General features: G+C 51.5%; 204 protein-coding genes, 1 tRNA gene and 2 pseudogenes (2 of these 207 only partly in view). 123 read left to right on the top strand and 84 right to left on the bottom strand.

The features are described from left to right. The 6 genes in view from prmB to FEK50_RS06725 are tightly spaced (at most 34 nt apart) and all read left to right on the top strand, a layout consistent with a single transcriptional unit that may run on beyond the window. Positions 1-513 carry the 3' portion of a 50S ribosomal protein L3 N(5)-glutamine methyltransferase gene (prmB, locus tag FEK50_RS06750; protein WP_130207278.1) on the top strand. The gene continues 420 nt to the left of window position 1, outside the view, so only the last 513 of its 933 coding nucleotides appear in the window; the start codon falls outside the window, past its left edge; its stop codon occupies positions 511-513. A 34-nt stretch (positions 514-547) separates the two neighbouring features. After that, positions 548-1,633 (top strand): chorismate synthase, encoded by a 1,086-nt coding sequence (gene aroC, locus FEK50_RS06745; RefSeq protein ID WP_130207276.1) that lies wholly within the window; start codon positions 548-550, stop codon positions 1,631-1,633. Positions 1,634-1,636: 3 nt separating this feature from the next. Beyond that, complete coding sequence (gene mepA, locus FEK50_RS06740) at positions 1,637-2,461, top strand: penicillin-insensitive murein endopeptidase (protein WP_130207274.1); 825 nt, start codon at positions 1,637-1,639, stop codon at positions 2,459-2,461. Further along, positions 2,461-3,270 (top strand): sulfite exporter TauE/SafE family protein, encoded by an 810-nt coding sequence (locus FEK50_RS06735; RefSeq protein WP_064526496.1) that lies wholly within the window; start codon positions 2,461-2,463, stop codon positions 3,268-3,270. Before mepA ends, FEK50_RS06735 begins: the two co-directional genes overlap by 1 nt. After that, positions 3,270-3,818 (top strand): elongation factor P hydroxylase, encoded by a 549-nt coding sequence (gene epmC / locus FEK50_RS06730; RefSeq protein ID WP_130257453.1) that lies wholly within the window; start codon positions 3,270-3,272, stop codon positions 3,816-3,818. The genes FEK50_RS06735 and epmC overlap by 1 nt, the downstream gene beginning before the upstream one ends. 33 nt (positions 3,819-3,851) lie before the next feature. Continuing rightward, positions 3,852-4,130, top strand: a complete 279-nt coding sequence (locus FEK50_RS06725) for a YfcL family protein (RefSeq protein WP_000559761.1) — start codon at positions 3,852-3,854, stop codon at positions 4,128-4,130. A gap of 214 nt (positions 4,131-4,344) precedes the next feature. On the opposite strand, the gene mnmC is transcribed toward FEK50_RS06725, so the two are convergent. Beyond that, positions 4,345-6,351: a bifunctional tRNA (5-methylaminomethyl-2-thiouridine)(34)-methyltransferase MnmD/FAD-dependent 5-carboxymethylaminomethyl-2-thiouridine(34) oxidoreductase MnmC gene (gene mnmC / locus FEK50_RS06720; protein WP_131162050.1), complete on the bottom strand. Its 2,007-nt coding sequence runs from the start codon at positions 6,349-6,351 to the stop codon at positions 4,345-4,347. 158 nt (positions 6,352-6,509) lie between these two features. On the opposite strand from mnmC, the gene fabB reads away from it, so the two are divergent. Both fabB and FEK50_RS06710 read left to right on the top strand, forming a co-directional pair. After that, the gene (fabB, locus tag FEK50_RS06715) at positions 6,510-7,730 is read left to right on the top strand and encodes a beta-ketoacyl-ACP synthase I (RefSeq protein ID WP_000817178.1); all 1,221 of its coding nucleotides are present in this window, start codon (positions 6,510-6,512) and stop codon (positions 7,728-7,730) included. A gap of 265 nt (positions 7,731-7,995) precedes the next feature. After that, a complete protein-coding gene (locus FEK50_RS06710) occupies positions 7,996-9,174 on the top strand; it encodes an MFS transporter (protein WP_130207268.1) in 1,179 nt (392 codons plus the stop codon). On the opposite strand, the gene flk is transcribed toward FEK50_RS06710, so the two are convergent. Beyond that, positions 9,171-10,163 (bottom strand): flagella biosynthesis regulator Flk, encoded by a 993-nt coding sequence (gene flk, locus FEK50_RS06705; protein ID WP_131162049.1) that lies wholly within the window; start codon positions 10,161-10,163, stop codon positions 9,171-9,173. The two genes, FEK50_RS06710 and flk, sit on opposite strands and share 4 nt — an antisense overlap. Positions 10,164-10,262: 99 nt before the next feature. Here flk and pdxB point away from each other — a divergent pair, with 99 nt between their 5' ends. The 16 genes from pdxB to FEK50_RS06625 all read left to right on the top strand — a co-directional run bounded on the left by pdxB (position 10,263) and on the right by FEK50_RS06625 (position 25,457). Next, positions 10,263-11,399 carry a 4-phosphoerythronate dehydrogenase PdxB gene (pdxB, locus tag FEK50_RS06700; RefSeq protein WP_131162048.1) on the top strand — a complete coding sequence of 379 codons (1,137 nt, stop codon included), beginning with the start codon at positions 10,263-10,265 and terminating at the stop codon, positions 11,397-11,399. A gap of 65 nt (positions 11,400-11,464) precedes the next feature. Further along, positions 11,465-12,478 carry an aspartate-semialdehyde dehydrogenase gene (locus FEK50_RS06695; protein ID WP_130207262.1) on the top strand — a complete coding sequence of 338 codons (1,014 nt, stop codon included), beginning with the start codon at positions 11,465-11,467 and terminating at the stop codon, positions 12,476-12,478. Further along, positions 12,478-13,290: a tRNA pseudouridine(38-40) synthase TruA gene (truA, locus tag FEK50_RS06690; protein WP_001283597.1), complete on the top strand. Its 813-nt coding sequence runs from the start codon at positions 12,478-12,480 to the stop codon at positions 13,288-13,290. Before FEK50_RS06695 ends, truA begins: the two co-directional genes overlap by 1 nt. A gap of 82 nt (positions 13,291-13,372) precedes the next feature. After that, the gene (locus tag FEK50_RS06685) at positions 13,373-14,020 is read left to right on the top strand and encodes a DedA family protein (RefSeq protein ID WP_130207260.1); all 648 of its coding nucleotides are present in this window, start codon (positions 13,373-13,375) and stop codon (positions 14,018-14,020) included. A gap of 155 nt (positions 14,021-14,175) precedes the next feature. After that, positions 14,176-15,090, top strand: coding sequence for an acetyl-CoA carboxylase, carboxyltransferase subunit beta (accD, locus tag FEK50_RS06680; protein ID WP_064526523.1), 915 nt, complete (start codon positions 14,176-14,178; stop codon positions 15,088-15,090). Between the two features lie 73 nt (positions 15,091-15,163). Continuing rightward, complete coding sequence (folC, locus tag FEK50_RS06675; RefSeq protein WP_130207258.1) at positions 15,164-16,432, top strand: bifunctional tetrahydrofolate synthase/dihydrofolate synthase; 1,269 nt, start codon at positions 15,164-15,166, stop codon at positions 16,430-16,432. Beyond that, a complete protein-coding gene (gene dedD, locus FEK50_RS06670; protein WP_131162047.1) occupies positions 16,422-17,084 on the top strand; it encodes a cell division protein DedD in 663 nt (220 codons plus the stop codon). Before folC ends, dedD begins: the two co-directional genes overlap by 11 nt. Before the next feature lie 258 nt (positions 17,085-17,342). Continuing rightward, positions 17,343-17,831, top strand: coding sequence for a colicin V production protein (gene cvpA, locus FEK50_RS06665; RefSeq protein ID WP_000262113.1), 489 nt, complete (start codon positions 17,343-17,345; stop codon positions 17,829-17,831). A 36-nt stretch (positions 17,832-17,867) separates the two neighbouring features. After that, positions 17,868-19,385 (top strand): amidophosphoribosyltransferase, encoded by a 1,518-nt coding sequence (gene purF / locus FEK50_RS06660; RefSeq protein ID WP_130207254.1) that lies wholly within the window; start codon positions 17,868-17,870, stop codon positions 19,383-19,385. 94 nt (positions 19,386-19,479) lie between these two features. Beyond that, the gene (gene ubiX / locus FEK50_RS06655; RefSeq protein WP_000825700.1) at positions 19,480-20,049 is read left to right on the top strand and encodes a flavin prenyltransferase UbiX; all 570 of its coding nucleotides are present in this window, start codon (positions 19,480-19,482) and stop codon (positions 20,047-20,049) included. 264 nt (positions 20,050-20,313) lie between these two features. Next, positions 20,314-21,096: a lysine/arginine/ornithine ABC transporter substrate-binding protein ArgT gene (gene argT, locus FEK50_RS06650; protein ID WP_130207252.1), complete on the top strand. Its 783-nt coding sequence runs from the start codon at positions 20,314-20,316 to the stop codon at positions 21,094-21,096. A 220-nt stretch (positions 21,097-21,316) separates the two neighbouring features. Continuing rightward, positions 21,317-22,099: a histidine ABC transporter substrate-binding protein HisJ gene (gene hisJ / locus FEK50_RS06645; protein WP_131162046.1), complete on the top strand. Its 783-nt coding sequence runs from the start codon at positions 21,317-21,319 to the stop codon at positions 22,097-22,099. Positions 22,100-22,189: 90 nt separating this feature from the next. After that, positions 22,190-22,876: a histidine ABC transporter permease HisQ gene (gene hisQ, locus FEK50_RS06640; protein ID WP_130207250.1), complete on the top strand. Its 687-nt coding sequence runs from the start codon at positions 22,190-22,192 to the stop codon at positions 22,874-22,876. Then, complete coding sequence (locus FEK50_RS06635) at positions 22,873-23,589, top strand: ABC transporter permease (protein WP_000569948.1); 717 nt, start codon at positions 22,873-22,875, stop codon at positions 23,587-23,589. The genes hisQ and FEK50_RS06635 overlap by 4 nt, the downstream gene beginning before the upstream one ends. A 7-nt stretch (positions 23,590-23,596) precedes the next feature. Next, positions 23,597-24,370, top strand: coding sequence for a histidine ABC transporter ATP-binding protein HisP (hisP, locus tag FEK50_RS06630; RefSeq protein WP_130260569.1), 774 nt, complete (start codon positions 23,597-23,599; stop codon positions 24,368-24,370). A 196-nt stretch (positions 24,371-24,566) separates the two neighbouring features. Further along, positions 24,567-25,457 carry an Rpn family recombination-promoting nuclease/putative transposase gene (locus FEK50_RS06625; RefSeq protein ID WP_131162045.1) on the top strand — a complete coding sequence of 297 codons (891 nt, stop codon included), beginning with the start codon at positions 24,567-24,569 and terminating at the stop codon, positions 25,455-25,457. A gap of 47 nt (positions 25,458-25,504) precedes the next feature. Here the strand turns inward: FEK50_RS06625 and FEK50_RS06620 are convergent, their stop codons facing one another. The 3 genes from FEK50_RS06620 to yfcG are packed head-to-tail and all read right to left on the bottom strand — an operon-like array spanning position 25,505 to position 27,485. After that, on the bottom strand, positions 25,505-26,398 hold the full coding sequence (locus FEK50_RS06620) for a TIGR01777 family oxidoreductase (protein ID WP_130260567.1): 894 nt from the start codon (positions 26,396-26,398) through the stop codon (positions 25,505-25,507). Positions 26,399-26,418: 20 nt separating this feature from the next. Beyond that, positions 26,419-26,781, bottom strand: coding sequence for a dihydroneopterin triphosphate 2'-epimerase (gene folX / locus FEK50_RS06615; protein ID WP_130207240.1), 363 nt, complete (start codon positions 26,779-26,781; stop codon positions 26,419-26,421). 56 nt (positions 26,782-26,837) lie between these two features. Continuing rightward, the gene (gene yfcG / locus FEK50_RS06610; RefSeq protein ID WP_130207238.1) at positions 26,838-27,485 is read right to left on the bottom strand and encodes a GSH-dependent disulfide bond oxidoreductase; all 648 of its coding nucleotides are present in this window, start codon (positions 27,483-27,485) and stop codon (positions 26,838-26,840) included. Between the two features lie 134 nt (positions 27,486-27,619). On the opposite strand from yfcG, the gene yfcF reads away from it, so the two are divergent. Genes yfcF through yfcD form a run of 3 tightly spaced genes read left to right on the top strand, consistent with a single transcriptional unit; the run spans position 27,620 to position 29,472 of the window. Beyond that, positions 27,620-28,264 (top strand): glutathione transferase, encoded by a 645-nt coding sequence (yfcF, locus tag FEK50_RS06605; RefSeq protein ID WP_130207236.1) that lies wholly within the window; start codon positions 27,620-27,622, stop codon positions 28,262-28,264. Between the two features lie 55 nt (positions 28,265-28,319). Beyond that, on the top strand, positions 28,320-28,871 hold the full coding sequence (yfcE, locus tag FEK50_RS06600) for a phosphodiesterase (protein WP_064526570.1): 552 nt from the start codon (positions 28,320-28,322) through the stop codon (positions 28,869-28,871). A gap of 58 nt (positions 28,872-28,929) precedes the next feature. Beyond that, complete coding sequence (yfcD, locus tag FEK50_RS06595) at positions 28,930-29,472, top strand: NUDIX hydrolase YfcD (RefSeq protein ID WP_130207234.1); 543 nt, start codon at positions 28,930-28,932, stop codon at positions 29,470-29,472. 32 nt (positions 29,473-29,504) lie between these two features. Here yfcD and yfcC read toward each other — a convergent pair whose 3' ends face one another. The 3 genes from yfcC to ackA all read right to left on the bottom strand — a co-directional run bounded on the left by yfcC (position 29,505) and on the right by ackA (position 34,636). Beyond that, complete coding sequence (gene yfcC, locus FEK50_RS06590; RefSeq protein WP_130207232.1) at positions 29,505-31,025, bottom strand: putative basic amino acid antiporter YfcC; 1,521 nt, start codon at positions 31,023-31,025, stop codon at positions 29,505-29,507. A gap of 190 nt (positions 31,026-31,215) precedes the next feature. Continuing rightward, positions 31,216-33,360 carry a phosphate acetyltransferase gene (gene pta, locus FEK50_RS06585; protein WP_131162044.1) on the bottom strand — a complete coding sequence of 715 codons (2,145 nt, stop codon included), beginning with the start codon at positions 33,358-33,360 and terminating at the stop codon, positions 31,216-31,218. A gap of 73 nt (positions 33,361-33,433) precedes the next feature. Continuing rightward, the gene (gene ackA, locus FEK50_RS06580; RefSeq protein ID WP_130207228.1) at positions 33,434-34,636 is read right to left on the bottom strand and encodes an acetate kinase; all 1,203 of its coding nucleotides are present in this window, start codon (positions 34,634-34,636) and stop codon (positions 33,434-33,436) included. A 338-nt stretch (positions 34,637-34,974) separates the two neighbouring features. Here ackA and yfbV point away from each other — a divergent pair, with 338 nt between their 5' ends. The 4 genes from yfbV (at position 34,975) to FEK50_RS06560 (ending at position 38,588) form a co-directional block, all read left to right on the top strand. After that, complete coding sequence (gene yfbV / locus FEK50_RS06575; protein WP_000106627.1) at positions 34,975-35,430, top strand: terminus macrodomain insulation protein YfbV; 456 nt, start codon at positions 34,975-34,977, stop codon at positions 35,428-35,430. Between the two features lie 83 nt (positions 35,431-35,513). Next, positions 35,514-36,008, top strand: coding sequence for a YfbU family protein (locus FEK50_RS06570; protein WP_064526599.1), 495 nt, complete (start codon positions 35,514-35,516; stop codon positions 36,006-36,008). A gap of 10 nt (positions 36,009-36,018) precedes the next feature. Next, positions 36,019-36,669, top strand: coding sequence for a hexitol phosphatase HxpA (gene hxpA / locus FEK50_RS06565; protein WP_131162042.1), 651 nt, complete (start codon positions 36,019-36,021; stop codon positions 36,667-36,669). Positions 36,670-36,755: 86 nt separating this feature from the next. Beyond that, positions 36,756-38,588, top strand: coding sequence for an SLC13 family permease (locus FEK50_RS06560; RefSeq protein ID WP_130207223.1), 1,833 nt, complete (start codon positions 36,756-36,758; stop codon positions 38,586-38,588). Between the two features lie 60 nt (positions 38,589-38,648). Here FEK50_RS06560 and yfbR read toward each other — a convergent pair whose 3' ends face one another. Both yfbR and alaA read right to left on the bottom strand, forming a co-directional pair. Beyond that, complete coding sequence (gene yfbR / locus FEK50_RS06555) at positions 38,649-39,248, bottom strand: 5'-deoxynucleotidase (protein WP_130216968.1); 600 nt, start codon at positions 39,246-39,248, stop codon at positions 38,649-38,651. Positions 39,249-39,331: 83 nt separating this feature from the next. Beyond that, positions 39,332-40,549, bottom strand: coding sequence for an alanine transaminase AlaA (gene alaA, locus FEK50_RS06550; protein ID WP_064526608.1), 1,218 nt, complete (start codon positions 40,547-40,549; stop codon positions 39,332-39,334). Between the two features lie 924 nt (positions 40,550-41,473). Between alaA and lrhA the strand changes: the two genes are divergently transcribed. The 14 genes from lrhA to nuoN all read left to right on the top strand — a co-directional run bounded on the left by lrhA (position 41,474) and on the right by nuoN (position 58,123). Further along, on the top strand, positions 41,474-42,412 hold the full coding sequence (gene lrhA / locus FEK50_RS06545; protein WP_130207219.1) for a transcriptional regulator LrhA: 939 nt from the start codon (positions 41,474-41,476) through the stop codon (positions 42,410-42,412). A gap of 619 nt (positions 42,413-43,031) precedes the next feature. Continuing rightward, entirely contained in the window at positions 43,032-43,475 is a 444-nt protein-coding gene (gene nuoA, locus FEK50_RS06540; RefSeq protein ID WP_000062997.1) for an NADH-quinone oxidoreductase subunit NuoA, read from the top strand. A 15-nt stretch (positions 43,476-43,490) separates the two neighbouring features. Then, positions 43,491-44,153: an NADH-quinone oxidoreductase subunit NuoB gene (gene nuoB, locus FEK50_RS06535; RefSeq protein ID WP_000386733.1), complete on the top strand. Its 663-nt coding sequence runs from the start codon at positions 43,491-43,493 to the stop codon at positions 44,151-44,153. 93 nt (positions 44,154-44,246) lie between these two features. Beyond that, the gene (nuoC, locus tag FEK50_RS06530; protein ID WP_000247878.1) at positions 44,247-46,049 is read left to right on the top strand and encodes an NADH-quinone oxidoreductase subunit C/D; all 1,803 of its coding nucleotides are present in this window, start codon (positions 44,247-44,249) and stop codon (positions 46,047-46,049) included. Positions 46,050-46,051: 2 nt separating this feature from the next. After that, positions 46,052-46,552: an NADH-quinone oxidoreductase subunit NuoE gene (gene nuoE / locus FEK50_RS06525; RefSeq protein ID WP_000545042.1), complete on the top strand. Its 501-nt coding sequence runs from the start codon at positions 46,052-46,054 to the stop codon at positions 46,550-46,552. Beyond that, a complete protein-coding gene (gene nuoF, locus FEK50_RS06520) occupies positions 46,549-47,886 on the top strand; it encodes an NADH-quinone oxidoreductase subunit NuoF (RefSeq protein ID WP_000789507.1) in 1,338 nt (445 codons plus the stop codon). Before nuoE ends, nuoF begins: the two co-directional genes overlap by 4 nt. A 52-nt stretch (positions 47,887-47,938) precedes the next feature. After that, complete coding sequence (gene nuoG, locus FEK50_RS06515) at positions 47,939-50,665, top strand: NADH-quinone oxidoreductase subunit NuoG (RefSeq protein ID WP_131162041.1); 2,727 nt, start codon at positions 47,939-47,941, stop codon at positions 50,663-50,665. Next, positions 50,662-51,639: an NADH-quinone oxidoreductase subunit NuoH gene (gene nuoH / locus FEK50_RS06510; RefSeq protein ID WP_000118507.1), complete on the top strand. Its 978-nt coding sequence runs from the start codon at positions 50,662-50,664 to the stop codon at positions 51,637-51,639. Before nuoG ends, nuoH begins: the two co-directional genes overlap by 4 nt. Before the next feature lie 14 nt (positions 51,640-51,653). Continuing rightward, positions 51,654-52,196: an NADH-quinone oxidoreductase subunit NuoI gene (nuoI, locus tag FEK50_RS06505; protein WP_000172749.1), complete on the top strand. Its 543-nt coding sequence runs from the start codon at positions 51,654-51,656 to the stop codon at positions 52,194-52,196. 11 nt (positions 52,197-52,207) lie between these two features. Then, positions 52,208-52,762, top strand: a complete 555-nt coding sequence (nuoJ, locus tag FEK50_RS06500; protein ID WP_000393511.1) for an NADH-quinone oxidoreductase subunit J — start codon at positions 52,208-52,210, stop codon at positions 52,760-52,762. After that, positions 52,759-53,061 carry an NADH-quinone oxidoreductase subunit NuoK gene (nuoK, locus tag FEK50_RS06495; RefSeq protein WP_000612644.1) on the top strand — a complete coding sequence of 101 codons (303 nt, stop codon included), beginning with the start codon at positions 52,759-52,761 and terminating at the stop codon, positions 53,059-53,061. Before nuoJ ends, nuoK begins: the two co-directional genes overlap by 4 nt. Beyond that, positions 53,058-54,899: an NADH-quinone oxidoreductase subunit L gene (gene nuoL, locus FEK50_RS06490; RefSeq protein ID WP_001056618.1), complete on the top strand. Its 1,842-nt coding sequence runs from the start codon at positions 53,058-53,060 to the stop codon at positions 54,897-54,899. Before nuoK ends, nuoL begins: the two co-directional genes overlap by 4 nt. A 230-nt stretch (positions 54,900-55,129) precedes the next feature. Beyond that, positions 55,130-56,659 carry an NADH-quinone oxidoreductase subunit M gene (gene nuoM, locus FEK50_RS06485; RefSeq protein WP_130260560.1) on the top strand — a complete coding sequence of 510 codons (1,530 nt, stop codon included), beginning with the start codon at positions 55,130-55,132 and terminating at the stop codon, positions 56,657-56,659. Between the two features lie 6 nt (positions 56,660-56,665). After that, positions 56,666-58,123, top strand: coding sequence for an NADH-quinone oxidoreductase subunit NuoN (nuoN, locus tag FEK50_RS06480; RefSeq protein ID WP_131162040.1), 1,458 nt, complete (start codon positions 56,666-56,668; stop codon positions 58,121-58,123). 52 nt (positions 58,124-58,175) lie between these two features. On the opposite strand, the gene FEK50_RS06475 is transcribed toward nuoN, so the two are convergent. Further along, a complete protein-coding gene (locus FEK50_RS06475; protein WP_131162039.1) occupies positions 58,176-59,513 on the bottom strand; it encodes a hypothetical protein in 1,338 nt (445 codons plus the stop codon). Further along, a complete protein-coding gene (locus FEK50_RS06470; protein ID WP_130207206.1) occupies positions 59,458-59,880 on the bottom strand; it encodes a hypothetical protein in 423 nt (140 codons plus the stop codon). The genes FEK50_RS06475 and FEK50_RS06470 overlap by 56 nt, the downstream gene beginning before the upstream one ends. Positions 59,881-60,088: 208 nt before the next feature. Between FEK50_RS06470 and FEK50_RS06465 the strand changes: the two genes are divergently transcribed. Beyond that, positions 60,089-60,805: a hypothetical protein gene (locus tag FEK50_RS06465; protein WP_131162038.1), complete on the top strand. Its 717-nt coding sequence runs from the start codon at positions 60,089-60,091 to the stop codon at positions 60,803-60,805. A gap of 282 nt (positions 60,806-61,087) precedes the next feature. Here FEK50_RS06465 and FEK50_RS06460 read toward each other — a convergent pair whose 3' ends face one another. Continuing rightward, complete coding sequence (locus FEK50_RS06460) at positions 61,088-61,591, bottom strand: YfbM family protein (RefSeq protein WP_131162037.1); 504 nt, start codon at positions 61,589-61,591, stop codon at positions 61,088-61,090. Between the two features lie 102 nt (positions 61,592-61,693). Next, positions 61,694-62,665 (bottom strand): M28 family metallopeptidase, encoded by a 972-nt coding sequence (locus tag FEK50_RS06455; RefSeq protein ID WP_131162036.1) that lies wholly within the window; start codon positions 62,663-62,665, stop codon positions 61,694-61,696. Between the two features lie 137 nt (positions 62,666-62,802). On the opposite strand from FEK50_RS06455, the gene FEK50_RS06450 reads away from it, so the two are divergent. Continuing rightward, positions 62,803-64,545, top strand: a complete 1,743-nt coding sequence (locus FEK50_RS06450) for a VWA domain-containing protein (protein ID WP_131162035.1) — start codon at positions 62,803-62,805, stop codon at positions 64,543-64,545. A 120-nt stretch (positions 64,546-64,665) separates the two neighbouring features. Here the strand turns inward: FEK50_RS06450 and rbn are convergent, their stop codons facing one another. After that, positions 64,666-65,583 carry a ribonuclease BN gene (gene rbn / locus FEK50_RS06445; RefSeq protein ID WP_131162034.1) on the bottom strand — a complete coding sequence of 306 codons (918 nt, stop codon included), beginning with the start codon at positions 65,581-65,583 and terminating at the stop codon, positions 64,666-64,668. 64 nt (positions 65,584-65,647) lie between these two features. Here rbn and FEK50_RS06440 point away from each other — a divergent pair, with 64 nt between their 5' ends. The 9 genes from FEK50_RS06440 to pmrD all read left to right on the top strand — a co-directional run bounded on the left by FEK50_RS06440 (position 65,648) and on the right by pmrD (position 73,916). Further along, positions 65,648-66,109 carry a GNAT family N-acetyltransferase gene (locus tag FEK50_RS06440; RefSeq protein WP_131162033.1) on the top strand — a complete coding sequence of 154 codons (462 nt, stop codon included), beginning with the start codon at positions 65,648-65,650 and terminating at the stop codon, positions 66,107-66,109. A 54-nt stretch (positions 66,110-66,163) separates the two neighbouring features. Continuing rightward, positions 66,164-66,469 (top strand): stress response protein ElaB, encoded by a 306-nt coding sequence (gene elaB / locus FEK50_RS06435; RefSeq protein ID WP_000070621.1) that lies wholly within the window; start codon positions 66,164-66,166, stop codon positions 66,467-66,469. 78 nt (positions 66,470-66,547) lie between these two features. Then, positions 66,548-67,843, top strand: a complete 1,296-nt coding sequence (gene menF, locus FEK50_RS06430; RefSeq protein WP_131162032.1) for an isochorismate synthase MenF — start codon at positions 66,548-66,550, stop codon at positions 67,841-67,843. Between the two features lie 88 nt (positions 67,844-67,931). Then, positions 67,932-69,602 (top strand): 2-succinyl-5-enolpyruvyl-6-hydroxy-3-cyclohexene-1-carboxylic-acid synthase, encoded by a 1,671-nt coding sequence (menD, locus tag FEK50_RS06425; protein WP_130207194.1) that lies wholly within the window; start codon positions 67,932-67,934, stop codon positions 69,600-69,602. Further along, positions 69,599-70,357 (top strand): 2-succinyl-6-hydroxy-2,4-cyclohexadiene-1-carboxylate synthase, encoded by a 759-nt coding sequence (gene menH, locus FEK50_RS06420; RefSeq protein ID WP_131162031.1) that lies wholly within the window; start codon positions 69,599-69,601, stop codon positions 70,355-70,357. Before menD ends, menH begins: the two co-directional genes overlap by 4 nt. A gap of 14 nt (positions 70,358-70,371) precedes the next feature. Continuing rightward, positions 70,372-71,229, top strand: a complete 858-nt coding sequence (gene menB, locus FEK50_RS06415) for a 1,4-dihydroxy-2-naphthoyl-CoA synthase (RefSeq protein WP_000639996.1) — start codon at positions 70,372-70,374, stop codon at positions 71,227-71,229. Beyond that, positions 71,229-72,191, top strand: coding sequence for an o-succinylbenzoate synthase (gene menC / locus FEK50_RS06410; RefSeq protein WP_130207190.1), 963 nt, complete (start codon positions 71,229-71,231; stop codon positions 72,189-72,191). Before menB ends, menC begins: the two co-directional genes overlap by 1 nt. After that, entirely contained in the window at positions 72,188-73,543 is a 1,356-nt protein-coding gene (gene menE / locus FEK50_RS06405) for an o-succinylbenzoate--CoA ligase (RefSeq protein ID WP_131162030.1), read from the top strand. Before menC ends, menE begins: the two co-directional genes overlap by 4 nt. A gap of 109 nt (positions 73,544-73,652) precedes the next feature. Continuing rightward, positions 73,653-73,916, top strand: a complete 264-nt coding sequence (pmrD, locus tag FEK50_RS06400) for a signal transduction protein PmrD (RefSeq protein WP_130260550.1) — start codon at positions 73,653-73,655, stop codon at positions 73,914-73,916. Here the strand turns inward: pmrD and arnF are convergent. The 7 genes from arnF to arnB are packed head-to-tail and all read right to left on the bottom strand — an operon-like array spanning position 73,913 to position 81,263. Beyond that, a complete protein-coding gene (gene arnF / locus FEK50_RS06395; protein WP_131162029.1) occupies positions 73,913-74,299 on the bottom strand; it encodes a 4-amino-4-deoxy-L-arabinose-phosphoundecaprenol flippase subunit ArnF in 387 nt (128 codons plus the stop codon). The genes pmrD and arnF overlap by 4 nt on opposite strands. Continuing rightward, a complete protein-coding gene (gene arnE, locus FEK50_RS06390; RefSeq protein WP_131162028.1) occupies positions 74,299-74,634 on the bottom strand; it encodes a 4-amino-4-deoxy-L-arabinose-phosphoundecaprenol flippase subunit ArnE in 336 nt (111 codons plus the stop codon). Before arnE ends, arnF begins: the two co-directional genes overlap by 1 nt. Beyond that, complete coding sequence (gene arnT / locus FEK50_RS06385) at positions 74,631-76,283, bottom strand: lipid IV(A) 4-amino-4-deoxy-L-arabinosyltransferase (protein ID WP_131162027.1); 1,653 nt, start codon at positions 76,281-76,283, stop codon at positions 74,631-74,633. The genes arnE and arnT overlap by 4 nt, the downstream gene beginning before the upstream one ends. Beyond that, positions 76,280-77,173: a 4-deoxy-4-formamido-L-arabinose-phosphoundecaprenol deformylase gene (arnD, locus tag FEK50_RS06380; protein ID WP_130207178.1), complete on the bottom strand. Its 894-nt coding sequence runs from the start codon at positions 77,171-77,173 to the stop codon at positions 76,280-76,282. Before arnD ends, arnT begins: the two co-directional genes overlap by 4 nt. Then, entirely contained in the window at positions 77,170-79,152 is a 1,983-nt protein-coding gene (gene arnA / locus FEK50_RS06375; protein WP_131162026.1) for a bifunctional UDP-4-amino-4-deoxy-L-arabinose formyltransferase/UDP-glucuronic acid oxidase ArnA, read from the bottom strand. The genes arnD and arnA overlap by 4 nt, the downstream gene beginning before the upstream one ends. Beyond that, complete coding sequence (arnC, locus tag FEK50_RS06370; protein ID WP_130257477.1) at positions 79,152-80,120, bottom strand: undecaprenyl-phosphate 4-deoxy-4-formamido-L-arabinose transferase; 969 nt, start codon at positions 80,118-80,120, stop codon at positions 79,152-79,154. Before arnC ends, arnA begins: the two co-directional genes overlap by 1 nt. 3 nt (positions 80,121-80,123) lie before the next feature. Beyond that, positions 80,124-81,263 (bottom strand): UDP-4-amino-4-deoxy-L-arabinose aminotransferase, encoded by a 1,140-nt coding sequence (gene arnB, locus FEK50_RS06365; protein WP_130260546.1) that lies wholly within the window; start codon positions 81,261-81,263, stop codon positions 80,124-80,126. Between the two features lie 317 nt (positions 81,264-81,580). Here arnB and ais point away from each other — a divergent pair, with 317 nt between their 5' ends. Beyond that, positions 81,581-82,183 carry a lipopolysaccharide core heptose(II)-phosphate phosphatase Ais gene (ais, locus tag FEK50_RS06360; RefSeq protein WP_130260545.1) on the top strand — a complete coding sequence of 201 codons (603 nt, stop codon included), beginning with the start codon at positions 81,581-81,583 and terminating at the stop codon, positions 82,181-82,183. Positions 82,184-82,221: 38 nt separating this feature from the next. Here the strand turns inward: ais and nudI are convergent, their stop codons facing one another. Further along, positions 82,222-82,647 carry a nucleoside triphosphatase NudI gene (nudI, locus tag FEK50_RS06355; protein WP_130207172.1) on the bottom strand — a complete coding sequence of 142 codons (426 nt, stop codon included), beginning with the start codon at positions 82,645-82,647 and terminating at the stop codon, positions 82,222-82,224. Between the two features lie 279 nt (positions 82,648-82,926). Between nudI and FEK50_RS06350 the strand changes: the two genes are divergently transcribed. The 6 genes from FEK50_RS06350 (at position 82,927) to yfaU (ending at position 89,156) form a co-directional block, all read left to right on the top strand. Next, positions 82,927-83,469, top strand: coding sequence for a YfaZ family outer membrane protein (locus tag FEK50_RS06350; RefSeq protein WP_130207171.1), 543 nt, complete (start codon positions 82,927-82,929; stop codon positions 83,467-83,469). A gap of 99 nt (positions 83,470-83,568) precedes the next feature. After that, the gene (locus FEK50_RS06345) at positions 83,569-84,771 is read left to right on the top strand and encodes a nicotinamide mononucleotide deamidase-related protein YfaY (protein WP_130260544.1); all 1,203 of its coding nucleotides are present in this window, start codon (positions 83,569-83,571) and stop codon (positions 84,769-84,771) included. Positions 84,772-84,987: 216 nt separating this feature from the next. Beyond that, complete coding sequence (locus FEK50_RS06340; protein WP_130207169.1) at positions 84,988-85,770, top strand: IclR family transcriptional regulator; 783 nt, start codon at positions 84,988-84,990, stop codon at positions 85,768-85,770. 14 nt (positions 85,771-85,784) lie between these two features. Further along, on the top strand, positions 85,785-86,990 hold the full coding sequence (rhmD, locus tag FEK50_RS06335; RefSeq protein ID WP_130257482.1) for an L-rhamnonate dehydratase: 1,206 nt from the start codon (positions 85,785-85,787) through the stop codon (positions 86,988-86,990). Between the two features lie 56 nt (positions 86,991-87,046). Further along, positions 87,047-88,336 (top strand): MFS transporter, encoded by a 1,290-nt coding sequence (locus FEK50_RS06330; protein WP_131162025.1) that lies wholly within the window; start codon positions 87,047-87,049, stop codon positions 88,334-88,336. Between the two features lie 16 nt (positions 88,337-88,352). Further along, a complete protein-coding gene (gene yfaU, locus FEK50_RS06325) occupies positions 88,353-89,156 on the top strand; it encodes a 2-keto-3-deoxy-L-rhamnonate aldolase (protein ID WP_130207590.1) in 804 nt (267 codons plus the stop codon). Positions 89,157-89,198: 42 nt separating this feature from the next. Here the strand turns inward: yfaU and FEK50_RS06320 are convergent. From FEK50_RS06320 to glpA, 5 genes and pseudogenes are all read right to left on the bottom strand, one after another. Further along, positions 89,199-89,432 (bottom strand): annotated as a pseudogene (locus FEK50_RS06320) (hypothetical protein); the annotation flags it as partial. Next, the gene (locus FEK50_RS06315; RefSeq protein WP_130260539.1) at positions 89,433-90,332 is read right to left on the bottom strand and encodes an ISNCY family transposase; all 900 of its coding nucleotides are present in this window, start codon (positions 90,330-90,332) and stop codon (positions 89,433-89,435) included. Between the two features lie 193 nt (positions 90,333-90,525). Next, complete coding sequence (gene glpC / locus FEK50_RS06310; RefSeq protein WP_001000377.1) at positions 90,526-91,716, bottom strand: anaerobic glycerol-3-phosphate dehydrogenase subunit GlpC; 1,191 nt, start codon at positions 91,714-91,716, stop codon at positions 90,526-90,528. Then, complete coding sequence (gene glpB, locus FEK50_RS06305) at positions 91,716-92,972, bottom strand: glycerol-3-phosphate dehydrogenase subunit GlpB (protein ID WP_131162023.1); 1,257 nt, start codon at positions 92,970-92,972, stop codon at positions 91,716-91,718. Before glpB ends, glpC begins: the two co-directional genes overlap by 1 nt. Then, complete coding sequence (gene glpA, locus FEK50_RS06300; RefSeq protein ID WP_131162022.1) at positions 92,962-94,590, bottom strand: anaerobic glycerol-3-phosphate dehydrogenase subunit A; 1,629 nt, start codon at positions 94,588-94,590, stop codon at positions 92,962-92,964. The genes glpB and glpA overlap by 11 nt, the downstream gene beginning before the upstream one ends. A gap of 271 nt (positions 94,591-94,861) precedes the next feature. Here glpA and glpT point away from each other — a divergent pair, with 271 nt between their 5' ends. From glpT to inaA, 3 genes are all read left to right on the top strand, one after another. After that, positions 94,862-96,220, top strand: coding sequence for a glycerol-3-phosphate transporter (glpT, locus tag FEK50_RS06295; protein ID WP_064526704.1), 1,359 nt, complete (start codon positions 94,862-94,864; stop codon positions 96,218-96,220). Positions 96,221-96,224: 4 nt separating this feature from the next. Next, positions 96,225-97,304 carry a glycerophosphodiester phosphodiesterase gene (gene glpQ, locus FEK50_RS06290; RefSeq protein WP_130207163.1) on the top strand — a complete coding sequence of 360 codons (1,080 nt, stop codon included), beginning with the start codon at positions 96,225-96,227 and terminating at the stop codon, positions 97,302-97,304. Between the two features lie 151 nt (positions 97,305-97,455). Continuing rightward, positions 97,456-98,106 carry a lipopolysaccharide kinase InaA gene (gene inaA, locus FEK50_RS06285; protein WP_131162021.1) on the top strand — a complete coding sequence of 217 codons (651 nt, stop codon included), beginning with the start codon at positions 97,456-97,458 and terminating at the stop codon, positions 98,104-98,106. A gap of 53 nt (positions 98,107-98,159) precedes the next feature. Here inaA and yfaE read toward each other — a convergent pair whose 3' ends face one another. The 3 genes from yfaE to nrdA all read right to left on the bottom strand — a co-directional run bounded on the left by yfaE (position 98,160) and on the right by nrdA (position 101,985). Next, entirely contained in the window at positions 98,160-98,414 is a 255-nt protein-coding gene (gene yfaE / locus FEK50_RS06280; protein WP_130207161.1) for a ferredoxin-like diferric-tyrosyl radical cofactor maintenance protein YfaE, read from the bottom strand. Then, complete coding sequence (gene nrdB, locus FEK50_RS06275; RefSeq protein WP_130207160.1) at positions 98,414-99,544, bottom strand: class Ia ribonucleoside-diphosphate reductase subunit beta; 1,131 nt, start codon at positions 99,542-99,544, stop codon at positions 98,414-98,416. Before nrdB ends, yfaE begins: the two co-directional genes overlap by 1 nt. Positions 99,545-99,699: 155 nt before the next feature. Beyond that, positions 99,700-101,985, bottom strand: coding sequence for a class 1a ribonucleoside-diphosphate reductase subunit alpha (nrdA, locus tag FEK50_RS06270; RefSeq protein WP_130207159.1), 2,286 nt, complete (start codon positions 101,983-101,985; stop codon positions 99,700-99,702). Between the two features lie 688 nt (positions 101,986-102,673). Between nrdA and yfaL the strand changes: the two genes are divergently transcribed. After that, positions 102,674-106,414 carry an AIDA-I family autotransporter adhesin YfaL/EhaC gene (yfaL, locus tag FEK50_RS06265; protein WP_131162020.1) on the top strand — a complete coding sequence of 1,247 codons (3,741 nt, stop codon included), beginning with the start codon at positions 102,674-102,676 and terminating at the stop codon, positions 106,412-106,414. 232 nt (positions 106,415-106,646) lie between these two features. Here the strand turns inward: yfaL and ubiG are convergent, their stop codons facing one another. Then, positions 106,647-107,369: a bifunctional 2-polyprenyl-6-hydroxyphenol methylase/3-demethylubiquinol 3-O-methyltransferase UbiG gene (gene ubiG / locus FEK50_RS06260; protein ID WP_130207157.1), complete on the bottom strand. Its 723-nt coding sequence runs from the start codon at positions 107,367-107,369 to the stop codon at positions 106,647-106,649. A gap of 146 nt (positions 107,370-107,515) precedes the next feature. Here ubiG and gyrA point away from each other — a divergent pair, with 146 nt between their 5' ends. The 6 genes from gyrA to FEK50_RS06230 all read left to right on the top strand — a co-directional run bounded on the left by gyrA (position 107,516) and on the right by FEK50_RS06230 (position 119,569). Then, complete coding sequence (gene gyrA, locus FEK50_RS06255; protein WP_001281237.1) at positions 107,516-110,143, top strand: DNA topoisomerase (ATP-hydrolyzing) subunit A; 2,628 nt, start codon at positions 107,516-107,518, stop codon at positions 110,141-110,143. A gap of 148 nt (positions 110,144-110,291) precedes the next feature. Further along, a complete protein-coding gene (locus tag FEK50_RS06250) occupies positions 110,292-111,980 on the top strand; it encodes a DUF2138 domain-containing protein (RefSeq protein ID WP_131162019.1) in 1,689 nt (562 codons plus the stop codon). Further along, positions 111,977-112,600 carry a DUF1175 domain-containing protein gene (locus FEK50_RS06245; protein ID WP_131162018.1) on the top strand — a complete coding sequence of 208 codons (624 nt, stop codon included), beginning with the start codon at positions 111,977-111,979 and terminating at the stop codon, positions 112,598-112,600. The genes FEK50_RS06250 and FEK50_RS06245 overlap by 4 nt, the downstream gene beginning before the upstream one ends. 23 nt (positions 112,601-112,623) lie before the next feature. Next, positions 112,624-117,138, top strand: a complete 4,515-nt coding sequence (locus FEK50_RS06240; protein ID WP_205712944.1) for an alpha-2-macroglobulin — start codon at positions 112,624-112,626, stop codon at positions 117,136-117,138. Further along, complete coding sequence (locus FEK50_RS06235; RefSeq protein WP_131162017.1) at positions 117,139-118,788, top strand: YfaQ family protein; 1,650 nt, start codon at positions 117,139-117,141, stop codon at positions 118,786-118,788. It abuts the gene before it with no gap. Between the two features lie 4 nt (positions 118,789-118,792). Then, entirely contained in the window at positions 118,793-119,569 is a 777-nt protein-coding gene (locus FEK50_RS06230) for a YfaP family protein (RefSeq protein WP_001225847.1), read from the top strand. Between the two features lie 73 nt (positions 119,570-119,642). On the opposite strand, the gene atoB is transcribed toward FEK50_RS06230, so the two are convergent. The 6 genes from atoB to atoS all read right to left on the bottom strand — a co-directional run bounded on the left by atoB (position 119,643) and on the right by atoS (position 126,886). Then, entirely contained in the window at positions 119,643-120,827 is a 1,185-nt protein-coding gene (gene atoB, locus FEK50_RS06225; RefSeq protein ID WP_130207153.1) for an acetyl-CoA acetyltransferase, read from the bottom strand. Between the two features lie 24 nt (positions 120,828-120,851). After that, positions 120,852-122,174, bottom strand: a complete 1,323-nt coding sequence (locus FEK50_RS06220; protein WP_130207152.1) for a TIGR00366 family protein — start codon at positions 122,172-122,174, stop codon at positions 120,852-120,854. After that, entirely contained in the window at positions 122,171-122,821 is a 651-nt protein-coding gene (locus tag FEK50_RS06215) for a 3-oxoacid CoA-transferase subunit B (protein ID WP_130207151.1), read from the bottom strand. The genes FEK50_RS06220 and FEK50_RS06215 overlap by 4 nt, the downstream gene beginning before the upstream one ends. Next, on the bottom strand, positions 122,821-123,483 hold the full coding sequence (atoD, locus tag FEK50_RS06210; RefSeq protein ID WP_000850521.1) for an acetate CoA-transferase subunit alpha: 663 nt from the start codon (positions 123,481-123,483) through the stop codon (positions 122,821-122,823). The genes FEK50_RS06215 and atoD overlap by 1 nt, the downstream gene beginning before the upstream one ends. A 194-nt stretch (positions 123,484-123,677) precedes the next feature. Beyond that, positions 123,678-125,063, bottom strand: coding sequence for an acetoacetate metabolism transcriptional regulator AtoC (gene atoC, locus FEK50_RS06205; protein WP_131162016.1), 1,386 nt, complete (start codon positions 125,061-125,063; stop codon positions 123,678-123,680). Continuing rightward, on the bottom strand, positions 125,060-126,886 hold the full coding sequence (gene atoS / locus FEK50_RS06200; RefSeq protein ID WP_131162015.1) for a two-component system sensor histidine kinase AtoS: 1,827 nt from the start codon (positions 126,884-126,886) through the stop codon (positions 125,060-125,062). The genes atoC and atoS overlap by 4 nt, the downstream gene beginning before the upstream one ends. 168 nt (positions 126,887-127,054) lie before the next feature. Here atoS and rcsC point away from each other — a divergent pair, with 168 nt between their 5' ends. Then, complete coding sequence (gene rcsC, locus FEK50_RS06195) at positions 127,055-129,904, top strand: two-component system sensor histidine kinase RcsC (protein WP_130260524.1); 2,850 nt, start codon at positions 127,055-127,057, stop codon at positions 129,902-129,904. Between the two features lie 400 nt (positions 129,905-130,304). Here rcsC and rcsB read toward each other — a convergent pair whose 3' ends face one another. Beyond that, a complete protein-coding gene (rcsB, locus tag FEK50_RS06190; RefSeq protein WP_042290573.1) occupies positions 130,305-130,955 on the bottom strand; it encodes a response regulator transcription factor RcsB in 651 nt (216 codons plus the stop codon). Positions 130,956-130,971: 16 nt separating this feature from the next. After that, on the bottom strand, positions 130,972-133,644 hold the full coding sequence (rcsD, locus tag FEK50_RS06185; protein WP_131162209.1) for a phosphotransferase RcsD: 2,673 nt from the start codon (positions 133,642-133,644) through the stop codon (positions 130,972-130,974). Between the two features lie 736 nt (positions 133,645-134,380). On the opposite strand from rcsD, the gene ompC reads away from it, so the two are divergent. The 6 genes from ompC to mqo all read left to right on the top strand — a co-directional run bounded on the left by ompC (position 134,381) and on the right by mqo (position 142,022). After that, entirely contained in the window at positions 134,381-135,484 is a 1,104-nt protein-coding gene (ompC, locus tag FEK50_RS06180; RefSeq protein ID WP_131162208.1) for a porin OmpC, read from the top strand. Positions 135,485-135,595: 111 nt separating this feature from the next. Next, a complete protein-coding gene (gene apbE / locus FEK50_RS06175; RefSeq protein ID WP_131162207.1) occupies positions 135,596-136,651 on the top strand; it encodes an FAD:protein FMN transferase ApbE in 1,056 nt (351 codons plus the stop codon). Between the two features lie 73 nt (positions 136,652-136,724). Further along, on the top strand, positions 136,725-137,789 hold the full coding sequence (gene ada / locus FEK50_RS06170; RefSeq protein WP_131162206.1) for a bifunctional DNA-binding transcriptional regulator/O6-methylguanine-DNA methyltransferase Ada: 1,065 nt from the start codon (positions 136,725-136,727) through the stop codon (positions 137,787-137,789). Further along, positions 137,789-138,439: a DNA oxidative demethylase AlkB gene (gene alkB, locus FEK50_RS06165; protein WP_131162205.1), complete on the top strand. Its 651-nt coding sequence runs from the start codon at positions 137,789-137,791 to the stop codon at positions 138,437-138,439. Before ada ends, alkB begins: the two co-directional genes overlap by 1 nt. Before the next feature lie 75 nt (positions 138,440-138,514). Next, complete coding sequence (gene yojI, locus FEK50_RS06160; RefSeq protein WP_131162204.1) at positions 138,515-140,158, top strand: microcin J25 efflux ABC transporter YojI; 1,644 nt, start codon at positions 138,515-138,517, stop codon at positions 140,156-140,158. 217 nt (positions 140,159-140,375) lie between these two features. After that, on the top strand, positions 140,376-142,022 hold the full coding sequence (mqo, locus tag FEK50_RS06155) for a malate dehydrogenase (quinone) (RefSeq protein WP_130207136.1): 1,647 nt from the start codon (positions 140,376-140,378) through the stop codon (positions 142,020-142,022). A gap of 142 nt (positions 142,023-142,164) precedes the next feature. On the opposite strand, the gene eco is transcribed toward mqo, so the two are convergent. Together eco and FEK50_RS24695 are read right to left on the bottom strand one after the other, a co-directional pair. After that, positions 142,165-142,653 (bottom strand): serine protease inhibitor ecotin, encoded by a 489-nt coding sequence (eco, locus tag FEK50_RS06150; RefSeq protein ID WP_130207134.1) that lies wholly within the window; start codon positions 142,651-142,653, stop codon positions 142,165-142,167. A 132-nt stretch (positions 142,654-142,785) separates the two neighbouring features. Further along, positions 142,786-142,950 carry a hypothetical protein gene (locus tag FEK50_RS24695; protein WP_276320334.1) on the bottom strand — a complete coding sequence of 55 codons (165 nt, stop codon included), beginning with the start codon at positions 142,948-142,950 and terminating at the stop codon, positions 142,786-142,788. Positions 142,951-143,058: 108 nt separating this feature from the next. On the opposite strand from FEK50_RS24695, the gene napF reads away from it, so the two are divergent. From napF to ccmH, 15 genes are read left to right on the top strand one after another with little or no spacing between them, the layout of a single operon-like run. Continuing rightward, a complete protein-coding gene (gene napF, locus FEK50_RS06145; RefSeq protein ID WP_130207132.1) occupies positions 143,059-143,553 on the top strand; it encodes a ferredoxin-type protein NapF in 495 nt (164 codons plus the stop codon). Further along, positions 143,543-143,806 carry a chaperone NapD gene (napD, locus tag FEK50_RS06140; RefSeq protein WP_000557378.1) on the top strand — a complete coding sequence of 88 codons (264 nt, stop codon included), beginning with the start codon at positions 143,543-143,545 and terminating at the stop codon, positions 143,804-143,806. Before napF ends, napD begins: the two co-directional genes overlap by 11 nt. After that, positions 143,803-146,289 carry a periplasmic nitrate reductase subunit alpha gene (gene napA / locus FEK50_RS06135; RefSeq protein WP_000778067.1) on the top strand — a complete coding sequence of 829 codons (2,487 nt, stop codon included), beginning with the start codon at positions 143,803-143,805 and terminating at the stop codon, positions 146,287-146,289. Before napD ends, napA begins: the two co-directional genes overlap by 4 nt. 6 nt (positions 146,290-146,295) lie before the next feature. After that, the gene (gene napG, locus FEK50_RS06130) at positions 146,296-146,991 is read left to right on the top strand and encodes a ferredoxin-type protein NapG (protein WP_130260516.1); all 696 of its coding nucleotides are present in this window, start codon (positions 146,296-146,298) and stop codon (positions 146,989-146,991) included. Continuing rightward, positions 146,978-147,841, top strand: coding sequence for a quinol dehydrogenase ferredoxin subunit NapH (gene napH, locus FEK50_RS06125; RefSeq protein WP_130260515.1), 864 nt, complete (start codon positions 146,978-146,980; stop codon positions 147,839-147,841). Before napG ends, napH begins: the two co-directional genes overlap by 14 nt. Beyond that, a complete protein-coding gene (gene napB / locus FEK50_RS06120) occupies positions 147,838-148,287 on the top strand; it encodes a nitrate reductase cytochrome c-type subunit (RefSeq protein ID WP_000835174.1) in 450 nt (149 codons plus the stop codon). Before napH ends, napB begins: the two co-directional genes overlap by 4 nt. Positions 148,288-148,296: 9 nt before the next feature. Next, complete coding sequence (napC, locus tag FEK50_RS06115; RefSeq protein WP_130260514.1) at positions 148,297-148,899, top strand: cytochrome c-type protein NapC; 603 nt, start codon at positions 148,297-148,299, stop codon at positions 148,897-148,899. A gap of 14 nt (positions 148,900-148,913) precedes the next feature. Next, positions 148,914-149,537 (top strand): cytochrome c biogenesis heme-transporting ATPase CcmA, encoded by a 624-nt coding sequence (ccmA, locus tag FEK50_RS06110; RefSeq protein ID WP_240780279.1) that lies wholly within the window; start codon positions 148,914-148,916, stop codon positions 149,535-149,537. Beyond that, on the top strand, positions 149,534-150,196 hold the full coding sequence (gene ccmB, locus FEK50_RS06105; RefSeq protein ID WP_000971724.1) for a heme exporter protein CcmB: 663 nt from the start codon (positions 149,534-149,536) through the stop codon (positions 150,194-150,196). Before ccmA ends, ccmB begins: the two co-directional genes overlap by 4 nt. Positions 150,197-150,237: 41 nt before the next feature. Next, positions 150,238-150,975, top strand: coding sequence for a heme exporter protein CcmC (gene ccmC, locus FEK50_RS06100; RefSeq protein WP_001295447.1), 738 nt, complete (start codon positions 150,238-150,240; stop codon positions 150,973-150,975). Further along, positions 150,972-151,181: a heme exporter protein CcmD gene (gene ccmD, locus FEK50_RS06095; RefSeq protein WP_000186540.1), complete on the top strand. Its 210-nt coding sequence runs from the start codon at positions 150,972-150,974 to the stop codon at positions 151,179-151,181. Before ccmC ends, ccmD begins: the two co-directional genes overlap by 4 nt. After that, a complete protein-coding gene (gene ccmE / locus FEK50_RS06090) occupies positions 151,178-151,657 on the top strand; it encodes a cytochrome c maturation protein CcmE (protein WP_131162203.1) in 480 nt (159 codons plus the stop codon). The genes ccmD and ccmE overlap by 4 nt, the downstream gene beginning before the upstream one ends. Further along, positions 151,654-153,597: a cytochrome c-type biogenesis heme lyase CcmF gene (gene ccmF / locus FEK50_RS06085; protein WP_131162202.1), complete on the top strand. Its 1,944-nt coding sequence runs from the start codon at positions 151,654-151,656 to the stop codon at positions 153,595-153,597. Before ccmE ends, ccmF begins: the two co-directional genes overlap by 4 nt. Further along, complete coding sequence (gene dsbE, locus FEK50_RS06080; protein ID WP_131162201.1) at positions 153,594-154,151, top strand: thiol:disulfide interchange protein DsbE; 558 nt, start codon at positions 153,594-153,596, stop codon at positions 154,149-154,151. The genes ccmF and dsbE overlap by 4 nt, the downstream gene beginning before the upstream one ends. Next, positions 154,148-155,200, top strand: a complete 1,053-nt coding sequence (gene ccmH, locus FEK50_RS06075; protein WP_131162200.1) for a cytochrome c-type biogenesis thiol:disulfide oxidoreductase CcmH — start codon at positions 154,148-154,150, stop codon at positions 155,198-155,200. The genes dsbE and ccmH overlap by 4 nt, the downstream gene beginning before the upstream one ends. Positions 155,201-155,236: 36 nt before the next feature. Here ccmH and narP read toward each other — a convergent pair whose 3' ends face one another. The 14 genes and pseudogenes from narP to FEK50_RS06000 form a co-directional block, all read right to left on the bottom strand. After that, the gene (narP, locus tag FEK50_RS06070; protein ID WP_130260511.1) at positions 155,237-155,884 is read right to left on the bottom strand and encodes a nitrate/nitrite response regulator protein NarP; all 648 of its coding nucleotides are present in this window, start codon (positions 155,882-155,884) and stop codon (positions 155,237-155,239) included. Between the two features lie 1,424 nt (positions 155,885-157,308). Next, entirely contained in the window at positions 157,309-157,587 is a 279-nt protein-coding gene (locus FEK50_RS06060) for a PerC family transcriptional regulator (protein WP_131162210.1), read from the bottom strand. A 2-nt stretch (positions 157,588-157,589) separates the two neighbouring features. Beyond that, positions 157,590-158,126: a ProQ/FinO family protein gene (locus tag FEK50_RS06055; RefSeq protein WP_000209995.1), complete on the bottom strand. Its 537-nt coding sequence runs from the start codon at positions 158,124-158,126 to the stop codon at positions 157,590-157,592. Between the two features lie 35 nt (positions 158,127-158,161). Then, complete coding sequence (locus FEK50_RS06050) at positions 158,162-158,587, bottom strand: single-stranded DNA-binding protein (protein WP_131162199.1); 426 nt, start codon at positions 158,585-158,587, stop codon at positions 158,162-158,164. Positions 158,588-158,823: 236 nt separating this feature from the next. Continuing rightward, complete coding sequence (locus FEK50_RS06045) at positions 158,824-160,959, bottom strand: DUF927 domain-containing protein (RefSeq protein WP_131162198.1); 2,136 nt, start codon at positions 160,957-160,959, stop codon at positions 158,824-158,826. Further along, positions 160,956-161,243 carry a DUF4222 domain-containing protein gene (locus tag FEK50_RS06040; protein ID WP_021543734.1) on the bottom strand — a complete coding sequence of 96 codons (288 nt, stop codon included), beginning with the start codon at positions 161,241-161,243 and terminating at the stop codon, positions 160,956-160,958. Before FEK50_RS06040 ends, FEK50_RS06045 begins: the two co-directional genes overlap by 4 nt. A gap of 39 nt (positions 161,244-161,282) precedes the next feature. Continuing rightward, entirely contained in the window at positions 161,283-161,468 is a 186-nt protein-coding gene (locus FEK50_RS06035; RefSeq protein ID WP_000919328.1) for a hypothetical protein, read from the bottom strand. Then, positions 161,461-161,649 (bottom strand): host cell division inhibitor Icd-like protein, encoded by a 189-nt coding sequence (locus FEK50_RS06030; RefSeq protein ID WP_001384686.1) that lies wholly within the window; start codon positions 161,647-161,649, stop codon positions 161,461-161,463. The genes FEK50_RS06035 and FEK50_RS06030 overlap by 8 nt, the downstream gene beginning before the upstream one ends. Positions 161,650-161,696: 47 nt before the next feature. After that, a pseudogene (locus tag FEK50_RS24455) lies at positions 161,697-161,921 on the bottom strand (hypothetical protein); the annotation flags it as partial. A gap of 374 nt (positions 161,922-162,295) precedes the next feature. After that, complete coding sequence (locus tag FEK50_RS06020; protein ID WP_001201666.1) at positions 162,296-162,487, bottom strand: AlpA family phage regulatory protein; 192 nt, start codon at positions 162,485-162,487, stop codon at positions 162,296-162,298. 253 nt (positions 162,488-162,740) lie between these two features. Next, entirely contained in the window at positions 162,741-163,985 is a 1,245-nt protein-coding gene (locus FEK50_RS06015) for an integrase domain-containing protein (RefSeq protein ID WP_131162197.1), read from the bottom strand. Between the two features lie 206 nt (positions 163,986-164,191). Continuing rightward, positions 164,192-164,268 (bottom strand) — tRNA-Pro (locus FEK50_RS06010). Between the two features lie 74 nt (positions 164,269-164,342). Further along, positions 164,343-166,103 carry an LPS biosynthesis-modulating metalloenzyme YejM gene (yejM, locus tag FEK50_RS06005; protein WP_130260510.1) on the bottom strand — a complete coding sequence of 587 codons (1,761 nt, stop codon included), beginning with the start codon at positions 166,101-166,103 and terminating at the stop codon, positions 164,343-164,345. A 19-nt stretch (positions 166,104-166,122) separates the two neighbouring features. Continuing rightward, positions 166,123-166,350 (bottom strand): YejL family protein, encoded by a 228-nt coding sequence (locus tag FEK50_RS06000; protein WP_001135667.1) that lies wholly within the window; start codon positions 166,348-166,350, stop codon positions 166,123-166,125. A gap of 181 nt (positions 166,351-166,531) precedes the next feature. Here FEK50_RS06000 and yejK point away from each other — a divergent pair, with 181 nt between their 5' ends. Further along, positions 166,532-167,539 (top strand): nucleoid-associated protein YejK, encoded by a 1,008-nt coding sequence (gene yejK, locus FEK50_RS05995; protein WP_130207118.1) that lies wholly within the window; start codon positions 166,532-166,534, stop codon positions 167,537-167,539. A 150-nt stretch (positions 167,540-167,689) separates the two neighbouring features. Here the strand turns inward: yejK and rplY are convergent, their stop codons facing one another. Together rplY and FEK50_RS05985 are read right to left on the bottom strand one after the other, a co-directional pair. Then, positions 167,690-167,974, bottom strand: a complete 285-nt coding sequence (gene rplY, locus FEK50_RS05990; RefSeq protein ID WP_000494183.1) for a 50S ribosomal protein L25 — start codon at positions 167,972-167,974, stop codon at positions 167,690-167,692. Between the two features lie 124 nt (positions 167,975-168,098). Beyond that, positions 168,099-169,859: a DEAD/DEAH box helicase gene (locus tag FEK50_RS05985; protein ID WP_131162196.1), complete on the bottom strand. Its 1,761-nt coding sequence runs from the start codon at positions 169,857-169,859 to the stop codon at positions 168,099-168,101. Between the two features lie 149 nt (positions 169,860-170,008). Between FEK50_RS05985 and rsuA the strand changes: the two genes are divergently transcribed. From rsuA to FEK50_RS05965, 3 genes are all read left to right on the top strand, one after another. Beyond that, entirely contained in the window at positions 170,009-170,704 is a 696-nt protein-coding gene (rsuA, locus tag FEK50_RS05980) for a 16S rRNA pseudouridine(516) synthase RsuA (RefSeq protein WP_130207114.1), read from the top strand. A 27-nt stretch (positions 170,705-170,731) separates the two neighbouring features. Then, positions 170,732-171,922, top strand: coding sequence for a multidrug efflux MFS transporter Bcr (gene bcr, locus FEK50_RS05975; protein ID WP_054410627.1), 1,191 nt, complete (start codon positions 170,732-170,734; stop codon positions 171,920-171,922). Between the two features lie 332 nt (positions 171,923-172,254). After that, positions 172,255-172,599: a YejG family protein gene (locus FEK50_RS05965; RefSeq protein ID WP_064526789.1), complete on the top strand. Its 345-nt coding sequence runs from the start codon at positions 172,255-172,257 to the stop codon at positions 172,597-172,599. 3 nt (positions 172,600-172,602) lie between these two features. On the opposite strand, the gene yejF is transcribed toward FEK50_RS05965, so the two are convergent. The 10 genes from yejF to yeiP form a co-directional block, all read right to left on the bottom strand. After that, the gene (gene yejF / locus FEK50_RS05960; protein WP_130207110.1) at positions 172,603-174,192 is read right to left on the bottom strand and encodes a microcin C ABC transporter ATP-binding protein YejF; all 1,590 of its coding nucleotides are present in this window, start codon (positions 174,190-174,192) and stop codon (positions 172,603-172,605) included. Position 174,193: 1 nt separating this feature from the next. Further along, positions 174,194-175,219, bottom strand: coding sequence for an ABC transporter permease (locus FEK50_RS05955; RefSeq protein WP_131162195.1), 1,026 nt, complete (start codon positions 175,217-175,219; stop codon positions 174,194-174,196). After that, positions 175,219-176,313, bottom strand: a complete 1,095-nt coding sequence (locus FEK50_RS05950) for a microcin C ABC transporter permease YejB (protein WP_131162194.1) — start codon at positions 176,311-176,313, stop codon at positions 175,219-175,221. The genes FEK50_RS05955 and FEK50_RS05950 overlap by 1 nt, the downstream gene beginning before the upstream one ends. Continuing rightward, complete coding sequence (locus FEK50_RS05945) at positions 176,314-178,128, bottom strand: extracellular solute-binding protein (protein WP_131162193.1); 1,815 nt, start codon at positions 178,126-178,128, stop codon at positions 176,314-176,316. Between the two features lie 81 nt (positions 178,129-178,209). Continuing rightward, positions 178,210-179,766 (bottom strand): cyclic di-GMP phosphodiesterase, encoded by a 1,557-nt coding sequence (locus FEK50_RS05940; protein WP_130207104.1) that lies wholly within the window; start codon positions 179,764-179,766, stop codon positions 178,210-178,212. A gap of 182 nt (positions 179,767-179,948) precedes the next feature. Then, positions 179,949-180,515: a bifunctional murein DD-endopeptidase/murein LD-carboxypeptidase gene (mepS, locus tag FEK50_RS05935; protein WP_000241011.1), complete on the bottom strand. Its 567-nt coding sequence runs from the start codon at positions 180,513-180,515 to the stop codon at positions 179,949-179,951. A 421-nt stretch (positions 180,516-180,936) separates the two neighbouring features. Beyond that, a complete protein-coding gene (gene lpxT, locus FEK50_RS05930; protein ID WP_131162192.1) occupies positions 180,937-181,641 on the bottom strand; it encodes a Kdo(2)-lipid A phosphotransferase in 705 nt (234 codons plus the stop codon). A gap of 38 nt (positions 181,642-181,679) precedes the next feature. Further along, positions 181,680-182,666, bottom strand: coding sequence for a zinc-binding GTPase YeiR (gene yeiR / locus FEK50_RS05925; protein WP_130260504.1), 987 nt, complete (start codon positions 182,664-182,666; stop codon positions 181,680-181,682). Between the two features lie 118 nt (positions 182,667-182,784). Continuing rightward, positions 182,785-184,251: a mannitol dehydrogenase family protein gene (locus FEK50_RS05920; protein WP_130207098.1), complete on the bottom strand. Its 1,467-nt coding sequence runs from the start codon at positions 184,249-184,251 to the stop codon at positions 182,785-182,787. Between the two features lie 221 nt (positions 184,252-184,472). Continuing rightward, complete coding sequence (yeiP, locus tag FEK50_RS05915; protein ID WP_001136827.1) at positions 184,473-185,045, bottom strand: elongation factor P-like protein YeiP; 573 nt, start codon at positions 185,043-185,045, stop codon at positions 184,473-184,475. Positions 185,046-185,199: 154 nt separating this feature from the next. Between yeiP and FEK50_RS05910 the strand changes: the two genes are divergently transcribed. Continuing rightward, positions 185,200-185,454: a YkgJ family cysteine cluster protein gene (locus tag FEK50_RS05910; protein ID WP_131162191.1), complete on the top strand. Its 255-nt coding sequence runs from the start codon at positions 185,200-185,202 to the stop codon at positions 185,452-185,454. Here the strand turns inward: FEK50_RS05910 and setB are convergent. After that, on the bottom strand, positions 185,451-186,632 hold the full coding sequence (gene setB, locus FEK50_RS05905) for a sugar efflux transporter SetB (protein ID WP_131162190.1): 1,182 nt from the start codon (positions 186,630-186,632) through the stop codon (positions 185,451-185,453). The two genes, FEK50_RS05910 and setB, sit on opposite strands and share 4 nt — an antisense overlap. A 367-nt stretch (positions 186,633-186,999) precedes the next feature. Here setB and fruB point away from each other — a divergent pair, with 367 nt between their 5' ends. The 6 genes from fruB to FEK50_RS05875 all read left to right on the top strand — a co-directional run bounded on the left by fruB (position 187,000) and on the right by FEK50_RS05875 (position 194,410). Beyond that, positions 187,000-188,130 (top strand): fused PTS fructose transporter subunit IIA/HPr protein, encoded by a 1,131-nt coding sequence (fruB, locus tag FEK50_RS05900; RefSeq protein ID WP_130207094.1) that lies wholly within the window; start codon positions 187,000-187,002, stop codon positions 188,128-188,130. Then, positions 188,130-189,068: a 1-phosphofructokinase gene (fruK, locus tag FEK50_RS05895; protein WP_000091270.1), complete on the top strand. Its 939-nt coding sequence runs from the start codon at positions 188,130-188,132 to the stop codon at positions 189,066-189,068. The genes fruB and fruK overlap by 1 nt, the downstream gene beginning before the upstream one ends. A 16-nt stretch (positions 189,069-189,084) precedes the next feature. Continuing rightward, positions 189,085-190,776, top strand: a complete 1,692-nt coding sequence (gene fruA, locus FEK50_RS05890) for a PTS fructose transporter subunit IIBC (RefSeq protein WP_130260502.1) — start codon at positions 189,085-189,087, stop codon at positions 190,774-190,776. A gap of 422 nt (positions 190,777-191,198) precedes the next feature. Beyond that, positions 191,199-192,140, top strand: coding sequence for a pseudouridine kinase (locus tag FEK50_RS05885; RefSeq protein ID WP_131162189.1), 942 nt, complete (start codon positions 191,199-191,201; stop codon positions 192,138-192,140). Then, entirely contained in the window at positions 192,128-193,066 is a 939-nt protein-coding gene (gene psuG, locus FEK50_RS05880; protein WP_130217118.1) for a pseudouridine-5'-phosphate glycosidase, read from the top strand. Before FEK50_RS05885 ends, psuG begins: the two co-directional genes overlap by 13 nt. Positions 193,067-193,159: 93 nt before the next feature. Further along, positions 193,160-194,410, top strand: coding sequence for a NupC/NupG family nucleoside CNT transporter (locus tag FEK50_RS05875; RefSeq protein ID WP_130207086.1), 1,251 nt, complete (start codon positions 193,160-193,162; stop codon positions 194,408-194,410). Positions 194,411-194,468: 58 nt separating this feature from the next. Here the strand turns inward: FEK50_RS05875 and FEK50_RS05870 are convergent, their stop codons facing one another. Continuing rightward, positions 194,469-195,167: a transcriptional regulator YeiL gene (locus FEK50_RS05870; RefSeq protein WP_131162188.1), complete on the bottom strand. Its 699-nt coding sequence runs from the start codon at positions 195,165-195,167 to the stop codon at positions 194,469-194,471. Between the two features lie 129 nt (positions 195,168-195,296). Between FEK50_RS05870 and rihB the strand changes: the two genes are divergently transcribed. Both rihB and FEK50_RS05860 read left to right on the top strand, forming a co-directional pair. Then, entirely contained in the window at positions 195,297-196,238 is a 942-nt protein-coding gene (gene rihB / locus FEK50_RS05865) for a ribosylpyrimidine nucleosidase (RefSeq protein WP_131162187.1), read from the top strand. 99 nt (positions 196,239-196,337) lie between these two features. Then, positions 196,338-197,588 (top strand): NupC/NupG family nucleoside CNT transporter, encoded by a 1,251-nt coding sequence (locus FEK50_RS05860; protein ID WP_130260499.1) that lies wholly within the window; start codon positions 196,338-196,340, stop codon positions 197,586-197,588. Between the two features lie 54 nt (positions 197,589-197,642). On the opposite strand, the gene FEK50_RS05855 is transcribed toward FEK50_RS05860, so the two are convergent. The 3 genes from FEK50_RS05855 to FEK50_RS05845 all read right to left on the bottom strand — a co-directional run bounded on the left by FEK50_RS05855 (position 197,643) and on the right by FEK50_RS05845 (position 200,714). Next, positions 197,643-198,731, bottom strand: coding sequence for a sugar kinase (locus tag FEK50_RS05855; protein WP_130207078.1), 1,089 nt, complete (start codon positions 198,729-198,731; stop codon positions 197,643-197,645). A 2-nt stretch (positions 198,732-198,733) separates the two neighbouring features. After that, complete coding sequence (nfo, locus tag FEK50_RS05850) at positions 198,734-199,591, bottom strand: deoxyribonuclease IV (protein WP_000873880.1); 858 nt, start codon at positions 199,589-199,591, stop codon at positions 198,734-198,736. A gap of 73 nt (positions 199,592-199,664) precedes the next feature. Then, positions 199,665-200,714: a YeiH family protein gene (locus FEK50_RS05845; protein WP_000182044.1), complete on the bottom strand. Its 1,050-nt coding sequence runs from the start codon at positions 200,712-200,714 to the stop codon at positions 199,665-199,667. 98 nt (positions 200,715-200,812) lie between these two features. Between FEK50_RS05845 and yieE the strand changes: the two genes are divergently transcribed. The 3 genes from yieE to cirA all read left to right on the top strand — a co-directional run bounded on the left by yieE (position 200,813) and on the right by cirA (position 205,644). Next, on the top strand, positions 200,813-201,694 hold the full coding sequence (gene yieE, locus FEK50_RS05840) for a DNA-binding transcriptional regulator YeiE (protein WP_130207074.1): 882 nt from the start codon (positions 200,813-200,815) through the stop codon (positions 201,692-201,694). 203 nt (positions 201,695-201,897) lie between these two features. After that, on the top strand, positions 201,898-203,367 hold the full coding sequence (gene lysP, locus FEK50_RS05835; RefSeq protein ID WP_130207072.1) for a lysine-specific permease: 1,470 nt from the start codon (positions 201,898-201,900) through the stop codon (positions 203,365-203,367). A 285-nt stretch (positions 203,368-203,652) separates the two neighbouring features. Then, positions 203,653-205,644: a catecholate siderophore receptor CirA gene (gene cirA / locus FEK50_RS05830; RefSeq protein WP_130207070.1), complete on the top strand. Its 1,992-nt coding sequence runs from the start codon at positions 203,653-203,655 to the stop codon at positions 205,642-205,644. A gap of 31 nt (positions 205,645-205,675) precedes the next feature. On the opposite strand, the gene yeiG is transcribed toward cirA, so the two are convergent. Further along, the gene (gene yeiG, locus FEK50_RS05825; RefSeq protein ID WP_131162186.1) at positions 205,676-206,512 is read right to left on the bottom strand and encodes an S-formylglutathione hydrolase; all 837 of its coding nucleotides are present in this window, start codon (positions 206,510-206,512) and stop codon (positions 205,676-205,678) included. Positions 206,513-206,769: 257 nt separating this feature from the next. Between yeiG and folE the strand changes: the two genes are divergently transcribed. From folE to mglC, 6 genes are all read left to right on the top strand, one after another. Then, complete coding sequence (folE, locus tag FEK50_RS05820) at positions 206,770-207,438, top strand: GTP cyclohydrolase I FolE (RefSeq protein WP_001139613.1); 669 nt, start codon at positions 206,770-206,772, stop codon at positions 207,436-207,438. Between the two features lie 16 nt (positions 207,439-207,454). Continuing rightward, positions 207,455-208,612 carry a DUF418 domain-containing protein YeiB gene (yeiB, locus tag FEK50_RS05815; protein ID WP_131162185.1) on the top strand — a complete coding sequence of 386 codons (1,158 nt, stop codon included), beginning with the start codon at positions 207,455-207,457 and terminating at the stop codon, positions 208,610-208,612. A gap of 141 nt (positions 208,613-208,753) precedes the next feature. Next, positions 208,754-209,776, top strand: a complete 1,023-nt coding sequence (galS, locus tag FEK50_RS05810) for an HTH-type transcriptional regulator GalS (protein WP_131162184.1) — start codon at positions 208,754-208,756, stop codon at positions 209,774-209,776. 297 nt (positions 209,777-210,073) lie between these two features. Then, positions 210,074-211,072, top strand: coding sequence for a galactose/glucose ABC transporter substrate-binding protein MglB (gene mglB, locus FEK50_RS05805; RefSeq protein WP_001036964.1), 999 nt, complete (start codon positions 210,074-210,076; stop codon positions 211,070-211,072). Between the two features lie 60 nt (positions 211,073-211,132). Continuing rightward, the gene (gene mglA / locus FEK50_RS05800; RefSeq protein ID WP_130207062.1) at positions 211,133-212,653 is read left to right on the top strand and encodes a galactose/methyl galactoside ABC transporter ATP-binding protein MglA; all 1,521 of its coding nucleotides are present in this window, start codon (positions 211,133-211,135) and stop codon (positions 212,651-212,653) included. A gap of 15 nt (positions 212,654-212,668) precedes the next feature. After that, a complete protein-coding gene (mglC, locus tag FEK50_RS05795; RefSeq protein ID WP_001275110.1) occupies positions 212,669-213,679 on the top strand; it encodes a galactose/methyl galactoside ABC transporter permease MglC in 1,011 nt (336 codons plus the stop codon). 267 nt (positions 213,680-213,946) lie between these two features. Here mglC and preA read toward each other — a convergent pair whose 3' ends face one another. From preA to FEK50_RS05760, 7 genes are all read right to left on the bottom strand, one after another. Beyond that, positions 213,947-215,182, bottom strand: coding sequence for an NAD-dependent dihydropyrimidine dehydrogenase subunit PreA (preA, locus tag FEK50_RS05790; RefSeq protein ID WP_131162183.1), 1,236 nt, complete (start codon positions 215,180-215,182; stop codon positions 213,947-213,949). Next, positions 215,176-216,414 carry an NAD(P)-dependent oxidoreductase gene (locus tag FEK50_RS05785; protein ID WP_131162182.1) on the bottom strand — a complete coding sequence of 413 codons (1,239 nt, stop codon included), beginning with the start codon at positions 216,412-216,414 and terminating at the stop codon, positions 215,176-215,178. Before FEK50_RS05785 ends, preA begins: the two co-directional genes overlap by 7 nt. Before the next feature lie 193 nt (positions 216,415-216,607). Then, positions 216,608-216,847, bottom strand: a complete 240-nt coding sequence (locus tag FEK50_RS05780) for a DUF2542 family protein (RefSeq protein WP_130207056.1) — start codon at positions 216,845-216,847, stop codon at positions 216,608-216,610. A gap of 2 nt (positions 216,848-216,849) precedes the next feature. Beyond that, complete coding sequence (gene sanA / locus FEK50_RS05775) at positions 216,850-217,569, bottom strand: outer membrane permeability protein SanA (protein WP_130207054.1); 720 nt, start codon at positions 217,567-217,569, stop codon at positions 216,850-216,852. Between the two features lie 185 nt (positions 217,570-217,754). Next, the gene (cdd, locus tag FEK50_RS05770) at positions 217,755-218,639 is read right to left on the bottom strand and encodes a cytidine deaminase (protein WP_130207053.1); all 885 of its coding nucleotides are present in this window, start codon (positions 218,637-218,639) and stop codon (positions 217,755-217,757) included. 129 nt (positions 218,640-218,768) lie between these two features. Further along, positions 218,769-219,464: a CidB/LrgB family autolysis modulator gene (locus FEK50_RS05765; RefSeq protein WP_130207051.1), complete on the bottom strand. Its 696-nt coding sequence runs from the start codon at positions 219,462-219,464 to the stop codon at positions 218,769-218,771. Continuing rightward, the gene (locus FEK50_RS05760) at positions 219,461-219,859 is read right to left on the bottom strand and encodes a CidA/LrgA family protein (protein WP_001295452.1); all 399 of its coding nucleotides are present in this window, start codon (positions 219,857-219,859) and stop codon (positions 219,461-219,463) included. Before FEK50_RS05760 ends, FEK50_RS05765 begins: the two co-directional genes overlap by 4 nt. 272 nt (positions 219,860-220,131) lie before the next feature. Here FEK50_RS05760 and dusC point away from each other — a divergent pair, with 272 nt between their 5' ends. Beyond that, entirely contained in the window at positions 220,132-221,079 is a 948-nt protein-coding gene (gene dusC, locus FEK50_RS05755; protein ID WP_131162181.1) for a tRNA dihydrouridine(16) synthase DusC, read from the top strand. A 373-nt stretch (positions 221,080-221,452) separates the two neighbouring features. Here dusC and yohP read toward each other — a convergent pair whose 3' ends face one another. Beyond that, positions 221,453-221,536 (bottom strand): small membrane protein YohP, encoded by an 84-nt coding sequence (gene yohP, locus FEK50_RS24450; RefSeq protein WP_000691708.1) that lies wholly within the window; start codon positions 221,534-221,536, stop codon positions 221,453-221,455. A gap of 222 nt (positions 221,537-221,758) precedes the next feature. On the opposite strand from yohP, the gene mdtQ reads away from it, so the two are divergent. Continuing rightward, positions 221,759-223,198, top strand: a complete 1,440-nt coding sequence (gene mdtQ / locus FEK50_RS05745) for a multidrug resistance outer membrane protein MdtQ (RefSeq protein ID WP_135524372.1) — start codon at positions 221,759-221,761, stop codon at positions 223,196-223,198. A 51-nt stretch (positions 223,199-223,249) separates the two neighbouring features. Here the strand turns inward: mdtQ and FEK50_RS05740 are convergent, their stop codons facing one another. Then, a complete protein-coding gene (locus FEK50_RS05740; RefSeq protein ID WP_130261138.1) occupies positions 223,250-223,807 on the bottom strand; it encodes a DedA family protein in 558 nt (185 codons plus the stop codon). A 168-nt stretch (positions 223,808-223,975) separates the two neighbouring features. On the opposite strand from FEK50_RS05740, the gene FEK50_RS05735 reads away from it, so the two are divergent. Continuing rightward, a complete protein-coding gene (locus FEK50_RS05735; RefSeq protein WP_001295454.1) occupies positions 223,976-224,563 on the top strand; it encodes a Yip1 family protein in 588 nt (195 codons plus the stop codon). A 173-nt stretch (positions 224,564-224,736) separates the two neighbouring features. After that, positions 224,737-225,669 (top strand): D-alanyl-D-alanine endopeptidase, encoded by a 933-nt coding sequence (pbpG, locus tag FEK50_RS05730; protein WP_130207042.1) that lies wholly within the window; start codon positions 224,737-224,739, stop codon positions 225,667-225,669. A 98-nt stretch (positions 225,670-225,767) separates the two neighbouring features. On the opposite strand, the gene dld is transcribed toward pbpG, so the two are convergent. Then, positions 225,768-227,483, bottom strand: a complete 1,716-nt coding sequence (gene dld, locus FEK50_RS05725) for a D-lactate dehydrogenase (RefSeq protein WP_131162578.1) — start codon at positions 227,481-227,483, stop codon at positions 225,768-225,770. Positions 227,484-227,678: 195 nt separating this feature from the next. Here dld and bglX point away from each other — a divergent pair, with 195 nt between their 5' ends. Further along, positions 227,679-229,976, top strand: a complete 2,298-nt coding sequence (bglX, locus tag FEK50_RS05720) for a beta-glucosidase BglX (protein WP_131162577.1) — start codon at positions 227,679-227,681, stop codon at positions 229,974-229,976. A gap of 258 nt (positions 229,977-230,234) precedes the next feature. Beyond that, positions 230,235-230,686, top strand: partial view of a glycine betaine ABC transporter substrate-binding protein OsmF gene (gene osmF, locus FEK50_RS05715; RefSeq protein ID WP_130207036.1) — the 5' portion only. The gene runs 466 nt beyond the window's last position; 452 of the gene's 918 nt are visible here — the first part of the coding sequence; the start codon lies at positions 230,235-230,237; the stop codon falls past the right edge of the window.

Below are 230,686 nucleotides of genomic sequence, written 5' to 3'. Positions count from 1 at the left end.
ACCGGGAGCGGCTGCATCGCTATTGCTTGCGCTTATGCTTTCCCGGAAGCGGAAGTCGACGCGGTGGACATCTCTCCAGACGCGCTGGCGGTTGCCGAACAGAACATCGAAGAACACGGTCTGATCCACAATGTCATCCCGATTCGTTCCGATCTGTTCCGTGATTTACCGAAAGTGCAGTACGACCTGATCGTCACCAACCCGCCGTATGTCGATGCGGAAGATATGTCCGACCTGCCAAATGAATACCGTCACGAGCCGGAACTGGGCCTGGCGTCTGGTACCGACGGCCTGAAACTGACCCGCCGCATTCTCGGTAACGCGGCAGATTATCTTGCTGATGATGGTGTGCTGATTTGTGAAGTCGGCAACAGCATGGTACATCTTATGGAACAATATCCGGATGTTCCGTTCACCTGGCTGGAGTTTGATAACGGCGGCGACGGTGTGTTTATGCTCACCAAAGCGCAGCTTATTGCCGCACGTGAACATTTCGCGATTTATAAAGATTAAATAAACACGCAAACACAACAATAACGGAGCCGTGATGGCTGGAAACACAATTGGACAACTCTTTCGCGTAACCACCTTCGGCGAATCGCACGGGCTGGCGCTCGGTTGCATCGTCGATGGTGTTCCGCCAGGCATTCCGCTGACGGAAGCGGATCTGCAACACGATCTTGACCGCCGCCGCCCGGGGACATCGCGCTATACCACCCAGCGCCGCGAGCCGGATCAGGTCAAAATTCTCTCCGGTGTTTTTGAAGGTGTGACCACCGGCACCAGCATTGGCCTACTCATAGAAAACACCGACCAGCGTTCTCAGGATTACAGCGCAATTAAGGACGTTTTCCGTCCAGGCCATGCCGATTACACCTACGAACAAAAATACGGTTTGCGCGACTATCGCGGCGGTGGACGCTCTTCCGCCCGTGAAACCGCCATGCGCGTTGCGGCAGGGGCGATTGCCAAAAAATATCTTGCCGAGAAATTCGGTGTCGAAATTCGCGGCTGCCTGACCCAAATGGGCGACATTCCGCTGGAAATCAAAGACTGGTCGCAGGTCGAGCAAAATCCGTTCTTCTGCCCGGACCCTGACAAAATCGACGTGCTGGATGAACTGATGCGCGCGCTGAAAAAAGAGGGCGACTCCATTGGCGCGAAAGTCACCGTTGTTGCCAGTGGCGTCCCTGCCGGACTTGGAGAGCCGGTCTTTGACCGCCTGGATGCCGACATCGCCCACGCGCTGATGAGCATTAACGCGGTGAAAGGTGTGGAAATTGGCGATGGTTTTGACGTGGTGGCGCTGCGTGGCAGCCAGAACCGCGACGAAATCACCAAAGAAGGTTTCCAGAGCAACCATGCGGGCGGCATTCTCGGCGGGATTAGCAGCGGGCAGCAAATCATTGCCCATATGGCGCTAAAACCGACCTCCAGCATTACCGTGCCGGGGCGCACCATTAACCGCTTTGGCGAAGAAGTTGAGATGATCACCAAAGGTCGTCACGATCCTTGTGTCGGGATCCGCGCGGTGCCGATCGCTGAAGCGATGCTGGCGATCGTTTTAATGGATCACCTGTTACGGCAGCGGGCGCAAAATGCCGATGTGAAGACTGATATTCCACGCTGGTAAAAAATGAACAAAACTGCGATTGCGCTGCTGGCCCTGCTTGCCAGTAGCGTCAGCCAGGCAGCGACGCCGTGGCAAAAAATAACCCAACCTGTGCCGGGTAGCGCACAATCGATAGGTAGTTTCTCCAATGGTTGTATCGTCGGCGCTGACACGCTGCCGATACAGTCCGAACATTATCAGGTCATGCGTACCGATCAGCGTCGCTACTTCGGTCACCCGGACCTGGTGATGTTTATCCAACGTCTGAGTAGTCAGGTGAGCAATCTGGGCATGGGGACGGTGTTGATTGGCGATATGGGGATGCCTGCTGGTGGGCGTTTCAACGGCGGTCACGCCAGCCACCAGACCGGACTGGATGTCGATATCTTCCTGCAACTGCCGAAAACACGCTGGACCTCTGCGCAGCTCTTGCGCCCGCAAGCATTAGATTTGGTTTCCCGCGACGGTAAACACGTTGTCCCGACGCTGTGGAAGCCGGAAATTTTCAGCTTGATCAAACTTGCCGCCCAGGACAAAGACGTCACGCGCATTTTTGTTAATCCGGCGATTAAACAACAACTTTGCCTTGATGCCGGCACCGATCGCGACTGGTTGCGCAAAGTGCGACCCTGGTTCCAGCATCGAGCGCATATGCATGTACGATTACGTTGTCCTGCCGATAGTCTGGAGTGTGAAGATCAACCTTTACCGCCACCAGGCGATGGTTGCGGGGCAGAACTGCAAAGCTGGTTTGAACCTCCAAAACCGGGAACAACAAAGCCTGAGAAGAAGACACCGCCTCCGTTGCCGCCTTCCTGCCAGGCGCTACTGGATGAGCACGTGATCTAATGGAAACGTTTAATAGCCTGTTTATGGTTTCCCCGCTGCTGCTGGGAGTTCTCTTTTTTGTCGCCATGCTGGCGGGATTTATCGACTCGATTGCCGGTGGCGGTGGGTTACTCACTATTCCGGCATTGATGGCGGCGGGGATGTCTCCCGCTAACGCGCTGGCAACCAATAAACTGCAAGCCTGCGGTGGCTCTATTTCCGCCACTATCTACTTTATTCGCCGCAAAGTGGTTAGTTTAAGCGATCAAAAACTCAATATCGCCATGACCTTTGTCGGCTCAATGAGTGGCGCACTGCTGGTGCAATATGTTCAGGCCGATATATTACGGCAGATATTGCCCATCCTCGTGATTTGCATCGGCCTCTATTTCTTGCTGATGCCAAAGCTGGGTGAAGAAGATCGCCAGCGCCGGATGTACGGTTTGCCCTTCGCGTTAATTGCCGGTGGTTGCGTCGGTTTTTATGACGGATTCTTTGGTCCGGCAGCCGGATCGTTTTACGCGCTGGCCTTTGTTACGCTGTGCGGATTCAACCTCGCCAAAGCCACGGCTCACGCCAAATTACTCAACGCAACGTCAAATATCGGCGGTTTACTGCTGTTTATTCTCGGTGGCAAAGTGATTTGGGCGACGGGCTTTGTCATGCTGGTGGGGCAGTTCCTCGGCGCGCGCATGGGTTCACGACTGGTGTTGAGCAAAGGACAAAAGCTGATCCGCCCGATGATTGTTATCGTCTCCGCGGTGATGAGTGCCAAATTACTTTACGATAGCCACGGACAGGAGATCCTCCACTGGTTGGGGATGAACTAATGAACAGTACACACCACTATGAGCAGTTAATTGAAATTTTTAATAGCTGCTTTGCCGATGAATTTAATACCCGTCTGATTAAAGGCGACGACGAACCGATCTATCTTCCTGCTGATGCGGAAGTACCGTATAACCGAATCGTCTTCGCTCATGGCTTTTATGCCAGCGCAATTCATGAGATTTCGCACTGGTGTATTGCCGGGAAAGCGCGCCGTGAACTGGTTGATTTCGGTTACTGGTATTGCCCGGACGGTCGCGATGCCCAAACGCAAAGCCAGTTTGAAGATGTTGAAGTGAAGCCGCAGGCGCTCGACTGGTTGTTCTGCGTGGCGGCGGGATATCCGTTTAACGTCAGTTGCGACAATCTGGAAGGGGATTTCGAACCGGATCGTGTGGTGTTTCAACGGCGAGTACATGCGCAGGTGATGGATTATCTGGCTAACGGTATTCCAGAACGTCCGGCACGCTTAATTAAAGCATTACAAAATTATTATCACACGCCGGAACTTACGGCGGAACAATTCCCGTGGCCGGAAGCGCTCAACTGAAGCCAGCGCCACGTTTTACAATGAGGAAAGAAGATGATCGCGGAGTTTGAATCACGCATTCTGGCATTAATCGACGGTATGGTTGACCATGCCAGTGATGATGAGTTATTTGCCAGTGGGTATTTGCGTGGCCACCTGACATTAGCCATCGCAGAACTGGAAAGTGGTGATGACCACTCCGCTCAGGCGGTGCATACGACCGTTAGCCAGAGTCTGGAAAAAGCTATTGGTGCCGGTGAGTTGTCGCCGCGGGACCAGGCGCTGGTAACCGATATGTGGGAACACCTGTTTCAGCAGGCGTCACAGCAGTAAGTTGTTGGCGTCTGGAGCACCATGCCTGATGCGGCGCTTATCGCGTCTTATCAGGCCTACAGGTCACACGAGGTCGGATAAGGTGTTCACGCCGCATCCGACATTGGGAGCACCATGCCTGATGCGACGCTTATCGCGTCTTATCAGGCCTACACGTCACACGTAGGTCGGATAAGGCGTTCACGCCGCATCCGACAAACAATGCCAAAGCAGATTACCCCGCCTTAACCGCTTTACCTTTCAACAACTTCCGCACCCATAACCTATTCGGATTTAACGCCGCCAGCGTACTGGCATCCATCGGAATCGGTTCTTCACTCATCTGTGCCGCCAGAATCTCGGCACACAGCGGGGCAGAACACAAACCACGCGAACCCAAAGCAGCAAGCATAAAGAGATCGTCATAAATCGGCGCGCTTACCGCCTCATCTTTTTGCTCCGTCAGCGACGCATATTCCACGAGTGTAGCGTCATAATCAGGCACGTTGCCTACCATTGGCAGATGATCGCGGGTGGCACAACGCACACCGCAGCGCGCCTCTTTATCACTGACATCAACCGCTTTCGCCCATTGTGCCTGCGGGAAACAATCAATCAATCGCTGGCGATTCTGCAGCTGATCTTCCTCACTGTATGCCGTCTCTTCGCTACCACGGTGATAACTGGCACCAATACAATGGTGTTGGTTCGCCGGATTTTGCGGCGTGAGATAACCGTCATAGCACAGCACCTGCTTCAGTTTTGCCAGTTCCGGCGTTGTCGGAATATGGCTGACCTGCCCGGCAACCGAATATACTGGCAGAGATGATGTTTGGCTGAAACCGCTGATTTGATGCCCGTTCGCCAGTACCACCACGTTATGCGTCGCGTGCTGATCACCTGCAAAATTCAACAACCAACCGTCATCCTTACGGGATAAATCCTGTAACTGATGTTGATAACGAATCTGTAAACCTTGCTGTTCCGCCAGTACCAGCACATTACGGGTCAGTTCCGCCGGACACAGCCAGCCACCTTGCGGATAAGTAATACCGCTGCAATTTGTCGCAACGCCCGTAATTTGTTCAACCGCATTTGTCTCAACGGCTACGGCCAACTCTGCGGGTAAATCCATCGACAGCATCTGTGCGATTTTATGCTGGCTTTTCTCATCCCAGCCTAACTGCGTTACGCCGCACCAGTCATGATCAAATTTAACGGGTAATTGGTCGTAAAGCCGACGAGCAAAAGTAAACGCATTAGAGAAAAAGCGGTTCAACGCACCATCGTGTTTGCTTAAAAGCGGATACAGCGCCCCCTGGCGATTGCCGGAAGCACCCAGCGCGGGGGCCTCATCCGCACAATAAAGCGTTACCTGCCAGCCGCGACGTAATAGCGCCAGCGATAACAACGCGCTGGCAATACCGCCGCCGATAATCGCTGCTTCCCGTTTGCTGCTGCCCGTACGATTAAACCACGGCGTGGAGCAGGGGAGTGGTAATGTCTGTTCCATCACCCCACAAAGCATTTCCCGTTTGCGCCCAAAGCCCTTACGTTTTTGCATGGTGAATCCGGCTTCCTGCAAACCGCGGCGGACAAAACCGGCAGAAGTAAATGTCGCCAGCGTGCCGCCCGGACGCGCCAGTCGTGCCATGGCGTTAAACAGATTTTGCGTCCACATATCCGGGTTTTTCGCTGGCGCAAAGCCGTCCAGAAACCAGGCATCTACTTTTTGATTTAGCGAATCGTCCAGTTGGCTGGTCAGTTCGTTTATATCGCCAAACCATAAATCCAGCGTTACGCGGCCTTCATCGAGCAATAAACGATGGCAACCGGGCAGGGGCAAAGGCCACTGCGCCTGAAGCTGTTCCGCCCACGGCGCAAGTTCCGGCCAGTGTTGGTGCGCTAGCGCTAAATCCGCACGGGTGAGGGGAAATTTCTCAAAACTTATAAAGTGGAGGCGCTTTAACTGCGCCTGTGGACGCGCTTCGCGAAACTGATCAAATGCCTGCCAAAGCGTCAGGAAGTTTAATCCGGTGCCGAAGCCGCTTTCTGCTACCACAAACAGAGGATGCGGATGCTCAGGAAAGCGTGCCTCTAATTGGTTACCCCCAAGAAAAACATAACGCGTCTCTTCCAGTCCGTTATCGTTGGAAAAATAGACATCGTCAAAATCTCGGGAAACAGGTGTACCCTCAGCATTAAATTCAAGGTTGGCAGGTTGTATGGAGTAGTGTTTCACGTAAGTTACTCGTCTTACAGGCGGTGGCTCGATCTTAGCGATGTGTGCCAGGCTGCGCAAATTTCTCTATTAATTGGCTGATCGGACTTGTTCGGCGTACAAGTGTACGCTATTGTGCATTCGAAACTTACTCTATGTGCGACTTACAGAGGTATTGAATGAAACGTGCAGTGATTACTGGCCTGGGCATTGTTTCCAGCATCGGTAATAACCAGCAGGAAGTCCTGGCATCTCTGCGTGAAGGACGCTCAGGGATCACTTTCTCTCAGGAGCTGAAGGATTCCGGCATGCGTAGCCACGTTTGGGGCAACGTAAAACTGGATACCACTGGCCTCATTGACCGCAAAGTTGTGCGCTTTATGAGCGACGCATCCATTTATGCATTCCTTTCTATGGAGCAGGCAATTGCAGATGCTGGCCTCTCCCCGGAAGCTTACCAGAATAACCCGCGCGTTGGCCTGATTGCAGGTTCCGGCGGCGGCTCTCCGCGTTTCCAGGTGTTCGGCGCTGACGCAATGCGCGGCCCGCGTGGCCTGAAAGCGGTTGGCCCGTATGTGGTCACTAAAGCGATGGCATCTGGCGTTTCTGCCTGCCTCGCCACGCCGTTCAAAATCCACGGCGTTAACTACTCCATCAGCTCCGCGTGTGCGACTTCCGCACACTGTATCGGTAACGCAGTAGAGCAGATCCAACTGGGCAAACAAGACATCGTGTTTGCCGGCGGCGGCGAAGAGCTGTGCTGGGAAATGGCCTGCGAATTCGACGCAATGGGCGCGCTGTCTACCAAATACAACGACACCCCGGAAAAAGCCTCCCGTACTTATGACGCTCACCGTGACGGTTTCGTTATCGCTGGCGGCGGCGGTATGGTGGTGGTCGAAGAACTGGAACACGCGTTGGCACGTGGTGCTCATATCTACGCTGAAATCGTTGGCTACGGCGCAACGTCTGATGGCGCAGACATGGTTGCTCCGTCTGGCGAAGGCGCAGTGCGCTGCATGAAGATGGCGATGCACGGTGTTGATACCCCAATCGACTACCTGAACTCCCACGGTACTTCGACTCCGGTTGGCGACGTGAAAGAGCTGGCAGCTATCCGTGAAGTGTTCGGCGATAAGAGCCCGGCGATTTCTGCAACCAAAGCAATGACCGGTCACTCTCTGGGCGCTGCTGGCGTACAGGAAGCTATCTACTCTCTGCTGATGCTGGAACACGGCTTTATCGCCCCGAGCATCAACATTGAAGAGCTGGACGAGCAGGCTGCGGGTCTGAACATCGTGACCGAAACGACCGATCGCGAACTGACCACCGTGATGTCTAACAGCTTCGGCTTCGGCGGCACCAACGCCACGCTGGTAATGCGTAAGCTGAAAGATTAAGTCGGAGTAGGTCGGATAAGACGCGCCAGCGTCGCATCCGACGATACGCGGCAATGTCGCATCCGGCACTAACGCAAAAGGGAACCCGATGGTTCCCTTTTTCACATCATTGACAATCGCCGCCTGTTCCAGGCAAACTTCCCGCTTTGTCGATTTCCTTCTGAAAAGACGTACGCGTTAAATCCTGCCAACGCACCGTAACCCTGAAAACCAGAGAGATGAGACGGGGAGACTCCTCGCCTTGCGCTGCATTCTGGAGTAATGCATGACTGCTGTAAGCCAAACAGAAACACGATCTTCTGCCAATTTTTCGCTCTTCCGCATCGCTTTTGCGGTTTTTCTAACTTACATGACCGTAGGGCTGCCGTTGCCGGTTATCCCGCTGTTTGTTCATCATGAACTGGGCTATGGCAACACCATGGTCGGGATTGCCGTCGGCATTCAGTTTCTGGCTACGGTGCTGACGCGTGGCTACGCCGGACGACTGGCCGATCAATATGGTGCAAAACGTTCGGCGCTTCAGGGCATGTTCGCCTGTGGTCTGGCTGGCGGCGCGCTGCTGCTGGCGGCGCTTTTGCCTGTCTCCGCACCAATTAAATTTGCCCTGCTGGTCGTCGGGCGTTTGATTCTTGGTTTTGGCGAAAGCCAGTTACTGACGGGCGCTTTGACCTGGGGATTGGGCATTGTCGGGCCAAAACACTCAGGCAAAGTGATGTCGTGGAACGGAATGGCGATTTATGGCGCACTGGCGGTGGGCGCACCTCTTGGCTTGTTGATTCATAGCCATTACGGTTTTGCCGCACTGGCGCTTACGACAATGGCATTGCCCCTGCTGGCGTGGGCTTGTAACGGCACAGTACGCAAAGTACCGGCAATGGCGGGAGAACGTCCATCACTGTGGAGCGTTGTCGGACTTATCTGGAAACCGGGTCTTGGTCTGGCGCTTCAGGGCGTTGGCTTTGCGGTTATCGGAACCTTTGTATCGCTCTACTTTGCCAGCAAAGGATGGGCGATGGCAGGCTTTACGCTCACCGCATTTGGCGGCGCATTTGTCGTGATGCGCGTCATGTTCGGCTGGATGCCAGACCGTTTTGGCGGCGTGAAAGTGGCGATTGTCTCTTTGCTTGTCGAAACGGTAGGTTTGTTGCTGCTCTGGCAAGCGCCTGGCGCGTGGGTGGCGTTAGCCGGTGCGGCGTTAACCGGGGCCGGGTGTTCACTTATCTTCCCGGCGCTTGGTGTGGAAGTGGTTAAGCGCGTTCCGTCTCAGGTTCGCGGTACTGCGCTCGGCGGTTATGCGGCGTTTCAGGATATCGCCCTCGGTGTTTCCGGGCCACTGGCAGGTGTCCTGGCGACCACATTTGGCTACTCGTCGGTATTCCTTGCCGGGGCGATATCGGCGGTGCTGGGGATTATCGTGACGATACTGTCATTTCGTCGTGGTTAACTCAATAACCAGACCAATATCACGATGATGGCGGTCAGCAATATCCACAGGCTGGGGCGCATGGCCATTTCTTGCATCGTGTTAATGAATGGCGTAAAGGGATTGAGCAACGGTTGAATATCTCGTGGTTCAATCCCATTCACCCGCCGTTGATAAAGCTGGTTGAGGATATCCTCGGCCTGTGCGGAAGTCAGGGCTGAATGCTGAGAAAGGCCATATTTTTGCTCAACATAGCTCGATAATACTGTCAACTCGCTGGCATCCAGTGGCTGTTTTAGCGCCATCTGAAGCGACTCCAGTGTCGGTGTATTTTGCTGACTTAACACCTGGCGTGCCTGCAACCAGGTAACCAGGTGGGTAAACATTTTGGCCGGGATCAACTCTCCATTTTTTACCCCAGAAAGTTCCAGCATAGATTGCCAAATCTGCTTGCTGGGTTCTCCTGTTGCCGCCGCGAGTTTAGTCACCAGTTGCTTAAGCGTATTGTGTTCTGCCGGTAGCAAAGGGCGGTCGGTCGCCTGGCGCTGTTGCGGCTGCGGGATAACCATCTTCCCTTCCTGTAACAGCGTCAGGACGGTTTTTAATTGCTCCGGTGAGAGTTGATTCAGCGGCGTCTGACCAAAGTTATGACGAATGTAATCTGTGACCGCCTGACGATTATTCCCCAGCCGTAAGTACTCGCTCAATTGCGCCAAAAGCTGGCGGACAGAATGGCTTTCTTGCGCGGCCAGTAAACGTTGTGCAAGGTTTTGTTCTGCGGCGGGGAAATTGCGTGAAAGTAACGGTGAATCGCCCGGCAGACCGATGTCGTGCTTTATACCAGCCCACAATTCCGCGCTCTGCTGTTGCGTCAGCGAAGTCACTTTGGTTATCAAACTTTCCAGCACTGTACGTTGCAAGCTGGATAAAGGCTGATTGCCTGCGCCAGACGACAGTTTATCCCCCTGACCCGGTGGTTGCCCAGGAGGGGCGGAAATTGGTTGTATCATTACGTATCCTTATACCTGAAATCATCGCAAGTATGCCTGGCCGCGAGATTATGGCACACTTGTCCGGTTAACTCTCGTTCTCATACAGGTACCACAAACGTGAAAATCCTTGTTGATGAAAATATGCCTTATGCCCGCGAATTATTTAGTCGTCTGGGGGAGGTGAAAGCGGTTCCGGGGCGTCCAATTCCAGTTGCTGAACTGGATGATGCAGATGCTTTGATGGTGCGTTCGGTCACGAAAGTGAATGAATCTTTACTGGCAGGAAAACCAGTAAAATTTATTGGCACCGCGACCGCGGGGACGGACCATGTCGATGAAGCGTGGTTAAAGCAGGCGGGAATTGGTTTTTCTGCTGCACCTGGCTGCAATGCGATTGCGGTAGTGGAATATGTTTTCTCGTCACTGCTGATGCTCGCCGAACGCGATGGATTTTCACTGCACGAGCGTACCGTGGGGATCGTGGGCGTCGGCAACGTCGGGCGACGGTTACAGGCGCGGCTGGAAGCGTGGGGGATCAACACCTTACTTTGCGATCCACCACGCGCCGATCGTGGGGATGAGGGGGATTTCCGTCCTCTTGATGAACTGGTCGCGCAAGCAGACATTCTGACTTTCCATACGCCACTCTTTAAAGATGGTCCGTACAAAACGCGGCATCTGGCGGATGAAAAACTGATTCGCAGCCTGAAGCCGGGGGCAATTCTGATTAACGCCTGCCGTGGTGCCGTTGTCGATAATACGGCACTGCTGACCTGCCTGAATGAAGGTCAGAAGTTAAGCGTGGTGCTGGATGTCTGGGAAGGCGAGCCAGAACTCAACGTCGAGCTGCTGCAAAAAGTGGATATCGGCACGCCGCATATCGCGGGCTATACCCTCGAAGGTAAAGCGCGTGGCACAACGCAAGTGTTTGAAGCCTACAGCAAGTTTATTGGCCATGAACAGCACGTGGCGTTGGATACATTGCTGCCCGCGCCGGAGTTTGGCCGCATCACGCTGCATGGTCCGCTCGATCAGCCGACGCTAAAAAGGCTGGTGCATTTGGTGTATGATGTGCGCCGCGACGATGCGCCGTTGCGTAAAGTCGCCGGAATACCGGGTGAGTTCGATAAACTGCGCAAAAATTACCTTGAGCGCCGTGAATGGTCGTCTCTGTATGTGATTTGTAATGACGCCAGTGCGGCATCATTACTGTGTAAACTGGGTTTTAACGCCGTTCATCATCCGGCTCGTTAATCTCTTCTTCATGCTCTCTGCTGTAACATAGGCAGGGAGCTTTGCATTTTCTGGAGTAAACCACCATGTCTGAAGGCTGGAACATTGCCGTCCTGGGCGCAACTGGCGCTGTGGGCGAAGCCCTGATTGAAACGCTGGCTGAACGTCAGTTCCCGGTTGGGGAAATTTATGCACTGGCACGTAACGAAAGCGCAGGCGAACATCTGCGCTTTGGTGGTAAGACAATCACCGTGCAGGATGCTGCCGAATTTGACTGGACGCAGGCGCAACTGGCGTTTTTTGTCGCAGGCAAAGAAGCGACCGCGACCTGGGTTGAAGAAGCAACCAACTCAGGCTGCCTGGTTATCGACAGCAGCGGATTGTTTGCTCTCGAACCAGACGTACCGCTGGTGGTGCCGGAAGTAAACCCGTTTGTACTTGCTGATTACCGTAACCGTAATGTCATTGCCGTACCGGACAGCCTGACCAGCCAGCTGCTGGCCTCTCTGAAACCGTTAATCGATCAGGGCGGATTGTCGCGTATTAGCGTTACCAGCCTGATTTCAGCCTCCGCCCAGGGCAAAAAAGCGGTCGATGCGTTAGCGGGGCAGAGTGCGAAATTGCTCAACGGCATTCCGATTGACGAAGAAGATTTCTTCGGACGTCAGCTGGCGTTCAACATGCTGCCGTTACTGCCGGACAGGGAAGGTAGCGTGCGTGAAGAACGTCGTATCGTCGATGAAGTGCGCAAAATCATGCAGGACGAAGGGCTGATGATTTCGGCAAGCGTCGTGCAGGCACCAGTATTTTACGGTCACGCTCAGATGGTCAACTTTGAAGCTCTGCGTCCGCTGGCGGCAGAAGAAGCGCGTGATGCCTTTACCCAGGGCGAAGATATTGTGCTCTCTGAAGAGAACGAGTTTCCTACTCAGGTGGGTGACGCTTCCGGTACGCCGCATCTTTCTGTGGGCTGCGTGCGCAATGATTACGGTATTCCAGAGCAAATCCAGTTCTGGTCGGTGGCCGATAACGTCCGTTTTGGCGGCGCACTGATGGCAGTGAAAATCGCCGAGAAACTGGTGCAGGAGTATCTGTACTAATGTCCGACCAGCAACAACCGCCAGTTTATAAAATTGCGCTGGGCATTGAGTACGACGGCAGTAGGTATTACGGCTGGCAACGGCAGAACGAAGTCCGCAGTGTGCAGGAGAAACTGGAAAAGGCGCTCTCCCAGGTGGCGAACGAGCCCATCACCGTCTTCTGCGCCGGGCGTACTGACGCAGGCGTACACGGCACCGGGCAGGTAGTGCATTTCGAAACCACCGCGCAGCGCAAAGACGCGGCGTGGACATTAGGCGTAAATGCGAATTTACCTGGTGACATCGCTGTGCGTTGGGTTAAAGCTGTACCTGATGATTTTCATGCCCGATTTAGCGCCACGGCTCGCCGTTATCGCTACATCATCTACAATCATCGGCTGCGCCCGGCGGTACTAAGTAAAGGGGTAACCCATTTTTACGAACCGCTGGATGCCGAACGGATGCATCGGGCTGCGCAATGCTTGTTGGGCGAGAATGATTTCACCTCATTTCGCGCGGTGCAGTGCCAGTCCCGAACGCCGTGGCGCAACGTTATGCATATTAACGTCACGCGACATGGTCCTTATGTGGTGGTAGATATCAAAGCGAATGCCTTTGTACATCATATGGTGAGGAATATTGTCGGTAGCCTGATGGAAGTAGGCGCCCACAACCAGCCAGAGAGTTGGATAGCAGAGCTGTTAGCGGCAAAGGACAGAACGCTGGCGGCAGCAACGGCGAAAGCGGAAGGGCTGTATCTGGTTGCGGTAGATTACCCTGACCGATTTGATCTTCCAAAACCGCCAATGGGCCCGCTGTTTCTGGCGGACTAATGAGAATAATGCTCTAAAAATTTCAGGCTGTAGCCAATGCAGTTACAGCCTGAGAAATGAAGAGTACAAGGCATATGCAATTATGGACCTGATTTATTTCCTCATCGATTTTATTTTGCATATTGATGTGCATCTGGCGGAGCTGGTCGCAGAGTACGGCGTCTGGGTTTATGCCATTCTGTTTTTGATTCTGTTCTGTGAAACCGGGCTTGTGGTAACGCCATTCCTGCCTGGTGATTCGTTGCTGTTTGTCGCTGGCGCGTTGGCATCTCTGGAGACTAATGATCTCAACGTCCATATGATGGTGGTACTGATGTTGATTGCTGCAATTGTGGGTGATGCGGTCAACTACACCATTGGGCGGTTATTTGGTGACAAACTGTTCAGTAATCCGGATTCGAAAATTTTTCGTCGTAGTTATCTTGATAAGACTCATCAGTTTTACGAGAGACATGGCGGCAAAACAATTATTCTCGCCCGTTTTGTACCGATCGTCAGAACGTTCGCGCCGTTCGTTGCGGGAATGGGTCACATGTCGTATCGTCATTTCGCCGCTTTTAACGTGATTGGTGCACTGTTGTGGGTACTGATTTTTACCTACGCAGGTTATTTCTTCGGCACGCTCCCCTTCATTCAGAGTAACCTTAAACTGATGATTGTTGGCATTATTTTTGTTTCAATATTGCCTGGGGTTTTCGAATTTATTCGTCACAAACGCGCTGCAAAATAAAAAGTAACTCCGCGGTTCGACCACTTTTTTATCCAAAGTTTCGGGCTGTTATGTTTTAATGTGCAACATTCATGGTCTGTTGGGGGCAAAAATGGCATTATGCGTCCCCAAAGATAAAACTGGCATCGAACCAGGTTCAGACAGAAAGGTCCCTAATGAGCTGGATTGAACGAATTAAAAGCAACATTACTCCCACCCGCAAGGCGAGCATTCCTGAAGGTGTGTGGACTAAGTGTGATAGCTGCGGTCAGGTTTTATACCGCGCTGAACTGGAACGTAATCTTGAGGTCTGTCCGAAGTGTGACCATCACATGCGTATGTCGGCGCGTAACCGCCTGCATAGCTTGTTAGATGAAGGCAGCCTTGTGGAGCTGGGTAGCGAGCTTGAGCCGAAAGATGTGCTGAAGTTCCGTGACTCCAAAAAGTATAAAGACCGTCTGGCCTCTGCGCAGAAAGAAACCGGCGAAAAAGACGCGCTGGTGGTGATGAAAGGCACTCTGTATGGTATGCCGGTTGTCGCTGCGGCATTCGAATTCGCCTTTATGGGCGGTTCAATGGGTTCAGTGGTTGGCGCTCGTTTCGTGCGTGCCGTTGAGCAAGCGCTGGAAGATAACTGCCCGCTGATCTGCTTCTCCGCTTCTGGTGGCGCACGTATGCAGGAAGCGTTAATGTCGCTGATGCAGATGGCGAAAACCTCTGCGGCACTGGCGAAAATGCAGGAGCGCGGGTTACCGTACATTTCTGTACTGACCGACCCGACTATGGGCGGTGTTTCTGCAAGCTTCGCGATGCTGGGCGATCTCAATATTGCTGAACCGAAAGCGTTAATCGGCTTTGCCGGTCCGCGCGTTATCGAACAGACCGTTCGCGAAAAACTGCCGCCAGGATTCCAGCGCAGTGAATTCCTGATCGAGAAAGGCGCCATCGATATGATCGTCCGTCGACCGGAAATGCGCCTGAAACTGGCGAGCATTCTGGCGAAGCTGATGAATCTGCCAGCGCCTAATCCTGATGCGCCGCGTGAAGGCGAAGTGGTGCCACCGGTGCCGGATCAGGAACCAGAGGCCTGATAACTGATAAGGGCAGGGCCACTGGCTCTGCCCTTTTGCTATTTATTCTCCCCGTAACGAATCAGCGGATACCATGATTATCAAACGCACTCCTCAAGCCGCGTCGCCTCTGGCTTCGTGGCTTTCTTATCTGGAAAACCTGCACAGTAAAACTATCGATCTCGGCCTTGATCGCGTCAGCCAGGTTGCAGCGCGTCTTGGCGTCCTTAAACCTGCACCGTTTGTGTTTACCGTTGCGGGAACTAATGGCAAAGGCACGACCTGCCGTACGCTGGAGTCGATTCTGATGGCGGCAGGGTACAGGGTGGGGGTCTACAGTTCGCCGCATCTGGTGCGTTATACCGAGCGCGTTCGTATACAGGGCAAAGAACTGGCGGAGTCGGCCCATACGGCTTCTTTTGCCGAGATTGAGGCCGAGCGCGGCGATATTTCTCTGACTTATTTTGAATACGGTACGCTGTCGGCATTGTGGTTGTTCAAAGAGGCGCAACTCGATGTGGTGATTCTGGAAGTAGGTCTGGGCGGTCGTCTGGATGCTACTAACATTGTCGATGCTGATGTTGCCGTGGTAACCAGTATCGCGCTGGATCATACCGACTGGCTGGGGCCAGATCGTGAAAGCATTGGTCGAGAAAAAGCAGGGATCTTCCGCAGCGAAAAACCGGCAATCGTCGGTGAACCGGAAATGCCTTACACCATTGCCGATGTAGCACAGGAGAAAGGCGCACTGTTGCAACGTTGTGGCGTTGAGTGGAATTATTCCGTCACTGACCATGACTGGTCATTTACCGATGCTCACGGCACGCTGGCGGGATTACCGTTGCCACTTGTCCCGCAACCGAATGCCGCAACGGCGCTGGCGGCACTGCGTGCCAGCGGCCTGGAAGTCAGTGAAAAGGCAATTCGCGACGGAATCGCCAGCGCAATTTTGCCTGGACGTTTCCAGATTGTGAGCGAGACGCCACGCGTTATTTTTGATGTCGCCCATAATCCTCATGCGGCGGAATATCTTACCGGACGCATGAAAGCGTTACCGAAAAACGGGCGCGTGCTGGCGGTTATCGGTATGCTACATGATAAAGATATTGCCGGAACACTGGCCTGGTTGAAAAGCGTGGTTGATGACTGGTATTGTGCGCCACTGGAAGGGCCGCGTGGTGCCACGGCAGCACAACTGCTTGAGCATCTGGGGAACGGCAAACCATTCGATAGCGTTGCGCAGGCATGGGAAGCCGCAATGGCGGACGCTAAACCGGAAGATACCGTGCTGGTGTGTGGTTCGTTCCATACGGTCGCACATGTCATGGAAGTGATTGACGCGAGGAGAAGCGGTGGCGAGTAAGTTTCAGAATCGGTTAGTTGGCACTATTGTGCTGGTAGCTCTGGGAGTTATTGTGCTTCCAGGATTGCTTGATGGGCAGAAAAAACATTATCAGGATGAGTTTGCAGCGATCCCGCTGGTGCCGAAAGCGGGCGATCGTGACGAACCAGATATGATGCCAGCCGCCACTCAGGCGTTGCCGACACAGCCGCCAGAAGGCGCGGCAGAAGAGGTGCGGGCAGGTGATGCCGCAGCGCCTTCGCTCGACCCGACAACCATTGCGGCCAATAATACCGTGTTTGAACCGGAGCCTGCACCGGTCGCTCCACCGAAACCGAAACCGGTGAATCCGCCTAAGCCGAAGGTTGAAGTGCCGCCCCCGCCGAAGCCAGAACCGAAGCCGGTTGTTGAAGAAAAGGCAGCGCCGACGGGTAAAGCCTATGTTGTGCAACTGGGCGCGCTGAAAAATGCCGATAAAGTGAATGAGATTGTCGGTAAGCTGCGTGGCGCGGGATATCGGGTTTATACTTCGCCGTCAACGCCAGTGCAGGGTAAAATCACCCGTATTCTCGTGGGGCCAGATGCCTCAAAAGATAAGCTGAAAGGATCGCTTGGCGAACTGAAGCAGATCTCTGGTTTGAGCGGCGTGGTGATGGGCTACACGCCGAATTAATACGGTTTTGCCTGATGCGACGCTGGCGCGTCTTATCAGGCCTGTGCTGGAGCAGAACCGTAGGTCGGATAAGGCGTTCACGCCGCATCCGACAATGATTGCCCGATGCCGCAAAGGCATAAAAAGTCGATGGCGTTGAATATTTTTTCAGCGCCATTTTTATTGATGCGCGGGAAGGAAATCCCTACGCAAACGTTTTCTTTTTCTGTTAGAATGCGCCCCGAACAGGATGACAGGGCGTAAAATCGTGGGACACATATGGTCTGGATTGATTACGCCATAATCGCGGTGATTGCTTTTTCCTCTCTGGTTAGCCTGATCCGCGGCTTTGTTCGTGAAGCGTTATCGCTGGTGACATGGGGTTGTGCTTTCTTTGTTGCCAGTCATTACTACACTTACCTGTCAGTCTGGTTTACGGGCTTTGAAGATGAACTGGTTCGAAATGGGATTGCCATCGCGGTACTGTTTATCGCTACCCTGATCGTTGGTGCTATCGTGAACTTCGTGATAGGCCAGCTGGTGGAGAAAACGGGGTTGTCAGGCACCGATCGGGTGCTGGGCGTCTGTTTCGGTGCGTTGCGCGGTGTGTTGATTGTCGCCGCTATTCTTTTCTTTCTCGACTCCTTTACTGGGGTGTCGAAAAGCGAAGACTGGAGCAAATCACAATTGATCCCGCAGTTCAGTTTTATCATCAGATGGTTTTTTGATTATCTGCAAAGCTCGTCAAGTTTCTTGCCCAGGGCGTAAGTGCTCTGAGATGTGGCTTAACGAGGAAAAAGACGTATGTGCGGTATTGTCGGTATCGCCGGTGTTATGCCGGTTAACCAGTCGATTTATGATGCCTTAACGGTGCTTCAGCATCGCGGTCAGGATGCCGCCGGCATCATCACCATAGATGCCAATAACTGCTTCCGTTTGCGTAAAGCGAACGGGCTGGTGAGCGATGTATTTGAAGCTCGCCATATGCAGCGTTTGCAGGGCAATATGGGCATTGGTCATGTGCGTTACCCTACGGCTGGCAGCTCCAGTGCCTCTGAAGCGCAGCCGTTTTACGTTAACTCTCCGTATGGTATTACGCTTGCCCACAACGGCAATCTGACCAACGCTCACGAGTTGCGTAAAAAACTGTTTGAAGAAAAACGCCGCCACATCAACACCACTTCCGACTCGGAAATTCTGCTTAATATCTTCGCCAGCGAGCTGGACAACTTCCGCCACTATCCGCTGGAAGCCGACAACATTTTCTCCGCCATTGCCGCGACTAACCGCCAAATTCGCGGCGCGTATGCCTGCGTGGCGATGATTATCGGCCACGGTATGGTTGCCTTCCGCGATCCTAACGGGATTCGTCCGCTGGTGTTGGGGAAACGTGATATCGACGAGAATCGCACAGAATATATGGTCGCTTCCGAAAGCGTTGCGCTCGATACGCTGGGCTTTGAGTTCCTGCGTGACGTCGCCCCAGGCGAAGCGATTTACATCACTGAAGAAGGGCAGTTGTTTACCCGTCAGTGTGCCGACAATCCAGTCAGCAATCCATGCTTGTTTGAGTATGTTTACTTTGCCCGTCCTGACTCGTTCATCGACAAAATTTCCGTTTACAGCGCGCGTGTGAATATGGGCACGAAACTGGGCGAGAAAATTGCCCGTGAATGGGAAGATCTTGATATCGACGTGGTGATCCCGATTCCGGAAACTTCCTGCGATATCGCGTTGGAAATCGCCCGAATTCTGGGCAAACCGTACCGCCAGGGCTTTGTTAAAAACCGCTATGTTGGTCGTACCTTCATCATGCCGGGTCAGCAACTGCGTCGTAAATCTGTGCGCCGTAAATTGAACGCCAACCGCGCTGAGTTCCGCGATAAAAACGTCCTGCTGGTTGATGACTCCATCGTGCGCGGCACCACCTCTGAACAAATTATCGAGATGGCACGCGAAGCCGGAGCGAAGAAAGTGTACCTCGCCTCTGCGGCACCGGAAATTCGCTTCCCGAACGTTTATGGTATTGATATGCCGAGTGCCACGGAACTGATCGCTCACGGCCGTGAAGTGGATGAAATTCGCCAGATCATCGGTGCCGACGGTTTGATTTTCCAGGATCTCAACGATCTGATCGAAGCCGTTCGCGCTGAAAATCCGGATATCCAGCAGTTTGAATGCTCGGTGTTCAACGGCGTCTACGTCACGAAAGATGTTGATCAGGGCTACCTCGATTTTCTCGATACTTTACGTAATGACGACGCCAAAGCATTGCAACGTCAGAACGAAGTGGAAAACCTGGAAATGCATAACGAAGGATGATGCCTTCACTCAGGGTGCCAGTCTGGCACCCTGACTTGCAACTCCCGCCGAAATCCTGCAAAGTCTGCCTGCAAGTCTGACAGGGCAACTCTCTATGAAACGACTCATTGTAGGCATCAGTGGTGCCAGCGGCGCGATTTATGGCGTGCGCTTATTACAGGTTCTGCGCGATGTCACAGACATCGAAACGCATCTGGTTATGAGCCAGGCGGCGCGCCAGACCTTATCCCTAGAAACGGATTTTTCCCTGCGCGAAGTGCAGGCGTTAGCCGATGTAACTCATGATGCGCGCGATATTGCTGCCAGCATCTCTTCTGGTTCTTTCCAGACGCTGGGCATGGTGATTTTACCCTGTTCAATCAAAACCCTTTCCGGCATTGTCCATAGCTATACCGATGGCCTGTTGACCCGCGCGGCAGATGTGGTGCTGAAAGAGCGTCGCCCGTTGGTGCTCTGCGTGCGTGAAACACCATTGCACTTAGGCCACCTGCGTTTAATGACTCAGGCGGCTGAAATCGGTGCGGTGATTATGCCTCCCGTTCCGGCGTTTTATCATCGCCCGCAATCCCTTGATGATGTGATAAATCAGACGGTTAACCGTGTTCTTGACCAGTTTGCGATAACCCTTCCCGAAGATCTCTTTGCCCGCTGGCAGGGCGCATAACTCTGCTGTTGCCCTGTTTCAGGGCAATTTTGCAACCGCGATCAAATCCTCGACATTTTGTTCCTTCCATTGAATCGAAACGCTGCGATTCAACCGCCATACCTGCTATCTTCAATTTCAGGACAATAATGCAACGTCTTATTAACATATTTTACGTTGAATGTTGCTGCTGTCGGCAAGATGGCATAAGACCTGCATGAACGAGCCTGCAAACACACAACACAATACACAATATAAAAAAGCCATTTCACTTGAGGGTTATGTATGAAGAAGTCGATTCTCGCTCTGTCTTTGTTAGTCGGTATCTCCGCAGCAGCTTCCAGCTACGCGGCGCTGCCGGAGACGGTACGTATCGGAACGGATACCACCTATGCACCGTTCTCATCGAAAGATGCCAAAGGTGACTTTGTTGGCTTTGATATCGATCTCGGTAACGAGATGTGCAAACGGATGCAGGTGAAATGTACCTGGGTTGCCAGTGACTTTGATGCGCTGATCCCCTCACTGAAAGCGAAAAAAATCGACGCTATTATTTCGTCGCTCTCCATTACCGATAAACGTCAGCAGGAGATTGCTTTCTCTGACAAGTTGTACGCCGCGGATTCCCGTCTGATTGCCGCTAAAGGTTCACCTATTCAGCCAACGCTGGATTCACTGAAAGGTAAACATGTCGGAGTGCTGCAAGGCTCCACTCAGGAAGCCTACGCTAACGATACCTGGCGCAGTAAAGGTATTGATGTTGTGGCTTATGCCAACCAGGATTTAGTCTATTCCGATCTTGCTGCGGGGCGTCTGGATGCTGCGTTACAAGATGAAGTCGCCGCCAGTGAAGGATTCCTTAAGCAACCTGCCGGTAAAGAGTTCGCCTTTGCTGGCCCTTCAGTGAAAGACAAAAAATACTTCGGTGACGGTACCGGTGTCGGGCTGCGTAAAGATGATGCTGAACTGACGGCTGCGTTTAATAAGGCGCTTGGCGAACTGCGCCAGGATGGTACTTACGACAAGATGGCGAAAAAGTACTTCGATTTTAATGTCTACGGTGACTGATACGTCGCAGGGAAGCTGCACCTGATAGCGTCATTATCATGGTGCATTATAGGTTTGTTGCACTATCGTGGTGCATTGAAATGCATACTTAAGCAATTTTAATGAAAAATAATACGATTAACGGGCCAGGATATTTTGCCTTGTTGGTCAATTTTATGGCACGATAAGTGTAACAAACCTGTAAATATTCCCTATTAAAAGACTGTCAGTTGAGGACATTATGAAAAAACTGGTGCTATCGCTCTCCTTGGTTCTGGCCTTCTCCAGCGCGACTGCTGCTTTTGCTGCTATTCCGCAAAATATTCGCATCGGTACTGACCCGACTTATGCACCGTTTGAATCAAAAAATTCACAAGGTGAATTGGTTGGCTTTGATATCGACCTGGCGAAGGAACTGTGCAAACGCATCAATACGCAATGTACATTTGTCGAAAACCCGCTGGATGCGTTAATTCCGTCATTAAAAGCGAAGAAGATTGACGCCATCATGTCATCGCTTTCCATCACCCAAAAACGTCAGCAGGAAATAGCCTTCACCGACAAATTGTACGCCGCCGATTCTCGCCTGGTTGTGGCGAAAAATTCCGACATTCAGCCGACAGTAGAATCGCTGAAAGGCAAGCGGGTGGGCGTATTGCAGGGCACGACCCAGGAGACATTTGGTAACGAGCACTGGGCGCCAAAAGGCATTGAAATCGTCTCTTATCAGGGGCAGGACAACATTTATTCTGACCTGACCGCCGGGCGTATTGATGCCGCGTTCCAGGACGAAGTTGCCGCCAGCGAAGGTTTCCTCAAACAGCCAGTCGGTAAAGATTACAAATTCGGTGGCCCGTCTGTTAAAGATGAAAAACTGTTTGGCGTAGGCACCGGCATGGGCCTGCGTAAAGAAGATAACGAACTGCGCGAGGCACTGAACAAAGCCTTTGCCGAAATGCGCGCTGACGGTACTTACGAGAAATTAGCGAAAAAGTACTTCGATTTTGATGTTTATGGTGGTTAATCACCATCGGTGAAAGAAAGCCCGCTCCCTTTGGGTAACCGGAGGGAGACAAGAGGCAGGAAATTCACCACACACGACAGGACAGGCTGCATGTTGTATGGGTTTTCAGGTGTTATTTTACAGGGGGCGCTCGTCACGCTGGAGCTGGCTATCAGCTCTGTAGTGCTCGCTGTAATCATCGGTTTAATTGGCGCTGGCGGTAAGCTCTCGCAAAATCGGCTTTCGGGGCTGATTTTCGAAGGGTACACCACGCTGATTCGCGGCGTGCCGGACTTGGTGTTGATGCTGCTGATATTTTACGGTTTGCAGATTGCGCTAAACGCGGTGACGGAAGCGATGGGCGTCGGACAGATTGATATCGACCCGATGGTTGCCGGTATTATCACCCTGGGTTTTATTTACGGTGCTTACTTCACCGAAACGTTCCGTGGCGCGTTTATGGCGGTGCCGAAAGGACAAATAGAGGCGGCTACGGCGTTCGGTTTTACTCGCGGGCAAGTATTTCGGCGGATTATGTTTCCGGCGATGATGCGTTACGCTCTGCCGGGCATTGGCAACAACTGGCAGGTGATCCTCAAATCTACCGCTCTGGTTTCGTTACTCGGCCTGGAAGATGTGGTGAAAGCCACCCAATTGGCAGGCAAAAGTACATGGGAACCGTTCTATTTCGCCATCGTCTGTGGCGTGATTTATCTGGTTTTCACCACCGTTTCCAATGGTGTGCTGCTGTTCCTTGAGCGCCGCTACTCCGTGGGTGTGAAGAGGGCTGACCTGTGATCGAAATCTTACATGAATACTGGAAACCGCTGTTGTGGACCGACGGTTATCGCTTTACCGGCGTGGCGATTACCCTTTGGTTGCTGATTTTGTCAGTAGTGATAGGCGGAATTCTGGCGCTGTTTCTGGCGATTGGTCGCGTCTCAAGTAATAAATACATCCAGTTTCCAATCTGGTTATTTACCTATATTTTTCGCGGTACGCCGCTGTATGTGCAGTTGCTGGTGTTCTATTCCGGCATGTACACGCTGGAGATTGTTAAAGGGACCGAGTTCCTTAACGCTTTCTTCCGCAGTGGCCTGAACTGTACCGTGCTGGCGCTGACGCTTAACACTTGTGCTTACACCACCGAGATTTTTGCCGGAGCGATCCGCTCGGTGCCGCACGGGGAAATTGAAGCTGCCAGGGCCTATGGTTTCTCGACCTTTAAAATGTATCGCTGCATTATTTTACCGTCGGCGCTGCGTATTGCTTTACCGGCCTACAGCAACGAAGTGATCCTGATGTTGCATTCTACTGCGCTGGCGTTTACTGCCACGGTGCCGGATCTGCTGAAAATTGCCCGTGATATAAACGCCGCGACGTATCAACCTTTTACCGCCTTTGGCATTGCTGCGGTACTCTATTTAATCATCTCTTATGTCCTGATCAGCCTCTTTCGCAGAGCGGAAAAACGCTGGTTGCAGCATGTGAAACCTTCTTCAACGCACTGAGAATACGATGTCCGAGAATAAATTAAACGTTATCGATTTGCACAAACGCTACGGCGAACATGAAGTGCTGAAAGGGGTGTCACTGCAAGCGAATGCCGGAGATGTGATCAGCATCATCGGATCGTCGGGATCGGGGAAAAGTACCTTTCTGCGTTGCATTAACTTCCTCGAAAAACCGAGTGAAGGCTCGATCGTGGTTAACGGCCAGACCATCAATCTGGTGCGCGACAAAGACGGTCAACTGAAAGTCGCCGATAAAAATCAGCTGCGTTTACTGCGCACGCGCCTGACGATGGTGTTCCAGCACTTCAATCTCTGGAGCCATATGACGGTGCTGGAAAACGTCATGGAAGCGCCCATTCAGGTGCTGGGCCTGAGCAAGCATGAAGCGCGCGAGCGGGCGGTGAAATATCTGGCGAAAGTCGGCATAGACGAACGTGCGCAGGGGAAATATCCGGTGCATCTGTCCGGTGGTCAGCAACAGCGTGTTTCCATCGCAAGGGCGCTGGCAATGGAACCAGAAGTTCTGCTGTTTGATGAACCTACATCGGCCCTTGACCCAGAGCTGGTGGGCGAAGTGCTGCGCATTATGCAGCAGCTGGCGGAAGAGGGCAAAACGATGGTGGTGGTAACCCACGAAATGGAATTTGCTCGCCATGTCTCCACACATGTTATTTTCCTCCATCAGGGGAAAATCGAAGAAGAGGGTGCGCCAGAACAATTATTTGGCAACCCGCAAAGTCCTCGTTTGCAACAGTTCCTTAAGGGATCGCTGAAATAATTGCCTCTCCGGTGGCTAATGCTGCCGGAGTATTTTCAAGGCTAATTTGCGAGTTAGCTTCCGTTGAAATGTATATATTGCAGTCCACTTAAAATAGTTCTGAATTCGCTGTCCAGATATAAAAACTGCCTGCTGCCTTGCTTATAAAGGGTGGTTATTGTCTCGTCATCTTAAATTTGAGAGGTGACGGAACGCCATGACCATATCGACAACTTCCACACCGCATGATGCGGTATTTAAATCCTTTTTACGTCATCCGGACACCGCGCGGGACTTTATTGATATTCACCTTCCCGCGCCGCTACGTAAACTTTGTGATTTATCGACGTTAAAACTGGAACCCAACAGTTTTATTGATGAAAACCTGCGACAATATTACTCCGACATCTTGTGGTCAGTGAAAACTGAGGAGGGGATGGGATATATTTATGTCGTCATTGAACACCAAAGTAAGGCGGAAGAATTAATGGCTTTTCGCATGATGCGCTATTCTATTGCGGCAATGCAAAACCATCTTGATGCAGGCTATAAAGAACTACCTTTGGTGATCCCGATGCTGTTTTATCATGGTTGCAGAAGTCCTTATCCTTATTCTCTCTGTTGGCTTGATGAATTTGCGGAGCCTGCTATTGCCCGCCAAATTTATTCATCGGCTTTTCCGCTGGTGGATATTACCGTAGTGCCGGATGACGAGATTATGCAACACCGCAAAATGGCGTTACTGGAGTTAATGCAGAAACATATTCGCCAGCGCGATCTGTTAGGATTAGTCGATCAAATTGTTTCGCTGCTAGTTACAGGGAACACTAATGACAGACAGCTAAAAGCCCTGTTTAATTATGTATTACAAACGGGAGATGCCCAGCGTTTCCATGCGTTTATTGGTGAGATAACAGAACGCGCACCACAAGAAAAGGAGAAACTGATGACCATTGCTGACAGATTACGTGAAGAAGGCGCAATGCAGGGCAAACACGAAGAAGCCCTGCGTATTGCTCAGGAGATGCTGGAGAGAGGTTTAGACCGAGAGTTAGTTTTGACACTGACCCGACTTTCGCCAGACGAGCTTTTGGCGAAAAACCACTAATTCTGAATTACCAGGAACTAACTGGCGGATGTTCGCGGTAAAACACATCAGTGAATAACGTCTGCCAGCGCCTCGTCTAAATCGTACCAGCGAAAAGCGAATCCCGCTTCTTCCAGCCTTTTTGGCAGCGCACGTTGCCCGCCTAATACCAGAACTGAAGATTCGCCCATTAACAGCCGAATAGCGGTGGCGGGGACGCGCATAATTGCCGGGCGATGCAGTGCATGACCGAGCGCGTGGGCAAATTGTTCGTTGCGTACCGGATAGGGGGCAACCATATTAAACGGTCCGCGCAGATCGTTATCCAGCAGCCAGAGAATCCCGTTGACCATATCATCGATATGAATCCAGGCCAGATACTGCCGACCAGAGCCAATGGGGCCACCTAAACCGAGGCGAAACGGCGGCAGCATTTTGCCGAGAATTCCGCCATCTGGTGCCAGCACCACACCGGTACGCAGCAGGCACACACGCGTTTTGTCGCTTTGCGCCCGACAGGCAATTTCTTCCCAGCGGGCGCAGAGTTTATGGGTAAATTCGTTATGCGGAGGCTCTTCTTCGGTAACCACTACTTCACCTAAATCACCGTAATATCCCGCCGCCGAACCAGAAATAAGGACCGACGGTGGCGTGTCGCTGGCGTTAATTAAATCCACCAGTTTTTGCGTAATATTCCAGCGACTTTGGCACAGTCGGTCTTTTTGCTCGCGAGTCCAGCGTTTGTCGGCAATCGGTTCGCCAGCCAGGTTTATTACCGCATCAACGCCGTTGAGGTTGCTTTGATCGGCGAGCCCTTGCCATAGTGTCACTTGAGGGCCGAGGATTGAACTGGCTTTCTGCGTGTTACGCGTCACCACAGTGACCTGATGGCCCAACTCCAGCAAACGCGGGATTAAATGGCGACCAATTAATCCAGTCCCTCCGGTGATCACTATATTCATGCAGCCTCCCGATATGGCGGTTAACGCTGCCAGCTCAAGGTCATTGATACCGAATCGGCGTAGCGCAGCGCGTGCAGTTTATCGATCTCCACTTCAGCATAGGTTACCCAGTGATGTTCTCGTGCGATATCGAGCACATCCTGAGTTAATTTTTCCAGCAAAGAGAAACGGTTATTCTCTACGTGTTGAATGATGTTTTTGGTGACGGTGCGATAGTTCAGCGCGTCATTAATATCTTCACTGGTACGCGCTTTATCGGCGGGGTAGTGGATCGTGACATTGATAACGATATCCTGACGGTTGTTAATCTCTTCGTCCTTAATTCCGATAAATGTACGTAAACGAAGGTTTTTTATACGAATAATAGCGGCAGGTTGTGACATTGCAGGTTCCCTGTTGTTTTACTTAGACTGGAATAATACACGAGAACCTTTCTCAGTTAACTATCTGAGATCTCATCATTCAATTGGGCCTTTAATAGTGATTGTCCGGTGGCTGGGCGCGAACGGATCCGCTCATGCCAGTTCTTCGCTGCCGGGTACATAGCAAGGTCAATCCGCTGACGAGCATATGCATTTACCCACGGCCAACAGGCAATATCCGCAATGCTGTAATCTTCGCCGCCAAGCCAGGGGGCGTTTTCCAGGCGCTTATTGAGTACCTGATACAGACGCTGGGTTTCAACCTGATAACGTTCAATAGCGTAAGGAATAGTCTGTGGCGCAGCATGATTAAAATGATGATTCTGTCCGAGCATTGGCCCCAGGCCGCCAACCTGCCAGAATAACCATTGTAAGGTGGTGGCGCGCTCACGCGGGTCGTGACTTAAAAATAGTCCCGTTTTCTCTGCCAGATACAACAATATTGCACCTGACTCAAAGAGGCTTAACGGTTCGCCGCCATCAGTCGGTGAATGATCAACAATTGCCGGAATCTTATTGTTCGGCGAAATGCGCAAAAACTCCGGGCGAAACTGACAGCCTTTCCCCAAGTCAACCTTAATTAAACGATAATCCAGGCCAGCCTCTTCGAGAAACAGCGTAATTTTGTGGCCATTTGGGGTAGGGGCATAATAGAGATCGATCATTGCAGCTCCGGTTGTCTAATAATCTGAACATCTCAAGTATAGAAACCCGGGAGGCTTGCGTGAGTTTTCATCAAGTAACCGTGGCAAAAAGGCTCTATAGTTTGAGAGCAAGCCCCTTTATCGCCGAGGATATAATGAGTAAACCCGCTATCACGCTTTGGTCAGATGCCCATTTTTTCTCCCCCTACGTGTTATCTGCCTGGGTGGCGTTGCAGGAGAAAGGACTACCTTTTCATATAAAGACTATCGACCTTGACAGCGGTGAACATTTACAGCCGACGTGGCAAGGTTACGGGCAGACACGCCGCGTGCCTTTGTTACAGATTGATGATTTTGAGTTGAGTGAATCCTCTGCCATAGCGGAATATCTGGAAGACCGTTTTGCGCCGCCGACCTGGGAACGCATTTATCCATTGGATCTGCAAAACCGGGCGCGTGCACGGCAGATTCAGGCATGGCTGCGGAGCGACCTGATGCCTCTGCGTGAAGAGCGTTCGACGGATGTCGTTTTTGCTGGCGCAAAAAAAGCACCGCTAACGGCGGAGGGAAAAGCCAGCGCGCAGAAATTGTTCGCAATGGCAGAACATTTACTGACGCATAACCAGCCTAATTTGTTTGGCGAGTGGTGCATTGCCGACACTGATTTAGCGCTAATGATTAATCGTCTGGTGCTGCACGGCGATGAGGTGCCGGAGCGTATGGTGGATTATGCGGCATTCCAGTGGCAGCGTGCTTCAGTTCAGCGTTTTATTGCACTTTCAGCAAAGCAATCTGGCTGATAGCAGCGACAGAATCCAGTATCATAGCTTACGTTTTTTCGACGAGGAGTGAGTGATGAAACTGATGTTTGCATCGGACATTCATGGGTCGTTACCGGCGACGGAACGTGTACTGGAGTTGTTTGCCCAAAGCGGCGCGCAGTGGCTGGTGATTCTTGGCGACGTGTTGAATCACGGCCCACGCAATGCTTTACCGGAGGGCTATGCGCCGGCAAAGGTGGCGGAACGCTTGAATGAAGTGGCGCATAAAGTCATCGCTGTACGTGGCAACTGCGACAGTGAAGTGGACCAAATGCTGCTGCATTTCCCAATGACCGCGCCATGGCAACAGGTGTTGCTGGAAAAACAGCGCCTGTTTCTGACACATGGGCATCTGTTTGGCCCGGATAATCTGCCGGCGTTAAACCAGAACGACGTGCTGGTGTATGGTCATACCCATCTGCCGGTGGCGGAGCAGCGGGGGGAGATTTTCCACTTCAACCCCGGTTCGGTTAGCATTCCGAAAGGCGGCAATCTGGCGAGCTACGGCATGCTCGAAGATGACGTACTAAGCGTAATCGCACTCAATGATCAAAGTATCATTGCGCAGGTCGCGATTAATCCGTAATTTACCCAACAACTCAAAATGCGCCGTAAGAGCGCCAGAAAAAGAAGGTTTCCTGATAATGGAACAGCGTCGTTTGGCAAGTACTGAATGGGTGGATATTGTCAATGAAGATAACGAAGTCATTGCACAAGCCAGCCGGGAACAAATGCGGGCACAGTGTCTGCGTCATCGTGCAACTTACATCGTCGTGCATGATGGTATGGGCAAAATTCTGGTCCAGCGTCGTACCGAGACAAAAGACTTTTTACCCGGCATGTTAGATGCTACTGCTGGTGGTGTGGTCCAGGCTGATGAACAACTGCTGGAATCCGCACGTCGCGAAGCGGAAGAAGAGTTGGGCATTGCCGGTGTCCCCTTTGCCGAGCACGGGCAGTTCTATTTCGAAGATAAAAATTGCCGTGTCTGGGGCGCGTTGTTCAGCTGTGTTTCTCACGGCCCTTTCGCCCTTCAGGAAGATGAAGTCAGCGAGGTCTGCTGGCTGACGCCAGAAGAAATCACCGCGCGTTGCGATGAGTTCACACCAGACTCGCTAAAAGCTTTGGCGTTGTGGATGAAGCGCAATGCCAACAATGAAGCCGTAGAGACTGAAACGGCAGAATGAAAAAAGAGCCGCAATCGCGGCTCTTAACGTTTTTAATGGTAGCCCATCAACTGAGCGCCTATCACCACCACGCTGGACATAATAAACAGCAGTCCAAGCAGTGTTGCCCCCACTTTTATCCAGTTACGGAAGTCCACCCGGCAAACACCGAGCGTGGCCATTAACGAAGCCGAGGTCGGGTAAATGATATGACTGAAGCCATCGCCAAACTGGAAGGCCAGCACGGTAACCTGACGGTTAACGCCGACCAGATCGCCAAGCGGTGCCAGTAACGGCATGGTTAACGCGGCCTGGCCAGAACCGGATGTCACGAAGAAATTAAATACCGCCTGGAAGAGCAGCATAAACCACGCCGCGACCGCGTTATCAAGGCCGCTAATGGCATTGGCAATGCTGTTGAGGATGGTATTCAGTACGCTGGCATCACCGGCTTCGCCGTTACCTACCAGCAGCAAAATCCCTTTGGCGAAACCAACCAGCAGGGCGGGGGCTATCATCATTCGCGCGCCTTCGGTAAATGATGAAGCCATGGTGTTTACCGTCATACCATTCAGACGGAAGACAACGCCGATGATGCCAATTACCAGACCCATAGCGAAGAACTGGCTGGCAATTTCAGGAATAAACCAGGCATTGACGATAACGCCCCAAATCACCCAGATCATGACGGCGGTTAAAACAATTAATACCAGCCAGTCACCAAAGGTAAATGGGCGCTGTTCGACATCCGCCTGTTTTTCGCGGAAGAAACGATCGGACTCATGAACGCGTGACAACAGAGGATTCTTTTTCACCCGTGAGGCGTACACCATGGTGAAGACCAGGCCAATCAGAGTAGAGATTACCCATACCACGATGCGCAAACCGGAGCCAGAAAGCACCGGAACACCAGCGATCCCCTGGGCGACGACCACGCAGAACGGGTTCATCCACGAGCTGGCAAAACCGATTTGCGTAGCGATATAGGTTACCAGGACGGTGGTGATACTGTCATAACCTAGCCGTACCATGAGTGGCGCGATGATGATGGCAAAGGCGACTGCCTCTTCCCCCATGCCAAATACCGCACCGCCGAGTGAAAAGAGAATAAATAACGCCGGAATGAAAAGAATTTCATTCCCTCGTGTGTGGCGGATAAGCGCCAGGATGCCGTTATCAATAGTTCCTGTACGCATCACGATGCCAAACGCGCCGCCAATCACCAGCATAAACATGATGATGCCAACGGCGGTCCCATATTTCGAACCAGAGGTTAGCCCTTCAAACGGGAAGTTCATCAGGCCGGGACGTTCATCGCCCGTCGAGAACAGTTGTACGCGGTGATACTCTGGTTCGCCCGCCTCGTTGGTCAGAATGCGAAATGAGTGAGGGTCTACAACCTTGCGTGTTTTCGTCTGACCATCAACCTGATATTGCACTTCCTGACTGTCAAACATTCCCACCGGAACAACCCAGGTGGCGAGACTGGTTAAAATAGCAACAAAAAAGATAATCACCAGAGTATCGGGCATTGCCCATCTTCTGGTTGGTTTGGATTCAGTGATTGCTGACATAGCGCAAATTTTCCCTTGCACAAGACAAAGTGGTAAGTATGCAAAGTGAGATGACGCAATTCATTGATGCAGCGCAGTTAAGCAAGATAATCAGAAAGGAGTAATGCAAATTAAGAGAATAAAAAACCGGAAATAGTGGCTATTTCCGGTTCTGATATCCGCAGCAGTAAGGCTGCGGATTATGACGAGATTACTGCTGCTGTGCAGACTGAATCGCAGTCAGCGCGATGGTGTAGACGATATCGTCAACCAGTGCGCCACGGGACAGGTCGTTAACCGGCTTGCGCATACCCTGCAGCATCGGCCCGATGGAGATCAGGTCGGCAGAACGCTGTACCGCTTTGTAGGTGGTGTTACCGGTGTTCAGATCCGGGAAGATGAACACGGTAGCGCGACCTGCAACCGGAGAGTTCGGCGCTTTAGATTTCGCAACGTCAGCCATTACCGCAGCGTCGTACTGCAGCGGGCCGTCGATCATCAGGTCAGGACGTTTTTCCTGCGCCAGACGAGTTGCTTCGCGAACTTTCTCTACGTCGCTACCTGCACCAGAAGTACCGGTGGAGTAGGAGAGCATAGCCACACGCGGTTCGATACCGAAGGCTGCGGCGGAATCCGCGGACTGGATGGCGATTTCAGCCAGCTGTTCTGCGGTCGGATCCGGGTTGATCGCACAGTCACCGTAAACGTAAACCTGTTCCGGCAGCAGCATGAAGAACACGGAAGATACCAGAGAGCTACCCGGTGCAGTTTTGATCAGCTGCAGCGGCGGACGAATGGTGTTTGCGGTGGTGTGAACAGCACCGGAAACCAGGCCATCAACTTCATCCTGTTCCAGCATCAGGGTACCGAGAACCACGTTGTCTTCCAGCTGTTCGCGGGCAACGGTTTCGGTCATGCCTTTGTTCTTACGCAGTTCGACCAGACGAGCAACATATTTTTCGCGAACCACTTCCGGATCAACGATTTCAATGCCTGCGCCCAGTTCTACGCCTTGAGACGCTGCAACTCGGTTGATCTCTGCCGGGTTACCCAACAGTACGCAAGTTGCGATACCACGTTCAGCACAGATGGCGGCTGCTTTAACGGTACGCGGTTCGTCGCCTTCCGGCAGAACGATACGTTTGCCCGCTTTGCGCGCCAGTTCGGTCAGCTGATAACGGAACGCAGGCGGAGACAGACGACGGCTGCGCTCGGAAGTGGCAGTCAGAGTGTCAATCCAGTCAGCGTTGATGTAGTTAGCAACGTATTCCTGAACTTTCTCGATACGCTCGTGATCGTCAACCGGAACTTCCAGGTTGAAGCTCTGCAGGCTCAGAGAAGTCTGCCAGGTGTTGGTGTTCACCATGAATACCGGCAGGCCGGTGGCGAAAGCGCGTTCGCACAGTTTAGAAATGCGCGCGTCCATTTCATAGCCGCCAGTCAGCAGCAGGGCGCCGATTTCTACGCCGTTCATTGCAGCAAGGCAAGCGGCAACCAGTACGTCAGGACGGTCTGCGGAAGTTACCAGCAGAGAACCTGCACGGAAGTGCTCCAGCATGTGCGGAATGCTGCGTGCACAGAAAGTTACAGATTTCACGCGGCGAGTGTTGATGTCGCCTTCGTTGATGATGGTGGCATTCAGGTGGCGTGCCATATCGATAGCACGAGTCGCGATCAGATCAAAGCTCCACGGCACAGCGCCGAGAACCGGCAGCGGGCTGGATTCTTGCAGCTTCGCTGGATCAACATTGTTGATTTTAGCTTTGGAAGAGTCGTCGAAAATCTCGGACAGATCCGGGCGAGTACGGCCCTGTTCATCAACCGGTGCGTTCAGTTTGTTAACGATAACGCCAGTGATGTTGGTGTTTTTGGCACCACCGAAGCTGTTACGAGTCAGTTCGATACGCTCTTTCAGCTGTTCCGGGGTGTCAGTACCCTGAGACATAACGAAGACGATTTCCGCGTTCAACGTTTTGGCGATTTCGTAGTTCAGAGACTGGGCAAACTGGTGTTTACGTGTCGGTACCAGACCTTCAACCAGAACCACTTCAGCGTCTTTGGTGTTAGCGTGGTAGTTCGCGACGATCTCTTCCATCAGCACATCTTTTTTATTGCTGGAAAGCAGACCTTCAACGTAGCTCATTTTCAGCGGTTCGGCGGCTGTCGTGGTGGAAGAGCTCGCACGCACGATAGTCGTTGTCTGATCGGGCGCATCGCCACCGGTACGCGGCTGAGCAATAGGTTTGAAAACGCTCAGACGAACGCCTTTGCGTTCCATTGCACGGATCACGCCGAGGCTGACGCTGGTCAGACCGACGCTGGTTCCGGTAGGGATCAGCATAATAATACGGGACACGGTTTATCCTCTTTCGTTACCGCCGGTTGGCGGGTTACAAAACAGCACCGCCAGCTGGGCTGGCGGTGTGAAATCAGGCAGTCAGGCGGCTCGCGTCTTGCGCGATAACCAGTTCTTCGTTGGTTGGGATAACCACCGCAGGACGGGTACCTTCTTTGTTGATGAAACCAGATTTGCCGAAACGTGCAGCCAGGTTGCGTTCGCGATCAACTTCAAAGCCCAGCACGCCCAGTTTGCCCAGAGACAGTTCACGAACCATCGCTGCGTTTTCACCGATACCACCGGTGAATACAACAGCGTCCAGACGACCATCCATCAGCGCGGTGTATGCACCGATGTATTTCGCCAGGCGGTGGCAGTAAACGTCCATTGCGCGCTTCGCGTCTTCTTTCGTCGCGTAGTTATCTTCAACATAGCGGCAGTCGCTGGTCACTTCGGTCAGACCCAGCAGGCCAGACTCTTTGGTCAGCAGTTTGTTGATGGCATCAACGCTCATGCCGAGGGTGTCGTGCAGGTGGAAAATGATCGCCGGATCGATGTCACCAGAACGAGTACCCATTACCAGGCCTTCCAGCGGAGTCAGACCCATAGAGGTATCAACGCATTTGCCGTTACGGATAGCAGAAACGGAACCACCGTTGCCCAGGTGACAGGTGATGATGTTCAGTTCTTCTACCGGTTTGTTCAGCATTTTTGCCGCTTCCTGAGTTACATAGAAGTGGCTGGTGCCGTGCGCGCCATAACGACGGATGCCGTGCTCTTTGTACAGGTTGTACGGCAGGGCGTAGAGGTAAGACTCTTCCGGCATAGTCTGGTGGAACGCCGTGTCAAATACAGCAACGTTTTTATCTTTCAACTGCGGGAAAGATTTCAGTGCTTCTTCGATACCGATCAGGTGAGCCGGGTTGTGCAGCGGTGCAAAAGAAGCTGCATCTTTGATACCCTGAATAACAGACTCGTCGATCACTACGGAGCTGGTATACTTCTCACCGCCGTGTACGATACGGTGACCGATAGCGGTCAGCTGCGCAGACAGTTCTGGTTTTTGTGCCAGAATAGTATTAACGATAAAGTTGAGCGCTTCGCTGTGAGCGGCGCCTGCACCTAAAGCCGCTTCTTGTTTATTGCCGTCCATTTTCCATTTGATACGTGCTTCGGGCAGGTGGAAACATTCGGCTAAACCAGAAAGGTACTCTTCACCATTCGCTGCATCGATGATTGCAAATTTCAGTGAAGAACTACCGCAGTTCAGAACCAGTACTAACTTACTCGACATGGAAGTACCTATAATTGATACGTGGCTAAAAAAACGTCAGGGAGCCATAGAGCGTAGCGCATGATGACACCGACATTTATGATTAACATCATGCACTGCAAATTTTTTTTGCATGATGGAAGAAATATCTTGAGTCTATGCCATTTTGCGTAATTTTCAGCCAATGGCATAATGTTTATGAATTTGACGACTCAATGAATATGTACTATTCGGCCATTTCAGGCTGCTAAAGGATACCTGATTGTGGGTATGGAAGACAAAATGTTTTGAACGTTGTCCCGCTGAGTTGTGAATTTGCACAAATTTTTGAATCTTTATATGTGAAGTTGAGGTGAAGCATGTCAACGCCGGATAATCGTTCTGTTAATTTTTTTAGCTTGTTTCGCCGGGGACAGCATTACTCAAAGACGTGGCCGCTGGAAAAACGCCTTGCCCCGGTCTTTGTTGAGAATCGAGTCATTAAGATGACGCGCTATGCGATCCGCTTTATGCCGCCGATCGCCGTGTTTACTCTCTGCTGGCAGATTGCGCTGGGCGGTCAGCTTGGTCCGGCAGTCGCCACTGCGTTGTTCGCCCTAAGCTTACCCATGCAGGGACTGTGGTGGCTGGGCAAGCGTTCTGTAACGCCATTACCACCTGCAATCCTCAACTGGTTTTATGAAGTTCGCGGTAAATTGCAGGAGTCTGGACAGGTGCTGGCACCTGTTGAAGGCAAGCCAGATTACCAGGCATTAGCTGACACGCTTAAGCGCGCCTTCAAACAACTGGATAAAACTTTCCTTGATGATTTGTAATTGACCCCTGATTACGCATATAAAAGAAGGCAGACATCGGCCTTCTTTTTTTTCACCGTAGTAGAGTGATACAGGAGTCAACAATGGAAATGACCAACGCGCAACGTCTTATTTTGTCTAACCAGTACAAAATGATGACTATGCTCGATCCGGCAAATGCTGAACGTTACCGTCGCCTGCAAACAATCATTGAGCGTGGTTATGGTTTACAAATGCGTGAACTGGATCGCGAGTTTGGCGAGCTGAAAGAAGAAACCTGCCGCACTATCATCGACATTATGGAGATGTATCACGCGCTGCATGTTTCCTGGTCTAATTTACAGGACCAGCAATCCATCGATGAACGTCGTGTCACCTTCCTCGGCTTTGACGCCGCCACCGAAGCACGTTATCTCGGTTATGTCCGCTTTATGGTTAACGTTGAAGGGCGTTACACCCATTTTGATGCCGGAACTCACGGCTTTAATGCCCAGACGCCAATGTGGGAGAAATATCTGCGCATGTTGAATGTCTGGCATGCCTGCCCGCGTCAGTATCACCTGAGCGCTAACGAAATTAACCAAATCATCAACGCCTGAGGAGGCCCGCGTGCGGTGTAAAGGTTTTCTGTTTGATCTGGATGGAACGCTGGTGGATTCTCTGCCCGCGGTAGAGCGGGCGTGGAGCAACTGGGCCAGACGTCATGGGCTAGCACCGGAAGATGTGCTGGCGTTTATTCATGGTAAACAGGCGATTACGTCTCTGCGCCATTTCATGATGGGCAAATCGGAGACGGAAATTGCCGCCGAGTTTACCCGTCTGGAACAAATCGAGGCCACGGAAACCGAAGGTATTACCGCACTCCCAGGGGCGATAGCTTTACTCAATCATTTGAATAAAGCGGGGATTCCGTGGGCCATTGTCACTTCTGGTTCCATGCCTGTTGCGCGAGCACGTCACAAAGCCGCCGGACTTCCCGCGCCGGAAGTGTTTGTTACCGCAGAGCGGGTTAAACGTGGAAAACCAGAGCCTGATGCATATCTGTTAGGTGCACAACTGTTGGGCCTTGCGCCGCAGGAATGTGTGGTGGTAGAGGATGCGCCCGCTGGTGTGCTTTCTGGCCTGGCGGCGGGTTGCAAGGTTATCGCAGTCAATGCGCCGACTGAGACGCCGCGTCTGAATGAGGTAGATTTGGTCCTCCATAGTCTGGAACAAATTACTGTGATCAAACAGCCAAATGGTGACGTTATTATTGCGTGAAACGCCAGATCATGATTTAGCCCCGTCCCGACGGGGCTTTTTTGTGGCAGAATCAGGCCATCCCCCTCAATTAACAAGGATACGTTGTGAACGGTGAATTGATCTGGGTTCTTTCATTACTGGCGGTTGCCATCGTCTTGTTTGCGACTGGCAGAGTGCGTATGGATGCGGTCGCTTTGTTTGTCATTGTTGCGTTTGCATTAAGCGGTACGCTGACCGTCCCTGAAGTGTTTTCCGGTTTTTCCGATCCTAACGTGGTACTGATCGCCGCCTTGTTTATTATTGGCGATGGTTTAGTCCGCACGGGTGTCGCCACTGTAATGGGGACATGGCTGGTTAAAGTGGCAGGCAACAGTGAAATCAAAATGTTGGTTTTGTTGATGCTGACCGTTGCGGGCCTTGGCGCGTTTATGAGTTCAACGGGCGTCGTCGCTATCTTTATCCCTGTGGTGTTAAGCGTCGCTATGCGCATGCAAACGTCGCCGTCGCGCCTGATGATGCCGTTAAGTTTTGCCGGGCTGATCAGCGGCATGATGACGCTGGTGGCAACGCCACCTAACCTGGTGATTAACAGTGAATTGCTGCGTGAAGGCTATCATGGTTTTAGTTTCTTTAGCGTAACCCCCATCGGCCTGGTCGTACTGGTGCTGGGCATCTTGTATATGTTAGTGATGCGTTTCATGCTGAAAGGGGATGCCCAGACCCCGCCGCGCGAAGGCTGGACGCGTCGTACCTTCCGCGATCTTATCCGTGAATACCGACTTACCGGGCGCGCGCGTCGCCTGGCCATTCGTCCCGGTTCGCCGATGATTGGCCAGCGACTGGACGATCTCAAATTACGTGAACGTTATGGCGCTAACGTCATCGGTGTTGAACGCTGGCGGCGTTTTCGTCGCGTTATTGTGAACGTGAACGGGGTTTCTGAATTCCGGGCGCGTGACGTTTTGCTTATTGATATGTCTGCGGCTGATGTCGATCTCCGACAATTTTGTAGTGAACAATTGCTGGAACCGATGGTGCTGCGCGGCGAGTATTTTTCCGATCAAGCCCTTGATGTTGGCATGGCGGAGATTTCATTAATTCCTGAGTCTGAGTTGATTGGTAAATCGGTGCGCGAAATTGGCTTTCGTACGCGCTACGGACTGAATGTGGTGGGCCTGAAACGCAACGGCGTGGCGCTGGAAGGTTCGCTGGCGGATGAGCCTCTGCTGCTGGGCGATATCATTCTGGTCGTCGGTAACTGGAAGCTTATCGGTATGTTGGCAAAACAGGGCCGCGACTTCGTGGCGCTGAACTTACCGGAAGAAGTGAGTGAAGCATCGCCTGCGCACAGTCAGGCACCCCATGCCATTTTCTGTCTGGTGTTGATGGTGGCGTTAATGCTGACTGATGAAATCCCTAATCCCATCGCGGCTATCATTGCCTGCCTGCTGATGGGGAAATTCCGCTGTATCGATGCTGAAAGCGCCTATAAATCCATTCACTGGCCGAGCATTATTTTGATCGTTGGGATGATGCCGTTCGCGGTAGCGCTACAGAAAACAGGCGGTGTCGCGCTGGCGGTGAAAGGGTTAATGGACATCGGCGGCGGTTACGGGCCGCATATGATGCTTGGCTGTTTGTTTGTCTTGTCGGCGGTGATTGGTTTGTTTATTTCGAATACGGCAACGGCTGTGTTGATGGCGCCGATTGCGCTGGCCGCGGCTAAAACAATGGGCGTCTCGCCGTATCCATTTGCCATGGTGGTGGCGATGGCAGCATCCGCCGCCTTTATGACGCCAGTTTCCTCACCGGTTAACACGTTGGTTTTAGGGCCGGGAAATTACAGCTTTAGTGATTTTGTGAAGCTGGGAGTACCGTTCACCGTTATTGTGATGGCGGTTTGCGTGGTGATGATTCCGATGCTGTTTCCGTTTTAACGAGAGCCCGATGCGACGCTGGCGCGTCTTATCAGGCTGCGTCGGCTGGTATCTGTCTGCTTACAGTGGCGAATCCTGGCTAATCTCATCGAGCGAAAGATGGAAGCTGGGAACAAAGACCTCAATGAAGTAGTCCATCTCCTGGCTGCGGCGCGTTTCAAGTGTCGCTTCCAGCCGCGTTTTTGCCAGCAAAAATTCATTATTTCCGGCTGCGAGCTCTTCCAGACATTTCAGATAGGCACAAAGTGCATCAGCCTGTTTCACCAGCGACTTTTCTTCATCGCTATACGCATTTTCATCGATTAATGGCGCGAAAATATCCCGCAACTCCTCCGGAACCATATCGACCAGCTTTTGTTGGGCAATTTTTTCAATGGCTTTGTATTCCTGAGCGATTTGCGAGTTGAAATATTTCACTGGGGTAGGGAGATCGCCGGTGAGCACTTCAGAGGCATCGTGGTACATCGCCAGCAGAGCGATGCGTTCAGCGTTGACATTTCCGCCAAACTTACGGTTTTTAATGGCAGCCAGCGCATGGGCGACCATCGCCACCTGCAAACTGTGCTCAGACACATTTTCTGTCCGTACATTGCGCATTAACGGCCAGCGGTTAATGAGTTTCAGACGGGAGAGATGGGCAAAAAAATGGCTCTGCTTCATAACGACCTTGCGTGTGATGACTTCATGAGATCATTGTGGGGGGATAACACTGCCGGATGCAATCTCCGGCAGTGAATTTAAGATTACAGCTGATGATAGCCAGAAAGGAAACGAGCGAATTTACTTAATGACAGTTCGATATCATCAACGCGCGGCAGCGTAACTATGCGGAAGTGATCCGGCCACGGCCAGTTAAAAGCCGTCCCCTGAACCAGCAGAACTTTTTCCTGTAACAGGAAGTCCAGCACCATCTTCTGGTCGTCGTGAATATTAAAACGTTTGGCGTCGATTTTTGGGAACATGTACAGCGCGCCGCGTGGCTTCACGCAGGAAACGCCTGGAATGTCGTTAATCAATTCCCATGCGCGATTACGCTGCTCGTAAAGACGCCCGCCTGGTAAGATAAATTCACTGATACTCTGATAGCCACCCAATGCGGTCTGAATCGCGTGTTGTGCGGGAACGTTGGCGCAAAGTCGCATTGAGGCCAGCATCTCCAGACCTTCGATGTAGCCTTTGGCGTGTTTTTTCGGCCCGTTCAGCACCATCCAGCCCTGACGGAAGCCTGCCACGCGATACGTTTTCGACAGACCGTTAAAGGTAATGGTCAGCAGGTCAGGCGCCATCGCCGCGATCGAGTGATGCTCGGCGTCGTCGTAGAGAATTTTGTCGTAAATTTCATCGGCGAAGATAATGAGATTATGCTGACGCGCAATCTCCACAATTTCCATTAAAAGCTCTTTGGAATAAACCGCGCCGGTAGGGTTGTTCGGGTTGATAATAACGATACCGCGCGTACGAGGCGTAATTTTAGCGCGAATATCATCAAGGTCCGGAAACCAGTCAGAGGACTCGTCACAAAGGTAGTGCACCGCTTTACCGCTGGAGAGCGAAACCGCCGCGGTCCATAGTGGGTAATCAGGTGCAGGAACCAACATTTCATCCCCGCTGTTCAGCAAGGCCTGCATTGCCTGAACGATAAGCTCCGATACACCATTGCCGATGTAAATATCTTCCACGGTAACATCACGCATGCCTCGCGCCTGATAGTGCTGCATGATGGCTTTACGCGCAGAGTAGAGGCCTTTTGAATCACAATAGCCCTGAGCGGTCGGGAGGTTGCGTATCACGTCAACCAGGATCTCATCAGGAGCGTCAAAACCGAACGGGGCTGGGTTGCCGATGTTCAGTTTCAATACCTTGTTACCTTCTTCTTCCAGGCGTTTTGCTTCTTTCAGCACCGGACCACGGATGTCATAACAGACATTCTCTAACTTGCTGGATTTTTCAATGGGTGACATGAATCTTGACCTTTTTTGCTGTTATCGCCACTCCCTGCCGTGGAAGTCAGCTTAGAACAATGTACTCCCCCGAGGCGGTGTTTTGAAGTTCTGCAGAACAAGATTTTGCGAGAGTAAAAGAAGGGAATGTGCTGTTAATAACTTAATAATCGTTAAATATTGAGATGCATATGCTTAATGATTTGTGTTTTGTAGTGATTTATTCTAAGTATTAATCTAATGCATAGTTTTTTGTCTGGTAGATAAATGTGCGAATTTCCTTTGATTTAAGAAATCACGAACATAACATATTCATGATATTTTCATTATAAGTGAAACATTAACAGAGTAGTGATTGCCGAAGTGTCGTATAGGTGATGACGTGCGAAACTATTGTTAAGCGTAATTAATGAATGCAGGGTGTGCTAATTAATTATTATTTAATATTCAAAAAGGCTTTGTTGTGCTTATTAATAATAGAAGATTACTTTGCCTAACATAACATAACTTTGCATCAGATAATTCGCAATGGCCCTTATAAATAAATGGGTTTTAGGGTAAAATGCTCGCTTAAATGACGGAACCCCCACTTTTGATGCAGACAAATCATCGCCGCTTATGCGTGTTCACGCTGGGTTGGCGCCGCTTTGCTAGTAGTGGAACAAGGATCAACATTTACATTTACACAAACACTCGCATGTCATAAATAGAAAAGAGTGAGTAACTTAATAGATATGCGATTCCTGAAGATATATTCTGTGAACTACTTCAGGCATTATAACGGAACAATGTGAGTCGTTCTTATTAGTGCAACTCATATGCATTTTAACTTTCATCCAGACTTCCGGATGAAACTGCCAGGGAGGCACATTACAAATGGAATTGCTTGTTTGTGTGTGCACAGCATTAACCAGCTCAGTATGAGCCGCCAGTAAGTGATAATATATGATAAGTGCAAATCGTCCGATAATTAACCTCGACCTCGATCTGCTGAGAACATTTGTTGCTGTTGCCGATCTGAACACTTTTGCTGCCGCAGCTGCCGCCGTGTGTCGTACTCAGTCCGCTGTTAGTCAGCAAATGCAACGTCTTGAACAACTCGTTGGGAAAGAACTGTTCGCTCGGCATGGTCGTAACAAACTGTTAACTGAACATGGCATTCAGCTTCTTGGCTATGCCAGGAAGATCCTGCGTTTTAATGATGAAGCTTGCTCATCATTGATGTTCAGTAATCTTCAGGGCGTGTTAACAATCGGCGCTTCAGATGAATCTGCTGATACGATCTTACCTTTCCTGCTTAATCGCGTGAGTTCGGTTTATCCGAAACTTGCGCTGGATGTCCGCGTTAAGCGTAATGCTTACATGGCAGATATGCTGAAGTCCCAGGAAGTGGATTTAATGGTTACCACAAATCGTCCTGATACCTTTAAGGCGTTGAACCTGAGAACTTCTCCAACGCACTGGTATTGCGCTGCGGAATACGTATTGCAAAAAGGCGAGCCGATCCCTCTGGTGTTGCTGGATGATCCTAGTCCGTTCCGCGATATGGTTCTGGCAACACTCAATAAAGCAGATATTCCATGGCGTCTGGCTTATGTCGCCTCCACGTTGCCGGCGGTCCGTGCTGCCGTGAAAGCGGGATTGGGTGTAACGGCCAGGCCGGTTGAAATGATGAGTCCGGACCTGCGCGTCTTGAGTGCTGTGGACGGTTTACCACCACTGCCAGATACCGAATATTTGCTCTGCTATGATCCGTCCAGCGGTAATGAACTGGCCCAGGTGATATATCAGGCTATGGAGAGTTATCAGAATCCATGGCAGTTCAGCGCGACAGGAGCCCATGAAGGGGATGATTCTCTGTTAATTGAAGGCGATTACGAATAATTGCCTGGTACCAGGTAACCACATTTGTAAAAACAAGCCACTGATGTTTTTTTGAACGTCAGTGGCTTTTTTTTACAATAAATGATGACGACTTTTCCTGATTTTGAACAAATGTGTTCATTTTTCAATCGACCTCCATTCTCTATACGCGCGAACAAAAAATCGCCTGATAAAAATCTCCTGCTACAATAATGTTAAAAAATACGTGAACTTGTTGCTGTATTTTTGTTATGGATTAACAAAAGCGTGTCACAGATCAAGAAAATACTCTCTTTTAGGGGGAGGAATCGACACAAATTCCTGTCAAAATAGGCCCGTATTTTTTCCATTGCTTCACAACGGACACGATTCAACAACATCTAATTTTCCTGGAGTCGTCAATGATCTGGGATGAAGAGCATTAAATGCAAGGGTTGTTGGTATTATGTAAATTAATGTGAAGAAACTTTTGTTAAAGTTGACAAAAGGTTATAGAAAGGGGTAAAAGACCACATCAATTCACTGTATAAAATTGTTATTACAGTAGTTGTAAGGTTTTTTTATTCCTCCCCATGAATCGATGTGGCGTCCATCTGCCGTGAAGAGCAGTGAATCTGGCGCTACTTTTGATGAGTAAGCAATGAGTATGTCAACATCCACTGAAGTCATCGCTCATCACTGGGCATTCGCTATCTTTCTTATCGTTGCCATTGGCCTGTGTTGCCTGATGCTGGTAGGCGGTTGGTTTTTAGGCGGTCGCGCACGCGCGAGGTCGAAAAACGTGCCGTTTGAATCCGGTATCGACTCGGTCGGCTCCGCCCGCTTACGCCTGTCCGCCAAGTTTTATCTGGTGGCCATGTTCTTCGTTATCTTCGACGTTGAAGCGCTGTATCTGTTCGCATGGTCAACCTCTATTCGCGAAAGCGGCTGGGTAGGCTTTGTGGAAGCTGCAATTTTTATTTTTGTGTTACTGGCAGGTCTGGTTTATCTGGTGCGTATTGGCGCGCTGGACTGGACGCCCGCGCGTTCACGCCGCGAGCGTATGAACCCGGAAACGAACAGTATCGCTAATCGTCAACGCTAACCGCGAGGCATTAAGATGGATTATACGCTCACCCGCATAGATCCCAACGGTGAGAACGACCGTTACCCCCTGCAAAAGCAGGAGATCGTAACCGACCCTCTGGAGCAAGAAGTTAACAAAAACGTGTTTATGGGCAAGCTCAATGACATGGTTAACTGGGGTCGTAAAAACTCAATTTGGCCGTATAACTTCGGTCTTTCCTGCTGTTACGTTGAGATGGTGACTTCGTTTACCGCGGTGCATGACGTGGCGCGTTTTGGCGCAGAAGTATTGCGTGCTTCGCCGCGTCAGGCTGACCTGATGGTGGTGGCAGGAACCTGCTTTACAAAAATGGCACCGGTTATTCAGCGTCTTTATGACCAGATGCTGGAACCAAAATGGGTTATCTCAATGGGGGCCTGTGCCAACTCCGGTGGTATGTACGATATTTATTCCGTTGTGCAGGGCGTCGATAAATTCATCCCGGTTGATGTGTATATCCCGGGCTGCCCGCCGCGTCCTGAAGCGTACATGCAGGCACTGATGCTGTTGCAGGAATCTATCGGTAAAGAACGTCGTCCGCTCTCCTGGGTGGTTGGCGATCAGGGCGTTTATCGCGCCAATATGCAATCAGAGCGCGAACGCAAGCGCGGTGAACGCATTGCCGTAACCAACCTGCGTACACCTGACGAGATTTAATTTGCGCCTGTCGGCAAAGGGATTTTTCTTCGCTTATTCCTAAATCTATTTCGCGAAGCTTACTGCGCCGACAGTCACCACGGACCATTTGCAATGGTGAACAATATGACCGACTTAACCGCGCAAGAACCCGCTTGGCAGACCCGCGATCATCTTGATGATCCGGTGATTGGCGAACTGCGCAACCGTTTTGGGCCGGATGCCTTTACTGTTCAGGCGACTCGCACCGGGGTTCCCGTTGTGTGGATCAAGCGTGAACAATTACTGGAAGTTGGCGATTTCTTAAAGAAACTGCCGAAACCTTACGTCATGCTGTTTGACTTACACGGCATGGACGAACGTCTGCGCACACACCGCGAAGGGTTACCTGCCGCGGATTTTTCCGTTTTCTACCATCTGATTTCTATCGATCGTAACCGCGACATCATGCTGAAGGTGGCGCTGGCAGAAAACGACCTGCACGTACCGACCTTTACCAAACTGTTCCCGAACGCTAACTGGTATGAGCGTGAAACCTGGGATCTATTTGGCATTACTTTCGACGGTCACCCGAACCTGCGCCGCATCATGATGCCGCAAACCTGGAAAGGTCACCCGCTGCGTAAAGATTACCCGGCGCGCGCTACCGAATTCTCGCCGTTTGAGCTGACCAAAGCCAAACAGGATCTGGAGATGGAGGCCCTGACCTTCAAACCGGAAGAGTGGGGGATGAAGCGCGGCACCGAAAACGAGGACTTCATGTTCCTCAACCTTGGTCCAAACCACCCGTCGGCGCACGGGGCTTTCCGTATCGTTTTGCAACTCGATGGCGAAGAGATTGTCGACTGCGTACCCGACATCGGCTACCACCACCGTGGCGCTGAGAAAATGGGCGAACGCCAGTCCTGGCACAGCTACATTCCGTATACCGACCGTATCGAATATCTCGGCGGCTGCGTTAACGAAATGCCTTACGTGCTGGCGGTAGAGAAACTGGCCGGGATCACCGTGCCGGATCGCGTTAACGTCATTCGCGTAATGCTCTCCGAACTGTTCCGCATCAACAGTCACCTGCTCTATATCTCCACCTTTATTCAGGACGTCGGCGCAATGACGCCAGTGTTCTTTGCCTTTACCGATCGGCAGAAAATTTACGATCTGGTGGAAGCAATCACTGGTTTCCGTATGCACCCGGCGTGGTTCCGTATTGGCGGCGTAGCGCACGACCTGCCGCGTGGCTGGGATCGTCTGCTGCGTGAGTTCCTCGACTGGATGCCGAAACGTCTGGCGTCTTACGAGAAAGCGGCGCTGCAAAACACCATTCTGAAAGGTCGTTCCCAGGGCGTTGCCGCCTATGGCGCGAAAGAGGCGCTGGAGTGGGGCACCACCGGTGCTGGCCTGCGTGCCACCGGGATCGACTTCGACGTGCGTAAGGCGCGTCCTTATTCTGGCTATGAAAACTTCGACTTTGAAATCCCGGTGGGTGGTGGTGTTTCTGACTGCTACACCCGCGTAATGCTTAAAGTGGAAGAGCTGCGCCAGAGTCTGCGCATTCTTGAGCAGTGCCTCAACAACATGCCGGAAGGCCCGTTCAAAGCGGATCACCCGCTGACCACGCCGCCGCCGAAAGAGCGCACGCTGCAACATATCGAAACCCTGATCACCCACTTCCTGCAAGTGTCGTGGGGTCCGGTGATGCCTGCCAATGAATCCTTCCAGATGATTGAGGCGACTAAAGGGATCAATAGTTACTACCTGACCAGCGACGGTAGCACCATGAGTTATCGCACCCGTATCCGTACGCCGAGTTATGCGCATTTGCAGCAAATTCCGGCGGCGATCCGCGGCAGCCTGGTGTCTGACCTGATTGTTTATCTGGGCAGTATCGATTTTGTTATGTCAGATGTGGACCGCTAATTATGCACGAGAATCAACAACCACAAACTGAGGCTTTTGAGCTGAGTGCGGCAGAGCGTGAAGCGATTGAGCACGAGATGCACCACTACGAAGACCCGCGTGCGGCGTCCATTGAAGCGCTGAAAATCGTTCAGAAGCAGCGTGGCTGGGTGCCGGATGGCGCGATCCACGCGATCGCCGATGTGCTGGGTATTCCGGCGAGCGACGTCGAAGGTGTGGCAACGTTCTACAGCCAGATCTTCCGTCAGCCGGTAGGCCGCCATGTGATCCGTTATTGCGACAGCGTGGTTTGTCACATCAACGGTTACCAGGGCATTCAGGCGGCGCTGGAGAAAAAGCTGAACATCAAACCAGGGCAAACGACATTTGATGGCCGCTTTACGCTGCTGCCAACTTGCTGCCTGGGGAACTGTGATAAAGGGCCAAACATGATGATCGATGAGGACACTCACGCGCATCTGACCCCGGAAGCGATCCCTGAACTGCTGGAGCGGTATAAATGAAAAACATTATCCGTACTCCCGAAACGCATCCGCTAACCTGGCGTCTGCGTGATGACAAACAGCCAGTATGGCTGGACGAATACCGCAGCAAAAACGGTTACGAAGGCGCGCGTAAGGCGCTGACCGGGCTGTCTCCGGACGAGATCGTTAATCAGGTTAAAGACTCTGGTCTGAAAGGGCGCGGCGGTGCAGGCTTTTCAACTGGCCTGAAGTGGAGCCTGATGCCGAAAGACGAATCCATGAACATCCGTTACCTGCTATGTAACGCCGATGAAATGGAGCCTGGCACTTATAAAGACCGTCTGCTGATGGAGCAACTGCCGCACCTGCTGGTGGAAGGCATGCTTATTTCCGCGTTTGCGCTGAAAGCCTACCGTGGCTACATCTTCCTGCGTGGCGAATATATTGAAGCAGCCGTGAATCTGCGCCGTGCCATTGCCGAAGCGACCGAAGCGGGTCTGCTCGGTAAAAATATTATGGGAACAGGTTTTGATTTTGAACTGTTCGTCCATACCGGGGCAGGGCGCTATATCTGCGGTGAAGAAACGGCGTTAATCAACTCCCTGGAAGGGCGTCGCGCTAACCCTCGCTCAAAACCGCCATTCCCGGCAACCTCCGGTGCATGGGGTAAACCAACCTGCGTCAACAACGTCGAAACTCTGTGTAACGTTCCGGCGATCCTCGCTAACGGCGTGGAGTGGTATCAGAACATCTCGAAAAGTAAAGATGCTGGCACCAAGCTGATGGGCTTCTCCGGTCGGGTGAAAAATCCGGGCCTGTGGGAACTGCCGTTCGGCACCACCGCGCGCGAGATCCTCGAAGATTACGCCGGTGGTATGCGTGACGGTCTGAAATTCAAAGCCTGGCAGCCAGGCGGCGCGGGTACCGACTTCCTGACCGAAGCGCACCTTGACCTGCCGATGGAATTCGAAAGTATCGGTAAAGCGGGAAGCCGTCTGGGTACGGCGCTGGCGATGGCGGTTGACCATGAGATCAACATGGTGTCGCTGGTGCGTAACCTGGAAGAGTTTTTCGCCCGTGAGTCCTGCGGCTGGTGTACTCCGTGCCGCGACGGTCTGCCGTGGAGCGTGAAAATTCTGCGTGCGCTGGAGCGTGGCGAAGGTCAGCCGGGCGATATCGAAACACTTGAGCAACTGTGTCGATTCTTAGGCCCGGGTAAAACTTTCTGTGCCCACGCACCTGGTGCAGTGGAGCCGTTACAGAGCGCCATCAAATATTTCCGCGAAGAATTTGAGGCGGGAATCAAACAGCCGTTCAGCAATACCCATTTGATTAATGGGATTCAGCCGAACCTGCTGAAAGAGCGCTGGTAACCGAATTTCGATTAACGCTCGGTCCCTGACCGAGAAAACTGGAAGCATGCTAATGGCTACAATTCATGTAGACGGCAAAGAATACGAGGTCAACGGAGCGGACAACCTGCTGGAAGCTTGTCTGTCTCTGGGCCTTGATATTCCTTACTTTTGCTGGCATCCGGCGCTGGGAAGCGTCGGTGCTTGCCGCCAGTGTGCGGTGAAGCAATACCAAAACGCGGAAGACACGCGTGGTCGCCTGGTGATGTCCTGTATGACACCGGCTTCCGATGGCACCTTTATTTCCATTGACGACGAAGAAGCGAAACAGTTCCGTGAAAGTGTGGTCGAGTGGTTGATGACTAACCATCCGCACGACTGTCCGGTATGTGAAGAAGGCGGTAACTGCCATCTTCAGGATATGACCGTGATGACCGGGCATACCTTCCGTCGCTACCGTTTCACCAAACGTACCCACCGCAATCAGGACCTGGGGCCGTTCATCTCTCACGAAATGAACCGCTGCATCGCCTGCTACCGCTGCGTGCGTTACTACAAAGATTACGCTGACGGTACAGATCTGGGCGTTTATGGCGCGCATGACAACGTCTACTTCGGTCGCCCGGAAGACGGCACGCTGGAAAGCGAATTTTCCGGTAACCTGGTCGAAATTTGCCCGACCGGCGTATTTACCGACAAAACGCACTCCGAGCGTTACAACCGTAAATGGGATATGCAGTTTGCGCCGAGCATCTGCCAGCAATGTTCCATCGGCTGTAACATCAGCCCCGGCGAGCGTTATGGCGAACTGCGTCGTATCGAAAACCGTTACAACGGTACGGTAAACCACTATTTCCTCTGCGACCGTGGTCGTTTCGGTTACGGCTACGTCAATCTGAAAGATCGTCCGCGTCAGCCAGTACAGCGTCGTGGCGATGATTTCATTACCCTCAACGCCGAACAGGCAATGCAGGGCGCGGCAGATATTCTGCGTCAGTCGAAGAAAGTGATCGGCATCGGTTCTCCGCGCGCCAGCGTGGAAAGCAACTTTGCGCTGCGTGAGCTGGTGGGCGAAGAAAACTTCTATACCGGTATCGCTCACGGTGAGCAGGAACGTCTGCAACTGGCACTAAAAGTGCTGCGTGAAGGCGGCATTTATACTCCGGCACTGCGCGAAATCGAATCTTATGATGCGGTACTGGTGCTGGGGGAAGACGTTACCCAGACCGGCGCGCGCGTCGCGCTGGCAGTGCGTCAGGCGGTGAAAGGTAAAGCGCGCGAAATGGCGGCAGCACAGAAAGTGGCTGACTGGCAGATTGCGGCAATCCTCAACATCGGTCAGCGTGCGAAGCATCCGCTGTTTGTTACCAACGTTGATGACACCCGTCTGGATGATATTGCGGCGTGGACTTACCGCGCACCGGTTGAAGATCAGGCGCGTTTAGGTTTTGCCATCGCCCATGCGCTGGACAACTCCGCGCCAGCAGTTGACGGTATTGAACCTGAGCTGCAAAGCAAAATCGACGTCATCGTGCAGGCACTGGCTGGTGCGAAGAAACCGTTGATTATCTCCGGGACGAACGCCGGTAGCTTAGAGGTGATTCAGGCGGCGGCTAACGTCGCAAAAGCCCTGAAAGGTCGCGGCGCTGACGTCGGTATCACCATGATTGCCCGTTCCGTCAACAGCATGGGGCTGGGCATTATGGGCGGTGGTTCGCTGGAAGAAGCGTTAACCGAACTGGAAACCGGACGCGCCGATGCGGTGGTGGTGCTGGAAAACGATCTGCATCGTCACGCTTCCGCTACCCGCGTGAATGCTGCGCTGGCTAAAGCGCCGCTGGTGATGGTGGTTGACCATCAACGCACAGCGATCATGGAAAACGCCCATCTGGTGCTTTCCGCCGCCAGCTTTGCTGAAAGCGACGGTACGGTAATTAATAACGAAGGCCGCGCCCAACGTTTCTTCCAGGTTTACGACCCGTCCTATTACGACAGCAAAACTGTCATGCTGGAAAGCTGGCGCTGGCTGCACTCGCTGCACAGTACCCTGCTGAGCCGTGAAGTGGACTGGACGCAGCTCGACCACGTGATTGACGCCGTTGTGGCGAAAATCCCGGAACTGGCGGGTATCAAAGATGCTGCGCCGGATGCGACATTCCGTATTCGTGGGCAGAAACTGGCCCGTGAGCCGCACCGTTACAGCGGTCGTACTGCCATGCGCGCCAACATCAGCGTTCATGAGCCGCGTCAGCCGCAGGACATTGACACCATGTTCACCTTCTCGATGGAAGGTAACAACCAGCCGACCGCGCACCGTTCGCAAGTGCCGTTTGCCTGGGCGCCAGGCTGGAACTCCCCGCAGGCGTGGAACAAATTCCAGGACGAAGTGGGCGGCAAACTGCGCTTTGGCGATCCGGGCGTGCGTCTGTTTGAAACCAGCGAAAACGGTCTGGATTACTTCACCAGCGTACCGGCACGCTTCCAGCCGCAGGACGGGAAATGGCGTATCGCGCCGTACTACCACCTGTTTGGCAGCGATGAATTGTCACAGCGTGCTCCGGTCTTCCAGAGCCGTATGCCGCAGCCGTACATCAAACTCAACCCAGCGGATGCCGCGAAGTTGGGCGTGAATGCGGGGACACGCGTCTCCTTTAGCTACGATGGCAACACGGTCACGCTACCGGTTGAAATCGCCGAAGGGCTGACGGTAGGGCAGGTGGGCTTGCCGATGGGTATGTCCGGCATTGCTCCGGTGCTGGCCGGCGCGCATCTTGAGGATCTCAAGGAGGCACAACAATGAGTTGGATATCACCGGAACTGATTGAGATCCTGCTGACCATCCTCAAAGCGGTGGTGATCCTGCTGGTGGTTGTCACCTGTGGGGCATTCATGAGCTTTGGCGAACGTCGCCTGCTGGGTCTGTTCCAGAACCGTTACGGACCTAACCGTGTTGGCTGGGGCGGTTCGCTCCAGCTGGTTGCGGACATGATCAAAATGTTCTTTAAAGAAGACTGGATCCCGAAATTCTCGGATCGCGTCATCTTTACCCTGGCACCGATGATTGCTTTTACCTCGCTGCTGCTGGCCTTTGCGATTGTGCCAGTCAGCCCAGGTTGGGTGGTTGCCGACCTGAACATCGGGATTTTGTTCTTCCTGATGATGGCCGGTCTGGCGGTTTACGCGGTGCTGTTTGCGGGCTGGTCAAGTAACAACAAATACTCGCTGCTGGGTGCGATGCGTGCTTCTGCGCAGACCCTGAGCTACGAAGTGTTCCTCGGGCTTTCCCTGATGGGCGTGGTGGCGCAGGCCGGTTCATTCAACATGACCGACATCGTCAACAGCCAGGCGCATGTGTGGAACGTCATCCCGCAATTCTTTGGTTTTATTACCTTTGCCATCGCGGGCGTGGCGGTGTGCCACCGTCACCCGTTTGACCAGCCGGAAGCCGAGCAGGAACTGGCGGATGGTTACCACATTGAATATTCCGGCATGAAGTTCGGTCTGTTTTTCGTGGGTGAATACATCGGGATTGTGACCATCTCTGCACTGATGGTGACGCTGTTCTTCGGTGGCTGGCAAGGCCCGTTGTTACCGCCATTCATCTGGTTCGCGCTGAAAACCGCGTTCTTTATGATGATGTTCATTTTGATTCGTGCGTCGTTACCGCGTCCGCGTTATGACCAGGTAATGTCCTTCGGCTGGAAAATCTGCCTGCCGCTGACGCTGATCAACTTGCTGGTAACGGCGGCTGTCATTCTCTGGCAGGCGCAATAAGGGGCAATAAGACCATGACCTTAAAAGAATTGTTAGTAGGTTTCGGCACCCAGGTTCGTAGTATCTGGATGATCGGCCTGCACGCGTTCGCCAAACGCGAAACGCGAATGTACCCGGAAGAGCCGGTCTATCTGCCGCCCCGTTATCGTGGTCGTATCGTTCTGACCCGCGACCCGGACGGCGAAGAGCGTTGCGTAGCTTGTAACCTCTGCGCGGTAGCCTGCCCGGTCGGCTGTATCTCGCTGCAAAAAGCAGAAACCAAAGACGGTCGCTGGTATCCGGAATTTTTCCGCATCAACTTCTCACGCTGCATTTTCTGTGGTTTGTGCGAAGAAGCCTGTCCGACCACGGCGATTCAGTTAACCCCGGATTTCGAAATGGGGGAATACAAGCGCCAGGATCTGGTTTACGAGAAAGAGGATCTGCTGATCTCCGGTCCGGGCAAATACCCGGAATATAACTTCTACCGGATGGCAGGTATGGCAATCGACGGCAAAGATAAGGGCGAAGCAGAGAACGAAGCCAAGCCTATCGACGTCAAGAGCCTGTTACCGTAAGGAGAGGGGCAATGGAGTTCGCTTTTTATATCTGTGGCCTGATAGCCATACTTGCGACCTTGCGAGTGATCACCCATACCAATCCGGTACACGCACTGCTGTACCTGATTATTTCGCTGCTGGCGATTTCCGGGGTGTTCTTCTCGCTGGGCGCTTACTTCGCCGGTGCGTTGGAAATTATCGTCTACGCGGGTGCCATTATGGTGCTGTTCGTGTTCGTGGTGATGATGCTCAACCTGGGCGGTTCGGAAATCGAACAAGAACGCCAGTGGCTGAAACCGCAGGTGTGGATTGGTCCGGCAATTTTGTCGGCCATCATGCTGGTGGTGATTGTTTACGCCATCCTCGGTGTTAACGATCAGGGTATCGACGGTACGCCAATCAGTGCTAAAGCAGTGGGTATTACGCTGTTCGGGCCTTATGTACTGGCGGTAGAACTGGCTTCTATGCTGCTGCTCGCGGGTCTGGTTGTGGCCTTCCACGTCGGTCGTGAAGAGCGTGCGGGTGAAGTGCTGAGCAATCGTAAAGACGACAGCGCGAAAAGAAAAACGGAGGAGCACGCATGATCCCCTTACAACATGGACTGATCCTCGCGGCAATCTTATTCGTTCTTGGCTTAACCGGTCTGGTTATCCGTCGCAATCTGCTGTTTATGCTGATTGGTCTGGAAATCATGATTAACGCCTCCGCGCTGGCCTTTGTGGTTGCCGGAAGCTACTGGGGCCAGACCGACGGTCAGGTGATGTACATTCTCGCCATCAGCCTCGCGGCGGCAGAAGCGAGTATCGGCCTTGCGCTGCTGCTGCAACTTCACCGTCGTCGCCAGAACCTGAACATCGATTCAGTAAGTGAGATGCGCGGATGAACATGCTTGCCTTAACCATTATTTTGCCATTGATTGGCTTCGTCCTGCTGGCATTCTCCCGTGGGCGCTGGTCTGAAAACGTCTCGGCGATCGTCGGCGTTGGCTCTGTGGGCCTGGCGGCGCTGGTAACTGCCTTTATTGGCGTTGACTTCTTCGCTAACGGTGAGCAGGCATACAGCCAGCCGCTGTGGACGTGGATGTCGGTAGGCGACTTTAACATCGGTTTCAATCTGGTGCTGGACGGCCTGTCGCTGACCATGCTCTCGGTGGTTACCGGTGTGGGTTTCCTGATCCACATGTACGCCTCCTGGTACATGCGCGGTGAAGAGGGCTACTCTCGCTTCTTCGCCTACACCAACCTGTTCATCGCCAGCATGGTAGTTCTGGTTCTCGCCGATAACCTGCTGCTGATGTACCTCGGCTGGGAAGGCGTGGGCCTGTGCTCCTATCTGCTGATCGGGTTCTATTACACCGATCCGAAGAATGGCGCAGCGGCAATGAAAGCGTTCGTCGTGACCCGTGTGGGTGACGTGTTCCTCGCTTTCGCGCTGTTCATTCTCTACAACGAGCTGGGTACGCTGAACTTCCGCGAAATGGTGGAACTGGCGCCTGCGCACTTTGCTGACGGCAATAACATGCTGATGTGGGCGACGCTGATGCTGCTGGGCGGTGCGGTTGGTAAATCTGCGCAGTTGCCGTTGCAGACATGGCTTGCCGACGCGATGGCCGGCCCGACGCCTGTCTCCGCGCTGATCCACGCCGCAACGATGGTAACCGCAGGTGTCTACCTGATCGCCCGTACCCACGGCCTGTTCCTGATGACGCCGGAAGTTCTGCATCTGGTGGGTATTGTTGGGGCGGTTACGCTGCTGCTGGCCGGTTTTGCCGCGCTGGTACAGACCGACATCAAACGTGTTCTCGCTTACTCTACCATGAGCCAGATTGGCTACATGTTCCTCGCGCTTGGCGTGCAGGCATGGGATGCGGCGATTTTCCACTTGATGACCCACGCGTTCTTTAAAGCGCTGCTGTTCCTGGCATCCGGTTCCGTCATTCTGGCCTGCCATCACGAACAGAACATCTTCAAGATGGGCGGTCTGCGTAAATCTATTCCGCTGGTTTATCTCTGCTTCCTGGTGGGCGGCGCAGCACTGTCGGCACTGCCGCTGGTCACTGCGGGCTTCTTCAGTAAGGATGAGATCCTCGCGGGTGCGATGGCGAATGGTCATATCAATCTGATGGTGGCAGGTCTGGTCGGTGCGTTTATGACCTCGCTCTACACCTTCCGTATGATTTTCATCGTCTTCCACGGAAAAGAACAAATTCACGCTCACGCCGTGAAAGGGGTAACTCACAGCCTGCCGCTGATTGTGCTGCTGATCCTTTCCACCTTCGTTGGCGCACTGATTGTACCGCCGCTGCAGGGCGTGCTTCCGCAAACGACGGAGCTGGCGCACGGCAGCATGTTGACCCTGGAAATTACCTCTGGCGTGGTCGCGGTGGTCGGCATTCTGCTGGCAGCCTGGCTGTGGCTGGGTAAACGTACTCTGGTGACCTCCATCGCCAACAGTGCGCCGGGCCGCCTGCTGGGCACCTGGTGGTACAACGCCTGGGGCTTCGACTGGCTGTATGACAAAGTATTCGTCAAGCCGTTCCTGGGGATTGCCTGGTTGCTGAAACGCGATCCGCTGAACTCAATGATGAACATCCCGGCGGTTCTTTCCCGCTTTGCAGGTAAAGGTCTGCTGTTAAGCGAGAACGGCTACCTGCGCTGGTATGTGGCATCCATGAGCATCGGTGCGGTCGTGGTGCTGGCACTGTTGATGGTACTGCGTTGAGTTGTTGGCTGAGTGAATATACCCGGCGCTGCGCCGGGTCTGTGAACTAAGAATAAATTTTAGGTAACTGTTCCTGAAGTACAGGCGTCATCGGCGAAGTCAGACCGGATACCGCCAGCGCACAGCAACCGGAACGTACTTAAGTACGTGAGGATTGCGAGCACTGCCGGGATTCGGGCTGGCGAGTGAGATAGCCTGAGCAGGAGTAAATATAAGGGACATACTTAGCTATGTTATTACCCTGGTTAATACTAATCCCCTTTATCGGCGGCTTCCTGTGCTGGCAGACCGAACGCTTTGGCGTCAAGGTGCCGCGCTGGGTAGCGCTGATCACCATGGGATTGACGCTGGCGCTGTCGCTGCAACTGTGGTTGCAGGGCGGTTATTCACTGACGCAATCCGCCGGAATTCCGCAGTGGCAGTCTGAATTCGACATGCCGTGGATCCCGCGTTTTGGTATCTCTATCCATCTTGCCATTGACGGTCTGTCGCTGCTGATGGTCGTGCTGACCGGTCTGCTCGGCGTGCTGGCGGTACTCTGTTCGTGGAACGAGATCGAAAAATATCAGGGCTTCTTCCACCTCAACCTGATGTGGATCCTGGGCGGCGTTATCGGCGTGTTCCTTGCCATCGACATGTTCCTGTTCTTCTTCTTCTGGGAAATGATGTTGGTGCCGATGTACTTCCTGATCGCACTGTGGGGGCATAAAGCTTCTGACGGTAAAACGCGTATCACGGCGGCAACCAAGTTCTTCATTTATACCCAGGCGAGTGGTCTGGTGATGTTGATCGCCATCCTGGCGCTGGTCTTTGTTCACTACAACGCGACCGGCGTCTGGACCTTCAACTATGAAGAGCTGCTGAATACGCCAATGTCTGGCGGCGTGGAATACCTGTTGATGCTGGGCTTCTTCATCGCATTTGCGGTGAAAATGCCGGTGGTTCCGCTGCATGGCTGGCTGCCGGATGCGCACTCCCAGGCACCAACTGCGGGTTCCGTTGACCTCGCGGGGATCTTGCTGAAAACCGCCGCTTACGGTCTGCTGCGTTTCTCCCTGCCACTGTTCCCGAACGCGTCGGCAGAGTTTGCACCAATCGCTATGTGGCTGGGTGTTATCGGCATCTTCTACGGTGCGTGGATGGCCTTCGCCCAGACCGATATCAAACGTCTGATCGCCTACACCTCGGTTTCCCACATGGGCTTCGTGCTGATTGCCATCTACACCGGCAGCCAGTTGGCCTACCAGGGCGCGGTAATTCAGATGATTGCGCACGGCTTGTCAGCGGCGGGTCTGTTTATTCTCTGCGGTCAGCTCTATGAACGTATCCATACCCGCGACATGCGCATGATGGGCGGTCTGTGGAGCAAGATGAAATGGCTGCCAGCACTGTCGCTGTTCTTTGCGGTGGCAACGCTTGGGATGCCAGGCACCGGTAACTTCGTCGGCGAATTTATGATTCTGTTCGGCAGCTTCCAGGTTGTCCCGGTGATTACCGTTATCTCTACCTTTGGGCTGGTCTTTGCATCTGTTTATTCGCTGGCAATGTTACATCGCGCTTACTTCGGTAAAGCGAAAAGCGAGATTGCCAGCAAAGAACTGCCAGGGATGTCGCTGCGCGAGCTGTTTATGATCCTGTTGCTGGTGGTGCTGCTGGTACTGCTGGGCTTCTATCCGCAGCCGATTCTGGATACCTCGCACTCCGCGATTGGCAATATCCAGCAGTGGTTTGTTAATTCCGTTACTACTACAAGGCCGTAAATCGCCATGACAATAACTCCACAAAACCTGATCGCACTGCTACCGTTGCTGATCGTCGGCTTGACGGTGGTGGTTGTGATGCTCTCCATTGCGTGGCGACGCAATCATTTCCTCAACGCTACGCTCTCGGTTATTGGGCTTAACGCGGCGCTGGTTTCGCTCTGGTTTGTCGGCCAGGCGGGCGCTATGGACGTTACGCCACTGATGCGTGTTGATGGTTTCGCCATGCTTTACACCGGGCTGGTATTGTTGGCGAGCCTCGCCACCTGTACTTTCGCCTACCCGTGGCTTGAAGGCTATAACGACAACAAGGACGAGTTCTACCTGTTGGTGTTAATTGCCGCACTGGGTGGGATCCTGCTGGCGAATGCCAACCATCTGGCGTCTCTGTTCCTCGGTATCGAGCTGATCTCTTTGCCGCTGTTTGGCCTGGTCGGTTACGCTTTCCGCCAGAAACGTTCGCTGGAAGCCAGTATTAAATACACCATTCTTTCTGCCGCAGCGTCTTCTTTCCTGCTGTTCGGTATGGCGCTGGTGTATGCGCAGTCTGGGGATCTGTCGTTCGTTGCACTGGGTAAAAACCTCGGCGACGGTATGCTCAACGAGCCGCTGTTGCTGGCAGGTTTCGGCCTGATGATTGTTGGCCTCGGCTTCAAACTCTCTCTGGTGCCGTTCCACCTGTGGACGCCAGACGTATACCAGGGCGCGCCTGCGCCGGTTTCCACTTTCCTGGCGACGGCGAGCAAAATCGCTATCTTCGGTGTGGTGATGCGTCTGTTCCTTTACGCACCAGTGGGTAACAGCGAAGCGATTCGCGTGGTGCTGGCGATTATCGCCTTTGCCTCCATCATCTTCGGTAACCTGATGGCGCTGAGCCAGACCAACATCAAACGTCTGCTCGGTTACTCATCTATCTCTCACCTCGGCTATCTGCTGGTGGCGCTGATTGCGCTGCAAACTGGCGAGATGTCGATGGAAGCGGTAGGGGTTTACCTGGCCGGTTATCTGTTCAGCAGCCTCGGGGCGTTTGGCGTGGTCAGCCTGATGTCCAGCCCGTATCGTGGCCCGGATGCTGATTCCCTGTTCTCTTACCGCGGTCTGTTCTGGCATCGTCCGATCCTCGCGGCAGTGATGACGGTGATGATGCTGTCTCTGGCCGGTATCCCGATGACGCTGGGCTTTATTGGTAAGTTCTACGTGCTGGCAGTCGGTGTCCAGGCGCACTTGTGGTGGCTGGTGGGGGCCGTGGTTGTCGGTTCGGCAATCGGCCTTTACTACTACCTGCGCGTGGCGGTGAGCTTATACCTGCACGCACCGGAACAACCGGGTCGCGATGCACCGTCAAACTGGCAGTACAGCGCGGGCGGTATCGTGGTGCTGATCTCTGCACTGTTGGTACTGGTGCTGGGTGTATGGCCGCAACCGCTGATTAGCATTGTGCGGTTAGCCATGCCGCTGATGTAAGGTTGAATATTGATGTTAAAAAACCGCCGATTTCGGCGGTTTTTTTATGGTGTTATGATTTGATTGGGTTTGTGCAGGTTTTATTTTGGAAACGTTTATTGTATTTATAATTATAGTCTGAAGAGACAATAGTATTATAGTTTATGGTTGACGCACTTGCATAACACGCCACATCAACGTTTAAATCGTTAATGATGAAGTCGATCATGTCTTCTGTACCATTCATTATAATAAACTTTACTAATGTTATATTTTCACCAAAATCACCATATTCTTGACCAATCACGGAAGGTAGGTATTCTTTGTTCTTTATTTTTGATATTACGGACTGGTTATCACCTAAAACAACATGCATAGCGATAATGTCATTTTCATTTTCAGGTTGAACAAATTTTGAAAAATAAGAAGCACTAAGCTTATTTGAGTTTAAAATAGAATTATGCAAGTCTACCGGTTTGATAAATAAATGCTTTTGCCATTTTGGAACGAGCTTTAGTAGAAAATCGAGCATTTGGATTTTTTGTGCACTGCACTTTTCGTCTCTTAAACATCGCTTTAAATCAATTAATCTAGTGTCTATAATACCTTTATCATTCTGAATCTCTTTCTTTTTATTATCATCTATTTTGCTATATAGAAATTTTAAGAAATTAATGCTTGTTACGTTAGCAAAAGAATAGTTGACAGCATAATCGCTGGTAAAGTCGTCTTTAAATTCACTACACTGGATAACTTTCTCGAATGAAGTGATTGGGTAGTCAAAGTTATATGTTCTGTTATAGTTAAATTTCATATTGAACAAAAGTGAATTGATACCCTCCGGGCATGTTTTCCAAAGTTTATCCAATGCAGTACCATCCCCTTGTCTTAGTGCCGTATTCACAGCAGTGTCATAATCTGATTCGTTTTTCATGGGGAATAAATAGAATGTATGTAAAACAAATATAATGGCAAAGGCGCGCCAGCCTGTAAATAAAATCTTGCGTGGGCTGCAATATATGCTTTTCCTTAGAAAACACACATACCATAAAATTAATGTATAGGGTATGAGGTTGAAAATATATTCAAAGAAAGAATCGAAATACTTATTGAAATAAAATAAATAGGCTAATGCGGTAGTGCCGATTGGCAATTCCAGATAGATTAAAGAAATGAAACCGGTGTTATCCCTTTTCTCTTTATCCCATCGAAGAAGAAACGGAACGATAAAGAGTATTGGTATGATAAAGGCTAATGCATAACACGCAAAAATGATAATTACAGCACCCGTTGAAAATGACAATATACATCCTCCATGAAGTATTTTAAAAATTTTTCGTAATGAGTAATATGTTTTAATCCCACCAACAATTAACTGGATGCATACCCGCAGGGACTTCAACCCATCCATGATCTGTATCTTCTTCCCATCCTTCCCGGCACTCATCAGGGGCAATTTCTTCTGCAAACCAATTCTGAACTTCTTCGGGTGAAGCAGAAGTGATAACTGAAATTCTTTCGCTAAAGGGCCAGTTAGGATCATCGAACATCGTAATTTCTACCAAAACATCACTGACATCGTTACGCTCACGAATTTTCAGCAAATGGTGGTAGATAGCTTGCGGAGATTGTTCTGGAGTCACATTGCAACATATTGAACCGAGGATATTATTGCCGATAAAAAAATCCTCAAGAGATAACAATGGACGGGGGGTAGCAGGCTCGTTAACATCACCATTGATATTAACAAGTTGGGTAATGCGTTCTAAAGGTGTCATAATTATTCCCTGAAATAATTCATTCATCAAATGAATGGCATTGTTTGAATTCAATAGCGGATAAATAATGACAATGCCACACGTCTTATTAGTTTCAGGCACATCATAACATGGATGTTAAGCAGGGAAAGGTGAAATATTCAGTCAGGCTGGGTCGTGATCCAGACGTTGTTATATATAACATCATAAATATTTAAAGGGGTTTGACATGGAATGGTTAAGTGAAATTCGCAAACTTCGGGAGCACGTACCTGTCGGTATCCAGTCTGCCAGACGTTTGCTAGAGAGGACTGGCGGTAATGTTGATGAGGCCATTAAATTCTTTCATATTGATCAAATCAATATATTGACTGCAAAAGCAGACGTCACACATCAGGAAGCAGAGAATGTTTTGTTGGCTACAAACTATGATATTGCAGAAGCTCTTCGGCGTATTGATGAACAACGCTATACACTGACGGAATTGATTTTGCGTAAAAATAAGGATGCCGGAGATGCCTTAAACAAAATAGCATTGGCGATTGAATATGAGTGGGATCTCAAGCGTAAGTTTTGGTTTAGTTTTGCAGATATCCAATTATTACAGCCAGTTTTACAAACTTTTATGCTGGTTTATGAATGGCATGAATATGTTGGTTGGGAAGGAATGGATTGTGGGATCTTTTTTGAAAGTGATCATATTCACCAACAATTGCAAGCGTTGGGATTGTTAGAACTTGCCAAAAAAATGGTTACTGCAAGAATCCGATATAATGAGTTAAAAGAGAAGGTAGAAAATTTTCATGAGATTACAAAGGATGAAATATTCAAAATGCTTATCACACATTGTGACCAACTTGCAAAAGATGTTGATTCTGTGTTACTGCAATTTGTGGAGGATAATATTGAGTTTTTCCCATGTCGTCACAATGGACACGATTTTTAAAAAATCATCTCAAAATTGAACAGGCTTTTTATCTGCCTGGTAATTTCCAGGTAATGACAGGTTGAGTTCCGTTTTCATCCAAGATTCCAAATCGTTGCCAGCACAGATGACATCGCTGTTATATACCGAATACACGGCATTGCTTTAAGAATGCGACTAAGCAAGCATTTAGCGATATTTATACAAGGGGATAAAAACCGGACCATGGTTAAATATTTTTTCAAGATGATCTTGGCGTAAATTTTAACTAATGGGTCTTTCTCCCCCAGGCATCAAGCTATATCACCCAACAATAACCGTCAGCGCATGATTCCCTTGTCGCAGCATACGTCGATACGCGCTAATCAGCTTTTCCATATCAAGCATGATCGAAGCAAAGAGTTGCCCCTCTAACTCTTCTGAAAAGGTCACTCCCGGATAAATCTCCATTTCATTGAGTCGCTGAATGGAAAACTGTTTACGCAGCTCACTTCGATCCAGAGCTTCCAGTCGGTCGATTGTCGCGGCTAACTCCTGATTCCAGGTCAATCCCAGGAAACCATCTATGCCATCTTCGAGGCTGTGTTCACCAAGCACGGCACGACTCAGCGGATCATTCTTCGCTGGATCAAAAGCAGAGGTACCCGTTAGGCCAAAATGTAAAAAATCCCAGCGTTTATCAATATCCAGTCGCCGTAAACCTGAAAGCGTGTCATGAATATTGTCCATTAAGGGTTTTTCAGTAGACTCAAGCAGTTGGTTAATTTTTTCTGAGTCAATTTCTGCAAAATAGCCAATCATTCCCATTTGTTTTTCCTCCGTTGAATTTAATTTTTCGCATCTTAAAACAGACGAGGGAAAATAAAATGCGCATGTTGCTTTTTCTGGATCTTCCTCGAGAAATTTTTATTATTTACTGTTTTGCAACAAGGTTATAACGCCATCCACCACCTGAGCCATTTTCTGATAATTAAGTCTGTCTGCGGTATCGCCAGGTAAGTGATATTGTTTATTACGATAAAAAGCGGTGTCAGTAATCATTACGGCGGGAATATCGTGTTGCCAATAATTAAGGTGGTCGGAGAAATCGATACCGGGAATAAAACCAGGTGCATTAATAGAATAAACAGGCAACTCTTTTGCTGATAACAACGCAGATTTTACCTGACGCACAGCGCTGATATCCTGCACTCTGCCGACGACAGCAATAAAATCACCATGGTCGGGATAAAGCCAGGACATGACAGAGTAAGGGTAATCCTGACTCCCTGGTGCGGAGTCGTAATAACCTATCATCTCCAGTGCTATCATTAATTTCACCGGACGCTCAAGCGAAGCGGCGTGTACCGCGCTCCCCATTTCATTGCTACGAAAGAAGGGCGGTTCTTCCGACGCATAGGCGACCAGTTGCACACCTATTTTCGGCGCTTGCTGCTGTAACAAACGTGCCAGTTCGAGTAATCCTGCCACGCCGCTGGCGTTATCATCCGCACCCGGCGTATAGGTTAATTGATCGTTTTCGTAACTGCTGGCAGAGTCATAGTGCGCACCAATAATAATCTGCGGTCCATCGGTAGGACCATAATCAGCAACAATGTTTTTGTAGGGGCCACCAGTAATGGGGACATCCTGCACGGTAACTCTGGCGCCGCTACTGACAAAGACCTCTTTTATATACTCTGTGGACCTATTCAGATTATCAATATTGTCGGCACTACGTGGATGCACAGTTTGTGTAAAATAGCGAACTGTTTTTTCTAATTGCTCGGGACTTGCGTGCTGGGGCGTTGGTGGTAATGCCTTGACCCAGGGTTGGTAAAAAACAATCAGAGGAAGTGAAAGCAGGAGCAATATAAAAAAGGAAAAGGTTATTTTTTTCATATATAAATTGTTAATAGGTTTTGTTGTTGAATTATTATTTGTTATAGGTTTCGAGATTGTATTTTATTAAGATTAGCCGGATTATACAAAGGGTCTATTTTATGTCTGGTAGCTGAGTTTATTTAAAAGGATTTTATATGCGAAATAAAAATATAATCATGTTGCTTATAAGTAGTTTGATTTTGTCAGGATGTGGGCCGGAACCTGAGGATAAGGAAAGTCAGCAACAACAACCCAGTACCCCCACAGACCAGCAAGTACTTGCCGCGCAACAAGCGGCAACAAAAGTGGCTGAGCAAAGCGCCGCCAAAGCCGCTGCAGACACGAAAGCCTTAGCCCAGCAAGAAGTGCAACAATATTCAGACAAACAGGCTTTGCTGGGGCGATTGCAGGCGGCTCCAAAATATCAACATGCAGCCAGAGAAAAAGCAGCCTCCCAAATCACAAATCCAGGAACAGCTCGCTACCAGCAGTTCGATGATAATCCGGTTAAGCAGGCAGCGCAAAACCCGTTGGCTACGTTTAGCCTTGACGTTGACACCGGCAGTTATGCGAATGTACGTCGTTTCCTCAATCAAGGGCTGTTACCTCCGCCAGACGCTGTACGGGTGGAGGAGATGGTCAATTATTTCCCGTCTGATTGGGATATCAAAGACAAACAATCTATTCCGGCCTCTAAGCCAATACCTTTCGCTATGCGCTACGAACTGGCATCTGCGCCGTGGAATGAGCAGCGAACATTGCTGAAAGTTGATATCCTGGCGAAAGATCAAAAAAGTGAAGAGTTACCAGCTTCTAATCTGGTCTTTCTTATCGACACTTCTGGTTCAATGATTTCTGATGAACGTTTGCCACTTATTCAGTCTTCGTTGAAATTATTGGTCAAAGAACTTCGTGAGCAGGACAACATTGCCATCGTGACCTACGCTGGCGACTCCCGTATTGCGTTGCCTTCTACCTCAGGGAATCACAAGTCGGAAATTAATGCCGCGATTGATTCGCTGGATGCACAAGGCAGTACCAATGGCGGTGCCGGGCTGGAACTGGCTTATCAGCAGACGGCGAAGGGGTTTATTAAGGGCGGCATCAATCGCATTTTATTGGCCACTGACGGTGACTTTAACGTTGGCATTGACGATCCAAAATCGATTGAATCAATGGTCAAAAAACAGCGGGAGTCCGGTGTTACTCTTTCGACGCTTGGCGTGGGGGATGACAATTACAACGAGGCAATGATGGTGCGAATTGCCGATGTTGGTAACGGCAACTACAGCTACATTGATACCCTCTCTGAAGCGCAGAAAGTGTTGAACAGTGAAATGCGGCAGACGTTGATTACCGTAGCAAAAGATGTCAAAGCGCAAATAGAGTTTAACCCCGCGTGGGTAACGGAATACCGTCAGATTGGTTATGAAAAGCGCCAACTTCGGGCGGAGGATTTTAATAACGATAACGTTGATGCGGTGGATATTGGCGCAGGTAAACATATAACGTTGTTATTCGAATTAACGCTGAATGGGCAAAAAGCATCAATTGATAAGTTACGCTATGCCCCGGATAACAAATCAGTGAAATCAGATAAAGCGAAAGAACTGGCTTGGTTAAAGATTCGTTGGAAATACCCGCAGGGAAAAGAAAGTCAGTTAGTTGAATTCCCGTTGGCACCCACAATAAACGCACCTTCAGAAGATATGCGTTTTCGCGCAGCAGTCTCTGCGTATGGGCAAAAATTGCGCGGTTCTGAATACCTGAATAATACATCCTGGCAGCAGATCGAACAGTGGGCGCGGCAAGCAAAAGGACCGGATCAACAAGGCTACAGAGCGGAATTTATTCGCCTGATTGGGCTGGCGAAAGGTCTGGATAATTCACAAAACTAAAAATGATAAATCTGTTTGCCGGATATCGACATCAAACGTATCCGGCAAACAGATGAAAAAATGGCAAATAAGTGCGTTGGCATCATTAAATTAATCTGCCAACTAACCACCGCTTTCGACTTAAATGCTAAACACCGCGAAATCGCTCGCCAGTTCAGTTGCCGGGAAAATCGTCCGGCACTCGTGTAACAAGTGCTGACAGCCTTTATCATCATAGCGTGAACTAACATGGGTAATGATTAGCTTACCGACACCAGCTTCACGGGCCAGTGCCGCCGCCTGGCGTGTGGAGCTGTGGCCGCGACTGTTGGCTTTGGCCTCCATCGCCAAATCCAGAGTCGCTTCGTGAACCATTACGTCGACACCTTTGGCCAGCGCCAGCGCGGCATCGCAAGGACCAGTATCGCCGAAAATGGCGATCGCTTTTCCTGGTGTAGGCGCGGCTAAGTAATCAGCGCCGTTAATCTGCCGACCATCTTCCAATGTGACAGTTTTTCCGGCTTTCAAATCCTGAAACAATGGGCCAGGCGGTACGCCCGAGGCCTTTAATGCCTGAGCATTCAGCGCACCAGGCTTATCATGTTCTTCTACCCGATAGCCGTAACATTCCAGCGGATGTTCCATCGGATAAGCTGTCACTTTACGCAAGCCATCATCAAGAATTTCGCCTGCGCTAATTTCAATAATCTCCAGTGGATAATCGGTCCACGAGCCACTAATGCGTAGCGCTGTCTCAACAAATTCACGGATACCTTTCGGACCATAAATGGTTAAGGGTTGCACAATACCTGACATGGAACGACTGCACAGCAAACCGGGCAGACCGAAAAGATGATCGCCATGAAGATGGCTAATAAAAATCCTGTCCAGTTTGCCGGGATTAAACACCGTGTGCAGCATTTGGTGTTGAGTGCCTTCGCCACAGTCAAATAACCAAAGTCCGGCCTGGGTCGGATGTTGCAGATTAAGCAATATCGCCGTGACATTACGCGCCCGGGTCGGAACTCCCGCCGAAGTACCTAAGAAAATTAATTCCATAAGACCATCACATTTCTAAAAATAATCCGGCTAGTATAAGGCATACAACCAAAAGGAGCGCATCATGATCGACTGGCAGGATCTTCATCACTCTGAATTATCGGTTTCTCAGCTTTATACCTTATTACAACTGCGTTGTGCGGTATTCGTTGTCGAACAAAACTGTCCTTATCAGGATGTCGATGGTGACGATCTGGTAGGTGAAAATCGTCATATTCTCGGCTGGCAAAACGGGAAACTGGTAGCGTATGCGAGGATTCTGAAAAGTGATGATGATCTCGAACCGGTGGTGATTGGTCGCGTGATTGTCAGCGAAGCGTTGCGGGGCGAAAAAGTGGGGCAGCAACTGATGAGTAAGGTGCTGGAATCATGTACGCGCCACTGGCCGGACAAGGCGATTTATCTGGGAGCGCAGGCGCACTTACAAAACTTTTACCGCAGTTTTGGCTTTATCCCCGTAACGGATATCTACGAGGAAGATGGTATTCCCCACATTGGGATGGCGCGCGAAGTCATTCAGGCGTAATTGATAACCGTTGTCTATAGTTAGTGGCAGGTTTTAAGCAAATGGAGAACGAGAATGTCTAATCAATTTGGTGATACACGCATCGATGACGACCTGACGTTGCTGAGTGAAACACTGGAAGAAGTGCTGCGCTCCTCTGGCGATCCCGCCGATCAGAAATATGTTGAGCTGAAGGCGCGAGCTGAGAAGGCGCTGGATGATGTGAAAAAAAGAGTCAGTCAGGCTTCAGACAGCTATTACTATCGGGCGAAGCAAGCGGTTTATCGTGCCGACGACTACGTTCATGAAAAACCGTGGCAGGGGATTGGCGTTGGCGCTGCGGTTGGTTTGGTATTAGGACTGTTGCTGGCACGCCGTTAAAACCTCCCTACACTGGGGTACTGCATTTTTTTTGCAGTACCCCGTATAATGTGAGGCTTTTAACAGGGAGAGGTCCGCGTGCAATCACTCACTACGGCGCTGGAAAATCTATTGCGCCATCTGTCGCAAGAGTTTCCTGCGACGCCCGGCATTCGGGTTTTTGATGTTCCTTTCCCATTAAATGACGCCTTTGATGCCTTAAGCTGGCTGGCCAGTCAGAAAATGTATCCGCAATTTTACTGGCAACAACGCAATGGTGATGAAGAGGCTGCCGTGCTGGGTACAATAGCCAGCTTTTCGTCGCTGGCGCAGGCGCAGCGTTTTCTCCGACAACACTCGGATCACACCGACTTGCGTATCTGGGGGCTGAATGCGTTTGACCCTTCCCAGGGCAATTTACTCCTCCCGCGGTTGGAATGGCGACGCTGTGCAGGCAAAGCGACCCTTCGACTGACCCTTTTCAGCGAAAACTCCCTTCAGCAAGACGCACATCAGGCAAAGGAATACATTGCTGCTCTGGCAAACATTAAACCGTTGCCAGCTCTGCATTTAACCATCACCCAAGAAAATCACTGGCCGGACAAACCAGCCTGGACGGGGTTAATTAAACTGGCGACCGACACCATTGCTGAAGGTGAACTGGATAAAGTGGTGTTGGCGCGGGCGACCGACCTGCATTTCTCCGATTCAGTTAACGCGGCGGCAATGATGGCTGCCAGCCGTCGGTTGAACCTGAACTGCTACCATTTCTACATGGCCTTTGATGGCGAAAGCGCGTTCCTGGGTTCATCTCCTGAGCGGCTTTGGCGGCGGCGTGACAAAGCGTTGCGTACTGAAGCACTGGCGGGAACGGTGGCGAATCATCCTGATGATAAACAGGCGCAGCAACTGGGCGAGTGGCTGATGGCGGATGATAAAAACCAGCGCGAGAATATGCTGGTGGTGGAAGATATCTGCCAGCGATTACAGAGCGACACCCAGGCGCTGGATGTTTTACCGCCGCAGGTGCTTCGTCTGCGTAAAGTGCAGCATCTGCGTCGCTGTATCTGGACCTCGCTTAATACGGCAGATGATGTGGTTTGTCTGCATCAGTTGCAGCCAACGGCAGCGGTGGCAGGTTTACCGCGCGATTTGGCACGGCAGTTCATCGCCCGGCACGAACCGTTTACCCGTGAATGGTATGCGGGTTCTGCGGGCTATCTCTCATTACAACAAAGCGAATTCTGCGTTTCCCTGCGCTCGGCGAAAATCAGTGGCAATGTCGTGCGATTGTATGCCGGAGCGGGTATTGTCCGAGGCTCAGACCCCGAACTGGAGTGGCAGGAAATCGACAACAAAGCGGCAGGACTGCGCACTTTATTACAATTGGAATAGTAATGAGTCGCATCATTACCGATTCATATCAATAATCTCTTTTTGTAGCTCCTTATACTTAGCCGCAATATTGATACCGGACAAACTCATGTCAGTAAGCGCATTTAACCGACGCTGGGCGGCGGTCATTCTGGAAGCATTAACACGTCACGGCGTCAGACACGTCTGCATCGCCCCTGGCTCTCGTTCTACGCCATTAACTCTGGCGGCGGCGGAAAATTCCGCTTTCATTCATCACACTCATTTTGATGAGCGTGGGCTGGGGCATTTGGCGCTGGGGCTGGCGAAAGTCAGCAAGCAGCCGGTGGCGGTGATAGTGACTTCCGGCACGGCGGTAGCGAATCTCTATCCGGCACTGATTGAAGCTGGGTTAACCGGAGAAAAACTGATCCTGTTAACCGCCGATCGTCCTCCGGAATTGATTGACTGCGGCGCAAATCAGGCAATTCGTCAGCCGGGCATGTTCGCCTCTCATCCTACGCATAGCATTTCACTACCGCGCCCGACGCAGGATATTCCCGCCCGTTGGCTGGTTTCTACTATCGACCACGCTTTAGGCACGCTGCATGCGGGTGGAGTCCATATCAACTGCCCGTTTGCCGAACCGCTTTATGGCGAGATGGACGATACCGGACTTAGCTGGCAACAACGTCTTGGCGACTGGTGGCAGGGCGACAAACCGTGGCTGCGTGAAGCACCTCGTCTTGAGAGCGAAAAACAGCGCGACTGGTTCTTCTGGCGGCAAAAGCGCGGCGTGGTGGTTGCCGGGCGCATGAGTGCGGAAGAGGGCAAAAAAGTTGCCCTGTGGGCGCAAACTCTTGGCTGGCCGCTGATTGGCGACGTGCTGTCGCAAACCGGGCAGCCGCTGCCGTGTGCCGATCTCTGGTTAGGCAATGCCAAAGCGACCAGCGAACTGCAACAGGCGCAGATTGTCGTGCAACTGGGGAGCAGCCTGACCGGTAAACGGTTACTGCAATGGCAGGCAAGCTGTGAACCAGAAGAATACTGGATTGTTGATAACATCGAAGGGCAGCTTGACCCGGCACACCACCGTGGACGTCGCCTGGTCGCCAATATTGCCGACTGGCTGGAGCTGCATCCGGCTGAAAAACGCCAGCCCTGGTGCGTGGAGATCCCGCGTCTGGCTGAACAGGCAATGCAGGCAGTTGTTGCCCGTCGTGATGCGTTTGGCGAAGCACAACTGGCGCACCGCATCAGAGACTATTTGCCTGAACAGGGGCAACTGTTTGTCGGTAATAGCCTGGTGGTACGTCTGATTGATGCGCTTTCGCAACTTCCGGCAGGTTACCCGGTATATAGCAACCGTGGGGCCAGCGGAATAGATGGGCTGATTTCTACCGCCGCAGGCGTTCAGAGGGCTAGTGGTAAACCGACGCTGGCGATTGTGGGCGATCTCTCTGCTCTTTACGATCTCAACGCGCTGGCGCTATTGCGTCAGGTTTCCGCGCCGCTGGTATTAATTGTGGTGAACAACAACGGCGGACAAATTTTCTCGCTGTTGCCGACGCCGAAAAGCGAGCGCGAGCGTTTCTATCTGATGCCGCAAAACGTCCATTTTGAGCACGCTGCCGCGATGTTTGAGCTGAAATATCATCGTCCGCAAAACTGGCAGGAACTTGAAACGGCACTTGCCGACGCCTGGCGCACTCCGACCACCACGGTGATTGAGATGGTGGTTAACGACACCGACGGCGCGCAAACCCTCCAGCAACTGCTGGCGCAGGTAAGCCATTTATGATCCTGCACGCACAGGCAAAACACGGCAAGGCAGGTTTACCCTGGCTGGTGTTTTTGCATGGTTTCTCCGGCGATTGCCTCGAATGGCAGGAAGTCGGCGAGGCGTTTGCAGACTACTCGCGGTTGTATGTTGATCTGCCAGGTCACGGTGGTTCGGCGGCAATTAGCGTCGATGGATTTGATGATGTCACCGACTTACTGCGTAAAACTTTGGTTAGTTACAACATCCTTAACTTCTGGCTGGTGGGGTACTCGCTTGGCGGACGGGTGGCGATGATGGCGGCTTGTCAGGGGATGCTGGGGCTTTGTGGTGTGATTGTCGAAGGTGGGCATCCTGGGCTGCAAAGTGCTGAACAACGCACGGAACGTCAGCTTTCCGATCATCGCTGGGCGCAGCGTTTTTGTTCAGAACCGTTAACGGCGGTATTTGCCGACTGGTATCAACAGCCTGTTTTTGCCTCGCTCAATGACGATCAACGCCGGGAGCTGGTGGCGCTGCGCAGCAACAATAACGGCGCAACCCTTGCCGCGATGCTGGAGGCCACTTCTCTCGCCGTCCAGCCTGATTTACGTGCTAACCTTAGCGCCCGCACATTTGCGTTTTATTATTTATGTGGTGAACTTGACAGCAAATTCCGCGCTCTGGCGGCGGAACTGGCTGCCGACTGCCATGTCATTCCTCGCGCCGGACATAACGCGCATCGGGAAAATCCCGCTGGCGTTATCGCAAGTCTGGCGCAGATCTTGCGTTTCTGACTAAAGGACACAATATGATTTATCCTGATGAAGCAATGCTTTACGCACCGGTTGAATGGCACGACTGCTCCGAAGGTTTCGAGGACATTCGTTATGAAAAATCCACCGACGGTATAGCAAAAATCACCATTAATCGTCCGCAGGTGCGCAATGCCTTCCGTCCTCTGACGGTAAAAGAGATGATCCAGGCGCTGGCGGATGCCCGTTATGACGACAACATCGGCGTGATCATTCTGACTGGCGCGGGCGATAAAGCGTTCTGCTCCGGCGGTGACCAGAAAGTACGTGGCGACTACGGCGGTTATAAAGATGATTCCGGCGTACATCACCTCAACGTGCTGGACTTCCAGCGTCAGATCCGTACCTGTCCGAAACCGGTTGTCGCGATGGTGGCTGGCTACTCCATCGGCGGCGGTCATGTTCTGCACATGATGTGCGACCTGACTATCGCGGCAGATAATGCCATCTTCGGTCAGACTGGCCCGAAAGTCGGTTCCTTCGACGGCGGCTGGGGAGCTTCCTATATGGCTCGCATCGTCGGGCAGAAAAAAGCGCGTGAAATCTGGTTCCTGTGCCGTCAGTACGACGCAAAACAGGCGCTGGATATGGGCCTTGTGAACACCGTGGTGCCGCTGGCCGATCTGGAAAAAGAAACCGTCCGTTGGTGCCGTGAAATGCTGCAAAACAGCCCGATGGCGCTGCGTTGCCTGAAAGCTGCACTGAACGCTGACTGTGACGGTCAGGCAGGTCTGCAGGAACTGGCGGGTAACGCCACCATGCTGTTCTACATGACGGAAGAAGGTCAGGAAGGTCGCAACGCTTTCAACCAGAAACGTCAGCCTGATTTCAGCAAATTTAAACGGAATCCGTAATGCGTAGCGCGCAGGTATACCGCTGGCAGATCCCCATGGACGCGGGGGTGGTTCTGCGCGACAGGCGGTTAAAAACCCGCGACGGGCTATACGTTTGCCTGCGTGAGGGCGAGCGCGAAGGGTGGGGGGAGATCTCCCCACTGCCGGGCTTCAGTCAGGAAACCTGGGAAGAGGCGCAAAGTGTGCTGCTTGCCTGGGTACATAACTGGCTGGCAGGCGATTGCGAGCTACCACAGATGCCTTCCGTCGCCTTTGGCGTGAGCTGCGCGCTGGCTGAACTGGCAGATACGCTCCCGCAGGCGGCCAATTACCGTGCTGCGCCGCTGTGTAATGGCGATCCGGACGATCTGATCCTCAAACTTGCCGATATGCCTGGCGAGAAAGTGGCGAAGGTCAAAGTGGGATTGTACGAAGCCGTGCGCGACGGCATGGTGGTCAATCTTTTGCTGGAGGCAATTCCGGATCTGCATTTGCGTCTTGACGCGAACCGCGCCTGGACGCCGCTGAAAGGCCAGCAGTTTGCCAAATACGTTAACCCGGACTATCGCCACCGCATCGCGTTTCTCGAAGAACCGTGCAAAACCCGCGATGATTCGCGTGCATTTGCCCGTGAAACCGGCATTGCCATTGCCTGGGATGAAAGCCTGCGCGAGCCGGATTTTGCCTTTGTGGCGGAAGAGGGCGTGCGTGCGGTGGTGATCAAACCCACGCTCACGGGCAGCCTGGAGAAAGTCCGCGAGCAGGTGCAGGCGGCGCACGCGCTGGGGCTGACGGCGGTGATCAGTTCTTCCATCGAGTCGAGCTTAGGCTTAACGCAACTGGCGCGGATTGCTGCCTGGTTAACGCCAGACACCATTCCGGGGCTGGATACGCTGGATCTGATGCAGGCGCAGCAGGTTCGTCGCTGGCCGGGTAGCCCGCTGCCATTAGTGGAAGTTGATGCACTGGAGCGGCTGTTATGATCTTCTCTGACTGGCCGTGGCGTCACTGGCGGCAGGTGCGGGGAGAAGCCATCGCCTTACGTCTTAATGACGAGCAACTCAACTGGCGCAAGCTTTGTGCTCGCGTCGATGAATTAGCCTCCGGCTTTGCGGCGCAGGGTGTGGTTGAGGGCAGCGGCGTAATGTTGCGGGCGTGGAATACGCCGCAAACGCTGCTGGCCTGGCTGGCGTTACTGCAATGCGGGGCGCGGGTGCTGCCCGTGAATCCACAACTGCCGCAACCGTTGCTTGAGGAATTGCTGCCAAATCTCACTCTGCAATTTGCGCTGGTGCCGGAAGGGGAAAACACGTTTCCGGCGTTAACGTCGCTGCACATTCAGCTGGTTGAAGGCGCACATGCCGCTGCGTGGCAGCCGACGCGCCTGTGCTCAATGACGTTAACCTCTGGCTCCACTGGCTTGCCGAAAGCCGCAGTTCATACTTATCAGGCCCATCTTGCCAGTGCCGAAGGGGTGTTATCGCTGATTCAGTTTGGCGAGCATGATGACTGGCTGCTCTCTTTGCCGTTGTTTCACGTCTCTGGTCAGGGAATTATGTGGCGCTGGTTATACGCTGGTGCGCGGATGACGGTATGTGATAAACAGCCATTGGAGCAAATGCTGGCAGGCTGTACTCACGCTTCACTGGTGCCAACACAGCTCTGGCGTTTGCTGGTTAACCGCAGTTCAGTTTCCCTGAAAGCGGTGTTACTTGGCGGCGCGGCAATTCCGGTTGAGTTGACGGAGCAGGCGCGCGAGCAGGGCATTCGTTGCTTTTGCGGCTATGGTCTGACGGAGTTCGCTTCCACGGTTTGCGCGAAAGAAGCGGACGGCCTGGCTGACGTCGGTTCGCCTCTGCCGGGGCGGCAAGTAAAAATCGTTAACGATGAAGTGTGGCTGCGGGCTGCCAGTATGGCAGAAGGTTACTGGCGTAACGGGCAACTGGTGCCGCTGGTTAATGACGAAGGCTGGTACGCCACGCGCGATCGCGGTGAGATGCATAATGGCAAGCTGACCATTGTCGGACGTTTAGACAATCTGTTCTTCAGTGGTGGCGAAGGCATTCAGCCAGAAGAAGTCGAACGTGTGATTGCCGCGCATCCTGCGGTTTTGCAGGTGTTTATCGTCCCCGTTACTGACAAGGAGTTTGGTCATCGACCGGTAGCGGTGGTGGAGTATGACCACGAAACCGTTGATCTTAGCGAATGGGTGAAAGACAAGTTGGCCCGTTTTCAACAACCGGTGCGTTGGCTGACGCTTCCGCCGGAGCTGAAAAACGGCGGCATTAAGATTTCACGTCAGGCATTAAAAGAGTGGGTGCAACGCCAGTATTAAGAAATCATTAGTTTCATCTCTCATTTCCGCTATTCCATTGCCATTGATAATGAGTTTATCTGTTAATCTGTAAATTAATGTGACAATTCTTATCAGACAGGATAGTGCAATGGAATGGCTGGTTAAAAAATCATGCAGCGATAAACAAGACAACAGACATGTACTGAAGCTTTGTGATACTGGCGGCACGATAAAAATGATTGCCGAAGTGCAAACTGACTTTAGCGTTAAATCAGGTGACCTGCTTTCTCCGCTACAGGATGCGCTTTATTGCATCAACCGGGAAAAACAGCGCACGGTGAAAGTCATTTCGGCGAGCAGTTATAGTGTTGAAGAATGGGGGCGACAATGTCAGTCTGGCTGCAAAAGTTAGCAGTGTTGTTTTGCTGCTGGTAGAAAAATCAGCGTTAATCCACCCATAATACAGGCTACGCCCAGCATAGCCTTCAGCGAGAAGGTCCCTTCCCAGCCGGGAAGTACCATTGATGCAATCCATACCAGTACATAACTCATACTCAGTAAGGCATAGGCTTTGCTGAGTGCCAGCCGATGCAACGCCTTATACCAGCAAAAAACGGAGATCAGATAGCCAACCAGGCCGACGACCAGCATCCGGGCACCGAAATCAAAAGTAAAAAGCGCCGCGATAAAATTCCATAATTGCGTCATCGGCGGCAGATGATTCGCCGCAAAACCGAGGCTTAATTGCGCAGCAGAAGCAATAATGACGCTGAATAATCCCCACATCAGGCCCATTACACCGTACTCCCGAGAATCACAATGCCGCCAATAATGAAGGCCACCCCACACCAATGGCGAAAAGACACTGGTTCGTGCCACAGTTTTACTGCTGCCAGCGTCACCCAGACAAAATTCAGGCTCAACATTGGATAGGCAATGCCTACCGGCACGTTCTGTAATACCAGCAGCCAGAGCACCATTGCCAGCCCCAGACACATCAATGCCAGCGCCAGCCACAGTGCAATATGTTTGCGCCGTTTACTTATTGCCTCAAAGCGAGTTGCCTGTTTCTGGCAGAGCTGCCCGGCTACGCTAAGCAGGCTGGCAAAGACTAAAATCAGCCAGATCATTTGGGCCGATACTGAATGAGCACCAGACGCCCCTGATGATCGATAGCATCTGCAGGTGGAATGGCAAGGCTGTTGATATCCTCATCGCGGTCTACCGAAAGCACGAGAGTAATAATCCCCTCCTGGCGATGTTGAGTAAGCCAGCTGGCGAAATCATCACCGCTGACAAATCTGCCTTTCGCATCCGGATAATTGAGGCCATATTTCAACTCCCCCGTCTGGCGATACATGATGATGTCATCGCGTTGCAGACTCCATGCCAGACCTGCGGCAACGCCGACGCTATCAGTAAGAATATAGCGGCTCGGCTGGAGTGATTCTTGCGTCATCTCGACAAAAAATTGCGGATGTTTGCCTTCCATGACTCTGTCGGGGATCGCAATACCCACGAGCAACGCCAGCCCCAACGGACAAAGCGCCGCAAAGGGCCAGTTTTTTTCCACGTTCGTTAACGTATACCAGCCGAAAAATGCCCACAGCGAAAAAATCGACCATGCGCAAAAGACCTTATAGATTTCGAAAGCCTGCCAGACGGGTGTGCCCATGGGGCCCCAGGGCGAAACGATAAACGTGGCAATAATGCCAGTGACGGCAAATGCGATATTGATCCAGCCATTAATCCGCAGCGCCAGAGGATTATTTTTTGCTGCCTGCAACGCGTAATACGCCACCAGTATTGCCAGAGGCGCAAAGCAGGAAAGAATATAGGTCGGCAGCTTGCCTTTAGCGACGGAGAAAAACAGCAGTGGCATCACCGTCCAGCTCAAGAGATAGACGGTTGCGGAATGGTTGCGGTTTTTCCAGCCAGAACGCAGCGCACCGGGGAGTAATCCCAGCCATGGCAGGCTACCGGCAATGATGATAGGCAAGTAGTACCAGAACGGGGCTTTATGTTGGGCATCATCCATCGCAAAGCGTTGAATATGCTCAATCCAGAAAAAATAGTGCCAGAAGTCAGGCTCCCGTTGCGCTATTGCTAACCCCCAGGGGAGAACCGTCAGTACACAACTGATGATTGCCAGCCAGCCGTAAATAAAGAAATCTTTCCAGCGTTTTTGCGTCGCCACCCACGGCAGCACGCTTAATACCGGCACGGCGAGGGCGAGAAAACCTTTGGTCATTACCCCCATACCGCAGGTGACTCCCAGCAGTAAAAATCCCGCGCTTTTGCCTTTCCACGTTTGCGCATCCATTGCCAACCAGAAGCTACACATTCCCGCCACCAGCCAGAATGCAATAAACGGATCGAGCACGGCGTAAGTGCCGATGGCGTAGACAATAAGCAGCGAGAGATAAATCACAGCGGCGAGTAGTGCCAGACGTTTATCGCGCCATAAGCGCAGAGTAAACCAGGTCACCAGCGCGGCGGTTAACAGAGTCGCAAAGATAACACCTGCTCGCACACCAAAGTTATTCGCGCCAAATAGCCATTGCCCAATGCTGTTAATCCAGTATCCGGCAATCGGTTTTTCGAAATAACGTAGCCCTAACAGATGGGGCACAATCCAGTCGCCGGAAGCCAGCATTTCCCGACTGATTTCCGCATACCGCGTTTCATCAGGTTGCCAGAGCAGGCGATAATTAATCGGCAAGAGATAATAGACGGTAATAAACGCAAAGAATGCGGCGTAATAGCGAATGGATTTCATGGACGAGTTCCCGCAACTTGTTGGCAACCCAGCCAGCCTTCACGTCCAGCGATTCTTCCACGCACCACATGTCCGAGCGGCAACGTCTCCGGCAGCAGCTCGCCTAATGGACAAAAAGTAATGCCTTCACGGGCGGCACGCTTCAGGAGATCAACAAAATCAGGATGATAAGCACAACCTTCAACTTCAGCATGGATGGTATAAACCGGCGTCCCTTTATCACGCAGGATGCGGTTGAGTAGCCAGCCGTTAAAATCTTGCGCTTTCACATCCCGGCCAATCACTTCATCCCAGGTAGGTAATGTCACTGGAATTTGTGCAGTGCCAGGTTTTCCTGATTCGAGCAAGGGACGAAACGGCATCGCCCCACGACAATCGCTGTTGTAGCGCAAATGGAACGCTTCTTTTGCTTCGATCACCTGTTGGTCGGCACGCCAGCCAGCGGCAGCGGAGCAGGTTATCGGTTGGCCGATAATCTCTTCCAGGGTGCGAAGGCCGCGGGCAATATCATCGACCATTGTTTGCCGATCCCAGTTGCCGCTATGGGCTTGCCAGGCGTGGTGATCCCAGGCGTGCAGGCCGACTTCGTGGTATTTAGCCGCTTCACGAATGATATCGGCATTGGCATGACCAATCTCTTTTCCTGGCCATGCCGTACCTGCCAGTAAAATATCCCAGCCATAAAGCGATGCCGCGTTTGAGCGCAGCATCTTCCACAAAAACTGGGGCTTCACCAGTCGCCAGAGATGGCGGCCCATATTGTCCGGGCCGACGCTGAAAAAAATGCTGGCCTGAATATTATGCTTACTTAAGGTTTCCAGCAGACGTGGTACCCCTTCGCGGGTGCCACGAAAAGTATCGACATCAATACGTAAACCTACTTTGGTCATGATGACTTATCCGTAAGATCGACAGTGCGCAGGAAGAAATCCAGCGTCTCATCGATGGTTTCCTGCATATCAATTTTCGGTTCCCAGCCGAGGCAACGGCGGGCATTGCGGATGCTCGGTTTACGATGCTCTACGTCCTGATATCCTTTGCCGTAGTAGCTGCTACTTTCTACCACGCGAAAGCCCGCAAACGGTGGGAAGTGATGGCGCAGCGGATGTTTTTCGAAGCTCGCCAGCAGCATCTCGCCGAGCTCTTCAATACTCGCTTCGTTATCAGGATTGCCAATGTTGATAATTTCGCCGTCGCAGCGATTTCCCGCATTTTCGATAATGCGGTATAACGCCTCGATACCATCCCGAATATCAGTAAAGCAGCGTTTTTGTTTTCCGCCATCAATCAGCTTAATCGGTGAACCTTCCACCAGATTGAGAATGAGTTGCGTAATAGCGCGTGAGCTACCAATTCGCGCCGCATTAAGGTTATCCAGTCGTGGCCCCATCCAGTTAAACGGGCGGAAGAGGGTGAACTGCAACCCCTCTTTTTCGCCATACGCCCAGATCACCCGATCAAGTAATTGTTTTGATACTGAATAAATCCAGCGTGGTTTATTCACCGGGCCGACGATTAAATTAGAATGGTCTTCATCGAAGTATTTATCGCTACACATCCCATAAACTTCTGAAGTCGACGGGAAGATGATTCGCTTACGGTACTTCACGCAGTAACGGATAATGCGCAGATTCTCTTCAAAATCGAGTTCAAATACGCGTAGCGGGTTGCGGGTATATTCAATCGGCGTAGCTATCGCCACCAGCGGCAACACGACATCACATTTTTTGACGTGATACTCAATCCATTCGGAATGAATGCTGATATCGCCTTCAACAAAATGAAAATGCGGATGATTCAGAAAACGGCTTATCGCGTCGCTGCCAATATCCAGACCGTAAACTTCATAGTGATCTTCGCGCAGCAGGCGTTCTGTCAAATGGTTACCGATAAAGCCATTCACCCCGAGGATGAGTACCCGGGTACGGCGTCGGGCGGCACAGGCAGGCTGGCTATTCAAGCGTGAACCTTGCACCAGGCCCAGTGTCTGCGCTAATTGTGAGCCCTGCATAGTAATGCCGTCGCCCGCTTGTCCGGTGACGATTTCCAGCGCGCCATCGCCACAGGCAATTAGCAACGGCGCAACAGAAATCACGCTTCCCGGCTGCGCTGCGGATGTATGAGGATGTACGCGTGACGACCAGACGGTAAATTTTTGATTACCAACATAGCTGAAGGCACCCGGCCACGGATCGGCGACGGCGCGGACCATGTTATGCAATACGGCTGCCGGTTTGTGCCACTCGAGGAAGCTGTCTTCTGGTGTTCTGCGACCAAAACAGGTGGCTTCGTTCTCGCGTTGGGCTATTTCCAGAATCTTACCGTGTTTAATGGCGGGTAACGTCTGTTCCAGCAACTGACGCGCGGTATGGCACAATTTATGATGCAGCGTAATGGCGATATCATCTGGCGCAATGGCAACGCGTAGTTGGGCAACAATGGCCCCGGCATCGGCACGTTTAACCATTCGGTGCAATGTTACGCCCGTTTCCGTTTCACCGTTCACCAGCACCCAGTTCAGCGGCGCGCGACCACGATATTTTGGTAACAGCGAACCATGCAGATTAAATGCACCTGCGGGAGCGAGCTGCAAAATCTCATCGCTAATGAGATGGCGATAATAAAAAGAGAAAATCACCTCTGGTGACAGTTGGGCAATGCGTTCCACCCACAGCGGATGATTAATGTTATCCGGCGCGTAAACCGGAATGCCTCTTTCCGCCGCCAGGCGAGCGACCGAACCATAAAAGGCTTTTTCGCCAGGATTATCAGTATGGGTAAAAATGGCGCTAATTTCGTAACCGGCAGCCAGCAGGGCTTCAATACCGAGGCATCCCATATCGTGGTAGGCAAAAACGACGGTTTTCATTATTCATTTTCCTTGCTGGATGGACGGATAACTTGCTGAACAAAATAGCGGGGACGGGCGCGGACATCGGTGTAGATCCTGCCAATATATTCTCCGAGCAATCCCATGCCGATAAACTGAGCGCCAATAAAAGTAAACAGCACGGCAAATAGCATAAAGACGCCTTCCGCGGCCCATTGTGGTCCGAAGGTCAGGCGTAAAATCACCAGCAGTACCGCAATGCTGAAACCCCCAATCGCAATCACGCTGCCGAGAAGACTCAGCATACGTAGCGGTGTGGTCGTGAGGCAGGTCACCAGGTCGTACATCAAATTAATCAGGCGCATAAAGCTGTATTTAGATTCGCCATACTCACGCTCGGCATGATGCACCGGAATTTCAATGGCGCGGCGAGCGAAGATATTCGCCAGAATCGGGATAAAGGTGCTGCGTTCATGGCAGTGCAACATGGCATCGATAATATGACGGCGATAGGCGCGTAACATACAGCCATAGTCGCCCATCGCTTTGCCGGTAGTGCGCTGAATAAGCCGGTTAATCATCTTCGATGCCGTTTTACGAAACCAGGTATCCTGGCGATTCTGGCGCACAGTACCCACTACGTCGTAACCTTCATCGGCTTTTTCTACCAGACGGGGGATCTCCTCTGGCGGATTCTGGAGATCGGCATCGAGGGTAATAATTAAGTCGCCGGTAACGTGGCTGAAACCTGCCATGATCGCCGAATGCTGTCCGTAATTACGATTAAGCAAAATAGACACGATGTGGCTGCCCTCTGCTTGTGAGGCATCGACGAGCATTTGTGCGGAATTATCGCTACTGCCGTCATCAATCAGCAGGATCTCATACTCTTTCCCCAGCGATTCACAGGCTGCGGTGGTGCGCCTGATTAATTCCGGTAAGCTTTCCTGCTCGTTATAGACGGGAATAACCACCGAGACTTTCTTAACAGGGTGGATTTCAAACATGGCTTATTGTCCTGCGAGTTGCTGAAGGGCCGCGATGACGCGGTCGGCATCGGCGGTGGTCATATCTGGAAAAAGCGGCAACGAACAGATGCGTTCGCTGTTCCATTCGGTATTCGGTAACGACAGTGTGGGAAAACGCTCGCGATAATATTTTTGCGTGTGAGCGGCGCGGAAATGTAACCCGGTGCCAATGCCTTTTTCTTTTAACGCTTCCATCAACGCATCGCGGCTGATACCACAACGTTGTTCATCAACACGAATAATAAACAGATGCCAGGCGTGAATGTGCGGCCACGCGGGAAGGCTTAAAGGCTGGAACGGGAGAGCTGCCAGTGCTTGCTGATATTGCAGGGCAATTTCCCGACGACGGGTGTTGAGTTGCTCTAATTTGGCTAACTGTGTCAGGGCAATCGCGGCGTTAATATCGGTCAGATTGTACTTATAGCCTGGCGTTAATACTTCTGCCTGCGGCGCGCGGCCCCAGGTTTGTCTGTCATATGCATCGACGCCCAGACCATGAAATTTCAGCATACGTAGCTGGCGGGCGAGGTTTTCATCATCAGTAACAATCAGGCCACCTTCTGCACAGGTAATATTTTTGATGGCGTGAAACGAAAAGATAGCAGTACCTTTCGCACCAATATGTCGGCCTTTGTAATACGTACCGACGGCATGGGCGGCATCTTCAATAACCGCGATACCGTAACGTTCGCCAATGGCGCGAATAGCGTCAATATCTGCTGGCGCACCGGCATAATGCACTGGAATGATGGCTTTGGTACGCGGCGTAATGGCTGCTTCGATCGCTTCAGGCGTGACCATTAGCATATCGCGATCGACATCTACCATTACCGGCGTAGCGCCCAACAAAGAAATCATATTAAGAGTTGATACCCAGGTCAGAGAAGGCGTGATCACTTCATCGCCAGCACCTATCTCCAGCGCCATCAGCGTAATATGCATTCCGGCTGTGGCTGAACTGACCGCGATGGCATGTTGGTTTCCCGTCAACTGGCAAAAGGCTTGTTCAAGCGCCTGATTCTTCGGACCTGTGGTGATCCATCCAGATTCGAGAACATCTTTAACCGCAGCGAGTTCTTCCACACCCATTGCCGGACGTGAAAAGGGCAAAAAATCTGACATTATTATTCCTTCGGCCATTGAATACTTTTCCCATCTATTCACTAATATTTGTTATAGGGAGCGTTATATGTATTTTGCCATTTGGCGTAAAATTCTAAGGGTAGAATATTAATTTAACCTTAAGGAACTAATATAGTACTTAAATATTAGTTTTTTTCGTTTTTTTATCTTTTTCAGGCTTTTCATTTGACAAGATTTAAGGCATTTTGCGTGCATCGTAATGTTTTAATACTATCCCCAGCCCCTATTTTCCGGTGAAAATGTTATTTTTTTCACGGTCATTTAGCTGGCTACGCGTGTCTATAGGTGGAGCTTAAGTGTTAGCTTTTTGTCGGACTTCGATGAAGTCTAAAAAATATATCTTCATTTTACTGGTGCTTGCTGTAATTGCCGGGTTGGGTAGTCATGCTGCCTGGAGTAGCAATGGGTTGCCACGAATCGACAATAAAACGTTGGCCAGGCTAGCGCAGCAGCATCCGGTGGTGGTTCTGTTTCGCCATGGAGAACGCTGCGATCGTTCCTCCAATCAATGCTTGTCAGACAAAACAGGTATTACGGTAAATGGCTCTCAGGATGCGCGTGAACTGGGCAAAGCCTTCAGCGCAGATATCCCTGATTTCGATCTTTATTCCAGTAATACCGTTCGGACTATTCAGTCGGCAACCTGGTTTTCTGCGGGCAAAAAACTGACGGTAGATAAACGACTGCTACAATGTAGTAATGAGATTTATAGCGCAATTAAAGACTTACAAAGTAAAGCGCCTGATAAAAATATTGTTATCTTCACCCACAATCACTGTCTGACGTATATCGCGAAAGATAAACGTAACGTGACATTTAAACCAGATTATCTGGATGGACTGGTGATGCATGTGGAAAACGGTAAAGTTTTACTGGATGGGGAATTTGTCAATCACTGATCTTTGAATCTGACAGCCAGTAATGGCTGTCATCACTATCACAGAAGACCCTTCAAACGTAATGTTTTCTTGGTCGCAACATTCAAATCGTATTGCGCCAGATCTTCAGGTTTTACCCACGCGTATTCCTGAAACTCTTCGTTTATTTTCACTTCACGGTTGGCAGAAACACAGTCAAAGATCAGGTAAATCATATAAATCTCTTCCTTACGACCATCTGCATATGTCTTAGTGCGAATGTCATCGCTGAAAGTCCACGGAGTGATGTCGGTCAGAATCAGTTGCTCGCCTAACTCTTCTCTGATTTCACGGCGTAATGCTTCTTCAATACGTTCGCCAGGTTCCACGCCACCACCCGAAAGCGCCCATTGACCCGGGAAAACGCCGCGATCGTCAGCCATTTTGCATAGCAGATAAGCACCATCATTTTGAATCAAAGGGCAAACAATAGTCCGTTGTCGCACAGGGATGTTCCTTATAATCGAAAATAAACCAAGAGAATACGGCAACTCAGAAATATGCGAAAGTGACATTAGTCTCTTTTGCGATGATAACTGCGCTGATTATTATTTTGGTTTATAACGTAAATCATGTTTATTTTTTCGACGTTAAATTATTAAAGACGTATTTAGTTACAATAAGTTAGCAGATCGCTTTTTTCACGCATTGAATCCTCTGCGTCAGGCAGTACAATCCCGCAGCTTTGGGGAATGTTGATTATCTTCTTGCGGAAAAAGGTAAAAATGAAAAAATTTGCGCTACCAGTTCTGGCTGGAATGCTGTTGGTTTCTGCATCGGCAAATGCGATAAGCATCAGCGGCCAGGCAGGTAAGGAATACACCAATATTGGCGTCGGTTTCGGGACCGAGTCTACGGGACTGGCGTTAAGCGGTAACTGGACACATAACGACGACGACGGTGATGTCGCGGGCGTGGGGTTGGGCCTGAATCTTCCTCTGGGGCCGTTAATGGCAACTGTAGGTGGGAAAGGTGTTTATACCAACCCGAATTACGGCGATGAAGGTTACGCGGCAGCAGTCGGTGGTGGTTTGCAGTGGCAAATTGGCGACAGCTTCCGTCTGTTTGGCGAGTATTATTACTCTCCGGATTCGCTCTCCAGCGGTATTCAAAGTTATGAAGAAGCGAATGCTGGCGCGCGTTATACCATTATGCGTCCAGTCAGTATTGAGGCAGGCTACCGTTATCTGAACCTGTCGGGGAAAGACGGCAATCGCGATAATGCCGTGGCCGACGGCCCTTATGTCGGGGTTAACGCCAGCTTCTGATACCTTCCGGCGCGGCGTTCTGTCGCGCCATTCAGTTTCTTACTATGCCTTATCTCCCTTTGCGTTATAGTGATTCGATAACAAAAGCAGGAGATAACCATGTTAAAAGTGGAAATGCTATCCACCGGGGATGAGGTGTTACACGGGCAAATCGTTGACACGAATGCAGCCTGGCTGGCCGACTTTTTCTTTCATCAGGGCTTGCCGCTATCTCGCCGTAATACGGTAGGCGATAACCTTGAAGATTTAGTCACCATTCTTCGTGAGCGCAGTCAGCACGCCGATGTGCTGATCGTCAACGGCGGACTGGGGCCAACCAGCGATGATTTAAGCGCGCTCGCTGCTGCGACAGCAAAAGGTGAAGGTCTGGTGCTACATGAAGCCTGGCTTAAAGAGATGGAACGTTATTTCCGCGAACGTGGTCGCGTGATGGCGCCGAGCAACCGTAAACAGGCAGAATTGCCAGCGAGTGCCGAGTTCATCAATAACCCCGTAGGCACCGCCTGTGGTTTTGCCGTGCAGCTTAATCGTTGCCTGATGTTCTTTACCCCCGGCGTACCGTCAGAATTTAAGGTGATGGTCGAGCACGAAATCCTGCCGCGCCTGCGCGAGCGTTTTTCTTTACCGCAGCCGCCGGTTTGTCTGCGTTTGACTACCTTTGGTCGTTCGGAAAGCGATCTGGCACAAAGCCTGGACACTCTACAACTGCCGCCGGGCGTAACAATGGGCTATCGCTCCTCGATGCCGATAATTGAACTGAAGCTGACCGGACCGGCAAGCGAGCAACAGGCGATGGAAAAACTGTGGCTGGACGTTAAACGTGTTGCCGGACAGAGCGTGATTTACGAAGGCACCGAAGGACTGCCCGCGCAGATCAGTCGCGAATTGCAAAACCGCCAGTTCAGCCTGACGTTGAGCGAGCAATTCACCGGTGGTTTATTGGCTTTGCAACTTTCTCGCGCAGGTGCGCCATTGCTGGCGTGTGAAGTGGTTCCTTCACAGGAAGAGACTCTGGCACAAACCGCGCACTGGATTACAGAACGGCGGGCCAACCATTTTGCCGGGCTGGCACTGGCTGTTTCGGGTTTCGAGAACGAATATCTCAACTTTGCGCTAGCCACGCCGGACGGCACTTATGCCCTGCGCGTACATTTCAGCACTACGCGCTACAGTCTGGCTATTCGTCAGGAAGTGTGTGCAATGATGGCGTTGAATATGCTGCGCCGTTGGCTGAACAATCAGGACATCGCCAGCGAGCACGGCTGGATTGAGGTTGTTGAGTCCATGACCTTATCCGTCTGATCAGTCATTCTGTGCCGGTTTACTGCACCGGCACATTCCCCTCCCGCAAATTTGTCCAACCTGTTGTACTCAATAAGAAAAAATCCGTGCGCTGATTCACAAATTTGTGCGTAATTTCTCCAGTCCGCTGGACGAGAAACGGGATTTGATGCGCTTCACAATTTTACTCACCCTGAGCGACGAGACTGATTCCAGTATCTAAGACTGGAGTCCAGTATGTTGGAATCAAGCAAAGTACCCGCCCTGACACGGGCTATTGATATTCTCAATCTGATTGCCCGCATTGGCCCTTGTAGTGCTGCAACGATCATTGACACATTGGGGATCCCGAAAAGCACGGCCTATCTGCTGCTTAACGAACTTAAACGCCAGCGTTTTCTTAGCCTTGATCACCAGGAAAATTTTTGTTTGTGGACCAAGCTGGTGGAGCTTTCCGCTCATGCGTTAAGCAAGATGGATCTCAGGGAGCTGGCGCGACCACGCCTGACGCAACTGATGGATACCACTGGGCTGTTATGCCACCTTGGGATCATCGATAACGGTAGTGCTTATTACATTCTGAAAGTGGAGTCTTCAGCCACCATCAGTGTGCGTTCCCATGAAGGGAAAAGCCTTTCGCTTTATCGTTCCGGCATCGGGAAATGCCTTCTTGCCTGGCAACCAGCCGCTGTCCAGCAAAGCATTATCGAAGGACTGGTCTGGGAAAAGGCGACACCTACCACAATGACTCATCCACAACTGCTCCACGAGGAACTGGCGCGTATTCGCCGTCAGGGCTGGAGCTATGACAACGGCGAAGATTACGCCGATGTTCGTTGCGTCGCCGCTCCGGTGTTTAACGCCAATAACGAACTTACCGCCGCGATCTCGGTGGTCGGTACTCGCTTACAAATCAACGAAGAATACCGTGACTATCTGGCGGGCAAAGCCATTGCCTGCGCCAGGGATATTTCACGTCTGTTGGGATGGAAAAGTCCCTTTGACTTACAGGCCTCATAACAATGGAGAACATCATGACCCTACCAAAAATCAAACAGGTTCGCGCCTGGTTTACTGGCGGTGCGACAGCAGAAAAAGGCGCTGGCGGAGGTGATTATCACGACCAGGGGGCGAATCACTGGATAGACGATCACATTGCTACCCCGATGAGTAAATACCGCGATTACGAACAGTCGCGCCAGTCATTTGGCATTAACGTTCTTGGCACGTTGATTGTCGAAGTTGAAGCAGAAAACGGCCAGATCGGTTTCGCCGTTTCAACTGCCGGTGAAATGGGGTGTTTTATTGTCGAAAAACACCTTAACCGTTTTATCGAGGGCAAATGTGTCAGTGATATCAAACTGATTCACGATCAAATGCTCAATGCCACTCTGTATTACTCCGGTTCTGGTGGCCTGGTGATGAACACGATTTCCTGTGTCGATCTGGCACTGTGGGACCTGTTCGGCAAAGTGGTTGGGCTTCCGGTTTACAAACTGTTAGGTGGCGCAGTCCGTGATGAAATCCAGTTCTACGCCACTGGCGCACGTCCGGATCTGGCAAAAGAGATGGGATTTATCGGTGGCAAAATGCCGACGCACTGGGGGCCACATGATGGCGATGCGGGGATCCGCAAAGATGCCGCTATGGTCGCGGATATGCGTAAGAAATGTGGTGAAGATTTCTGGTTAATGCTCGACTGCTGGATGAGCCAGGACGTGAACTATGCCACCAAACTAGCCCACGCTTGTGCTCCCTATAACCTGAAATGGATCGAAGAGTGCCTGCCGCCACAACAGTATGAAGGTTATCGCGAACTAAAACGCAACGCGCCAGCGGGAATGATGGTCACCAGTGGTGAGCACCACGGCACACTGCAATCTTTTCGTACGCTTTCAGAAACCGGTATCGACATCATGCAGCCGGATGTGGGCTGGTGTGGTGGCTTAACCACGCTGGTGGAAATTGCCGCAATTGCCAAATCACGCGGACAGCTGGTGGTGCCGCACGGTTCGTCTGTTTACTCCCACCATGCGGTAATCACTTTCACTAATACCCCATTTAGCGAATTCCTGATGACCAGTCCGGATTGTTCAACGATGCGTCCGCAGTTTGACCCCATTCTGCTTAATGAGCCGGTTCCGGTGAATGGTCGTATTCACAAATCAGTACTTGATAAACCTGGTTTCGGCGTCGAACTCAATCGTGACTGCAATCTGAAACGCCCCTACAGCCACTAATCACTCCGGGCGTTGCTGTGACAACGGTAACGCCCACATATTCTAAGGAGCTTTTTATGAGCACCGCTTTGCTTGACGCCGTGGTGAAGAAAAACCGCGCGCGTTTGATCCCGTTTATGTTGGCACTGTATGTGCTGGCGTTTCTCGATCGTTCGAACATTGGCTTTGCTAAACAGACCTACCAGATTGATACCGGGCTGAGTAATGAAGCTTATGCGCTGGGGGCGGGTATTTTCTTTGTGGTTTACGCGTTTCTTGGTGTTCCGGCGAATCTGTTGATGCGCAAACTGGGGGCCAGAACCTGGATTGGTACGACGACACTGCTGTGGGGATTTCTTTCGGCAGCAATGGCATGGGCCGATACTGAAGCGAAATTTCTGATCGTTCGCACTCTGCTTGGCGCAGCGGAAGCCGGATTCTTCCCCGGTATGATTTATCTCACCTCGCAATGGTTTCCGCAGCGTAATCGCGCCAGCATTATGGGGCTGTTTTATATGGGAGCACCGCTGGCGTTAACGCTGGGATCACCGCTTTCCGGCGCGCTGCTGGAGATGCATGGATTTATGGGGCATCCCGGCTGGTTCTGGATGTTTGTGATTGAAGGATTGCTGGCAGTCGGCGCTGGGGTATTCACTTTCTTTTGGCTTGATGACACACCAGATCAGGCACGTTTTCTGAGTAAAGAAGAAAAAACGTTGCTTATCAATCAACTGGCAAGTGAAGAACAACAGAAAGTGACTTCTCGACTGAGCGATGCGTTGCGTAATGGACGAGTCTGGCAACTGGCAATTATCTACCTGACCATTCAGGTCGCGGTTTATGGATTAATTTTCTTCCTGCCGACGCAGGTTGCGGCATTGCTGGGGACAAAAGTGGGCTTTACGGCCTCTGTGGTCACCGCTATTCCGTGGGTTGCGGCATTGTTTGGGACCTGGCTTATTCCGCGCTATTCCGATAAAACCGGCGAACGACGCAATGTCGCGGCGCTGACATTGCTGGCCGCGGGCATTGGTATTGGCCTTTCCGGACTACTTTCGCCAGTACTGGCAATCGTTGCGCTGTGTGTTGCAGCAATAGGGTTTATTGCCGTGCAGCCGGTATTCTGGACTATGCCGACACAACTGCTTTCTGGTACGGCGCTGGCGGCGGGGATCGGTTTTGTTAACCTGTTTGGCGCAGTGGGCGGATTTATCGCCCCGATCCTGCGCGTAAGAGCAGAAACCTTGTTTGCCAGCGATGCGGCAGGATTGCTGGCGCTGGCTGCGGTGGCGGTCGTCGGCTCGCTGATTATTTTCACTCTACGTGTAAGTCGCTCAGTTGTGCAGACTAACGTGGCACATCACTAATAGGTTAAGGAACATGATGAACGCATTATTAACCAATCCCTTCAAAGAACGCTTACGCAAAGGTGAAGTGCAAATTGGTCTGTGGTTAAGCTCAACGACTGCCTATATGGCAGAAATCGCCGCTACTTCCGGTTATGACTGGTTGCTGATTGACGGAGAGCACGCGCCAAATACCATTCAGGATCTTTATCACCAGTTACAGGCGATAGCGCCCTATGCCAGCCAACCCGTGATCCGCCCGGTGGAGGGGAGTAAGTCGCTGATTAAACAAGTACTGGATATTGGCGCTCAAACCCTACTGATCCCGATGGTCGATACTGCCGAACAGGCACGTCAGGTGGTGTCTGCTACCCGATATCCACCCTACGGTGAGCGTGGTGTCGGGGCCAGTGTAGCTCGTGCTGCGCGCTGGGGACGCATTGAGAATTACATGGCGCAAGTCAACGACTCGCTTTGTCTGTTGGTGCAGGTGGAAAGTAAAACGGCACTGGATAACCTGGACGAAATCCTCGAAGTCGAAGGGATTGATGGCGTATTTATTGGGCCTGCGGATCTCTCAGCGTCGTTGGGGTATCCGGATAACGCCGGCCACCCGGAAGTTCAGTGTATTATTGAAGCAAGCATTCGTCGGATCCGCGCTGCGGGTAAAGCGGCTGGTTTTCTGGCTGTGGCTCCTGATATGGCGCAGCAATGTTTGGCGTGGGGAGCGAACTTTGTCGCTGTTGGCGTTGACACGATGCTCTATAGCGATGCCCTGGATCAACGACTGGCGATATTTAAATCAGGCAAAAATGGGCCACGCATAACAGGAAGTTATTAATATCAAAGGCCCATAGGGATTACCTGTGGGCCGGTATGTTAGTTAGTGGTTTTTCGCTGTCAGATCGGCTTCGTTTAGCTGGGTAGTTGCGAGTACCAGGTCACGATCGATGCCCTGTTCCAGCATTCGCAAGGCAATTTTAATGGCTTGTTCATGCATGCCTTCCTGCAAACCTTCTAATTTACCTTGCTGCAAACCTTCAATCTTACCTTCCTGCCAGCCAATTTGGTGTCCTTCCTGCCGTAGCCGTTCAGCAATAGTCATCAATCTCTCCTTTTAATGACAGTTCGGAATATCAGCATCAGTGAGTTGGGTTGTCGCCAGCACAATCTCACGTTCAAAGCCCTGTTCCAGCATGCGCAAAGCAATTTTAATGGCTTGTTCATGCATGCCCTCCTGCCAGCCAATTTGGTGTCCTTCCTGCCGCAGCCGTTCAGCAATAGTCATTAATCTCTCCTTTTGTAGTGGTGAACGTTCGGCAATCTCCTCAATAAAGCGGGTGAAACGGGAGGTATCGCCGCATTGCAGCAGATAATTAAACAGCGTTTGCACCTGGCTGTCATTAGTGAAGCCCCTAACCAAAAGCGTGGTGATCCTGTCGACCAGACCGATTAAATCGCGCTCGCGAATATGCTTTTGAATCAGTTCCAGCAGAGCTATACGCCGATGTTGCATGATCTCATCGTCAGGTACGATGGTGATATCCACCAACGGAAAAGCTTCGGTGTACAACTGCCGGGCAAGCTGCGGGTCGTCAAATTCATCCAGCCAGTTAAGTGAATATGGGTAGGGTGAGGTTTCGCCGTGATAAAACAGCATTGGCACTACCAGAGGGACTCTGTCATAGCCTTTGTCCAGATGGCGCTGCATGACGGCAGTGGCATAACGCATCAGTCGAAAGGCCATGTTTTTTTCCGCAGTACTCTGATGCTCAATCACGCAGTAGATATAACCTTCGCCGTCGGTGGTTTCTACCGACCACAAAACATCCGAGTAGTAAGCGCGTAAACTTTTTTCAATAAAACTGGTGGGCTCCAGCCTTAAAGTTTGCAGATTGCAAAGTTTTCTCAGCGGTTCCGGCAGATGTATTTCCAGAAAATCCCGTGCGGTTTCGGGCGAGAACATAAAGGTTTTAAACACCGCATCATGCGGGGAGGAGGTTGTTGATTCGGTCATGGTTGTCCGTCACCTGATTATTATGATGACGGGACATTACGGGGATCGCAGGCCGATGGCATCTGGCAGTTTGAGCCTTTGCGAGACGTTTTCAGAGGAATTTTCACTGTGTTGCAATGCGTACATTTGACGCGGAATCGCGTACGCAAAAATGCCCGATAAGCAATGCGCTTACCGGGCATCAGAAGGAGGTTTAAGCCAGCGCCTGGGCCAGCAGCGTAATCGGATGTTCGCAGCGAAGGCTTGTGGACATCTCAATCTGCCATTTGCAGGTTTCGCAGTCGGTAACGACCAGATCCGCGCCGCTCTCTTCTATCTGGCGGAACAGTGGCGCACCAATGGCTTGCGAGGTGGGGTAGTTCTCTTTTTTGAAACCGTAAGTACCCGCAATACCGCAGCACTGGGAATCCAGCACTGTCAGCTCAAGCCCTGGGATCTTACGCAACAGTTCCAGGGTGTAGAGCGTCCAGCCCATTTTTTCCATATGGCACGGAGTGTGATAAACCACTTTCAGCGGCAGCGGTTTCAGCGGTAACGTTTTGCCTTCGTCCAGCTTGCGCCACAGCCAGCGGGTCGCCAGTTCAATATGATCGCGCAAGCCTTTGTTGTCGACATTCAGCACTTCCGGGTATTCGTCGCGCAGGGCAAATGTACAGGTTGAGGAGGTGGCAATCACCGGAATGCCTTTTACCCCCACCGCTTCGCGGATCGACTCTACATTTGTGATCGCCTGTTTACGCGCTTTATCAGTAAAGCCGTTGGCGATCAGCGGTACGCCGCAGCATTTTTCTTTGCTGAGTAATTGCACTCCCGTTCCCATCGCGTTGAGCACTTTAATTAAATCTTTACCCAGTTGCGGATGGTTGTAGTTGACGAAGCAGCCGTGGAAAAAGGCGACCTGGTCTTTATACTGCGCTTGCTGGGCCGCTACGCTGCGATACCAGCGACGGAACGTGCCGAAGGAGTATTTCGGTAGCGTGCGGCGATGATCGATTTTTAACGCCGCATCAAGCAGCTGCCGTACTGGTTTCAGCGAGGTAGCGGTGTTGACGATTGGCGCGAACGGCGTGGAAACGCTGCCCATCAGATCGGTATGACTTAAAACGAAGTTACGCAGCGAGGGACGCGTGGTGTCATATTTCGCTCGTGCGCGCTGGATGATATCGCCAATCTTCACATCGGACGGGCAGGCGACTTCGCAACGTTTGCAGTTGATGCAATATTTCAGCGCCTCGTCATACAGTGCGCCATCTTTCAGACGCAGACGCTCGCCATCCGGCCCAGCTTGTTTTGGCCCTGGATAGCCGGGATTCACCCGGCTCACCGGGCAGGCGGTGGTGCAGACGGTGCACTTAATGCAATTTTCGAAGCTGGTATCGTTCATTATTGGCCTCCTGCGCGTTGGGCAATCTGTTGAGCGGCATGTAAAGCACTGACGGCACAAACACCGCCGCCGCATCCCTGGGCGATGGGATCAAATCCGCCCAGCACCGAACCGATGGCAAACAAGTTCTCTACTGTTTGACCAGCCTGTGACGGGCGTAGCGCCTCGTCAGTGGTTACGCCGAACTGTTGCCACGGTTGCGCAGCAAAAAAGTCACTTCTATACCACTCACCCCGCGTGGGGGTTTGCAGTACATCAAGGCCGAGAATCGGCTCACGAATGCCGTCGCGTTCTGCCACCAGCCCGCCGCTAAAGAAACTGCCGCTGGCGAGAACCGCGAAACGTGGACGCAGCGGGATGTCGGCGTGATTGCGGGTCCAGATTTCACTCACCACGCCGTTTTTACAGGTGACTTTTTTCACTTCATCGCCCGGCATCCACACGCCGCCCTGGCGTACAAACTGGCGCTGTAACTGGTTTTGCAGACGAATACCAAGCACGGAAGGCGGCAGCGTTGGCAAAAGCATCAGTGAGCAAGGTAGTTTTTCATTCAGCCAGCGCCACAGTTTGTCATCGGCCAGGCCGAAGCAGGCGGGCATCAGGATCATTTCACAGGTATTGGCGACAGGGATTAGTGCATCAATTAACAGCGGCCAGTTTTCTTCGTTATCAAGGAAACGGGCGATATTCACCGCGCGAAACTCGGTGGCGTTATTGCGTAGCACATCCAGTTCCGGCAGTTCAATTTCAGCAGTTTCAACCGAAAGATCCAGTTCGCGCAACGAAGCCGCCGCAAGATGCGCCTGGAAATCCATCAGCCCGCTAATTCCCACCACACATATCTTCTTCGCGGGTAGCGGCCAGACGGGAACTTCTGGCGAACTTAACCAGGTCGAACGCAAAGTGCCGAGCGGGGTAACGCGCTGATGGGCCAGTTCCACGCTGCCCTGCAATTGCGCGCCGCTTTCCGCAATTAATGTCTGCGCCTGACAAGCGAGATCCAGTACGCGTTGTGGGCCGAGAAGACTGTAAGGGTGTGCAGGTGCCTGATGGCACAAGGACTCCAGCCCTGCATGAATGTCTGCCACCGGCTGACCGTCTGGCAGGTGGCTCAGTAAGTCCAGCGATCCGGATGAGAAATGCAGAGCGCTCTGTCCACGGGTGACAATGGCACAGCGCAGACCGTGTTTTTGCAATCGCAGTCCGCAGAGTAATCCGGCAAGACCGCCGCCCATAATGACAGTATCAAATCGCATCTTTCTGCTCCTTCTCCAGACCACACAGTCCCTGATAAACCCAGCGGGTAAATTCGCTTTCGCGCAGTGCATCGCCCCAGGCGATGGGCTGCACGCCTTTCCAGCGTTCGTTAAGGAAAGTGGAAAGTTGTTCGATAGATTGTGCGGAGGTGGTGACGTTAAAGCGTTGCAGCAGCCCGGCGGCGCGGCAGGCGCAGAGCTCGCCCTGGCAGGTGCCCATCCCCACACGGGTGCGACGGCGTAAATCTAACAGGCTATTCACGTTTAGATTTTCTACCGCGTACTGTACTTCGCCAGCGGTAACGGCTTCACACTCACACACCAGACTGCGATGCAAACGGCCTTCACTTAACCATGCTGGCGTGCGATCGCCATGACGATAAACCGCAGAGCCGCGTAGTGGGGCAGGAAGGGAAATGACTTTACGTAAGGTGACTTCAGCAGGTTCCTGTGAACCAGGAAGTGCCAGATCGGCGGTCGTACAGGGGCGCGTGTTGCCCAGCTTGCGGCAGACGGCATCCGTAGCCCATTCCGCCATCAGACGATAGGTCATCAGTTTGCCGCCGGTGATGGTGATAAATCCGTCCAGACCATCGCGTTCGGCATGGTCGAGCAGCACGATGCCACGACTGACGTTACGGCCGCTCGGGTCGTCATCGCTGGCAACCAACGGGCGCACGCCAGAGTAGGCCCGCAAAATGCGCGTTTTCGCCATAACGGGGGCCAGTTTTTCCCCTTCACGCAGCAGAATATCCACTTCTTCTGCCGTCACTCGGTTGTCGTCTATCTCATCGTAATTAATGCGTAAAGAGGTGGTGCCAATCAGCGAAATGGTATCGCCAGGCACCAGAATATCGGCGTCGGAAGGTTTACGGCAGCGGTTGATCACATGCTGATTAATGCGGTGGTCCATGATCAGCAGCGATCCTTTCGCTGGGAACATGCGAATGCGCAGATCGGCATATTCGGCAATGTGTTGCCCCCAGATCCCGGCGGCATTAACTACGACAGGCGCATGAAGTGCCTGAGTTTCGCCGGTGAGATGATTACGTACACGAACACCGCACACCGTCGCGCCTTCACGAATTAGTCCCGTGACTTCATGAGCGGTAAGGATAACGGCACCATGTTCTTTTGCATCGAGCATGTTCGCTGCGGTCAGCCGGAATGGGTCAATGGTGCCATCCGGAACTTTTACCGCGCCAATCAGTGCCGGGTTAACGGAAGGTTCGATAATGCGTGCTTGCTGCGGATCAATGGCTTCAGCACTGATTCCAGCCTCTTCGCAAGCACGAATAAAAGTCGCCTGGAAGGAGAGATCATCTTCCGGCAGGGTGATAAACAGGCCGTTGGTTGGTTCGACACAGTGACGCGCAATGCGTTTTAAAATCTGGTTTTCACTAATACATTCGCGGGCCGATTCCGCATCGGTAACCGCATAGCGTGCGCCGCTGTGCAGCAGACCGTGGTTACGCCCGGTGGCTCCCGTTGCGATGTCGTGGCGTTCAACCAAAATCACTTTCAGCCCGCGCAGGGCACAGTCGCGGGCAATCCCGGCTCCCGTTGCGCCGCCGCCAATGATAATCACGTCACTTGTTTGCGAATCGCGAGTTTTCATTGTTATCCCTCAAAAGTTCGTTTTGTCTCATTTAGCCACAGAAAAAACATAGATTGTTTGATTTCGCGCATAATCGCTCATAATTCGAAAGTGAAACGTGATTTCATGCGTCATTTTGAACATTTTGTAAATCTTATTTAATAATGTGTGCGGTAATTCACATTCATGGAATGAATGATTAATTAACATCGCGGCAACTCAAGAAACGGCAGGTTCTTCCATTGAATCAGGCTGTTAATCATAAATAAGACCACGGCCACGGAGGCTATAAATGTTGAGTATTTTTAAACCAGCGCCACACAAGGCGCGCTTACCTGCTGCGGAGATCGACCCGACTTACCGTCGATTACGCTGGCAAATTTTCCTGGGGATATTCTTTGGTTATGCCGCTTACTATTTGGTTCGTAAGAACTTTGCTCTCGCGATGCCCTACCTGGTGGAGCAGGGGTTCTCACGTGGTGATTTAGGTTTTGCCCTTTCAGGGATCTCAATTGCCTACGGATTTTCCAAATTCATCATGGGGTCAGTGTCGGACCGCTCGAATCCGCGCGTTTTCCTGCCGGCAGGTCTGATTCTTGCTGCGGCAGTTATGCTTTTTATGGGCTTTGTACCGTGGGCGACATCGAGCATTGCGGTGATGTTTGTGCTGCTGTTCCTCTGCGGTTGGTTCCAGGGGATGGGATGGCCGCCGTGCGGTCGTACTATGGTGCACTGGTGGTCGCAGAAAGAACGTGGCGGCATTGTGTCGGTGTGGAACTGTGCGCATAACGTCGGTGGTGGTATTCCGCCGCTGCTGTTCCTGCTGGGGATGGCCTGGTTTAATGACTGGCACGCGGCGCTTTATATGCCGGCTTTCTGTGCCATTCTGGTGGCTCTGTTCGCCTTTGCGATGATGCGCGATACCCCACAATCTTGTGGCCTGCCGCCGATCGAAGAGTACAAAAATGATTACCCGGACGACTATAACGAAAAAGCGGAACAGGAACTGACCGCGAAACAGATCTTCATGCAGTACGTGCTGCCGAATAAACTGCTGTGGTACATCGCCATCGCCAACGTGTTCGTCTATCTGCTGCGCTACGGTATCCTCGACTGGTCACCGACTTACCTGAAAGAGGTGAAACACTTCGCGCTGGATAAATCCTCCTGGGCCTACTTCTTCTATGAGTATGCGGGCATTCCAGGCACTCTGCTGTGCGGCTGGATGTCGGACAAAGTCTTCCGCGGTAACCGTGGGGCAACCGGCGTCTTCTTTATGACTCTGGTGACTATCGCCACCATCGTTTACTGGATGAACCCGGCAGGCAACCCAACTGTCGATATGATTTGTATGATTGTTATCGGCTTCCTGATCTACGGCCCAGTCATGCTGATTGGTCTGCACGCGCTGGAACTGGCGCCGAAGAAAGCGGCAGGTACGGCGGCGGGCTTTACCGGACTGTTTGGTTACCTTGGTGGCTCCGTAGCGGCAAGCGCGATTGTCGGCTACACCGTTGACTACTTTGGCTGGGATGGCGGCTTCATGGTGATGATTGGCGGCAGCATCCTGGCGGTTATCTTGTTAATTGTCGTGATGATTGGCGAAAAACGTCGCCATCAGGAATTACAGCAAAAACGCAACGGAGGCTAATGGCATGAAATTGACGCTGAAAAAACTTAGCATGGCTATCATGATGAGTGGAATGATCATGGGAAGCAGTGCAATGGCGGCGGATAACAGTGAGAAAATAGTGATTGCCCATCGCGGCGCCAGTGGTTATTTGCCGGAGCATACGCTGCCTGCAAAGGCGATGGCGTATGCGCAGGGGGCCGATTATCTGGAACAGGATTTGGTGATGACGAAGGACGACCATCTGGTCGTTCTGCATGACCACTATCTTGACCGGGTAACCGATGTTGCCGATCGTTTCCCGGATCGGGCGCGTAAAGATGGCCGTTACTACGCGATAGATTTTACACTGGATGAAATTAAGTCTTTAAAATTCACTGAAGGCTTCGATATTGAAAACGGTAAAAAAGTGCAGACTTTTCCCGGGCGTTTCCCGATGGGTAAATCTGACTTCCGGGTGCACACTTTCGAAGAGGAAATTGAATTTGTTCAGGGGCTAAACCATTCGACCGGGAAAAATATTGGTATCTATCCAGAGATTAAAGCGCCGTGGTTCCATCATCAGGAAGGGAAGGATATTGCGGCAAAAACCCTGGAAGTGCTGAAGAAATATGGCTACACCGGTAAGGATGATAAGGTTTATCTGCAATGCTTTGATGCTGATGAACTGAAGCGTATTAAGAATGAGCTGGAACCTAAAATGGGTATGGACCTCAACCTGGTACAGCTGATTGCCTATACCGACTGGAACGAAACTCAGCAGAAACAACCGGACGGAAGCTGGGTTAATTACAGCTATGACTGGATGTTCAAGCCGGGTGCCATGAAACAGGTAGCGGAATATGCTGATGGTATTGGCCCGGATTACCATATGGTGATTGATGAGACATCGCAGCCGGGTAATATCAAGCTTACCGGAATGGTAAAAGATGCACAGCAGAATAAGCTGGTGGTGCATCCTTATACCGTGCGGGCCGACAAGCTACCGGCCTACACAACGAATGTGAATCAGCTTTATGACATTTTGTATAACAAAGCTGGAGTGAACGGTTTGTTCACTGACTTCCCGGATAAAGCGGTTACCTTCCTGCAACAACAGAAATAATCTCACCTTCGGCATTCCGGTCTGCCCGGAATGCCGCTTTGCTTCTGTAACAAGTCCATTTTTGTACACAAAAATCTTAAGGATTTCTTAAGGCAACACTTTATATTTCCATCCTGATAATTAACGTGCACATAGTGCTGGATGGTAAGTAATGGTGTCAGGAACGGAAGACGAACAATTTGAACGTTGGTGGGCGACCACAGGAGACTGGGTCGAAGAACCCAATTATCGACGCAATGGTATGAGTGGTGTGCATTGTGTAGAGCGCGATGGTAAAAAGCTTTATGTGAAGCGTATGACTCAGCATCTCTTTCATTCGCTGCGCTATCCCTTTGGACGCCCGACGATTGTGCGGGAGATTGAGGTGATAAACGATTTGGAGCGCGCGGGCGTTATCGTGCCGAAAATCGTATTTGGTGAAGCAATCAAACGAGAAGGGGAATGGCGGGCGCTACTGGTTACCGAGGATATGACCGGTTTCATCAGTATTGCAGACTGGTATACACAACATGCTATTACCCCTTACCCAGACGATGTGCGTGAAGCAATGCTACACGCGGTGGCACAAGCGTTTAAAAAAATGCATAGCGTCAAGCGTCAGCATGGCTGTTGCTACGTTCGTCATATTTATGTGAAAACGGAGGGTGTGGCGGAAGCGGGGTTTCTTGATCTGGAAAAAAGTCGCCGCCGATTGCGTCGTCAAAAAGCAGCTCAGCATGATTTCGCCCAACTGGAGAAGTATTTATCTCCCATTCCTCCCGACGACTGGGAGCAGGTGAAAGCGTATTACTACGCCATGTAATCGTTGTAGGCCAGATAAGACGCATAAGCGTCGCATCTGGCACTAGTACCCGATCACAACTCTATTTCAATATCGCCTTTTGCCCGGCAACAACAGGGCAAAATCTCCCCTGGCTGAATAAAGGCTAACGGTTCGGCAATCCAGTCAACCTGACCTGCAACCAGGCGAGTGCGACAGGAGCCGCAGTAGCCTTCGCGACACTGGTACTCAACCGCCACATTATGGGATTCCAGCGCCGCCAGAAGGGAAGGGTGTTCATCCTGGCACAGCAGTTGTGTGCCAGTGATGCGCAAGGTAACGCGGGTCATCAGAGCTGGAAGTTACTCAAATCGTCGGTGTCCACTTCCGAGTCAATTTGACCGACCAGATAAGAACTCACCTCAACTTCCTGTGGGGCAACCTGCACGTTATCCGACACCAGCCAGGTATTGATCCACGGGATCGGGTTGGAACGTGTCTGGAACGGCAGATCCAAACCGACAGCTTGCATGCGGATGTTGGTGATGTACTCCACGTACTGGCAGAGAATGTCCTTGTTCAGACCAATCATCGAACCGTCACGGAACAGATAATCCGCCCAGTCTTTCTCCTGCTGTGCCGCCTGAACAAACAGCTCATAGCACTCTTGCTTACACTCTTCGGCTATTTCCGCCATTTCCGGATCATCCGCGCCGCTGCGCAGTAGATTCAGCATATGCTGAGTACCGGTCAGGTGCAGGGCTTCGTCACGGGCAATCAGGCGAATAATCTTGGCGTTACCTTCCATCAGTTCGCGTTCTGCAAAGGCAAAGGAACAAGCAAAGCTGACGTAGAAACGAATGGCTTCCAGCGCGTTAACGCTCATCAGGCAGAGATAAAGTTTTTTCTTCAGCTCGCGCAGGCTAACGGTCACGGTTTTACCGTTGACGGTGTGGGTGCCTTCGCCCAGCAAATGCCAGTAACTGGTCATCTCGATCAGTTCATCGTAATAGCGGGAAATGCCTTCCGCGCGTTTCTGGATCTGCTCGTTGGTGACGATATCGTCGAATACAACAGACGGATCGTTAACGATATTACGAATGATATGGGTATAAGAACGAGAGTGAATTGTTTCTGAAAATGCCCACGTTTCTACCCAGGTTTCCAGTTCCGGGATCGAGATCAGCGGCAGCAGAGCCACGTTCGGACTACGACCCTGAATGGAATCCAGCAACGTCTGGTATTTCAGGTTGCTGATAAAGATGTGTTTTTCGTGTTCAGGTAGTGCCTGGTAATCAATACGGTCGCGAGAAACGTCAACTTCTTCCGGACGCCAGAAGAAAGAGAGCTGCTTTTCGATCAGCTTTTCGAAGATTTCATATTTTTGCTGATCGTAGCGGGCCACGTTGACCGGCTGACCAAAGAACATCGGTTCTTTGAGCTGATCATTCTTCGTCTGTGAAAATGTGGTATATGCCATGAATATGTCCTGTTGGGAGTTTAATGCCGGATAAGGCATTTTACGCCGCATCCGGCATCCAGAGCCTGATGCGACGCTGGCGCGTTTTATCAGGCCTACAAAATTCGAGACGTAGGCCGGATAAGACATTTTACGCCGTATCCGGCATCTCAATATCAGATCTTACATGCGCCGCTTTCGCAGCCATCGTCCTGGATTGACGGCACCAGATCGTCCTGCGCGTCTTCTGCGCCGTCACGGGTGTTCTGATAATACAGCGTTTTGACCCCGAATTTGTAGGCGGTGAGCAGGTCTTTCAGCAGTTGCTGCATCGGCACTTTTCCTGACGGGAAGCGTGACGGATCGTAGTTAGTATTCGCAGAGATCGACTGATCGATAAATTTCTGCATGATACCAACCAGTTGCAGATAACCATCGTTACCCGGCATTTCCCACAGCAGTTCATAGGCATCGTGCAGGTGTTCGTAGTCTGGAACGACCTGGCGCAGAATACCGTCTTTCGACGCTTTAATGCTGACATAACCGCGCGGCGGTTCAATGCCGTTAGTAGCATTAGAGATCTGCGAAGAGGTCTCGGAAGGCATCAGCGCTGACAGTGTAGAGTTACGCAGGCCGTAAGTTTTGATCGACTCACGCAATGCTTCCCAGTCGTAATGCAGCGGCTCATTAGCGATGGCATCCAGATCTTTCTTATAGGTATCGATCGGCAGGATCCCTTTCGCATAGGTGGTTTCGTTAAACCACGGGCACGCGCCTTGCTCTTTCGCCAGCTCATTAGACGCTTTCAGCAGGTAATACTGAATGGCTTCGAAGGTTTTATGCGTCAGGTTGTTGGCGCTGCCGTCGGAGTAGCGTTTACCGTGCTTCGCCAGATAGTAAGCGAAGTTGATCACACCAATACCCAGTGTACGACGACCCATCGCTCCACGTTTGGCTGCCGGGATCGGGTAATCCTGATAATCCAGCAGCGCGTCGAGTGCGCGTACCGCCAGAACGGCCAGCTCTTCCAGTTCATCCAGGCTGTTAATTGCCCCCAGGTTGAAAGCAGAAAGCGTACACAGCGCGATTTCACCGTTTTCGTCGTTAACGTCATTCAGCGGTTTGGTCGGCAGAGCGATTTCCAGGCACAGGTTAGACTGGCGCACTGGCGCGATGGCCGGATCAAACGGGCTATGGGTATTGCAGTGGTCAACGTTCTGAATATAGATACGACCAGTAGACGCACGTTCCTGCATCATCAGTGAGAACAGCTCAACCGCTTTCACGCGCTGTTTGCGGATGCTGTCGTCTTTCTCATATTTGGTGTACAGGCGCTCAAACTCTTCCTGATCGGCGAAGAACGCGTCGTACAGCCCCGGTACGTCGGACGGGCTGAACAGGGTGATATCTTCACCTTTCAGCAGACGGGTATACATCAGTTTGTTGATTTGTACCCCGTAGTCCATATGACGCACGCGGTTGCCTTCTACACCACGGTTGTTTTTCAACACCAGCAGGCTTTCCACTTCCAGATGCCAGATTGGGTAGAACAGCGTTGCCGCACCGCCGCGCACGCCGCCCTGGGAGCAGGATTTCACCGCCGTCTGGAAATGTTTGTAGAACGGAATGCATCCGGTATGGAACGCTTCACCGCCACGAATCGGGCTACCCAGTGCACGAATACGCCCGGCGTTGATGCCGATCCCCGCACGCTGGGAAACGTATTTCACAATCGCGCTGGAGGTCGCGTTAATGGAATCCAGGCTGTCGCCGCACTCGATCAGCACGCAGGAGCTGAACTGGCGAGTCGGGGTACGCACGCCGGACATGATTGGCGTCGGCAGCGAAATTTTAAATGTGGAAACCGCGTCGTAAAAACGCTTCACGTATTGCAGACGCGTTTCGCGCGGGTAGTTCGAGAACAGGCACGCAGCAACCAGAATATAGAGGAACTGTGCGCTCTCGTAGATTTCGCCGGTCACGCGGTTCTGTACCAGATATTTGCCTTCCAGCTGCTTAACGGCAGCATAAGAGAAGGTCATATCACGGTCGTGAACGATAAACGTGTCCATCTGCTTGAACTCTTCTTCCGTGTAGTCTTCCAGCAGATGATTATCGTATTTGCCCATTTCGACCATTTTCACCACGTGGTCGTACAGCGCAGGCGGCTCAAACTGGCCGTAGGCTTTTTTACGCAGGTGGAAAATTGCCAGGCGCGCGGCGAGATACTGATAGTCCGGTGCATCACGGGAGATCAGATCAGCGGCAGCCTTGATAATAGTTTCGTGGATGTCGGAGGTCTTGATTCCGTCATAAAACTGAATATGGGAGCGCAGCTCGACCTGGGAAATCGAAACGTTATGCAGTCCTTCTGCCGCCCAGTCCAGAACGCGATGGATTTTGTCGAGATTGATGCGCTCTGTGCTACCGTCGCGCTTTGTCACCAGCAGATTCTGATTCATGTATGTCGTACCTGTTTTTGGAATTCTTTCCGCAATAGTTTCACGGCAACTACCTGTAGTAAGGAAAGCTGCAACGAACACTATATATAGGGGGTATGTTTGGGATTCACTGCAAGATAGTGTGAAAACGGCCCTCTTGCAAGTGCATAACTTTGTGGATAACTCAGGAAGGAAAAAGCGACTTCCGCGTACCTTAGGTCAGACAAGGTGTCCGGGAAAGTCAATGGGAAGAGAAAAATTTGTTAAAAATAACCGTTCGGTGATTTCTTGAACGCTCAATTTAAGATAATTATTGATCCAGGTTATTTGTTGCGCTTTTGTCAGGTGTGGTGAAAATTGATGCCATCACAAATTCATATAACGTCGGCACTTAATGTTATGTTTATGATGTGAGCGAATGTAAATGGCTGCGGTTCACGGAACAGGTATTTTTTAATCAACAGATGTGAAATAAAAGTTTGTTATGTTGATTATTCCAGGTAAACAAGAAACGAATTAATCAGTTTAATGTGTTTTAATTATTGTTATTTCATAATTTGGTCAGTATCAAAAGGAATAATTTATTTCTTTTAGAAGATATTATTTTAGTATATATGTTTTAAATGTTTCTTATTTACAATTAATCATTATCTACAATCACAATATGTCTTTTAATGATGGCGTGTTATTTCTCACAGGCTGTCAGATTATGAATAAAAAACGGATTGTTTTTATCAGGAAAGGATATCTATTAATTATTCCAGCCGTCGTTGCTTGCGTGTTTACGCGTGCAAATGCAGCGTCGCAGGTTCTGGCTTCATGTCAGGGTGTTAACGTGACTGCCAGTTGTCGGGCCAGCTATCAAAGTCTTTCAGGTAGTACACAGACCTGGAATGTTGCTGACGGGCAATGGCTTGTTTTTTCCTCTATGGCAAATGATGCCAGTGGAGGCGCGGTATTTTTACAACAAGGTGCTGATTTCACATTATCAGCACAAGGCGGAACAGGGATGACTCTGTTTGAAAATAATGCCGTGAGCGGTGAATATAATAATGGCGGAGCTATCTTTGCAAAAGAAAACTCAACGCTGAACCTTACTCAGGTTATTTTTGACAATAACATCGCTGGAGGATATGGAGGGGCGATCTACTCTGCGGGAACAAATGACGCTGGTGATATTGATCTTAGCATTACCAATGCTGTATTTACGGATAATGTTGCTAATGATGGTAAAGGTGGCGCAATTTATTCGATTAATAATAATGTCTACTTAAATAACACTGTTTTTGATAATAATCAGGCATATACATCAACAAGTTACAGTGATGGTGATGGTGGAGCCATCGATATTACTGATAATAATAGCGATAAAACACACCCATCAGGATTTACCATTATTAACAATACTTCGTTCATAAATAACACTGCTGAAGGTTATGGTGGCGCAATTTATACCAGTAGCACGACTTCTCCTTATCTTATTGATATCGCTGTTGATGACAGCTACAGCCAGAACGGGGGCGTATTAGTAGATGTGAATAACAGCGCATCCGCTTATGGTGAAGACGCTTCGGCAGCAGCTGGAGGCTTTCTGTATACAGGGGCAAGTGAAATCCGTTTTGATGTTGCGGCTGATAAAACCTTGATCATTGGCAGTACAAAAAATGATGGGGCTATCGACTCCATTGCGGGGACGGGCGTTATTACCAAAGCCGGAGCGGGCGAACTGGTGCTTAACGCTGATAACAATTATTTTACTGGCGAGATGAGAATTAAAAACGGTGAAGTCACGCTAGGGCGGAATAATTCGCTGATGAATGTCGGTGACAGTCAGTGCCAAAGTAATCCACAAAATTGCTATGGCTTGAGCGTTGGCAGTATCGGACACACAGATAATCAGGCAGAGCTTAACGTCGGTTCGACTCAGCAAACATTTGTACATTCGTTAACGGGTTTTCAGAATGGCACTTTAAATATTGACGCTGGCGGCAATGTTACCGTCAACCAGGGCGGTTTTGCCGGAACTATTCAGGGGGAAGGGCAACTGACTATTGCTGAAAACGGGAGTTATGTACTGGCGGGTGCGCAGTCGATGGCGCTGACCGGCGATATTGTGGTGGAAGATGGCGCAATCCTCTCGCTTTCGGGTAACGCCACGGATCTTGCGGAGATGCAAGACGATCCGCAGTCCATCGTGTTAAATGGCGGCGTATTGGATCTCTCCGATTTTACTACCTGGCAGAGCGGTACGTCAGAGAACGATGGTCTGGAAATCAGTGGCAGCGACGGTACGGTGATTGGTCAGCAGGATGTTGTCGATCTTTACGGTGGCGACGATCTGCATATTGGCGATGACGGGAATAATGGTGTTTATGTGGTGGTGGATGCAGGTGACGGGCAGGTCAGCCTGGCAAATGACAATCAATACCTCGGCACAACACAAATCGCTTCCGGTACGCTGGTGGTGAGCGACAACTCTCAGCTTGGTGATACCCACTATAACCGCCAGGTTATCTTTACTGATAATCAACAAGATAGCACGATGGAGATTACCTCCGACGTTGACACGCGTTCAGATGCGGCAGGCCACGGACGTGATATCGAAATGCGCGCCGATGGTGAAGTGATGGTGGATGCGGGTGTAGACACGCAGTGGGGCGCACTGATGGCTGACAGCAGCGGGCAGCAGCAGGACGCGGGAACCACACTGACGAAAACCGGTGCAGGAACGTTGGAACTGACTGCCAGTGGCACGGCGCAGTCGGCGGTGCGAGTGGAAGAAGGCACGTTGAAAGGCGATGCTGTGGATATCTTTCCTTATGCATCATCGCTGTGGGTCGGTGATGGGGCGACGTTCGAGACTGGTGCGGATCAGGATATTCAGTCTATTGATGCTACTTCCAGCGGCACTATCGACATCAGCGATGGTACGGTTTTGCGCCTGACCGGGCAGGATACTTCCGCCGCACTGGATGCCTCGCTGTTTAACGGCGACGGTACGTTGGTGAATGCCACCGATGGTGTGATGTTGACAGGTGAGCTTAATACCAACCTGGAAACCGACAGTCTGACTTATCTTTCAGACGTGACGGTTAATGGTGATCTGACCAATACGTCCGGTGCGGTTAGCCTGCAAAATGGCGTCGCTGGCGATACGCTGACGGTAAACGGTGATTATACCGGCGGCGGTACGCTACTGCTCGATAGCGAATTAAACGGCGATGACTCAGCAAGCGACCAACTGGTGTTGAACGGTAATACTGCTGGCAACACGACCGTGGTGGTTAACCCCATTACCGGGATTGGTGAGCCGACATCTACAGGCATTAAAGTGATTGATTTCACAGCCGATCCCACGCAATTTCAAAACAATGCGCAGTTTAGTCTGGCGGGCAGCGGCTACGTCAATATGGGCGCTTACGACTATACGTTGGTGGAAGATGATAATGACTGGTATCTGCGCTCGCAAAAAGTCACTCCGACGCCACCGCCCGATCCGGATCCGACTCCCGATCCCACGCCGGAGCCCGACCCAACACCCGCTTATCAGCCTGTGCTGAATGCCAAAGTTGGTGGATATTTTAATAACCTTCGGGCGGCAAATCAGGCGTTTATGATGGAGCGACACGATCACGCTGGTGGCGATGGTCAGACGCTGAATTTACGCGTTATCGGCGGAGATTATCATTACACAGCAGCAGGGCAGTTGGCCCAGCATGAAGACATTTCTACGGTACAGCTTAGCGGCAACCTGTTAAGCGGAGACTGGGGCGATGATGGCCAGTGGATGCTAGGGGCCGTAGGTGGCTACAGTGATAATCAGGGGGACAGTCGCTCAAACATGACCGGAACTCGCGCCGATAACCAGAACCACGGTTATGCTGTTGGGCTGACCTCAAGCTGGTTTCAGCACGGTAGCCAAAAACAAGGGGCATGGCTGGATAGCTGGCTGCAATATGCCTGGTTTAGCAATGATGTTTCTGAACAAGGTGATGGTGCGGATCATTACCATTCGTCGGGGATCGTTGCTTCGCTGGAAGCCGGCTATCAGTGGTTACCGGGGCGTGGTGTGTTAATTGAACCGCAGGCGCAGGTGATTTATCAGGGCGTGCAGCAGGATGATTTTACCGCCGCTAACCATACGCGGGTGTCACAATCGCAGGGCGATGATATTCAGACGCGGCTGGGATTACACAGCGAATGGCATACTGCGCTTCATATCACGCCAACGTTGGATTTGAATTATTATCACGATCCCCATTCGACGGAAATTGAAGAAGATGGTAGCCAAATCAGCGACGATGCGGCGAAGCAGCGTGGTGAAATAAAAGTGGGAGTAACGGGCAATATCAGTCAGCGAGTTTCGCTGCGTGGCAGCGTGGCGTGGCAGAAAGGAAGCGATGATTTTGCCCAGACGGCCGGGTTTTTGTCGATGACGGTGAAATGGTAATCGCTGTCCGCCCGGCATCGTTGCCGGATGCGGCGTAAACGCCTTATCCGGCCTACGGGAGTATTTGTAGGCCTGATAAGACGCGGCAAGCGTCGCATCAGGCATTGGCACGGTTGCCGGATGCGGCGTAAACGCCTTATCCGGTCGGCGGGGAGCATTTGTAGGCCTGATAAGACGCGCCAAGCGTCGCATCAGGCATTGGCACGGTTGCCGGATGAATCCAACTACAACCTTACTTATTCTGCGTGTGCAGCATATAGTTCACATCAACGCCGGGGCCGAGCTTAAAAGTATTAGTGATCGGGTTATAATGCAGCCCGATCATATGGCGCTCTTTTAGACTGGTTTGATCCACCCAGCCCAGCAATTCTGCCGGTTTAATAAACTTCTTCACGTCGTGCGTGCCTTTAGGCACCATGCGCAAAATATATTCAGCGCCGACCACCGCCATTAGCCACGACTTGCCATTACGATTAAGCGTGGAGAAAAAGACATCGCCACCCGGTTTTACCAGTTGTGCACAGGCTCTGACCACTGACTGCGGATCGGGAACGTGTTCCAGCATCTCCATGCAGGTCACCACATCATACTGCCCGGCATGTTTTGCCGCGTGTTCTTCCACGGTTTCCTGTACGTACTCTACCTGAATACCGCTTTCCAGCGCGTGCAGCTTTGCCACCTGCAATGGCTCAAAGCCCATATCCAGACCGGTCACCGTCGCGCCTTCGCGCGCCATACTCTCGGCCAGAATGCCGCCGCCGCAACCAACATCGAGCACCTTTTTGCCAAATAAACCGCCAGCACGCTCGGCAATATAGCCCAGACGCAGCGGGTTAATGCGGTGCAGTGGTTTGAACTCGCCTTCCAGATCCCACCAGCGGGAGGCGACGGCTTCAAATTTAGCGATCTCTTCGTGGTCTACGTTATGGTTTACCGGCGATTTTTCGGCATTCATTGGCACTTCTACTCCGTAATTGGCAAGGCAATCGAGTATATCAGGCATTGGATGTGAATAAAGCGTATTGGTTTACCTCAATCTGCGCGGCTGTGTTATAATTTGCGACCTTTGAATCCGGGATACAGTAGAGGGATAGCGGTTAGATGAGCGACCTTGCGAGAGAAATTACACCGGTCAACATTGAGGAAGAGCTGAAAAGCTCCTATCTGGATTATGCGATGTCGGTCATTGTTGGCCGTGCGCTGCCAGATGTCCGAGATGGCCTGAAGCCGGTACACCGTCGCGTACTTTACGCCATGAACGTACTAGGCAATGACTGGAACAAAGCCTATAAAAAATCTGCCCGTGTCGTTGGTGACGTAATCGGTAAATACCATCCCCATGGTGACTCGGCGGTCTATGACACGATCGTCCGCATGGCGCAGCCATTCTCGCTGCGTTATATGCTGGTAGACGGTCAGGGTAACTTCGGTTCTATCGACGGCGACTCTGCGGCGGCAATGCGTTATACGGAAATCCGTCTGGCGAAAATTGCCCATGAACTGATGGCCGATCTCGAAAAAGAGACGGTCGATTTCGTTGATAACTATGACGGCACGGAAAAAATTCCTGACGTCATGCCGACCAAAATTCCTAACCTGCTGGTGAACGGTTCTTCCGGTATCGCCGTAGGTATGGCAACCAACATCCCGCCGCACAACCTGACGGAAGTCATCAATGGTTGTCTGGCGTATATCGATGATGAAGACATCAGCATTGAAGGGCTGATGGAACACATCCCGGGCCCGGACTTCCCGACGGCGGCAATCATTAACGGTCGCCGCGGTATTGAAGAAGCTTACCGTACCGGTCGCGGCAAGGTGTATATCCGCGCTCGCGCAGAAGTGGAAGTTGACGCCAAAACCGGGCGTGAAACCATTATCGTCCACGAAATTCCGTATCAGGTGAACAAAGCGCGCCTGATCGAGAAGATTGCGGAACTGGTAAAAGAAAAACGCGTGGAAGGCATCAGCGCGCTGCGTGACGAGTCTGACAAAGACGGCATGCGCATCGTGATTGAAGTGAAACGCGATGCGGTCGGTGAAGTGGTGCTCAACAACCTCTACTCCCAGACCCAGTTGCAGGTTTCTTTCGGTATCAACATGGTGGCATTGCACCATGGTCAGCCGAAGATCATGAACCTGAAAGACATCATCGCGGCGTTTGTTCGTCACCGCCGCGAAGTGGTGACCCGTCGTACCATTTTCGAACTGCGTAAAGCTCGCGACCGTGCGCATATCCTTGAAGCATTAGCTGTGGCGCTGGCGAACATCGACCCGATCATCGAACTGATCCGTCATGCGCCGACGCCTGCAGAAGCGAAAACCGCGCTGGTTGCTAATCCGTGGCAGCTGGGCAACGTTGCCGCGATGCTGGAACGTGCTGGCGACGATGCTGCGCGTCCGGAATGGCTGGAGCCAGAGTTCGGCGTGCGCGATGGTCTGTACTATCTGACCGAACAGCAAGCCCAGGCGATTCTGGATCTGCGTTTGCAGAAACTGACTGGCCTTGAGCACGAAAAACTGCTCGACGAATACAAAGAACTGCTGGATCAGATCGCGGAACTGCTGCGTATTCTTGGCAGCGCCGATCGTCTGATGGAAGTGATCCGCGAAGAGCTGGAGCTGGTTCGAGAACAGTTCGGTGACAAACGTCGTACTGAAATCACCGCCAACAGCGCAGACATCAACCTGGAAGATCTGATCACCCAGGAAGATGTCGTCGTCACGCTCTCTCACCAGGGCTACGTGAAGTATCAGCCGCTTTCTGAATACGAAGCGCAGCGTCGTGGCGGGAAAGGTAAATCTGCCGCACGTATTAAAGAAGAAGACTTTATCGACCGACTGCTGGTGGCGAACACTCACGATCATATCCTGTGCTTCTCCAGCCGTGGTCGTGTCTATTCGATGAAAGTTTATCAGTTGCCGGAAGCCTCTCGTGGTGCACGCGGTCGTCCGATCGTCAACCTGCTGCCGCTGGAGCAGGATGAACGTATCACCGCGATCCTGCCGGTGACCGAGTTTGAAGAAGGCGTGAAAGTCTTCATGGCGACCGCTAACGGTACTGTGAAGAAAACCGTCCTCACCGAGTTCAACCGTCTGCGTACCGCCGGTAAAGTGGCGATCAAACTGGTTGAAGGCGATGAGCTGATCGGCGTTGACCTGACCAGTGGCGAAGATGAAGTAATGTTGTTCTCCGCCGAAGGTAAAGTGGTGCGCTTTAAAGAGTCTTCTGTCCGTGCGATGGGCTGCAACACCACCGGTGTTCGCGGTATTCGCTTAGGCGAAGGCGATAAAGTCGTCTCTCTGATCGTGCCGCGTGGCGATGGCGCAATCCTCACCGCAACGCAGAACGGTTATGGTAAACGTACCGCAGTGGCGGAATACCCAACCAAGTCGCGTGCGACGAAAGGGGTTATCTCCATCAAGGTTACCGAACGTAACGGTTTAGTGGTTGGCGCGGTGCAGGTAGATGATTGCGACCAGATCATGATGATCACCGATGCCGGTACGCTGGTACGTACTCGCGTTTCGGAAATCAGCATCGTTGGCCGTAACACCCAGGGCGTGATCCTCATCCGTACTGCGGAAGATGAAAACGTAGTGGGCCTGCAGCGTGTTGCTGAACCGGTTGACGAAGAAGATCTGGATACCATCGACGGCAGTGCCGCGGAAGGGGACGATGAAATCGCTCCGGAAGTGGACGTTGACGACGAACCGGAAGAAGAATAATTTCATCGCTTCATGACCGAAGGGAGTAAACATCCCTTCTTCGAAATGAAAAGTCCAGGCTGCAAAGTCTGGGCTTTTGTCGTATTAGGGCGCGCTAAAGGGCGGGTTCGTTCGTCAAAAATGACGGTTATACACAAGGAATGTGGCAATGAGCGGTGAAAAAAAGGCGAAAGGCTGGCAGTTTTATGGCCTTATAGGTGTCGGTGTTGTTGCGCTCCTTTCCGCGGGCGTCTGGGCATTGCAATACACTGGCAGCGGTCCAGAAAAAACGTTGTCGCCGCTGGTAGTGCACAATAATTTGCAAATCGATCTCAATGAGCCTGACCTCTTTCTCGATAGCGACTCTCTAAGCCAGCTTCCCAAAGATCTCCTTACTATTCCTTTTCTCCACGATGTCCTGAGTGAAGATTTCGTTTTCTATTATCAGAATCATGCCGATCGTCTGGGCATTGAAGGCAGTATTCGCCGCATTGTCTATGAACACGATCTCACGCTGAAAGATAAGCTCTTTTCGTCGCTCTTAGACCAGCCCGCGCAGGCGGCACTGTGGCACGATAAACAAGGCCATCTTTCACATTATATGGTGCTTATCCAGCGTAGTGGCTTGAGCAAGTTGCTGGAGCCATTGCTGTTTGCTGCTACCAGCGACAGCCAGTTAAGCAAGACGGAAATCAGTAGTATTAAGCTAAATAGTGAAACCATCCCTGTTTATCAGTTGCGCTATAACGGCAATAATGCCCTGATGTTCGCGACATATCAGGACAAGATGCTGGTGTTTTCCAGCACGGATATGCTGTTTAAAGATGACCAGCAGGATACCGAAGCCACGGCGATCGCAAGTGATTTGTTGAGCGGCAAAAAACGCTGGCAAGCCAGCTTCGGTCTGGAAGAGCGTACTGCCGGAAAAACACCAGTACGCCAGCGCATCGTGGTCAGTGCAAATTTGCTGGGTTTTGGCTACCAGCGATTAATGCCTTCTTTTGCTGGCGTACGCTTCGAAATGAGCAACGACGGCTGGCATAGCTTTCTGGCGTTAAATGATGCATCCGCTAGCGTGGATGCCAGTTTCGATTTTACGCCGGTATGGAGCAGTATGCCTGCCGGGGCAAGCTTCTGCGTGGCGGTGCCTTACTCGCACGGTATTGCTGAAGAGATGCTCTCACAAATCGCTCAGGAAAACGACAAGTTGAATGGGGCATTAGATGGTGCCGCCGGGCTGTGCTGGTATGAGGATTCAAAACTGCAAACCCCGCTGTTTGTTGGTCAGTTTGATGGCACTGACGAACAGGCGCCATTGCCAGGGAAACTGTTTACCCAAAATATTGGTGCTCGTGAAAGCAAAGCGCCAGAAGGCGTATTACCGGTAACTCAAACTCAGCAGGGCGAAGCGCAAATCTGGCGTCGCGAAGTGAGTTCCCGATACGGTCAGTATCCGAAAGCGCAGGCGGCGCAACCAGATCAATTAATGTCGGATTATTTTTTCCGCGTGTCGCTGGCGATGCAAAACAAAACGCTGCTTTTCTCCCTCGATGACACGCTGGTTAATAACGCGCTGCAAACACTGAATAAAACCCGCCCGGCAATGGTGGATGTGATACCCACTGATGGCGTCGTTCCGGTCTATATCAATCCACAAGGAATGGCGAAACTGCTGCGTAACGAAACGCTGACCAGTCTGCCGAAGAATCTCGAACCGGTTTTTTATAACGCCGCACAAACTTTATTAATGCCGAAACTGGACGCTTTATCGCAACAGCCTCGTTATGTCATGAAGCTGGACCAGATGAAACCGGGCGCCGCCTGGCAATGGTTGCCAATCAACTGGCAGCCATTATGAGGCGTGGACTGCTGGCACTGATTTGCTGGCTGTGTTGTTTTGTTGCTCATAGCGAAATGCTGAATGTCGAACAATCGGGACTATTTCGTGCCTGGTTTGTGCGCATTGCGCAGGAACAGCTACGCCAGGGGCCAAGCCCACGTTGGTATCAGCAGGATTGCGCTGGCCTGGTACGCTTTGCAGCGAACGAGTCGCTGAAAGTTCACGATAGCAAATGGCTTAAAAGTAACGGTCTGTCAAACCAGTATCTACCGCCAGAAATGACGCTAACACCTGAGCAACGACAACTGGCACAAAACTGGAACCAAGGGAACGGGAAAACCGGCCCCTACGTGACCGCGATTAATTTGATTCAGTACAACAGCCAGTTTATTGGCCAGGACATAAACCAGGCACTGCCAGGCGATATGTTTTTTTTCGATCAGGGCGATGCCCAGCACTTAATGGTCTGGATGGGGCGTTACGTCATCTACCACACCGGAAGCGCCACGAAAACTGACAACGGAATGCGCGCAGTCAGTCTGCAACAACTTATGACATGGAAGGACACCCGATGGATACCCAACGATTCCAATCCCAATTTCATTGGCATTTATCGTTTAAATTTTCTGGCACAATAGCGGCCTGCCTGTGCCTGTCTCTTGTGGGGGCGGGGCTTGTTAATGCTGACGATTCGCTTCCTTCCAGCAACTATGCGCCACCAGCCGGGGGAACGTTCTTTTTGCTCGCTGATAGCAGTTTTAGCAGCAGCGAAGAGGCGAAAGTGCGGCTGGAAGCGCCGGGGCGCGATTATCAACGTTATCAGATGGAAGAGTACGGCGGCGTGGATGTTCGTCTGTATCGTATTCCTGATCCGATGGCATTTCTGCGTCAGCAGAAAAACCTGCACCGCATTGTAGTACAACCGCAGTATCTGGGCGACGGTCTGAACAATACGCTAACCTGGCTGTGGGATAACTGGTACGGCAAATCTCGCCGTGTCATGCAGCGTTCTTTCTCTTATCAGTCACGGCAGAATGTGACCCAGGCATTACCGGAATTGCAGCTCGGCAATGCCATCATCAAACCTTCCCGTTATGTACAAAACAGCCAGTTTTCACCGCTGAAGAAATATCCACTGGTGGAACAGTTCCGTTATCCACTATGGCAGGCAAAACCGGTTGAGCCGCAGCAAGGGGTAAAACTGGAAGGCGCATCCAGTAACTTCATCTCGCCGCAGCCGGGCAACATCTATATTCCTCTCGGCAAACAAGAGCCGGGGCTGTATCTCGTCGAAGCGATGGTGGGTGGTTATCGGGCAACAACGGTGGTGTTTGTCTCCAATACCGTGGCGTTGAGTAAAGTGTCGGGTAACGAGCTTCTGGTATGGACCGCTGGCAAAAAGCAGGGGGAAGCGAAGCCTGGATCAGAAATCCTGTGGACTGACGGTCTTGGCGTGATGACCCGAGGCGTCACCAATGACAGCGGCACCTTGCAGTTACAACATATATCGCCTGAACGTTCATATATTCTGGGTAAAGATGCTGAAGGCGGCGTTTTTGTCTCCGAGAACTTCTTCTACGAAAGCGAAATCTACAATACCCGCTTGTATATCTTTACCGATCGCCCGCTATATCGCGCAGGCGACCGTGTCGATGTTAAAGTGATGGGCCGCGAGTTTCACGATCCGTTGCATTCATCCCCTATCGTCAGCGCACCGGCGAAGCTTTCAGTGCTGGACGCCAACGGCAGCCTGTTGCAAACCGTCGATGTCACGCTTGATGCGCGTAATGGCGGGCAGGGGAGTTTCCGCCTGCCAGAAAATGCCGTTGCCGGAGGTTATGAGTTACGCCTGGCTTACCGCAAGCAGGTCTATAGCAGCAGTTTTCGCCTGGCAAACTACATCAAACCACATTTCGAAATTGGTTTAGCTCTCGACAAAAAAGATTTCAAAACTGGCGAAGCGGTCAGCGGCAAACTGCAACTGCTCTACCCGGATGGCGAGCCGGTAAAAAATGCCCGCGTGCAGTTAAGTTTGCGCGCCCAACAACTTTCGATGGTCGGTAACGATTTGCGTTATGCCGGGCGCTTCCCTGTGTCGCTTGAAGGCAGTGAAACAGTTTCAGACGCCAGCGGTCATGTGGCGTTAAATCTTCCCGCAGCAGATAAACCGAGCCGCTATTTACTGACCGTCTCCGCCAGCGACGGCGCGGCATATCGTGTTACCACAACCAAAGAGATCCTCATTGAACGCGGTCTGGCGCATTACTCTCTAAGCACCGCCGCACAATACAGTAATAGCGGCGAGTCGGTTGTTTTCCGTTATACCGCGCTGGAATCTTCAAAGCAGGTTCCTGTTAAGTATGAGTGGTTACGTCTGGAAGACCGAACAAGCCACAGCGGAGATCTACCGTCTGGCGGTAAATCCTTCACCGTTAATTTCGAAAAACCTGGCAACTACAATCTGACATTACGCGATAAAGACGGCTTAATTCTCGCCGGGTTAAGCCATGCCGTCAGCGGTAAGGGCAGCACGGCGCATACTGGTACGGTAGATATCGTGGCGGATAAAACGCTGTACCAGCCAGGCGAAACCGCGAAGATGCTGATTACCTTCCCGGAGCCTATTGATGAAGCGTTATTGACGCTGGAACGCGATCGCGTGGAACAGCAGTCGCTGCTATCGCATCCGGCAAACTGGCTGGCGCTACAACGCTTAAACGATACCCAGTATGAAGCCCGCGTTCCGGTGAGCAATACCTTTGCGCCCAACATCACTTTTTCGGTGCTGTATACCCGTAACGGTCAGTACAGTTTTCAGAACGCTGGGATCAAAGTTGCCGTTCCTCAGCTGGATATCCGGGTGAAAACGGACAAAACCCATTACCAGCCAGGTGAACTGGTCAATGTCGAATTAACCTCGTCGCTGAAAGGTAAACCTGTTTCTGCACAGCTAACGGTTGGCGTGGTCGATGAAATGATCTACGCGCTGCAACCGGAAATCGCGCCGAGTATCGGCAAATTTTTCTATCCGCTGGGACGTAACAATGTACGCACCAGTTCCAGTCTGTCATTTATCAGCTACGACCAGGCGCTCTCCAGCGAGCCGGTTGCACCTGGCGCGACTAACCGCAGCGAGCGTCGAGTAAAAATGCTTGAACGTCCACGGCGTGAAGAGGTGGATACCGCGGCATGGATACCGTCGCTAACCACGGATAAACAAGGCAAAGCGTACTTTACATTCCTGATGCCGGATTCGTTAACGCGCTGGCGCATTACCGCTCGAGGGATGAACGGCGACGGACTGGTCGGGCAGGGGCGTGCTTATCTGCGTTCGGAAAAAAATCTCTACATGAAGTGGAGTATGCCAACGGTCTATCGCCTTGGCGACAAACCAGCGGCAGGGCTGTTTATCTTCAGTCAGCAGGATAACGAACCGGTAGAGCTGGTGAGTAAATTTGCGGGCGACGAGATGCGCCAGACGCTGACACTGCATAAGGGGGCGAACTATATTTCGCTGGCGCAGAACATTCAGCAATCTGGCTTGTTAAGCGCAGAACTGCAACAAAATGGGCAAGTGCAGGACAGCATTAGCACAAAACTGTCTTTTGTTGATAACAGCTGGCCCGTTGAACAGCAGAAAAACGTCATGCTCGGCGGTGGCGATAATGCGCTGATGTTGCCCGAGCAGGCGAGCAATATCCGGCTGCAAAGTAGCGAAACGCCGCAGGAGATTTTCCGCAACAATCTTGATGCGTTAATAGAGGAACCCTGGGGTGGCGTGATCAACACCGGTAGCCGTCTGATCCCGCTCAGTCTTGCCTGGCGTTCGCTTGCCGATCATCAAAGTGCCGCCGCTAACGACATTCGTCAGATGATTCAGGATAACCGTCTGCGGCTGATGCAACTGGCGGGGCCAGGAGCGCGCTTTACCTGGTGGGGTGAAGATGGCAATGGCGACGCATTCCTCACGGCATGGGCATGGTACGCCGACTGGCAAGCGAGCCAGGCCCTTGGCGTGACGCAACAACCGGAATACTGGCAACATATGCTCGACAGCTACGCGGAGCAGGCGGATAACATGCCGTTATTGCATCGGGCGCTGGTGCTGGCGTGGGCGCAGGAGATGAATCTGCCGTGCAAAACGTTGTTGAAAGGGTTGGATGAAGCTATCGCCCGGCGCGGAACTAAAACAGAAGATTTCTCTGAGGAAGACACCAGCGATATCAATGACAGTTTGATCCTTGATACACCGGAATCTCCGCTGGCAGATGCGGTGGCAAACGTCTTAACCATGACGTTGCTGAAAAAAACGCAGTTGAAGTCCACTGTGATGCCACAGGTTCAGCAATATGCGTGGGATAAAGCGGCAAACAGCAATCAGCCGCTGGCGCATACGGTTGTGCTGCTTAATAGCGGTGGCGACACCACCCAGGCGGCCGCTATTTTAAGTGGTTTGACCGCTGAGCAATCCACTATTGAGCGCGCGCTGGCCATGAACTGGCTGGCGAAATATATGGCGACGATGCCCCCGGTTGTATTACCTGTGCCTGCGGGTGCATGGGCCAAACATAAGTTAACCGGAGGGGGCGAATACTGGCGTTGGGTTGGTCAGGGCGTGCCGGAAATTCTCTCTTTTGGTGACGAATTACCGCCGCAGAACGTGCAGGTCCGCTGGCGTGAACCGGCAAAAACGGCTCAACAAAGTAATATTCCGGTGACCGTTGAACGCCAGTTGTATCGGCTTATCCCCGGTGATGAAGAAATGAGTTTTACGTTGCAGCCGGTGACCAGCAATGAGATTAACAGCGATGCGCTGTATCTCGATGAAATCACGCTTACCAGCGAGCAGGATGCAGTTCTGCGCTACGGTCAGGTGGAAGTCCCACTGCCGCCGGGAGCCGATGTTGAACGGACAACGTGGGGCATTTCGGTCAATAAACCCAACGCCGCGAAACAGCAGGGGCAATCGCTGGAAAAAGCGCGTAATGAAATGGGCGAACTGGCCTATATGGTGCCGGTGAAAGAACTGACGGGAACGGTCACTTTCCGCCATCTGCTGCGCTTCTCACAAAAAGGGCAATTCGTTCTGCCGCCTGCTCGCTATGTGCGTTCCTATGCACCTGCGCAGCAAAGCGTTGCGGCAGGTAGCGAATGGACCGGAATGCAGGTGAAATAAGTGAACTGGCGCAGAGTCGTTTGGCTATTAACGCTGGTTACCCTGCCGACGTTTGCACAGGAGACGCCGTTACAACTGGCGCTGCGGGGCGCGCAGCATGACCAACTGTATCAGTTATCGTTGTCAGGCGTGACAAATGTCTCGACGTTACCTGACACGCTCACCACGCCGTTAGGGAGTTTGTGGAAACTGTATGTTTACGCCTGGCTGGAGGATACCCATCAACCGGAGCAGCCATACCAGTGTCGCGGCAACTCCCCGGAAGAAGTTTATTGTTGCCAGGCGGGGGAGAGCATAACGCGCGATACCGCGCTGGTACGCTCCTGCGGACTCTATTTTGCACCGCAGCGGTTGCACATTAGCGCGGATGTATGGGGGCAATACTGGCAACCGCGTCAGGCTCCGGCGTGGTTAGCATCTCTTTCTACGCTGAAACCAGAAACGTCGGTAACCGTTACATCGCTGCTTGATTCATTAGCGACGTTACCCGCGCAAAACAAAGCTCAGGAAGTCTTACTGGATGTTGTGCTGGACGAGGCGAAAATCGGTGTTGCGTCTATGCTCGGTAGTCGTGTGCGGGTGAAAACCTGGAGCTGGTTTGCCGATGATAAACAGGAAATCCGCCAGGGTGGTTTTGCCGGATGGTTAACTGATGGCACGCCGCTGTGGGTTGCAGGTAGTGGCACCAGCAAGACAGTACTGACCCGTTATGCGACGGTACTTAATCAGGTTTTGCCTGTGCCGACGCAAGTTGCCAGCGGGCAATGTGTACTGGTGGATCTGTTTGCTCGCTATCCGTTGAAGAAAGTCACTGAGGAAAAGAGCACGACGGCAGTAAAACCTGGTGTGCTCAATGGGCGCTATCGTGTGACGTTCGCCAATGGTAACCACATTACGTTTGTTAGCCGTGGTGAGACGACGTTACTGACGGAGAAGGGCAAACTGAAATTACAGTCGCATCTCGATCGTGAAGAGTACGTTGCCAGAGTTCTGGATCGCGAGGCGAAAAGTACGCCCCCTGAGGCAGCGAAAGCCATGACCGTGGCGATTCGCACTTTTTTACAGCAAAACGCCAATCGGGAAGGCGATTGCCTGACCATTCCCGACAGCAGCGCCACGCAGCGTGTTTCTGCTTCGCCAGCCACCACGGGGGCGCGAACGATGACCGCCTGGACGCAGGATCTCATCTATGCGGGCGATCCGGTTCATTATCATGGCAGTCGCGCTACCGAAGGCACGCTTTCCTGGCGGCAAGCCACGGCCCAGGCGGGGCAGGGAGAGCGTTACGACCAGATACTCGCGTTTGCTTATCCCGATAACAGCCTTAGCCGCTGGGGAGCGCCACGCTCAACCTGCCAGTTATTACCCAAAGCGAAAGCCTGGCTGGCGAAAAAAATGCCGCAGTGGCGGCGTATATTACAAGGCGAGACGGGGTACAACGAACCAGACGTGTTTGCGGTCTGTCGTTTAGTCTCAGGTTTCCCCTATACCGATCGGCAGCAGAAACGGCTGTTTATTCGTAACTTCTTTACGCTTCAGGATCGGCTGGATTTAACCCATGAGTATCTGCACCTGGCCTTTGATGGTTATCCCACCGGGCTTGATGAGAACTATATCGAAACGCTGACCCGACAATTATTAATGGACTAATGCTATGCGAAAGATTTTTCTTCCGTTGTTACTGGTGGCGCTTTCGCCTGTCGCTCACAGTGAAGGTGTGCAGGAAGTCGAGATTGATGCTCCGCTCTCTGGCTGGCATCCGGCAGAGGGCGAAGATGCCAGTTTTTCACAATCGATCAATTACCCGGCGTCGTCCGTCAACATGGCAGATGATCAAAATATCTCTGCGCAAATCCGCGGCAAAATAAAAAATTATGCTGCGGCGGGAAAAGTCCAGCAGGGGCGACTGGTGGTCAACGGTGCCAGTATGCCGCAGAGAATTGAATCCGATGGTTCATTTGCACGCCCTTATATTTTCACGGAAGGCAGTAACAGCGTGCAGGTCATCAGCCCCGATGGGCAAAGCCGACAAAAAATGCAGTTTTACTCTACGCCGGGGGCTGGAGCGATTCGCGCGCGTTTACGGCTGGTTCTCTCGTGGGATACGGACAATACCGACCTCGACCTTCACGTTGTTACGCCCGATGGAGAGCATGCCTGGTACGGTAATACCGTGCTGAAAAACAGTGGTGCACTGGATATGGATGTCACGACGGGGTACGGACCCGAGATTTTCGCCATGCCAGCGCCAGTTCACGGCCGTTATCAGGTGTATATCAACTACTACGGCGGGCGCAGTGAAACGGAATTAACTACCGCCCAACTGACACTGATCACCGATGAAGGATCGGTCAATGAGAAACAGGAAACATTTATTGTACCGATGCGTAATGCTGGCGAGCTGACGCTGGTGAAAAGTTTTGACTGGTGATTAATGGGGTTACCTTCGCTGCCGATGTTCAAGAAAACGCCCGATAACTTTCGCTATCGGGCGTTTTTGTTCGTTAATTCAACCGTTCAATCACCATTGCAATTCCCTGGCCGCCACCAATGCACAGTGTTGCCAGCCCCAGCGTTTTATCGCGTGCCTGCATTGCATGTAATAGTGTGACCAGAATACGAGCACCACTGGCACCGATAGGATGCCCGAGCGCGATGGCACCACCGTTGACATTCACTTTCTCAGGATCAAAGCCCAGTGTTTTCCCTACAGCAAGAAACTGTGCAGCAAACGCTTCATTAGCCTCAATGAGATCAATATCCGCCAGTTGTAGCTCCGCCAGTTGTAACGCTTTTTGCGTGGCGGGAACGGGGCCCATTCCCATCAACGCGGGGGCCACGCCGCCGCTGGCATAACTTTTAATGCGTGCCAGTGGTTTAAGGCCAGCCGCCAGTGCTGCAGATTCTTCCATAATCACCAGAGCGGCAGCACCGTCGTTAATACCAGATGCGTTCCCGGCGGTGACTGTTCCTGCTTTATCGAAGGCCGGGCGTAATGCGCCTAACGCTTCTGTCGTAGAATCCGCTTTCGGGAATTCGTCTTGACTGAAGACGAGGGTTTTCTTCCGAGTGACAACATTTACCGGGACGATTTCGGCTGTAAAAGCACCGGACTCAATGGCGGCTGCCGCTTTACGCTGTGAATGTAGCGCCAATTCATCCTGCATTTCACGGGTTATTCCATACTCTTTGGCAACGTTCTCGGCGGTAATCCCCATGTGATAACCGTGGGTGGCGCACATCAGGCCATCGCGCAGGATTACGTCATAAATCTGTCCGTCTCCCAGTCGATAACCAGAGCGTGCTTTTGCATCGAGCAAGTAGGGCGCTAAACTCATGTTCTCCATTCCACCCGCCACGATGCTCTGCGCCTGACCTGCCTGAATCGCCTGGGCGGCAAGCGCCACGCTTTTCAGACCTGAACCACACACTTTGTTGACCGTGAATCCGCACACCGTTTCAGCTAGTCCACTTTTTAGCAGCGCCTGACGCGCCGGGTTTTGCCCCAGCCCGGCTTGCAACACGTTCCCCATAATCACTTCATCGATATGTTGTGAATCGATTCTCGCGCGTTTAATGGCGGCTTGAATCACCGTTGCCCCCAAATCGATGGCACTGGTGGAGGCGAGAGAACCGTTAAAGCTACCGATGGCAGTACGTACCGCACTGACGATGACACAATTTTTCATTTTTCTTCCTTTTATGAGTTGCCGTCAGAACAGCGTTAAACCAATGACGAAAATGACGCCGGAAAAGAGCAGGGCGGTGATGCAATAGCCCATGATGTCTCGGACACCGAGCCCGGCTATTGCCAGTGCAGGTAGCGCCCAGAACGGTTGTGCCATGTTCATCCACTGTTCACCGTAAGCAATCGCCATGACTGATTTACCCAGATCGGCCCCTAACGCCTGCGCGGCAGGAAGGACGAATGGCCCCTGAATAACCCAGTGTCCACCGCCAGAAGGCACGGCGAAGTTAATTAGCGCAGAGCTAAAAAAGGTCATCAGCGGGAAGGTATCTTTGTTGGCGACATTGATGAAAAATTCGGTGATCAGGCCACCGAGGCCGGAGTGTTCCATCATTAACTGGATCCCAGCATAGAAGGGGAATTGCACCAGAATCCCGGCGGTACTGCGCGCAGCCGCACTTACCGCCCGCATATAGGCCATCGGCGTTTTATGCAACAACAGACCGGCAATCATAAACATCAGGTTGACGGTGTTGATGGTGATGTTGAATCCCTTCTCGGAGAAGTACAGCACCAGATAAGCAATGCCCAGAGCACCAATAATCAACGCCAGGATGCGACTTTCTTCCAGTTTCTCTGAAGGTGGGGCGTCTGCAGGGAGCTTCTTCTGGAAATCCGCTTCTTCCAACAACAGCTTCGGATCGATACTCACCACGTCGGAAGGCTTAGGCGTCATCATGCGGGTGATAAACGGCATCACCACAATCAGGGCCAGGGTGATAAAGATGTTGTAGCCAGTAAACAGGGTATCGCTGACCGGAATTAACCCGGCGACATGCTCAACGGGATTCCCCGGTGTTGCTGCCAGTAGCGGCATTGAGCCGGAAAAACCACCGCCCCAGGTGAGAAAGCCGATGTAGGCGCAAGCGATCAACAACGGATAGTCGGAGCCTGGTACCCGACGTGCAACTTCGCGAGCAAACATTGCGCCAACCACCAGACCGAATCCCCAGTTGATTACGCAGGCGACGGAACCAAAAAAGGTGACCAGCATGACCCCTTGGGTAGGCGTTTTGGCTGCTGACGCCGCAGTACGTAACAAACTTTTCACCGGACCAGAACTGGCGAGTGCATGTCCGGTCACGATGATGAGCGCCATCTGCATCCCGAATGCCAGCAGATTCCAGAAGCCGTCGCCCCAGAGCTTCACCATGCTGACTGGAGTTTGTGGCGTTAGCCAGAGTGCTACTGCAAAGGTGATTAATGTCAGTAGCATGGCGAAGATCAGGGGATCGGGAAGCCAGCGACTGACAAAGCGCGTCATAAAACGCGAGATGCGACCGATCATAGCGCCCCCTGTGGGAGCAAAAGATCATCAGCGACGGCGAACTGCGCTTCAGTTTTGGCACGCACAGTTTCTAAATCACAACCTTCGGCAATTTCAGTGAGCCACATCTTGCCATCGATAAAGCGGAACACCGCCAGTTCTGTCACCAGTATATGAACTGCGTGAAGCGCGGTTAGCGGCATGGTGCATTGACGTAAAATTTTTGCTGAACCATCTTTGGCGCAATGTTCCATGGCAATGATCACTTTGCGCGATCCGGTCACCAGATCCATCGCACCTCCCATACCAGGTACCATTTTTCCTGGCACGACCCAGTTGGCGAGATTGCCTTGTTCATCGACCTGTAAGCCACCGAGTACACAGGCATCAATATGACCACCACGAATCAGCGCAAATGACATCGCGCTGTCGAACATCGCTGCGCCGGGTAAAACGCCACACGGTTGTCCGCCTGCGTTAACCAGATCTGGATGCGCTGTTGTGACCGGGCCTAAACCGAGGAAGCCGTTTTCCGATTGCAGAGTAATATGAATACCCTCCGGCAAATAGTTGGCGACCATTGTGGGTAAACCGATCCCTAAGTTAACGATGTCACCATCACAAAGTTCCTGCGCCACGCGGCGCGCAATACGTTGTTTTGCGTCCATTATTTGCTCTCCTGCGGAATGATGATGTGGTCGATAACGGCACCGGGGGTGACAATGTGGTCAGGTTGCAATTCGCCGGTGTCGACCAGTTCGTCGGGTTCCACCAGCGTGATGTCTGCTGCGAGAGCAATCAGGGGGTTAAAGTTGCGGGCGCTGAGTTGGTAGGTGAGGTTTCCGAGTGCGTCGCAACGGTGGGCGCGGATCAACGCCAGGTCTGCCCGCAATGGACGTTCAAGCAACCAGGTTTTGCCATCGAGGGTGAGCGTTTGTTTGCCTTCTTCGACGACGGTGCCGACACCGGTTGGGGTGAGAAAACCACCAAGTCCGGCACCGCCACAGCGAATTTGCTCAATCAACGTACCTTGCGGTACGAGAACGACCTCCATTTCGCCAGAAATCATACGCCGTCCGGTTTCCGGGTTGGTGCCGATATGTGAAGCGATGACTTTGCTGACCCGACCGTTGACGATCAGCGGGCCAGTACCAGTATCAATAAATGCCGTGTCATTGGCGATTAATGTCAGATCCCTGACACCGGACTCCAGTAATGCCTCAACGAGGCGGGGAGGCGTGCCAATTCCCATAAAACCACCAACCATAATGGTCATGCCATCACGAAAGAAGCTGGCGGCGTCCTCTATGCTCATCAATTTTGTTTTCATTTTTTATCCCTCTTGAATACACCGTTGTGGGTACACAGAAGGCATAGCAAGGGGAGTGCCAGAATGAAGTTATTCGATGTCGATTTCTAATGTATTGAAAAAAAGGGAATTAAAAAAATAAGGAGGGAAGGAGGTAATACACTGCTATGCAGAAATTTGCGCACTGTGCAAATTTCTGCATAGCAGTTTTTGTCTTACGTACCAGCTGGATCAATACCGTATTCTTGCAGTTTGTACATTAACGCGCGGCGACTGATACCGAGCATCAGTGCGGTGCGGGTACGGTTTCCCTCCTGTTGCTCCAGCACTTCAATAATGATCCGTTTCTCTTCACGCTTAATCTCTTCTTTGAGATTGCGTTCGCCAACTGGTGTGCTCTTCGCATCGCTATTCAGGCTTACAGACTGGCGAAATTGTGGTGGTAGATCTTCTGCAAAAATCACCGGTCCTGAGTTCATTACCACGGCGCGTTCAATGACGTTGGAAAGCTCTCGGATATTGCCTGGCCACGACCAGCTGGCGAGCAACGACATCGCGCTGGGGTCTATTTCGATAATATCGCGCTGGTTTTCGCTACTGAATTTTTGCAGAAAATGGTTGGCTAACAGGGAAATGTCTTCACGTCTCTCGCGAAGCGGCGGCAATATTAAATGAATTACGTTAAGGCGATAAAAGAGATCTTCACGGAAAGTCCCTTCTTTTACCATTGCGTCCAGGTCACGATTGGTAGCGGCAATAATGCGAATATCGACTTTGATGGTTTGATGACCACCAATCCGTTCAAATTCCCTTTCCTGTAAAATACGCAATAATTTGGCCTGCAATACCAATGGCATTTCACCTATTTCATCCAGGAATAACGTTCCGCTGTCGGCACGCTCAAAAAGCCCCTGACGTAGCGCTTGTGCACCAGTAAATGCGCCCTTTTCATGACCAAAAAGTTCGCTTTCAAGCAGGGATTCTGGTAGCGCGGCACAATTAATTTTAATAAATGGCCCATTGGCGCGTCGGGAGTTGTAATGGATCGCCCGGGCGATCAGCTCTTTACCCGTACCACTTTCGCCGCTGACTAATACGCTGGCCTGGGAGAGGGCGATTTTTGCCGTATCCTTGCAGATTTCCTTCATGGCCAGGCTGTTGGTTAATATGTGGCCCCACTGCCAACTGGCGCTTAGCGCTTGATGTAGCTGGCGAATCTCTTTCTTCATTGACTGCAGCTGTAATGCGCGCTGCACGACCAGGTTCAGTTCATCCAGATCAAACGGTTTGATTACGTAATCAAACGCACCGCTGCGTAAGGCTTCCACCGCCGTTTCGACCTCCGCATACGCGGTCATCAGGACAACGGGCGTACGAGGGTTGTGACCACGCATCGCTTTTAACGCGCTGATGCCATCCATTTCCGGCATCCGGATATCCATCAGCACTACGTCCGGCTGCACACGGGTGAACAGAGGCAAGGCTTCTTGTCCATTACTGGCGCAGTGAGTGTCATAACCCTGCAAAGAAAATGCGGTGGACAACATACGACGCACATTCTCTTCGTCGTCGACAATCAGGACTCGGTAAACAGCATTCATAAGGGCAAATTTTCCTGCGGATCAATCGGTAAGATAAGGGTAAATGTGGCACCACAGCCGGGGAGGCTGGCGACGCGTATATCGCCCTGATGCGCATTAATAATTCGTTGGCTTAGGGCGAGGCCAAGTCCCGTACCGGACGCTTTGGTGGTAAAGAAGGGATCAAAGATTTTTCTCTGTAGTGACAGGTCGATGCCGCAGCCGTTGTCTTCAATCGTGATCGCCTGCTGGTTAGCCGTATACATCCACGTGCGAATGCGGATTTCCCCGCGCGCGGTGATAGCTTGCACGGCATTGATCAACATATTCAGGATTACCTGCTTGAGTAGTTCTCGATCTGCCACGATCGCAGTGAGTGAAGGATCAAGCTCTGTAATAAAGTCGATCCGTGCCTGTACGCCGGAGGTTTGGGCAAGAATCAGCGTCTCTTCGATCAAGGCATTGAGATACACTTGTTGCCACTGGCTTTTACGCGGACGGGAAAAATCCAAAAGCTGCTGAATAACTTTATTAATGGAATCAATCTCATTCAGCACAATTGAGAGATATTCCTTGTGCTCTGACTGGGGAGTCTGTTGGCGAATGATTTGCACGTAACCCCGGATGGCGGTGAGAGGATTGCGCACTTCATTGGCTACGCCCGCCATCAGTTCCCCCAGGGTGGCGAGTCTTTCCGTCTGCGCCAGTCGCCGCTGGCCCTCTTTACGTGCCGTCAGATCGGAAAAAATCACTAAAGCGCCAATCATTTGGCCATGTCCGTCATGGATTCGGCTGGTGGTGGCGCTGATTTCAATGGTTCGGTCGCGTCCGGGATAGCTGATTTCCAGTGCCATATGTTCAATGCCGTGCGCCAGCGTATCGAGGACAGGGCTATAAAAATGGGTGTTGGCAAATAGCGTGGCGTAAGGCTGGCCTACCAGCTCGTGACGTTTGTATCCGGTAATGGCTTCCGCTGCGGGATTCATGGTGATCACATCGCCTTGTCGGTCAATGGCAATCACGGCATCGGCGGCATTTTCAATAATCAGGTCATTGAGTGTTTTCGATTCACGAAGCGCATCGGCAAGGTTATTCACACAACGGCTGATTTGCCCTAGTTCGCCAGGTAGCGGTGGCAATTGTGTAGGATTATTCTGCGCTAGCGTCGACAGACCCGCGGTGATGATATCGATGTTGGCGCTTAAACGACGGGAAAAAAGCACAATCAACAGCAGACTAATCAGCAGCCCGGCAGAAAGGACAATGATTATCCGCACGTCCATTTTCCATGCCTGACGACGAATATCCTCCGTTAATTCATTCGCCCATATATAACCAAGCACGATGCCCTGGCGTTCTATTGGGATCATGGAATTCATAATATCGCCGCGGACTTGCCTGCCGGAAAAGAGTTGTGGCGTGTTGGTTTGCATAACGATATTGCCGGGATGATCCGGGGTGATGCTAATACCTACATTGCTTTGATAGAGTGCCGACGGGGCATAAGTGATAATTGCATCCAGTCCTTTGTGGTAATAGCCAGCCCCGACACCGGGAAATGCTCGGGTAATACGTTCAGTGATGGGAGCCAACTCATGATTCAGTGCCTGGATGCGTGCCTCACGAGGCAGATGTTGGTAAAGCGCAAAGCGTTCTTCCAGTGCGGCGTTCAGCAACTGCACAACTGCCGCTAATTTTTTCTCTTTTTCAGATAAGACCGCTGACCGACCCTCAGTTTCTACGATATAACCAATAGATAGCGTCGGAATAATGACCATCAGGATTGCCATCATAATGAGCTGGTTGCGCAGACGACGTGGGTACAACCACTTCAGAGAGTGCATGCTGGGTATCCGGGTTGGTTTTTCAGGCAAACGACGATTATCAGGGGTTAAGGTAATGATTTCTCGGCGGTGTATCATATTCCAGAGAAGACAGAACATTGCGGTAACACGCTTTTACCGCTACCTTAACCACACTCCATCGGTCACCTGAGGCGGAGCTTCGCCCCTTTGAAATACCTTGCTTCTTTTCGCACAACCCTGAAAGTCTCGCGCTACATGTTCAGAGCGCTGGCGTTATTGATCTGGCTGTTGATTGCTTTTTCATCAGTGTTTTACATCGTCAACGCTTTACATCAACGAGAATCTGAGATTCGTCAGGAATTTAATCTGAGCTCCGATCAGGCCCAGCGGTTTATTCAGCGCACCTCTGATGTCATGAAAGAGCTGAAGTACATTGCTGAAAATCGCTTATCCGTGGAAAACGGCGTGCTTTCTCCGCGTGGGCGTGAAACGCAAGCAGATGTGCCGGTTTTCGAACCGCTGTTTGCTGATTCCGATTGTTCCGCAATGAGCAATACCTGGCGAGGCTCCCTGGAGTCACTGGCGTGGTTTATGCGCTACTGGCGCGATAATTTCTCTGCGGCTTACGATCTCAACCGCGTGTTTTTAATCGGCAGCGATAACCTCTGTATGGCTAACTTTGGCCTGCGTGATATGCCCGTCGAACGTGACACCGCTCTGAAAGCCCTGCATGAACGCATTAACAAATATCGTAACGCGCCACAGGATGACAGTGGCAGTAATCTTTTCTGGATCAGTGAAGGGCCGCGTCCTGGGGTGGGATATTTCTACGCGCTGACGCCGGTTTATCTGGCAAACCGTTTGCAAGCGCTTTTAGGCGTAGAACAGACAATTCGGATGGAGAACTTCTTCCTGCCGGGGACGTTGCCGATGGGCGTCACCATTCTTGATGAAAATGGCCATACCCTGATTTCGCTGACCGGACCGGAAAGTAAGATTAAAGCCGAACCGCGTTGGATGCAGGAGCGATCCTGGTTTGGCTATACGCCAGGTTTCCGTGAGCTGGTGCTGAAAAAAAATCTACCGCCGTCTTCGCTAAGTATTGTCTATTCCGTGCCTGTTGATCAGGTGCTGGAACGTATTCGCATGTTGATACTTAACGCGATTTTGCTGAACGTGATTGCGGGTGCTGCATTGTTTACCCTCGCACGGATGTATGAGCGACGTATTTTTATTCCGGCGGAAAGTGACGCCCAGCGACTGGAAGAGCATGAGCAGTTTAACCGCAAGATAGTCGCCTCAGCGCCTGTGGGGATCTGCATTTTGCGAACTGTCGATGGCGTTAATATTTTGAGTAACGAACTGGCGCATACCTATCTCAACATGCTTACGCATGAGGATCGCCAACGGCTGACGCAAATTATTTGTGGCCAGCAGGTCAATTTTGTCGATGTCCTTACCAGTAACAATACCAACCTGCAAATCAGCTTTGTTCATTCGCGCTATCGTAATGAAAACGTGGCAATTTGCGTACTGGTAGATGTGTCTTCACGTGTGAAGATGGAAGAGTCGCTGCAAGAAATGGCGCAGGCAGCAGAACAGGCGAGCCAGTCAAAATCGATGTTCCTTGCTACCGTCAGCCACGAACTGCGAACGCCGCTTTATGGCATTATCGGCAACCTGGATCTATTACAAACCAAAGAGTTACCAAAAGGTGTCGACCGTCTGGTGACGGCAATGAATAACTCTTCCAGCCTGTTATTGAAAATTATTAGCGACATTCTCGATTTCTCGAAGATTGAATCGGAACAGTTGAAAATCGAACCTCGCGAGTTTTCACCGCGCGAAGTCATGAACCACATCACCGCCAACTATTTGCCGCTGGTGGTACGCAAGCAACTTGGTTTGTACTGTTTTATTGAGCCAGATGTACCGATGGCGCTCAATGGCGACCCAATGCGCTTACAGCAGGTGATCTCCAACCTGTTGAGTAATGCTATTAAATTTACCGATACCGGCTGCATTGTTCTGCATGTTCGCGTTGATGGTGATTATCTTTCTATTCGCGTACGCGATACCGGGGTGGGCATTCCAGCTAAAGAAGTGGTGCGGTTATTTGATCCGTTCTTCCAGGTAGGGACGGGCGTACAGCGTAACTTCCAGGGTACTGGTCTGGGGCTGGCGATTTGTGAAAAACTGATCAGCATGATGGACGGTGACATCTCGGTGGATTCTGAACCGGGAATGGGCAGCCAGTTTGCGGTGCGTATTCCACTGTATGGCGCGCAGTATCCGCAGAAAAAAGGTGTCGAAGGATTAACGGGTAAACGTTGCTGGCTGGCGGTACGCAATGCGTCGCTCTGTCAGTTCCTTGAAACCAGTTTGCAGCGTAGCGGCATAGTCGTTGCTACATACGAAGGGCAGGAGCCGACTTCCGAAGATGTGTTGATCACCGATGATGTGATGAGTAAAAAATGGCAGGGCAGGGCGGTTGTGACTTTCTGTCGTCGCCATATCGGTATCCCTCTTGAGAAAGCGCCTGGTGAATGGGTACACAGTGTGGCAGCTCCGCACGAGCTACCGACATTGCTGGCGCGCATCTATCTGATAGAAATGGAGAGCGACGATCCTGCTAACTCTCTGCCGTCGACCGACAAAGTGGTCAGCAATAACGACGATATGATGATTCTGGTCGTGGACGATCATCCAATTAACCGTCGTCTGTTGGCCGATCAGCTTGGATCGTTGGGCTATCAGTGTAAGACGGCGAATGATGGTGTTGATGCGCTTAATGTTCTTAGTAAGAATCACATTGATATCGTGTTAAGTGATGTCAACATGCCGAATATGGATGGTTACCGGTTAACGCAACGTATCCGCCAGTTGGGACTCACGTTGCCGGTAATAGGGGTAACGGCCAATGCGTTGGCTGAAGAGAAACAGCGGTGTCTGGAGTCCGGTATGGATAGCTGTCTGTCTAAGCCAGTGACGTTGGATGTTATAAAACAGACGCTGACGATGTATGCCGAGAGGGTCAGGAAAGCGCGAGAATCGTAAGCCGGATAAGGCGTTTACGCTGCATCCGGTAATCGGTGCAAATGCCAGATGCGACGCTGACGCGTCTTATCTGACCTACATTATCGTAATCCATTGAAATAATGGAATTTGTAGACCGGATAAGGCGTTTACGCCGCATCCGGCAATCGGTGCAAATGCCAGATGCGAAGCTGACGCGTCTTATCTGGCCTACATTATCGTAATCCATTGAAATAATGGAATTTGTAGGCCGGATAAGGCGTTTACGCTGCATCCGGTAATCGGTGCAAATGCCAGATGCGGCGCTGGCGCGTCTTATCTGGCCTACATTATCGTAATCCATTGAAATAATGGAATTTGTAGGCCGGATAAGGCGTTTACGCTGCATCCGGTAATCGGAGTTTATCGGGAATGCGGGAAATTACTCTTTATCCGCCGGACTTAACGTCACAGAAGAGAGATAATTCAACAGAGCGATATCGTTCTCGACTCCCAGCTTCATCATTGCGGATTTTTTCTGGCTACTGATGGTTTTAATGCTTCGGTTCAGCTTTTTAGCAATCTCGGTAACCAGGAAGCCTTCGGCAAACAGGCGCAGAACTTCACTCTCTTTTGGTGAGAGGCGCTTGTCACCGTAACCGCCGGCACTGATTTTCTCTAACAGCCGAGAAACGCTTTCCGGAGTAAATTTCTTACCTTTCTGTAGCGCGGCGAGCGCTTTCGGCAGGTCGGTCGGCGCACCTTGTTTCAGAACGATCCCTTCGATATCCAGGTCCAGTACCGCGCTAAGAATAGCCGGGTTGTTGTTCATGGTCAGAACAATAATCGACAGACTTGGGAAGTGGCGCTTGATGTACTTGATTAAGGTAATGCCATCGCCGTATTTATCGCCAGGCATGGAGAGATCGGTAATCAAAACATGCGCATCCAGCTTCGGCAGGTTATTGATCAGTGCTGTAGAGTCCTCAAATTCGCCGACAACATTCACCCACTCGATTTGCTCAAGTGATTTGCGAATACCGAACAAGACTATCGGATGGTCATCAGCAATAATTACGTTCATATTGTTCATGTAATAGGCTACCTTGCTACAGCAAGCTCTTGACATAGCTGTCAATGTCGCTGATGTATTTTTCTATTCCTGGGACATCCTTCTCGCGAATAAGATGTTCCAGCGTTTCACATAACTGCTTGCCGGGTACCAGATTAAGCATGGCAAACACGCCTTTCAGACGATGAGCCGTTTGGGCTAACGCAGCAAAGTCACTGGTTGCTGCCTCAGTATATAGCCTCTTAACATCATCCGGTACTGTGTCTACAAAGAGCGCATAATAGCCGCTGGCATGGAGTTGTGCATTTTCATCTCCGCCCAGAGGCGATTCTGTCACCTCTTCCTGCGCTAGTTGCACTTCGATCAATTGTAAGACCGCTTCCTGCATAGCGTTGCTCATATTGAAGTTGACGCACAATTGACCAGGTCCAATTTCCCGTACGCCAGACTCATCATCGCTTAAAAGCAAGCCAGAGGCAGTAAGATTAGACGGATTATCCGTTAAAAAGATATCATAATCTTGACTAATTAATCTTTCATCCGGTGTGATGCAGGTTGCCCCCCAATTTTCTAACTGGCGAGTGACAATATTCCGAATTTCTGCGGAAGTTATGTCCATCATCACGCTAACATCATCCAGTAAACGCTCTTCTTCCTCTTCTACTTCTGGTTCCGCAGTGGGCATTTTGATATGCACGGAATAACGTGTACCAAGCTCGTCGCGCGTTTTGATGTTTAAATGACCGCCTAGCTTGCGCGCCAGTTGATCGCTCAACCAGAATGCTAACGGATCCGCCTTGCCGTAACGATCGCTTTGGGTCTGGTTGATGAACGGGAAGTGCAAATTATCCATTTCATGAATACTTATGCCATCTCCGGTGTCCAGAATGCGGAAAGTCAGACGTTCTTCGGAAGATTCGTCCTGGTCAACCTCAAGGGTAATTTTCCCCATTTGCGTTGAGGTGACAGCATATTGCATCAGTAACAGCAAAATACGGCGTAGGGCATCGCGATCGCCGCAGCGCATATCGTGTGCTTTTAGATGATTGTTAATCAATAGCTGCAAACCTTTACGCTTGATGGCTGGCAACACGGAAGGCACGACTTCATCAATTAAATCCTGCACGGAGAAAAGCTCGCTCTCGCTTTTCCAGCTATCGTCGGCAAGCATATTTGCTAACTGGATTTCATCGACCAGGCGCACCAGCACATCAGCCTGATTCGCCAGTTGTTTGCTTTCCGGTGTGTTGAGTTTGGCTGCGCTTGCCGCCAGGGAGCGAGCAGGTTCTTTTAGTGCATCGCCAATATTTTTCATAAAGGCCATCCGGCCTTGCTGATTTTTCTCGTACAGACGCTGCGCCTGCTTGAGTTTCTTGTTCACCAGTACTTCGCGATCTTGATCGCGAATAATGAAGATTTGTGTACGCGGCGCGACCTGGCTGCGGAACATACGGATCTCATACAGTTCGTTATTGATCGTCGCCTGAATGATGCCCTGATGCTGCTCTGCCATAGTGGTGATGTTTTGCAGATTCAAATGCGGCAGCAGGTGGTCGGCAATTTTGTTGCTTATTACTGTGCGATTCGATTCCTGATCGTGAACCAGCAGGCCGAGCGGCAGCAGTGACACGATCTCTTCATTGATGGCCCGCAAAACGCGCAGTTCATTGTTCACTGCCGTGCTGGGTACGCTTTCGGTGGTGCGGCCAGAGAAATGGCGGAAGGTGGTATAGCCAAACAGCGCCAGCGCCAGCAAACCGATGTTCAGCAGCAGCGGCAGGAGAATGTTTTGCAACGTATCCAGCAGCAATGTGCCATAAGGAACCTGCCAGACCAGACGCATATCTGTGGAGTTTAGCGCCGAAGAGATTTCAATCTTCGAACTATTAAAGTGGATACTGACGCTATCCGTCGCTTCTTTCTCATTATTATTGGTTCCCGCAGCTGTCGCGTCTGGCTCCAGACGGAAACTATCCAGCGGCATCCCCGGCGGGATCAAATCATTAATAGGCAGATCAAAAGCGACTACCGTCGCCAGATGCCCCGGCTGGTTAAAGGTGGTGCGCAGGGTAAAATAATGACCGTTCTGCCAGGCCAGGCGACGCAGGTTAGAAAAACTTTCGCGTTCATCCAGGGCGTTGGCCTGTTGCAACATCTCTGCGCGACGAGAATCAACAATGTCACTGACGGTCGACTCTTTAAATCCTGAGGTGAGATCTTTGAGCGGTAGGGTGGAGATCAAAACCAGGCTGTTATCCTGGCCGTTCAGATAGTACATCGACCAGGGTACATTCTCTGCGCCCCACAATGTGTCCAGATAAGTGGACATTCTTTGGGTCATTTCAAGCGTTGAGTTGTCGTGAGAACCAAAGATCAGGGCTTCCGTTTTGCGGCGCGGTTTTTCCAGATAATAGACATCCTGTTTCAGGCGCGTCTCCTGCAACCCTTCGCTGGAGGAGGTAGAGGCCGTCGCGGCAATGTTGTCGTAGATTTGCCAGGTCACATAACGCCATGTATCGATGCGCTTTTGTATGGCATGGGTAATATCAACGATCTGGTAGCTTTTATCTTTCAGCCAGGCGTTAACGGCGCTTTGTACCATTACACCCATCGTCACCAGTAACACGATGATCAGCAGTAAAAAGAAGCGGGTAATGCTCCCCGGTAGGAGTGAAAAGCGGGTCGTGGCCGTTGTCTCTTTCTGACGCATTCGTGTTTATGACCTGTTAAAACTTCGCAAAGTGATAGGGCAGTATAAAGGGTACAGTGTGAAATTCCAGACTCTTACCTGATTGATGTTAAGGCATTAGCCGACGATATTTCACATTTTGCGCTGCGGTAAATAAATGTACAAATGCGTTGTTAATGTACAAATAACCCACAGGCATGAAGAAAATTATCAGGAAAATAGCGCAGATAGATTTTGTCGGTAATTGTTGTCGTTTTTTACGAAATAGTTAACGATTGTTATAATTTTGCTACGGTAGCACAGGAAAATAAAAGATGTGTAAAGAAGGGTAAAAAAAACCGGATGCGATGCATCCGGCCGAAATAGGGGTAAACAGACATTCAGAAATGAATGACGGTAATAAATAAAGTTAATGATGATAGCGAGAGATATTTTAGTTGCGAGTGAAGAATTTGTTTTAACATTCAGTGCGGTCAAAGACTTAAGATTAAGTTATTGTTTTAAAGGTCGAAATAATCTTACTTGATGTTTAGTGCGTTATTTGCTCAACCATTAGAATTTGAAAAAGTTCCATCACATTTACATTTTGAAATACCTATGTGGATATTTGAAACATCTTAAAAGTTTTAGTATCATATTCGTGTTGGATTATTCTGCATTTTTGGGGAGAATGGACCTGCCGACTGATTAATGAGGGTTAATCAGTATGCAGTGGCATAAAAAAGCAAATAAAGGCATATAACAGAGGGTTAATAACATGAAAGTTAAAGTACTGTCCCTCCTGGTCCCAGCTCTGCTGGTAGCAGGCGCAGCAAATGCTGCTGAAGTTTACAACAAAGACGGCAACAAATTAGATCTGTACGGTAAAGTAGACGGCCTGCACTATTTCTCTGACGACAAGTCTGTAGATGGCGACCAGACCTACATGCGTCTTGGCTTCAAAGGTGAAACTCAGGTTACTGACCAGCTGACCGGTTACGGCCAGTGGGAATATCAGATCCAGGGCAACGCTCCGGAAAGCGAAAACAACTCCTGGACCCGTGTGGCATTTGCTGGTCTGAAATTCCAGGACGTTGGTTCTTTCGACTACGGTCGTAACTACGGCGTTGTTTACGACGTAACTTCCTGGACCGACGTACTGCCAGAATTCGGTGGCGACACCTACGGTTCTGACAACTTCATGCAGCAGCGTGGTAACGGCTTCGCGACCTACCGTAACACCGACTTCTTCGGTCTGGTTGACGGCCTGAACTTTGCAGTTCAGTACCAGGGCAAAAACGGTAGCGTAAGCGGCGAAGGCATGACCAACAACGGTCGTGGCGCTCTGCGTCAGAACGGCGACGGTGTCGGCGGTTCTATCACTTATGATTACGAAGGCTTCGGTATCGGTGCTGCAGTTTCCAGCTCCAAACGTACTTGGGATCAGAACAACCTGGGCTTCATCGGTACTGGCGACCGTGCTGAAACCTACACTGGTGGTCTGAAATACGACGCTAACAACATCTACCTGGCTGCTCAGTACACCCAGACCTACAACGCAACTCGCGTAGGTTCCCTGGGTTGGGCGAACAAAGCACAGAACTTCGAAGCTGTTGCTCAGTACCAGTTCGACTTCGGTCTGCGTCCGTCTGTAGCATACCTGCAGTCTAAAGGTAAAAACCTGGGTGTCGTTGCTGGTCGTAACTACGACGACGAAGATATCCTGAAATATGTTGATGTTGGTGCGACCTACTACTTCAACAAAAACATGTCCACCTACGTTGACTACAAAATCAACCTGCTGGACGACAACCAGTTCACCCGCGCTGCTGGCATCAACACTGATGACATCGTAGCTCTGGGTCTGGTTTACCAGTTCTAATCTCGATTTATATCGAACAAAGGGCCTGCGGGCCCTTTTTTCATTGTTTTCAGCGTACAAACGCAGTCTTTTGGTGTACTCTTGCGACCGTTCGCATGAGGATAATCACGTATGGAAATGAACTTTACCCGTGTGGCATTGCTGGCTGCCGCGCTCTTGTTTGTTGGTTGCGATCAAAAAACACAACCCGCCAAACCCCACGCTACTGAAGTTACCGTTCTTGAAGGCAAAACAATGGGAACCTTCTGGCGTGCCAGCATCCCTAGCATTGACGCCAAACGCAGTGCTGAACTTAAAGAGAAGATTCAGACCCAGCTGGACGCTGACGATCAGCTGCTTTCGACCTATAAAAAAGACTCCGCGCTGATGCGCTTTAACGACTCGAAAAGTTTGTCGCCGTGGCCGGTAAATGAAGCGATGGCGGATATCGTCACTACCTCGCTGCGTATTGGCGCAAAGACCGATGGCGCGATGGATATTACAGTCGGGCCACTGGTGAATCTGTGGGGCTTTGGCCCGGAACAACAACCGGTACAAATTCCGAGCCAGGAACAAATTGATGCAATGAAAGCCAAAACCGGCTTACAGCACCTGACGGTCATCAATCAGTATCATCAGCAGTACCTGCAAAAAGATCTTCCGGATTTATATGTCGATCTTTCGACCGTCGGCGAAGGCTATGCGGCCGATCATTTGGCACGCTTGATGGAGCAGGAAGGTATTTCCCGCTATCTGGTGTCGGTGGGGGGGGCGCTGAACAGCCGCGGTATGAATGGCGAAGGCCAACCGTGGCGAGTGGCGATTCAAAAACCAACCGATAAAGAAAACGCGGTTCAGGCGGTGGTGGATATCAACGGCCACGGTATCAGCACCTCCGGCAGCTACCGCAACTATTACGAACTGGACGGCAAACGCCTTTCCCATGTTATCGATCCGCAAACCGGACGACCTATCGAACATAATCTGGTGTCCGTGACGGTGATTGCTCCGACGGCACTGGAAGCTGACGCCTGGGATACAGGTTTGATGGTGCTCGGGCCAGAGAAAGCCAAAGAAGTCGTTCGCCGGGAAGGGCTGGCGGTTTATATGATCACCAAAGAAGGCGATAGTTTTAAAACCTGGATGTCGCCGCAGTTTAAAAGCTTCCTGGTGAGCGAAAAAAATTAAAGCGCAAGATTGTTGGTTTTTGCGTGATGGTGACCGGGCAGACTAAAGGCTATCCTTAACCAGGGAGCTGATTATGAAAAACGCCACACGCTTAACTGACGATCAACGCTGGCAATCGGTCTTAGCCCGCGACCCGAATGCCGACGGCGAATTCGTTTTCGCCGTGCGCACCACGGGTATCTTTTGCCGTCCGTCTTGCCGCGCGAGACATGCCTTGCGGGAAAACGTCTCCTTCTACGCAAATGCCAGCGAGGCACTCGTCGCCGGATTTCGCCCCTGCAAACGCTGCCAACCTGATAAAGCCAATGCCCAGCAACACCGGTTGGATAAAATCACCCACGCGTGTCGACTACTGGAACAGGAAACGCCTGTAACGCTGGAAGCCTTGGCCGACCAGGTGGCGATGAGTCCATTCCATCTGCATCGTTTATTTAAAGCCACCACCGGAATGACGCCAAAAGCCTGGCAACAGGCCTGGCGTGCTCGTCGCTTGCGCGAATCGCTGGCGAAAGGGGAGAGCGTCACCCAGGCGATTCTGAACGCTGGATTCCCCGACGGCAGCAGTTACTACCGCAAAGCTGACGAAACGTTGGGTATGACGGCTAAACAGTTTCGTCACGGTGGCGAAAACCTGGCAGTGCGTTATGCGCTGGCTGATTGTGAGCTGGGGCGTTGCCTGGTGGCGGAAAGCGAGCGGGGGATTTGCGCGATTCTGCTGGGCGACGATGACGGGACATTAATCAGCGAACTCCGTCAGATGTTTCCTGCCGCTGACAACGCGCCGGCGGATCCGATATTTCAGCAACATATACGTGAGGTTATTGCCAGCCTCAATAACCGCGATACGCCGCTGACGTTACCGCTGGATATTCGCGGCACCGCTTTTCAACAACAAGTCTGGCAGGCGCTTCGCACTATACCTTGTGGTGAAACGGTGAGTTACCAGCAACTGGCGAACGCGATTGGCAAACCAAAAGCCGTTCGCGCCGTAGCCAGTGCCTGCGCCGCCAATAGATTAGCTATTATTATCCCTTGTCATCGGGTAGTACGCGGTGATGGCACACTTTCTGGTTACCGCTGGGGCGTGTCGCGCAAAGCGCACTTGCTGCGCCGCGAAGCTGATCATGAGGAGAGGTAATGTTGGATCTGTTTGCTGATGCTGAACCGTGGCACGAATCGCTGGCTTCCGGCGCGGTGATTTTGCGCCGTTTTGCTTTTAACGTTGCGGAACAACTGATGCACGATATCAGTGGCATTGCCAGCCAGTCGCCGTTTCGCCAGATGGTCACTCCTGGCGGATATACCATGTCGGTGGCGATGACCAACTGTGGGCATCTGGGCTGGACGACCAATCGGCAAGGTTATCTCTATTCGCCCATTGATCCGCAAACAAATCAACCGTGGCCTACCATGCCGCAAAGTTTTTATGATTTATGTCGGCGCGCGGCCACGGCAGCGGGCTATCCAGATTTCCAGCCTGACGCTTGCCTTATCAACCGCTACGCCCCGGGCGCGAAACTGTCGCTGCATCAGGATAAAGACGAACCGGATCTGCGCGCGCCAATTGTTTCTGTTTCTCTGGGCTTACCCGCGATTTTTCAATTTGGTGGCCTGAAACGAAATGATCTGCTCAAACGACTGTTGCTGGAACATGGCGATGTAGTGGTGTGGGGCGGTGAATCACGGCTGTTTTATCACGGCATTCAACCGCTCAAAGCGGGGTTTCATCCACTCACCGCCGACTGCCGCTACAACCTGACATTCCGTCAGGCAGGTAAAACAGAATAAAAATAAGAATTATTATTGCTGTGCACGCGGAGATGTTTAAACTGCGGGCTGTAATTCATTGTCCGGGTTTTCTGCATGGAACTTCTTGTACTTGTCTGGCGGCAGTATCGCTGGCCATTTATCAGTGTGATGGCGCTAAGCCTCGCCAGTGCGGCATTAGGCATTGGCTTAATTGCTTTTATCAATCAGCGCCTTATCGAAACGGCGGATACCAGTCTGCTGGTGTTGCCGGAGTTTCTGGGTTTATTGCTGCTGTTAATGGCGGTAACACTGGGATCGCAACTGGCACTTACTACGCTGGGGCATCATTTCGTTTACCGACTGCGTAGCGAATTTATCAAGCGGATTCTGGATACTCACGTCGAGCGTATCGAACAACTCGGTAGCGCCTCGTTGCTGGCGGGGTTAACCAGCGATGTACGCAATATTACCATTGCTTTTGTGCGTCTGCCGGAACTGGTGCAGGGGATCATTCTCACTATCGGTTCAGCGGCGTATCTCTGGATGTTGTCGGGCAAAATGTTGCTGGTAACGGCTATCTGGATGGCAGTCACCATCTGGGGCGGTTTTGTACTGGTGGCGCGGGTGTACAAGCATATGGCGACTCTGCGTGAAACCGAAGACAAACTGTACTCGGATTTTCAAACTGTACTCGAAGGGCGCAAAGAGCTGACTCTGAACCGTGAGCGCGCCGAGTATGTGTTTAACAATCTCTACATTCCTGATGCGCAAGAGTATCGCCATCATATTATCCGCGCAGACACCTTCCATCTAAGTGCCGTGAACTGGTCGAACATTATGATGCTGGGTGCTATCGGCCTAGTATTCTGGATGGCAAATAGCCTGGGTTGGGCTGATACCAACGTTGCCGCGACCTATTCGTTGACGCTGTTATTCCTGCGTACGCCACTGCTTTCGGCGGTTGGCGCATTGCCGACGCTGCTGACGGCGCAGGTGGCGTTTAATAAGCTGAACAAATTCGCGCTCGCACCTTTCAAAGCGGAGTTTCCGCGTCCGCAGGCGTTTCCCAACTGGCAAACGCTTGAGCTGCGTAATGTTACGTTTGCTTATCAGGATAACGCGTTTTCCGTTGGGCCGATTAACCTCACCATTAAACGTGGCGAACTGCTGTTTCTGATTGGTGGCAATGGTAGCGGCAAATCGACGCTGGCGATGTTGCTGACTGGGTTGTATCAGCCACAAAGCGGCGAAATCTTGCTGGATGGCAAACCTGTCAGCGGCGAACAACCGGAAGATTATCGCAAACTGTTTTCGGCGGTGTTTACCGATGTCTGGTTATTTGATCAACTGCTGGGGCCGGAGGGCAAACCTGCTAACCCGCAACTGGTTGAGAAGTGGCTGGCGCAGCTGAAAATGGGTCATAAGCTTGAGTTAAGTAACGGGCGTATTGTTAACCTGAAGTTATCGAAAGGGCAGAAAAAACGCGTGGCGCTGTTGCTGGCTTTGGCAGAAGAACGCGATATTATTCTGCTGGATGAATGGGCGGCGGATCAGGATCCACATTTCCGCCGTGAGTTTTATCAGGTGCTGCTGCCGCTGATGCAGGAGATGGGTAAAACAATTTTCGCTATCAGCCATGATGATCACTACTTCATCCACGCCGACCGCCTGCTGGAAATGCGCAACGGACAACTTAGCGAGCTGACCGGCGAAGAGCGTGACGCTGCTTCGCGTGATGCCGTTGCCCGGACGGCATAATATTTCGACGCTGACCTGGCGGACTGCTGCCGCCAGGTCAATATTCTAAAAATCCCCCCGTTTCTAATAACCCTATAATTAATCAACGAAATTATAATGTTTATAAAATTAGAAGATAATTTATAAACATTATTTAAATATTGTTACTTAAGTGTTACCGTTGATGCCGCGCAAATCTCACCTGCAATAAAGCGACTAAAAGTAAGGCATTAACAAGATGAAAAAAGTGACTGCCATGCTCTTCTCGATGGCCGTGGGGCTTAATGCCGTTTCGATGGCGGCAAAAGCGAAAGCGTCCGAGGAGCAGGAAACTGATGTACTGTTGATTGGCGGCGGCATTATGAGCGCCACGTTGGGGACCTATTTACGCGAGCTGGAGCCTGAATGGTCGATGACCATGGTGGAGCGCCTGGAGGGTGTCGCGCAGGAGAGTTCGAACGGCTGGAACAACGCCGGAACCGGGCATTCTGCACTGATGGAACTGAACTACACCCCGCAAAACGCCGATGGCAGCATCAGTATCGAAAAAGCAGTCGCCATTAACGAAGCATTTCAGATTTCCCGCCAGTTCTGGGCGCACCAGGTCGAGCGCGGCGTGCTGCGTACTCCGCGTTCATTTATCAATACCGTTCCGCACATGAGCTTTGTCTGGGGCGAAGATAACGTCAACTTCCTGCGCGCCCGTTACGCGGCCTTGCAACAAAGTTCGTTGTTCCGCGGTATGCGTTACTCCGAAGATCACGCGCAAATCAAAGAGTGGGCGCCACTCGTGATGGAAGGACGCGATCCGCAGCAGAAAGTGGCTGCGACACGTACAGAAATCGGCACCGATGTGAACTATGGTGAAATCACTCGCCAGTTAATTGCTTCCTTGCAGAAAAAATCTAACTTCTCGCTGCAACTCAGTAGCGAAGTCCGCGGCCTCAAACGTAATGACGACAACACCTGGACCGTCACCATTGCCGATCTGAAAAATGGCACAGTACAGAACATTCGCGCGAAATTTGTCTTTATCGGTGCGGGCGGTGCGGCGCTGAAGCTTTTGCAAGAATCCGGTATCCCGGAAGCGAAAGAGTACGCTGGTTTCCCGGTGGGCGGTCAGTTCCTCGTCTCGGAAAACCCTGACGTGGTTAATCACCATCTGGCGAAGGTTTACGGTAAAGCATCTGTCGGTGCGCCGCCGATGTCGGTTCCGCATATCGATACCCGTGTTCTGGACGGTAAACGCGTAGTGCTGTTTGGACCATTTGCCACCTTCTCAACCAAATTCCTCAAAAACGGTTCGTTGTGGGATCTGATGAGTTCCACCACCACCTCTAATGTGATGCCGATGATGCACGTCGGGCTGGATAATTTCGATCTGGTGAAATACCTGATTAGTCAGGTGATGTTGAGTGAAGAGGATCGTTTTGCAGCGCTGAAAGAGTACTATCCACAGGCGAAAAAAGAGGACTGGCGTTTGTGGCAAGCGGGGCAGCGCGTACAGATTATCAAGCGTGATGCCGACAAAGGCGGCGTACTGCGTCTGGGAACAGAAGTGGTCAGTGACCAGCAAGGAACCATTGCTGCGCTGCTGGGGGCATCGCCGGGGGCGTCAACCGCCGCACCGATTATGTTGAATCTGCTGGAAAAAGTGTTTGGTGATCGTGTTTCCAGCCCGCAATGGCAGGCCACGCTGAAAGCGATCGTTCCGTCTTATGGACGTAAGCTGAATGGTGATGTGGCAGCAACGGAACGTGAGTTGCAGTACACCAGCGAAGTGCTGGGGCTGAAATACGACAAACCGCAGGCGGCAGACAGTACGCCGAAACCGCAGTTGAAACCGCAACCCGTTCAAAAAGAAGTGGCGGATATTGCGTTGTAATGATGTGCCACATCCGGCATGGTATGCCGGATGTGGCGTAGGCCTGATAAGACGCGCCAGCGTCGCATCAGGCAACCGGCTCGGGCGTTGCATGTCGGTGCGGTGTAACCGCCTTATCCGACCGACGGGCGTTACGCTGTGTTTAGCGAACTACCGCGTTGTCAATCTTCTCTTCCGCCTTCCAGATGCGGTACTTCACATCCACATTGTCTGGCGTATACACCACGATCGGCAGCTTGCTGTTGTAACGCAGCATTCCGGTATCGCCCAGATACGCGGTGACAAATTTCTTCTCTTTCTTGCCATCCGGGCAGGCCATCATCGTGGAAACCGGGGAGCTAACTTTATCAAAGACATAATAATCATAGCCCCAGCCTTCCAGCGTTTTGCTTTCCAGTTTCCCGCCGAGACGATGCAGATTGCAGTCAACTTCCAGCGTCTGACCGATTAACAGTTCTACTTTCAGGGTAGATTCATCTTCTTGCGGGGTTAACTGAATCACCTGACGCTTCATCCCTTTTTCAGCTTGCGGATAAGGGGCGATTTTTTCCAGTGGCTGAACGCTTTCTGCCGCCCAGGCTGAAGTTGTGGCGAAAGCGGCAAACAATACTGCAGGTAGAATAGTCTTCATTTTTGCTTTCCTTCTTCATTTATAGGTTTTCACCGATGATGTCGCTGAAGGTTAACATATTCATCAGATTTATTAATTTGCTTTATGAATAATGCATAGAATATTCAGACAACTTTACCTTCTCTTTTGGAGTTATATGCTGATGGATAGCGAAGCCTGGAAGAATATCTTTGGTGAATTTATCGCTATGTAAAATTGTTTATAACCGATTGAAATGTGAATAAAAGCCCATTTTTGCCAGCCTTCCCGCCACTCTTTTGATCCTGCTACAGGTTTTACCCCGATCGGGGTATGCATCTTTGACACATCCTTTAATATCTTAGCGCCTATAAAAATGGCTTATTAATTACGCGGTTTCTTTGGTCGCTCTCAATTTTCAGAGCACGTTAATGATGGAAGGTCAATGTGAAGATTGATGCATCCCGTCGGGGCATACTCACTGGTCGCTGGCGCAAAGCCAGTAACGGTATCCGTCCGCCCTGGTCCGGTGATGAATCTCATTTTCTGGCCCATTGCACCCGCTGCGATGCCTGTATTAATGCTTGTGAAAACAACATTCTGCAACGCGGCGCGGGTGGCTATCCGAGCGTTAATTTCAAAAATAACGAGTGCAGCTTCTGTTACGCCTGCGCGCAGGCTTGCCCCGAATCGCTATTTTCTCCGCGCCACACCAGGGCCTGGGATTTGCAGTTCACCATTGGGGACGCGTGCCTGGCGTATCAGTCAGTTGAATGTCGCCGCTGTCAGGATAGCTGTGAGCCAATGGCAATTATCTTTCGCCCGACGCTCTCCGGGATCTACCAGCCGCAACTTAATAGCCAACTTTGCAACGGATGTGGAGCATGTGCAGCCAGTTGTCCGGTATCAGCCATAACTGCGGAGTATCTCCATGCACACTAACTGGCAAGTTTGCAGCCTGGTCGTGCAGGCCAAAAGCGAACGAATTTCAGACATCAGCACCCAACTGAACGCCTTTCCCGGCTGTGAAGTTGCTGTCAGCGACGCGCCGAGCGGTCAGTTGATTGTGGTGGTGGAAGCAGAAGACAGCGAAACGCTGATCCAAACCATTGAGTCAGTACGCAACGTAGAGGGCGTGCTGGCGGTGTCGCTGGTTTATCACCAGCAGGAAGAGCAAGGTGAGGAAACACCATGAAACTCAGTCGTCGTAGCTTTATGAAAGCTAACGCCGTTGCGGCCGCTGCGGCGGCTGCCGGTCTCAGCGTGCCGGGCGTTGCCCGCGCCGTTGTTGGTCAGCAGGAAGCCATTAAATGGGATAAAGCGCCGTGCCGTTTCTGCGGTACTGGTTGCGGCGTTCTGGTCGGAACGCAGCAGGGGCGTGTGGTGGCTTGTCAGGGCGACCCGGACGCACCGGTTAACCGTGGCCTGAACTGCATTAAGGGCTATTTCCTGCCCAAAATCATGTACGGTAAAGACCGTTTGACGCAGCCGCTTCTGCGTATGAAAAACGGTAAATATGACAAAGAAGGCGAGTTCACCCCAATCACCTGGGATCAAGCCTTTGATGTGATGGAAGAGAAATTCAAAACCGCCCTGAAAGAAAAAGGGCCGGAATCGATCGGTATGTTCGGTTCTGGTCAGTGGACTATCTGGGAAGGTTATGCCGCGTCCAAGCTGTTCAAAGCGGGCTTCCGCTCGAACAACATCGACCCGAACGCGCGTCACTGTATGGCGTCGGCAGTAGTTGGCTTTATGCGTACCTTTGGTATGGATGAGCCGATGGGCTGCTATGACGACATCGAGCAGGCTGACGCGTTTGTGCTGTGGGGCGCAAACATGGCGGAGATGCACCCGATCCTCTGGTCGCGCATCACTAACCGTCGTCTCTCTAACCAGAACGTCACCGTGGCGGTGCTTTCTACCTACCAGCATCGTAGCTTCGAGCTGGCGGATAACGGCATCATCTTTACGCCGCAATCTGACCTGGTGATCCTGAACTACATCGCCAACTATATCATTCAAAACAATGCGATAAATCAGGACTTCTTCAGCAAGCACGTTAACCTGCGCAAAGGGGCGACGGACATCGGCTACGGTTTACGTCCGACCCATCCGCTGGAAAAAGCAGCGAAGAATCCGGGTTCTGACGCCTCCGAACCGATGAGCTTTGAAGATTACAAAGCCTTCGTTGCCGAGTATACGCTGGAAAAAACCGCCGAAATGACTGGCGTACCAAAAGATCAGCTGGAACAGCTGGCGCAGCTGTATGCCGATCCGAACAAGAAAGTCATCTCCTACTGGACGATGGGCTTCAACCAGCATACCCGCGGTGTGTGGGCCAACAACCTGGTCTACAACCTGCACCTGCTGACCGGCAAAATTTCCCAGCCGGGTTGCGGTCCGTTCTCCCTGACCGGGCAGCCTTCCGCGTGTGGTACTGCGCGTGAAGTGGGCACCTTTGCTCACCGTCTGCCTGCGGACATGGTGGTGACTAACGAGAAACACCGTGATATCTGCGAGAAGAAGTGGAATATCCCGAGCGGCACCATTCCGGCGAAAATCGGTCTGCACGCGGTAGCACAGGACCGTGCGCTGAAAGACGGCAAGCTGAATGTTTACTGGACCATGTGTACCAACAATATGCAGGCCGGGCCGAATATTAATGAAGAGCGTATGCCGGGCTGGCGCGATCCGCGCAACTTTATCATCGTCTCCGATCCGTATCCGACAGTCAGTGCGCTGGCCGCCGACTTGATCCTGCCGACCGCAATGTGGGTAGAGAAAGAGGGGGCTTACGGTAACGCCGAACGCCGTACTCAATTCTGGCGTCAGCAGGTACAGGCGCCAGGCGAAGCGAAATCGGATCTCTGGCAGTTAGTTCAGTTCTCCCGCCGCTTCAAAACTGAAGAAGTATGGCCGGAAGAGCTGCTGGCGAAGAAACCGGAACTGCGTGGCAAAACGCTGTACGAAGTTCTGTATGCCACTCCGGAAGTGAGCAAATTCCCGGTATCCGAACTGGCGGAAGATCAGCTGAACGATGAATCCCGCGAGCTGGGCTTCTATCTGCAAAAAGGGCTGTTCGAAGAGTACGCATGGTTTGGTCGCGGTCACGGTCACGATCTGGCACCGTTCGATGACTACCACAAAGCGCGCGGTCTGCGCTGGCCGGTGGTGAACGGTAAAGAAACGCAGTGGCGTTACAGCGAAGGTAACGACCCGTACGTGAAAGCGGGCGAAGGCTATAAGTTCTACGGTAAACCGGATGGCAAAGCGGTGATCTTCGCGCTGCCGTTCGAACCGGCGGCGGAAGCACCGGATGAAGAGTACGACCTGTGGCTCTCTACCGGACGCGTTCTGGAGCACTGGCATACCGGCAGTATGACTCGCCGTGTACCGGAACTGCACCGTGCCTTCCCGGAAGCGGTCCTGTTTATTCACCCGCTGGATGCGAAAGCGCGCGATCTGCGTCGTGGCGACAAAGTGAAAGTGGTTTCTCGCCGTGGCGAAGTGATCTCGATTGTCGAAACGCGCGGTCGTAACCGTCCGCCGCAGGGCCTGGTGTATATGCCGTTCTTCGACGCTGCACAGCTGGTTAACAAACTGACGCTGGACGCGACCGATCCGCTCTCGAAAGAGACGGACTTCAAGAAGTGCGCGGTCAAACTGGAGAAGGTGTAAGCCATTATGTCCCGGTCAGCGAAACCTCAAAATGGTCGCCGCCGCTTTCTGCGCGATGTCGTTCGCACAGCAGGCGGGCTGGCTGCCGTGGGTGTGGCGCTGGGGTTACAACAGCAAACCGCACGCGCATCTGGCGTGCGGTTGCGCCCGCCCGGAGCCATAAACGAGAACGCCTTTGCCAGTGCCTGTGTGCGTTGCGGTCAGTGTGTTCAGGCTTGCCCTTACGACACCTTAAAACTGGCGACGCTGGCCTCTGGTCTGTCGGCAGGTACGCCGTATTTTGTCGCGCGGGATATTCCTTGCGAAATGTGTGAGGACATTCCGTGCGCCAAAGTGTGCCCAAGCGGTGCGCTGGATCGTGAGATCGAATCGATCGACGACGCGCGGATGGGGCTGGCGGTGCTGGTGGACCAGGAAAACTGTCTCAACTTTCAGGGGCTGCGCTGTGATGTTTGTTATCGCGAATGCCCGAAAATTGATGAGGCAATCACCCTGGAGCTGGAGCGCAACACGCGTACCGGTAAGCACGCCCGTTTTCTGCCGACGGTTCACAGCGACGCCTGTACCGGCTGCGGTAAGTGCGAAAAGGTGTGTGTGCTGGAACAACCGGCAATCAAGGTGTTACCGCTGTCACTGGCGAAAGGGGAGTTAGGTCACCATTACCGCTTCGGCTGGCTGGAGGGGAAAAATGGCAAATCGTAAACGTGACGCCGGGCGCGAAGCGCTGGAGAAAAAAGGCTGGTGGCGCAGTCACCGTTGGCTGGTGTTGCGTCGCCTTTGTCAGTTCTTCGTGCTGGGGATGTTTTTGAGCGGCCCGTGGTTTGGTGTGTGGATCTTGCATGGCAACTACAGCAGTAGCCTGTTATTCGACACCGTTCCGCTGACCGATCCGCTGATGACGCTGCAAAGCCTTGCCAGCGGCCATCTGCCTGCCACGGTGGCGCTGATCGGTGCGGTGATTATCACCGTGCTCTACGCCCTGGCAGGAAAGCGATTATTTTGCAGCTGGGTCTGCCCGCTGAACCCGATTACCGATTTAGCGAACTGGTTGCGCAGGCGCTTTGACCTCAATCAGTCTGCGACGATCCCTCGCCACATTCGCTACGTGCTGTTGGTGGTCATTCTGGTGGGCTCAGCCTTAACTGGCACGCTCATCTGGGAATGGATCAACCCCGTTTCTCTGATGGGGCGTAGCCTGGTAATGGGATTCGGCAGCGGCGCGCTGCTTATTCTCGCGCTGTTTTTATTTGATCTACTGGTCGTTGAACACGGCTGGTGCGGCCATATTTGTCCGGTCGGCGCGCTGTATGGCGTGCTGGGAAGCAAAGGTGTTGTCACCGTTGCGGCCACCGATCGACAGAAATGTAACCGCTGTATGGATTGTTTTCATGTTTGCCCGGAACCGCATGTGCTACGTGCCCCGGTGCTGGATGAACAAAGCCCGGTGCAGGTCACCAGCCGCGATTGCATGACATGCGGTCGCTGCGTGGATGTCTGTTCTGAGGATGTATTTACAATAACTACACGATGGAGTTCGGGAGCGAAATCATGAAAAGCCATGACCTGAAGAAAGCGCTGTGTCAATGGACGGCGATGCTGGCCCTGGTGGTGAGCGGCGCGGTTTGGGCGGCAAATGGCGTCGATTTTAGCCAGTCGCCGGAAGTATCCGGGACGCAGGAAGGGGCCATTCGGATGCCAAAAGAGCAGGATCGGATGCCGCTGAACTATGTGAATCAGCCGCCAATGATCCCGCATAGCGTTGAAGGTTATCAGGTAACGACCAATACCAACCGCTGCTTACAGTGCCACGGTGTTGAAAGCTATCGCACCACTGGCGCACCGCGCATCAGTCCTACTCACTTTATGGACAGCGACGGCAAAGTGGGCGCAGAAGTGGCTCCGCGTCGTTATTTCTGTCTGCAATGCCACGTGCCGCAGGCCGATACCGCGCCAATCGTGGGGAATACCTTTACCCCATCAAAAGGTTACGGGAAATAAGAGGTTATTATGGGAAATTCTGACCGTAAGCCTGGTCTGATTAAGCGCCTGTGGAAATGGTGGCGTACCCCCAGCCGTCTGGCGCTGGGGACGCTGCTGTTGATCGGCTTTGTTGGCGGCATCGTCTTCTGGGGCGGCTTTAACACGGGTATGGAAAAAGCTAACACTGAAGAGTTTTGCATTAGCTGCCACGAAATGCGCAACACGGTGTATCAGGAATACATGGATTCCGTGCATTACAACAACCGTAGCGGCGTACGTGCGACCTGTCCGGATTGTCACGTTCCGCACGAGTTTGTGCCGAAAATGATACGCAAGCTCAAAGCAAGTAAAGAGCTGTATGGTAAAATTCTGGGCGTTATTGACACGCCGCAGAAATTCGAAGCTCATCGCCTGACGATGGCACAGAATGAGTGGCGGCGAATGAAGGACAACAACTCGCAGGAGTGCCGTAACTGTCACAACTTCGAGTTTATGGATTTAACCGCCCAGAAATCGGTTGCCGCGAAGATGCACGATCAAGCGGTGAAAGATGGGCAAACCTGTATTGACTGCCATAAAGGGATAGCGCACAAGCTACCCGATATGCGCGAAGTTGAACCAGGTTTTTAACAGGATGTCATTGCGTGGGGATGCTTGAAGCCAGAGAATTGCTCTGCGAGCGGGATGAACGAACCTTGTTTAGTGGTTTGTCATTTACGCTGAACGCAGGAGAGTGGGTACAAATCACCGGCAGCAACGGCGCGGGGAAGACAACGCTTCTTCGTCTGCTGACCGGATTGTCTCGCCCTGATGCGGGAGACGTTCTCTGGCAAGGGCAGCCCTTGCATCAGATACGCGACAGCTACCATCAAAACCTGTTATGGATAGGCCATCAGCCGGGGATTAAAACCCGGCTGACGGCGTTAGAAAATCTGCATTTCTATCACCGTGACGGTGATACCGCACAATGTCTGGACGCCCTGGCGCAGGCCGGGCTTGCCGGATTCGAAGATATTCCCGTAAACCAGCTCTCTGCCGGGCAACAACGCCGCGTCGCGCTGGCGCGATTATGGCTGACCCGCGCTACGTTGTGGATCCTCGACGAACCTTTTACCGCGATTGACGTCAACGGCGTCGATCGTCTGACCCAGCGCATGGCGCAGCATACGGAGCAGGGGGGAATTGTGATTCTGACCACCCACCAGCCGCTCAACGTTGCTGAAGGTAAAATCCGCCGCATTTCTCTGACGCATACAAGGGGCGCATGATGTTCTGGCGCATTTTCCGTCTTGAGCTGCGCGTGGCGTTTCGCCATAGCGCCGAAATCGCTAACCCGCTGTGGTTCTTCCTGATTGTTATTACCCTTTTTCCACTTAGTATCGGTCCGGAGCCGCAATTGTTGGCGAGGATTGCACCGGGCATTATCTGGGTGGCGGCGCTGCTTTCCTCTTTGCTGGCGCTGGAGCGACTGTTTCGTGACGATTTGCAGGACGGCAGTCTTGAACAACTGATGTTGTTGCCATTACCCTTGCCCGCCGTTGTGCTGGCGAAGGTGATGGCGCACTGGATGGTGACAGGTTTGCCTCTGCTCATTCTCTCACCACTGGTGGCATTGCTACTGGGAATGGACGTGTACGGTTGGCAAGTGATGGCGCTAACGCTGTTGTTGGGAACCCCCACGCTTGGCTTTCTTGGTGCACCAGGCGTGGCGCTGACGGTCGGACTTAAGCGCGGTGGAGTGCTACTCAGCATTCTCGTGTTACCACTCACCATCCCCTTACTCATCTTTGCCACCGCTGCGATGGACGCGGCTTCGATGCATTTGCCCGTGGACGGGTATCTGGCAATTTTAGGCGCGTTGCTGGCTGGCACCGCGACATTAAGTCCTTTTGCGACGGCGGCAGCGTTACGAATCAGCATTCAATAACGCTGGATTACTGATTTTTGTTCGAGTCTGGTATCGAAATTATGTGGAAAACACTACATCAACTGGCGATCCCTCCACGGTTATATCAAATCTGTGGCTGGTTTATACCGTGGCTGGCAATCGCCAGTGTGGTCGTGCTCACCGTTGGCTGGATCTGGGGATTCGGCTTTGCTCCGGCGGATTATCAGCAAGGAAATAGCTATCGCATTATTTATCTACATGTGCCAGCGGCAATCTGGTCGATGGGCATTTATGCCTCGATGGCGGTGGCTGCGTTCATCGGTCTTGTCTGGCAGATGAAAATGGCTAACCTGGCGGTCGCGGCGATGGCGCCTATTGGCGCGGTATTTACTTTTATTGCCCTGGTTACTGGCTCCGCATGGGGAAAACCGATGTGGGGTACCTGGTGGGTATGGGACGCGCGTCTGACTTCCGAACTGGTGCTGCTGTTTTTGTATGTTGGTGTGATTGCCCTGTGGCACGCTTTCGACGACCGCCGTCTGGCGGGCCGTGCGGCAGGTATTCTGGTGCTAATTGGCGTAGTGAACCTGCCGATTATTCATTATTCCGTGGAGTGGTGGAACACCCTACATCAGGGATCAACGCGGATGCAGCAAAGTATCGATCCGGCAATGCGCTCGCCGCTGCGCTGGTCGATTTTTGGCTTCCTGCTGCTGTCTGCCACGCTGACGCTAATGCGGATGCGCAATTTGATTTTGCTGATGGAAAAACGCCGTCCGTGGGTGAGTGAACTGATACTGAAAAGAGGCCGTAAATGACCCCTGCATTTGCTTCCTGGAATGAATTTTTCGCAATGGGCGGTTACGCCTTTTTTGTCTGGCTGGCGGTGGTGATGACCGTGATTCCGCTGGTGGTTTTGGTCGTGCACTCGGTGATGCAGCATCGCGCAATTCTGCGTGGCGTGGCGCAACAGCGGGCGCGTGAGGCGCGTTTACGTGCTGCGCAACAGCAGGAGGCTGCATGAATATTCGCCGTAAAAATCGTTTGTGGATTGCCTGCGCCGTGTTGGCAGGTTTGGCGCTGACCATCGGTCTGGTGCTGTATGCGCTGCGCTCTAATATCGATCTTTTCTATACACCGGGAGAAATTCTCTACGGTAAGCGTGAAACGCAGCAGATGCCGGAAGTCGGTCAGCGTCTGCGCGTTGGCGGGATGGTGATGCCGGGTAGCGTGCAGCGCGATCCTGACTCACTGAAAGTAACGTTTACCATTTACGATGCTGAAGGTTCAGTAGATGTCTCTTACGAAGGCATTTTGCCGGACCTGTTCCGTGAAGGGCAGGGCGTTGTGGTTCAGGGCGAACTGGAAAAAGGCAATCATATCCTCGCTAAAGAAGTACTGGCGAAACACGACGAAAACTACACGCCGCCAGAAGTTGAGAAAGCGATGGAGGCTAACCATCGTCGCCCGGCAAGTGCTTATAAGGATCCCGCATCATGATGCCAGAAATTGGTAACGGACTGCTGTGCCTGGCGTTAGGGATTGCACTTTTGCTGTCTGTTTATCCGCTATGGGGTGTGGCGCGTGGTGATGCGCGGATGATGGCCTCCTCCCGGCTGTTTGCTTGGCTGCTGTTTATGTGCGTGGCTGGCGCGTTTCTGGTGCTGGTTAACGCCTTCGTGGTAAACGACTTCACCGTCACCTATGTCGCCAGTAACTCCAATACCCAGCTTCCGGTGTGGTATCGCGTGGCGGCTACCTGGGGCGCGCATGAAGGCTCGCTACTGCTGTGGGTGCTGCTGATGAGCGGCTGGACCTTTGCGGTGGCGATTTTTAGTCAGCGTATTCCGCTGGATATTGTGGCCCGTGTACTGGCGGTAATGGGTATGGTCAGCGTCGGCTTTTTGCTGTTCATTCTCTTTACCTCTAACCCGTTCTCTCGCACATTGCCGAACTTCCCGATTGAAGGGCGCGATCTTAACCCGTTGTTGCAGGATCCGGGGCTGATCTTCCATCCGCCTCTGCTTTATATGGGGTACGTTGGTTTCTCGGTGGCATTTGCTTTTGCTATTGCTTCTTTGCTGAGTGGGCGTCTGGACAGCACTTATGCGCGTTTTACTCGTCCGTGGACGCTGGCAGCGTGGATCTTCCTGACGCTCGGCATTGTGCTCGGTTCCGCATGGGCTTATTACGAACTCGGCTGGGGCGGTTGGTGGTTCTGGGATCCGGTAGAAAACGCCTCGTTTATGCCGTGGCTGGTGGGGACTGCGCTGATGCACTCACTGGCGGTCACTGAACAACGCGCCAGCTTCAAAGCGTGGACATTACTGCTGGCAATCAGTGCCTTCTCGTTGTGTCTGCTGGGGACTTTCCTGGTGCGCTCCGGCGTGCTGGTATCGGTACACGCGTTTGCGTCTGATCCGGCGCGCGGTATGTTTATCCTCGCCTTTATGGTGCTGGTGATTGGCGGTTCGCTGCTGCTGTTTGCCGCGCGTGGACACAAAGTTCGCTCACGCGTAAACAATGCGCTGTGGTCGCGGGAATCTTTGCTGTTAGCGAACAACGTTTTGCTGGTCGCCGCGATGCTGGTGGTGTTGCTGGGGACGCTGCTGCCGCTGGTGCACAAGCAACTGGGACTGGGCAGTATTTCGATTGGCGAACCGTTCTTCAACACCATGTTTACCTGGCTGATGGTGCCGTTTGCGCTACTGCTGGGTGTCGGTCCTCTGGTGCGCTGGGGGCGCGATCGCCCACGTAAAATCCGCAATTTATTGATTATCGCCTTCATCTCTACGCTGGTGCTGTCTCTGCTGTTGCCGTGGCTGTTCGAAAGCAAAGTTGTGGCGATGACGGTGCTCGGCCTGGCAATGGCCTGCTGGATTGCGGTGCTGGCAATTACGGAAGCTGCGCTGCGTATTTCACGCGGCACGAAAACCACCTTCAGTTATTGGGGAATGGTGGCGGCTCACCTGGGGCTGGCAGTGACAATTGTTGGCATTGCCTTTAGCCAGAACTACAGCGTTGAGCGTGATGTGCGCATGAAGTCCGGCGATAGCGTCGATATTCATGAATATCGCTTCACCTTCCGTGATGTCAAAGAGGTGACTGGCCCGAACTGGCGTGGCGGTGTGGCGACTATCGGCGTAACGCGAGATGGCAAGCCGGAGACGGTGCTGTATGCGGAAAAACGTTATTACAACACTGCCGGGTCGATGATGACCGAAGCGGCGATTGACGGCGGCATCACTCGTGACCTGTACGCGGCGCTCGGTGAAGAGCTGGAAAACGGCGCGTGGGCTGTGCGCCTTTACTACAAACCGTTTGTTCGCTGGATTTGGGCGGGCGGGCTGATGATGGCGTTGGGCGGGCTGCTGTGCCTGTTTGATCCTCGCTATCGTAAGCGCGTGAGTCCGCAAACAACTGCGCCGGAGGCTGTATGAAGCGCAAAGTATTGTTACTTCCTTTGATTATCTTCCTGGCGATTGCCGCGGCGCTGCTGTGGCAGCTGGCGCGTAATGCCGAAGGGGATGATCCGACCAATCTGGAATCGGCGCTCATTGGCAAGCCTGTGCCGAAATTTCGCCTCGAATCACTGGACAATCCGGGGCAGTTTTATCAGGCAGATGTGCTGACTCAGGGCAAACCGGTGCTGCTTAACGTCTGGGCGACCTGGTGTCCGACCTGCCGTGCGGAACATCAATATCTGAATCAGCTTTCTGCGCAGGGCATTCGCGTGGTCGGTATGAACTATAAAGACGATCGCCAGAAGGCAATCAGCTGGCTGAAAGAGTTGGGCAATCCTTACTCGCTAAGCCTGTTTGATGGCGACGGCATGTTAGGGCTGGATCTCGGTGTCTATGGCGCGCCAGAAACGTTCCTCATCGATGGTAATGGCATTATTCGCTACCGGCATGCGGGCGATCTCAACCCTCGCGTCTGGGAAGAAGAGATCAAGCCGCTGTGGGAGAAATACAGTAAGGAGGCCGCACAATGAGGTTTTTATTGGGCGTGCTGATGCTGATGATCTCCGGCTCAGCGCTGGCGACCATCGACGTGTTGCAGTTTAAAGATGAAGCACAGGAACAACAGTTCCGTCAGCTCACTGAAGAACTGCGCTGCCCGAAATGCCAGAACAACAGCATTGCCGATTCCAACTCGATGATTGCCACCGACCTGCGCCAGAAAGTGTATGAACTGATGCAGGAAGGTAAAAGTAAGAAAGAGATTGTCGATTATATGGTGGCGCGTTACGGCAACTTCGTCACTTACGATCCACCGTTAACGCCGCTGACCGTGCTGCTGTGGGTGCTGCCAGTAGTGGCTATTGGCATTGGCGGTTGGGTCATTTACGCCCGCTCGCGGCGGCGTGTACGGCTGGCGGTGGAGGAGTTTCCTGAACAAAGCGTGCCGGAAGGTAAGCGCGCCGGATTTGCTGTTTACCTGCCGGGTATTGTGGTGGCATTGATTGTGGCAGGTGTCGGCTACTACCAGACTGGCAATTATCAGCAGGTAAAAATCTGGCAGCAGGCCACTGCGCAGGCTCCGGCATTGCTGGACAGGGCGCTAGATCCTAAAGCCGATCCACTCAATGAAGAAGATATGTCGCGCCTTGCACTTGGAATGCGTACTCAACTGCAAAAAAATCCGGGAGATATAGAAGGCTGGATTATGTTGGGCCGCGTTGGGATGGCGCTGGGTAACGCCAGTATCGCGACCGATGCATACGCTACTGCGTATCGCCTCGATCCGAAGAACAGTGATGCCGCACTCGGATACGCTGAAGCGTTGACACGTTCATCTGATCCCAACGACAACCGCCTCGGCGGCGAACTGTTACGCCAGTTGGTGAGAACGGACCACAGCAATATTCGTGTGTTAAGTATGTATGCATTTAATGCCTTTGAGCAGCAGCGATTTGGCGAAGCCGTTGCCGCGTGGGAGATGATGTTAAAAATGCTGCCTGCTAACGATACTCGCCGTGCGGTGATTGAACGCAGTATCGCGCAGGCGATGCAGCATTTATCACCACACGAAAGTAAATAAGAAGAAGCCCGATGGTAAATCCATCGGGCTATTTTTTTATTGCGCCCCGCGTTTTTGCAGGAACAGAATGGTGGCCGCCACGCGTGAGCGGACGTTGAGTTTACGCAGCAGATTGCGGATATGGACTTTTACCGTCTGCTCAGAAATATTCAGTACCGAAGCGATCTGCTTATTGGACAGTCCTTGTGCCAGTTCGTGCAGAACATCTAATTCACGCTCCGTTAGCACGCTGAAGGGGTCTTCTTCAGCGCCAAACATTTCACGCTCGCGTAAGTACTGACTGACGCGTTCACTAAAGACTTTGCTACCTTTTGCTCCGGCGCGAATCGCTTCCAGCAACACTTCCGGATCGCTATCTTTCAACAGATAACCGTCAGCGCCTGCGTCTATCAATGCAAAGATATCGCTGGAGGCATCTGAAACGGTCAGGATAATAATTTGCGCGGTAACGCCATCCCTGCGCAAGGCATTGAGGGTATCTAGGCCACTCATACCTTTCATATTGAGATCCAGCAAGATCACGTCGATATCCAGTCTATTCGCCAGATCGATAGCACTAGCGCCGTCGCCTGCTTCGGCGACCACTTCAAAGCCAGGGTCAAGCTCCAGTAACTGACGAACACCGCGTCGCATAAGTGGATGATCATCCACAATCAGCACCTGAAAAGGCGTTGCTTCAGGCATAGTAGTCTCCTGAGGTTTTATTAGAATCATTATGTTTGAGCGTAGCGTTGGTAACGCTACCAGGCGCGTGAATGTTACCCCATTTTATGTATGGGCATGTAGTGAAAACTGTAAGTGTGGGTAGAGGGGGATGCACGAGAGTAGTTTAATTGAGCCTGTAACTGTATGATTTTAAAGATGTAGATTAATTGAGTTTTGAAATCGTATATCCAAACGTATAACTAAAATGATTTGCTGCAAAAATGTACAGCTTTAACCGTTATCATTTTCCGGCTATCCGCTATGAAGCTGGCTGGTGGATAAGCACGGATAACCTGACATCTACAGCCGCCTTAAAAGCTGAACCCGACAAGCATATCGGCATCATGCCCACCAGCGTGACGCATTTTTTTAATTGCGCGGGCGTAAAAATTTGACGGGGCGGACAGTTCCATAAGTAATGGATTGCAGGAATTTCGCCCACCCTCCTGAATGCAATTTTTCGTATATATATACAAAACCACCCGTCCCACCTGTCCCGCCTGTCCCACTGGTGCCTAACAAATTGATTTTGTTAGAAATAAATTAGGTAAGGTGGGACAAGTCCAGGCTGTTTTGGGACAAGTTGGGGGGGGAGGTGGGACAAGTCGAGCGAGTGAATCAAGCCGTGTTAGCGCGGTAAACCGACAGTGCTGCCGCAATTTTGCGTTGTCGGGAGGCCACCGTAACAGCCACCATACGCGCACAATCTTCGGTGGTAACGCAATCCAGACGTGCGCAACATCCCCAGATAGGAAATCATTACCTAGCACAGCTAATTGCGCCAGAATCGATTACAGCGCGTTTCTGTGGCATTCAAGAACGGCTATCACTAGTGTATTGATATGTAATCCGCATATGAGTTTAAGCAACAAAATGATCCCCTTTCGAAAAAGGCACTAACCGTTTTTTCCGAAATGATCCGTTGGTGATTTTGTAACTTATTGTTTTGTAGATGTAATTTTAAATTTGGTAGGGTTATAAATAGGGGGCGTTTTTGTCAAGAATTGCAAATAATGCTCGTTTATTGTTCTTTGTTTGTTTTCTGTTCGTTAATGGGGGATCATTTTGCACTTTTTGGGGGATCATTTCGGAGGGGGTGGGGCTGGCAACACGCCAGCACCCTCGATGCGTTTGTTTTTAGCAGTACTCCCAGTCTGTGGCTAGTAGGCTCTCAGGAGATAGCGTAACGCTATCCTCTGTGACGGGATTCAACGCAATCAAATCGTTTCCGCGCCGTTCGAGAAAGACGATGTACGGAAGATGCCAGGCACTGCGGCGAGCTGGCACGCGTCGGCCTGGCTGCAACTTGTCGAGAATATCCACCAGCGAAACGTTCATGTGATTCAAAAAACTCCTGAAACGCTCTACAACTCAATAACACAAAAAATAATGCAGAACTGCCACTATAAAACCTTGTCTGTCTGGTAGTTCCGCCAGACAGATTTTGCGATTTCTATCCCCATATCCGCCTGTGTGCGGTGTGCTGCCTCTCTCAAGCTCCCGAAATTATCCAGCATGACGGGCGAACGTGCTGCCTTGTGGATACATTCCGCGCGACGCTTTACTGCCTGTTCGCGCTCCTTATCGGTGTTCACCTGTTGCATGACCTCAGCCCATCGGGCCGCCGCTCTCCGGTACAGGCCTTTAGCCTCCAGATCTTCCGCTTTGCTGTCGTGAATCATACTCATACGCCAGCTTGCTCCTTGTTCGACTTACGTTTGCGCTTCTCTTTCAGTGCCATCAGTCGTGCTTCCGCGTCCTGCTGTTCCTGTTGTGTCACCTCGCCGCATGGCTGGCTATTCAGATCGTAACGCACACCACCAGCCATTAAGGCACGGTAATAACGCGGAGAATGAGCATAAGATGCTAGCGCCGCACGTAATGCCCCTGACCCAAAAGCCAGCGCCCTGACGGCAATATCCTGTATCAGGTCTTCAAATATTCCTACCTTAAGCGGCTTCGGTGATTCCAGGCTGAATAATTCAGGCCATAGTTCAATAAGACGGTTAACGCGCCTGCGGTTTTTGCCCTGGCGTTTGGTCATATGCCGCCACGGTGTCGCCCCTGTGGGCTTCTGTTTGCGGCTCTGCTGTGCGTTCTGATTGCCGGGTATCACTTTATGCGCTGATGTGGTTTTATCCTGCTGCTGTGTCGTCTGTGTCTTTTTCTGTGGTATGCCGTAAATGCCTTTCGGTTTTCTGCTAATAGTCAGTGTAGTCATTATTTGTTAACCTCTGTTAGTGAATCCACTGGCAGTTAAAATGGTATTTCGTCCTCATACGGGTCATCCTGCTGGCCCGTCTGCTGCTTTGTTCTGTTCAGTGCGTCAGTAGTCTGCCCTTGCTGTCCTTTCCTGCCTCCTGGTCGCACGGTTCGCGCACTGATTACGCTGTCTGCGATGACCTGCCAGCCCTGCCGCATTTCCTCGTTCTGGTCTGTCCACTGGCTTATCTGCATGTTACCCGCCACGCTCACCAGTTCGCCTTTCTGGTGTTTTGCCAGTGCATCGGCCTGTCTGCCAAACGCCAGGACGGATAACCACATCGTCGCTGTTCCGTCATATGCCTGACTGCACGGAAGGGGAACAGCCATACTCACCAGCGCCATTGGTGTTCCCTTGCTGGTGGTTTTTAACTGCGGGTCAGCCACCAACCGCCCGTAAGCTGATATTTGTGCCGTCATATTGTCTGCTCTCCGGTTTTAAATGTTGGTTGGATTTTTAATGTCCACCAGCCAGGCAAAAAATAACGCCTGCTGACTTGTCCCAAAATGCTCCTAACTTGTCCCAAAATCACCTTAACTTGTCCCGCTCTTGTCCCACTTTTTCTGATATTACCCAATATAATTCAGTATGTTATGTGTGTTTCTCACAGGTTGGGACAGGTGGGGCAAGAGTCTTTAAACCTACACGCGAGAGATTAACCACCTTCATCATCATGATCCTGTGCAAGTAAAAGGCCGTACACCCTTAGTCGTGCCCCCTTCATGTGCTTAAGACGTGGTGTTCTGATTTGCCATCCTTCCCCGCTGGCTGGCTTTTTCAGCATTCCGGCTTCGTGAAGGGCTCTTGCTACGGCATCCTTGTTAAATCCCTTCGCCACATGCGATTTAAATGGCTCCGGCAGGACGTAAAACAAAACAGGCTCACCGTAACGCCCCTCGCTTTCCCTGTAGCCGTACAGTTCTGAAATCGGCAGGCTTGCAGGGTCATAATTGACAGGCGCAAACCTGCTCATGCCGTAGGCAGTAAGAAATGCCTCTGCCTGTTCAATAATCTGCCTGTGTTCCTTGTTACCCGTGCCGAACTCCTTCACCCAGGCATTAAAGTTATGCTGAATGGCATCACAGCACGTCTGAACATTCCAGCCCGTAACATGACCGGACAGCACAAGCGCGGCCTCCAGTATGGCGAATCGTTCCCCTACGCGATGAACCTGTTCGCCGTAGCTCTCCGGTATTAGGTTGCGCCACCGTTCACGGCACGCCCTTACCGTGTCCTTAGCCTCCTGCTGGTGGGCTGCCAGCCATTTAACCCATTCACGACCCGCCGCCCCGTGGTTTTCTGTCCAGGCGGCTTTTAACGCGTCTGCGTGCGCCTTTCCTGTGCTGTATTCGTGAAACTGCGTAGACTTCTCCATCGGCACGTTAAGCAACCTGACAAGCTGCCCCGCCTTGACTTTTATCCCCTCACTTTTGAGGAATGTTTCAACGTCCATTTCTCCGGTACTGATCGCCACCGTGCGCCAGTGTTTTATCTCCCGGTTGCCGCCGTCCTTCGCCCCCTGTAATTTCCCGGAACCGTTAAACAGCGTATAGGCTGACGTGGACACCTCCCGCGCGTTTCCGGCCTGGCCTATTTCATCCAGGGGTAACAGCCCGTCGTTGTGCGCCTCTGCCTCGTTAGCGATACCTAACGCTGTGCCGTACCAGGTCAGCCGTTGCGCGTCCGGCTCTCCCCATAAACTTGATGCGATGTTCTGTGTGGTGGTTTTCCCTGCCGATGATTGTTCGAAAAGATGTACCCCGAAGCCGTCAGCGCCCACCAGCCCGATTAATGGTGCTGATAACGATACCGCCACACCCAGCATCATGGACGGATTACCACCAGCCAGTCGCGCCACTGTATCGCGCCAGCCCTCTGTCGTTCCTGCTACGGAATAACCATTAACGGCAGCCGTTTTTCCGGTAAACAGGATCGGTTTCTCAGACTCACCAATGACTGAACCGTCCGGCATGATGTACGCGCCAAAATGCCACCCCGTTGTTGTGCTTAACTGCCATTCCTCATGGTTTCCGCTTAACTGCATCCAGTCAGCCAGGATAGCCCTGTATTTGCCGTTGGTTGTCACATTGAGTCCGTGGTCTTTCAGCAGCCGCCAGCCGTCACGGTCGCCAATGCCACCGCACGGGATCGCCATTGTGATGACTTCATGATTTGCTAATTTTTTCCAGCGCATCACGCGGTAATGCTCTTTACCGATCGTTCCCGTTCCCAGTAGTTCAAGCGGGGAACATAACCACGCCTCAGGCCGGATAATTTCGCCTGACTGTTTGTCAACTTTGGGCGTTACCCAGAAAACACCATCGGCGCGACTTTCAACGCGGGGTTTTAATTCATCATCGCCCTGGCTTTCTGTGATTTTTTTCTTTAAGGGCAACACCAGACTTTCCCCGCGCTCGTATTCGTCTTTGAGGCGAGGCAACTGGTCGGATAAATCCGCCGGGCTGGTGTCAGTTATCCCCGCATATTCGTATACGGTCTTCACGCCAGCCACAGCCAGCAATGTGACGACCTGTGTAAGGCTACGTTCAGTGATGTGCCCTGCGCGGTAAACACGCACACACTGACGGCTATCATCAATAATCTGATAACCGGTAATATCTTTCAGGTGTTCATCTGACAGAACGACAGGCGGCACATTGTCGGCGGCAATATGCTTACCTGCCCATTCCTGCCACTCTTTCGCATGGCTCCACGCATCACTACCCGCAAAAATGATAACCTCCGTCATTTTGTCGGCTGGCTGGTGCTTTAAGTTCGGTGCGCGTTTCATTTCTTGCCCCCAGTAACCAGCATTTCGCGGATTTTGCGGATATATCTTGCTGCACGGTTCTGATTTACGGTTTCACGATGATCCACCAGCGTAAAATCACGCTGGAACTGATAAACAGGCATCACGCAGTCATATTCGTATCCTTCACGGCGGTAGGTCATGCGTCGTTCACTCACGCCCTTAATCATTACCGTGCTGCCGTATTTATCGCGGTAAATATCGCCGTGCATGAATTCAGGACGAGTTTTACCGCTGGCAGTAAAGCCAGAATTTTTTGCTTTCATTTATCGAATTACGTTTTTGTTAAAGCTGTATTAATGAGATTAATGAACTGTCGCCACTTCAATTACGGCACGGATCATCACCTGCGTGAACCCACAGCCGATTAACTCTTCTTTCAATATTGCGATAGCTGCATTAACGCTGGTGGCGTTCACGTTTTGCTGATTATCAATAACGTGGCCTTGATGATTTACAGCGCGTGCGGTTATCTGAAATCGCTTAAGCATGCCTCACCCCCTGACGAATACGGGCAGCGAATACAGCAACACAGCCGGACGGGCAACAGTTACGCGCTTCTCGTTCGGTTGATGCCTCGACGTGAACAACACGGGAATCAGTCGGATTAAAGATGACAAAGCGCCAGATAAATGTGTTTTGAGAATGTTCGAGGGTAGGGGTAGTAGCCATTTGGCAGCCTCCTGTAACGTTGGGATATACCCACCGCCGGAGGTGGTAAGCTCGCTGGCGGTGGACTGTACAGGGTTACCACAACTGGTGTTACAGGAAACCAGCCTGACCGAAGTCAGCCCCATACAGCCCACCATTGATAAGGCGTGCGCGTGCGCCGATACAAAAAAAGACGCCTGGCGCGTCTGTATCGCCTGTAACTCCAGCGGGGTGGTAATCCCGACACCCGTTTTATGAGGTGCGCAGGGAGTATATCCCGTTTTCTTGCTCATGTGGTCGGATGTGTTGAAGGTGTGCCCACCACACAAATCACATTGCTCACCAGCCGGAAATATGGCATTGTTGGCGATGCATTCAAGTTTAATATATGCCTTCTGGCGACCCTCTGCGGTCGCCTTTGTTTTATTCGTAAGCAACATATTTCTTTTGTCGTTTAAGCTATGCGATTGTACGTTTCCGTTTAAAACGGAAGTGCTATTAGTTCAATTAATTCGTTCGTACGGTTTGAACTGAATAATAACATCAGCCATAATTTTTTATGGTTGAACGAAAACCTGCCCCTGTTTGGGCATTTTTGCCAGTATTCATAATGTTCTCTCTTAATTGTTTTGTTGCTTGATAGTAATCAGGCCAGCGTTAATCACACTTATGCTTCACGAGTTTCTCTCTCACGTTCTTTCAACCAGGCGAGTACCTCATCTTCATACCAGCCAATGCGACGCAGCCCGATACGGAATCCTTTGGGGAACCCGCCTTTGTTAACCATCTCCGTTAGGGTCGAATCAGATTTAATGCGTAGCAAGGCCTTTACCTCTGGTCGTAAAAGAATAGCCCTCATCCTATTTCTCCTCTGGACAGCAAAATATCGCTTTTTGAATGAAAATAACGGTAAGTAATGTAATAAGCATACAAATCTATAAAAAAGACAGTCAAGAATTATTTAATAAGAGCTATGTGATTGGTTATTTTTTAATTTTCTAACATAAAAAGAATTTAAATATTTCTCAAAATGAGACAGTATTGAGAAAGTAATGAGACACAAATTAGCTCCTAACTGATACCAATTAGGAGCTAATAATTTTTTAAATATTTTATTTTATTCCGCGTAATCCTCTGTGCCCGCTGGCGATGGTTGTTCCGGTTGCGGCTGCTTCCACAAAATCACCCCACCAGCACATTAACACTTTACGTTTTTCCAGGTAGTTGCTTCGGTTGTATGCCCGTCTAACTTCGTTTGTGTCCACGTGGGCTAGTGCGGCTTCGATCACGTCAGGTTCAAATCCTTCTTCATTCGCCGCCGTGCTGAATATTGCGCGTAGTCCGTGAGATACCAGCACACCAGCGTAACCCATTCGTCGTAATGCTGCGTTTGCTGTCTGGCTGCTCATTGATTGCACTGGATTTTTAAGACTTGGGAAAACATGCTCCCTTCGTGCGCTAATCGGCTTCATGGCTTCAAGCACTGCCATCGCCTGAGCGCAAAGGGGGATCACATGATCACGGCGCATCTTCATGCGTCCGGCTGGTATCGTCCAGGTTGCCGCCTCAAGGTTGATTTCTTCCCACCGTGCGGCGGAGGCTTCGGCTGGGCGGGTTGCGGTTAACAACTGCCACTCAATCAGCAATCTGGTTTGCCGTTCTATGCTGGCGATCGATAAATCGTGCATTAGCTGCGGTAGTTGTTCCGGTCGGATGGTTGGCATGTGCTTTTTGGTGGGGGAAGGGAATGCCTTGCGAACGTTCGCGGCGGTGTTGATGTCAATCAGTCCACTGTTGGCAGCAAAATCCATCACTTCATTGATGCGCTGTAAAACGCGTTTCAGTGTTTCCAGGTTGCCACGTGCCTTGATGGGCGTGAGTATCTCAACAAAGCGGCGAGCGGTGAGAGTATCTATCGGTGTGTTTCCGATATACGGGAATACATATTTCTCTAGCGAGCGCCAGATGTCCTTGATCGTATTGTGGGCGAGATTCTGGTTTTTTTTCATTTCGTACCACAATGCGGCCACATTTTCGAACGTGTTGCCCTGTCGTCGAGCCTCTGCTTCGCGTTTTTGCCGTTCGTATTCCTGCGGGTCGGTTCCTGCCGCAATTAACGTCCTGTACTCGCTACGGCGTTTTCTGGCATCAGCCAGGGAGACTTCATCAAGCGATCCCAAACTAATGATTGTTCGTTTTTTGTTCGACGGTCGATAGTAGTTGAATCGCCATAGTTTCGAACCAGACGGCTTAATAACGAGAAAAAGCCCGCCGCCATCCTGTAAGGTGTATTCTTTTTCCGCTGGTTTAGCTGCTTTGATCTGTGTGGTGGTGAGTGGGGTCGCCTTTCTTGCCATACGTTTATGAATCCACGGGAAAAAACAGGTTCTAGTTATACGGATTTAGCTATGCGCCAGCCCGTATAACTAAACATATAACTAAAAAAAACGGCTGAAAACCACTGTTACCGTCGAATAACGATGACTAAAAACAATAAAAAAACCCGCTATTCAATGAATTAGCGGGCTTTTTTCATAAAAACGATAATTAATAATGGGCGATTTGGTCGGCACGAGAGGATTTGAACCTCCGACCCCCGACACCCCATGACGGTGCGCTACCAGGCTGCGCTACGTGCCGACTCGTGGCTGCTTATACTACCGTTTTCCACACCGATTGCAAGTAAGATATTTTGCTAACTGATTTATAATTAATCAGTTAGCGATAAAACGCTTCTCGTCTGTCAGCACCTGCAATAACAAACTCAACTGTGGTTTTTCGTCTCTCACTCTTTCACCACGTAAGTTGTAAGTGCGGTATTTACCGTTATTGTTCAGTACTAGCGTCATTTTCGGTGTGGTAATTGCCAGCGTATCGTTATCCGCGGCTGTTACCCAGTAATGACGGCGCTCAGGGTTGAACAAGTCCTGACCTTGTGAGTATTCGCTGGCAGGCGTGCTGACGTGTAGCAGGCGTTGCATCAGCGTGGTCATAAGATCAGTATGATCGGTCAGGGCATTAATACGCTGTGCCGGTGTGCCTGGCCAGTGAATGACTAATGGCACCTGAAGATGGCCACGTGACCAGTCAAAGGTTTCTTCATCTTCGCTCAGCGGAATGCCGCGACCAGCAGTGATAATCACCACTGTGTTGTCCAGTTTCCCGGATTCACGTAACGCATTCAGGACGCGATTGATCTGGTCATCGACATTACCAGCTGCGCGGCTATATTTCCGGGCAAATGCTTGCTGATTGCTGTCGTCAATATTGGTGCCATTGAAAGATACCCAAGAGAACCAGCGGTTATCTTCTTGCGCGTAGCGGCCAAGCCAGTTGATCCACTGCGTGGCGGTCTGCTCATCGGATTGTGTATGTACGCTCGGCATCGAGAAGTCTGACAACAATGCCTGGCGATACAGTGGACTGGTAAAGCCATCTGACGAGAATAAGCCCAACTGATAGCCTTGCTGGTTGAGCGCGGTAATTAACGCCGCAGGCGTACGGGTCGACAGAATACCGTCCATATAGCTTGGCGAGATGCCATAGAACAAGCCAAAGATACCGTTGTCGGTGGCGTTGCCTGAACTCATATGGCGCGTGAACGAAATATTTTGTTCGGCAAAACCCGCCAGTGCAGGCATCTGCTTCTCGTAGCGTGAGTAGTTCAGGCCATCGACAGTAATCAACAACACATTTTGCCCGGTGCCCATATCGCGGTAGCGCAATTCGCTTAACGGATACTGTACGGAAACAGCGTCTGGATTGCCTTGCTCGATTAGACGGCGTTGATACTCCTGCGCATCAAGCAGACCATGCTTCTCAAGAAAACGTCGCGCCGTCATCGGGTACGAAAGCGGCAGGTTAGCGCGCTGCATGGTGATAGGGCGATAGAAGTTAGCATCGGCCCAGATATACACCATGTGTGAGGCGATAAAGGCGATAAATAAGAATGCGGCCAGCGGACGGGCGAAGCGCCGACGACGCGTCAGACTGCGCAGCTTTTGCCAGCTCCACGTCGCAAACACCAGTTCAATCAATAAAATTACTGGCACGCTGATAAACATTAGCTGCCAGTCGCGCGCCATCTCATTCTCGTCCGGATTGATAACCAACTGCCAGACGATGGGATTAAGATGGAGATGGAAACGGGTAAAGACTTCGCTGTCGATCAGTAACAGCGTCATTCCCACAGTGGCCAGAATGACGGACAAAAACCTCATTAGCCTCTGTGAGCCGACGATAAAGGTCAGCGGGAAGAGGATCAGCAAGTAGGTGGCGAACACCAGAAAGCTGAAGTGGCCGATAATGCTTACATAGGAATAAATACGACCCGCAAGCGTTGTCGGCCAGTCGGCGATAAACAGGTAACGACTGCCAATGACAAGTGAGAGCAGAATGTTGAACAGTGCAAACCAGTGCCCCCAGCTGACCATCTGGGAGACTTTTTCACGGTAGCGCTGACGATGAGTTACCATAACCTGTTATCTGTTTCCCTTAGTGCGCTTTGTCTTCGTTGATCGAGGACTGCAAAGCGCGGGCAAAAGAGTTGGCAATTGCCTGGCGTTGAGCCGGGGCAATGCTGGTATTGATAAGGTTAGTGACCATGTTGCCTAACACCATCAGGGAAAGGTCGGTCGGAGCCTTATGTTTTTCTAGTACGTTGAGCAGCTCTGCGAGCAATTGTTCAACCTGTTCATCACTGTAGCGGGAAATTTGTGGCATAAATCGAAATCAGTTAGTTGATGAAAGGGCAATATATTACCGTAGCAACGGTTTTTTTTCTGCTTTTTTATGCTTTCAATCATTCTCCTTACGCAGTCTTCTGTAAAATGGCCGCCAACTTTTATTGCGTCGCTTTACCGGTGGTGGTTGAATACCGCCCGGTCTTAAAGGAGAGTTTATCATGAGTCTGGATATCAACCAGATTGCTCTGCACCAGCTTATCAAGCGTGATGAGCAGAACCTTGAGCTGGTGTTGCGCGATTCATTGCTGGAACCGACGGAAACCGTCGTTGAGATGGTGGCAGAGTTGCATCGGGTCTATAGCGCCAAGAACAAAGCCTACGGATTGTTCAGCGAAGAGAGTGAACTGGCGCAGACGCTGCGCTTGCAACGTCAGGGCGAAGAGGACTTTCTGGCATTTAGCCGCGCGGCAACCGGTCGCCTGCGTGACGAATTGGCAAAATATCCATTTGCTGATGGCGGTTTCGTCCTGTTTTGCCACTATCGTTACCTGGCAGTTGAGTATTTGCTGATTTGCGTGTTGAGCAATCTAAGCAGTATGCGCGTCAACGAAAATCTCGACATCAACCCGACCCATTATCTTGATATCAATCATGCGGATATTGTGGCGCGTATTGATTTAACTGAGTGGGAAACCAATCCGGAATCGACACGCTACCTGACTTTCCTGAAAGGGCGAGTCGGACGCAAAGTCGCCGATTTCTTTATGGATTTCCTCGGTGCCAGCGAAGGGTTGAACGCCAAAGCGCAAAACCGCGGTCTGTTGCAAGCGGTCGACGACTTCACCGCAGAAGCGCAACTGGATAAAGCAGAACGGCAGAACGTTCGCCAGCAAGTTTATAGCTATTGTAATGAGCAATTGCAGGCGGGCGAGGAGATTGAACTGGAGTCGCTATCAAAAGAGTTGGCGGGCGTCAGCGAAGTGAGCTTCACGGAGTTTGCTGCTGAAAAAGGGTATGAACTGGAAGAGAGCTTCCCGGCAGACCGCAGCACGCTGCGTCAGTTGACGAAGTTTGCCGGTAGCGGCGGTGGCTTGACCATTAACTTTGATGCGATGCTGTTAGGTGAACGCATCTTCTGGGATCCAGCGACCGATACGCTGACCATTAAAGGTACGCCGCCAAACCTGCGTGATCAATTGCAGCGTCGGACCTCTGGCGGCAATTAATCGGGGTTGTGTTATGAATGTCAGATGCGGCGTGAACGCCTTATCTGGCCTACCCAAAATAGCAATGCCGTAATCAGGCATTGCAAAGAAGCTAATCTGCAGATACAAAAAACCCCGCCGGAGCGGGGTTTTTTACAACTTATTCAGCGATTAAGCGCGAACGAAGTCGATGTGCTGCAGCTTCGGTTTGTACGGATGACGCTGTACGTCCTGAGCTTTAACTTTGATTTCTTTACCGTCAACAACGATGGTCAGAACTTCGCTGTAGAATTCAGCTTTAGCTTGCATGTTCATGACTTTGTCGTGATCCAGCTCGATAGCCAGCGGCGCTTCTTTGCCACCGTAGATGATTGCCGGGAACTTGTTAGCGGCACGCAGGCGGCGGCTCGCACCCTTACCCTGCTCTTTACGTACTTCTGCGTTGATAGTAAACATTTCTTTCTCTCTTAAATGATTCCTGCTACAGGCGACCCAGCAACAGGTAAGTGATCTGCTTTGCGTATGCAAAAGCGGGCGAGATTCTATACTCAATCGCCTTATACATCAATCAAAACTACCATTAACCGCGTAATTCGTGCGCCCGCCGAAAACGACCTTCGTAATCGAATATTTTTTCACGCACCTGCCAGTACTGGCCTTTCATTCGTGCGACGACAAAATCCGGATGGCGCAATAAGGCTTGTTGGGCGAGGATATCGGCAGCGGTGATCCAGCGCAAAGGGATGCCCGGTGTACGCGTATGTGGGCGGATAAAAAGCTGCTCGAAGGCAGTACGCTGGGCGGGCGTTTGCAGACGGAAACGCTCACTCACATCAGCGCCGTCTTCATCGTAATAGGTGATTTTCAACCATTCGCCTTTCTCGTCGTGCCCATGCTGCAAAGACATGCCGCTACAGCGTAATACCAGCGCGTCTTTCAGTCGTAGCGCCGCTTTTAACATATCATCCGGGTCAACCAGAATGGTGTCACATTCGCGGCAACGGCGGGCGGCAATATCGTTTTCCGCGTTACATTGCGGACAATTTTTAAAACGGAAACGGAAGTCACACTGTTCGCGATGGCCGTCGCCATCTTCAAACCATCCCTGACAGCGGCGACCAAAGTGTTCAATCAATGTCCCATCGGCGGTAGTTTTGCCCCAAAAGGTGTTGGCAAAGCCACAGGCAGGGCAGAAAACCTGCACCGGGACGTTGTCACTTTTGCCTTTCGGTGTACCAACTTCCGGTGCGTAGAGGTCATGAGGATTGCCCGCATAATCGAGAATTAAGCAATCTGTTTTACCCGGCGCCAGACGCAGACCGCGCCCGACAATTTGTTGGTAAAGACTCACTGATTCGGTAGGGCGCAGAATGGCGATAAGATCGACGTGCGGGGCGTCAAATCCGGTGGTCAGCACCGCAACATTGACCAGATAGCGAAAACGTTGGGCTTTAAAATCTTCAATTAATACATCGCGTTCAGCGCCGGGCGTGTCGCCAGTAATCAGTGCAGCATCTTCTGCGGGTAGCAAACCGACAATCTCTTTTGCGTGGTCAACCGTCGCGGCGAAAATCATCACCCCTTTACGCTTTTCGGCGAACTCCATAATCTGGCTGATGATGTGCGGTGTAATGCGTTGCTGTTTTTTCAGCTCGCGGTTGAGATCAGCTTCGCTGAACAGCCCGTTACTCTGTGCCTGCAAGCGGCTGAAATCGTATTGCACTACCGGCATATCCAGCCGTTCTGGTGGCGTCAGATAGCCGTGTTTAATCATATAACGCAGCGGTAGCTCATAAATGCAGTCACGGAAAAGGGCTTTCTCATCGCCGCGTACCATGCCGTGATAATGAAACTGGTAAATCCAGCCTTTGCCCAGCCGAAAGGGCGTGGCAGTCAGCCCCAGCAGGCGTAAGTGGGGATTCACTTTTGTCAGGTGAGTGAGGATTTGCTGATACTGGCTCTCTTCGTCGTCACCAATACGGTGGCATTCATCGACAATCAACAGCGAAAATTCACCCTGAAAGGCATCAAGATTACGGGCGACCGATTGCACGCTGCCAAATACCACTTTACCGTGGCTCTCCTTGCGTTTTAGCCCGGCGGCAAAAATATCGGCTTCCAGCCCCAACGCCTGGTATTTAGCATGGTTCTGCGCCACCAGTTCTTTGACGTGTGCCAGCACCAGAACTCGACCACGCGCCAGCCGTGCCAGTTCGGCAATCACCAGGCTTTTACCTGCTCCGGTAGGCAGCACGATAACGGCAGGGGTTTTATGACGACGAAAATGGTTGAGCGTGGCATCCACGGCTTCTTGCTGGTATGGACGAAGTGTAAAAATCATGGTTTAGCGTAGGTAGATTAATCTGCTAATAGTATGCCACGGATCTTTTTCCCTTGAGGGAAGTTATTAGACCGCTATACTGGGCAGACAACAGTTCTGATTTTCGGGTCTATGCCCGACCTCCGTTTTTTACAGGCAAAATCACACACATGCGACTTGATAAATTTATCGCACAGCAACTCGGTGTTAGCCGTGCTATTGCCGGGCGTGAAATCCGCGGCAATCGTGTCACCGTCGATGGCGAAATCGTCCGCAATGCAGCGTTCAAACTGCTCCCTGAGCACGATGTAGCTTATGACGGCAATCCGCTGGCGCAGCAACACGGCCCGCGTTATTTCATGCTCAACAAGCCCCAGGGCTATGTTTGCTCAACTGATGACCCGGATCACCCAACGGTGCTCTATTTTCTGGATGAACCTGTGGCGTGGAAACTGCACGCAGCGGGGCGGTTGGATATTGATACCACCGGTCTGGTGCTGATGACTGACGACGGTCAGTGGTCGCATCGCATTACTTCTCCGCGTCATCATTGCGAGAAGACCTATCTGGTGACGCTTGAATCACCCGTAGCTGACGATACGGCAGAGCAATTTGCTAAAGGCGTACAGCTGCATAACGAAAAAGATCTCACTAAGCCAGCGGTGCTGGAAGTGATTACCCCTACGCAGGTCCGTCTGACCATCAGTGAAGGGCGTTATCATCAGGTTAAACGCATGTTCGCCGCCGTGGGTAACCACGTGGTTGAGCTGCATCGTGAACGCATTGGCGGTATTACTCTGGATGAAGATTTAGCCCCAGGTGAATATCGTCCATTAACTGCAGAAGAAATTGCCAGCGTCGGTTAACACTTTCATTTTATTCAGGAGCCCGTTGTGACCACTCGACAGCATTCGTCGTTTGCTATTGTCTTTATCCTTGGCCTTTTGGCCATGTTAATGCCGCTGTCGATTGATATGTATCTGCCTGCGCTACCGGTAATTTCAGCGCAGTTTGGTGTACCGGCGGGCAGTACGCAGATGACCCTGAGTACTTATATTCTGGGCTTTGCGTTGGGGCAGTTAATCTACGGGCCGATGGCAGACAGCTTCGGGCGTAAGCCGGTGGTTCTTGGCGGTACGCTGGTGTTTGCCGCCGCCGCGGTGGCGTGTGCGTTGGCACAAACCATCGATCAGCTGATTGTGATGCGTTTCTTCCACGGTCTGGCGGCGGCTGCGGCCAGCGTGGTTATCAACGCTTTGATGCGCGATATCTACCCGAAAGAAGAGTTCTCGCGGATGATGTCGTTTGTCATGCTGGTGACCACCATTGCACCGTTGATGGCACCGATTGTTGGCGGTTGGGTGCTGGTGTGGTTGAGCTGGCATTACATCTTCTGGATCCTCGCTGTGGCGGCAATTCTGGCTTCGGCAATGATCTTCTTCCTGATCAAAGAAACGTTACCGCCGGAGCGTCGCCAACCGTTCCACATTCGTACCACTATCGGTAACTTTGCTGCGCTGTTCCGCCATAAGCGTGTCCTGAGTTATATGCTGGCCAGTGGTTTCAGCTTTGCCGGGATGTTCTCGTTCTTAAGCGCCGGACCGTTTGTCTACATTGAAATCAACCACGTTGCGCCGGAAAACTTTGGTTATTACTTTGCGCTAAACATTGTTTTCCTGTTCGTGATGACCATCTTTAACAGCCGCTTCGTTCGCCGTATTGGTGCGTTAAATATGTTCCGCTCGGGGTTGTGGATACAATTTATTATGGCGGTGTGGATGGTTATCAGCGCGCTACTGGGGCTGGGATTCTGGTCGCTGGTGGTTGGCGTTGCGGCGTTTGTGGGCTGCGTATCGATGGTGTCTTCTAACGCGATGGCGGTCATTCTGGATGAGTTCCCCCATATGGCGGGAACTGCGTCGTCGCTGGCAGGAACCTTCCGTTTTGGTATTGGCGCCATTGTTGGCGCACTGCTTTCGCTGGCGACGTTTAACTCTGCATGGCCAATGATCTGGTCCATTGCTTTCTGTGCGACCAGTTCCATTCTCTTCTGTCTTTACGCCAGTCGACCGAAAAAACGGTGATCTATTGCACAACGGGGAAGCTAAAAGGCTTCCTTTGTTGATGCATGTCAACCGCAAATCTATCATTCCCCCGATATATGTTTATTTTATGTAAACTCAATTTATGTAAAAAGTCACATCATTGTAGTTAAAAAGGTTGAGTTAGATCGCAGAAACGGGTACATATAGCCCCGCAAACGTGACCACGCCCGCAGATATCATTTAAATCAGAACAATAGCGGCCACGCAGGCGAGGCATCAATCTTTACGATCTGTTGAAGGACAGATTGTTGATGGTGTGTTAAAATTAATGTAAATAAATTGTGAAGTAAATGTGCTTCCGGGGAAAATAAGTGACTTCATTACAACTCTCAATCGTCCATCGACTGCCGCAGAACTATCGTTGGTCTGCAGGTTTCGCAGGTTCGAAAGTTGAACCGATTCCGCAAAATGGACAGTGCGGCGACAACAGCCTGGTGGCGCTTAAATTACTTAGCCCGGATGGCGATAACGCATGGTCGGTGATGTACAAACTCAGCCAGGCATTAAGCGATATTGAAGTTCCGTGCTCTGTTCTCGAGTGCGAAGGTGAGCCATGTCTGTTTGTGAATCGTCAGGACGAGTTTGCGGCGACGTGTCGACTGAAAAATTTTGGTGTAGCCATAGCCGAACCTTTCTCAAACTACAATCCATTTTAAGCGTCAGCTTAACGCCAGTAGCTGACGCGTATACTCCTGCTGCGGTGCGGCAAACACGCGCGCGCACGGTCCTTGTTCCACCACTTCTCCCTGTCGCAGCACGATAACCTGATGACACAACGCGCGGACAACGTGCAAATCATGGCTGATAAACAAATAGGCCAGTTGATGCTTTTGTTGCAATGATTTCAATAGCGTCAATATTTGCGCTTGTACCGTTTTGTCGAGCGATGATGTCGGTTCATCAAGAATGATCAGCGAAGGCTTAAGAATCAATGCCCTGGCAATCGCAATACGTTGCCGCTGACCACCAGAGAATTCCGCCGGATAACGGTGGCGCGTTTCAGGATCTAACCCCACTTCATGCATCACGGCTATCACTTGTTCTTCGCGTTGCACGGCAGAGAGCGTCGGCTGGTGAACCCGTAACCCTTCCTCAATAATCTGCAACACGTTGAGTCGTGGGTTGAGCGAGGAGTTTGGATCCTGAAATACCACCTGAATGCGATGGCGAATGGGCAATAGCTGGCGACGAGTTAAATTTTGTAATGGCTGACCGTCAAAAACGATGTTGCCCTGAGAGTTAATCAACCGCAGTAGCGCCAGCCCCGTTGTGCTTTTACCGGAACCAGACTCGCCTACTAAGCCCAGCGTTTCACCCGCCCGCAGCGTAAAACTGATGTTTTTGACGACCACGTTATGATCGACGACACGTTTCAGTAGCCCTTTGCGAATGGGGAAGGCAACCTGAAGCTGTTCAACATCAAGCAACGTTGAGGCAGGTTCTGGCAACGGCACCGGGTCGCCTGACGGTTCACTGTTGAGTAGTTTTTGCGTGTAAGGATGTTCAGGGGAGGCAAAGAGCGTAACGGCGTTATTTTGCTCCACACAGCGACCATTTTGCATTACCGCCACGCGGTGAGCCAGTTTTCTGACAATACTGAGGTTATGAGTAATAAACAGCATCCCCATATTCAGCTCGCCTTGCAGTTCGCGCAAAAGCTGCAAAATCTGCGCCTGGACAGAGACGTCCAGTGCGGTGGTTGGTTCATCGGCAATTAATAATTCCGGTCGCGTTAACAGCGCCATCGCAATCATCACCCGCTGGCGTTCACCGCCGGAGAGCTGATGCGGGTAATCTGTCAGCCGCTTTGCCGCCTGACGGATACCGACGCGATCAAGGCAGTTAAGAATTTCGCCACGAGCCGCTTCCCGACGCATTCCGCGGTGGAGTGAAAGCACTTCATAAAGCTGCTTTTCCAGTGTATGCAATGGGTTTAACGACACCATCGGTTCCTGGAAAATCATGGCAATCTTATTACCGCGTACGCCACGCAATGTTTGCTCGCTGGCATGAAGCAGCGATTCGCCATGAAAACGGATATCGCCAGAGAGATATTCAACCGGCGGGGAAGGGAGCAGACGTAAAATTGACAGCGCGGTAACGCTCTTACCTGAACCAGACTCACCCACCAGCGCCAGCGTTTCGCCAGCCTCAATGTGTAGTGAAACATCATTCACTACGGTACGAACAGTTTGCTGATGGCGAAAACCCACCGACAAATTTTCAATCGCTAACAGAGTTTGCGTCATGTTACACCGCCTTATTAGGATCAAATGCGTCGCGGACGGCTTCACCAATAAAGATCAGCAAAGACAACAATATCGCCACCGACAAGAAGGCAGTGATCCCAAGCCACGGAGCCTGAAGGTTATTTTTCCCTTGTAGCAGCAGTTCGCCGAGTGATGGTGAACCGAGCGGCAGACCGAAGCCGAGGAAATCGAGCGAGGTCAGGGTGGTTATCGAACTACATAAAATAAACGGTAAAAAGGTGAGGGTCGCGACCATTGCATTCGGCAACATATGACGCAGGATGATACTGCGATCGCTGACGCCAAGCGCCTGCGCCGCGCGGATGTAGTCGAAATTACGGGTACGTAAAAACTCCGCCCGCACCACGCCGACCAGACTCATCCAGCCAAATAAGACAGTAATTGCCAGCAGCCACCAGAAGTTAGGCTGTACGACGCTGGAAAGTAAAATAATCAAAAACAGCGTCGGCATCCCCGACCATACTTCAATAAAGCGTTGCCCCCAGAGATCGACTTTACCGCCGTAATAACCTTGCAGCGCCCCCGCCAGCACGCCCATTACACTGGAGCAGAGTGTCAACATCAGACCAAACAGGACAGAGATCCGCGTGCCATACAGAATGCGCGCCAGCACATCGCCACCGTTGGCATCCGTTCCCAGCCAGTTTTGCCGGGAAGGTGGGGAGGGGAAGGGCTTGTCGGTGGAAAAGTTGATACTGGTAGCGCCAAAGCGAATCGGCGCCCACAATACCCAGCCTTTATCTTCCAGCCGTTGTTTCAGCCACGGGTCCTGATAATCAGCCTGACTTGCCAGCGGGCCGCCAAAATCACTCTCACTGTAGTTTTTCAGCAACGGGAAATACCAGCTGCCGTCATAACGTACCAGCAATGGCTTATCGTTGGCGATCAGTTCAGAACACAAACTCAAACCAAACAAGATGAGGAAAATCCATAACGACCAGTAGCCGCGGCGATTATGACGAAAACGCGCCCAACGGGCCTGATTGATGGGGCTGAGTCGCGACATTAGCGTCCCTCAAAATCAATACGAGGATCGACCAGCGTATAGCTGATATCACTGACAATATTCAGCAGCAGGCCAATCAGGGTGAAAATGTACAGGGTGCCAAACATCACCGGATAATCGCGCGAGACGGTCGCTTCGTAGCCCAGTAAACCGAGGCCATTGAGCGAAAACATCACCTCAATCAGCAGCGAGCCGGTGAAAAACATGCTGATAAACGTTGCCGGAAAACCGGCAATCACCAGCAGCATGGCGTTGCGGAACACATGTTTCCAGAGAATATTTTTTTCACTTACCCCTTTCGCACGCGCGGTCACCACGTATTGCTTACGCACTTCATCAAGGAATGAGTTTTTTGTCAGCATGGTCAGCGCCGCAAAGCCGCCAATCACCGTAGCCAGCACCGGCAGCGTGATATGCCACAGATAATCCGTGATTTTCTGATACCACGGCAGCGAATCAAAGTTAGCGGAAACCAGGCCGCGTAGAGGGAACAGGTCGAAATAGCTGCCGCCCGCGAAGAAGACAATCAGCAGGATGGCGAACAAAAAGGCTGGAATGGCGTAGCCGATGATGATAAATGCGCTGCTCCAGACATCAAAGCGGCTGCCGTTATAAACGGCTTTGCGAATACCCAGCGGAATCGACACCAGATAGATAATCAGCGTGCTCCACAATCCGAGGGTGATGGAAACAGGCAGACTGTCTTTAATCAGCGCCAGCACCGAGGCGCTGCGAAACAGGCTGTCGCCAAAATCAAAGCGAATGTAGTCCCAAAGCATTTTGAAGTAACGTTCGTGGATCGGCTTATCGAAACCGTAGCGATGCGTGATCTCAGCGATCACTTCGGGATCTAACCCGCGTCCGCCACGGTAATTACTGTCGCTGATATTGCCGACGCCCGTTTGCGCATGGCTGGCACGAACGCCTTCGCCGCCTGCGCCGGGTAATACTCCGGCATTACCAAACTCAATGGCGGCGATGGCCTGGTCGATGGGGCCGCCAGGCGCAATTTGCACGATGAAAAAGTTGATGGTGATAATCGCCCATAATGTTGGGATCACCAGCAACAGACGGCGAATCAGGTAAGCGCCCATCTACTCTCCCTGTTTGCTGGCGGACGGCAGTTTGGCCGCTTTATTGACGTCATACCACCAGGTATCGATACCGAGGCTATAGATGGGGCGCACGGCTGGCTGGGAGAATTTATCCCACCAGGCGAGACGGTCTTCCGCCATGTACCACATCGGCAACATGTAATAATTCCACGTTAATACGCGATCCAGGGCGCGCCCCAGAGGCAGCAATTTTTCTTTATTTCCCTGGGCGGCAATAATTTGGTTAATTAGCGAGTCGATAACCGGGCTTTGCACGCCGGGGGCATTATAAGTGGAGTTGATATATTCCGATGACCAGGAAATCTGTAAATCGGAACTGGGCCACGGCATCGCCCGCCACATGCGCGGCATCATGTCATAGTCGCGGCTGCGCATTCGGTTGGTGATTTGCGAGTTATCCACCTTGCGAATGTCCATGTTGATACCCAGCCGTTGCAGGCTATGTTGGAACGGCAATACCCACTGACTATTGCTGCTTGCAGGAAGCAATAATTCAAAGCTGAGTGGCTGGCCTGTGGTGGCATTAACGCGTTGCTGACCTTTCAGCACCCAGCCTGCATCGTTGAGAAGTTTGTCGGCTTTTAACAGGTTGTCACGGTCGTAGCCATCGCCTTTGGACACTGGTGGCTGGTAGATTTGCGTGAACACTTCTGGCGGTAGATCTTTTTTCATTGGCGCCAGAAGCACCAGCTCAGCGGCGTCGGGGTAATTTCTGGCCGCGTATTCGGTATTCTGAAAATAACTGTTCGTGCGACTCCAGGCATTGTAAAACAACGCCTTATTCATCCATTCAAAGTCAAAGGCGAGGGTGATGGCTTCCCGGACCCGGCGATCGCTGAATACCGGTCGTTGAATATTAAACGCCAGCCAGCGCGTATCCTGGGCTGATTCGTTCTTTTGCTCATCTTTGATAATGTATTTTTTATCGAAATTCTTACCGGTATAGCGAGTAGCCCAGTTTTTGGCGTCGTTTTCCATACGCAAATCAAAGGCACCGGCTTTAAACGCTTCAAAAGCGACATTATCATCGAGGTAATAATCATAGCGAATGGTATCGAAATTCCAGCGACCACGATTTACCGGTAAATCGGCCGCCCAGTAATCTTTAACGCGAGAATAAACAATATTCTGGCCCATTTTCCAGGATGTAATGCGGTACGGACCACTGGCAAGCGGAGGCGTAGAGAGCGGGTCGCTAAGTTTATGATCCTTCCAGTACTTTTCTGGAAATACCGGCAGCGAAAACAGACTCAGCATATCTTCTTTGCCTGGTTTGGCTAATTCAATACGCACGGTTAATGGCGCTATGGCTTTGACCGTTGTGCCTTTGTATACCAGGCGAAACTGCGGCACGCCCTCGGTCATAAATTTTTGAAAAGTAAACTCAACGTCGCGCGCGGTAATCGGCGAACCATCATGAAAACGGGCACGCGGATTGATAGCGACTTCTACCCAGGAATAATCGTCAGCATAGCGTGCGCTTTCGGCAATCAGCGGGTAATAACTGCCGGGTTCGTCATCGGAAGTGGTAAATAGCGTGTCGTACAGTTGCTCGGTGCGTGCGCCGGGGTTTCCGCGTAGTGCATAGCGGTTAAAATTATCGAAGGTACCAATGGAGGATAACGTTATTTGCCCGCCCTTCGGCGCAGCGGGATTCACATAATCAAAATGGTTGAAATTAAAAGCATACCGGGGTTCTCCCAGCACCGCAAAGGCATAGCTTTCCTTGATAGCTTGCGCCTGCGCACCGAAGGTGAACAGGGTGATAAACAGCAGCAGTATGCGCACAATCATCTGCAACGGATTTCCTTTTACTCATCATTAGCCGCAATCCGGCATGCTTCAACTATGAATAATAAGGGACACAAGCACACCTTACCACTGCGGCGTATGCGGTTTCTCCAGCCAGCGGACAAAATCATCTATCGGTAAGGGACGGCTAATCCAATAGCCTTGCAGGAAATTAACACCGCGCTCACGTAGCCAGCGCGCCTGTTCCGGTGTTTCGACACCTTCAGCAACCGTCAGCATATTGAGACGTTTCGCCAGCGTGAGCACCGCGTCAAGCACCGGAGATGTGACCGTTTCCGTACCTATAGCATTGATAAACCCACGGTCAATTTTCAGATACTCGAGCGTGAAGCGTTCCAGATAGATAAGCGCACTGTGTCCGGTGCCGAAGTCATCAATAGCAATTTCCACGCCGACAGAGTGCAGCCAGGCGAACAGTTTTGTGGCCTCATGCTCTTTCAGCATATCGCGCTCGGTTATCTCCAGTACAATCTGGAAATGGTGCGCGGGTAGGGAGGCGAGCAGCCGATGTATATCCGCTTTAAAGCTCTCGCTGTGCAGATGTTCCGGTGCGATATTAATGCCAAACTTTATGCCCACCGGCAGTACGTTTTGTAATTCAGCCGCATCACGGGCTATAAGCTCAAACAGATGCTGGGTCAGCGGCACGATCATCTTTTGCGATTCGGCATATTGAATGAAGGCATCCGGCGGGATTTCACCTGCAACAGGGTGACGCCAGCGTAGCAGCACTTCCAGGCCCGTGACCCGCAGCGTTGGCGTATCAACCACCGGCTGATACACCAGGTAAAATTGCTCACGTTTGATAGCAGCCATAATTTCTCTGCCAGGGCGCATACGCACACTCATCAGGTAATAGCAGAGCAGGCCAACGACAGTTCCACTCATACCGCCCAGTAAAAACGCATACCACACATCGTTCCATGTCCAGTCATCAGCATAAAGACGCACAGTCAGCGGAATGCCTGTTATTTTGGTTTCGCGTACGGGTTTGCCGGATAACTCACGGACGTTCATCAAATGCGACGAAAATGTCGAAAGCACGGTATCGCCAATAATGAGTGCGATCCCGTCGAAATCTTGCTGACGAGAGCTATAGAGAAGATATGGCGTCAGGTGCAGGTTTAATGCTGCAAAAACGCCGCTATTTTTCAATAAAGGGTTGCGATACCAGATGACGATAGCGGGTTTGTTGGGCACCATTGGCGTGCCAGGCAACATCGCCATATCGACGTCTTTGTTAATATCGAGCGCCGGGATCAACTCATTGAGCGGTATATCCATCTCCCCCGTTGCTGATGAACAAAAGCTCTTTTTATCCTTCACCAGCACAAATGTGCGAACATTCATGCTAAACGCCGCGCGGGCAGTTAGTTCAGGGTTAGCCTGCTGACAGGTATCTAAGGTGAGCGGCTGTAGGCGGTCAGTGGTTAATTTCAGGTCGGCGAAGTAGGTATCGAGATACTTTTGTACGTCGGTAATCAGTGTGTCGTATTTGACTTCGTGTTTATGCCAGGCAACCAAAAACTGAAGACAGCTGACCAGTATTGCAATCATCACGCCCGCAATAATGCAGGTAAGCAGGATCTTACGTCCGGAAGAGGGAGCGCGTATGAACATGGTTCCGTTAATATTCCCGAGATTACGACAACGCTGAAGTGGAAGAGAATGACGGGACTATAGCCTGGTTCAAGGCACGGAAACATCATTTTCTATGATGAATGAAAACAAAAAAGCACTGCTTAAGCAGTGCCTTCAGTTAACTCGTCAGGATAGCCAAGGGATTGCATCCAAACGGTTTATTAGCTGCGGCTAAGAACCCGACGTGCTTCGTTGTAACGCTTTTTCCAGTACGGCTCATTCATGCTGGAAATAATAACACCACTGCTGGTGGAAGCATGAACGAACTGATTGTTGCCGATATAAATACCGACATGGCGTCCAGTTGAACCGGCACGGAACAGAACTAAGTCACCTGTACGCAAATTACTGCGGGAAACTGACTTGCCCATTTCCTGCTGTTCATAAGTTGAACGAGGAAGTTCTAAGCCAAATTGTTCGCGGAATGTACGCTGTACGAAACCAGAACAATCGATACCTTTTTTAGTGCTGCCACCCAGACGATAACGTACGCCTTTCCAGTCAGCATACTGATCCATAATTCGCGATTTTACGTCGACATTACGAACCAGATTTTCAAATTCATCCTGAGAAGCTTGCAGTGATGATGTTTCACTACCCACTGCACGTGTCTCAGGATGCATATTCTTTGCGGTGTTATTTGCACTACATGCAGAAAGCAGAACCGCTACTGCAATCGCGGGAATCCCGCGCAAGATATATCTCAAAATCGGTTGAGATTTGACCATGTTGTTTGTTTTCCCTTGAAGTCCTTAACGACAAATATCGTTATAAAAAAATGCCAAGCGACACGAGACTAATTACCTGGGCACGTTGAAACAATTCCTTAAGGCCAAATCTGTGGACTAACGCACAAAATTATATGCTGTGAGGATAATCTACCGCCGAGGCAAAACGTGTTCGAGATTACCCGATTGACGCGGTCTTGGCGAGCGGTTTTACATGATTTTTTATAAGAAAAAGTGATACAGAAAGTTAATAAACGGGATTGGTCAATTAAAGCACTGTTGTCTAAAAGATGCGCAATCCATTCATTTGCTTAGAGAATGATCATTTCACTTAATGAACGAGAGCAAAGTCGCACATCATCAGGATTATCCCTACTATGAAAATAAACCTGATGATGTTAATTACTGTGAGTTATTTGTTTTATGAATGTTTATTTTTTCCAGGCAGTGATTTGTCAAAAAAGGCGATTAATTGATCACTTAAAGGTGTCATTAGCCACCAGGGCAACCCAATCAATATCACCGTCATGGAACCGACAATGATATCGGTAAACCAATGTGCGCCAATCATCACTCTGGGAAATGCAAAAACCACAAATATAATAAGGGCGATTACTCCTGCGACTTTTCCGAAATATCGCCACATAAAAGCGGAAAAAATAAGCAGCATCATGCCATGATCGCCGGGAAAACTATCTCGTGAGGCATCTTTCGTTGGAACAGATAGCAGTTCGCTGACGCGGTTAATATCTGTAAAGGTCAATGTCGGACTGGCCCGTTTTACCGGAATAAATGCCTGGCCCAACTGGTTTAATACCACTGCGGTTAACAGCATGACCAGACCAATAATCACAATACGCCGTCTGCCGGGTGCGTTTTCTTTCAGCCAGAAACTCAGCATCAGTATTCCCATCGCCAGCAGTGAACAACCGTCGAAGGCGCGATTATTAGTCAACGCAACCAGCCATAAAAGACTCTTGCTTTCGACCAGTTTCTGATTAAAAAAATAAAAAATATCCGCGTCAATTGGCAACCAGAATCCATGATTGACGGGAATGTACCAGGAAAGAAACAGCGCGAGGCCGACAATATTTAACAGCACTATTTGCGGCAAATTTTTGATCATATTTTCTCTAATTATCTTACTGAAAAACGCAGGCAACCTTACGCGTTGGTCGCTAAACGAAGCTTCAACAGCGCGCTCTGTAAGGCGTTCCAGTCAGTTTCGCTGCTGGAAATCAGCTCAATGCGGCTATCTGGTGGTGCAACGTTTTGCGTTTCAATGTGCAGGTCATCGCCCTGACGGTTGATGCGCACAAGACCTTCTGGTATCCGCATCACGCCTTTTACGCGTCCGACCGGCGCAAGTCGCGCCCATTCCAGAATGCCAATGGTGTCGAACACGGTATCAGCGTCGAATATCCAACCGCAGGCCTGGTGTCCTTGTCCGCTATTCAGACTGCGACGCCAGCGTTGATGCTCTGGCAGGCTTAATGCCGCTAATCCTTTTTTCTCGTTATGTTGATGCGAATGGGCAGCGCTGGCGGGTAACTCAGTTAAATTTCGACGAGGTAAATCCAGAAGATGACCTTCAATTTGCCCATGATCGCTGTGAATTAATTGCCGTTCGCCACCGTTTTGTTGCCACCAGCGTTGTAACGCTTGCTCGCTTTCTGGCGTAGCACGGTCGGATTTATTGGCGACAATGATGTCTGCGGCAGCCAGTTGATCACGGAAGTTTTCATTACCGACGCTTTTTTCGTCCAGCAGCAGGCGCGGATCGAGAATGCACAACGTGGCGCGCAGATCGATCCACGGTTCATAGACCGGCGCGGTTAACAGATCGAGGATCTGTTTCGGATGACCCAGTCCGGTCGGCTCTATCAGCAAGCGGTCTGGTTTTCCCTGGCGCAGTAAGGTATTCAACCCTACCTGCATGGGTAAACCATTAACGCAGCACATGCAGCCGCCGGGGATCTCTTTCAGCAATGCGCCGCTATCAGCGAGCAAAGCACCATCAATTCCGACTTCCCCAAATTCATTAACCAGAACCGCCCATTTTTCGTTGGGATCTTTGTGGGCTAGCAGATGAAGAATAGAGGTTGTTTTCCCGCTGCCGAGAAAACCGGTGATGAGGTTGGTCCTGGTCACAACGGCTCCGCAATAATCAGATGAGTTAACTGTGCGTTAATCCTGGCTAAAAAAGGCGGAAAAGAGAAGAGAGAGGGCGGACGAAGCGATGCTCCATCCGCTTTAACCGCAGAAATCGTTAAATTTTGAGGGTGTTTAATAGCGCCTGATGCGCGCCGAACTGCGCGATTTGTTGCCAGGCTTGTTCGATGGCCTGCACAAAATGCGGGTTATCTGGTAGGTCATCACCGAATACTTCACGCAAAGAAAGCAGGGCGGTGACGCGTTGTTCACTGCTACTGCCCGCAACGAGGTTGTGAATTTTATCGTAAAGCGGATCGCGGACATCGATAGCTTTTCCGGCATCATCTACGCCGCTCACATAGCGCATCCAACCTGCGACGCCTAATGCCAGTAACGGCCAGTTTGTTTCGCGAGCCAGATGGATGCGAATCCCTGCCAACATGCGTTGCGGTAATTTTTGACTGCCATCCATCGCGATTTGCCAGGTCTTATGTTTCAGCGCTGGATTGGCAAAACGTTCAATTAACGTATCCGCATAGTATGTTAAATCGACATCTTTAATCCGTAGCGTTGGCGCTTGCTCCTCCAGCATTAATGTTCTGGCGGCATGGCGAAATGCGCGGTCCTGCATGCAATCACTAATATGGGCGAATCCAGCCAGGTAGCCCAGATAAGCGAGAAAAGAGTGGCTGCCATTAAGCATGCGCAGTTTCATCTCTTCCCACGGCAGGACATCATCCACCATTTGTACACCTGCGATTTCCCAGGCTGGGCGCCCTGCGACGAAGTTATCTTCTACCACCCACTGGATAAACGGCTCGCAGCTAATTGCACAGGGATCATTCACGCCCAGATATTGGCTAATTTCTGCCAGTGATTCTTCCGTTGCTGCCGGGACAATGCGGTCGACCATGGTTCCCGGAAAGCTGACGTGTTCTTTTATCCACTCGGCAAGTTCTGGAGAGCGTTTTTCAGCCATCCCCAGCACCGCATTTTTCACCACATGACCATTGTCGGGAATATTATCGCAGGAAAGTACGGTAAACGGCGCAAGGCCACGTTCACGACGGCGTTTCAGCGCTTCGACAAGAATGCCTGGCGCGGAGTGAGGTTCTTCCGGGCTTTGTAAGTCATGAATAATCCGCGAATTATTGGTATCAAGCGCACCGGTGGCCGGGTCGATACAATAACCTTTTTCGGTAATGGTCAGGGACACAATTGCCACCTGCGGTTCGCAAAACTTCTCAATAATCGCCGCTAAGGAATCCAGTTTTGCATTCAGGCATTCATGAACGGCCCCGACAATAATCGCCTGATTGCCGTCTGCGCCTTTCTCCAACACGGTATATAAATGATCCTGTTCGCGAAGTTGGCTCATTAGCCGATCGCCGCTGAACAAACTGATTTCACAGATCCCCCAATCGCTGCTCTGGGCATTCAGCACACGGTCGGTCAGTAACGCCTGATGTGCGCGGTGAAAGGCTCCAAAGCCAAAATGAACGATACGGGATTTCAATTGCTGGCGATCGTAACGTGGAGTGTGAATGTGAGGCGGGAACGTAGTGGAGGCAATTGTGTTCATAGAAGTCACGTCTTAGTAACGATTGATTAACAACGCTAGTGTAAAGTTATATGACAGCAATTGAAATTGGTCTGGATTGTTAATGCGATGAAGTGTGAGGACGATCAATTTACAAGTGAATATTGCAGGCGAAAGGTGTTCAGGAGGCGCAAAATGAAGGATTGGTATAATAAATTAAAAAGGGACAGTCTGAGCTGTCCCTTTTCTGAATGTGGCTGAAGTTAGTCAGCACGCCCCATATAACGGCGTTCTTCGATATGGATACGAATTTTTTCGCCCGGGCTTAAGTATTCTGGTACCTGAATCACCAGTCCGGTGCTCAAGGTCGCCGGTTTGTTACGGGCACTGGCAGAAGCGCCTTTGATGCCAGGAGCGGTTTCAACGATTTCCAGATCAACGGTCTGCGGCAGTTCAAGCGCCAGCAGTTGACCGTCCCAGGTCAGAACCTGCATGTCTGGCATGCCGCCTTCCGGCATAAACAGCAGTTCTTCTTCAATCTGATCTTTGGTGAAGGTATACGGGGTATAGTCTTCTTTATCCATAAAGACATATTCGTTGCCATCGACGTAGGAGAAGTCAACGTAGCGGCGGGTCAGCGTCACGGTATCAACGATATCATCGCCTTTAAAGCGTTCTTCCACTTTCAGCCCGGTACGGACGTCTGAAAAACGCATTTTGTACAGCGTAGCGGCACCGCGGGCGGTAGGCGACTGAATATCAATGTCCTTAACCAGCAGCAGTTTGCCGTTGTAATTCAGTACCATACCTTTTTTAATTTCGTTCGCTCTTGGCATCGAAAAATTCCTGTTGTCGAAAATGTCAAAAATATCGCGACAAACTACTCGCGACGGGCCTTTCAGGCAAGTGGTATTCGCACTTTTGCTGGTGCCAAAAAGGTGGTAATGTGCGCGCTCCTCAATCCGGTGGTTAACCTTAAGAGAACAACGTATGGAATGCCGTCCGGGTTGCGGGGCGTGTTGCACCGCCCCCTCAATCTCCAGTCCTATTCCCGGTATGCCAGAAGGCAAGCCCGCCAATACGCCCTGCATTCAGCTTGATGAACAGCAACGCTGTAAAATTTTCACATCTCCACTACGGCCGAAAGTTTGCGCAGGCTTGCAGGCCAGTGCTGAAATGTGCGGTAACACGCGTCAGCAGGCCATGACCTGGCTTATCGATCTGGAAATGTTGACCGCGCCTTAAACATCTTTAATCCGCAGCAAGCAAAACAGGGTGGCGATAACCATCACCATCGCAAACCAGAACACCGCGTGATAATTCCAGATCTCGGCGACGATGCCCGCCACTGAACCAGCGATGATCCAGCCCACGCGCGACGTATTGGTATAGAGCGTGGTGGCTGAACCTGCCTGACCGGGCATCAGGTCCTGGAAATAGAGCATCCCGATACCGCCCAGAATGCCGATAAAAATAGCATTCAGCAGCTGCAAGCCCAACAGAATGGCAGGTGAATGCGCCATCAGCATTCCTGCGTAAAAACAGACGCCACCCACGGCAGCAACGCGCATTAAGAAACGCTTACCCAGACGTTTGGCAAAATATCCGGCAATCAACATGGTCGGGATTTCCAGCCCGGCGGCGGTCCCCATCATCACACCGGCCAGTTTCTCAGGAAGATGCAGTTCGTTGATAATAAATAGCGGCATGTTGATGATGTACAGGCTGTTCGAGCCCCACATCAATGTACAAATCACAAACAGCAACAGCGTATCGCGACGGTTACGGCGCGGCGCTTCAACCGTGCCGGTCGCCAACGGAAGCTCTTTTTGCATCGACGGTAAAAACAGCCACACCATCACGCCGCAAACAATAAACGCCACCGCCGCGCTGAGATACATTACCGTAAAGCTGAATCCCATCGCTAAGGCATACGCCAGCGGCGGGCCAATGACCCACGCTAACGATACCTGGGCGCGTAAAAAAGAGCTGAACATCACCGCTTCACGCCCGGTTTTGTCGGCATGTTCACGAGCAAGAGCAAACATTTGCGGGTTGGCGGTAGAACCAAAGCTGCTTAAAAAAACGCCCACGAATAACAAAACAAAGTAGTTGCGATTCCAGGCAAAAAGGGTACAGGCCAGCATGCCTAACAGGCAGCAAAAGACAATCAGCGATTTACGATCGCCGCGTTTATCAGAGCGTCCGGCGAGAAACTGACTGACCAGAATTCCGATAACGGCGCTGCCGGTAAAGAAGAATCCCACCATCGCCGGGCGCGCGTGCACTTCATCAGTGAGGAAAATACTTAGCGTCGGGGTTTGCAGGGCACCTGCAATACCGGTGAGAAAGGCAACAATTAAAAACGCCGCTGACGTCAGGTCAAACGATTTCGCGCTGGAAACTGCGGGGGAGTTATGCATGCTGGTCGATCAGTGAAAGATGAAGACGCGGAGTTTACGCTGCCTGTCAGAAAATAAACAGTCAGTGAAATCAAACTCGCTACGAATAATCAAAATGGCATTTCACTCTTGCTGATCCTCAGCTGACGCCGCCGAAATGCTAATGCTGATGGCTAATTTCACTGTCAGCATTTCAGATTTTTGGCAAAAAAATGTGCAGCACATCAAACTTTTGGACATAATTTAGCGGCTTCCCTTGCGTGCTGAAGAAGAAGTATTATTCTTGATTGAAACGTTTCAGCGCGATCTTGTCTTTAATCCTAAGCCAGGTTGGCGCTTTTTTTCTCATAGAAGCTGAATCGTTTCAATTCAGCAAGAGAGGAGAACTATGTTCCAGTTATCCGTACAGGACATCCATCCGGGCGAGAAGGCCGGAGACAAAGAAGAGGCTATTCGCAAGGTCGCCGCGGCGCTGGTGCAAGCCGGTAATGTAGCGGAAGGCTACGTCAATGGCATGCTGGCGCGCGAACAGCAAACCTCAACCTTTCTCGGCAACGGGATTGCTATTCCACACGGTACTACCGACACCCGCGATCAGGTACTGAAAACCGGCGTTCAGGTATTTCAGTTCCCGGAAGGTGTGACATGGGGTGAAGGGCAGGTAGCGTATGTTGCTATCGGTATTGCCGCCAGCTCCGATGAACATCTGGGCTTGCTGCGCCAACTAACCCATGTACTGAGCGATGATTCCGTTGCTGAACAACTGAAGTCAGCAACAACAGCAGAAGAACTTCGCGCATTGCTGATGGGCGAAAAGCAGAGTGAGCAGCTGAAGCTTGATAACGAAATGCTGACACTGGATATCGTTGCCAGTGATTTGCTGACCCTGCAAGCGTTAAACGCCGCTCGTCTGAAAGAAGCGGGCGCAGTTGACGCTACCTTCGTCACCAAAGCCATCAACGAGCAGCCATTAAATCTCGGGCAAGGCATCTGGCTGAGCGATAGCGCCGAAGGTAATCTGCGTAGCGCGATTGCGGTAAGCCGTGCGGCAAATGCTTTTGATGTGGACGGCGAAACGGCTGCCATGCTGGTGAGTGTGGCGATGAATGACGATCAGCCCGTCGCGGTTCTTAAGCGTCTCGCCGATTTGCTGCTCGACAATAAAGCTGACCGCTTGCTGAAAGCAGATGCGGCAACGCTGCTGGCACTGCTGACCAGCGATGATGCGCCGACCGACGACGTGTTAAGCGCGGAGTTTGTTGTGCGCAATGAACACGGCCTGCATGCCCGTCCAGGCACCATGTTGGTCAATACCATTAAACAATTTAACAGTGATATTACCGTGACAAACCTTGATGGCACCGGCAAACCGGCAAACGGACGTAGTCTGATGAAAGTTGTAGCACTTGGCGTTAAGAAAGGTCATCGCCTACGCTTTACCGCCCAGGGACCAGATGCTGAACAGGCGCTGAACGCCATTGGCGACGCCATCGCCGCAGGTCTTGGGGAGGGCGCGTAATGAGCAGACGTGTTGCTACGATCACCCTTAATCCGGCTTATGACCTTGTTGGTTTCTGCCCGGAAATTGAACGCGGCGAAGTGAACCTGGTAAAAACCACCGGTCTGCATGCGGCGGGTAAAGGTATCAACGTTGCCAAAGTTCTGAAAGATCTGGGTATTGATGTCACTGTTGGCGGCTTCCTCGGTAAAGATAACCAGGATGGGTTTCAGCAATTGTTCAGCGAGCTGGGCATTGCCAACCGTTTCCAGGTTGTACAGGGGCGCACCCGTATTAATGTCAAGTTGACGGAAAAAGACGGCGAAGTGACTGACCTCAACTTCTCTGGTTTTGAAGTCACTCCAGCCGACTGGGAACGCTTTGTGACGGATTCTCTGAGCTGGCTTGGTCAGTTCGATATGGTCTGTGTCAGCGGCAGTTTACCATCAGGCGTCAGCCCGGAAGCCTTCACCGACTGGATGACTCGCCTGCGTAGTCAGTGTCCTTGCATTATCTTTGATAGTAGTCGTGAAGCGTTAGTGGCAGGTTTGAAAGCGGCACCGTGGCTGGTGAAACCTAACCGCCGCGAGCTGGAAATCTGGGCTGGCCGTAAACTGCCTGAAATGAAAGATGTGATTGAAGCTGCGCATGCGCTGCGTGAACAAGGTATCGCGCATGTCGTTATTTCACTGGGTGCCGAAGGCGCGCTTTGGGTTAATGCCTCCGGCGAATGGATCGCCAAACCACCGTCAGTCGATGTCGTAAGCACCGTTGGCGCAGGGGATTCTATGGTTGGTGGCCTGATTTATGGCTTGCTGATGCGTGAATCCAGTGAACACACTCTGCGTCTGGCGACAGCTGTTGCTGCCCTGGCGGTAAGTCAAAGCAATGTGGGTATTACCGATCGTCCGCAGTTGGCCGCAATGATGGCGCGCGTCGACTTACAACCTTTTAACTGACAGCAGGAGAGGCATAATGAAAACGCTGCTGATTATTGACGCTAATCTCGGTCAGGCACGCGCCTATATGGCGAAGACCCTGCTGGGCGCGGCGGCGCGAAAAGCAAAACTGGAAATCATCGACAATCCGAACGACGCTGAAATGGCGATTGTTCTCGGTGATTCCATCCCGAACGACAGCGCGCTGAACGGTAAAAATGTCTGGCTGGGCGATATTTCCCGGGCAGTTGCGCACCCTGAGCTGTTCCTGAGTGAAGCCAAAGGCCATGCGAAACCTTACACTGCGCCGGTCGCTGCGACAGCACCGGTTGCTGCCAGTGGTCCGAAACGCGTAGTTGCGGTGACTGCTTGCCCGACCGGGGTGGCGCACACTTTTATGGCGGCAGAAGCCATTGAAACCGAAGCGAAAAAACGTGGCTGGTGGGTGAAAGTTGAAACTCGTGGCTCTGTAGGCGCGGGTAATGCCATCACCCCTGAAGAAGTGGCAGCGGCGGATCTGGTGATTGTGGCGGCAGATATTGAAGTCGATCTGGCGAAATTTGCTGGTAAACCGATGTATCGCACCTCTACCGGTCTGGCGCTGAAGAAAACCGCGCAGGAACTGGATAAAGCCGTTGCTGAAGCGACGCCTTACGAACCAGCAGGCAAAGCTCAAACGGCGGCGACTGAAGGCAAGAAAGAGAGTGCAGGCGCGTATCGTCACTTGCTGACGGGCGTTTCCTACATGTTGCCGATGGTGGTTGCTGGCGGTCTGTGTATCGCGCTTTCTTTTGCTTTTGGTATCGAAGCGTTTAAAGAGCCGGGTACGTTGGCAGCGGCGCTGATGCAGATTGGGGGCGGTTCAGCCTTTGCGCTGATGGTGCCGGTACTGGCAGGTTATATTGCCTTCTCTATTGCCGACCGTCCGGGCCTCACGCCTGGCCTGATTGGCGGTATGCTGGCGGTCAGCACCGGTTCTGGTTTCATTGGCGGTATTATTGCGGGCTTCCTGGCTGGTTACATTGCGAAGTTAATCAGTACGCAATTGAAACTGCCGCAGAGTATGGAGGCGCTGAAACCGATCCTGATCATTCCGCTGATTTCCAGTCTGGTGGTTGGTCTGGCGATGATCTACCTGATCGGTAAACCGGTTGCTGGCATCCTCGAAGCTCTGACTCACTGGCTGCAAACGATGGGGACTGCGAATGCTGTTCTGCTGGGCGCGATCCTTGGCGGCATGATGTGTACTGACATGGGTGGCCCGGTTAACAAAGCGGCATACGCGTTCGGTGTGGGTCTGCTGAGTACCCAAACCTATGGCCCAATGGCAGCGATTATGGCGGCAGGTATGGTGCCACCTCTGGCAATGGGGCTGGCAACGATGGTGGCGCGTCGCAAATTCGACAAAGCGCAGCAGGAAGGCGGCAAAGCAGCTCTGGTTCTGGGACTGTGCTTTATTTCCGAAGGTGCAATTCCGTTTGCTGCCCGTGATCCGATGCGTGTGCTGCCGTGCTGTATCGTTGGTGGGGCGTTGACTGGTGCAATCTCTATGGCGATTGGTGCGAAACTGATGGCACCGCACGGTGGTCTGTTTGTTCTGCTGATCCCGGGCGCAATTACGCCGGTACTGGGTTACCTGGTGGCAATTATTGCCGGTACGCTGGTGGCGGGTTTGGCTTATGCCTTCCTGAAACGTCCGGAAGTGGACGCGGTAGCGAAAGCAGCGTAATAAAAGGTGTGTTACAGGGCAGAAATTTCCAGCCCTGTATCATGTGAAGATCGCAAGGTGATTGACCCGTTCTTGAGGGTAACTCTATGAATTTATCTATTTTATCTTTAAGTTGAAACCTGAAATCTTCATCAAACATTAACCTTATTTCCTCAAGGGCAGATTAATTTCTGCCCTTTTTTATTGCTTCCGTTCTGTGCATCCCGTCACAAATTCTCCGTTTTTTTAATCCATGCATTTAATAGCGTTTTGTGAGCCTGTTCAAATCTGCCCATTTTGCCCATCTGGCGGCAATTTACTTTAAGTAAAACATGCATACTATGAGCACATGTTTAAATACGAACACATGTTTAAACGTTATTTGCAGTACCTATATTCTTGTGGATTGACAGAGTTGGTAATTTTTTACCAGGGGACGTGCTATGCGCGAAAAGGAATATGTCGTAATTATAGGTTCGGCGAATATTGATGTCGCCGGATATTCACATGAATCATTAAATTATGCGGATTCAAATCCAGGGAAAATAAAATTTACACCTGGTGGAGTAGGGCGCAATATCGCGCAAAATCTGGCATTGCTGGGGAACAAAGTCTGGCTACTTAGCGCTGTAGGTAGTGATTTTTATGGTCAATCGCTCCTGACGCAAACCAATCAATCCGGTGTTTATGTCGAGAAATGCCTGATTGTGCCAGGGGAAAATACGTCGAGCTATTTATCATTGCTCGATAATACCGGTGAAATGTTGGTTGCTATAAATGACATGAATATTAGTAACTGTATTTCTGCGGAATATCTCGCACAGCACTGTGAATTTATCCAGGGAGCAAAGGTCATTGTCGCTGACTGTAATATCAGTGAAGAGGCGTTGGTCTGGATTCTGGATAATGCCGCCGACGTACCTGTATTTGTCGATCCAGTTTCGGCATGGAAATGTGTCAAAGTGCGCGACCGTCTAAGTCAGATCCACACCCTGAAGCCAAACCGCCTTGAAGCAGAAACCCTGAGCGGGATTGCGTTGTCAGGGCGTGAAGATGCCGCAAAAGTTGCCGCCTGGTTCCATCAACATGGCCTGAACCGCCTGGTACTGAGTATGGGCGGAGACGGCGTTTACTACAATGAAATCGGCGGTGAAAACGGCTGGTCTGCACCGATTAAAACCAATGTCATTAATGTTACCGGAGCGGGCGATGCCATGATGGCAGGTCTTGCTTCGTGTTGGGTCGACGGTATGCCGTTTGCCGAATCTGTTCGTTTTGCACAGGGATGTTCGTCAATGGCGCTCTCCTGTGAATACACCAATAACCCCAATTTATCGATTGCCAACGTTATATCGTTAGTGGAGAACGCAGAATGTCTGAATTAAACATTTCCCCTGAATTATTACAAATTTCCCCGGAAGTTCAGGATGCTTTAAAAAGCAAAAAACCAGTAGTTGCGCTGGAATCGACCATTATCTCTCACGGTATGCCGTTTCCACAAAATGCCCAGACGGCAATTGAAGTGGAAGAAACTATTCGTAAACAGGGCGCTGTACCTGCCACTATCGCCATTATTGGTGGCGTCATGAAAGTGGGCTTAAGCAAAGAAGAAATTGAATTGCTGGGTCGTGAAGGACATAACGTAACCAAAGTTAGCCGTCGCGATTTACCTTTTGTTGTTGCCGCCGGAAAAAATGGCGCAACCACCGTTGCTTCAACGATGATTATTGCGGCGCTTGCCGGAATTAAAGTATTTGCCACCGGGGGAATTGGTGGTGTACATCGTGGGGCGGAACATACCTTCGATATTTCTGCCGATTTGCAGGAACTGGCGCACACCAATGTCACCGTAGTTTGTGCCGGGGCGAAATCTATTCTCGATTTAGGCTTAACTACTGAATATTTAGAAACTTTCGGTGTACCTCTAATTGGCTATCAGACCAAAGCGCTGCCTGCGTTTTTCTGCCGGACCAGCCCGTTTGACGTCAGCATTCGTCTCGACAGTGCCACAGAAATTGCCCGCGCGATGGCGGTGAAATGGCAAAGCGGGCTGAACGGTGGCCTCGTGGTAGCGAACCCGATCCCGGAACAGTTTGCTATGCCGGAACACACTATCAATGCGGCGATCGATCAGGCGGTAGCTGAAGCTGAAGCGCAGGGTGTTATTGGTAAAGAAAGTACGCCGTTCTTGCTGGCGCGCGTTGCTGAACTGACCGGCGGTGACAGCCTGAAATCCAACATCCAGCTGGTGTTCAACAACGCCATTCTGGCGAGTGAAATTGCCAAAGAATACCAGCGTCTCGCGGGTTAATTTCCGACGGGCAGAAAGCCGTCGCCCGTACTGATCATACATACCGAAACCTGGCGCTGGCGCCGGGTTTACTGGCATAAAGGGAAAATCATTATGGATATAATGAGAAGTTTGGTGGGTATGGTGGTATTGCTGGCAATTGCGTTTGTGTTGTCGGTGAATAAAAAGGGCATCAGTTTGCGCACTGTTGGGGCCGCGCTGCTGCTGCAAATCGCCATTGGAGGCATCATGCTCTATTTTCCGCCGGGAAAATGGGCAGTAGAACAGGCGGCATTAGGCGTTCATAAAGTGATGTCTTACAGTGATGCCGGTAGCGCCTTCATTTTTGGTTCGCTGGTTGGGCCGAAAATGGATGTTCTCTTTGATGGCGCGGGCTTTATCTTCGCCTTTCGCGTACTCCCGGCGATTATCTTCGTCACTGCGCTTATCAGCCTACTGTACTACATTGGCGTAATGGGACTGCTGATTCGTATTCTTGGCAGTATTTTCCAGAAAGCCCTCAACATCAGCAAAATCGAATCTTTTGTTGCGGTTACCACTATTTTCCTCGGGCAAAACGAGATCCCGGCGATCGTAAAACCGTTTATCGATCGCATGAATCGCAACGAGTTGTTTACCGCAATTTGTAGCGGGATGGCGTCCATTGCTGGTTCGATGATGATTGGTTATGCCGGAATGGGCGTGCCGATTGACTACCTGTTAGCGGCATCGCTGATGGCTATCCCCGGCGGTATTTTGTTTGCGCGTATTCTTAGCCCAGCAACCGAGCCTTCGCAGGTGACATTTGAAAACCTGTCATTCAGCGAAACGCCGCCAAAAAGCTTTATCGAAGCGGCGGCGAGCGGTGCGATGACCGGGCTGAAAATCGCCGCTGGTGTGGCGACGGTGGTAATGGCGTTTGTCGCAATTATTGCGCTGATCAACGGCATTATCGGCGGAATTGGCGGCTGGTTTGGTTTCGCCAATGCTTCTCTGGAAAGTATTTTTGGCTATGTGCTGGCGCCACTGGCGTGGATCATGGGGGTAGACTGGAGCGATGCTAACCTTGCAGGTAGTCTGATTGGGCAGAAACTGGCGATAAACGAATTTGTTGCTTACCTGAGTTTCTCACCGTATCTGCAAACGGGTGGCACGCTGGAAGTGAAAACCGTGGCGATTATCTCCTTTGCGCTGTGTGGTTTTGCTAACTTTGGTTCTATCGGCGTTGTCGTTGGGGCGTTTTCGGCTATTTCGCCAAAACGTGCTCCGGAAATCGCCCAGCTTGGTTTACGGGCGCTGGCAGCAGCGACGCTTTCCAACCTGATGAGTGCGACTATTGCCGGGTTCTTTCTTGGGCTGGCGTAATGCTCGATTTGTAGTCCAGATAAGACGTATCCGGCAATCGCGCTATTGCAAATAATTTTTACTGCATCATCCCGGAGAATTTATTCTCCGGGTCCATCTCCAGCGCCAGTCCTGACAACTGCTTTCTGTTTTTAATTAGATACCCTTTCTTGTTTTTAATTAATAAACCGTCGTGAATGAATTGCGCGAGAACATATAAAAGATGTCGATAAGAAACGCCCAAATACTCTGCGGCTTGCGTGTGCTTTTCGTGATAAAGATCACTTTCCTGCGAGAGTAATATAAATGCTGCCAGGCGATTCACTAACGGAAATGATTGGTTCTGAGTTAAAGAAACAATATTGCGATAATTTTTATGACTTAAGGTGACGCAGAGATTTCGTAAAAATAGCGTGTCGTTTAATAACAGCGGACGGTAATGTTTCATGGGGAGCGCAATACACCAACACTCTTCAATAGCCTGTACCGCACGCGGTTCATGGTCTTTGTCGATTAACTCAATCTCGCCAATAAAACAGGGCGCGGCAAAGAAATCGATCAGCGACACGCGACCATTGGCCAGCGTGGCGTAAAGCCTGGCACGGCCTCGCGTCAGGTAAAACAGCCAGGACGGCTGTTGCCCTTCCTGCACAATGTAGTCACGCGCTAAAAAATGAAACAGTCGCGTATCGGCTGAAACATCCGTTGAAAAGCAATCCTTAAATGCGGATTCGTTTATCAGTTGTTGCTTCAATTCATTATTGTGGATTTCTTTCACGATGTTTATCCGCTATGAGATTTCTCATATTTAGCATACGTACGCTGTTGTTAAGATTCAATCATCGGCCCGGTCGAATTTTCTTTGCTGTAGAAAAAATAACGCAACTGGAAATAGAGGAAATAAACAATGGAAAAGAGAAAAATTATTCTGGATTGTGATCCGGGTCATGATGATGCTATTGCCATAATGATGGCTGCGAAACATCCGGCGATTGATTTATTAGGTATCACTATTGTGGCGGGTAATCAGACGCTTGATAAAACATTAATTAATGGCCTGAATGTTTGCCAGAAACTGGAGATTAATGTTCCGGTTTATGCGGGGATGCCGCAGCCCATTATGCGTCAACAAATTGTTGCCGATAATATTCACGGTGAAACCGGACTGGATGGCCCGGTATTCGAGCCGCTGACCCGCCAGGCAGAAAACACTCATGCGGTGAAATACATCATCGATACCCTGATGGCAAGCGATGGCGATATCACTCTGGTGCCGGTTGGTCCGTTGTCAAACATCGCGGTGGCAATGCGCATGCAACCCGCAATCCTGCCCAAAATCCGTGAAATTGTACTGATGGGCGGCGCTTATGGTACTGGCAACTTTACGCCATCTGCCGAGTTCAACATCTTTGCTGACCCGGAAGCCGCACGCGTGGTGTTCACCTCCGGCGTTCCGTTGGTGATGATGGGCCTCGATCTCACCAACCAGACCGTTTGCACCCCGGACGTGATTGCACGGATGGAAAGGGCAGGCGGCCCTGCCGGGGAGCTGTTCAGCGACATCATGAACTTCACTCTCAAAACGCAGTTCGAAAACTACGGTCTGGCTGGCGGCCCGGTGCACGACGCCACCTGCATCGGTTATCTGATTAACCCGAATGGCATTAAAACCCAGGATATGTACGTCGAAGTGGACGTTAATAGCGGCCCTTGCTACGGGCGTACCGTCTGCGACGAGGTGGGCGTTCTTGGCAAGCCCGCTAATACCAAAGTCGGCATTACCATCGATACCGACTGGTTCTGGGGCTTAGTCGAAGAGTGCGTTCGCGGCTACATCAAAACCCATTAAGTGTTGATAACAAGCCGGGTCAGTATCGCAAGATGCAGGCCCGGCTATTTCTGATGGGCAGAAAGCCGTCGCCCAAAATGACATGAAGAGATAATAACTATGGATGTCATGAGAAGTGTTCTGGGAATGGTGGTATTGCTGACTATTGCGTTTTTACTGTCAGTAAACAAGAAGAAGATCAGCCTGCGTACCGTTGGCGCGGCGTTAGTGTTACAGATCGTGATTGGCGGCATAATGCTGTGGTTACCGCCAGGGCGTTGGCTCGCTGAAAAAGTCGCTTTTGGCGTGCATAAAGTGATGGCGTACAGCGACGCGGGTAGCGCATTTATCTTCGGTTCTCTGGTCGGACCGAAGATGGATACCTTATTTGATGGCGCAGGATTTATCTTTGGTTTCAGAGTATTACCGGCAATTATCTTCGTCACTGCACTGGTGAGTATTCTCTACTACATCGGTGTGATGGGGATCTTAATTCGCATTCTTGGCGGTATATTCCAGAAAGCATTAAATATCAGCAAGATTGAGTCATTCGTCGCGGTTACTACCATTTTCCTTGGGCAAAACGAAATTCCGGCGATCGTGAAGCCCTTTATCGATCGTCTGAATCGCAATGAGCTGTTTACAGCTATTTGCAGCGGTATGGCCTCAATTGCCGGTTCGACGATGATTGGTTACGCTGCACTGGGCGTGCCTGTGGAATATTTGCTGGCGGCATCGTTAATGGCGATCCCCGGCGGGATCTTGTTTGCCCGCCTGTTAAGCCCGGCTACGGAATCTTCGCAGGTGTCCTTTAATAACCTCTCTTTCACCGAAACACCGCCAAAAAGCATTATTGAGGCCGCTGCTACAGGGGCAATGACCGGGCTGAAAATCGCTGCGGGTGTGGCGACAGTAGTCATGGCATTTGTTGCCATCATTGCGTTAATTAACGGTATTATCGGCGGCGTTGGCGGCTGGTTTGGTTTTGAACAAGCCTCGCTGGAGTCCATTTTAGGTTATCTGCTGGCCCCGCTGGCGTGGGTGATGGGTGTTGACTGGAGTGATGCGAATCTTGCCGGGAGTTTGATTGGGCAGAAGCTGGCGATCAACGAATTTGTCGCTTATCTCAATTTCTCGCCATATCTGCAAACGGGTGGCTCTCTGGATGCTAAAACCGTGGCGATTATTTCTTTTGCGCTGTGCGGTTTCGCTAACTTTGGTTCTATCGGGGTAGTGGTTGGGGCATTTTCTGCGGTTGCGCCACACCGTGCGCCGGAAATCGCCCAGCTTGGTTTACGGGCGCTGGCGGCGGCGACGCTTTCCAACCTGATGAGTGCGACCATTGCCGGGTTCTTTATTGGTTTAGCGTAGTGCGCGATTTATGAGCCGGATAAGACGCGTTAAGCGTCGCATCCGGCAACATTGTTACACCATTGGCACTAATGAAAGCGCGTTATCGGCAGACAGGGTAGGGTTGTTTAAGCTGCCGCTGGCGCGCGAAATTGCCGCGCAGGCCATCGCAAAATGGGCGCTATCACGGAAACTGCTTCCTTCCAGAAAGCTATACACCAGGCCCGCCATAAAACCATCGTCAGCACCAAAACTGTCTACCGTCGTATGTGCTGGCGGAGTCAGCAAAAATTGTTCACCATCCTTTTCGCTGCAATAAACTGACTCATCGGGCAAATAAACAAACAGATGCTGAACACCTTGCTGATGCAACGCATTCACTGCGGCATTACGATCAGCATCGCTGGTTATCGGCTGGCCCCATAAAATTTCCAGCTCTGGCAAAGTGGGTTTCAGAGTGTGAATATGCGCCAGCCAGTGTTTGATTTTGCCCGCTTTAAATTCTGAAACGGTATCGACAAACACCGGGATTTCATCGGCAAGGGTGAAGACCCACTCCAGCGCCTCGGCAGTCAGGTTACAATCTGCCAGCACCACGCCCGCATGATGAAGTAAATCGCGCGACCCGTTCAGTAGTTGCGGTGTCAACTGTTCCAGCAGATGGGTATCGTTAATCGCCAGCACGGTTTCATCGTCTCGATTGGCAATTGCCAGATACGTCGATGTGCTTTGGCCGTGTAAACGAACACAGCCGGAGACATTCACTCCGGCGCGGCGCGTCTCTTCCAGGAGCATTTCGCCATAAAAGTCATCGCCAATCACCGAGAGTAAATGGACGTCGCGGCCTAACAGCGCCAGATTGTGGGCAATGTTGCGCCCAACGCCGCCCGCCGAGCAATGAATCGTACCGGGATTAGAGGCCGCTTGCGGATAACGGATATCCGCCATCCCGCGAATATCCATATTGATTGTTCCCACCACCACGCAATATTCCTGCTCGGTGAGAATGTAACCTTTGCCTTTAATCCGCCCTTTGCGCATTAAATCCATAATATGCGCCGCAACGCGCGAACGGCTAATTTGCAGCATATCCGCAATTTCATTCTGCTGAATCAGCGGGTTACGCCGTAAAATTGCAAGGATTTCCTTCTCCCGGTTGTTCATTTTCAGGCTACCGCTTTTTCAGTTTGTTGCGCTTTCAGCCAGGCGATCTCTTCTGCCCAGATATCCGGGTTGATGGTTTCGAGGATCAGCGGAATCCCGTCGAAGCGGTCGTCCTGCATGATCCAGCGGAACGCATCATGACCGATATTGCCTTCACCAAGGCTATGATGGCGGTCAACGCGGCTGCCAAAGGTACTTTTCGCATCGTTGAGGTGCATCCCGCGCAGATACTTAAAGCCAACAATACGAGCAAAATCAGCGAACGTTTTCTCGCATTCGGCTGGAGTACGCAAATCATACCCGGCAGCGAAAGCATGGCAGGTATCAATGCAGACGCCGACGCGGGATTTATCTTCCACACCGTCGATAATCGCCGCGAGATGTTCGAATTTAAATCCAAGGTTGCTGCCCTGACCGGCGGTATTTTCAATAACCGCGGTCACACCTTGTGTTTTATCCAGTGCAATGTTGATGGATTCGGCAATACGCGCAAGGCAATCCTCTTCTGAAATCTGCATCAGATGGCTGCCAGGGTGGAAGTTGAGCAAAGAAAGTCCCAGTTGTTCGCAACGCTGCATTTCATCTATAAAGGCATCGCGCGATTTTTCCAGGGCTTCAGCGACCGGATGTCCGAGGTTAATCAGATAACTGTCGTGGGGAAGAATTTGCGCCGATGTGTAGTGATATTTTTCACAGGCGGCTTTGAATTCATCGATGGTTTGCGTCGTGAGCGGTGCGGCACGCCACTGACGTTGGTTTTTGGTGAACAAGGCAAACGCGGTTGCGTCGATTTCGGCGGCGCGAATTGCGGCATTTGCCAGACCGCCAGCAGCACTAACGTGCGCTCCAATGTATTTCATGCGAGGACTCCTGTTAAACCCGCTGGAGGAAAACGGTAATGATAGCGGGTTAACAGGAGCAAGATGTAGTGGTTTATGCGATGACGCTTTGAATCACATAGTTAATTGCACCACCACCAACAATCAGCCAGGCAAACAGTACCAGTGCCATCAGCAGAGGTTTCGCCCCGGCTTTTTTCAGCGCGCTGACGTGAGTGGTCAGACCCAGCGCCGCCATCGCCATTGCCAGCAGGAATGTATCCAGCGTTACCAGCATGTTCACCACGCTCTGCGGTAACAGGTGGAACGAGTTAAAGATGGCAACTACGATGAACAAGATGGCAAACCACGGAATAGTGATTTTGCTTTTCTCGCCGCTGTTCGCCCCAGACAGCTGTTTAACACGCGCCGCCAGCAGGATGAGGAACGGGGCCAGCATCATCACGCGCAGCATTTTGGAAATAACCGCTGCGTTTTCTGCATCCGGGCTGATGGCATGACCTGCCGCCACCACCTGCGCCACTTCGTGCACAGTAGAACCAATGTAGATACCGAAAGTTTCCGGGCTAAACCATTGAGACATCAGTGGATATATCGCCGGGTAGAGGAAAATCGCGACGGTCCCGAAGATAACAACGGTTGCAACAGCCACGGTTACTTTACTGGCTTCCGCTTTCACTACCGGCTCAGTCGCCAGTACCGCTGCAGCACCACAGATACTGCTACCGGCACCGATCAACCAGCTGGTGTGCTTATCCAGACCAAACACTTTCTGCCCCAGGAAGCAAGCCAGCAGGAAGGTACTGGACAGCGTCAGCACGTCAATGATGATCCCACTGATACCGACATCGGCAATTTGTGAGAACGTCAGACGGAAGCCATAAAGAATGATACCCAGACGTAATAAATATTGCTTGGCAAACAGCACGCCACCGTCACAGCTTTTCCAGATGTGCGGATAGATGGTGTTGCCTAAAACCATCCCCAACAAGATTGCGAGGGTGAGGGCACTAAACCCGGCACCCGCAATCGCGGGAATGGAACCACCCCACAGGGCGACCCCGGTGATAACTGCACTCAGGGCTAACCCCGGAATAAAATGCCACAGTGTACGATGTTGTTTCTGTAAGGTGATATTCGTCATAACCCTCTCCTTTAACCGGGCATAAGGTTACGACTAACTGGTTTAAAAATAAAATTGATTATATATTTATAATTAATCTTTATAAGTGGTAAGCGACTATGCACATCACCCTCCGGCAGTTGGAAGTTTTTGCAGAAGTATTGAAAAGTGGATCAACCACCCAGGCGTCGGTGATGCTGGCGTTGTCGCAATCAGCAGTGAGTGCAGCCTTGACCGACCTGGAAGGGCAGCTTGGCGTGCAACTGTTTGATCGCGTGGGTAAAAGACTGGTTGTTAATGAACACGGGCGGCTGCTCTATCCGCGTGCGTTGGCACTGCTTGAACAGGCGATTGAAATCGAACAACTGTTTCGCGAAGACAACGGCGCGATTCGTGTCTATGCCAGTAGTACCATCGGTAACTACATTCTGCCTGCAGTCATCGCCCGTTATCGCCATGATTATCCGCAGTTGCCGATTGAACTGAGCGTTGGGAACAGCCAGGACGTGATGCAAGCGGTGCTGGATTTCCGCGTTGATATTGGCTTTATTGAAGGACCGTGCCACAGCACTGAAATCATTTCTGAACCGTGGCTGGAAGACGAGCTGGTGGTTTTCGCCGCGCCGACTTCGCCGCTGGCTCGTGGTCCGGTCACCTTAGAACAGCTGGCCGCTGCGCCGTGGATCCTGCGTGAACGCGGTTCAGGCACGCGGGAGATTGTCGATTATCTGTTACTGTCGCATTTACCGAAGTTTGAGATGGCGATGGAATTAGGTAACTCCGAGGCAATCAAACATGCGGTGCGTCATGGGTTGGGAATTAGTTGCCTGTCGCGAAGGGTCATTGAAGATCAATTGCAGGCTGGCACATTAAGTGAAGTTGCTGTCCCTCTGCCGCGCCTGATGCGTACGTTGTGGCGTATACATCATCGGCAGAAACACCTTTCCAACGCGTTACGGCGCTTTCTGGAGTACTGCGATTCCTCCACTTTGCCGCGTTAATCCGTTGTACAGAAACCTACGGGGCTGTGTCGATTTTGTGACGCAGCACCACCGGTATACATTCGCCAGAAAAGAGATTGGTTGCTTTACTTATAATCCCTGGACGATCATGAAGGTGTCTTATAAAAGCGTATTTCTACCGGAAGGATTGCAAATCGTCTGCTACAATCGCGCCTCATTTTTAAGATGGATAGCATTTTCGTATGGTTTCCGAAACTAAAACCACAGAAGCGCCGGGCTTACGCCGTGAATTAAAGGCGCGTCACCTGACGATGATTGCCATTGGCGGTTCCATCGGTACGGGTCTTTTTGTTGCCTCTGGCGCAACGATCTCTCAGGCAGGTCCAGGTGGGGCGCTGCTCTCGTATATTCTGATCGGCCTGATGGTTTACTTCCTGATGACCAGTCTTGGTGAACTGGCGGCATATATGCCGGTTTCTGGTTCCTTTGCCACTTACGGTCAGAACTATGTAGAAGAAGGCTTTGGCTTCGCGCTGGGCTGGAACTACTGGTACAACTGGGCGGTAACTATCGCCGTTGACCTGGTGGCCGCTCAGTTGGTCATGAGCTGGTGGTTCCCGGACACCCCGGGTTGGATCTGGAGTGCGCTGTTCCTCGGCGTTATCTTCCTCCTGAACTACATTTCAGTTCGTGGCTTTGGCGAGGCGGAATACTGGTTCTCACTGATCAAAGTCACCACGGTCATTGTCTTTATCATCGTCGGCGTGATGATGATTATCGGCATCTTCAAAGGCGCACAGCCTGCGGGCTGGAGCAACTGGACGATTGGCGAAGCACCATTTGCTGGTGGTTTTGCGGCGATGATCGGTGTGGCAATGATTGTCGGCTTCTCTTTCCAGGGAACCGAGCTGATCGGTATTGCTGCAGGCGAGTCCGAAGAACCGGCGAAAAACATTCCACGCGCGGTACGTCAGGTGTTCTGGCGAATCCTGCTGTTCTATGTGTTCGCAATCCTGATCATCAGCCTGATCATTCCATACACCGATCCGAGCCTGCTGCGTAATGATGTTAAAGACATCAGCGTCAGCCCGTTCACCCTGGTGTTCCAGCATGCGGGTCTGCTCTCTGCGGCGGCGGTGATGAACGCGGTTATTCTGACGGCGGTGCTGTCAGCGGGTAACTCCGGTATGTATGCGTCTACTCGTATGCTGTACACCCTGGCGTGTGACGGTAAAGCACCGCGCATTTTCGCTAAATTATCGCGTGGCGGCGTACCGCGTAACGCACTGTATGCGACCACGGTAATTGCAGGTCTGTGCTTCCTGACCTCCATGTTTGGTAACCAGACGGTATACCTGTGGCTGCTGAACACCTCCGGTATGACAGGCTTTATCGCCTGGCTGGGAATTGCGATCAGCCATTATCGTTTCCGTCGCGGTTATGTGCTGCAGGGGCATGATATTAACGATCTGCCGTACCGTTCAGGCTTCTTCCCGCTGGGACCGATCTTCGCTTTTGTGCTGTGCCTGATTATCACTCTGGGCCAGAACTACGAAGCGTTCCTGAAAGACACTATCGACTGGGGTGGCGTAGCGGCAACCTATATTGGCATCCCGCTGTTCCTTATGATCTGGTTTGGCTATAAGTTGATTAAAGGAACCCACTTCGTACGCTACAGCGAAATGAAGTTCCCGCAGAACGATAAGAAATAAGTTTTACCCCTTCCTTAATAAAGCCCTCTCAACCGAGAGGGCTTTTTCTTTTCCTTAGTATTCATACGGATATAAAATTTAACATTTGGATTGATAATTGTTATCGTTTGCATTATCGTTACGCAGAAATCAAAAAAGGCTGACAAATCAGAGGCTGTTCAGGCTTTTGGGATGATCACCTGCATACAAAAAAGTCTACCGCGATGCTGCCGTACGCAAGGGGACATGAAGAAGATGTGAGCGATAACCCATTTTATTTTCGTAGTTACCTCATGGAGATATGGAATGTTTAGGTTGAACCCTTTCGTACGGGTCGGGCTGTGTTTGTCCGCAGTTTCATGTGCATGGCCTGTGTTAGCGGTTGATGATGATGGCGAAACGATGGTAGTCACGGCATCTTCCGTTGAACAAAACCTCAAAGATGCGCCCGCCAGTATCAGTGTCATTACCCAGCAAGATTTGCAACGTAAACCAGTGCAAAATTTGAAGGATGTCCTCAAAGAAGTGCCGGGCGTACAACTGACTAACGAAGGGGACAACCGTAAGGGCGTCAGTATTCGTGGTCTGGATAGCAGCTACACCCTGATTCTTGTCGATGGTAAACGTGTTAACTCGCGCAATGCCGTCTTCCGCCATAATGACTTTGACCTGAACTGGATCCCGGTCGATTCTATCGAACGTATCGAAGTGGTACGTGGCCCGATGTCTTCACTGTATGGTTCCGATGCGCTCGGCGGCGTGGTGAACATCATCACTAAAAAAATCGGCCAGAAATGGTCAGGTACGGTAACGGTAGATACCACCATTCAGGAACATCGCGATCGCGGTGACACCTACAACGGCCAGTTCTTCACGAGTGGACCGCTGATTGACGGCGTGCTGGGAATGAAAGCTTACGGCAGCCTGGCAAAACGTGAAAAGGATGACCCGCAGAGTTCCTCTACTACCGACACGGGAGAAACGCCGCGTATTGAAGGATTCTCCAGCCGCGACGGCAATGTCGAATTTGCCTGGACGCCGAATCAAAATCACGATTTTACCGCTGGTTACGGTTTCGACCGCCAGGATCGCGATTCTGACTCGCTGGACAAAAACCGCCTCGAACGCCAGAACTACTCCGTAAGCCATAATGGGCGCTGGGATTACGGCACCAGCGAACTGAAATATTATGGTGAGAAAGTCGAGAACAAAAACCCAGGCAACAGTAGCCCGATTACTTCCGAAAGTAACACGGTCGATGGTAAATACACGCTGCCGCTGACGGCTATCAATCAGTTTGTCACGGTGGGTGGTGAATGGCGCCACGACAAACTTAGCGATGCGGTGAACCTGACCGGCGGTACCAGCACTAAAACGTCCGCCAGTCAGTACGCGCTGTTTGTGGAAGATGAATGGCGGATCTTCGAGCCGCTGGCGCTGACGACCGGCGTGCGTATGGACGATCACGAAACCTACGGCGAACACTGGAGCCCGCGTGCCTATCTGGTCTATAACGCCACCGATACCGTAACAGTAAAAGGCGGCTGGGCGACGGCTTTTAAAGCACCTTCGTTATTACAACTTAGCCCCGACTGGACGACCAACTCCTGCCGTGGCGCATGCAAGATTATTGGTAGCCCGGACCTGAAACCAGAAACCAGCGAAAGTTGGGAGCTGGGGCTTTACTACATGGGCGAAGAAGGTTGGTTGGAAGGCGTTGAATCCAGTGTGACCGTCTTCCGCAATGATGTGAAAGATCGTATTAGCATCAGCCGTACATCTGACGTCAATGCTGCGCCGGGTTACCAAAACTTTGTTGGTTTTGAAACGGGGGCAAACGGTCGACGTATACCGGTGTTCAGTTACTACAACGTCAATAAAGCACGTATCCAGGGTGTGGAAACTGAGTTGAAAATCCCGTTCAACGATGAATGGAAGCTGTCACTCAACTACACCTACAACGATGGACGCGATGTCAGCAACGGTGAAAACAAACCGCTATCCGATCTGCCGTTCCATACCGCTAACGGTACGCTGGACTGGAAACCGCTGGCGCTGGAAGACTGGTCGTTTTATGTTTCTGGTCACTACACTGGTCAGAAACGAGCCGATAGCGATACCGCTAAAACACCGGGCGGTTATACCATCTGGAATACCGGCGCGGCCTGGCAGGTGACCAAAGATGTCAAACTGCGCGCAGGCGTGCTGAACCTGGGCGACAAAGATCTGAGTCGTGATGACTACAGCTATAACGAAGACGGGCGTCGTTACTTTATGGCAGTGGATTATCGCTTCTGATGAAGAGATGCCCGGCGAACCGGGCGAACTTTCACTTCAGTAAATACTGCGCATGGAAGCGCAGATGATCCTCTATAAAAGAAGCAATGAAGTAATAACTGTGATCATAACCAGGTTGAATACGTAGCGTCATCGGCCACGCTTTCTGGCGCGCAGCTTCTGCCAGTACCGCGGGTTGAAGCTGGTCGGCAAGAAACTGATCGTTATCACCCTGATCGATAAGCGTCGGAATCGCATCTTGCGCATTGCTGGCGTACATCAGCGCGCAACTGTCCCATTCCAGCCATGCATTTTTGTCCTCACCTAAATAGGCGCTAAATGCTTTGATTCCCCACGGGACGCTGCACGGATTCACAATCGGCGCAAAGGCCGAAACGCTGGTGTATTTGCCCGGATTTTTCAGCGCCATAATCAATGCGCCATGACCACCCATCGAATGACCGCTAATAGCACAGCGATCGCTGACGTTAAATTGCGATTGAATCAGCATCGGTAATTCATCGTGCAGATAATCATACATCCGGTAATGCGTCGCCCACGGTGGTTGCGTGGCGTTGAGATAAAATCCTGCACCCTGGCCTAAATCGTAGCCATCATCGTTGGCAACCTGTTCGCCGCGCGGGCTGGTGTCTGGCATCACCAGCACAATCCCCAGTTCTGCCGCTACGCGCTGAGCGCCTGCTTTGGTGGTGAAGTTCTCGTCATTGCAGGTTAAACCTGAAAGCCAGTACAGCACAGGCGGTGGGGCGTTGTCGCGGGGCGGTGGGAGAAAGATGCTGAACGTCATCGGGCAATTTAAGGTACTGGAGTCGTGCCGCCAGCGTTGCTGCCAGCCTTCAAAACAGCGGTGCTCTTCGAGCATTTCCATGCGTGGCTCCTTGTTGTGTTGTTTGCATTTTAGTCATCATACCGTTTATTCAATGCGCTGTGAGTAACTTTCACTTCCGCATATGCATAACGATGTTTTAACATCTAACGCTGAAAGGCAGCGGCAATTACAATAATTATCGCTGTGAATACTGGATTATGTGCGCCACCTCACGCACAATAATCGGGCTGCTAATCAGCTTAATAACTTTGCCCCCACGCAGGGCGGAGGCGTCACACCTGCAGGAGAAAACGTAAATGCCATCACTCAGTAAAGAAGCGGCCCTGGTTCATGAAGCGTTAGTTGCGCGAGGACTGGAAACACCGCTGCGCCCGCCCGTGCATGAAATGGATAACGAAACGCGCAAAAGCCTTATCGCCGGTCATATGACTGAAATCATGCAGCTATTGAATCTCGACCTCGCTGATGACAGTTTGATGGAAACGCCGCATCGCATCGCTAAAATGTATGTCGATGAAATTTTCTCCGGTCTGGATTACGCCAATTTCCCGAAAATCACCCTCATTGAAAACAAAATGAAGGTCGATGAAATGGTCACCGTGCGCGATATCACCCTGACCAGCACCTGCGAGCACCATTTTGTCACTATCGATGGCAAAGCGACGGTAGCCTATATCCCGAAAGATTCGGTGATTGGCCTGTCGAAAATTAACCGCATCGTGCAGTTCTTTGCCCAGCGCCCGCAGGTGCAGGAACGTCTGACTCAGCAAATCCTCATTGCGCTGCAAACGCTGCTGGGGACCAATAACGTGGCTGTCTCCATCGACGCGGTGCATTACTGCGTGAAAGCGCGTGGCATCCGCGATGCAACCAGCGCCACGACAACGACCTCCCTCGGTGGTTTGTTCAAATCCAGTCAGAATACGCGGCACGAGTTTCTGCGCGCTGTGCGTCATCACAACTGATTAAAAGGCAGGAACCATGGAGCGCAACGTCACGCTCGATTTTGTTCGCGGCGTCGCCATTCTGGGGATCCTGCTATTAAACATCAGCGCCTTTGGTTTACCAAAGGCGGCTTATCTCAATCCCGCCTGGTATGGCACTATTACCCCGTCCGACGCCTGGACCTGGGCGTTTTTGGATCTCATCGGTCAGGTAAAATTCCTCACGCTTTTTGCGCTGCTGTTTGGCGCGGGCCTGCAAATGTTGCTGCCGCGCGGCAGACGCTGGATTCAGTCGCGGTTAACACTGTTAGTCTTGCTGGGCTTTATTCACGGTTTATTGTTCTGGGACGGCGATATCCTGCTGGCTTACGGGTTGGTGGGCTTAATCAGTTGGCGACTGGTGCGCGATGCGCCATCGGTAAACAGTTTATTTAATACTGGCGTGATGCTGTATCTGGTGGGGATTGGCGTTTTGCTGTTGCTGGGGTTGATTTCTGACAGCCAGACCAGCCGCGCCTGGACGCCAGATGCATCGGCCATTTTGTATGAAAAATACTGGAAACTTCATGGCGGCGTTGAAGCGATCAGTAACCGCGCCGATGGCGTAGGCAACAGTTTACTGGCACTGGGCGCGCAGTATGGCTGGCAACTGGCGGGGATGATGTTAATTGGCGCGGCGCTGATGCGTAGCGGCTGGCTGAAAGGGCAGTTCAGCTTACGTCACTATCGTCGTACCGGTTTTGTGCTGGTGGCAATTGGTGTGCTGATTAACCTTCCTGCTATCGCACTGCAATGGCGGCTGGACTGGGCGTATCGCTGGTGTGCCTTCTTACTTCAAATGCCGCGTGAACTTAGCGCGCCGTTTCAGGCAATTGGCTATGCGTCGCTGTTTTATGGCTTTTGGCCGCAATTAAGCCGCTTTAAGCTGGTATTGGCAATCGCCTGCGTCGGACGGATGGCGCTAACCAATTATCTACTGCAAACGCTGATTTGTACCACGCTGTTTTACCACCTCGGTTTGTTTATCCAGTTTGACCGCCTGGAGTTGCTGGTGTTTATCGTTCCGGTATGGCTGGCGAACCTGCTTTTCTCTGTTATCTGGCTGCGTTACTTCCGTCAGGGGCCGGTGGAATGGCTCTGGCGTCAGTTAACCTTGCGCGCTGCCGGACCTGCATTATCTAAAACATCCAGATAACGATCTGGATCACATTCATTAACAAAACGGCTGTAACCGTTTCCATTGCTGTGACTCGATTCACGAAGTCCTGTATTCAGTGCTGACAAAATAGCCGCCAGCAAGCAGTAACCTACTGCAATCTCATAACAGGTAGTGAATATGATCACCATTCGTGATGTAGCGCGTCAGGCTGGCGTCTCTGTGGCAACGGTTTCCCGGGTGCTCAATAACAGCACGCTGGTAAGTGCCGACACGCGTGAAGCAGTTATGAAAGCGGTGAGTGAGTTGGATTATCGGCCAAATGCCAATGCACAGGCGCTGGCAACTCAGGTGAGCGATACCATCGGTGTGGTGGTCATGGATGTTTCAGATGCATTTTTCGGCGCATTGGTTAAAGCCGTCGATCTCGTTGCCCAGCAACATCAGAAATATGTGTTGATTGGCAATAGCTATCATGAAGCGGAAAAAGAGCGTCATGCCATCGAAGTGCTAATCCGCCAGCGTTGTAACGCGTTGATCGTTCATTCAAAAGCGTTAAGTGACGATGAACTGGCGCAATTTATGGACAACATTCCTGGCATGGTGCTCATCAATCGGGTTGTGCCTGGCTATGCCCATCGCTGTGTTTGTCTGGATAATATTAGCGGCGCCAGAATGGCGACGCGCATGTTGCTGAACAACGGCCATCAACGTATCGGCTATCTCTCTTCCAGCCACAGCATTGAAGATGACGCAATGCGTAAAGCGGGCTGGATAAGCGCGCTGAAAGAGCAGGATATTATTCCGCCGGAAAGCTGGATTGGCACGGGGACACCGGATATGCCAGGCGGCGAGGCGGCGATGGTTGAACTACTCGGGCGCAATCTACAACTTACCGCTGTATTTGCCTATAACGACAATATGGCCGCTGGCGCTCTGACGGCATTAAAAGATAATGGCATTGCGATTCCGTTACATCTCTCAATCATTGGTTTCGATGATATCCCCATTGCTCGTTACACCGACCCGCAATTAACGACTGTGCGTTACCCCATTGCTTCGATGGCAAAATTAGCCACGGAACTGGCCTTGCAGGGGGCAGCAGGCAACATTGATCCGCGTGCCAGCCACTGTTTTATGCCGACGTTAGTGCGCCGCCATTCTGTCGCAATACGCCAGAATGCGGCGGCGATCACTAACTGAGCAAATCAGAGGATGTAACCGCTTTCAATTTGTGAGTGATTTCACAGTATGTTAACAATGTGGTAGCTATGATTGCACCGTTTTAACGTTGTAACTTGTATGTAACAGCGAATAATCGCTTTTATCGAGGTTATGGCGTCGTAACAACAATTAGAGCCGTTTTATGGAGCGTTACCGGGCATGGACGAACGGATTTTTAAAAATGAGCTTCGGCGTTCAGTAACACTTCATTAACCATACTGGCCCGCCGAGCATTTATCTCAAGCACTACCCTGCATAAGAAAAACCGGAGATACCATGAATAAGAAGGTGTTAACCCTGTCTGCTGTGATGGCCAGCATGTTATTCGGCGCCGCTGCACACGCTGCTGATACCCGTATTGGTGTGACGATTTATAAATATGACGATAACTTTATGTCTGTTGTGCGTAAGGCTATCGAACAGGATGCGAAAGCAGCACCAGACGTCCAGTTGCTGATGAATGATTCACAGAATGACCAGTCCAAGCAGAACGATCAGATTGACGTGCTGTTGGCGAAAGGGGTGAAGGCGCTGGCAATCAACCTGGTTGACCCGGCAGCTGCGGGTACGGTGATTGAGAAAGCGCGCGGGCAAAACGTGCCGGTGGTTTTCTTCAACAAAGAACCTTCCCGTAAGGCACTGGATAGCTACGACAAAGCCTACTACGTTGGTACTGACTCCAAAGAGTCCGGCATTATCCAGGGCGATCTGATTGCTAAACACTGGGCGGCGAATCAGGGGTGGGATCTGAACAAAGACGGTCAGATTCAGTTCGTACTGCTGAAAGGCGAGCCGGGCCATCCGGACGCAGAAGCACGCACCACTTACGTGATTAAAGAACTGAACGACAAAGGCATCAAAACTGAACAGTTACAGTTAGATACCGCTATGTGGGACACTGCTCAGGCGAAAGATAAGATGGACGCCTGGCTGTCTGGCCCGAACGCCAACAAAATCGAAGTGGTTATTGCTAACAACGATGCGATGGCAATGGGTGCGGTTGAAGCGCTGAAAGCACACAACAAGTCCAGCATTCCGGTGTTTGGCGTCGATGCGCTGCCAGAAGCTCTGGCGCTGGTGAAATCCGGTGCGCTGGCGGGTACCGTACTGAATGATGCCAACAACCAGGCGAAAGCGACTTTTGATCTGGCGAAAAACCTGGCCGATGGCAAGGGCGCCGCTGACGGCACCAACTGGAAAATCGACAACAAAGTGGTTCGCGTACCTTATGTTGGCGTAGACAAAGATAACCTGGCTGAATTCAGCAAGAAATAAGACTGAACGGGCGCAATAGTTTATTGCGCCCTTATTGTATGACCAACAAGGTAAAATTATATGGTCAGCTCAACGACTCCGTCATCAGGTGAATACTTGTTGGAAATGAGCGGTATCAACAAGTCCTTTCCCGGTGTTAAGGCACTTGATAACGTTAATTTAAATGTCCGGCCACATTCTATCCATGCATTAATGGGGGAAAACGGCGCGGGAAAATCAACATTATTAAAATGCCTGTTTGGTATTTATCAAAAAGATGCCGGCACCATTTTATTCCAGGGTAAAGAGATCGATTTTCATTCTGCCAAAGAAGCACTGGAAAATGGTATTTCGATGGTACACCAGGAGTTAAACCTGGTATTACAACGTTCGGTGATGGACAACATGTGGCTGGGGCGATATCCCACCAAAGGCATGTTTGTTGATCAGGACAAAATGTACCGCGAAACTAAAGCGATTTTTGATGAACTGGATATTGATATCGATCCGCGTGCGCGCGTCGGCACATTATCCGTTTCGCAAATGCAGATGATCGAAATTGCTAAAGCGTTTTCCTATAACGCGAAAATTGTGATTATGGATGAACCGACTTCTTCGTTAACCGAAAAAGAGGTCAATCATCTGTTTACTATTATTCGTAAATTAAAAGAACGCGGCTGCGGTATTGTCTATATCTCGCATAAAATGGAAGAGATTTTCCAGTTATGTGATGAAGTCACCGTATTGCGCGACGGTCAGTGGATCGCTACCGAACCGCTGGAAGGGCTGACGATGGACAAGATCATCGCCATGATGGTTGGTCGTTCTCTTAACCAGCGTTTCCCGGATAAAGAAAACAAGCCGGGCGAAGTGATCCTCGAAGTGCGTAACCTGACGTCACTACGCCAGCCATCGATTCGCGATGTCTCGTTTGACCTGCATAAAGGGGAGATCCTCGGTATTGCCGGGCTGGTGGGGGCGAAACGTACCGATATTGTTGAGACATTATTTGGCATTCGCGAGAAATCTGCTGGCACCATTACGTTGCATGGCAAAAAGATCAATAACCATAATGCCAACGAAGCCATTAACCACGGATTTGCACTAGTAACTGAAGAACGCCGTTCAACGGGAATTTATGCCTATCTGGATATTGGCTTTAACTCATTAATTTCCAATATTCGCAACTACAAAAATAAAGTGGGCTTGTTGGATAACTCGCGGATGAAAAGCGATACCCAGTGGGTGATTGATTCGATGCGGGTAAAAACGCCAGGGCATCGTACGCAAATTGGTTCGCTCTCAGGTGGTAATCAGCAAAAGGTGATTATTGGTCGCTGGCTGTTAACGCAACCAGAAATATTAATGCTCGACGAACCGACGCGCGGTATTGATGTCGGAGCGAAGTTTGAAATTTATCAGTTAATTGCCGAACTGGCGAAGAAAGGCAAGGGGATTATTATTATCTCCTCTGAAATGCCAGAGTTGTTAGGGATAACAGACCGTATTCTGGTTATGAGCAATGGCCTCGTTTCCGGAATTGTCGATACAAAAACAACAACGCAAAACGAAATTCTACGTCTTGCGTCTTTGCACCTTTAAGATTAGGGGCTTCCCATGAGTGCGTTAAATAAGAAAAGTTTTCTTACTTACCTGAAAGAGGGCGGTATTTACGTCGTTCTTTTAGTTTTGCTGGCGATTATTATTTTCCAGGACCCAACATTTTTAAGTCTGTTGAATTTAAGTAATATTCTCACCCAGTCATCGGTGCGTATTATTATCGCCCTCGGTGTGGCAGGGTTAATTGTCACCCAGGGGACTGACCTTTCCGCTGGTCGTCAGGTGGGGTTGGCGGCAGTTGTAGCGGCGACGTTATTGCAGTCGATGGATAACGCCAACAAAGTGTTCCCGGAAATGGCGACGATGCCGATAGCGCTGGTTATTCTGATTGTCTGTGCCATTGGCGCGGTTATCGGTTTGATCAACGGCCTGATTATCGCCTATCTCAACGTAACGCCATTTATTACCACTCTCGGCACGATGATTATCGTCTACGGCATCAACTCGCTCTATTACGACTTTGTGGGGGCGTCGCCGATTTCTGGTTTTGATAGCGGCTTCTCCACCTTTGCCCAGGGATTTATTGCACTGGGGAGTTTCCGGCTCTCTTACATCACCTTCTACGCGCTGATTGCCGTGGCGTTCGTTTGGGTACTGTGGAACAAAACCCGCTTCGGTAAGAATATTTTTGCTATCGGCGGTAACCCGGAAGCGGCAAAAGTATCTGGTGTTAACGTCGGCCTGAACCTGCTGATGATCTACGCGCTGTCTGGCGTGTTCTATGCCTTCGGCGGGATGTTAGAAGCTGGACGTATCGGCTCGGCCACCAACAACCTCGGCTTTATGTATGAGCTGGATGCTATCGCGGCGTGCGTGGTGGGCGGCGTATCGTTCAGCGGCGGTGTGGGGACGGTCATTGGTGTAGTGACCGGGGTAATTATCTTTACGGTCATTAACTATGGCCTGACGTACATCGGCGTAAACCCGTACTGGCAGTACATCATCAAAGGGGCGATTATTATCTTCGCCGTGGCGCTGGATTCACTGAAGTACGCGCGTAAGAAGTGATATGAATGTGGGTATTGCCGGATGCAACGCTGGCGCGTTTTATCCGGTCTACAATGAGCACAATATACTGATTTATATGGTTTTGTATGCCGGATAAGGCGTTCACGCCACATCCGGCGACAGGAGCCAAATGCCGGATGCAACGCTGGCGCGTTTTATCCGGCCTACAATGAGCACAACATACTGATTTATATGGTTTTGTATGCCGGATAAGGCGTTCGCGCCGCATCCGGCGACAGATGCCAAATGCCGGATGCAACGCTGGTTTTACAACGTTACCGGGTGTTCTTTCTCTCCCTTCTTAAACTTCACTTCCCCGAGATCGATACAACCCACCGGGCAAACATGACCGCAAAGCAAACAACCAACGCATTTTTCGGTATTACAATGCGGCGTGCGCGCTTTCTCGTTCCATTCCATCGCCTGATGACCGCCGTCGTAACAGGAAATGTAACAGCGCCCACAGCCAACACATTTATCGAGATTGATATGGGGATAGACGATATAGCTGCGGTCTAAATCTTCTGCCGGAACAATATTATGATTCGCCAGACCCACCATCTCCTGCAACGAGGCAAATCCCTGATCGGCAAGGTAATGCGACAACCCGCTCGCCATATCTTCCACTATCCGATACCCGTACTGCATAATGCCGGTGGTCACCTGCAAGGTTGCCGCGCCGAGCAATAAAAACTCCGCCGCATCTTCCCAGGTTTCAATACCGCCGATACCGCTGATCGGGAAATCGCGCAGCTCTGGATGGGTGCGCATTTGCTGAATAAAGCGCAGGGCGATCGGTTTCACTGCTTTACCGGAATAACCGGAAATACTCGATTTACCGTTGACGATCGGCATACCGATTTTCTGATTAAGATCGATATTGGTGATGGATTTGACGGTGTTAATCGCTGCAATACCATCTGCGCCGCCGCGTTTTGCCGCCAGCGCCACTTCGCACATATCACCGATATTCGGCGTCATCTTCGCCAGCATTGGCAGCGTGGAACCACGTTTCACTGCCCGACAATATTTTTCTACCAGCTCCGGGCTTTGCCCGACATCGCTACCCATCGCATGGGAGGTCATCTGCGGACAGGAGAAGTTACACTCGATCATATCCGCGCCAGCTTCTTGTACCAGACGCGCCAGCTCTTCCCACTGCTGCTCATTTTCCCCCATGATCGAGGCGATCAATACTTTGTCCGGGTAATCTTCTTTCAGCCGACGCAGTGCGGCCAGATTCTCTTCCAACGGATGTTCAGCAATCTGCTCCATATTTTTGAAGCCGATAAAACCGGTATCTTCTTTCACCAGATGATCAAAACGCGGTGAGACTTCATTAGCGATAAAAAAGCCGATCGTTTTGAACACCACGCCACCCCAGCCGGTGTCGTAGGCTTTGGCGCACATCTCGTAGCAATTGCCAACCGGCGAAGAAGAGAGGCAGAACGGGTTGGGAAACTTCACGCCGCAAAAGGTAATAGAAAGATCTTTCGTTAACATGAGCAAGCTCCCTCTAAATAATGATGAATCGCCTCGGCGGCTTCTTTCCCGGTTTTCACTGCATAAACCACGGTTTTGTCACCCTCAACAATATCGCCAGCGGCAAACAGTTGCGGGTCGCGGGTCTGGTAATTTTGCGTTTCGATGGTGTTGCGCTGTGGTTCCAGTGCGGAAAAAGCGGCAAGTTCGGCATGTTGACCTACAGCGAGAATAATTTTGTCCGCAGCCATCGTCAGTTCGCCCGGTAAACGAACATGTTTAAACGTCACTTTATTGCCGTCTACAGCCACTGGCGTAAAGCCATCGATAATCGATACACCCAATTTTTGAGCGTTGGTGAACTCTTTCTTGCTTGCCGGAAACTCATCTAACTCTTCACGCGCAACGCAGGTCACCGCCTGGCAACCAAGAACTTTCAGCGTGCTGGCAACGTCCATTGCGACATCGCCGCCACCAATAATTAATGCGTTCTGCGGGACGCTGATATCGCCTTGTGCCTGGCGTGCGCGTTGCAGGAAATCGACGGCGATCTCAACATCGCTATGCTCAAACAGTGGCAGGGTGGCACCGCGCGATAAACCGACAGTCACCAGTACCGCTCGGTTTTCCGCTTTAAGTTGCTCCAGGGGGAGTGTTTTACCAATCTCGCAATTGCACTTAATGGTCACGCCCATTTTTTCGATACGGGCGATTTCTGCATCCAGCACCGATTGCGGCAAACGAAATTGTGGAATGCCATTACGCAGCCAACCACCTGGCTGTGCTTCTTTTTCATAAATCGTGACGTCGTATCCCCGGTTGGTCAGTGTCACACTCGCTTGTAGCCCGGCAGGGCCTGCGCCAATGATCGCCACTTTGCCGAGCGTTTTACTGCCGGGCTGATAAATCTCCATTCCGGTTTGCTGTTCGAAATCAGTAACAAAACGCTGTAAGCGGCCAATATCAATTGGGTCGTCGACACCGGCTCGTGTACAACCGCGCTGGCATAATTTTTCCGTCGGGCACACTCTGGCACAAACGGCACCGAGCGCGTTATTTTCGCGAATTGTCTCGGCAGCACCTTTAAAATTACGAAAATAAATTGAGCGAATAAATTTTCCCGGATCGGTTTGCGCCGGGCAAGCCTGACTACAGGGCGCGTCGTGACATAATAAACAGCGAGAGGCTTCTTTAATCGCCAGTAAAGGCGTAAAAGCCGGAGTGAGTTCATCCAGATAATTTTGTTGCGGCATGTGATCTTCCTTAATGCTATAGGTAATTAAGGCGAGCGTTTAGTGAATAATAATGTATTGATATTAAGGCTAAGCGTGCGGGGAAATTTAAACTGTGAAAGGATTCACAAATAGCCGCGGTTAAGAATGTGATATCCGCAGCTTATCAGGTGAAGTAATAATTATTCTCAATAATTATCTGGAGAGGGAAATATTAACGATAGAAAATAAGATAAATAATCATGCCAATAGATAAAATTCCGAAACCGCAATACGCCACCATATAAGCAAAGAAGAGTCCCGGATTTTTTTCGCGCCAGACATACACCGGTTCCGGCGAATTTTTAACCCGTTTATCAATCGCGCCAGCACGCCAGCCTTTCCACGCTTCGCGAAAACAAAATACAGGGATTAGGAAAAAAACGGCAACGACAAAAAACTGCTGTACATCCATAACTACTTTCCTTGTTTCTTTTGTAATTCAAGTAACTGCTCGGGCGTGACGGCGGGATAGCCCTGCGCATCTTCCGGCACTTGATGCATTGCCGGAATAGGGACCAATGGACCTAAAAAGCGCGGCTCACGTTTAAAAATATAAAGGTCAGCCAGCGCGCCGAAACGGGCGGCAAATTCGCGAATACGGACAGACCACATATCTTTTGGCGATGGTACGGCATAACACTGGGCCTGAATACCCATATGTAAAGCGATAAATAATGCCCGTTCACAGTGAAAACGCTGGGTGATAATAATGAAATCATTAGTATCGAACACTTTGCGCGTGCGTACGATGGAATCCAGCGTTCGGAAGCCCGCGTAATCGAGAACAATATCAGAGGGGTCGACGCCAGCGGCTATTAAATCTTTGCGCATGGTCATCGGCTCGTTATAACTTTGCAACGCGTTATCGCCGCTAAGTAATAGATAGTTCACCTTACCGCTGTTATAGGCATTAATCGCTCCCTGAATACGGTAGCGGTAATACTGATTAATGACTCCGGTGCGATAATACTTTGCTGTGCCAAGCACCACGCCGACCTGACGGTAGGGGAGATCCTGCAACTCGTCGTAGATATAAGGCGCGGTTTTCCAGCTCATCCAGCGATCGAGGCCGAGCACAGTCAACAGCAGCAAGCCGATCATGACTAACAGGCTGTAGAACAGACGCTTTAACATGCAGAAGACTCGATCTCGGGAAATTTTTATCAGGCTACTTTACCCGCTGCTTTTGCGCAAGAAACGGTAAACTGTTTGCCGGGATTTTCGACATCAGGAGAGCGCTGACAAGCCTGAGGCAACGCTTATCAGCGTGCCAGACCTGTAGGCCGGACAAGGCGTTCACGCCGCATCCGGCACCAGGCTTAAGCGAGAAGAACGCGGTCGATACTGTGACAACCGAGAGCTTTCAGCGTTGCGGAGGTTGCATCCCATTGAATCAACGGCGCATCGGCTTTTTCTGCCAGAACCGCGCGCTGGATATCCGGGTAATCATAACCCTTGAGATTCAACAGAATTAACGCACCCTGCAACGGCGGCAGAGTCGGGTTGAATGCGGCGTTTTCAGCGTAGCTGCCGCTGAAAATACGACCGTCTTTGCATTCCAGCGCTACACCGCTTGGTGACTTACTGTAAGGCATGTGCGAACGGTTTGCCGCGGCAATCGCTGCCTGAGAAAGCGCATCACCAGTGAGCGTAAAGCCGTGATCCTGCTCGTCCATCAGCAGCGTTTTTATCTCCAGATCTTTTGGTCCAAAGGCATCCGGCAGATAGTCACGCAGTGCGTGCGCTTCGCGACCCGGCAGATGAATACGCAGATCCAGACCGCTGTTCAGTTCATTCATAAACTGACGGCAGTGACCACAAGGCGTGTAGTTAACGGTGATGGCCGCGAGAGCTTTCTCACCGCTTAACCAGGCGTGGCTGATAGCACTTTGTTCGGCATGAACAGTTTGCTGCATTGTTGCACCAATAAATTCCATATTGGCACCGAAATACCATGTACCACTCACGCCGCGTGCAATAGCGCCAACGTTAAAATTCGACAATGGCGTACGCGCACAGGCCGCAGCCAGCGGTAGCAGTGCGAAAGCCAACGCGTCTTCGTCCAGCCCGGTTGCGCTCTTAAGCGAAGAGACTTGCTCCCCGGTCAACAAAGCGGGGAAGTACTTGTCTGCCAGAATAGGTTCCAGCGCAGATTGCAAGTTATCCGCAAGTTGGGCAAAAGCAGTTTGAAAACGTGGATGCATGGCGTTGCCTCATAATCATGTAATGGGATAACAGTTTACGAACCTGCTATGGCTTTATATGTGATCTGAATCTCATTAATTATGCAACAAGTGAAACGTACATCAAAAATGCGCGACGCATCGCAAATTTTAGCCCATGACTGCCAGAATAATTGGGAAAAGGAACGGCGCGATCAACGAAGTAATAATCCCGCATAACACCAGCGCCAGCGAACTAAATGCGCCTTCCTGATAATCCAGCTCGGCGCAGCGCGCCGTACCGAGGGCATGGGAAGCTGTCCCCATCGCCAGACCGCGCGCCGCTTTGGTACGAATACGCATCGCATTAAGTAACGTATGACCAAAGACCGCGCCGAGGATCCCGACGAAAATGACACAAACTGCGCTGATTGCCGGAATACCGCCAATACTGCCGCCGACAGCCATCGCAATTGGCGTAGTGACTGATTTCGGTAATATTGACGCAGCAATTTCCGGTGAAGCCCCCATCAACAATGCCACGCAAGTCCCTGTTACCATCGCTACCACGCTGCCGATAAAACAGATGGTGATGATTGATTTCCAGCGGGCGCGGATCTGATGCAACTGTTCATATAAAGGATAGGCCAGCGCGACGACCGCCGGTTGCAGCAGATCGTTTAGCACTTCGCTACCTTTAAAGTAGCTGTCGTAAGAGATGCCGGTCAGCATTAAAAAAGGAATGATCACCACCATTGCCACCAGCAACGGGTTAAGCAAGGGAAACTTATACCGCGCCGCCAGCTTGCGGGCGGCAAAAAAGACAATCAACGTCAGCGGTAATGACCACCAGATATTTGCCATCATTCTTCTGATCCTTTCTGACCTACGACCTTACGTTCACCGTGCACCAGTTGAGAACTCCAGCTCACCACCAGAAAAACCACCAGCGTACTGACTGCACAGGAAACCACTACCGGGCCAAACTGCGCGCGTAGTAAATCAAAATATTGCATTACGCCTACGCCAATCGGCACAAACAATAGCGCCATATAGCGAATTAAAACGTAACACCCCGGATTGACCCACTTCGCCGGAAGAATTTGCAAGGCCAGCAGGACAAACAGGATCAGCATCCCGATAATGCTGCCCGGAATGGTTACCGGTAGCAGGGATGCAATGAAAATGCCTGCATACAGGCAGGCATAAATCAGGACGAAAGCGCGTAAATATTGCCAGATAATGTTCAGTGTCTTACTCATAATCAACACCCCAGATGAGATGGATTCATCATACAATTAATTCATAAAATGTGCTACAGATCACATTAAGAATTCATCGCTATTTTTCGCGCCTGGGTATGACGATGTGAGCAGCGAACTCAGGCAAATCTGCTTTTTCGCAACAGAAAGTGTGTTTGCCATAGATCAAGCATAGAGAGGGATTGCAGCTTTGCAGCAATCTCACTCGGCAGACCTTTAATCCGCTGACCGGAGGCGCTAACATAGCGCCTCATTTTTTTGCGGGTGATGATATGCGTGTGTTACTGGCGCCAATGGAGGGGGTACTTGACTCTCTGGTGCGCGAATTGCTGACCGAAGTTAACGACTACGATCTGTGCATCACTGAGTTTGTTCGCGTGGTGGATCAACTGCTGCCGGTAAAAGTTTTTCATCGCATTTGTCCTGAGCTACAAAACGCCAGCCGTACTCCTTCAGGTACGCTGGTGCGCGTACAGTTGCTGGGGCAGTTCCCGCAATGGCTGGCAGAGAACGCCGCCCGTGCGGTGGAATTAGGTTCCTGGGGCGTGGATCTTAACTGCGGCTGCCCGTCGAAAACGGTTAACGGCAGCGGTGGTGGGGCAACGTTACTGAAAGATCCCGAACTCATCTACCAGGGCGCGAAAGCGATGCGCGAAGCTGTACCGGCGCATTTGCCCGTCAGCGTGAAAGTGCGTTTGGGCTGGGACAGTGGCGAGAAAAAATTTGAAATTGCCGATGCTGTTCAACAGGCTGGTGCTACGGAGCTGGTGGTGCATGGGCGGACAAAAGAGCAGGGGTACCGCGCGGAGCATATTGACTGGCGGGCGATTGGCGAGATTCGCCAGCGGCTGAATATTCCGGTAATTGCCAATGGTGAAATCTGGGACTGGCAGAGTGCGCAGCAATGTATGGCTATCAGCGGCTGCGCCGCGGTGATGATTGGGCGCGGGGCGCTCAATATTCCCAACCTGAGTCGGGTGGTGAAATATAACGAACCGCGAATGCCATGGCCGGAGGTCGTTGCATTGCTGCAAAAGTATACCCGTCTGGAGAAACAGGGGGATACCGGGTTATATCACGTCGCGCGGATCAAGCAGTGGTTGAGTTATTTACGTAAAGAATATGATGAAGCAACGGAATTATTTCAGCATGTGCGGGTGTTGAATAATTCCCCTGATATTGCAAGGGCTATTCAGGCAATTGATATCGAGAAACTCTAAAAAACTATAGTGATGTTTTTTTGACAATGTGTTAGCTCTTTATCAATAGGCCGCACGGTTGTTTGGTGGCGTCAAAATCGCCGAGGCGTTCCCTGAAGGCCGGGGCAGCCCACATGGATGTGGGCTGAGGGCGCGTCTTACAGGGATGTTACCTCGCGCCCGACCCGGTAGCCGTAAGGGATAAGCCGAGGGCACCGCGCAGCGGCGATTTTGTTCGCCAGAGCCCGGGGGGGCAGGGGGCGGCGGCGATTGGCCGCCCCTTGCGCGCTCCTTGCGCCAGTGATTATATGAAGCAATGCACATGACAGGAGCGCAACAGGATGAGAGACTGAAATATTCTCGTTATTTTCGAATCTGATGACATTAATTAATTTTAAAATATCATCTTAAATACGCCAGTCACCACCAGTAGCCCAATCAGGAAAATAATCAATACTGCCCAGAGTATAATTTTCATTGGCGTTCCTTTATTTGTGAGTGCTGAATAAGTATAGGAAAAAATGAAACTCTTTGCCGTCATTCATAAACGATTAAGATAAATCAGAGGATATCATTCACTTATTGTATATTTTTCTGGATATGTCGTTTTATTTCCGCTGATGTATTGCCACGTGAAACTAAAAAATATTTCGCCGCACACGGTAATCTCCGCGCACCGTTTCTTACCTGATTATTCCCCATGAATCGTGATTCATTTAATGCAGCAAGCGTCTGTTTTCCGCTTTTAATTTTGTTGGCTGGGTGTGCGCCTGTACACGAAACTCGTCAGGCGTTAAACCTGCAAACGCCTGCCACGCAAGTGGACACTGCGTTACCTGCGGCATTGAAAAACGGTTGGCCAGACAGCCAGTGGTGGCTGGAATACCACGATAATCAACTCACTTCCTTAATTAATAATGCAATACAGAACGCGCCGGATATGCAGGTGGCTGAACAGCGCATTCAACTGGCTGAAGCGCAGGCGAAAGCAGTAGCGACCCAGGATGGCCCACAGGTAGATTTTTCTGCGGATATGCAACGGCAAAAAATGTCGGCTGAAGGGTTAATGGGGCCGTTTGCCCTGAACGATCCTGCTGCCGGTACCACGGGGCCGTGGTATACCAACGGTACTTTTGGTTTAACGGCGGGCTGGCATCTTGATATTTGGGGAAAGAATCGGGCGGAAGTTACTGCTCGCCTCGGTTCAGTAAAAGCTCGGGTGGCGGAACGTGAGCAGACCCGGCAATTGCTGGCTGGCAGCGTGGCCCGTTTGTACTGGGATTGGCAAACTCAGGCGGCGTTGAACACGGTTTTGCTGCAAATCGAAAAAGAGCAGAACACCATTATTGCGACCGATCGCCAGCTCTATCAGCGTGGAATTACCTCTTCGGTTGAAGGTGTGGAAACCGATATTAATGCCAGTAAAACCCAGCAACAGCTCAACGATGTCGCGGGTAAAATGAAAATTATCGAGGCGCGATTAAGTGCGCTCACCAACCATCAGAAAAGCGCATTGAAGCTGCATCCGGTCACGTTGCCGAAAGTGGCAAGCCAGCTTCCTGATGAACTGGGATATTCCTTGCTGGCCCGGCGGGCAGATTTGCAGGCGGCGCATTGGTATGTCGAGTCGTCGTTAAGTACCATCGACGCAGCAAAAGCGGCATTTTATCCCGACATCAATCTGATGGCCTTCCTGCAACAGGATGCCTTGCATTTAAGCGATCTTTTTCGTAGTTCCGCCCAACAGATGGGCGTCACGGCGGGGCTGACATTGCCAATATTCGACAGCGGCAGACTTAATGCCAATCTTGATATTGCGAAAGCCGAAAGCAACTTGTCGATTGCCAACTACAACAAAGCAGTGGTCGAGGCGGTGAACGATGTGGCGCGGGCGGCGAGTCAGGTGCAGATACTGGCAGAGAAAAACCAGCATCAGGCGCAAATTGAGCGCGATGCCATGCGTGTGGTGGGGCTGGCACAGGCGCGATTTAACGCGGGCATCATCGCGGGTTCCCGCGTCAGTGAAGCCAGAATTCCGGCGCTTCGCGAACGAGCCAACGGCCTGCTTTTGCAAGGGCAATGGCTGGATGCCTCCATTCAACTCACCAGTGCGCTGGGCGGGGGCTATAAACGCGGTTGATGTCTCATTTATCAAGTATTAAGCAGAGAAACGTTGGACCTCACCGACGTTTCATTTCCCGCGCCGTTTCAGCCACCAGCGAACACCAACCACCAGAGCCACAACCAGAATCAACCAAACCCAGTGCTTCAAATGTTGGTCAAGTTCGTGCAACCACGGCGCAATCACTTGGCCACCTGCGTAGCCAATGGTGGTAAAAATCAGCGCCCAGGCAAATGCGCCGAGAATATTCAGCGGTAGAAATATTTTCGGCGGTAGCTGACTAGCGCCAATCAGCGTCGGACCAATCACCCGAAAGCCATACATAAAACGTGTACCAATAACAAACAGATACGGATGACGTTGGATCAGCTTCTGCGCCCGTTCAATTTTGTCCTGATGTTTTGATAAACGTCGTAACAGCTTGCCGCCAAACCGCCGTCCACACAGATAAAGCGCCTGGTCGCCAATCATGCCGCCAAGTGCTACGGAAAGTACCACCAACGGGAATTTCAGCAGCCCCTGATGCGCGGCAACACCACCGAGCAAGGTGACGGTTTCACCTTCAGCCAGACTGCCAAGTACCAGCGCGGCATAACCATATTGTGAAATAAGCGTATTAATATCCATAGGTCAGTCTGTCTCCCTTTGGTTGCCTGTAAGCATACACACAGTAAATCATTCATGCAGAAAAAGCCCCGCAGGGCAGTGCACTAATTTAGTGATCGCGCAAAAAATAATCACAAGCTGACTTATACTTGAACTGTCAGGTTCATGAACTCACAACAAGGGGGCGGTATGAGCCATGTCTGGGGACTGTTTTCCCATCCCGATCGTGAAATGCAGGTAATTAATCGTGAAAACGAAACGATTTCTCACCACTACACCCACCACGTTTTGCTGATGGCGGCGATTCCGGTGATTTGCGCCTTCATTGGCACCACGCAAATCGGCTGGAATTTTGGCGATGGCACTATCCTGAAGTTATCCTGGTTTACCGGACTGGCGTTGGCTGTCTTGTTTTATGGCGTGATGCTGGCTGGGGTCGCGGTGATGGGGCGGGTCATTTGGTGGATGGCGCGCAATTACCCACAGCGCCCGTCGCTTGCGCACTGTATGGTCTTCGCGGGATACGTCGCGACGCCGCTGTTTCTAAGCGGTCTGGTAGCGCTTTACCCGCTGGTCTGGCTGTGTGCTCTGGTCGGCACGGTGGCGCTGTTTTACACGGGGTATCTGCTTTATCTCGGTATTCCAAGCTTCCTGAATATTAACAAAGAGGAAGGTCTTAGCTTCTCCAGTTCGACACTGGCGATTGGTGTGCTGGTACTGGAAGTCCTGCTCGCCCTTACCGTCATACTCTGGGGGTACGGTTATCGTCTGTTCTAGAAAGTTCTTTTGCGTTGCATTGCTGGCGTAAATGTCAGCAATGCAGCATTTCCTCACGATTCTCCTTTGACGACCGCACTTTTTGCTCGTTATGATGGCTTCGCTAGCCTCAGTAAATCCTTACTCCGGCGGTGCGCAACCCGTGCGCGTGAACCACTATTTGAATGCTCATCATGCCGAAATTTCGAGTTTCTTTATTTAGCCTGGCCCTGATGCTGGCTGTGCCTTTTGCACCGCAGGCCGCTGCGAAAACGGCAGCCGCTACCACTGCTTCGCAGCCGGAAATTGCTTCCGGTAGCGCGATGATTGTTGATCTTAATACCAACAAAGTGATCTATTCGAACCACCCGGATCTGGTGCGTCCGATTGCCTCAATCACCAAATTAATGACTGCGATGGTTGTGCTGGATGCACGACTGCCGCTGGATGAGAAACTAAAAGTAGACATCAGCCAGACGCCGGAGATGAAAGGGGTCTATTCGCGCGTACGACTGAACAGTGAAATCAGCCGTAAAGATATGCTGCTGCTGGCGTTGATGTCTTCGGAAAACCGCGCGGCGGCGAGCCTGGCACATCATTATCCTGGCGGTTATAACGCATTTATTAAAGCAATGAATGCGAAAGCAAAAGCTCTCGGGATGAATAACACGCGCTTCGTTGAACCGACCGGGCTATCAGTGCATAACGTTTCGACTGCCCGTGATCTGACCAAATTGTTGATTGCCACCAAACAATATCCGTTGATCGGTCAGTTAAGTACCACCCGTGAAGATATGGCGACCTTCTCTAATCCGTCGTATACGCTGCCATTCCGCAATACTAACCATCTGGTGTATCGCGATAACTGGAATATCCAGCTAACCAAAACCGGCTTTACCAATGCCGCAGGGCATTGCCTGGTGATGCGCACGGTTTTCAATAATAAACCAGTGGCGCTGGTGGTGATGGATGCGTTTGGCAAATATACCCATTTTGCCGATGCCAGCCGCCTGCGTACATGGATTGAAACCGGCAAAGTGATGCCCGTTCCGGCAGCGGCATTGAGTTATAAAAAACAAAAGGCCGCCCAGATGGCGGCGGCAGGGCAGACGGCACAGAACGATTAAGTTTGCTTGCCCGTAGGCCGGAGAAGGCGTTCACGCCGCATCCGGCATTCGTTGTCCGTGCCTGATGCGATGCTTGCGTATCAGGCATCCAGCCGTATTTACTCCACTTCTTGCCAGTTTTTCCGCTTACTGGTTTTACCGATCCCTGGATTCATACTGTTAGTTGGATCGTTTTCACGATAAAACTTTTGCAGTGTCTCCGGTGCTTTATACAAATGACCGACGTTATGCTCGGCAGGATATTGCGCGCCGCGCTGGCGTAACAATTCCAGCATCTGCTCCTTCAGCGCATGCACATCCACGCCTTTCTTAACGATGTAATCCTGGTGGAAGACGTAGCACATAAAATGCCCGTAATAGAGCTTATGCACCAGCTGGCTGTCGATTTCCGGCGGCAGATGTTCATACCACTCGGTGTCATTACGCCGCAGAGCAATATCCAGCGCCAGAATGTCTTCGACTTCATCGGAATGCACGGCCTGATAACGTATCGCTGCGCCTGCCGCCGCGAAACGGTGTAAAAACGCTTTACTGCCTTCTTCCGGCGTACAGACAAAGAAATCGCCTTCGGCCTGTTTGAAAAAATCTACCAGCCAGGATTTTGCTTCGCCCACGCCATCCCCCGCCATTTTTAACAGCAGATGATGTTCATATTTATCGCGCCAGCTTTTCATGCGCGGTGGCAAATGACTGGGGAACAAATGACTGAATTTCTGCATTGCGAGATCGGTAAAGTGTGGGCGGAAGAACTTCACCTTCTCCAGCATCGCATCGGTACGTCCCTTGAGATTAAAGAATAACGGCATCTTGTCGGTGCCTAGTTTGTCGATCATCAGGAAGGTGTCTTTGCCGTATTTTTCCGCGATATCGTAGATATCCCGGTGCATGTATTCCCCGGCAACCGGCAGATTTTCGAAATTAGCCAGAATATGGCGGCGGATTTCGGTCAGCACGTCCGGCTGGTTGGTGCCGATATAAAACACCTGCTGATTTTTTTCCGCTTCAAAGGTGTCGAGACGCACGGCGAAGACGGCCAGTTTTCCGGCGCAACCGGAGGATTCAAACAGGCGATCCGGATCGGCGTTATAACGTGCAGGTGTGTCGGCTTCGATATCACGCACGCGATGAACATAGTCATAATCGTGGGCGTGGCGACCATCGTGGTGCACATCATCCTCTTTGATGCGATCGTCATCCAGCCTGCTGAGGATCTGCTCCGGCGTTTCGCCCAGATCAATCCCCAGATGGTTGACCAGCGTCAGTTTGCCGTTTTCATCAATGCGTGCAAACAACGACATTTCGGTATACGCCGGACCACGCTGCACCAGTGAGCCGCCGGAGTTGTTACAGATACCGCCGATGACCGATGCGCCTATACACGACGAACCAATCACCGAGTGCGGTTCACGGCCTAATGGTTTGAGGGCTTTTTCCAGCGAATAGAGCGTAGTGCCAGGATACGCCAGCACCTGTTCGCCCTTACCGAGAACATGCAGCTTGTCGAGGCGCAGGGTGCTGATGATCACGATATCGCGATCATAATCGTTACCATTTGGTGTCGAGCCTTCGGTCAGACCCGTATTGGCGGCCTGCATCAGAATAATTTTGTCGGCGGTGACGCAGGCTTTCAGTACTCGCCACAATTCCAGTAGCGAGCCTGGAAGAACAACGGCCAGCGCGTCACCCTGACCGGAGCGGAAGCCCTTGCGATAGCGGGCCGTTTTTGCGGGATCGGTGAGCAGGTATGAAGAACCGACCAGACGGGCAAGTTCATTCAAAAAGGTTTTATTATCAGTTGTTGTCATGGAAGACATTTTCCACTCCTTGTGGTGGCGAAAAAACATCACAAACTAGAATAGCGCCTTGTATGACAATTCAGCGAGTGAATATTTTGAAAATTCAGACAATAAACTGAGCTTTCTTTTTCTCTCTCTATCAGGGTTATGGCAAACTACCGCTTTTGCACCATTTTCGCTGCCACGTCGGGCAACAGAGGAAGAATAATCCACATGAAATGGCTATGTTCAGTAGGTATCGCGGTGAGTCTGGCCCTACAGCCAGCACTGGCGGATGATTTATTCGGCAACCATCCATTAACGCCCGAAGCGCGGGATGCGTTCGTCACCGAGCTGCTCAAGAAAATGACGGTCGATGAGAAAATTGGTCAGCTGCGTTTAATCAGCGTTGGTCCGGATAACCCGAAAGAGGCGATCCGCGAGATGATCAAAGACGGGCAGGTTGGGGCGATTTTCAACACCGTAACCCGTCAGGATATCCGCGCCATGCAGGATCAAGTGATGGAACTGAGCCGCCTGAAAATTCCTCTCTTCTTTGCCTACGACGTGCTGCACGGTCAGCGCACCGTCTTCCCGATTAGCCTCGGTCTTGCGTCCTCTTTTAACCTCGACGCAGTGAAAACCGTCGGGCGCGTTTCAGCTTATGAAGCTGCGGACGATGGCCTGAACATGACCTGGGCGCCGATGGTCGATGTCTCGCGCGATCCTCGCTGGGGTCGCGCTTCCGAAGGTTTTGGTGAAGATACCTATCTCACCTCAATTATGGGTAAAACCATGGTTGAAGCGATGCAGGGTAAAAGCCCGGCAGATCGCTACTCGGTGATGACCAGCGTCAAACACTTTGCTGCTTACGGTGCGGTTGAAGGCGGTAAAGAGTACAACACCGTCGATATGAGCCCGCAGCGCCTGTTTAATGACTATATGCCGCCGTACAAAGCGGGGCTGGACGCAGGCAGCGGCGCGGTGATGGTGGCGCTGAACTCACTCAACGGCACGCCTGCAACTTCTGATTCCTGGCTGCTGAAAGATGTTCTGCGCGACCAGTGGGGTTTTAAAGGCATCACGGTTTCCGATCACGGTGCAATCAAAGAGCTGATTAAACATGGCACGGCGGCAGACCCGGAAGATGCGGTGCGCGTGGCGCTTAAGTCCGGGATCAACATGAGCATGAGTGACGAGTATTACTCGAAGTATCTGCCTGGTTTGATCAAGTCTGGCAAAGTGACCATGGAAGAGCTGGACGACGCTGCCCGCCATGTACTGAACGTTAAATATGATATGGGGTTATTTAACGACCCATACAGCCATCTTGGTCCGAAAGAGTCTGACCCGGTTGATACCAATGCCGAAAGCCGCCTGCACCGCAAAGAAGCACGTGAAGTGGCGCGCGAAAGCCTGGTGTTGCTGAAAAACCGCCTTGAAACCCTGCCGCTGAAAAAGTCGGCAACCATTGCGGTGGTTGGTCCACTGGCGGACAGCAAACGTGACGTGATGGGCAGCTGGTCCGCAGCTGGTGTTGCCGATCAATCCGTGACTGTACTGACCGGGATTAAAAATGCCGTCGGGGAAAACGGCAAGGTGCTGTATGCCAAAGGGGCGAACGTCACCAGTGACAAAGGTATTATCGATTTCCTGAATCAGTATGAAGAAGCAGTCAAAGTCGATCCGCGCTCGCCGCAAGAGATGATTGATGAAGCGGTGCAGGCCGCGAAACAATCTGATGTGGTAGTGGCTGTGGTCGGTGAAGCCCAGGGGATGGCGCACGAAGCCTCCAGCCGGACCGATATCACTATTCCGCAAAGCCAGCGCGATTTGATTGCGGCGCTGAAAGCCACCGGAAAACCGCTGGTGCTGGTGCTGATGAACGGTCGCCCGCTGGCGTTGGTGAAAGAAGATCAGCAGGCCGACGCGATTCTGGAAACCTGGTTTGCGGGTACGGAAGGGGGTAATGCGATTGCCGATGTGTTGTTTGGTGATTACAACCCGTCCGGTAAGCTGCCGATGTCCTTCCCGCGTTCTGTCGGGCAGATCCCGGTTTACTACAGCCATCTGAATACCGGTCGTCCGTATAATGCCGACAAGCCGAACAAATACACTTCGCGCTATTTTGACGAAGCTAACGGGGCGCTTTATCCGTTCGGCTATGGTCTGAGCTACACCACTTTCACCGTCTCTGATGTGAAACTTTCTGCGCCGACCATGAAGCGTGACGGTAAAGTGACCGCCAGCGTGCAGGTGACGAACACCGGTAAGCGCGAAGGGGCAACGGTGATTCAGATGTACCTGCAGGATGTAACGGCTTCCATGAGTCGTCCGGTGAAGCAGCTGAAAGGTTTTGAGAAAATCACCCTGAAACCGGGCGAAACTCAGACCGTCAGCTTCCCAATCGATATTGAGGCGCTGAAGTTCTGGAATCAGCAGATGAAGTATGATGCCGAGCCTGGTAAGTTCAATGTCTTTATCGGCACTGATTCCGCACGCGTTAAGAAAGGCGAGTTTGAGTTGCTGTAATGCTTTAGTAAGGGCGCGAAATTTGCGCCCTTTGCCTGATGCGCTGCGCTTATCAGGCCTACAGGGTGTGTTTGCAACTTGTTTAATTTTCACCCTTTGTAGCGCCGCATCCGGCAAGATACACTGGGCAAGATATGCCCTTTAAGTATTTATCTGATTCTGCAACTGAATCCGCCCTGTCAGGCTAACCCCGCTATTATCAACTATGCTTTTCTCTTAATTCGCTGAAAACAACAGTAAAAGAATGAGGAAAGCATCATGCCACTCTCAAAGCTCTGGGCGGGTTCACTGGTTATGTTGGCAGCTGTGAGCCTGCCGCTACAGGCGGCTTCCCCCGTTAAAGTCGGTTCGAAAATCGATACTGAAGGCGCACTACTCGGCAACATCATCTTGCAGGTACTCGAAAGCCACGGCGTACCGACGGTGAATAAAGTCCAGTTGGGAACGACACCCGTGGTGCGCGGGGCAATTACTTCCGGCGAACTGGATATCTATCCGGAATATACCGGCAATGGTGCTTTCTTCTTTAAAGATGAAAACGATGCAGCGTGGAAAAATGCCGGGCAGGGCTACGAGAAAGTCAAAAAGCTCGATGCGGAGCAAAACAAGTTAATCTGGCTGACGCCCGCACCTGCGAATAACACCTGGACCATCGCCGTGCGCCAGGATGTGGCAGAGAAAAACAAACTCACTTCGCTTGCCGACCTGAG

The organism is Escherichia sp. E2586, from assembly GCF_005781105.1.
Taxonomy (GTDB): Bacteria; Pseudomonadota; Gammaproteobacteria; order Enterobacterales; family Enterobacteriaceae; genus Escherichia.
Note: the sequence above shows the minus strand (reverse complement) of the source record. Positions and strands in the feature narration are given on the sequence as shown.

Excerpts from the sequence above, each read along its gene's own strand:
- yejM (WP_130260510.1), bottom strand. The coding sequence starts at position 166,103 with ATGGTAACTCATCGTCAGCGCTACCGTGAAAAAGTCTCCCAGATGGTC.
- FEK50_RS06450 (WP_131162035.1), top strand. The coding sequence starts at position 62,803 with ATGCGAAATAAAAATATAATCATGTTGCTTATAAGTAGTTTGATTTTG.
- nuoK (WP_000612644.1), top strand. The coding sequence starts at position 52,759 with ATGATCCCCTTACAACATGGACTGATCCTCGCGGCAATCTTATTCGTT.
- hisQ (WP_130207250.1), top strand. The coding sequence starts at position 22,190 with ATGTTGTATGGGTTTTCAGGTGTTATTTTACAGGGGGCGCTCGTCACG.
- ccmE (WP_131162203.1), top strand. The coding sequence starts at position 151,178 with ATGAATATTCGCCGTAAAAATCGTTTGTGGATTGCCTGCGCCGTGTTG.
- nuoJ (WP_000393511.1), top strand. The coding sequence starts at position 52,208 with ATGGAGTTCGCTTTTTATATCTGTGGCCTGATAGCCATACTTGCGACC.
- FEK50_RS06030 (WP_001384686.1), bottom strand. The coding sequence starts at position 161,649 with ATGGCTACTACCCCTACCCTCGAACATTCTCAAAACACATTTATCTGG.
- nuoN (WP_131162040.1), top strand. The coding sequence starts at position 56,666 with ATGACAATAACTCCACAAAACCTGATCGCACTGCTACCGTTGCTGATC.
- FEK50_RS06315 (WP_130260539.1), bottom strand. The coding sequence starts at position 90,332 with ATGACCGAATCAACAACCTCCTCCCCGCATGATGCGGTGTTTAAAACC.
- FEK50_RS05920 (WP_130207098.1), bottom strand. The coding sequence starts at position 184,251 with ATGAACACAATTGCCTCCACTACGTTCCCGCCTCACATTCACACTCCA.
- FEK50_RS24695 (WP_276320334.1), bottom strand. The coding sequence starts at position 142,950 with ATGCATACCCCGATCGGGGTAAAACCTGTAGCAGGATCAAAAGAGTGG.
- FEK50_RS05765 (WP_130207051.1), bottom strand. The coding sequence starts at position 219,464 with ATGATGGCAAATATCTGGTGGTCATTACCGCTGACGTTGATTGTCTTT.
- yejK (WP_130207118.1), top strand. The coding sequence starts at position 166,532 with ATGAGTCTGGATATCAACCAGATTGCTCTGCACCAGCTTATCAAGCGT.
- lrhA (WP_130207219.1), top strand. The coding sequence starts at position 41,474 with ATGATAAGTGCAAATCGTCCGATAATTAACCTCGACCTCGATCTGCTG.
- FEK50_RS05985 (WP_131162196.1), bottom strand. The coding sequence starts at position 169,859 with ATGATTTTTACACTTCGTCCATACCAGCAAGAAGCCGTGGATGCCACG.
- psuG (WP_130217118.1), top strand. The coding sequence starts at position 192,128 with ATGTCTGAATTAAACATTTCCCCTGAATTATTACAAATTTCCCCGGAA.
- glpQ (WP_130207163.1), top strand. The coding sequence starts at position 96,225 with ATGAAATTGACGCTGAAAAAACTTAGCATGGCTATCATGATGAGTGGA.
- yfaE (WP_130207161.1), bottom strand. The coding sequence starts at position 98,414 with ATGACCCGCGTTACCTTGCGCATCACTGGCACACAACTGCTGTGCCAG.
- FEK50_RS06000 (WP_001135667.1), bottom strand. The coding sequence starts at position 166,350 with ATGCCACAAATTTCCCGCTACAGTGATGAACAGGTTGAACAATTGCTC.
- FEK50_RS06455 (WP_131162036.1), bottom strand. The coding sequence starts at position 62,665 with ATGAAAAAAATAACCTTTTCCTTTTTTATATTGCTCCTGCTTTCACTT.
- menH (WP_131162031.1), top strand. The coding sequence starts at position 69,599 with ATGATCCTGCACGCACAGGCAAAACACGGCAAGGCAGGTTTACCCTGG.
- FEK50_RS06440 (WP_131162033.1), top strand. The coding sequence starts at position 65,648 with ATGATCGACTGGCAGGATCTTCATCACTCTGAATTATCGGTTTCTCAG.
- FEK50_RS06625 (WP_131162045.1), top strand. The coding sequence starts at position 24,567 with ATGACCATATCGACAACTTCCACACCGCATGATGCGGTATTTAAATCC.
- apbE (WP_131162207.1), top strand. The coding sequence starts at position 135,596 with ATGGAAATGAACTTTACCCGTGTGGCATTGCTGGCTGCCGCGCTCTTG.
- FEK50_RS06040 (WP_021543734.1), bottom strand. The coding sequence starts at position 161,243 with ATGAAAGCAAAAAATTCTGGCTTTACTGCCAGCGGTAAAACTCGTCCT.
- nrdB (WP_130207160.1), bottom strand. The coding sequence starts at position 99,544 with ATGGCATATACCACATTTTCACAGACGAAGAATGATCAGCTCAAAGAA.
- yohP (WP_000691708.1), bottom strand. The coding sequence starts at position 221,536 with ATGAAAATTATACTCTGGGCAGTATTGATTATTTTCCTGATTGGGCTA.
- FEK50_RS06245 (WP_131162018.1), top strand. The coding sequence starts at position 111,977 with ATGAGGCGTGGACTGCTGGCACTGATTTGCTGGCTGTGTTGTTTTGTT.
- FEK50_RS06340 (WP_130207169.1), top strand. The coding sequence starts at position 84,988 with ATGTTGGAATCAAGCAAAGTACCCGCCCTGACACGGGCTATTGATATT.
- fruB (WP_130207094.1), top strand. The coding sequence starts at position 187,000 with ATGTTCCAGTTATCCGTACAGGACATCCATCCGGGCGAGAAGGCCGGA.
- FEK50_RS06345 (WP_130260544.1), top strand. The coding sequence starts at position 83,569 with ATGTTAAAAGTGGAAATGCTATCCACCGGGGATGAGGTGTTACACGGG.
- rcsD (WP_131162209.1), bottom strand. The coding sequence starts at position 133,644 with ATGCGTCAGAAAGAGACAACGGCCACGACCCGCTTTTCACTCCTACCG.
- FEK50_RS06215 (WP_130207151.1), bottom strand. The coding sequence starts at position 122,821 with ATGGACGCAAAACAACGTATTGCGCGCCGCGTGGCGCAGGAACTTTGT.
- FEK50_RS05940 (WP_130207104.1), bottom strand. The coding sequence starts at position 179,766 with ATGTTCATACGCGCTCCCTCTTCCGGACGTAAGATCCTGCTTACCTGC.
- rcsB (WP_042290573.1), bottom strand. The coding sequence starts at position 130,955 with ATGAACAATATGAACGTAATTATTGCTGATGACCATCCGATAGTCTTG.
- ccmF (WP_131162202.1), top strand. The coding sequence starts at position 151,654 with ATGATGCCAGAAATTGGTAACGGACTGCTGTGCCTGGCGTTAGGGATT.
- lpxT (WP_131162192.1), bottom strand. The coding sequence starts at position 181,641 with ATGATCAAAAATTTGCCGCAAATAGTGCTGTTAAATATTGTCGGCCTC.
- gyrA (WP_001281237.1), top strand. The coding sequence starts at position 107,516 with ATGAGCGACCTTGCGAGAGAAATTACACCGGTCAACATTGAGGAAGAG.
- mepA (WP_130207274.1), top strand. The coding sequence starts at position 1,637 with ATGAACAAAACTGCGATTGCGCTGCTGGCCCTGCTTGCCAGTAGCGTC.
- FEK50_RS06695 (WP_130207262.1), top strand. The coding sequence starts at position 11,465 with ATGTCTGAAGGCTGGAACATTGCCGTCCTGGGCGCAACTGGCGCTGTG.
- yfcF (WP_130207236.1), top strand. The coding sequence starts at position 27,620 with ATGAGTAAACCCGCTATCACGCTTTGGTCAGATGCCCATTTTTTCTCC.
- FEK50_RS06060 (WP_131162210.1), bottom strand. The coding sequence starts at position 157,587 with ATGATTCACGACAGCAAAGCGGAAGATCTGGAGGCTAAAGGCCTGTAC.
- galS (WP_131162184.1), top strand. The coding sequence starts at position 208,754 with ATGATCACCATTCGTGATGTAGCGCGTCAGGCTGGCGTCTCTGTGGCA.
- FEK50_RS06230 (WP_001225847.1), top strand. The coding sequence starts at position 118,793 with ATGCGAAAGATTTTTCTTCCGTTGTTACTGGTGGCGCTTTCGCCTGTC.
- FEK50_RS06350 (WP_130207171.1), top strand. The coding sequence starts at position 82,927 with ATGAAAAAATTTGCGCTACCAGTTCTGGCTGGAATGCTGTTGGTTTCT.
- nuoG (WP_131162041.1), top strand. The coding sequence starts at position 47,939 with ATGGCTACAATTCATGTAGACGGCAAAGAATACGAGGTCAACGGAGCG.
- FEK50_RS06475 (WP_131162039.1), bottom strand. The coding sequence starts at position 59,513 with ATGGATGGGTTGAAGTCCCTGCGGGTATGCATCCAGTTAATTGTTGGT.
- FEK50_RS05760 (WP_001295452.1), bottom strand. The coding sequence starts at position 219,859 with ATGAGTAAGACACTGAACATTATCTGGCAATATTTACGCGCTTTCGTC.
- nuoB (WP_000386733.1), top strand. The coding sequence starts at position 43,491 with ATGGATTATACGCTCACCCGCATAGATCCCAACGGTGAGAACGACCGT.
- menD (WP_130207194.1), top strand. The coding sequence starts at position 67,932 with ATGTCAGTAAGCGCATTTAACCGACGCTGGGCGGCGGTCATTCTGGAA.
- yfbR (WP_130216968.1), bottom strand. The coding sequence starts at position 39,248 with ATGAAGCAGAGCCATTTTTTTGCCCATCTCTCCCGTCTGAAACTCATT.
- FEK50_RS06015 (WP_131162197.1), bottom strand. The coding sequence starts at position 163,985 with ATGGCAAGAAAGGCGACCCCACTCACCACCACACAGATCAAAGCAGCT.
- setB (WP_131162190.1), bottom strand. The coding sequence starts at position 186,632 with ATGCATAACTCCCCCGCAGTTTCCAGCGCGAAATCGTTTGACCTGACG.
- folX (WP_130207240.1), bottom strand. The coding sequence starts at position 26,781 with ATGTCACAACCTGCCGCTATTATTCGTATAAAAAACCTTCGTTTACGT.
- yfcE (WP_064526570.1), top strand. The coding sequence starts at position 28,320 with ATGAAACTGATGTTTGCATCGGACATTCATGGGTCGTTACCGGCGACG.
- nuoE (WP_000545042.1), top strand. The coding sequence starts at position 46,052 with ATGCACGAGAATCAACAACCACAAACTGAGGCTTTTGAGCTGAGTGCG.
- FEK50_RS06620 (WP_130260567.1), bottom strand. The coding sequence starts at position 26,398 with ATGAATATAGTGATCACCGGAGGGACTGGATTAATTGGTCGCCATTTA.
- atoB (WP_130207153.1), bottom strand. The coding sequence starts at position 120,827 with ATGAAAAATTGTGTCATCGTCAGTGCGGTACGTACTGCCATCGGTAGC.
- nuoM (WP_130260560.1), top strand. The coding sequence starts at position 55,130 with ATGTTATTACCCTGGTTAATACTAATCCCCTTTATCGGCGGCTTCCTG.
- FEK50_RS06330 (WP_131162025.1), top strand. The coding sequence starts at position 87,047 with ATGAGCACCGCTTTGCTTGACGCCGTGGTGAAGAAAAACCGCGCGCGT.
- arnA (WP_131162026.1), bottom strand. The coding sequence starts at position 79,152 with ATGAAAACCGTCGTTTTTGCCTACCACGATATGGGATGCCTCGGTATT.
- bglX (WP_131162577.1), top strand. The coding sequence starts at position 227,679 with ATGAAATGGCTATGTTCAGTAGGTATCGCGGTGAGTCTGGCCCTACAG.
- FEK50_RS05860 (WP_130260499.1), top strand. The coding sequence starts at position 196,338 with ATGGATGTCATGAGAAGTGTTCTGGGAATGGTGGTATTGCTGACTATT.
- FEK50_RS05885 (WP_131162189.1), top strand. The coding sequence starts at position 191,199 with ATGCGCGAAAAGGAATATGTCGTAATTATAGGTTCGGCGAATATTGAT.
- ackA (WP_130207228.1), bottom strand. The coding sequence starts at position 34,636 with ATGTCGAGTAAGTTAGTACTGGTTCTGAACTGCGGTAGTTCTTCACTG.
- ompC (WP_131162208.1), top strand. The coding sequence starts at position 134,381 with ATGAAAGTTAAAGTACTGTCCCTCCTGGTCCCAGCTCTGCTGGTAGCA.
- FEK50_RS05950 (WP_131162194.1), bottom strand. The coding sequence starts at position 176,313 with ATGGGCGCTTACCTGATTCGCCGTCTGTTGCTGGTGATCCCAACATTA.
- mglB (WP_001036964.1), top strand. The coding sequence starts at position 210,074 with ATGAATAAGAAGGTGTTAACCCTGTCTGCTGTGATGGCCAGCATGTTA.
- napC (WP_130260514.1), top strand. The coding sequence starts at position 148,297 with ATGGGAAATTCTGACCGTAAGCCTGGTCTGATTAAGCGCCTGTGGAAA.
- alkB (WP_131162205.1), top strand. The coding sequence starts at position 137,789 with ATGTTGGATCTGTTTGCTGATGCTGAACCGTGGCACGAATCGCTGGCT.
- FEK50_RS06050 (WP_131162199.1), bottom strand. The coding sequence starts at position 158,587 with ATGACGGCACAAATATCAGCTTACGGGCGGTTGGTGGCTGACCCGCAG.
- napA (WP_000778067.1), top strand. The coding sequence starts at position 143,803 with ATGAAACTCAGTCGTCGTAGCTTTATGAAAGCTAACGCCGTTGCGGCC.
- FEK50_RS05955 (WP_131162195.1), bottom strand. The coding sequence starts at position 175,219 with ATGTCGCGACTCAGCCCCATCAATCAGGCCCGTTGGGCGCGTTTTCGT.
- arnC (WP_130257477.1), bottom strand. The coding sequence starts at position 80,120 with ATGTTTGAAATCCACCCTGTTAAGAAAGTCTCGGTGGTTATTCCCGTC.
- folC (WP_130207258.1), top strand. The coding sequence starts at position 15,164 with ATGATTATCAAACGCACTCCTCAAGCCGCGTCGCCTCTGGCTTCGTGG.
- rplY (WP_000494183.1), bottom strand. The coding sequence starts at position 167,974 with ATGTTTACTATCAACGCAGAAGTACGTAAAGAGCAGGGTAAGGGTGCG.
- arnD (WP_130207178.1), bottom strand. The coding sequence starts at position 77,173 with ATGACCAAAGTAGGTTTACGTATTGATGTCGATACTTTTCGTGGCACC.
- arnF (WP_131162029.1), bottom strand. The coding sequence starts at position 74,299 with ATGGGCCTGATGTGGGGATTATTCAGCGTCATTATTGCTTCTGCTGCG.
- FEK50_RS05740 (WP_130261138.1), bottom strand. The coding sequence starts at position 223,807 with ATGGATATTAATACGCTTATTTCACAATATGGTTATGCCGCGCTGGTA.
- glpA (WP_131162022.1), bottom strand. The coding sequence starts at position 94,590 with ATGAAAACTCGCGATTCGCAAACAAGTGACGTGATTATCATTGGCGGC.
- FEK50_RS06020 (WP_001201666.1), bottom strand. The coding sequence starts at position 162,487 with ATGAGGGCTATTCTTTTACGACCAGAGGTAAAGGCCTTGCTACGCATT.
- purF (WP_130207254.1), top strand. The coding sequence starts at position 17,868 with ATGTGCGGTATTGTCGGTATCGCCGGTGTTATGCCGGTTAACCAGTCG.
- FEK50_RS05845 (WP_000182044.1), bottom strand. The coding sequence starts at position 200,714 with ATGACGAATATCACCTTACAGAAACAACATCGTACACTGTGGCATTTT.
- accD (WP_064526523.1), top strand. The coding sequence starts at position 14,176 with ATGAGCTGGATTGAACGAATTAAAAGCAACATTACTCCCACCCGCAAG.
- arnT (WP_131162027.1), bottom strand. The coding sequence starts at position 76,283 with ATGAAATCCATTCGCTATTACGCCGCATTCTTTGCGTTTATTACCGTC.
- aroC (WP_130207276.1), top strand. The coding sequence starts at position 548 with ATGGCTGGAAACACAATTGGACAACTCTTTCGCGTAACCACCTTCGGC.
- ubiG (WP_130207157.1), bottom strand. The coding sequence starts at position 107,369 with ATGAATGCCGAAAAATCGCCGGTAAACCATAACGTAGACCACGAAGAG.
- cdd (WP_130207053.1), bottom strand. The coding sequence starts at position 218,639 with ATGCATCCACGTTTTCAAACTGCTTTTGCCCAACTTGCGGATAACTTG.
- nuoF (WP_000789507.1), top strand. The coding sequence starts at position 46,549 with ATGAAAAACATTATCCGTACTCCCGAAACGCATCCGCTAACCTGGCGT.
- yeiB (WP_131162185.1), top strand. The coding sequence starts at position 207,455 with ATGGAGCGCAACGTCACGCTCGATTTTGTTCGCGGCGTCGCCATTCTG.
- fruA (WP_130260502.1), top strand. The coding sequence starts at position 189,085 with ATGAAAACGCTGCTGATTATTGACGCTAATCTCGGTCAGGCACGCGCC.
- dld (WP_131162578.1), bottom strand. The coding sequence starts at position 227,483 with ATGTCTTCCATGACAACAACTGATAATAAAACCTTTTTGAATGAACTT.
- preA (WP_131162183.1), bottom strand. The coding sequence starts at position 215,182 with ATGTTAACGAAAGATCTTTCTATTACCTTTTGCGGCGTGAAGTTTCCC.
- rbn (WP_131162034.1), bottom strand. The coding sequence starts at position 65,583 with ATGGAATTAATTTTCTTAGGTACTTCGGCGGGAGTTCCGACCCGGGCG.
- menB (WP_000639996.1), top strand. The coding sequence starts at position 70,372 with ATGATTTATCCTGATGAAGCAATGCTTTACGCACCGGTTGAATGGCAC.
- glpC (WP_001000377.1), bottom strand. The coding sequence starts at position 91,716 with ATGAACGATACCAGCTTCGAAAATTGCATTAAGTGCACCGTCTGCACC.
- yieE (WP_130207074.1), top strand. The coding sequence starts at position 200,813 with ATGCACATCACCCTCCGGCAGTTGGAAGTTTTTGCAGAAGTATTGAAA.
- yfcC (WP_130207232.1), bottom strand. The coding sequence starts at position 31,025 with ATGTCAGCAATCACTGAATCCAAACCAACCAGAAGATGGGCAATGCCC.
- ada (WP_131162206.1), top strand. The coding sequence starts at position 136,725 with ATGAAAAACGCCACACGCTTAACTGACGATCAACGCTGGCAATCGGTC.
- mglC (WP_001275110.1), top strand. The coding sequence starts at position 212,669 with ATGAGTGCGTTAAATAAGAAAAGTTTTCTTACTTACCTGAAAGAGGGC.
- yeiP (WP_001136827.1), bottom strand. The coding sequence starts at position 185,045 with ATGCCAAGAGCGAACGAAATTAAAAAAGGTATGGTACTGAATTACAAC.
- rhmD (WP_130257482.1), top strand. The coding sequence starts at position 85,785 with ATGACCCTACCAAAAATCAAACAGGTTCGCGCCTGGTTTACTGGCGGT.
- FEK50_RS06725 (WP_000559761.1), top strand. The coding sequence starts at position 3,852 with ATGATCGCGGAGTTTGAATCACGCATTCTGGCATTAATCGACGGTATG.
- ubiX (WP_000825700.1), top strand. The coding sequence starts at position 19,480 with ATGAAACGACTCATTGTAGGCATCAGTGGTGCCAGCGGCGCGATTTAT.
- FEK50_RS05855 (WP_130207078.1), bottom strand. The coding sequence starts at position 198,731 with ATGAACAACCGGGAGAAGGAAATCCTTGCAATTTTACGGCGTAACCCG.
- FEK50_RS06465 (WP_131162038.1), top strand. The coding sequence starts at position 60,089 with ATGGAATGGTTAAGTGAAATTCGCAAACTTCGGGAGCACGTACCTGTC.
- glpB (WP_131162023.1), bottom strand. The coding sequence starts at position 92,972 with ATGCGATTTGATACTGTCATTATGGGCGGCGGTCTTGCCGGATTACTC.
- FEK50_RS05785 (WP_131162182.1), bottom strand. The coding sequence starts at position 216,414 with ATGCCGCAACAAAATTATCTGGATGAACTCACTCCGGCTTTTACGCCT.
- lysP (WP_130207072.1), top strand. The coding sequence starts at position 201,898 with ATGGTTTCCGAAACTAAAACCACAGAAGCGCCGGGCTTACGCCGTGAA.
- pbpG (WP_130207042.1), top strand. The coding sequence starts at position 224,737 with ATGCCGAAATTTCGAGTTTCTTTATTTAGCCTGGCCCTGATGCTGGCT.
- FEK50_RS06035 (WP_000919328.1), bottom strand. The coding sequence starts at position 161,468 with ATGCTTAAGCGATTTCAGATAACCGCACGCGCTGTAAATCATCAAGGC.
- rsuA (WP_130207114.1), top strand. The coding sequence starts at position 170,009 with ATGCGACTTGATAAATTTATCGCACAGCAACTCGGTGTTAGCCGTGCT.
- eco (WP_130207134.1), bottom strand. The coding sequence starts at position 142,653 with ATGAAGACTATTCTACCTGCAGTATTGTTTGCCGCTTTCGCCACAACT.
- ccmB (WP_000971724.1), top strand. The coding sequence starts at position 149,534 with ATGATGTTCTGGCGCATTTTCCGTCTTGAGCTGCGCGTGGCGTTTCGC.
- napB (WP_000835174.1), top strand. The coding sequence starts at position 147,838 with ATGAAAAGCCATGACCTGAAGAAAGCGCTGTGTCAATGGACGGCGATG.
- argT (WP_130207252.1), top strand. The coding sequence starts at position 20,314 with ATGAAGAAGTCGATTCTCGCTCTGTCTTTGTTAGTCGGTATCTCCGCA.
- nfo (WP_000873880.1), bottom strand. The coding sequence starts at position 199,591 with ATGAAATACATTGGAGCGCACGTTAGTGCTGCTGGCGGTCTGGCAAAT.
- elaB (WP_000070621.1), top strand. The coding sequence starts at position 66,164 with ATGTCTAATCAATTTGGTGATACACGCATCGATGACGACCTGACGTTG.
- epmC (WP_130257453.1), top strand. The coding sequence starts at position 3,270 with ATGAACAGTACACACCACTATGAGCAGTTAATTGAAATTTTTAATAGC.
- ccmH (WP_131162200.1), top strand. The coding sequence starts at position 154,148 with ATGAGGTTTTTATTGGGCGTGCTGATGCTGATGATCTCCGGCTCAGCG.
- alaA (WP_064526608.1), bottom strand. The coding sequence starts at position 40,549 with ATGTCACCCATTGAAAAATCCAGCAAGTTAGAGAATGTCTGTTATGAC.
- FEK50_RS05875 (WP_130207086.1), top strand. The coding sequence starts at position 193,160 with ATGGATATAATGAGAAGTTTGGTGGGTATGGTGGTATTGCTGGCAATT.
- atoC (WP_131162016.1), bottom strand. The coding sequence starts at position 125,063 with ATGAATGCTGTTTACCGAGTCCTGATTGTCGACGACGAAGAGAATGTG.
- nuoH (WP_000118507.1), top strand. The coding sequence starts at position 50,662 with ATGAGTTGGATATCACCGGAACTGATTGAGATCCTGCTGACCATCCTC.
- ccmD (WP_000186540.1), top strand. The coding sequence starts at position 150,972 with ATGACCCCTGCATTTGCTTCCTGGAATGAATTTTTCGCAATGGGCGGT.
- cirA (WP_130207070.1), top strand. The coding sequence starts at position 203,653 with ATGTTTAGGTTGAACCCTTTCGTACGGGTCGGGCTGTGTTTGTCCGCA.
- pmrD (WP_130260550.1), top strand. The coding sequence starts at position 73,653 with ATGGAATGGCTGGTTAAAAAATCATGCAGCGATAAACAAGACAACAGA.
- menC (WP_130207190.1), top strand. The coding sequence starts at position 71,229 with ATGCGTAGCGCGCAGGTATACCGCTGGCAGATCCCCATGGACGCGGGG.
- nuoC (WP_000247878.1), top strand. The coding sequence starts at position 44,247 with ATGGTGAACAATATGACCGACTTAACCGCGCAAGAACCCGCTTGGCAG.
- FEK50_RS06045 (WP_131162198.1), bottom strand. The coding sequence starts at position 160,959 with ATGAAACGCGCACCGAACTTAAAGCACCAGCCAGCCGACAAAATGACG.
- atoS (WP_131162015.1), bottom strand. The coding sequence starts at position 126,886 with ATGCACTCTCTGAAGTGGTTGTACCCACGTCGTCTGCGCAACCAGCTC.
- yfaL (WP_131162020.1), top strand. The coding sequence starts at position 102,674 with ATGAATAAAAAACGGATTGTTTTTATCAGGAAAGGATATCTATTAATT.
- FEK50_RS05910 (WP_131162191.1), top strand. The coding sequence starts at position 185,200 with ATGGAATGCCGTCCGGGTTGCGGGGCGTGTTGCACCGCCCCCTCAATC.
- fabB (WP_000817178.1), top strand. The coding sequence starts at position 6,510 with ATGAAACGTGCAGTGATTACTGGCCTGGGCATTGTTTCCAGCATCGGT.
- yejF (WP_130207110.1), bottom strand. The coding sequence starts at position 174,192 with ATGACGCAAACTCTGTTAGCGATTGAAAATTTGTCGGTGGGTTTTCGC.
- FEK50_RS05735 (WP_001295454.1), top strand. The coding sequence starts at position 223,976 with ATGAGCCATGTCTGGGGACTGTTTTCCCATCCCGATCGTGAAATGCAG.
- mqo (WP_130207136.1), top strand. The coding sequence starts at position 140,376 with ATGAAAAAAGTGACTGCCATGCTCTTCTCGATGGCCGTGGGGCTTAAT.
- sanA (WP_130207054.1), bottom strand. The coding sequence starts at position 217,569 with ATGTTAAAGCGTCTGTTCTACAGCCTGTTAGTCATGATCGGCTTGCTG.
- FEK50_RS06470 (WP_130207206.1), bottom strand. The coding sequence starts at position 59,880 with ATGACACCTTTAGAACGCATTACCCAACTTGTTAATATCAATGGTGAT.
- arnB (WP_130260546.1), bottom strand. The coding sequence starts at position 81,263 with ATGTCAGATTTTTTGCCCTTTTCACGTCCGGCAATGGGTGTGGAAGAA.
- dsbE (WP_131162201.1), top strand. The coding sequence starts at position 153,594 with ATGAAGCGCAAAGTATTGTTACTTCCTTTGATTATCTTCCTGGCGATT.
- nuoA (WP_000062997.1), top strand. The coding sequence starts at position 43,032 with ATGAGTATGTCAACATCCACTGAAGTCATCGCTCATCACTGGGCATTC.
- yfcD (WP_130207234.1), top strand. The coding sequence starts at position 28,930 with ATGGAACAGCGTCGTTTGGCAAGTACTGAATGGGTGGATATTGTCAAT.
- FEK50_RS06735 (WP_064526496.1), top strand. The coding sequence starts at position 2,461 with ATGGAAACGTTTAATAGCCTGTTTATGGTTTCCCCGCTGCTGCTGGGA.
- FEK50_RS06460 (WP_131162037.1), bottom strand. The coding sequence starts at position 61,591 with ATGGGAATGATTGGCTATTTTGCAGAAATTGACTCAGAAAAAATTAAC.
- truA (WP_001283597.1), top strand. The coding sequence starts at position 12,478 with ATGTCCGACCAGCAACAACCGCCAGTTTATAAAATTGCGCTGGGCATT.
- FEK50_RS06685 (WP_130207260.1), top strand. The coding sequence starts at position 13,373 with ATGGACCTGATTTATTTCCTCATCGATTTTATTTTGCATATTGATGTG.
- napH (WP_130260515.1), top strand. The coding sequence starts at position 146,978 with ATGGCAAATCGTAAACGTGACGCCGGGCGCGAAGCGCTGGAGAAAAAA.
- FEK50_RS06250 (WP_131162019.1), top strand. The coding sequence starts at position 110,292 with ATGAGCGGTGAAAAAAAGGCGAAAGGCTGGCAGTTTTATGGCCTTATA.
- hisJ (WP_131162046.1), top strand. The coding sequence starts at position 21,317 with ATGAAAAAACTGGTGCTATCGCTCTCCTTGGTTCTGGCCTTCTCCAGC.
- yfbV (WP_000106627.1), top strand. The coding sequence starts at position 34,975 with ATGTCAACGCCGGATAATCGTTCTGTTAATTTTTTTAGCTTGTTTCGC.
- FEK50_RS06710 (WP_130207268.1), top strand. The coding sequence starts at position 7,996 with ATGACTGCTGTAAGCCAAACAGAAACACGATCTTCTGCCAATTTTTCG.
- mglA (WP_130207062.1), top strand. The coding sequence starts at position 211,133 with ATGGTCAGCTCAACGACTCCGTCATCAGGTGAATACTTGTTGGAAATG.
- nrdA (WP_130207159.1), bottom strand. The coding sequence starts at position 101,985 with ATGAATCAGAATCTGCTGGTGACAAAGCGCGACGGTAGCACAGAGCGC.
- folE (WP_001139613.1), top strand. The coding sequence starts at position 206,770 with ATGCCATCACTCAGTAAAGAAGCGGCCCTGGTTCATGAAGCGTTAGTT.
- mepS (WP_000241011.1), bottom strand. The coding sequence starts at position 180,515 with ATGGTCAAATCTCAACCGATTTTGAGATATATCTTGCGCGGGATTCCC.
- FEK50_RS05945 (WP_131162193.1), bottom strand. The coding sequence starts at position 178,128 with ATGATTGTGCGCATACTGCTGCTGTTTATCACCCTGTTCACCTTCGGT.
- rihB (WP_131162187.1), top strand. The coding sequence starts at position 195,297 with ATGGAAAAGAGAAAAATTATTCTGGATTGTGATCCGGGTCATGATGAT.
- napD (WP_000557378.1), top strand. The coding sequence starts at position 143,543 with ATGCACACTAACTGGCAAGTTTGCAGCCTGGTCGTGCAGGCCAAAAGC.
- FEK50_RS06220 (WP_130207152.1), bottom strand. The coding sequence starts at position 122,174 with ATGATCGGTCGCATCTCGCGTTTTATGACGCGCTTTGTCAGTCGCTGG.
- arnE (WP_131162028.1), bottom strand. The coding sequence starts at position 74,634 with ATGATCTGGCTGATTTTAGTCTTTGCCAGCCTGCTTAGCGTAGCCGGG.
- inaA (WP_131162021.1), top strand. The coding sequence starts at position 97,456 with ATGGTGTCAGGAACGGAAGACGAACAATTTGAACGTTGGTGGGCGACC.
- yfcG (WP_130207238.1), bottom strand. The coding sequence starts at position 27,485 with ATGATCGATCTCTATTATGCCCCTACCCCAAATGGCCACAAAATTACG.
- mdtQ (WP_135524372.1), top strand. The coding sequence starts at position 221,759 with ATGAATCGTGATTCATTTAATGCAGCAAGCGTCTGTTTTCCGCTTTTA.
- narP (WP_130260511.1), bottom strand. The coding sequence starts at position 155,884 with ATGCCTGAAGCAACGCCTTTTCAGGTGCTGATTGTGGATGATCATCCA.
- napG (WP_130260516.1), top strand. The coding sequence starts at position 146,296 with ATGTCCCGGTCAGCGAAACCTCAAAATGGTCGCCGCCGCTTTCTGCGC.
- FEK50_RS05780 (WP_130207056.1), bottom strand. The coding sequence starts at position 216,847 with ATGGATGTACAGCAGTTTTTTGTCGTTGCCGTTTTTTTCCTAATCCCT.
- flk (WP_131162049.1), bottom strand. The coding sequence starts at position 10,163 with ATGATACAACCAATTTCCGCCCCTCCTGGGCAACCACCGGGTCAGGGG.
- dusC (WP_131162181.1), top strand. The coding sequence starts at position 220,132 with ATGCGTGTGTTACTGGCGCCAATGGAGGGGGTACTTGACTCTCTGGTG.
- nuoI (WP_000172749.1), top strand. The coding sequence starts at position 51,654 with ATGACCTTAAAAGAATTGTTAGTAGGTTTCGGCACCCAGGTTCGTAGT.
- glpT (WP_064526704.1), top strand. The coding sequence starts at position 94,862 with ATGTTGAGTATTTTTAAACCAGCGCCACACAAGGCGCGCTTACCTGCT.
- menE (WP_131162030.1), top strand. The coding sequence starts at position 72,188 with ATGATCTTCTCTGACTGGCCGTGGCGTCACTGGCGGCAGGTGCGGGGA.
- yojI (WP_131162204.1), top strand. The coding sequence starts at position 138,515 with ATGGAACTTCTTGTACTTGTCTGGCGGCAGTATCGCTGGCCATTTATC.
- hisP (WP_130260569.1), top strand. The coding sequence starts at position 23,597 with ATGTCCGAGAATAAATTAAACGTTATCGATTTGCACAAACGCTACGGC.
- yeiG (WP_131162186.1), bottom strand. The coding sequence starts at position 206,512 with ATGGAAATGCTCGAAGAGCACCGCTGTTTTGAAGGCTGGCAGCAACGC.
- nuoL (WP_001056618.1), top strand. The coding sequence starts at position 53,058 with ATGAACATGCTTGCCTTAACCATTATTTTGCCATTGATTGGCTTCGTC.
- fruK (WP_000091270.1), top strand. The coding sequence starts at position 188,130 with ATGAGCAGACGTGTTGCTACGATCACCCTTAATCCGGCTTATGACCTT.
- ccmC (WP_001295447.1), top strand. The coding sequence starts at position 150,238 with ATGTGGAAAACACTACATCAACTGGCGATCCCTCCACGGTTATATCAA.
- yfaU (WP_130207590.1), top strand. The coding sequence starts at position 88,353 with ATGAACGCATTATTAACCAATCCCTTCAAAGAACGCTTACGCAAAGGT.
- cvpA (WP_000262113.1), top strand. The coding sequence starts at position 17,343 with ATGGTCTGGATTGATTACGCCATAATCGCGGTGATTGCTTTTTCCTCT.
- FEK50_RS06570 (WP_064526599.1), top strand. The coding sequence starts at position 35,514 with ATGGAAATGACCAACGCGCAACGTCTTATTTTGTCTAACCAGTACAAA.
- atoD (WP_000850521.1), bottom strand. The coding sequence starts at position 123,483 with ATGAAAACAAAATTGATGAGCATAGAGGACGCCGCCAGCTTCTTTCGT.
- FEK50_RS06055 (WP_000209995.1), bottom strand. The coding sequence starts at position 158,126 with ATGACTACACTGACTATTAGCAGAAAACCGAAAGGCATTTACGGCATA.